The organism is Mycobacterium sp. 050134 (genome assembly GCF_036409085.1).
Lineage (GTDB): Bacteria > Actinomycetota > Actinomycetes > Mycobacteriales > Mycobacteriaceae > Mycobacterium.
Genome location: NZ_JAZGLV010000009.1, coordinates 56511 through 251030 on the forward strand (window position 1 = coordinate 56511; position 194520 = coordinate 251030).

Annotated in this window: 190 protein-coding genes, 6 pseudogenes and 2 riboswitches (1 of these 198 cut by a window edge); of the genes and pseudogenes, 97 read left to right on the top strand and 99 right to left on the bottom strand. The window is 69.6% G+C overall.

Annotated elements, in window-relative coordinates:
- A protein-coding gene (gene hrpA, locus SKC42_RS12460) for an ATP-dependent RNA helicase HrpA (RefSeq protein WP_330964789.1) crosses the window boundary here: on the bottom strand, positions 1 to 770 show its start. It extends 3154 nt beyond the left edge of the window; only the first 770 of its 3924 coding nucleotides appear in the window; its start codon is at positions 768 to 770; its stop codon lies off the left edge, out of view.
- A gap of 114 nt (positions 771 to 884) precedes the next feature.
- Between hrpA and SKC42_RS12465 the strand changes: the two genes are divergently transcribed.
- From SKC42_RS12465 to SKC42_RS12475, 3 genes are all read left to right on the top strand, one after another.
- Positions 885 to 1937: a diguanylate cyclase gene (locus SKC42_RS12465; RefSeq protein ID WP_442932111.1), complete on the top strand. Its 1053-nt coding sequence runs from the start codon at positions 885 to 887 to the stop codon at positions 1935 to 1937.
- Positions 1938 to 2084: 147 nt separating this feature from the next.
- Positions 2085 to 2264 (top strand): hypothetical protein, encoded by a 180-nt coding sequence (locus SKC42_RS12470; protein ID WP_330964610.1) that lies wholly within the window; start codon positions 2085 to 2087, stop codon positions 2262 to 2264.
- Between the two features lie 26 nt (positions 2265 to 2290).
- Positions 2291 to 3064: an enoyl-CoA hydratase/isomerase family protein gene (locus tag SKC42_RS12475; RefSeq protein ID WP_330964611.1), complete on the top strand. Its 774-nt coding sequence runs from the start codon at positions 2291 to 2293 to the stop codon at positions 3062 to 3064.
- Between the two features lie 102 nt (positions 3065 to 3166).
- On the opposite strand, the gene zwf is transcribed toward SKC42_RS12475, so the two are convergent.
- Together zwf and SKC42_RS12485 are read right to left on the bottom strand one after the other, a co-directional pair.
- Complete coding sequence (gene zwf / locus SKC42_RS12480; protein ID WP_330964612.1) at positions 3167 to 4666, bottom strand: glucose-6-phosphate dehydrogenase; 1500 nt, start codon at positions 4664 to 4666, stop codon at positions 3167 to 3169.
- A gap of 46 nt (positions 4667 to 4712) precedes the next feature.
- On the bottom strand, positions 4713 to 6050 hold the full coding sequence (locus tag SKC42_RS12485) for an MFS transporter (protein WP_330964613.1): 1338 nt from the start codon (positions 6048 to 6050) through the stop codon (positions 4713 to 4715).
- A gap of 116 nt (positions 6051 to 6166) precedes the next feature.
- Here SKC42_RS12485 and SKC42_RS12490 point away from each other — a divergent pair, with 116 nt between their 5' ends.
- Complete coding sequence (locus tag SKC42_RS12490; RefSeq protein WP_330964614.1) at positions 6167 to 6652, top strand: winged helix-turn-helix transcriptional regulator; 486 nt, start codon at positions 6167 to 6169, stop codon at positions 6650 to 6652.
- A 1-nt stretch (position 6653) separates the two neighbouring features.
- Here SKC42_RS12490 and SKC42_RS12495 read toward each other — a convergent pair whose 3' ends face one another.
- Positions 6654 to 7574, bottom strand: a complete 921-nt coding sequence (locus SKC42_RS12495; protein ID WP_330964615.1) for a DMT family transporter — start codon at positions 7572 to 7574, stop codon at positions 6654 to 6656.
- A 121-nt stretch (positions 7575 to 7695) separates the two neighbouring features.
- Positions 7696 to 9276 (bottom strand): PecA family PE domain-processing aspartic protease, encoded by a 1581-nt coding sequence (locus SKC42_RS12500; protein ID WP_330964616.1) that lies wholly within the window; start codon positions 9274 to 9276, stop codon positions 7696 to 7698.
- 328 nt (positions 9277 to 9604) lie between these two features.
- Here SKC42_RS12500 and SKC42_RS12505 point away from each other — a divergent pair, with 328 nt between their 5' ends.
- Positions 9605 to 10153: a thioredoxin family protein gene (locus tag SKC42_RS12505; protein ID WP_330964617.1), complete on the top strand. Its 549-nt coding sequence runs from the start codon at positions 9605 to 9607 to the stop codon at positions 10151 to 10153.
- 12 nt (positions 10154 to 10165) lie between these two features.
- Here the strand turns inward: SKC42_RS12505 and SKC42_RS12510 are convergent, their stop codons facing one another.
- The gene (locus SKC42_RS12510; RefSeq protein WP_330964618.1) at positions 10166 to 10987 is read right to left on the bottom strand and encodes an alpha/beta fold hydrolase; all 822 of its coding nucleotides are present in this window, start codon (positions 10985 to 10987) and stop codon (positions 10166 to 10168) included.
- A gap of 216 nt (positions 10988 to 11203) precedes the next feature.
- On the opposite strand from SKC42_RS12510, the gene SKC42_RS12515 reads away from it, so the two are divergent.
- Together SKC42_RS12515 and SKC42_RS12520 are read left to right on the top strand one after the other, a co-directional pair.
- Positions 11204 to 11863 carry a cutinase family protein gene (locus SKC42_RS12515; protein ID WP_330964619.1) on the top strand — a complete coding sequence of 220 codons (660 nt, stop codon included), beginning with the start codon at positions 11204 to 11206 and terminating at the stop codon, positions 11861 to 11863.
- A 54-nt stretch (positions 11864 to 11917) separates the two neighbouring features.
- The gene (locus tag SKC42_RS12520) at positions 11918 to 12568 is read left to right on the top strand and encodes a DUF1345 domain-containing protein (RefSeq protein ID WP_330964620.1); all 651 of its coding nucleotides are present in this window, start codon (positions 11918 to 11920) and stop codon (positions 12566 to 12568) included.
- Positions 12569 to 12682: 114 nt separating this feature from the next.
- Here SKC42_RS12520 and SKC42_RS12525 read toward each other — a convergent pair whose 3' ends face one another.
- Together SKC42_RS12525 and SKC42_RS12530 are read right to left on the bottom strand one after the other, a co-directional pair.
- The gene (locus SKC42_RS12525; RefSeq protein WP_330964621.1) at positions 12683 to 13342 is read right to left on the bottom strand and encodes an IF2 family translation initiation factor; all 660 of its coding nucleotides are present in this window, start codon (positions 13340 to 13342) and stop codon (positions 12683 to 12685) included.
- Between the two features lie 25 nt (positions 13343 to 13367).
- Complete coding sequence (locus SKC42_RS12530; RefSeq protein WP_330964622.1) at positions 13368 to 13925, bottom strand: CsbD family protein; 558 nt, start codon at positions 13923 to 13925, stop codon at positions 13368 to 13370.
- 160 nt (positions 13926 to 14085) lie between these two features.
- On the opposite strand from SKC42_RS12530, the gene SKC42_RS12535 reads away from it, so the two are divergent.
- From SKC42_RS12535 to SKC42_RS12580, 10 genes are all read left to right on the top strand, one after another.
- Positions 14086 to 14337 carry a hypothetical protein gene (locus tag SKC42_RS12535; protein ID WP_330964623.1) on the top strand — a complete coding sequence of 84 codons (252 nt, stop codon included), beginning with the start codon at positions 14086 to 14088 and terminating at the stop codon, positions 14335 to 14337.
- A gap of 255 nt (positions 14338 to 14592) precedes the next feature.
- Positions 14593 to 15555, top strand: coding sequence for a sensor domain-containing protein (locus SKC42_RS12540; protein WP_330964624.1), 963 nt, complete (start codon positions 14593 to 14595; stop codon positions 15553 to 15555).
- Positions 15556 to 15593: 38 nt separating this feature from the next.
- A complete protein-coding gene (locus SKC42_RS12545) occupies positions 15594 to 16589 on the top strand; it encodes a sensor domain-containing protein (RefSeq protein ID WP_330964625.1) in 996 nt (331 codons plus the stop codon).
- Between the two features lie 192 nt (positions 16590 to 16781).
- Entirely contained in the window at positions 16782 to 18026 is a 1245-nt protein-coding gene (locus tag SKC42_RS12550) for a DUF7373 family lipoprotein (RefSeq protein WP_330964626.1), read from the top strand.
- On the top strand, positions 18023 to 19249 hold the full coding sequence (locus tag SKC42_RS12555) for a DUF7373 family lipoprotein (protein WP_330964627.1): 1227 nt from the start codon (positions 18023 to 18025) through the stop codon (positions 19247 to 19249). The genes SKC42_RS12550 and SKC42_RS12555 overlap by 4 nt, the downstream gene beginning before the upstream one ends.
- 6 nt (positions 19250 to 19255) lie before the next feature.
- Positions 19256 to 21244, top strand: a complete 1989-nt coding sequence (locus tag SKC42_RS12560; protein ID WP_330964628.1) for a serine/threonine-protein kinase — start codon at positions 19256 to 19258, stop codon at positions 21242 to 21244.
- A gap of 312 nt (positions 21245 to 21556) precedes the next feature.
- Positions 21557 to 21802, top strand: coding sequence for a DUF6480 family protein (locus SKC42_RS12565; protein WP_330964629.1), 246 nt, complete (start codon positions 21557 to 21559; stop codon positions 21800 to 21802).
- 306 nt (positions 21803 to 22108) lie between these two features.
- Positions 22109 to 22324 carry a ferredoxin gene (locus SKC42_RS12570; RefSeq protein ID WP_330964630.1) on the top strand — a complete coding sequence of 72 codons (216 nt, stop codon included), beginning with the start codon at positions 22109 to 22111 and terminating at the stop codon, positions 22322 to 22324.
- Positions 22321 to 23724: an NAD(P)/FAD-dependent oxidoreductase gene (locus SKC42_RS12575; RefSeq protein WP_330964631.1), complete on the top strand. Its 1404-nt coding sequence runs from the start codon at positions 22321 to 22323 to the stop codon at positions 23722 to 23724. Before SKC42_RS12570 ends, SKC42_RS12575 begins: the two co-directional genes overlap by 4 nt.
- Before the next feature lie 14 nt (positions 23725 to 23738).
- Positions 23739 to 25007: a cytochrome P450 gene (locus tag SKC42_RS12580; RefSeq protein ID WP_330964632.1), complete on the top strand. Its 1269-nt coding sequence runs from the start codon at positions 23739 to 23741 to the stop codon at positions 25005 to 25007.
- A gap of 15 nt (positions 25008 to 25022) precedes the next feature.
- On the opposite strand, the gene SKC42_RS12585 is transcribed toward SKC42_RS12580, so the two are convergent.
- The 3 genes from SKC42_RS12585 to SKC42_RS12595 all read right to left on the bottom strand — a co-directional run bounded on the left by SKC42_RS12585 (position 25023) and on the right by SKC42_RS12595 (position 26855).
- Complete coding sequence (locus SKC42_RS12585; RefSeq protein WP_330964633.1) at positions 25023 to 25859, bottom strand: MOSC domain-containing protein; 837 nt, start codon at positions 25857 to 25859, stop codon at positions 25023 to 25025.
- Between the two features lie 136 nt (positions 25860 to 25995).
- Positions 25996 to 26319, bottom strand: coding sequence for a DUF732 domain-containing protein (locus SKC42_RS12590; protein WP_330964634.1), 324 nt, complete (start codon positions 26317 to 26319; stop codon positions 25996 to 25998).
- Positions 26320 to 26447: 128 nt separating this feature from the next.
- Positions 26448 to 26855, bottom strand: coding sequence for a PPOX class F420-dependent oxidoreductase (locus tag SKC42_RS12595; protein ID WP_330964635.1), 408 nt, complete (start codon positions 26853 to 26855; stop codon positions 26448 to 26450).
- A gap of 184 nt (positions 26856 to 27039) precedes the next feature.
- Here SKC42_RS12595 and SKC42_RS12600 point away from each other — a divergent pair, with 184 nt between their 5' ends.
- The 5 genes from SKC42_RS12600 to SKC42_RS12620 all read left to right on the top strand — a co-directional run bounded on the left by SKC42_RS12600 (position 27040) and on the right by SKC42_RS12620 (position 32196).
- Positions 27040 to 27222 carry a hypothetical protein gene (locus SKC42_RS12600; RefSeq protein ID WP_330964636.1) on the top strand — a complete coding sequence of 61 codons (183 nt, stop codon included), beginning with the start codon at positions 27040 to 27042 and terminating at the stop codon, positions 27220 to 27222.
- A 412-nt stretch (positions 27223 to 27634) separates the two neighbouring features.
- The gene (locus SKC42_RS12605) at positions 27635 to 29062 is read left to right on the top strand and encodes a PPE family protein, SVP subgroup (protein WP_330964637.1); all 1428 of its coding nucleotides are present in this window, start codon (positions 27635 to 27637) and stop codon (positions 29060 to 29062) included.
- A 45-nt stretch (positions 29063 to 29107) separates the two neighbouring features.
- On the top strand, positions 29108 to 30490 hold the full coding sequence (locus SKC42_RS12610) for a PPE domain-containing protein (RefSeq protein ID WP_330964638.1): 1383 nt from the start codon (positions 29108 to 29110) through the stop codon (positions 30488 to 30490).
- Between the two features lie 61 nt (positions 30491 to 30551).
- The gene (locus SKC42_RS12615) at positions 30552 to 31592 is read left to right on the top strand and encodes a class I SAM-dependent methyltransferase (RefSeq protein ID WP_330964639.1); all 1041 of its coding nucleotides are present in this window, start codon (positions 30552 to 30554) and stop codon (positions 31590 to 31592) included.
- A 49-nt stretch (positions 31593 to 31641) separates the two neighbouring features.
- Positions 31642 to 32196: a tat pathway signal sequence gene (locus tag SKC42_RS12620; protein ID WP_330964640.1), complete on the top strand. Its 555-nt coding sequence runs from the start codon at positions 31642 to 31644 to the stop codon at positions 32194 to 32196.
- A gap of 1 nt (position 32197) precedes the next feature.
- On the opposite strand, the gene SKC42_RS12625 is transcribed toward SKC42_RS12620, so the two are convergent.
- Positions 32198 to 33721 (bottom strand): FAD-dependent oxidoreductase, encoded by a 1524-nt coding sequence (locus SKC42_RS12625; protein WP_330964641.1) that lies wholly within the window; start codon positions 33719 to 33721, stop codon positions 32198 to 32200.
- A 45-nt stretch (positions 33722 to 33766) separates the two neighbouring features.
- Positions 33767 to 34504: a hypothetical protein gene (locus tag SKC42_RS12630; protein WP_442932112.1), complete on the bottom strand. Its 738-nt coding sequence runs from the start codon at positions 34502 to 34504 to the stop codon at positions 33767 to 33769.
- A gap of 169 nt (positions 34505 to 34673) precedes the next feature.
- On the opposite strand from SKC42_RS12630, the gene SKC42_RS12635 reads away from it, so the two are divergent.
- The 3 genes from SKC42_RS12635 (at position 34674) to katG (ending at position 38774) form a co-directional block, all read left to right on the top strand.
- Positions 34674 to 35960 carry a L,D-transpeptidase gene (locus tag SKC42_RS12635; RefSeq protein ID WP_330964642.1) on the top strand — a complete coding sequence of 429 codons (1287 nt, stop codon included), beginning with the start codon at positions 34674 to 34676 and terminating at the stop codon, positions 35958 to 35960.
- Positions 35961 to 36059: 99 nt separating this feature from the next.
- On the top strand, positions 36060 to 36500 hold the full coding sequence (locus SKC42_RS12640; protein WP_330964643.1) for a Fur family transcriptional regulator: 441 nt from the start codon (positions 36060 to 36062) through the stop codon (positions 36498 to 36500).
- Positions 36501 to 36533: 33 nt separating this feature from the next.
- Positions 36534 to 38774 (top strand): catalase/peroxidase HPI, encoded by a 2241-nt coding sequence (katG, locus tag SKC42_RS12645; RefSeq protein WP_330964644.1) that lies wholly within the window; start codon positions 36534 to 36536, stop codon positions 38772 to 38774.
- A gap of 201 nt (positions 38775 to 38975) precedes the next feature.
- Here katG and SKC42_RS12650 read toward each other — a convergent pair whose 3' ends face one another.
- Positions 38976 to 39767, bottom strand: a complete 792-nt coding sequence (locus SKC42_RS12650; RefSeq protein ID WP_442932113.1) for a DUF1906 domain-containing protein — start codon at positions 39765 to 39767, stop codon at positions 38976 to 38978.
- 398 nt (positions 39768 to 40165) lie between these two features.
- Between SKC42_RS12650 and SKC42_RS12655 the strand changes: the two genes are divergently transcribed.
- Genes SKC42_RS12655 through SKC42_RS12665 form a run of 3 tightly spaced genes read left to right on the top strand, consistent with a single transcriptional unit; the run spans position 40166 to position 43246 of the window.
- On the top strand, positions 40166 to 41422 hold the full coding sequence (locus SKC42_RS12655) for a glycosyltransferase family 4 protein (RefSeq protein ID WP_330964645.1): 1257 nt from the start codon (positions 40166 to 40168) through the stop codon (positions 41420 to 41422).
- Positions 41416 to 42183 (top strand): class I SAM-dependent methyltransferase, encoded by a 768-nt coding sequence (locus SKC42_RS12660; RefSeq protein WP_330964646.1) that lies wholly within the window; start codon positions 41416 to 41418, stop codon positions 42181 to 42183. The genes SKC42_RS12655 and SKC42_RS12660 overlap by 7 nt, the downstream gene beginning before the upstream one ends.
- Entirely contained in the window at positions 42170 to 43246 is a 1077-nt protein-coding gene (locus SKC42_RS12665; RefSeq protein ID WP_330964647.1) for a prenyltransferase, read from the top strand. The genes SKC42_RS12660 and SKC42_RS12665 overlap by 14 nt, the downstream gene beginning before the upstream one ends.
- On the opposite strand, the gene SKC42_RS12670 is transcribed toward SKC42_RS12665, so the two are convergent.
- Positions 43227 to 43904 carry a class I SAM-dependent methyltransferase gene (locus SKC42_RS12670; protein ID WP_330964648.1) on the bottom strand — a complete coding sequence of 226 codons (678 nt, stop codon included), beginning with the start codon at positions 43902 to 43904 and terminating at the stop codon, positions 43227 to 43229. The two genes, SKC42_RS12665 and SKC42_RS12670, sit on opposite strands and share 20 nt — an antisense overlap.
- 664 nt (positions 43905 to 44568) lie before the next feature.
- Between SKC42_RS12670 and SKC42_RS12675 the strand changes: the two genes are divergently transcribed.
- A complete protein-coding gene (locus SKC42_RS12675) occupies positions 44569 to 45390 on the top strand; it encodes a glycoside hydrolase family 16 protein (RefSeq protein ID WP_330964649.1) in 822 nt (273 codons plus the stop codon).
- Here the strand turns inward: SKC42_RS12675 and SKC42_RS12680 are convergent.
- From SKC42_RS12680 to SKC42_RS12690, 3 genes are all read right to left on the bottom strand, one after another.
- Positions 45348 to 46211: a TIGR03560 family F420-dependent LLM class oxidoreductase gene (locus tag SKC42_RS12680; protein ID WP_330964650.1), complete on the bottom strand. Its 864-nt coding sequence runs from the start codon at positions 46209 to 46211 to the stop codon at positions 45348 to 45350. The genes SKC42_RS12675 and SKC42_RS12680 overlap by 43 nt on opposite strands.
- A gap of 83 nt (positions 46212 to 46294) precedes the next feature.
- Positions 46295 to 47140: a class I SAM-dependent methyltransferase gene (locus SKC42_RS12685; protein ID WP_330964651.1), complete on the bottom strand. Its 846-nt coding sequence runs from the start codon at positions 47138 to 47140 to the stop codon at positions 46295 to 46297.
- A 23-nt stretch (positions 47141 to 47163) separates the two neighbouring features.
- Positions 47164 to 47829 carry a hypothetical protein gene (locus SKC42_RS12690; RefSeq protein WP_330964652.1) on the bottom strand — a complete coding sequence of 222 codons (666 nt, stop codon included), beginning with the start codon at positions 47827 to 47829 and terminating at the stop codon, positions 47164 to 47166.
- 102 nt (positions 47830 to 47931) lie between these two features.
- Here SKC42_RS12690 and SKC42_RS12695 point away from each other — a divergent pair, with 102 nt between their 5' ends.
- Entirely contained in the window at positions 47932 to 48942 is a 1011-nt protein-coding gene (locus SKC42_RS12695) for an NADP-dependent oxidoreductase (RefSeq protein ID WP_330964653.1), read from the top strand.
- A 2-nt stretch (positions 48943 to 48944) separates the two neighbouring features.
- Here the strand turns inward: SKC42_RS12695 and SKC42_RS12700 are convergent, their stop codons facing one another.
- The 3 genes from SKC42_RS12700 to SKC42_RS12710 are packed head-to-tail and all read right to left on the bottom strand — an operon-like array spanning position 48945 to position 50699.
- Complete coding sequence (locus tag SKC42_RS12700; protein ID WP_330964654.1) at positions 48945 to 49793, bottom strand: class I SAM-dependent methyltransferase; 849 nt, start codon at positions 49791 to 49793, stop codon at positions 48945 to 48947.
- A gap of 37 nt (positions 49794 to 49830) precedes the next feature.
- Complete coding sequence (locus SKC42_RS12705) at positions 49831 to 50055, bottom strand: DUF2905 domain-containing protein (RefSeq protein WP_330964655.1); 225 nt, start codon at positions 50053 to 50055, stop codon at positions 49831 to 49833.
- 2 nt (positions 50056 to 50057) lie between these two features.
- Positions 50058 to 50699, bottom strand: a complete 642-nt coding sequence (locus SKC42_RS12710) for an SOUL family heme-binding protein (RefSeq protein ID WP_442932114.1) — start codon at positions 50697 to 50699, stop codon at positions 50058 to 50060.
- A gap of 213 nt (positions 50700 to 50912) precedes the next feature.
- Between SKC42_RS12710 and SKC42_RS12715 the strand changes: the two genes are divergently transcribed.
- Positions 50913 to 51167 (top strand): hypothetical protein, encoded by a 255-nt coding sequence (locus SKC42_RS12715; protein WP_330964657.1) that lies wholly within the window; start codon positions 50913 to 50915, stop codon positions 51165 to 51167.
- A gap of 199 nt (positions 51168 to 51366) precedes the next feature.
- Here SKC42_RS12715 and SKC42_RS12720 read toward each other — a convergent pair whose 3' ends face one another.
- Both SKC42_RS12720 and SKC42_RS12725 read right to left on the bottom strand, forming a co-directional pair.
- Positions 51367 to 52221: a lysophospholipid acyltransferase family protein gene (locus SKC42_RS12720; protein ID WP_330964658.1), complete on the bottom strand. Its 855-nt coding sequence runs from the start codon at positions 52219 to 52221 to the stop codon at positions 51367 to 51369.
- Positions 52214 to 53026, bottom strand: a complete 813-nt coding sequence (locus SKC42_RS12725) for a class I SAM-dependent methyltransferase (RefSeq protein WP_330964659.1) — start codon at positions 53024 to 53026, stop codon at positions 52214 to 52216. The genes SKC42_RS12720 and SKC42_RS12725 overlap by 8 nt, the downstream gene beginning before the upstream one ends.
- An 82-nt stretch (positions 53027 to 53108) precedes the next feature.
- Between SKC42_RS12725 and SKC42_RS12730 the strand changes: the two genes are divergently transcribed.
- On the top strand, positions 53109 to 53687 hold the full coding sequence (locus SKC42_RS12730) for a TetR family transcriptional regulator (protein WP_330964660.1): 579 nt from the start codon (positions 53109 to 53111) through the stop codon (positions 53685 to 53687).
- Positions 53688 to 53730: 43 nt separating this feature from the next.
- Here the strand turns inward: SKC42_RS12730 and SKC42_RS12735 are convergent, their stop codons facing one another.
- Complete coding sequence (locus SKC42_RS12735; RefSeq protein WP_330964661.1) at positions 53731 to 54636, bottom strand: NAD-dependent epimerase/dehydratase family protein; 906 nt, start codon at positions 54634 to 54636, stop codon at positions 53731 to 53733.
- Positions 54637 to 54818: 182 nt separating this feature from the next.
- Between SKC42_RS12735 and SKC42_RS12740 the strand changes: the two genes are divergently transcribed.
- Both SKC42_RS12740 and SKC42_RS12745 read left to right on the top strand, forming a co-directional pair.
- Positions 54819 to 55139 carry a hypothetical protein gene (locus SKC42_RS12740; protein WP_330964662.1) on the top strand — a complete coding sequence of 107 codons (321 nt, stop codon included), beginning with the start codon at positions 54819 to 54821 and terminating at the stop codon, positions 55137 to 55139.
- 103 nt (positions 55140 to 55242) lie between these two features.
- Complete coding sequence (locus SKC42_RS12745; protein WP_330964663.1) at positions 55243 to 55890, top strand: PE domain-containing protein; 648 nt, start codon at positions 55243 to 55245, stop codon at positions 55888 to 55890.
- Here the strand turns inward: SKC42_RS12745 and SKC42_RS12750 are convergent.
- Entirely contained in the window at positions 55885 to 57069 is a 1185-nt protein-coding gene (locus SKC42_RS12750; RefSeq protein WP_330964664.1) for an acyl-CoA dehydrogenase family protein, read from the bottom strand. The two genes, SKC42_RS12745 and SKC42_RS12750, sit on opposite strands and share 6 nt — an antisense overlap.
- Before the next feature lie 151 nt (positions 57070 to 57220).
- Here SKC42_RS12750 and SKC42_RS12755 point away from each other — a divergent pair, with 151 nt between their 5' ends.
- Together SKC42_RS12755 and SKC42_RS12760 are read left to right on the top strand one after the other, a co-directional pair.
- Positions 57221 to 57616 carry an NYN domain-containing protein gene (locus tag SKC42_RS12755; protein ID WP_330964792.1) on the top strand — a complete coding sequence of 132 codons (396 nt, stop codon included), beginning with the start codon at positions 57221 to 57223 and terminating at the stop codon, positions 57614 to 57616.
- Positions 57613 to 57882: pseudogene (locus tag SKC42_RS12760) on the top strand (nitronate monooxygenase); the annotation flags it as partial. The gene SKC42_RS12755 and the pseudogene SKC42_RS12760, both read left to right, overlap by 4 nt.
- Positions 57883 to 57984: 102 nt before the next feature.
- Here the strand turns inward: SKC42_RS12760 and tpx are convergent.
- Positions 57985 to 58479 (bottom strand): thiol peroxidase, encoded by a 495-nt coding sequence (tpx, locus tag SKC42_RS12765; RefSeq protein ID WP_330964665.1) that lies wholly within the window; start codon positions 58477 to 58479, stop codon positions 57985 to 57987.
- Positions 58480 to 58588: 109 nt separating this feature from the next.
- Between tpx and SKC42_RS12770 the strand changes: the two genes are divergently transcribed.
- Complete coding sequence (locus tag SKC42_RS12770; RefSeq protein ID WP_330964666.1) at positions 58589 to 59539, top strand: GlxA family transcriptional regulator; 951 nt, start codon at positions 58589 to 58591, stop codon at positions 59537 to 59539.
- 15 nt (positions 59540 to 59554) lie between these two features.
- Complete coding sequence (locus tag SKC42_RS12775; RefSeq protein WP_330964667.1) at positions 59555 to 60298, top strand: DJ-1/PfpI family protein; 744 nt, start codon at positions 59555 to 59557, stop codon at positions 60296 to 60298.
- A gap of 3 nt (positions 60299 to 60301) precedes the next feature.
- Here the strand turns inward: SKC42_RS12775 and SKC42_RS12780 are convergent, their stop codons facing one another.
- On the bottom strand, positions 60302 to 60778 hold the full coding sequence (locus SKC42_RS12780; protein WP_330964668.1) for a nuclear transport factor 2 family protein: 477 nt from the start codon (positions 60776 to 60778) through the stop codon (positions 60302 to 60304).
- Positions 60779 to 60831: 53 nt separating this feature from the next.
- Between SKC42_RS12780 and SKC42_RS12785 the strand changes: the two genes are divergently transcribed.
- A complete protein-coding gene (locus tag SKC42_RS12785; RefSeq protein ID WP_330964669.1) occupies positions 60832 to 61602 on the top strand; it encodes an SDR family oxidoreductase in 771 nt (256 codons plus the stop codon).
- A 9-nt stretch (positions 61603 to 61611) separates the two neighbouring features.
- On the opposite strand, the gene SKC42_RS12790 is transcribed toward SKC42_RS12785, so the two are convergent.
- The 3 genes from SKC42_RS12790 to SKC42_RS12800 all read right to left on the bottom strand — a co-directional run bounded on the left by SKC42_RS12790 (position 61612) and on the right by SKC42_RS12800 (position 65172).
- On the bottom strand, positions 61612 to 62373 hold the full coding sequence (locus SKC42_RS12790; protein ID WP_330964670.1) for a YqjF family protein: 762 nt from the start codon (positions 62371 to 62373) through the stop codon (positions 61612 to 61614).
- 32 nt (positions 62374 to 62405) lie between these two features.
- The gene (locus tag SKC42_RS12795; RefSeq protein ID WP_330964671.1) at positions 62406 to 63071 is read right to left on the bottom strand and encodes a hypothetical protein; all 666 of its coding nucleotides are present in this window, start codon (positions 63069 to 63071) and stop codon (positions 62406 to 62408) included.
- A gap of 271 nt (positions 63072 to 63342) precedes the next feature.
- Positions 63343 to 65172 (bottom strand): fatty acyl-AMP ligase, encoded by a 1830-nt coding sequence (locus SKC42_RS12800; RefSeq protein ID WP_330964672.1) that lies wholly within the window; start codon positions 65170 to 65172, stop codon positions 63343 to 63345.
- Between the two features lie 239 nt (positions 65173 to 65411).
- On the opposite strand from SKC42_RS12800, the gene SKC42_RS12805 reads away from it, so the two are divergent.
- From SKC42_RS12805 to SKC42_RS12820, 4 genes and pseudogenes are all read left to right on the top strand, one after another.
- Positions 65412 to 66818: a TIGR00366 family protein gene (locus SKC42_RS12805; protein WP_330964673.1), complete on the top strand. Its 1407-nt coding sequence runs from the start codon at positions 65412 to 65414 to the stop codon at positions 66816 to 66818.
- Positions 66815 to 68347, top strand: a pseudogene (locus SKC42_RS12810) (allophanate hydrolase); the annotation flags it as partial. The gene SKC42_RS12805 and the pseudogene SKC42_RS12810, both read left to right, overlap by 4 nt.
- A gap of 113 nt (positions 68348 to 68460) precedes the next feature.
- Complete coding sequence (locus SKC42_RS12815; protein ID WP_330964793.1) at positions 68461 to 68919, top strand: SRPBCC family protein; 459 nt, start codon at positions 68461 to 68463, stop codon at positions 68917 to 68919.
- An 88-nt stretch (positions 68920 to 69007) separates the two neighbouring features.
- The gene (locus tag SKC42_RS12820) at positions 69008 to 70588 is read left to right on the top strand and encodes an FAD-dependent monooxygenase (protein WP_330964674.1); all 1581 of its coding nucleotides are present in this window, start codon (positions 69008 to 69010) and stop codon (positions 70586 to 70588) included.
- On the opposite strand, the gene SKC42_RS12825 is transcribed toward SKC42_RS12820, so the two are convergent.
- The 5 genes from SKC42_RS12825 to SKC42_RS12845 form a co-directional block, all read right to left on the bottom strand.
- Complete coding sequence (locus tag SKC42_RS12825) at positions 70575 to 71738, bottom strand: LLM class flavin-dependent oxidoreductase (protein ID WP_330964675.1); 1164 nt, start codon at positions 71736 to 71738, stop codon at positions 70575 to 70577. The genes SKC42_RS12820 and SKC42_RS12825 overlap by 14 nt on opposite strands.
- Before the next feature lie 188 nt (positions 71739 to 71926).
- Entirely contained in the window at positions 71927 to 72277 is a 351-nt protein-coding gene (locus SKC42_RS12830) for a hypothetical protein (RefSeq protein ID WP_330964676.1), read from the bottom strand.
- A gap of 173 nt (positions 72278 to 72450) precedes the next feature.
- Entirely contained in the window at positions 72451 to 72669 is a 219-nt protein-coding gene (locus tag SKC42_RS12835; protein WP_330964677.1) for a hypothetical protein, read from the bottom strand.
- 268 nt (positions 72670 to 72937) lie between these two features.
- A complete protein-coding gene (gene aceA / locus SKC42_RS12840; protein ID WP_330964678.1) occupies positions 72938 to 75226 on the bottom strand; it encodes an isocitrate lyase ICL2 in 2289 nt (762 codons plus the stop codon).
- A gap of 112 nt (positions 75227 to 75338) precedes the next feature.
- On the bottom strand, positions 75339 to 76076 hold the full coding sequence (locus tag SKC42_RS12845) for an MBL fold metallo-hydrolase (protein WP_330964679.1): 738 nt from the start codon (positions 76074 to 76076) through the stop codon (positions 75339 to 75341).
- 106 nt (positions 76077 to 76182) lie between these two features.
- On the opposite strand from SKC42_RS12845, the gene SKC42_RS12850 reads away from it, so the two are divergent.
- The 3 genes from SKC42_RS12850 to SKC42_RS12860 are packed head-to-tail and all read left to right on the top strand — an operon-like array spanning position 76183 to position 78327.
- The gene (locus tag SKC42_RS12850) at positions 76183 to 77196 is read left to right on the top strand and encodes a zinc-binding dehydrogenase (RefSeq protein WP_330964680.1); all 1014 of its coding nucleotides are present in this window, start codon (positions 76183 to 76185) and stop codon (positions 77194 to 77196) included.
- A 49-nt stretch (positions 77197 to 77245) separates the two neighbouring features.
- On the top strand, positions 77246 to 77689 hold the full coding sequence (locus SKC42_RS12855; protein WP_330964681.1) for an SRPBCC family protein: 444 nt from the start codon (positions 77246 to 77248) through the stop codon (positions 77687 to 77689).
- A gap of 50 nt (positions 77690 to 77739) precedes the next feature.
- Complete coding sequence (locus SKC42_RS12860) at positions 77740 to 78327, top strand: YbhB/YbcL family Raf kinase inhibitor-like protein (protein WP_330964682.1); 588 nt, start codon at positions 77740 to 77742, stop codon at positions 78325 to 78327.
- Between the two features lie 17 nt (positions 78328 to 78344).
- Here the strand turns inward: SKC42_RS12860 and SKC42_RS12865 are convergent, their stop codons facing one another.
- Entirely contained in the window at positions 78345 to 79226 is an 882-nt protein-coding gene (locus tag SKC42_RS12865) for a LysR family transcriptional regulator (protein WP_330964683.1), read from the bottom strand.
- 94 nt (positions 79227 to 79320) lie between these two features.
- Here SKC42_RS12865 and SKC42_RS12870 point away from each other — a divergent pair, with 94 nt between their 5' ends.
- The 4 genes and pseudogenes from SKC42_RS12870 to SKC42_RS12885 all read left to right on the top strand — a co-directional run.
- A complete protein-coding gene (locus SKC42_RS12870; protein ID WP_330964684.1) occupies positions 79321 to 79713 on the top strand; it encodes a tautomerase family protein in 393 nt (130 codons plus the stop codon).
- Complete coding sequence (locus SKC42_RS12875; protein ID WP_330964685.1) at positions 79710 to 80666, top strand: NAD(P)H-dependent flavin oxidoreductase; 957 nt, start codon at positions 79710 to 79712, stop codon at positions 80664 to 80666. The genes SKC42_RS12870 and SKC42_RS12875 overlap by 4 nt, the downstream gene beginning before the upstream one ends.
- Positions 80667 to 80801: 135 nt before the next feature.
- A pseudogene (locus SKC42_RS12880) lies at positions 80802 to 80963 on the top strand (SRPBCC family protein); the annotation flags it as partial.
- 293 nt (positions 80964 to 81256) lie between these two features.
- Positions 81257 to 81700, top strand: a pseudogene (locus SKC42_RS12885) (Fur family transcriptional regulator); the annotation flags it as partial.
- Positions 81701 to 82009: 309 nt separating this feature from the next.
- Here the strand turns inward: SKC42_RS12885 and SKC42_RS12890 are convergent.
- Positions 82010 to 82240, bottom strand: coding sequence for a hypothetical protein (locus SKC42_RS12890; protein WP_330964686.1), 231 nt, complete (start codon positions 82238 to 82240; stop codon positions 82010 to 82012).
- 117 nt (positions 82241 to 82357) lie between these two features.
- Here SKC42_RS12890 and SKC42_RS12895 point away from each other — a divergent pair, with 117 nt between their 5' ends.
- Positions 82358 to 82819 carry a hypothetical protein gene (locus SKC42_RS12895; protein WP_330964687.1) on the top strand — a complete coding sequence of 154 codons (462 nt, stop codon included), beginning with the start codon at positions 82358 to 82360 and terminating at the stop codon, positions 82817 to 82819.
- A 16-nt stretch (positions 82820 to 82835) separates the two neighbouring features.
- The gene (locus tag SKC42_RS12900) at positions 82836 to 83807 is read left to right on the top strand and encodes an FAD-dependent oxidoreductase (protein ID WP_330964688.1); all 972 of its coding nucleotides are present in this window, start codon (positions 82836 to 82838) and stop codon (positions 83805 to 83807) included.
- On the opposite strand, the gene SKC42_RS12905 is transcribed toward SKC42_RS12900, so the two are convergent.
- Together SKC42_RS12905 and SKC42_RS12910 are read right to left on the bottom strand one after the other, a co-directional pair.
- Entirely contained in the window at positions 83794 to 84186 is a 393-nt protein-coding gene (locus tag SKC42_RS12905; protein ID WP_330964689.1) for a phage holin family protein, read from the bottom strand. The genes SKC42_RS12900 and SKC42_RS12905 overlap by 14 nt on opposite strands.
- A gap of 46 nt (positions 84187 to 84232) precedes the next feature.
- Positions 84233 to 84391, bottom strand: a pseudogene (locus tag SKC42_RS12910) (amidohydrolase family protein); the annotation flags it as partial.
- A 311-nt stretch (positions 84392 to 84702) separates the two neighbouring features.
- On the opposite strand from SKC42_RS12910, the gene SKC42_RS12915 reads away from it, so the two are divergent.
- The gene (locus SKC42_RS12915; RefSeq protein WP_442932125.1) at positions 84703 to 85899 is read left to right on the top strand and encodes an MFS transporter; all 1197 of its coding nucleotides are present in this window, start codon (positions 84703 to 84705) and stop codon (positions 85897 to 85899) included.
- A gap of 2 nt (positions 85900 to 85901) precedes the next feature.
- On the opposite strand, the gene SKC42_RS12920 is transcribed toward SKC42_RS12915, so the two are convergent.
- Positions 85902 to 87188: a competence/damage-inducible protein A gene (locus SKC42_RS12920; RefSeq protein ID WP_442932117.1), complete on the bottom strand. Its 1287-nt coding sequence runs from the start codon at positions 87186 to 87188 to the stop codon at positions 85902 to 85904.
- Between the two features lie 10 nt (positions 87189 to 87198).
- A complete protein-coding gene (locus SKC42_RS12925) occupies positions 87199 to 87534 on the bottom strand; it encodes an MTH1187 family thiamine-binding protein (RefSeq protein ID WP_330964692.1) in 336 nt (111 codons plus the stop codon).
- Positions 87535 to 87574: 40 nt separating this feature from the next.
- Between SKC42_RS12925 and dtd the strand changes: the two genes are divergently transcribed.
- From dtd to SKC42_RS12940, 3 genes are read left to right on the top strand one after another with little or no spacing between them, the layout of a single operon-like run.
- On the top strand, positions 87575 to 88006 hold the full coding sequence (gene dtd, locus SKC42_RS12930; RefSeq protein ID WP_330964693.1) for a D-aminoacyl-tRNA deacylase: 432 nt from the start codon (positions 87575 to 87577) through the stop codon (positions 88004 to 88006).
- A gap of 55 nt (positions 88007 to 88061) precedes the next feature.
- The gene (locus SKC42_RS12935; RefSeq protein ID WP_330964694.1) at positions 88062 to 88973 is read left to right on the top strand and encodes a class I SAM-dependent methyltransferase; all 912 of its coding nucleotides are present in this window, start codon (positions 88062 to 88064) and stop codon (positions 88971 to 88973) included.
- Positions 88970 to 89758, top strand: coding sequence for an HAD-IB family hydrolase (locus SKC42_RS12940; RefSeq protein ID WP_330964695.1), 789 nt, complete (start codon positions 88970 to 88972; stop codon positions 89756 to 89758). The genes SKC42_RS12935 and SKC42_RS12940 overlap by 4 nt, the downstream gene beginning before the upstream one ends.
- Positions 89759 to 89764: 6 nt before the next feature.
- On the opposite strand, the gene SKC42_RS12945 is transcribed toward SKC42_RS12940, so the two are convergent.
- The 3 genes from SKC42_RS12945 to SKC42_RS12955 form a co-directional block, all read right to left on the bottom strand.
- The gene (locus tag SKC42_RS12945; RefSeq protein WP_330964696.1) at positions 89765 to 90790 is read right to left on the bottom strand and encodes a zinc-binding dehydrogenase; all 1026 of its coding nucleotides are present in this window, start codon (positions 90788 to 90790) and stop codon (positions 89765 to 89767) included.
- A gap of 10 nt (positions 90791 to 90800) precedes the next feature.
- Complete coding sequence (locus tag SKC42_RS12950; RefSeq protein ID WP_330964697.1) at positions 90801 to 92732, bottom strand: flavin-containing monooxygenase; 1932 nt, start codon at positions 92730 to 92732, stop codon at positions 90801 to 90803.
- Positions 92733 to 93144: 412 nt separating this feature from the next.
- Positions 93145 to 94803: a PE family protein gene (locus SKC42_RS12955; RefSeq protein ID WP_330964698.1), complete on the bottom strand. Its 1659-nt coding sequence runs from the start codon at positions 94801 to 94803 to the stop codon at positions 93145 to 93147.
- A gap of 286 nt (positions 94804 to 95089) precedes the next feature.
- Between SKC42_RS12955 and SKC42_RS12960 the strand changes: the two genes are divergently transcribed.
- Positions 95090 to 96223 (top strand): nitronate monooxygenase, encoded by a 1134-nt coding sequence (locus SKC42_RS12960; RefSeq protein WP_330964699.1) that lies wholly within the window; start codon positions 95090 to 95092, stop codon positions 96221 to 96223.
- A 34-nt stretch (positions 96224 to 96257) separates the two neighbouring features.
- Here the strand turns inward: SKC42_RS12960 and SKC42_RS12965 are convergent, their stop codons facing one another.
- From SKC42_RS12965 to SKC42_RS12980, 4 genes are all read right to left on the bottom strand, one after another.
- Positions 96258 to 96479, bottom strand: a complete 222-nt coding sequence (locus SKC42_RS12965) for an Rv1893 family protein (RefSeq protein WP_330964700.1) — start codon at positions 96477 to 96479, stop codon at positions 96258 to 96260.
- 59 nt (positions 96480 to 96538) lie between these two features.
- Positions 96539 to 96829 (bottom strand): hypothetical protein, encoded by a 291-nt coding sequence (locus SKC42_RS12970; RefSeq protein ID WP_330964701.1) that lies wholly within the window; start codon positions 96827 to 96829, stop codon positions 96539 to 96541.
- 11 nt (positions 96830 to 96840) lie between these two features.
- Entirely contained in the window at positions 96841 to 97245 is a 405-nt protein-coding gene (locus tag SKC42_RS12975) for a hypothetical protein (protein ID WP_330964702.1), read from the bottom strand.
- Between the two features lie 129 nt (positions 97246 to 97374).
- Positions 97375 to 97539: a hypothetical protein gene (locus SKC42_RS12980; protein ID WP_330964703.1), complete on the bottom strand. Its 165-nt coding sequence runs from the start codon at positions 97537 to 97539 to the stop codon at positions 97375 to 97377.
- A 148-nt stretch (positions 97540 to 97687) separates the two neighbouring features.
- Here SKC42_RS12980 and SKC42_RS12985 point away from each other — a divergent pair, with 148 nt between their 5' ends.
- The 4 genes from SKC42_RS12985 to SKC42_RS13005 all read left to right on the top strand — a co-directional run bounded on the left by SKC42_RS12985 (position 97688) and on the right by SKC42_RS13005 (position 101203).
- Positions 97688 to 98959 carry a cytochrome P450 gene (locus tag SKC42_RS12985; protein WP_330964704.1) on the top strand — a complete coding sequence of 424 codons (1272 nt, stop codon included), beginning with the start codon at positions 97688 to 97690 and terminating at the stop codon, positions 98957 to 98959.
- 9 nt (positions 98960 to 98968) lie between these two features.
- The gene (locus SKC42_RS12990) at positions 98969 to 99982 is read left to right on the top strand and encodes an alcohol dehydrogenase catalytic domain-containing protein (protein ID WP_330964705.1); all 1014 of its coding nucleotides are present in this window, start codon (positions 98969 to 98971) and stop codon (positions 99980 to 99982) included.
- Positions 99983 to 99995: 13 nt separating this feature from the next.
- The gene (locus SKC42_RS12995) at positions 99996 to 100544 is read left to right on the top strand and encodes a YceI family protein (protein WP_330964706.1); all 549 of its coding nucleotides are present in this window, start codon (positions 99996 to 99998) and stop codon (positions 100542 to 100544) included.
- A gap of 323 nt (positions 100545 to 100867) precedes the next feature.
- The gene (locus SKC42_RS13005; RefSeq protein WP_330964707.1) at positions 100868 to 101203 is read left to right on the top strand and encodes a hypothetical protein; all 336 of its coding nucleotides are present in this window, start codon (positions 100868 to 100870) and stop codon (positions 101201 to 101203) included.
- 13 nt (positions 101204 to 101216) lie between these two features.
- Here SKC42_RS13005 and SKC42_RS13010 read toward each other — a convergent pair whose 3' ends face one another.
- On the bottom strand, positions 101217 to 102338 hold the full coding sequence (locus tag SKC42_RS13010; RefSeq protein ID WP_330964708.1) for a DUF7159 family protein: 1122 nt from the start codon (positions 102336 to 102338) through the stop codon (positions 101217 to 101219).
- A 530-nt stretch (positions 102339 to 102868) separates the two neighbouring features.
- On the opposite strand from SKC42_RS13010, the gene ag85B reads away from it, so the two are divergent.
- Positions 102869 to 103861 carry a diacylglycerol acyltransferase/mycolyltransferase Ag85B gene (gene ag85B, locus SKC42_RS13015; protein WP_330964709.1) on the top strand — a complete coding sequence of 331 codons (993 nt, stop codon included), beginning with the start codon at positions 102869 to 102871 and terminating at the stop codon, positions 103859 to 103861.
- 67 nt (positions 103862 to 103928) lie between these two features.
- Here ag85B and SKC42_RS13020 read toward each other — a convergent pair whose 3' ends face one another.
- A complete protein-coding gene (locus tag SKC42_RS13020; RefSeq protein ID WP_330964710.1) occupies positions 103929 to 104198 on the bottom strand; it encodes a hypothetical protein in 270 nt (89 codons plus the stop codon).
- A gap of 75 nt (positions 104199 to 104273) precedes the next feature.
- Here SKC42_RS13020 and SKC42_RS13025 point away from each other — a divergent pair, with 75 nt between their 5' ends.
- The 7 genes from SKC42_RS13025 to SKC42_RS13055 all read left to right on the top strand — a co-directional run bounded on the left by SKC42_RS13025 (position 104274) and on the right by SKC42_RS13055 (position 109043).
- On the top strand, positions 104274 to 104855 hold the full coding sequence (locus SKC42_RS13025) for a chorismate mutase (protein ID WP_330964711.1): 582 nt from the start codon (positions 104274 to 104276) through the stop codon (positions 104853 to 104855).
- A 103-nt stretch (positions 104856 to 104958) separates the two neighbouring features.
- Positions 104959 to 105396 carry a resuscitation-promoting factor RpfC gene (rpfC, locus tag SKC42_RS13030; RefSeq protein WP_442932120.1) on the top strand — a complete coding sequence of 146 codons (438 nt, stop codon included), beginning with the start codon at positions 104959 to 104961 and terminating at the stop codon, positions 105394 to 105396.
- Positions 105397 to 105431: 35 nt separating this feature from the next.
- Positions 105432 to 105905 (top strand): SRPBCC family protein, encoded by a 474-nt coding sequence (locus tag SKC42_RS13035; protein ID WP_330964713.1) that lies wholly within the window; start codon positions 105432 to 105434, stop codon positions 105903 to 105905.
- Between the two features lie 6 nt (positions 105906 to 105911).
- Positions 105912 to 106745: an SDR family oxidoreductase gene (locus SKC42_RS13040; protein WP_330964714.1), complete on the top strand. Its 834-nt coding sequence runs from the start codon at positions 105912 to 105914 to the stop codon at positions 106743 to 106745.
- Between the two features lie 13 nt (positions 106746 to 106758).
- Entirely contained in the window at positions 106759 to 107181 is a 423-nt protein-coding gene (locus tag SKC42_RS13045) for a lipoprotein LpqH (protein ID WP_330964715.1), read from the top strand.
- 48 nt (positions 107182 to 107229) lie between these two features.
- Positions 107230 to 108552, top strand: a complete 1323-nt coding sequence (locus SKC42_RS13050) for a cytochrome P450 (RefSeq protein ID WP_330964716.1) — start codon at positions 107230 to 107232, stop codon at positions 108550 to 108552.
- Between the two features lie 32 nt (positions 108553 to 108584).
- A complete protein-coding gene (locus SKC42_RS13055) occupies positions 108585 to 109043 on the top strand; it encodes a nuclear transport factor 2 family protein (RefSeq protein WP_330964717.1) in 459 nt (152 codons plus the stop codon).
- A gap of 76 nt (positions 109044 to 109119) precedes the next feature.
- Here SKC42_RS13055 and SKC42_RS13060 read toward each other — a convergent pair whose 3' ends face one another.
- The 10 genes from SKC42_RS13060 to bfr form a co-directional block, all read right to left on the bottom strand.
- Entirely contained in the window at positions 109120 to 110418 is a 1299-nt protein-coding gene (locus SKC42_RS13060; RefSeq protein ID WP_330964718.1) for a glycosyltransferase, read from the bottom strand.
- Positions 110415 to 112655, bottom strand: a complete 2241-nt coding sequence (locus tag SKC42_RS13065; RefSeq protein WP_330964794.1) for a glycoside hydrolase domain-containing protein — start codon at positions 112653 to 112655, stop codon at positions 110415 to 110417. Before SKC42_RS13065 ends, SKC42_RS13060 begins: the two co-directional genes overlap by 4 nt.
- 199 nt (positions 112656 to 112854) lie before the next feature.
- Entirely contained in the window at positions 112855 to 114891 is a 2037-nt protein-coding gene (locus SKC42_RS13070) for a PE domain-containing protein (protein ID WP_330964719.1), read from the bottom strand.
- The gene (locus SKC42_RS13075) at positions 114891 to 115733 is read right to left on the bottom strand and encodes a lysophospholipid acyltransferase family protein (RefSeq protein WP_330964720.1); all 843 of its coding nucleotides are present in this window, start codon (positions 115731 to 115733) and stop codon (positions 114891 to 114893) included. The genes SKC42_RS13070 and SKC42_RS13075 overlap by 1 nt, the downstream gene beginning before the upstream one ends.
- A gap of 31 nt (positions 115734 to 115764) precedes the next feature.
- Positions 115765 to 116859 (bottom strand): amidohydrolase family protein, encoded by a 1095-nt coding sequence (locus SKC42_RS13080; RefSeq protein ID WP_330964721.1) that lies wholly within the window; start codon positions 116857 to 116859, stop codon positions 115765 to 115767.
- Between the two features lie 6 nt (positions 116860 to 116865).
- Positions 116866 to 118230, bottom strand: a complete 1365-nt coding sequence (locus SKC42_RS13085; protein ID WP_330964722.1) for a glutamine synthetase family protein — start codon at positions 118228 to 118230, stop codon at positions 116866 to 116868.
- Positions 118231 to 118272: 42 nt separating this feature from the next.
- Entirely contained in the window at positions 118273 to 119154 is an 882-nt protein-coding gene (locus SKC42_RS13090) for a TIGR03854 family LLM class F420-dependent oxidoreductase (RefSeq protein ID WP_330964723.1), read from the bottom strand.
- A gap of 96 nt (positions 119155 to 119250) precedes the next feature.
- Positions 119251 to 119745, bottom strand: coding sequence for a carboxymuconolactone decarboxylase family protein (locus SKC42_RS13095; protein WP_330964724.1), 495 nt, complete (start codon positions 119743 to 119745; stop codon positions 119251 to 119253).
- 42 nt (positions 119746 to 119787) lie between these two features.
- On the bottom strand, positions 119788 to 121872 hold the full coding sequence (locus SKC42_RS13100) for an MDR family MFS transporter (protein WP_330964725.1): 2085 nt from the start codon (positions 121870 to 121872) through the stop codon (positions 119788 to 119790).
- 34 nt (positions 121873 to 121906) lie between these two features.
- Positions 121907 to 122386, bottom strand: a complete 480-nt coding sequence (gene bfr, locus SKC42_RS13105) for a bacterioferritin (protein WP_085257375.1) — start codon at positions 122384 to 122386, stop codon at positions 121907 to 121909.
- Positions 122387 to 122714: 328 nt separating this feature from the next.
- Here bfr and SKC42_RS13110 point away from each other — a divergent pair, with 328 nt between their 5' ends.
- Positions 122715 to 122894: a (2Fe-2S)-binding protein gene (locus SKC42_RS13110; protein ID WP_330964726.1), complete on the top strand. Its 180-nt coding sequence runs from the start codon at positions 122715 to 122717 to the stop codon at positions 122892 to 122894.
- Between the two features lie 14 nt (positions 122895 to 122908).
- On the opposite strand, the gene SKC42_RS13115 is transcribed toward SKC42_RS13110, so the two are convergent.
- The 4 genes from SKC42_RS13115 to SKC42_RS13130 are packed head-to-tail and all read right to left on the bottom strand — an operon-like array spanning position 122909 to position 125829.
- Positions 122909 to 123661 carry an enoyl-CoA hydratase/isomerase family protein gene (locus tag SKC42_RS13115; RefSeq protein WP_330964727.1) on the bottom strand — a complete coding sequence of 251 codons (753 nt, stop codon included), beginning with the start codon at positions 123659 to 123661 and terminating at the stop codon, positions 122909 to 122911.
- A gap of 51 nt (positions 123662 to 123712) precedes the next feature.
- Entirely contained in the window at positions 123713 to 124156 is a 444-nt protein-coding gene (locus tag SKC42_RS13120; RefSeq protein ID WP_330964728.1) for a TIGR03618 family F420-dependent PPOX class oxidoreductase, read from the bottom strand.
- Positions 124157 to 124165: 9 nt separating this feature from the next.
- Entirely contained in the window at positions 124166 to 124867 is a 702-nt protein-coding gene (locus tag SKC42_RS13125) for a hypothetical protein (RefSeq protein ID WP_330964729.1), read from the bottom strand.
- 26 nt (positions 124868 to 124893) lie between these two features.
- Positions 124894 to 125829, bottom strand: coding sequence for a hydrogen peroxide-inducible genes activator (locus SKC42_RS13130; RefSeq protein ID WP_330964730.1), 936 nt, complete (start codon positions 125827 to 125829; stop codon positions 124894 to 124896).
- 104 nt (positions 125830 to 125933) lie between these two features.
- Between SKC42_RS13130 and SKC42_RS13135 the strand changes: the two genes are divergently transcribed.
- Genes SKC42_RS13135 through SKC42_RS13145 form a run of 3 tightly spaced genes read left to right on the top strand, consistent with a single transcriptional unit; the run spans position 125934 to position 128388 of the window.
- Positions 125934 to 126521, top strand: coding sequence for a peroxiredoxin (locus SKC42_RS13135; RefSeq protein WP_330964731.1), 588 nt, complete (start codon positions 125934 to 125936; stop codon positions 126519 to 126521).
- Between the two features lie 9 nt (positions 126522 to 126530).
- Positions 126531 to 127067: an alkyl hydroperoxide reductase gene (locus SKC42_RS13140; protein ID WP_330964732.1), complete on the top strand. Its 537-nt coding sequence runs from the start codon at positions 126531 to 126533 to the stop codon at positions 127065 to 127067.
- Positions 127068 to 127077: 10 nt separating this feature from the next.
- Positions 127078 to 128388, top strand: coding sequence for an alpha-amylase family protein (locus SKC42_RS13145; RefSeq protein ID WP_330964733.1), 1311 nt, complete (start codon positions 127078 to 127080; stop codon positions 128386 to 128388).
- On the opposite strand, the gene SKC42_RS13150 is transcribed toward SKC42_RS13145, so the two are convergent.
- On the bottom strand, positions 128385 to 128822 hold the full coding sequence (locus SKC42_RS13150; protein ID WP_330964734.1) for a DUF1810 domain-containing protein: 438 nt from the start codon (positions 128820 to 128822) through the stop codon (positions 128385 to 128387). The two genes, SKC42_RS13145 and SKC42_RS13150, sit on opposite strands and share 4 nt — an antisense overlap.
- A gap of 36 nt (positions 128823 to 128858) precedes the next feature.
- Between SKC42_RS13150 and SKC42_RS13155 the strand changes: the two genes are divergently transcribed.
- From SKC42_RS13155 to SKC42_RS13180, 6 genes and pseudogenes are all read left to right on the top strand, one after another.
- Positions 128859 to 130121: an alpha-hydroxy acid oxidase gene (locus SKC42_RS13155; protein WP_330964795.1), complete on the top strand. Its 1263-nt coding sequence runs from the start codon at positions 128859 to 128861 to the stop codon at positions 130119 to 130121.
- A gap of 168 nt (positions 130122 to 130289) precedes the next feature.
- On the top strand, positions 130290 to 132620 hold the full coding sequence (gene lon / locus SKC42_RS13160; protein ID WP_330964735.1) for an endopeptidase La: 2331 nt from the start codon (positions 130290 to 130292) through the stop codon (positions 132618 to 132620).
- 208 nt (positions 132621 to 132828) lie between these two features.
- A complete protein-coding gene (locus SKC42_RS13165) occupies positions 132829 to 133254 on the top strand; it encodes a hypothetical protein (protein ID WP_330964736.1) in 426 nt (141 codons plus the stop codon).
- A 158-nt stretch (positions 133255 to 133412) separates the two neighbouring features.
- On the top strand, positions 133413 to 133745 hold the full coding sequence (locus tag SKC42_RS13170; RefSeq protein ID WP_330964737.1) for a TfoX/Sxy family protein: 333 nt from the start codon (positions 133413 to 133415) through the stop codon (positions 133743 to 133745).
- Between the two features lie 159 nt (positions 133746 to 133904).
- A pseudogene (locus tag SKC42_RS13175) lies at positions 133905 to 134302 on the top strand (endonuclease); the annotation flags it as partial.
- The gene (locus SKC42_RS13180) at positions 134299 to 135024 is read left to right on the top strand and encodes a DUF72 domain-containing protein (protein WP_330964738.1); all 726 of its coding nucleotides are present in this window, start codon (positions 134299 to 134301) and stop codon (positions 135022 to 135024) included. The pseudogene SKC42_RS13175 and the gene SKC42_RS13180, both read left to right, overlap by 4 nt.
- Before the next feature lie 5 nt (positions 135025 to 135029).
- On the opposite strand, the gene SKC42_RS13185 is transcribed toward SKC42_RS13180, so the two are convergent.
- The 3 genes from SKC42_RS13185 to SKC42_RS13195 all read right to left on the bottom strand — a co-directional run bounded on the left by SKC42_RS13185 (position 135030) and on the right by SKC42_RS13195 (position 141178).
- Positions 135030 to 137111 carry an NAD(P)H-binding protein gene (locus SKC42_RS13185; protein WP_330964739.1) on the bottom strand — a complete coding sequence of 694 codons (2082 nt, stop codon included), beginning with the start codon at positions 137109 to 137111 and terminating at the stop codon, positions 135030 to 135032.
- Positions 137112 to 137239: 128 nt separating this feature from the next.
- Complete coding sequence (locus tag SKC42_RS13190) at positions 137240 to 138724, bottom strand: acetyl-CoA acetyltransferase (protein ID WP_330964740.1); 1485 nt, start codon at positions 138722 to 138724, stop codon at positions 137240 to 137242.
- Positions 138725 to 138742: 18 nt separating this feature from the next.
- Positions 138743 to 141178, bottom strand: coding sequence for a CoA transferase (locus SKC42_RS13195; RefSeq protein WP_330964741.1), 2436 nt, complete (start codon positions 141176 to 141178; stop codon positions 138743 to 138745).
- Positions 141179 to 141327: 149 nt separating this feature from the next.
- Between SKC42_RS13195 and SKC42_RS13200 the strand changes: the two genes are divergently transcribed.
- Complete coding sequence (locus SKC42_RS13200) at positions 141328 to 142254, top strand: undecaprenyl-diphosphate phosphatase (protein ID WP_330964742.1); 927 nt, start codon at positions 141328 to 141330, stop codon at positions 142252 to 142254.
- 77 nt (positions 142255 to 142331) lie between these two features.
- Positions 142332 to 142832 (top strand): DUF427 domain-containing protein, encoded by a 501-nt coding sequence (locus SKC42_RS13205; protein ID WP_330964796.1) that lies wholly within the window; start codon positions 142332 to 142334, stop codon positions 142830 to 142832.
- A 16-nt stretch (positions 142833 to 142848) separates the two neighbouring features.
- On the opposite strand, the gene SKC42_RS13210 is transcribed toward SKC42_RS13205, so the two are convergent.
- Positions 142849 to 143352, bottom strand: coding sequence for a GNAT family N-acetyltransferase (locus SKC42_RS13210; protein WP_330964743.1), 504 nt, complete (start codon positions 143350 to 143352; stop codon positions 142849 to 142851).
- 112 nt (positions 143353 to 143464) lie between these two features.
- Here SKC42_RS13210 and SKC42_RS13215 point away from each other — a divergent pair, with 112 nt between their 5' ends.
- The 3 genes from SKC42_RS13215 (at position 143465) to SKC42_RS13225 (ending at position 147721) form a co-directional block, all read left to right on the top strand.
- A complete protein-coding gene (locus SKC42_RS13215) occupies positions 143465 to 144313 on the top strand; it encodes an SDR family oxidoreductase (RefSeq protein ID WP_330964744.1) in 849 nt (282 codons plus the stop codon).
- 46 nt (positions 144314 to 144359) lie between these two features.
- Positions 144360 to 146762, top strand: coding sequence for a phosphoketolase family protein (locus SKC42_RS13220; protein ID WP_330964745.1), 2403 nt, complete (start codon positions 144360 to 144362; stop codon positions 146760 to 146762).
- A gap of 200 nt (positions 146763 to 146962) precedes the next feature.
- Positions 146963 to 147721, top strand: a complete 759-nt coding sequence (locus SKC42_RS13225) for a CPBP family intramembrane glutamic endopeptidase (protein ID WP_330964746.1) — start codon at positions 146963 to 146965, stop codon at positions 147719 to 147721.
- Positions 147722 to 147727: 6 nt separating this feature from the next.
- Here the strand turns inward: SKC42_RS13225 and SKC42_RS13230 are convergent, their stop codons facing one another.
- From SKC42_RS13230 to modA, 6 genes are all read right to left on the bottom strand, one after another.
- Positions 147728 to 148756: a zinc-binding alcohol dehydrogenase family protein gene (locus SKC42_RS13230; RefSeq protein ID WP_330964747.1), complete on the bottom strand. Its 1029-nt coding sequence runs from the start codon at positions 148754 to 148756 to the stop codon at positions 147728 to 147730.
- 49 nt (positions 148757 to 148805) lie between these two features.
- Entirely contained in the window at positions 148806 to 149105 is a 300-nt protein-coding gene (locus tag SKC42_RS13235) for a GlsB/YeaQ/YmgE family stress response membrane protein (RefSeq protein ID WP_330964748.1), read from the bottom strand.
- Between the two features lie 112 nt (positions 149106 to 149217).
- Entirely contained in the window at positions 149218 to 150234 is a 1017-nt protein-coding gene (locus SKC42_RS13240) for an alanine and proline-rich secreted protein Apa (RefSeq protein ID WP_330964749.1), read from the bottom strand.
- Positions 150235 to 150330: 96 nt separating this feature from the next.
- Positions 150331 to 151425 (bottom strand): sulfate/molybdate ABC transporter ATP-binding protein, encoded by a 1095-nt coding sequence (locus tag SKC42_RS13245; RefSeq protein ID WP_330964750.1) that lies wholly within the window; start codon positions 151423 to 151425, stop codon positions 150331 to 150333.
- Positions 151426 to 151431: 6 nt separating this feature from the next.
- Positions 151432 to 152226, bottom strand: coding sequence for an ABC transporter permease (locus SKC42_RS13250; protein WP_330964751.1), 795 nt, complete (start codon positions 152224 to 152226; stop codon positions 151432 to 151434).
- An 8-nt stretch (positions 152227 to 152234) separates the two neighbouring features.
- Positions 152235 to 152987: a molybdate ABC transporter substrate-binding protein gene (gene modA / locus SKC42_RS13255; protein ID WP_330964752.1), complete on the bottom strand. Its 753-nt coding sequence runs from the start codon at positions 152985 to 152987 to the stop codon at positions 152235 to 152237.
- Positions 152988 to 153206: 219 nt separating this feature from the next.
- Here modA and SKC42_RS13260 point away from each other — a divergent pair, with 219 nt between their 5' ends.
- The 3 genes from SKC42_RS13260 to SKC42_RS13270 all read left to right on the top strand — a co-directional run bounded on the left by SKC42_RS13260 (position 153207) and on the right by SKC42_RS13270 (position 156406).
- Positions 153207 to 153884: an SDR family oxidoreductase gene (locus SKC42_RS13260; RefSeq protein WP_330964753.1), complete on the top strand. Its 678-nt coding sequence runs from the start codon at positions 153207 to 153209 to the stop codon at positions 153882 to 153884.
- A gap of 42 nt (positions 153885 to 153926) precedes the next feature.
- The gene (locus SKC42_RS13265) at positions 153927 to 154844 is read left to right on the top strand and encodes an LLM class F420-dependent oxidoreductase (RefSeq protein WP_330964754.1); all 918 of its coding nucleotides are present in this window, start codon (positions 153927 to 153929) and stop codon (positions 154842 to 154844) included.
- A gap of 173 nt (positions 154845 to 155017) precedes the next feature.
- Positions 155018 to 156406 carry an NAD(P)/FAD-dependent oxidoreductase gene (locus SKC42_RS13270; protein ID WP_330964755.1) on the top strand — a complete coding sequence of 463 codons (1389 nt, stop codon included), beginning with the start codon at positions 155018 to 155020 and terminating at the stop codon, positions 156404 to 156406.
- On the opposite strand, the gene SKC42_RS13275 is transcribed toward SKC42_RS13270, so the two are convergent.
- The 7 genes from SKC42_RS13275 to SKC42_RS13305 all read right to left on the bottom strand — a co-directional run bounded on the left by SKC42_RS13275 (position 156403) and on the right by SKC42_RS13305 (position 161384).
- Positions 156403 to 157044: an urease accessory protein UreD gene (locus SKC42_RS13275; protein WP_330964756.1), complete on the bottom strand. Its 642-nt coding sequence runs from the start codon at positions 157042 to 157044 to the stop codon at positions 156403 to 156405. The two genes, SKC42_RS13270 and SKC42_RS13275, sit on opposite strands and share 4 nt — an antisense overlap.
- Positions 157034 to 157723, bottom strand: a complete 690-nt coding sequence (ureG, locus tag SKC42_RS13280) for an urease accessory protein UreG (protein ID WP_330964757.1) — start codon at positions 157721 to 157723, stop codon at positions 157034 to 157036. Before ureG ends, SKC42_RS13275 begins: the two co-directional genes overlap by 11 nt.
- Positions 157724 to 157733: 10 nt before the next feature.
- Complete coding sequence (locus tag SKC42_RS13285) at positions 157734 to 158375, bottom strand: urease accessory protein UreF (RefSeq protein ID WP_330964797.1); 642 nt, start codon at positions 158373 to 158375, stop codon at positions 157734 to 157736.
- 17 nt (positions 158376 to 158392) lie between these two features.
- The gene (locus SKC42_RS13290; protein ID WP_330964758.1) at positions 158393 to 160114 is read right to left on the bottom strand and encodes an urease subunit alpha; all 1722 of its coding nucleotides are present in this window, start codon (positions 160112 to 160114) and stop codon (positions 158393 to 158395) included.
- Positions 160114 to 160425 (bottom strand): urease subunit beta, encoded by a 312-nt coding sequence (locus SKC42_RS13295; protein WP_330964759.1) that lies wholly within the window; start codon positions 160423 to 160425, stop codon positions 160114 to 160116. Before SKC42_RS13295 ends, SKC42_RS13290 begins: the two co-directional genes overlap by 1 nt.
- Positions 160422 to 160724: an urease subunit gamma gene (locus SKC42_RS13300; RefSeq protein ID WP_330964760.1), complete on the bottom strand. Its 303-nt coding sequence runs from the start codon at positions 160722 to 160724 to the stop codon at positions 160422 to 160424. Before SKC42_RS13300 ends, SKC42_RS13295 begins: the two co-directional genes overlap by 4 nt.
- 243 nt (positions 160725 to 160967) lie before the next feature.
- Complete coding sequence (locus SKC42_RS13305; RefSeq protein WP_442932127.1) at positions 160968 to 161384, bottom strand: PaaI family thioesterase; 417 nt, start codon at positions 161382 to 161384, stop codon at positions 160968 to 160970.
- A 301-nt stretch (positions 161385 to 161685) separates the two neighbouring features.
- Between SKC42_RS13305 and SKC42_RS13310 the strand changes: the two genes are divergently transcribed.
- The 8 genes from SKC42_RS13310 to SKC42_RS13345 all read left to right on the top strand — a co-directional run bounded on the left by SKC42_RS13310 (position 161686) and on the right by SKC42_RS13345 (position 173405).
- Positions 161686 to 162105 carry a BlaI/MecI/CopY family transcriptional regulator gene (locus SKC42_RS13310; RefSeq protein WP_330964762.1) on the top strand — a complete coding sequence of 140 codons (420 nt, stop codon included), beginning with the start codon at positions 161686 to 161688 and terminating at the stop codon, positions 162103 to 162105.
- Between the two features lie 14 nt (positions 162106 to 162119).
- Positions 162120 to 163070 (top strand): M56 family metallopeptidase, encoded by a 951-nt coding sequence (locus SKC42_RS13315; protein WP_330964763.1) that lies wholly within the window; start codon positions 162120 to 162122, stop codon positions 163068 to 163070.
- 105 nt (positions 163071 to 163175) lie between these two features.
- Positions 163176 to 164633: an NADP-dependent phosphogluconate dehydrogenase gene (gene gndA, locus SKC42_RS13320; protein ID WP_330964764.1), complete on the top strand. Its 1458-nt coding sequence runs from the start codon at positions 163176 to 163178 to the stop codon at positions 164631 to 164633.
- A 31-nt stretch (positions 164634 to 164664) separates the two neighbouring features.
- Positions 164665 to 166101: a GuaB1 family IMP dehydrogenase-related protein gene (locus tag SKC42_RS13325; protein WP_330964765.1), complete on the top strand. Its 1437-nt coding sequence runs from the start codon at positions 164665 to 164667 to the stop codon at positions 166099 to 166101.
- 175 nt (positions 166102 to 166276) lie between these two features.
- Complete coding sequence (locus tag SKC42_RS13330) at positions 166277 to 167644, top strand: hemolysin family protein (protein WP_330964766.1); 1368 nt, start codon at positions 166277 to 166279, stop codon at positions 167642 to 167644.
- An 11-nt stretch (positions 167645 to 167655) separates the two neighbouring features.
- The gene (locus SKC42_RS13335) at positions 167656 to 168705 is read left to right on the top strand and encodes a hemolysin family protein (RefSeq protein ID WP_330964798.1); all 1050 of its coding nucleotides are present in this window, start codon (positions 167656 to 167658) and stop codon (positions 168703 to 168705) included.
- 291 nt (positions 168706 to 168996) lie between these two features.
- A complete protein-coding gene (locus tag SKC42_RS13340; protein ID WP_330964767.1) occupies positions 168997 to 171192 on the top strand; it encodes a malate synthase G in 2196 nt (731 codons plus the stop codon).
- Positions 171193 to 171326: 134 nt separating this feature from the next.
- Entirely contained in the window at positions 171327 to 173405 is a 2079-nt protein-coding gene (locus SKC42_RS13345) for a substrate-binding domain-containing protein (RefSeq protein WP_330964768.1), read from the top strand.
- A gap of 4 nt (positions 173406 to 173409) precedes the next feature.
- Here the strand turns inward: SKC42_RS13345 and gcvP are convergent, their stop codons facing one another.
- From gcvP to SKC42_RS13405, 12 genes are all read right to left on the bottom strand, one after another.
- The gene (gene gcvP, locus SKC42_RS13350; protein WP_330964769.1) at positions 173410 to 176247 is read right to left on the bottom strand and encodes an aminomethyl-transferring glycine dehydrogenase; all 2838 of its coding nucleotides are present in this window, start codon (positions 176245 to 176247) and stop codon (positions 173410 to 173412) included.
- Between the two features lie 44 nt (positions 176248 to 176291).
- Positions 176292 to 176405: riboswitch (glycine riboswitch) on the bottom strand.
- Positions 176406 to 176503, bottom strand: a riboswitch (glycine riboswitch). It lies immediately after the preceding riboswitch.
- Positions 176504 to 176610: 107 nt separating this feature from the next.
- Complete coding sequence (locus SKC42_RS13355) at positions 176611 to 177237, bottom strand: MerR family transcriptional regulator (protein ID WP_330964770.1); 627 nt, start codon at positions 177235 to 177237, stop codon at positions 176611 to 176613.
- 365 nt (positions 177238 to 177602) lie between these two features.
- Entirely contained in the window at positions 177603 to 178097 is a 495-nt protein-coding gene (locus SKC42_RS13360) for a bifunctional nuclease family protein (RefSeq protein ID WP_330964771.1), read from the bottom strand.
- Between the two features lie 116 nt (positions 178098 to 178213).
- A complete protein-coding gene (gene ftsR, locus SKC42_RS13365) occupies positions 178214 to 178963 on the bottom strand; it encodes a transcriptional regulator FtsR (RefSeq protein ID WP_330964772.1) in 750 nt (249 codons plus the stop codon).
- Positions 178963 to 179448 carry a glycogen accumulation regulator GarA gene (gene garA, locus SKC42_RS13370; RefSeq protein WP_085256691.1) on the bottom strand — a complete coding sequence of 162 codons (486 nt, stop codon included), beginning with the start codon at positions 179446 to 179448 and terminating at the stop codon, positions 178963 to 178965. Before garA ends, ftsR begins: the two co-directional genes overlap by 1 nt.
- Positions 179449 to 179783: 335 nt before the next feature.
- Positions 179784 to 180182: a glycine cleavage system protein GcvH gene (gcvH, locus tag SKC42_RS13375; RefSeq protein WP_330964773.1), complete on the bottom strand. Its 399-nt coding sequence runs from the start codon at positions 180180 to 180182 to the stop codon at positions 179784 to 179786.
- Positions 180183 to 180218: 36 nt separating this feature from the next.
- Positions 180219 to 180965 (bottom strand): DUF881 domain-containing protein, encoded by a 747-nt coding sequence (locus SKC42_RS13380; protein ID WP_330964799.1) that lies wholly within the window; start codon positions 180963 to 180965, stop codon positions 180219 to 180221.
- 114 nt (positions 180966 to 181079) lie between these two features.
- Entirely contained in the window at positions 181080 to 181412 is a 333-nt protein-coding gene (locus SKC42_RS13385; protein ID WP_085256694.1) for a small basic family protein, read from the bottom strand.
- Positions 181413 to 181443: 31 nt separating this feature from the next.
- Complete coding sequence (locus SKC42_RS13390) at positions 181444 to 182355, bottom strand: DUF881 domain-containing protein (protein WP_330964774.1); 912 nt, start codon at positions 182353 to 182355, stop codon at positions 181444 to 181446.
- Positions 182348 to 182974: a CDP-alcohol phosphatidyltransferase family protein gene (locus SKC42_RS13395; RefSeq protein WP_330964775.1), complete on the bottom strand. Its 627-nt coding sequence runs from the start codon at positions 182972 to 182974 to the stop codon at positions 182348 to 182350. The genes SKC42_RS13390 and SKC42_RS13395 overlap by 8 nt, the downstream gene beginning before the upstream one ends.
- Positions 182975 to 183047: 73 nt before the next feature.
- The gene (gene secA2 / locus SKC42_RS13400; RefSeq protein ID WP_330964776.1) at positions 183048 to 185396 is read right to left on the bottom strand and encodes an accessory Sec system translocase SecA2; all 2349 of its coding nucleotides are present in this window, start codon (positions 185394 to 185396) and stop codon (positions 183048 to 183050) included.
- A gap of 104 nt (positions 185397 to 185500) precedes the next feature.
- On the bottom strand, positions 185501 to 187144 hold the full coding sequence (locus SKC42_RS13405; RefSeq protein ID WP_330964777.1) for an acetolactate synthase: 1644 nt from the start codon (positions 187142 to 187144) through the stop codon (positions 185501 to 185503).
- A 105-nt stretch (positions 187145 to 187249) separates the two neighbouring features.
- Here SKC42_RS13405 and SKC42_RS13410 point away from each other — a divergent pair, with 105 nt between their 5' ends.
- Entirely contained in the window at positions 187250 to 189175 is a 1926-nt protein-coding gene (locus SKC42_RS13410) for an ABC transporter ATP-binding protein/permease (protein ID WP_330964800.1), read from the top strand.
- 135 nt (positions 189176 to 189310) lie between these two features.
- Here the strand turns inward: SKC42_RS13410 and SKC42_RS13415 are convergent, their stop codons facing one another.
- The 3 genes from SKC42_RS13415 to SKC42_RS13425 form a co-directional block, all read right to left on the bottom strand.
- The gene (locus tag SKC42_RS13415) at positions 189311 to 190780 is read right to left on the bottom strand and encodes an FAD-binding protein (RefSeq protein WP_330964778.1); all 1470 of its coding nucleotides are present in this window, start codon (positions 190778 to 190780) and stop codon (positions 189311 to 189313) included.
- A gap of 49 nt (positions 190781 to 190829) precedes the next feature.
- Positions 190830 to 191330 (bottom strand): VOC family protein, encoded by a 501-nt coding sequence (locus SKC42_RS13420; protein ID WP_330964779.1) that lies wholly within the window; start codon positions 191328 to 191330, stop codon positions 190830 to 190832.
- A 101-nt stretch (positions 191331 to 191431) separates the two neighbouring features.
- Entirely contained in the window at positions 191432 to 192130 is a 699-nt protein-coding gene (locus SKC42_RS13425) for a TetR/AcrR family transcriptional regulator (RefSeq protein WP_330964780.1), read from the bottom strand.
- 112 nt (positions 192131 to 192242) lie between these two features.
- Between SKC42_RS13425 and SKC42_RS13430 the strand changes: the two genes are divergently transcribed.
- Complete coding sequence (locus SKC42_RS13430) at positions 192243 to 192683, top strand: nitroreductase family deazaflavin-dependent oxidoreductase (RefSeq protein WP_330964781.1); 441 nt, start codon at positions 192243 to 192245, stop codon at positions 192681 to 192683.
- Here SKC42_RS13430 and SKC42_RS13435 read toward each other — a convergent pair.
- Both SKC42_RS13435 and SKC42_RS13440 read right to left on the bottom strand, forming a co-directional pair.
- Positions 192680 to 193351, bottom strand: coding sequence for an Rv1815 family serine proteinase (locus tag SKC42_RS13435; protein WP_330964782.1), 672 nt, complete (start codon positions 193349 to 193351; stop codon positions 192680 to 192682). The genes SKC42_RS13430 and SKC42_RS13435 overlap by 4 nt on opposite strands.
- A 97-nt stretch (positions 193352 to 193448) precedes the next feature.
- Positions 193449 to 194387 (bottom strand): sterol desaturase family protein, encoded by a 939-nt coding sequence (locus tag SKC42_RS13440; RefSeq protein WP_330964783.1) that lies wholly within the window; start codon positions 194385 to 194387, stop codon positions 193449 to 193451.
- Positions 194388 to 194520: the final 133 nt, after the last annotated feature.

Here is a 194520-nt window from a genome sequence, read left to right on the forward strand (position 1 = left end):
CGGATCTCAACGGGATACGTCCGCCCCGAGACCTCGACGATGGGTGCGCCGCCGAAGTGCGCCGCGAAGCGCTGCGGCTCGATGGTGGCGGACGTGACGATCAGCTTGAGGTCGGGGCGGCGCGGCAGCAGCTCGCGCAGGTAGCCCAGCAGGAAGTCGATGTTGAGGCTGCGCTCGTGAGCCTCGTCGAGGATGAGGGTGTCGTACCGTAACAGCCGGCGGTCACGCTGGATCTCGGCGAGCAGGATGCCGTCGGTCATGAGCTTGACCAGCGTGCGGTCGCTGACCTGGTCGGTGAATCGGACGCTGTAGCCGACGGCCTCGCCAAGCGGGCTGCCCAGTTCGTCGGCGATGCGTTGCGCGACCGTGCGGGCGGCGAGCCGCCGGGGCTGGGTGTGCCCGATGGTCCCGCGGATGCCGCGCCCGAGCTCGAGGCAGATCTTGGGCAGCTGGGTGGTCTTGCCCGACCCGGTCTCCCCCGCGACGACGATGACCTGGTTCTGCCGGAGGGCGTCGGCGATCTCGCCGCGCCGGTCGCTGACGGGCAGATCCGGGAACGCGATGGCCGGGACGGCGGCCAGGCGAGCGGCGACGAGGTCTTCGGCCTTGCTGATCTGTTCGGAGAGCTGATGCAGCTTCTCGGGCGGGGCGCCACGCAGGTTCTTCAGCCGCCGCCCGAGGCGCGCCGCGTCCCGGATGGAGAGGCCGTCCAGGCGTTTGCGCAAGTCCACTGCAGACGGTTCGGGAGACGGTTCGGCCACTCGGGCCAGGATAGGCCAGGACAGGCGGGGGTCCCGGCGCGTCAAGGCCACGATGCGCTCCCGGGCCGCTGATGCCAGAATGGCCGCACCCCGGATCAGAGTGCACAAACAGGAGTTGACGGGATGGGTCTCACCCACGCCGGCCCCCTCGGCGGCCGGGTCGCTCGCCGAAATCGCGTGCCGCTGCGCACCGATGCGGGCACCGTCTTCTACCGCAGGCAGCAGGTTCGGTTGCTCCGGATCTACTTCGCTGCCACCACGTTCCTCTACCTCTACGGTGTGATCTTCACCTTGTTCCCGGTCCGCAAGGGCTTGACGCTGTCGAATCCAGTCGGCGGCATCGTGGCAATCGGCCTCGGCGCCGCGGCGTTAGCCCTGCTGGCCGTCCGGCCCTCCGGACCTGGGCCGGCAACGGCCGCGGCGATCGTGGCCACACCCGTTGTGATGGCGTTCCACCGCGCGGCCGCCGCCGAATTCGTGTGCCTGATCGGCCCGATGTTCCTGGCCATGTATCTTCGTGCGTTCTATCCGCCGCGCCGCGGCGTGGCCCTGGTCGCCGTGCTCACCGGGGCCTGTGCGATCGCGCTTTGGATCGCCCCCGCCCCGAAACTGTCCATCGACTACGCCATATTTGTCATCGCTATCGTCGGAGCCGCCGAGTCGTTCGGGCTCCTGATGCGGGCGCTGGTCACGGCGGCGTGCACCGATCCGCTCACGAGCCTGCCCAACCGTGCCGGCTGGGAGATGGCCACGGCGGACCTGCTGACGCGATCACGTTCGGCTGCATGTCTTATCACCGTGCTGGCCCTCGACATCGACAACTTCAAACAGATCAACGACACCAAGGGGCATTTCGCCGGGGATCAGCATCTGATCGGCCGGGCGAACATCTGGCGAGAAGCATTGCCGCCCAGAGCGGTTTTGGCCAGACTCGGAGGCGACGAGTTCGCCGTATGCGTCGTCGAACGCTCCGATGCGGCGCCGGTGGCCACGGAGCGGTTTATCACCGCCGTCCGGACTCGCACACCCGGCACGAGCATCGGGCGCGCGTCGTGCGGCGGCGAGAGCGCCGACATCGCCACCCTGCACGCGGACGCCGACGTCGATCTCTACGCCACCAAGCGCAGGCGCTTACGCCAGACCCGCGGCCCAGACGACCCAGGGCGCCGCCCGTAGCACCCGGCGCAGCCTTCTGATGGCGCGCGGCCCGCCTTTCGGCCGTATGCTGTGCCGGATTAGCAAGAGCACGGCAGGGTATTGGATAGCCACCGCCTCGCGCCGACGGGAGGCGCTATCCGACGATTGGCATCAACGGAAAGCGATATGACGGAACCCGACAAAGAGCCCCTGAGCCGCACCGAGCAGCTGGAAAACATCGTCGACGAACTCGACGAGAAGGTCGCCAGCGAACGGGAAGCGGAGGGCGTTCCGGGCAAGCCCAGCGACCGCGAGCATACCGAACGCGTCGGTACGGAAGCCCTGGAGCGAGAGCCGCCCGACTGACGAGCCGGGCCAAATAGGGTGCAGGTATGAGCCTCGTCACCTATGAGCTGCAAGACCACGTCGCCACCATCACCCTCAACCGGCCCGAGGCCCGCAACGCCATCAACGGCGCACTGCGCCAAGACCTCAACGTGGCATGGGATCGGTTTCGCGACGACATGGACGCGTGGGTCGGGATCCTGACGGCCAACGGCAGGGTCTTCTGCGCCGGCGGTGACCTCAAAGACGGTGAGGGATCCGTCGGCACCTTCGGCGGCACCTTCTGGGAGAAGCCTACGATCAACTCCTTCGAGAGCGGGATGGAGTTGTTCAAGCCGACCATCGCGGCCGTGCACGGCCCGTGCGTCGGCTACGGGGTGACCGGGGTGCTGTTCTGCGACTTCGTGATCGCCAGCACCGAGGCCACATTCTGCTTCCCCGAGGTGGCGCTCGGGTTGCCGACCATCGTGGGGGCCATCCGGCTGCCCAAGCGGGTGGGCTGGGCCAACGCGATGGAGCTGCTGTTGACCGGCAAGCCGATGAGCGCCGCACGGGCCAAGGAAGTCGGGTTGGTGTGGAAGCTGGTCGAGCCCGACCAGCTGCAGGCCGAGGCCCGCGCGTGGGCCCGGAGCCTCACGGAGGCCGCTCCCCTGGCGCAGCGCGCGACCAAGGAGGTGGCGTGGCGATCCGCGGACATGGGCTGGATCGAGTCGGTGCGCTTCGGTGAGACGATGCGCAAGGTAGCCGCCGCGACCGAGGACGTGGCCGAGGGCCTCCGGGCGTGGCGCGAAAAGCGCAAGCCGCAGTGGCGGGGTCGGTAGCGACACCTCGATGCGGCAACGGTTTTCGGGGCCCCGGTCCGTTGAAGTCCCCATGTGGGGACGGTTCGCGATATCGCCGGTGATAGCGGGCCCCGGCAACGTCTACCCCCTGGACTCCCGCCACTCCCGCTCGAACGGCAGCCGCCACGCGTTGGGCGCGATCAGCTGGTGGATGGCGTTCGGACCCCAGGTGCCGGGCTGATACAACTTGGCCGGCGGCGGGTCGGCGAGCAGGTCCTCCGAACGCTCCCACAGCGATTCGATGCCCTCGGCGGTGGTGAACAGGGTGTGATCGCCGCGCATCGCGTCGAGGATGAGCCGCTCGTAGGCCTCCAGGACGTCGACGGAACTGTCGATCTCCTGCGATGAGAACTGCATGGACATCTTGTCCAGCTTCATGCCGGGACCGGGCCGCTTGCCGTAGAACGACAGCGAGACCTTGGAGTTGTCGGCGAGGTCGAAGGTCAGGTGGTCGGGCCCCTGGGTGCCGACACCCGATCCGGGCGGGAACATCGTGCGCGGGGCCTCCTTGAAGGCGATCGAGATGATGCGGATGCCCTCGGCCATCTTCTTGCCCGTCCGCAGGTAGATCGGCACGCCGGCCCAGCGCCAGTTGTCGATGCCGACCTTCAGCGCGATGAACGTCTCGGTGTCGGAATCCCTTGCCACGCCGGACTCTTCGCGATAACCGCCGTACTGGCCGCGCACCACGTTGGAGGGCAGGACCGGCAGCATCGACCGGAATACCTTGTTCTTCTCCTCGCTGATGGCGAACGGCTCGAGGGCGGTCGGCGGCTCCATGACCACGAAGGCCATCACCTGGAACAGGTGCGTCACCACCATGTCCTTGTAGGCGCCGGTCTCCTCGTAGAAGTTGGCCCGCTGATCCAGCCCGAGGGCCTCGGGAATGTCGATCTGGATGTGGTCGATGAAGTTGCGGTTCCAGATCGGTTCGAACAGCCCGTTGGCGAACCTGAACGCCAGGATGTTCTGGGCGGCCTCCTTACCCAAGAAGTGGTCGATGCGAAAGATCTGCGATTCCTCGAACGTCTGGTGCACAAAGTCGTTGAGCGCCACCGCGCTGTCGAAGTCGGTGCCGAACGGCTTCTCCATCACCACCCGCGACCGTTCGACCAGGTTCGCGTCGCGCAGCATGGTGATGACGTCGCGCGCCGCTTTCGGCGGAACCGACAGGTAGTGCAGCCGCCGGACGTTGGGCGCCAGGTTGTTCTCTGCGTCGGCGACCGCCTCGGCGAGCGCCTCGTGCCCGGCGCCCTGCGGGACGTAGGTGATGACCTTGGCGAAGTTGGCCCACTGTTCGGGGGTGAGCTTGTGGGCGCCGAACGCATCGATGGCGTTCTTGGCGAGTTCGCGGAATTCGTCGACGCTGAGGTCTTCCAGCGACGTCGCAACGATCTGGATGTCGGGCGCCAGCTCGGACTGGTCCAGGTAGGCCAGGCCGGGGATCAGCTTGCGCTTGGCCAGATCTCCCGTTGCGCCGAATAGGACGATGACGTGCGGGTCGAGCGCCTCGGTGTCGTGGCGGCGGGGTCGTTTGTCCGGTGCCGGGTACGAGATTGTTTGCGCGTTCTTGTTGGCCACCCCTGCGATACTTCCATCGCGGCGCGGTGTGTGCAGCTCTATGTCTTCAGGCCAATTCGGCGACCGGAACGGCCGCGGCGGCCGACACTTCGGAACGGACGTGCGGCAGCGTCAGGCTGATCACCGCAGTCGCGGCGATGAAGACCAGCGCCAGCCACCAGCCCAGGTCGAAGTCGCGGACGGAAGCGGCGGGCCCCAGCGCCGTCACCAACACCGCCACGCCCAGCGCGGAGGCGACCTGCCGGCCGGAGTTGACCAGCGCGGAGCCCGTCGCCGCACGGGCCGAGGGCAGCGCCGTCGCGCCGGCGGCCATGAGCGTGCTCAGCGTCAGCCCGACGCCGATGCCGCTGAGCAGCATGCTGGGCAGCAGATCGGTGAGGTAGTGCGGCGCGGCGTCGGCCAGCACGATCCGCCACAGCAGCGCGGCGCCGAACAGGATGCTGCCGATGGCGGCCACCGGGCCGGGGCCGATGCGGTGGACGAGCCGGTTAGACCCGAGGGTGACGAACGGGACGAGGGCCGGGCTCGGCGCCATGGCCAGGCCGGTGCGCAGCACGCTGTAGTGCCAAACGTTCTGGCACCACAGCGAATTGGACAAGAGCAGGATGGCGAAGGCGGCGCCGAAGCAGAAGAACGCGACGTTCGCGATCGCGAAGTGGCGGATCTTCAGCAACGGCAGTTCGAGCAGGGGCCGTGGCTGCCGGGCCGACCGCCACACGAACGCCGCCGCGCCGAGCGCAGTGAGCGCCGCCAGTGCGGCCGTGCCGGCCGAAACCCAGCCCCAGATGGGTGCCTGCACCAGCGCGCCGGTCAGGGCGGCCACGGCGACGATGAGCAGCGCGCTGCCGACGAGGTCGGGCAGCGGCTCGTCGCGGCGGGCTGGCTCGAGCGGCAGGATTCGCCGCCCGACGAGCCACGCGGCGAGCCCGACCGGCAGGTTCACCACGAACACCCAGCGCCAGTCGAAGGTGACCAGGAGGCCGCCGAGCACCGGGCCGCACACCGCCGCCAAAGAGCCGACGGCGGCCCAGCCGCGGGCCACATTGGTGCGGCGTTGCGGTTCCACCGAGGCCATCAACAGGGCGAGGGAGGAGGGCAGCTGCGCGGCGGCGCCGACGGCCTGCAGGACGCGCGCGGCCACCAGCACGGCGAGGTTGGGCGCGACGGCGCAACCCAGCGACGCGAGGGTGAACACCGCGATGCCGCCGAGGAACACCCGTCGCTGCCCGAGCCGGTCGCCGAGTCGGCCGGCCGGGACCAGCAGCGCCGCCAGCCCGATGGCGTACGCGTTGAGCACCCAGGAGACCGCGGACAGTGAGCCGCCGAACCGGCGTCCCATGTCGACCAGCGCGACGTTGACGATCCACAGGTCGAGGTTTGACATGAACACCGCGGCTACCACTACGGACGAGAGAACCCAGCGCGACCTTCGGTTTGATTTTCGAACCGTCACGCCGGATGACACTAGCGTCGGACGGTTTGATATGCAAACCTAGGGTCATGTCGGAACGGGTTGTGCACACGCCGGGGCCGCTGCGGACGCCGGTCGTTCGGGGCAACCCGTGCTCCGTCGCCGCCGCACTGGAGATCGTCGGGGACCGGTGGAGCCTGCTGATCGTGCGCGAGGTGAACCTCGGTCACCACCGATTCGGCGAGATCGTGCAGAACACCGCCGCCCCGCGCGACCGCCTGGCGGCCCGGCTCAAGCAACTCGTCGAGGCGGGCGTCCTCGAGCGACGGGCGTACCAGGAATCACCGTCGCGCTCGGCCTACTACCTGACGGAGGCCGGGCGTGAGCTGGTCCCCGTGCTCCAGGTGTTGCGCCAGTGGGGCGACCGGTGGGCCGTCGAGCGACCGCCCATCGCAATGCGGCACCACGACCACGAGCTATCGGTCGGCCACACGTGCGACGTCTGCGGTGAGCGGGTGGATCCCGCCGACGTGACGCGCGTGCGCCTCACCGAAAAGGGTTTGGGTCGTGGGTGATTCAGGCGTACCCGATCAGCGCGTCCGTGCTCGGCCGCTTTTGCGGCGACGAATCGTTGGTGGCGGACGCTTGGCTGCGGCCCAGGGCGAAGGTGGAGGCGACCATCGCCGCGCCCGCCAGCGCGAGCGCCACCGCGCCGGGACCGTGGACGTCGAGCTGCTCACCGAGCACGATCACGCCGAGCGCCACGGCGACGATCGGCTCCCCCACCAACATGATCGGCACCGAGGCCTGCAGGGCGCCGGCGTGAAAGGCCGCCTGCTGCAGCACCGTTAGCGTGACCGCCAGCGCGATCAGCAGGTACAGGGCGGGAACGGTCAGCAGGCCGTGCCATCCCCCGACGGCGAACCGGTGGGTGCAGATCTTGGTCAGCACGGCGATCATGCCCAGCTGGACCGCGACGGCGACCGCGAGCAGCATCGCCCGCGCGTGGCCGATGGCGCGGTTGGCGGCGGCGACGCAGACGACCATCAACGGCACCGTGATGACCAGGGCCAGCGTCCATGCCGGGATGGCCGAGCGGACATGGCTGTCGCGGGGCTGCCCGACGAGCACGAAGACCGTGAGGGCTGCCGTCAGCAGCGTCGCCCATCCCCACTCGGCCCAGGTGATGTGCTGCCCGCAGAGCCGGGCGCCGAGGGGCAGCGCGAACAGCAGCGACGAGACCAGCAGCGGCTGCACCAGCAGCAAGGAGCCGTTGGCCAGCGCCAGGGCCTGGAAGACGTATCCGGCGAGGGCCGCGATCATGCCCGCCCACCACAGCGGCTTGCGGACGACCGTCGTCGCCACCCCCGACGACATGGCCTTCTCCGCGGGGACGGCCTGGGCCACCCGTTGCCGGACGACGATGCCCACCGCGGCCCAGAACGCGGCCAGCAGTGCGGACAAGATCGCGACCGCGTGCCCGGTGACCCACCCCATGCCCCCATCAATACCCGATATCTCGGCGGGACAAAACGGGCCCGGCCGCGCCGAGGCCAGAGTTCACCCGTCCGATACCGGTTGCACGCAGGGCATTTGACCGGTCGGCGGCTTAGTCAAGTCAGCCGTAGAAGGCCAGCGTGTTGGCGGTGTTGTCGATGTAGGCCGGGTGCTCCAGGAAGGGCAGCGCGCCGGTGTTCATCAGGCCGCTCGAGATCGGTGTCGGGAAGTAGTCCCCGTTGTAGGTGTAGGAGTAGAGCACGGTGCCGCTGGTGGGATCGATCACCTGGATGACATCTCCGGGTGATGCGCCCAACCCCGTGGGGATGGTGCCGAACACGCCACCGTTGTCGACGATCGAGTGCACGCCGGTGAAGGCGGTCGTTGCGCCGTTGTGCGTGACCGACACGTTCAGGTTGGTGATCGGCGCCCCGCTCAGGGTGGCAATGGGGTTCCCCAGAGTCGTCGGCGGCGGACCGAACGTGAGCGACGGGTTGTTCCCCAGCTCGTTGATGAGCACGCCCTGGTTGAACGTCGGGTTCGCGAAGTGCTGGGTCGGGATGCTCGGGCCGGGGCCGGTCGCGTTCGGGCCGATGCCCAGCACGCCGCTGGCGCCGTCGTTGGCGAAGAACTGCTGGAACGTGAAGCCGTTAGTGAGGGCCGACTGGATCGACGTCGGCCAGGCGAAGAGTTCGACGTTGACCGGCGTCGACCCGGTTACCAGCCCACCGCCGAAGTTCACCGGCGCGTTGTACGTGAGGTAGGCGTAGTCCAGCCCGCCGCTGTACCCGCTGATGCCGAACCCGGTGGGCAGGCCCATCTGCAGCATCCCGAAGACGCCGCCGACCTTCTGGAACGGGATCACCAGACCCTGCGAGCCGGTGTCGACCAGCAGCGGCACCGGGGCGCCGGTGCCGACCGAGGCGTTCACCAGGGCCTCGGTGCCGCCGAACATCGTTAGCGGCACGCTGCCCGTCGTGCCGTTGCCGCCCAGCGCCACCGCCGGACTCGTCGGGATCAGCTGGGCGCCGAACAGGAACTCGGTGGGCGCGTTGATGACGCCGATGACGTCCTGCTGCACGGTGGTGATGAAGTCACCGATGGGGTTGCTGGTCGCCGCCGACGTCAGCGCCGCGCCCAGCGGGTTGCCGGACGCCACGGCGGAAAGCTCGGACGAGAGCCCCTGCACGGCCGTCGACCAGGACGGCAGGGCGGCGGCCGCCGCCGAAGCACCGCCGTGGTAGCCGAGCATCGCGGAGACGTCCCGGGCCCACATCTCCTCGTAGTCGGCCTCGGCGGCGGCGATCGCGGGAGCGTTCTGCCCGAACAGGTTGGAGACCACCAGCTGTACCAGCTCGTTGCGGTTCGCCGCGACGAAGAACGGGTGCACGGTGGCGGCCTGGGCCGATTCGAAGGCGCTGACCACGGCTTGGGCCTGGGCGGCGGCCGTCTGGGCCTGCGCCGTCGCCGCGTTGAGGAAGCCCGAGTAGCGCGTCGCCGTCTGCAGCATGGCCGCCGCGGCCGGACCCTGCCAGGCCTGCTCGGCCAGCCCCGAGGTCACCGAGGTGAACGATTGCGCCGCCGCGTTCAGTTCGGTGGCCAGGCCGTTCCACGACTCGGCCGCGGCGAGCATCGGGGCGGACCCGGCACCGGAAAACATCAGCGACGAATTGACCTCTGGCGGCCACACCAAAAAACTCATCCCCCGAGTTCCTTCCCCTAGCCACTAGCCAACACCGCACGATCAACCGGGAACGGACCCTAACCCCCACGCGGTCGGGCGCGTCACAGGGCCCCGGCAGCTTTTGACTCTAGGAAATCGGCGCCTGAAAATCTCGGCTTTAACCAAACGGACACTCGCCGAGCATGTGACGTTGTCAGAGCGGCGCGCCGCCGGCGTCACCTTCAGCCCCACCCGTACCGGCTTCCCCGGATGCCCGGCTCAAAGGCCAGGTGAAACCCCATTTCGACGCGGGCGCCCGGTCGGCGCCGCCGCGTGGATGCGGCGGGTACGGGGCTACTCTGGCGGCATGGCCACCGAGTCGACGATGCTTGCCCTGGGCACGCCCGCCCCCTCGTTCACGCTGCCCGAGCCCGCCACCGGCGAGACGGTCAGCCTCGATGACCTCTCGGGTCCCGCCCTCGTCGTCACCTTTATCTGCAACCACTGCCCCTACGTGCAGCACGTCGCCGCGGGTCTCGCCGCGCTCGGCCGCGACCTCGCCGAACAGGGCGTCCCGATGGTCGGCATCTCCAGCAACGACGTCGCCACCTACCCGCAGGACGGGCCGGACGAAATGGTCGCCGAGGCGGCCCGCCACGGCTGGACGTTTCCCTACCTCTACGACGAGAGCCAGGACGTCGCGCGCGCCTACTCCGCCGCGTGCACGCCGGACACCTTCGTCTTCGACGGCGAGCGCCTGCTCGTCTACCGGGGGCAGCTCGACGACTCGCGCCCGCGCAACGACCTGCCGGTCACGGGTGCTGACGTCCGCGCGGCGGTCGACGCCGTCCTCGCGGGGCGCCCGGTCGACCCGGATCAGCGACCGTCGATCGGCTGCGGCATCAAATGGCGGTGAGCGCTCAGCCGCTCAATCGGCTTGGCCGTCAAGAAAATCCGCGAGCAGCGCCGACACGGCGTCGGGCTGTTCCACGCTGCTGCTGTGCCCGCAATTCGGGATCTGCACCAGCCGCGCGCCCTCGATGAGCTCGACGATGCGGCGGCTCTTGGCGGGCGGGGTGGCGACGTCGTCGGCGCCGACGATGACCAGCGTGGGCGCGGTGATGCCCGGAATCTCGGTCTCGATGCCGTCCCGGTCGGCGACGGCCAGCACCGCTTTGCTGGTCGCCGAGCGGCGGCAGCGGCGCAGCCGCGCCGCCCACTCGTCGAGCACCGGCTTGCTGCGCGGATCGCCGAGGAACTCGGGGCCGAACATCAGGGGTTGCACGGCGCCGCGCAGCGGCGAGATACCCGTCAGCAGGTAGGCGCGCGCCATCAGCCGGTAGCGGCGCGCCTTGTCGGGATCCTCGGGGCCAGCGCTGGTGTCCAGGAGCGTCAGCGTGCGCACCAGGTCGCCGCGGCGCGCCGCCAGCCGCTGGCCGACAAAGCCACCCATGGAAAGGCCGACGAAGTGCACCGGCCCCACCCCGAGCGCTTCGATCAACGCGGTCGCGTCATCGGTCAGGGTGTCCATGTCGTGTCCGCCGGATGTGGGGGCGCTGTCGCCCTGGCCCCGCCAGTCGATCGCCACGCAGCGGTATCGGTTGCGAAGCGCCCCGACCTGGGCGCGAAACATCCAGCCGCCGAAAAGCAGGCCGTGGCCGAAGAAGACGGTCGCGGCGTGGGGATCGCCCGCCGGCGCCCCGGTGTCGGTGTAGTGGATGGCGGCCGGGCCGCGCTCAAAGGTGGGCACGGCGGCGCCCGTCGTCGAAGCCGCGCCCGGTCGGCGAAAATCGGTCGTCCACGGGAGGAGTCTAGGTCGCCTGCGGTGGGCCGAAGCAATGGGACGCCCGATGGCGTTCGGCGGCAACGGGATTCGCTGCCGAGAGGCCCGTTCGCGCCGGGGCTTTGCCGGCGCTTGCCGACGCCGCCCGCCGCGCAGTGACCGCCCGTATGACAGCATTCGGCAATGACTTCACGCATCTTCGCCCGGATCGCCGGCGCCTCGGCAGTCACGACGTGGGCGCTGCTGACCCCGGCGGTCGCCGTCCCCGCCGCATCCGCCGACGCCTGCTCCGATGTCGAGGTCGTCTTCGCCCGCGGCACCCACCAGGCCCCCGGCCTGGCCGACGTCGGACAGGCATTCGTCGACTCGCTGACATCCCAGGCCAACGGCCGTTCCGTCGCGGCCTACGCGGTCAACTATCCCGCCAACGACGACTACCACGGCAGCTCACAGGCCGGCGCGGACGACGCGAGCGCCCACATCCAGGACACCGTCGCCAGCTGCCCCAACACCAAGCTCGTCCTCGGCGGTTATTCGCAGGGTTCGACGGTGATCGACCTGGCCACCAACCAGATGCCCGCGCCGGTTGCCGACCATGTCGCGGCGGTCGCGCTGTTCGGCGAGCCGTCCAGCGGGTTCTCCAGCATGCTCTACGGCGGCCAGCCACTACCCACGATCAACCCGATCTACGCGTCCAAGACAATCAGCCTGTGCGCGCCCGACGACCCGATCTGCTCGGCGGGCGGCAACATCATGGCCCACGTGTCCTACATCCAGTCCGGGATGACCAACCAGGCCGCGACGTTCGCCGTCAACAAGCTCGGTCCGCCCTCCGCGCGCTAGTAGCGCGCGGCGCGTCACACCGGCCGCCGCCGGGGGCGGTGCTTAGCTCGGCGTGTGAAATCCCTCGTGACGTCGTCCCGCGACACCGTCGCGGTCCGGATATCGATTGCCGTAGTGCTGGGCGTGGCCGTCGCCGTGGCGGTGGGCGAGACGATCGGCTGGCGGTTCGCGCTGCTCGGCTGGGTCGTCACTGCCGGCGTGTATGTGGTGTGGACGCGGCTGCTGCTCGGTCGGATGGACGCCGAGGAGACCCGCCGCTACGTGACCCGGGAGGACCCCACCCGACTGACCGCCGACGTCGTCGTCCTGTCCGCGAGCGTGGCGAGCCTGGCGGGCGTCGGCTATGTGGTGGCCGCCGGGTCGCGCTCGGGGGCCGGACCCATCATCGCCGCCCTGGTCGGCATCCTGACCGTCGCCGCGTCGTGGTTCGCGGTGCACACGCTGTACACCGTGCACTACGCCCGGCTCTATTACTCCGACGATCCGGGCGGCATCAACTTCCACGATCCGGAGCCGCCCCGCTTCCGCGACTTCGCGTACGTGGCGTTCACCGTCGGCATGACCTATCAGGTCTCCGACACCGAGATCTGCCTGACGTCCATCAGGGCGGCCGTGCTCCGCCACGCGCTGCTGTCCTACCTGCTCGGTGCGGTGGTCCTGGCGGTCACCATCAATCTGATCGCGGGCCTAAGCAGCAAGCTGTGAGGCGGTAGTCGGGGTCCTGTCGCCGAAATTGCCCCGGCGGTCGTGATTTCGGGGCAACACACGACCCTCGCGGCAATCTCGGCTTGGGGCGGCCATAGTTGCGTGGCCGGCGCGCTACTCCTGCCGCTTCTCCTTCTCGGCGTCCGCGAGTTGCGCGACCCGGTCGGCCTCGGCGCGCTTGTCGGCGGCCTCGCCGAGCTGGGTTTCGGCATCGTCGAGCTTGGCCGCGGCGACCTTGGCGGCCGCCTTCTCGGCGGCCGCGGTCCTCTGCTCGGTCTGGCGCCTCGCCGACTCGACTGTTTCCTTTCGCTTGGCGGCGACCTCGTCGGCCTGTTGCTTCACCGCGGCGCCGCGCTCCTGGGCCGACCGGGTCGCGTCCCGCTTGCGCTCGTCGGCCGCCTGGCGCGCTTCCTTGATCTCCTGCTCGGTGGCCGCCCGCGCCTCCTGCTGGTCCTCGATCGCCTGGTCGCGCGCGTTCTTCAGCTTGGTGTCGGCCTGTTGCTTACGGGCCTGCGCCTGCGCGTCGAGGCTGGCGGCGCGGCCCAGGGCATCGCTGCGCTCGACCAGCGCGGTGCCGCGCTCGACGAGGTCGGCGTCGCCGAGGGCGTTGCCGACGGTGGCGTCAAGCATGCCCAGCGAGCGCTCGTAGATCAGCCGCGCGGGTGTTTCCGCGGGGATCCGCGTGATGAGCCGGTCCTCGATCATCTGCAGGGGAAACCGGGCCAGCTGGTAGTTGAAGCGCAGAATCGTGGTCGGGACGTCGGTGATTTTCATCGTCTGCTCCTGTATCGGGCCCAGTTCAGGGCAAGTCGGCGTCGTTGGTCACGTGCTCGGACTGGCGCCGAAGGCGGTCGGCCTCCGACTCCTCGCTCTTGGCGACCTGGACGTCGCTCTGATGCTCGGCAACGGCGTCGACGACGTCCTCCGTCGCGTCGCGAAGTTCTTGCCGCTCCTCGACTTTCGCCTGGGCCGCCTCGCGCTGCGCCTCGAGCTCGGCCTGGGCCCGCTGCGTCGCGGCTTGCCGCTGGGCGGCGACGTCGGCGGCCTGCTTCTGGGCGGCGGACTGCGCGTTGATCGAGTTCTCGGCCGCGACGGTCTGCGCGTTCGCGGCGAGCCGCTGTTGGGCGCCGTCGGCCTTGGCCTCGGCGACCGCTTCGCGGGCGTGCTTCGCCTTGGACTCGGCGACCGCCTCCGCCGCGTTGGCCTCCTTGCGTTCGTGGGCCTGGGTCTGGTCGAGCTGCCCCTCGGCCGTCAGCGAATCGTTGCCCGTGATCGCCCCGACAACCTCTTTGGCCTTGCCTTTCATCGAATCGATCAGGCCCCTGCGGGCCTCGCCTGCCTTGCCGTGCTCACTCATCGAAACTCCTTGAGGCTCTTACCAAGAGCCGCGCGTGATTTGCTGTGGATGCTGGAGGTGGTTCCACGGACGAGGGCACTCAAACCCCGGTGTGGCCTGCGTCACTCCGCGAGGCGGCGGGCTCACCGGCGGCGTGGGGTGATCGGCTACGGTCGTCGGTATGTCCAAAGCCTCCGGTACCGACCGAATCGACGACGTCAGCCCCGGCGACATCATCAGCGTCGACCGCGGATCCGGTGAGGAGTCCGGCAAGGTGGTGTTCGTCGACCCCACCGACGGCGTATACACGGTCACGCTCGAGGCTGATGGTGGCGAGACGTTCCAGCTCGACCTTCCCGCCGGTGCGACGGTGACGAGGTCGCTCGAGTCGAAGTGGGAATCGTCGCAGAGTCCCACCCCGCACGCCGACTGACACCGCCCCGGCGGGGGCGTCCATCCTCGGCCGTCTGTTGGCGCACCCGTAGGTCCCAAGAGCGCATAGCGCTACGTCTTCTATCACGCCCGGCCGGGCCGCGCCGTGCGTGCCTGACGCGCTTCTCCTGCACAGTCGCACGACAGAGGTGAGTCATCAGCTGCGAATGCTACGTCTTAGACGTTGCACTGCTGCTTGTTTATGTGGTTAGCTTCGTAGCATACTGCTCAGGTTCGCCCCGAAGGATGGTTCAGGATGTCCGTCAAATCCGCGCCGACAATGCCCGGTCACGTGTGGCGCGAGCGTTCCGCCCCGACACCGCCGCCGGGGTACACCGCCGGCCCGGCCCCGGCGTGGGCATCCGTCGGCGCCGTCCCGTGGCAGGCGGTGCCGGCCGGCTGGGCTCCCCCGCGGCCGGAGTTCGGCCACCCTGCCGGGCCTGGGTATCCGCAGGCCCGGCCGGGTGGCCCGTCCTCGCGGACGTGGGTGGTGCTGGGGGTCGCAGCGATCGTGGTGGTCCTGGTCGGGCTCGTCGGACTGATCGCCACCGCCGGCCATTCCGACCGTCCCGTCGCCGCGGGCGCCCACCGGCCGTCCGCCGCCGAACCGTCGGGTCCGTCGTCGTCGACGACCCCGGCGCCGGCGAGCCCCGTGGCGGCGGAAGACCTGCAGGGGCTACTGCTGGACGTGGGCGCGATCAACAAGATCATGGGCACCCACGACCTGCTGGTGAACCCCACCCTGACGACGACGCGGCTCTACATCGACACCACCGACAAGCCGGAATGCGGTGGGGTGTGGGCCAACGCCAACCGCGCCGTGTACGACGGCAGCGGGTGGACGTCGGTGCAGACGCAGTACCTTCGCGAACCGGCCGACGTCAGCCACGAGGTCTTCCAGTCGGTGATCAGCTTCCCCACCGCCGCCGGGGCCGCGGACTTCGTCGCCAAAGAGGCGAAGGCGTGGCCGCTGTGCAACGGCAGGTCGATCACCACCACGACCGCGAACCAGAAGCCCCAAACGTGGTGGGTCGCGACCGTCGGGCGTCAGGACGGCATGCTGACGGCCTTCACGACCCGAGAGGGTGCCCGGGGATGGGGCTGCCAGCACGCGCTCACCGCGCGCAACAACGTGGTGGTCGATGTGGAAGCGTGCGGCTTCACCGTCATGCAGCAGGGGTCGGCGATCGCCACCAAAGTCGCCGCGGGAATCCGCTAGGCCAAGCCGCAGCCACGAAAGTTAAGACAGGACAAGAGATGTGGAACCACCCGAACGCCCCGGCCATCGGCGGGCCCTGGAATCACATTGCGCCGCAGCCCTATCCGCATGGATCGCAAGTCGACCCCTGGGCGCAGACCTGGGTTCGGCCGATCGGTGGCCCGCCGGGCAGCCACCCGCCCGCGGTGATGCCGCCGCCGGGCATGCGCCTCCCGGCCCCCGGGTACCCGTCGATGGCGGCGCCGCGCGGCAACTCCCCGCGTAAGTGGGTGCTCGTGGGCGGCGCGGCGGCCGCGGCGGTGGCGCTCACGGTGGGCGCGGGCCTGCTGATCGCCGTCGCCGACAAGTCCAGCGCACCCGCCGGAACCACCACGGTCAGCGAATCGCCGACGCCCGCCCCGGCGGCGCCGACGATGCAGACCCCGACGGCGACCCAGGCCCCGGTCGTGCCGATCGACGCCCTGCCCGGGCTGCTGCTCGACCCCGCGGCCGTCAACGCGATCGAGGGCACCAGCGGGATGGAGATCCGTCCCGATCCCAATGCGGGCTCCGGTTCCGGCTTCTCGGACATCAAGACCGACCGCCCCGAATGCCAGGGCCTCCAACACCCCGCGATGGTCGCGGCGCTGCAGGGCAGCGGCTGGATCTCGGCGCAGACCCAGGTGTTGCGCGAACCCGCCGAGGACTGGAAGCACCTGGTCAGCAACGCCGTCGTCAACTTTCCCACCGCCCAACTGGCCGGCGACTATGCGACCGCCCAGGCCCAGGCCTGGGCGCGGTGCGCCGGAAAGTCTCTGACCAGCACCGCAGCCGGCGAACAGCCCGTCACCTGGACGGTCGGCTCCACCAGCAACCGCGACGGCACGGTGAGCGTCCTGCTGACGCAGGAGGGCGCCGCCGGCTGGGGGTGCCAGCGTGCCATGGCCGTGCGCGACAACATCGTCATCGACACCCGCAGCTGCGGCTTCAACCGCACCGACCAGGCCGTCGCGATCGCCACCAAGATCGCGGACCGGGTCCACGTCCCCAGCTAGGTGTACCGGCCCCGGCACTCTCGACGCCAGAGCGCCAAGCAAGCGACCCGAAATTGACCGGGCTCATTGTTAACATGAGCTACCGTTTTGCGTCGCGGTAAGCCGTCATCACACCGGGGGGCGCGCACGAAAGGGGCTGGGCGTGGCCGACATTGCGCTGCCGCGGTCTGACTGCCGGCCGGGGGCCCGCCGGTGAAGCGGAGCCGCGTCTGCGCGACCGCCCGAGTCCTGGCCGTCACGGGTGCCGTGATCGCGCTGGCCGGCGGTTGCAGCGCGGTGGTGGGCGGCAGCGCGGTCAAGGCCGGCGGGCCGGCGCCCGCCGCGGCCGACCCCGCGCTGCTGGATTCCGGCAACTATCCGCGCCGCCCGCGCCCGCCGCTGGGCACGGTGCCGAACGAGGACGCGGGCCGGGTGGTGGAAGCGCAGCGCATGGCCGACGCCGTCGTCGGCCCTTGGGAAGTGGACCGCATGCTGGTCACCGGCCAGGTCGAACACGCCTCCATCGGCGTTCTGCCGACCCTGGACTCGCTGGCCGACGACCTCGCCCCGGGCCTGATCGCCCAGGCGAAGGCGCGCCACTTCCTGCTCGGGTTCGTCAGCGGGCGGGCCACACCGCCCCCGCCGGCGGGACAGCCCGCGGGCGGCACAGCCAAGATTCTGGTCAACATGGTGCTGCGCTTCGCGACCCCCGAGGACGCCGCCGCGGCCGCCGGTGAGATGGCCGCCACCAACCGCGGCATCGCCCGCGACGGCGTGCCCGCGACCGAACTCAAGATCCCCCGCTACCCCGCCACGATCGCGAACATGGCCGCCGTCCACCAGGGTTTCGAGGCCGAATCGTTCACCGCGCACGGGCCGTACGTCTTCCACGAATACGCCGGCTCCAAGGAGAGCGCCGGCGTGGTCGCCGACCTGATCGCCAAGTTGCTGGACCTGCAGGGCCCGGCGATCGACCACTTCCAGGCCACCCCCGTGGATCAACTCGCCGCCCTGCCCGCCGACCCCACCGGATTGCTCGCACGCACCGTGCCCTCCACCAAGCCCGACGCCAATCACGCGGCGGTGTACCAGCCGCACGCCGCGCTGCACTTCAGTCCCGACCCGCCCGCGGCGCAGGGGATGTTCAACGACGCCGGCGTCCAGCGCGTGTCGGCCGACCTAACGTCGGTGTACGACGCCGTCGACGCGCCGGGCGCGCAGCGGGCCGCAGAAGGGGTGATCCGGATCTACGGCCCATGGGGCACGTATAAGCCGACCGCCGGCATCAGCGGCCTGCCGTCGGCGCGGTGCTTCGATCGGGGCCCCGCGGGTCAGGTCCTGCCACGGTTCATGTGCGTCGCCACGGTCGATCACTACGCGTTCAAGGCCACGGCCACCCAGGAACTGGACCTGCACCAGGTGATGGCCGCCCAATACCTGATGTTGACGGCGTCATGACCGGCAGGGGGTGGACGCGCGCCGCGGCCGTCGCGTTGGTCGCGCTGGCGGCCGGTTGCGGGTCGAAGGTGCCCGGCGTGGCCGTAAAGGCGCCCGACGACAGCGGCGGGGACGGCGTCGACGTCGCACAGCTGACCACCGGCAATTACCCGATCAAGCCCCGGCCGCCCCTCGGCGTCGCCGGGAACCCGAAGCAGGGCGGCCTGGCCGAGGGTCGCCGGATGGCCGGCTTCGTGATCGGTCCCTGGCAGACGGACCCCGTCCTGGTCAAGTACGAACAGTTCAACACTGGGGTGGTCAAGGGCGGGGAATCGATGGACGCGCTGCTCGGCGCGCCGATCGGCGACGGTCTCGCCCGCCACAACTTTGTCGCCGGGTTCTCCAGCGCCCGTCATACGACGGCCGGGTCTTACAAGGACCTAATCAACATCGTGTTGCGGCTGGCCACCCCGGCGGACGCGGCAGCCGCCGTCACGGACATGGCCGCCAAGAGCGGGTCGCTCAGCCTGCCATTCGCGGAAACGCCGACCCCCACCCGACCGATCTCGATCCCCCGCTACCCGGGCACCGTCGCGGTCGGCTACACGTGGACTCCGTCGGAAGGGAGCACCGAACCGGCACGATCGGCGGTGATCGCCCTGACCGCGCATGGCAGCTACGTCCTAGCGCAGGCGGCCGACTCCGCGGCCGGCCCCGATAACGCCGCCCAAATAGTCTCCACCACACTGGATTTGCAGCAGGAACTGATTGACAAATTCACCCCCACGCCGATCGACCAGCTATCCCAGTTGGCGCTCGATCCCACCGGGCTGCTGGCCCGCACCCTGCCGCCGAAGGCCGCCGATGAATCGACCGATGACGGCGTCTACGACCCACACGGGGACTTACACTTCCAAGATGATGCCGCCCACGAGGAAGCGCTGTTCAATTCCGTTGGCCTGCAGCAGGCTTCGTTCACGTTGACCAGTGCCGTCTACCAGACACCGGACGCAGGCTCGGCGGATCGCGTGGTCGCCGACTTCGCCACCGTGGCGACCGACTTCGACAAGCTACATCCGGCCGGCAGCGTCACCGGGATGCCGAATGCCAAATGCTTCTCCGCCTCCATAGGTTTCTACTGCGTGGCGCGCTTCGACCGGTACGCGTTCACCGCCCAAAACGAGCAGCTGGGCGGCGTTCACCAGATGATGGCCGCGCAATATCGCATTCTGAGCGGCAGGTAGGGCTTCGTGGCGTTGTCCATCGGGTCCGTGGTGGCCGGCTACCGGATCGAGGGGGTGCTGGGCGCCGGCGGGATGGGCACCGTCTACCTCGCCCGCCATCCGACCCTGCCACGCAGCGACGCGCTGAAAGTCCTGTCGGCCGAGCTCTCACACGACGATCAGTTCCGGCGGCGCTTCACTCGTGAGGCGGACCTGGCCGCTACCCTCAGTCACCCCAACATCGTCACGGTGTTCAACCGCGGTGAGACCGAGGACGGCCAGCTCTGGATCGCCATGCAGTACATCGAGGGCACGGCCGCCAACGACCTGGACGCGGCCAACCTCACCCCGGCGCGGGTCGTCCGCATCGTCACCGACGTGGGCAAGGCGCTCGACTACGCCCATTCCCGACGCGTGCTGCACCGCGATGTCAAACCCGGCAACTTTCTGGTGGCCCGGCCCGGGGCCGGTGAACAGGAGCGCGTGTTGCTGGCCGATTTCGGGATCGCTCGCGCCCTAGACGACGCCACCACCCTGACCGCAACGGGATCCCTGGTGTTTACCGCCGCGTATGCCTCGCCCGAGGCGGTCGAGGGCCAGGCTGTCGACCACCGCGCCGACATCTACTCGCTGGGTTGCTCGCTGTTCCGGCTGCTGACCGGCCGCACTCCGTACGAGGATTTCCACGGCTTGCCGGCCATGCTCATGGCCCACGTCATGAAGCCGGTCCCGCGGCCGAGCCAGTACGTAATCGGTCTGCCCCCGGCGGTCGACGATGTGGTCGCCCGCGCGATGGCCAAGAACCCCGCTGACCGGTTCTTCAGCGCCGGCGAGATGGCCGACGCGACGACCGCGGCGCTCACCGGTCTCCCGCCGGAACGGTTGCGCGCCCGCGCGTCCCAAACGGCGAACTGGACGAGTCCCCCGCTGTCGTATCCTCCCACACCGCCCTATCCGGGATACGGACCATACGTTGGCCCGCCCACGCCTGGACTGTCTGTGCCGCAACAGTTTCCGCGCGGGCCGCTCGCCGGCGCAGCGTCACCGCGGCGCCGGCGCCGCAAGCCGGCCCTGATCCTGGGCGCGCTTGGTACGGTCATCGCCGTCGCGGCGGCCGTGGGCGTATATCTCGCCGGCCGCCACCACACCGGCGAGTTGCCGCCGTATCAACCTCAAACGCTCAACGCCCAGTTCGGAAACGTGCAACTCCAGCACCGGCCGATGGCCGTCGCCGCGCTGGGGCCCGGCGATGCCGACGCGGTGCTGTCACTCGGCGTGCAGCCGGTGGCGATCAGCGGTATCCAGGGCGGAATGCCGAGCTGGCTGCAACCCCAGGTGCATTCGTCGACCCCGGTGCTCGGCCTCCCGGATCCGGGCGCCGTCGCCGCGGCCAAGCCCGACCTGATCGTCGACACTGGCGAGATCGACAAGCCCACGTACGACAAGTTGGCCGCCATCGCGCCCACCCTGACCCGCCCGGCCGACACCACCCAGAATTGGGTCTGGCAAACGCAACTGACGTGGATCGCCACGGCGCTGGGCCGGGCCAACGCGGCCAAGACGATGCTGGCCGACGCGGCGTCGCAACAGACGGCGCTCAGGTCGCAGCACCCGGCGTTCTCCGGCAAGTCAATTGCCGTCGTCGACATCTCCGACAGCGCTGTCACCGTGGCGCAGCGCGTGTCGCCGCCCACCAACTACGTCGAGGGCCTTGGCTTCACCTACAACCAGCACTACCGGCGCGCCGCCCCGGGCGACCCGCCCGCGGTTCCGCTCAACGTCGACACGTCCTTCTTCTGGGTGGAAAACACCGACGTGATGGTCCTGCTGCGCACTGACAGCGCCGCCGGCGGCGGCGGTTACGCCGGCCTGCCCGCCCCGTTCGTCGGCTACCACGGGATACTGGTCATCGTCGACGACCCGGCGAGCATTTCCGCGCTCAACACCGGCGGCCCCGCCGCCACGGCGTACCTCAACACCGCACTGGTCAACAAACTCGCCAACCAGATCCACTGAGCTGCCGCAAGGGCCGTTCGACTCCCGCCCGCGGTCCCTCCGGTGCCCGCGCGGCGAGCTGCAGTCGGCCGTCGACCTGGTAACGGCGCAGGTGCCCCGCGAGCCGGAAGTGCTGACCGTCAAGATCGGCTTGCCGCGGCGTTGCCGGCGTCCGGGAGAAGGTGTTTCGCGCTGGGCGTTTGGGTGCGGCGGGTACGGGTATGGACTCACAACGGAGGGCTTCGGCCTACGACCTGCCCGAGAACTGCATCCGCGTGGCGATGCCGGGCGTGCGGCCCGGGCACCCCGGCGGCCAAAGGACCAGTGACAGCCATGACATCGCAACCACCCAATCCTGACCCGGCAAACACCCCCGACCTCGAGGCGGGCGGCGGGGTCAGCCCAGGCGCCACCCCGCCCGCCGCCGGCCAGACACCCGGGGTGGCCAATCCCCATCCGCCTGGCAACGGCCGTTTCACGCCGACGGGGATCGTCTCGGTCATCGGCGTGTGCGTCCTCGTCGTCGTCTTCCTCGCGGTGGCGGTGCTCCTCGTGATGAAGATGCTCGGCGCCGGTTAGCGCGTCCAACGGATTACCTGCCGTGATCGGCGGGCGACAATGTCGGGCGGCTGCTCGCCGCCGCGGACAAGCGCCTGGCGGAGTTGCGTCGCCGCCGCGACGAGTTCGCGATCGAGGCGAGCACCGCCAAGCACGTGCGGCGCGCCGAACGACGCCTGCAGGAGGCCGAGCAGCGGGCCAACCTACCGCGAACTCGCCCGAACCTACCGCGAACAGGCGGGCTAAATCGCCAACCGGACACGACGCGCGCCCGACCGAAGTACTCTCGGCGCGCGGGGATCACGTCGCCGACGGAAAGGTCGGGCAATGCGGTTGGTGGTTGACCTCAACAAGTGCCAGGGCTACGCCCAATGCGTCCCGCTGGCGCCCGAGGTGCTGCGGCTCGTCGGGGAGGAAGCGCTCGCCTACGACCCAAACCCGGACGACTCCCAGCGGCAGCGGGTGTTGCGCGCTGCGGCGTCCTGCCCGGTGCAGGCGATCATCGTCGAGGTGGACCCGCCCGCCGACCGGGGGCCGAGGTGAGCACAGCCTCGCTGGTCGGCCAGCTCGTCGACAGCTTCAAGGCGGACGGCCGGATCGTCATCGTGGGCGCCTCACTGGCCGGCCTGCGCGCGGCGGAAGCGCTGCGGCAAAAGGGGTTTCGCGGATCGCTCACCATCATCGGCGACGAACCGTACGAACCCTACGACCGTCCTCCCCTGTCCAAGCAGGTGCTTAAAGGCTGGGTGCCGGCCGACCATACCAAACTGCCCCGGCTGCGCCCCGTCGACGCGGACTGGCGCCTGGGTGTGGCGGCGGTGGCACTGGACCGGTCCAACCGCCAGGTGCTGCTCGCCGACGGCGAGCGGGTCGACTACGACCGGCTGCTGATCGCCACCGGGACCCGCGCCCGCCCGTGGTTCAACCCGGAAGAAGCCGCCCTGGCCGGCCTGTTCACCGTGCGTACGTGCGACGACGCCGCGAAGCTCGCCGCGGCGTTTCGCGACCGGCCGCGCCGCGTGCTGGTCGTTGGCTCCGGTTTCGTCGGCTCCGAGATCGCCTCGGTGTGCCGCGAGTTAGGGCTCGCGGTGACGGTCGCCGAGCGAGGCAAGGCGCCGCTGGTGGGCGCGCTCGGGGGCGTCATCGGTGACATCGCGGCACAGATGCAGATCGATGCCGGGGTGGACCTGCGCACCGGCGTGGCGGTGCAGGGTCTGGACGGGGACGCCGCCGGCCACGTCCGCGCCGCGCACCTCTCGGACGGTACGACGCTCGACGTCGACGTGGTGGTGGCGTCGCTGGGGTCGATCCGCAACGTGGAGTGGCTCGAGGGCGCGCAGTTGGCCAGCGGCTTCTGGGGGGTGGCGTGCGACGCGGGCTGCCGGGCGTTCGACATCAACGGGGTGGTGACCGACAACATCTTCGTCGCCGGCGACGTCGCGCGCGCCCCGCACGTGCTCTACGAGTACCAGTTCATGTCCCAGGAGCATTGGGACAACGCGGTTTTCGGCGCCGAGGTGGCGGCCAACAACATGATCAGCCTGGAACTGGGGCGACGCCCGCATCTGCCGCTGCCATCCTTCTGGTCGGGGCAGTTCGGCGTCAACATCAAGAGCGTCGGGGTCTGTTCTTTCGGCGACGAGATCGTCTTCACCCAGGGCTCGCCCGAGCAGCGGCGCTTTGCCGCCGCCTACGGGTATCGCGGCCGAATCGTCGGGGCGGTGACGTTCAACCACGGCAAGTGGCTGCCGTACTACGCCTCGCTCATTGAGCGGTCGGCCGCTTTTCCGCCGCCCCCGCCGGGGTATGACCGCCCCGCGATCTTCGAGCCGATGCCGGCCCGCTTCCCCGACCCCCGCGAGCCGACCGCCATGCCCGACGTGGTGCTGACCGGACACGACCCGACGTCGCGCGGGGCCGAATTCCGCCCGCGCAGCCGCTGAACCTGGGAGACCCGATGGACGCCGCAACCGCCTGGGCCGAGGCGATGAAGTTCGAGAACCGGCCGAATCCTTACCCGTACTTCGAGCAACTCCGCAAGGCCCCGGTGGCCAAGGTCGGCGAGAAGACGTTCGTCGTCACCGGATACGACGAGCTGCTCGCCCTCGCGCATGACCCGCGCATCAGCTCGGACATCAGCAGAAGCCCGGCGGGTTTCGGCGGCGAGAAGCCCGCGCCCGAGCCAGGCGCCGCGCAGCTGCCTGCCTACGGGCGCGAGGCCAGCATCATCGTGTCCGACCCGCCGGATCACGACCGGGCGCGACGCCAGATGATGCGCCACTTCGGCCCGCCGCACTCCCCCGACCTGATCCCCGGCATGGAACCCTTGGTGGTGCGTCTGGCCGACGACCTGCTCGACACCGTCAAGGGCCGGAACTTCACGCGGCTGGACGTGGTCGAGGACTTCGCCTACCCGATCCCCGTCGCCGTCATCTGCAAGATCCTGGGCGTGCCCGTCGAGGACGAGCCGATGTTCCACTCGTGGATCTTCGACTTCATGATGGGCACCGACCTCGGCCCGGAGGGCGCCACCGAGGAAGGCCGCGACCTGGCCGAGAAGGGCCGCGCCAGCACCGCGGAGTTGCTGGACTACCTGGGACGCTTGGTCAAGGACTACGCGCGGACGCCCGGCGAGGGGCTGCTGTCCAGGCTGCTGCACGACGACGGGCCCGACGGCCCCATGTCGGTCAGGGAGACGACGTCCAACGCCATGCTGTTGCTGGTCGCGGGCCACGACTCCACCGTCAACACCATCACCAATTGCGTGCTCACGCTCCTGCGCAATCCCGGTGCCTGGGACCTGGTGCGCAGGAGCCCGGAGTTGATCCCCCGGACCATCGAGGAGGTCCAGCGGCTGCAGTCCGCGGTCCAGTTCTTCCCCAGCCGCAGCGCCACCGCCGACATCGAGATTGCCGGCACCCTGATCCCGGCGGGCTCGGCCGTGCACCTCGTCTACGCGGCGGCCAATAGGGATCCGCGCCGGTTCGACAACCCCGACCGCTTCGATCCGCTGCGTGCGGACAACGAGCACTTCGGTTGGGGCAGCGGCATACACGCGTGCATGGGCGGGCCGCTGGCGCGCCTGGAGGTCAACCTGGCGCTGGAGGCATTGCTGCGCCGCGTCGAATCGCCGAAGCTGGTGGTCGACCCGCCGCCCTACCGGCACAACCAGGTGTTCCGCGGTCCGCGGCACCTGTGGATTGACTTCGCCGCGGTCACCGGCTGAGCTGGCTCCGGCTCGCTACTCGACCGTGACGCGGTCGCCCACGCGGACAACGCCCGCCGTCAACACCTCGAGATACGCGCCCGCGCAGGGCTGGGCACCGTGACCGCCCGTGTCGATCCGGTTCTCGGCCGCCGGGGTGCGCAGCGCCTGGGGAGCCCGCGGCAACGGTCCGTGCTCCAGGGTGGGTACCACGCATCGCGACGTGGCCGTCAGCACCCGCAACCGCGCCTTGTCGATAACGAGTTCTTTTCCAGCCCAGTCGTTTTCGCCGTAGGGCGGGTAGCCGGGCGGGGTGGCGATCACCAGGTTCGGCCGGTACCGCAGCGCTTCGACCCCGATGTGGTCCAGGGTGGCCGTCGTGATGGCGTGCAGGGGCGCCTCGTCGGTGAACGAATCGCCCGGTGTCTTCTGCGCGATCTCGAGGAATCGGCCGCTCACCTCGGCGTCCAGCCCGAGGTCCAGGAGTTGCTCCGGGTCGGGTCGTTCCAGAGTCGCGCCGTCCGGCCGGTGGCGCACCAGGCGCACCGTGCGGCCCGTGAGGCGCGACAGCAGTTCGTCGACGGCGGGGTCGTCGGCCGCCACGTTGGTCCCGTCGGGTAACGCGATGCTTACCTGTCCCGCGTCACCGTTGGCGGTGCACTTGAGCAGCCCGCGCCACAGCCGGGCGTGCTTGGCGCTCGCGATGTGTCCGGTGACGGCGTCGACGAGCGCCAGCCGGCGGTCACCCGCCGCACCGTCCTCGTCCACCAGCAGGCTGCTCACGGTCTCCCCGAGCATCGACTTCACCGGGTATCGAAGCAGGCTTCCCACCCGCAGCTCGGCCGAGCTTTCCGCTGGCGTCGGCTCCCGCATCGCCCGTAACCCACCCCTGCTCCAAGACCGCCCGATTTGGCCTGTCTACGAACAATAGGACGGCCGGTCGGGCGATCTCGAGGAGGCCCGCGCGAACGCCGCCCCACCTACGGCGTCCGCGCGGACCGGCAGCCGATTAACCCGGGCAGTAGTTGGATTCGGCGGCACTCACCATCGAGGTGACGTCCGCGAACGTGATGCCCTTGGGGCCCAACGTGCTGTGGATGTCCGACGCGATCTGATCCGGCGTCTTGCCGCCATTGCGGTCGGCGCAGATCTGGTGGCCCACCGCGATCATGTCGGAGTCGTCGTTTGAGGGCCAGGTGAATCCGAGCTTATGCAATTGCGCGATGAACGCGTCGTCGGTGGCATCGGCGAGCGCAATCGCCGTGCTCGCCGACAAGGCGGCCCCGACCATCACGGGGACTGCGAGCTTGGCAAGCCAACGGGGTGGGAACATTTGGCGACCTTCTTTTCTTGTCGTGTTTCGCGGTGCGGTCAGTATATGAGCGCTTGATCGACCCAACTATTAAAAATAGGGAAATCCTGAATCGCTTGTAAAGGGCTGGGTATTGGGCGACGCCGGCCTTACGGAGTGGTTCCCGCCAACGCGACCCGTAGGGCCACCCGTGGTTTGCGGCCGCGAGCCGCAATCGTTTCGATGAGCGTGACGAGCCGGAATTCCAGCCCGTACTTGCGCTTGATGAGCGATTCGATGCGAGCGACTTCCCGGGGTGCGGTGACCACCTCGGCCGTGCCGTCGGCGACGGTCTGACCGTCGCGGACCTTGCCCGTCCGGCCGCACGGAGCCAGGGAGACGCGCGTGTCGCGGCGAATCCGCTTGACCTTCAACGCCTCGGCCGGTGTCCAGAACCAGAGCAGGTCACCGTCACGCACGACCCACATCGGCGAGGCGACGCCATTCCCGTCGCGCTTGAACGTCGTCAAGGACACGAACCGGGCGCCGCCGAGCCGCGCTATCTCGTTTTCGGTCATGCTCGTTCAGTACCCGATCCGCACGCGGTGCTCAACCGGAGCGCGGCGACTGCTCGCGTTGCAATTTGCTCGCGCGGTGCGTGGAAAATCGGCACCGTGATTACCCGCGGTCCAGACGGTGATATGACAACAATTGCCGACGGCACGAAATCGGATTTAATTCTGGCCACCGCAATGCGCGGCCGTGCGGCACGGGATCGAAAAATTCCGCAGATTCGCCGACTTCCGCTGCGAAAACGCGGGGGACGCGGAGGCGTGCGGTGCCGTCGTGCCGCTGACGTCGCGGCAACGGCGCGGTGAACGCGGGCGGCCGCCAACCGGCGGCGCGGCGGAAGCCAGCAACCGCGTCACATCGCACGAATTGTGAACGGAAGGCCGGTTGACCGGCGACTTCGCTTCGGGCAAGCCGCCGCGTCAACTAATATCGGCACCGTTGGGACGTCGATGTGAATCGCCGGGAGCTGCTCGAGAGTAAGTATCCAGGCTGAGTAGGGGGCAAGGATTTGCGCTGGTGGACGGCCTATTCCGGCACGCTGTCCGAAATCGGGCGGTCGCATCGAGACCACGGCAACGGATGCGCCGCAACGCTTTTGGTGGTCGGTCCGCGCCCCGTGGACGGGAGTGCAGGCAATGCGAACGGACTCGTCGCGCGGCGCTGCCAGCAAATCCATAAGCCGGGTGCTGTTGCTCACTGACACCGGACACCGGGACCGACCCTCCGCCGACCCCGTCGCAACCCCCGCGACGAGCCGCCGGATCGGCCGCAGTTAGGGGCCGGCATGGACTACTCGATCTTCCCGCCGGAGCTCAATTCCGGCCGAATGTACGTCGGTCCCGGCGCGGATTCGATGGCGGCCGCGGCCGAAGCCTGGGAGGGGTTGGGGGGCGAACTGCACATGACCGCCAATGCGTATCGGGCGGTTGTGTCCGGACTTGCCGCCGGTCCCTGGCAGGGTCCGTCGTCGGCGTCCATGGCGGCCGCGGCGGCGTCGTTCGTCAGCTGGCTCGGCGGCGTGGCGACGCAGGCCGAGGAGGCCGCCGCGCAGGCCAGGGCTGCCGTCGCGGCCTACGAAGAGGCGTTCGCATCGACGGTGCCGCCCCAACTGGTCGCCAGCAACCGCGCGGTGTTCGCGAGGCTGGTCGCAACCAACCTTTTCGGGCAGAACACCTCCGCGATCGCGAACATCGAGGCCCAGTACGTCGAGATGTGGGCCCAGGACGCCGCTGCGATGTACCGATACGCGGCCGCTTCGGCGTCCGCGACGACGCTGACACCCTTCACCGCCCCGCAACAGAACACGAACCCCAGCGGCGCGTCCACCCAGGCGGCGACCGCCGCCCAGGCCGCCGGCACCTCGGCCGGCCAGGCGCAAAGCGCTGTCTCGTCCGTTCAGCAAACGTTCAGTGCGGTACCCAGTGCGCTGCAGAGCCTCGCGACGGCGGCCCCCGTGTCCGCCGCGCCGGCCGATTCGCTGGCCACGCTATCCGACCTGATCACGGTCTTCGTGGACCTGCCGGCGGGCCTGGTGGGAATATTCGGCGACATCCCGCTGAGCACCGTGGGCGCCGTGGCGCTCCCGATCGACATCGTCAGCTACTACATCGGTGTGCACACCGACGACATCGTCAGTGGGTGGAACGGCGAACAGAGTTGGCCCGGCACGGGGCCCGCGCCCGTCCGGGACTTCCCGGCGACCCTGCTCAACCTCCCCCCGGGTACCGTGCCGCCCGCCCCGAGGGTCTCGGCCGCTCTGGGCGAGGCCCACACGGCGGGCAGCCTGTCGGTGCCCGCGACCTGGACAATCGCCACGCCCGCGGTGCGCCCCATCTCCTACGCCCTGCCGGCGCTGCCCGCCGCCACCGCCGCCACGGCCGGCGCGGTCGAGGGCGGGGCCGCAGCCGGGTCCGGCTTCTTCGGCCAGATGGCGCTGGCGGCCCTGGCCGGGCGGGCCATCGGCGGCAACCTGGGCGCCGGTGGCGATGGGGGCAAGGCGCCCGCGGTCGACCGCGGGCAGGCCGCCACCGGTGGGGCGGACACCGCCCCGGGACCGGCGACCGAGGGCGACGCCGGAGCGCCGGAGGCTCCGCCTCGCCCGGTGGTGACGGGAGTGGCGGCCGAGTTGCGCGAATTCGCCAAGCTACGCGACGAGGGAATCCTGACCGAGGACGAGTACACCGAGCAGAAGAACCGACTGCTCGGTCGGTGACCGCCCTCCGGGATACCGCGACTTTTCGAAAAGGACTGCGCTGCAATGGATTTTGGGATGCTTCCGCCGGAGATCAACTCCGGCCGGATGTATGCCGGACCCGGCTCGGCGTCATTGCTGAGCGCGGCGCAGGGCTGGGCGCAATTGGCCGACGAGCTGTATGCGGCGGCCGGCGCGTACCAATCGGTGTTGGTCGAGCTGACCACCGGACGGTGGGCGGGCCCCGCGTCGGCGTCGATGACGGCGGCGGCCGCCCCCTACGTGGATTGGTTGAGCGGCACCGCGTCGATCGCGGAGGAAGCGGCGGATCACGCGACCTCCGCGGCCGCCGCCTTCGAAACGGCGTTCGCCACCACGGTGCCACCACAGGTCGTCGCGGCCAACCGCAGCCTGCTTGCGGTGTTGGTGGCGACCAATTTCTTCGGACAGAACACGCCGGCGATCGCGGCCACCGAGGCCGACTACGCCGAGATGTGGGCGCAGGACGCCGCGGCGATGTACACCTACGCGGCCTCGTCGGCGACCTCGACGGTGCTGACGGCGCTGAGCTCGCCGCCGCAGAACACCACGCCGGGCGGCCCGGCCGGTCAGGCGGCCGCGGTGAGCCAAGCGGTCGGCGCATCCGCCGGCGATGCGCAGGGCGTGCTCTCCGGGGTCCCGCAGCTGCTGTCCTCGGTTCCCGACGCGCTTCAGGGCCTCGCGACCGCGGCACCGGCGGCCTCGTCCGACCCGCTGACCCCGTTGACCGACCTGATCACCATCTTCGTCAGCCTGCCGAGCGGCGCATCCACCATTGGTCTGCTCTTCCCCATCTCGATCCTCGACGGGGCGATCGACTTCCCCTACGCCGTCGCCAGCCTCCTGCTCGGCTATCACACCGACGCCATCGTCAGCGGCTGGGACGGGACCGAGGTATGGCCGGGGACCGCACGCGCCCCCGTCTTGGGGTTCCCGGCGAGCTTGTCGAACCTGAGCCCGGGCACGATGCCCGCGGTGTCGGCCGGGCTGGCCGAGGCCAAGGCGGTGGGGGCGTTGTCCGTGCCGCAGGGCTGGACCGTCGAGGCTACGGACGTGCACGCGCTGGCGCTGACATCACCGCTCGCCGGCGTGGACCCCGTCGCGGCCGCGCCGCTGGAGGCCGACTCGAGCGCGGCACTCAGCGACATGGGACTCGCGGGCATGACCGGGCGCGCCATGGCCGGCCCTCCACGCGGCGGCGCGGACGGCGTCCCGGTGACCGGCCAACGGGTCGTCGCCAGGTTCGGCGACCCGGCGCCCGCCGGCGCTGCCGAGGCGCCGCGCGCCGAGCCGCGGATCGTGGTCACCGGAGTAGCGGCCAGGATCCGCGAGATCACCAAGCTGCGCGACGGCGGGCAGCTGACCGACGACGAATACGACCGGCTGAAAAACCAACTGCTCGGGCGCTGAGCGTTCGAGCGTGCGCCCGCCGGCATTGGTGTCGGACCGGACGGTCCTGTAGAAGGGTCTGGTGGAAGACGGCCCACCCAGATCCTTCGACCCGGCGGCGCTGCGCGAGGCGATGATCCGGCGGTTGTATCGCCGCTCGACCGCCGAGGGCCAGATCACCGTTCCCGCCGTGCCGGGCCTGATCGACGAGTACGTGCAGCTGTGCGCGAACCTCTGCGCCAGCCTGGGCGTCGCCTATACCGCCGAACAATCCCTCCAGCTCAGGTCGGTGCTGGAGGCGGAGCTGGCCAAGGCGTTCAAGGCCTCCCCCCGCTCCGACATCGTCATCTCGTTCAGCCTCCCCTTCGGCACCGGGCTCAACTACCGCGTCAAGGCGCAATGGCGCAGCATCGAGGCTGACTACGAGCAATGGGTGGGCTTTCGCACGCCGCCGCTGTTCGGCACCGAACCCGACGCGCGGGTGATGGCGCTCGCCGCCGAGGCGCCCGACCCGGCGGCGTACCGGGTGCTGGACATCGGCGCGGGGACCGGGCGCAACGCCCTGGCCCTGGCCCGGCGCGGGCACCCGGTGGACGCGGTTGAGATGACGCCGAAGTTCGCCGAGGAAATCCGCTCGGCGGCCGAGGGAGAATCGCTCGGCGTGCGCGTCATCCAAAGCGACGTCTTCACGGCCCTGGAGGGCGTCCACGACCAATACCAGCTGATGTTGCTCTCCGAGGTGGTGTCGGACTTCCGCACGACACACGAGCTGAGGGGCGTGTTCGAACTCGCCGCGGACTGCCTGGCCGCGGCCGGGGTCCTGGTGTTCAACACCTTCCTGGCGCGTCCCGGCTACACCCCCGACGCCGCCGCCCGCGAGCTCGGCCAGCAGTGCAACACGATGCTGTTCACCCGCGACGAAGTGGCGAAATCCGCGGCCGGGCTGCCGCTCGAACTGGTCGGCGACGACTCGGCGTACGACTACGAGAAGGCGCACCTACCCGAGGGGGCGTGGCCGCCCACCGGATGGTTCGACGGGTGGGCCAGCGGCCTCGACGTGTTCGACGTCGAGCGGGAGCAGTCCCCGATTGAGCTGCGCTGGCTCGTCTACCGCAAGGGTTGAGGGCGGTCGAATCGTATTGTGGCAGAATATCATTGAAACCGGGGGAAGCATGGAACCGAATCGAAGGGCACTGCTCGTGGCGGCGCCGCTGATGCTCGCGGCGTTCGCCGCCACCGAGGCCGCCCTGGAACCCGAGCCCGCGGCGAAAGCCGATGTCGCATTGTCGCCGCCACCCGAAAACGGACCGGACCCCGCCGAGACATTCGTCCTGCCCTTCGACCGGATCGCCTTCGAGTCCTGGGGCAATCTGCCAGCGCACAGCGGCGAGATGGCGAAGCTGTACGGCGACTTCGACAAGCCCGGGCCGTACCTGGTGATGATGAGGTGGAATCCCGGCTGGTTCAGTGCGCCGCACACGTACGCGACCGACCGCATCCAGGTGGTGGTGTCGGGCACCTGGTTCGTCAACAGCGGCAACGACTTCCGGCCCCAAGACGCCGTCCCTGTCGGCGCCGGCGGTTACGTGAAGCGCGCCGCGCGAACCCCGCACTACGACGGGGTGCCGGCCAACCAGCCCGACCCCGCCGTCATCGCCGTGTTCGGATTCGGCCCGGTCGACATGCGCCTGGCCGATCCCGCGCAGCCGTCGTGGCGTCAGGTCTGACTCAGCCGGACTCGGTGCCCGACTCCGTCAGGTCGCGGGTGGCCGGCCCCTCCAGCAGCGTCCCGTCCGGTGCGAACCGCGACCCGTGCAACGGGCATTCCCACGCCTTGTCGGCATCGTTCCAGTTGACGATCCCGCCCAGGTGCGTGCAGACCGGCGAGACGCGGTGCTCCGTCCCGTCGACGCGGCAGCGGGCCTCCAGGTGCCACGGGGGTCCGCTCACCACGCCGCCCTCGTCCGGGGCGGGACCGCGCCGGCCGATGCGCGTCGCGGGGGTCACCCAGCCCTTGGCCAGGTCGAAGCCCACCTCCGCGTTGAACTGCAAGGCCGTGAACACACCGGACAGCTCGTGCGGGCTCCAGCTGGCGAACGCGCGCGACCAGTCCATCCGCCCGCCCAGGATGCGGCTCGACAGCGCCAGCGCCGCGGCGGCCCCGTTGGTCATCCCCCACTTGTTGAAACCCGTTGCGACGTAGATGCTCTCGCTGTTCGGCAGGATAGGGCCGACGTAGGGCAGGTCGTCGATGGGCGTGTAGTCCTGGGCCGACCAGAAGTGGGTCTGCTCGGCGCCGGGGTAGTGCTCCTCGGTCCAGGACGAGAGTTCTTCGAGGTCCTTGGAAGGGCTGCGCTTGCGGCCCACGGTGTGGCTGGCGCCGCCCACGATCAACCGTTCCCCGTCCGCGGCGGGCGCATACCGGACCGAACGCATTGGCGAGTCGGTCGAGATCATCATCGGCCGGGTGATCTCGCCCGGCACCCGGTAGGCCAGGCAGTACGAGCGGCTCGGCTTCACCCGGGCGAAGAACCCGCCGCGGTCGAGGATCGGGACGCCGGTCGCGAGTACCAACCTGCCGGTCTCGAGTTCCACGTCGCGCTGATCCGGGTCATTGACGTAGACGCGCAGCTTGTCGCCGCGCCATGACACCCGGCGGACCCGGGTGTGTTCGACGAGCCGTCCCCCGCGGTCGGTGAATTCCTCGGCGAGCGTGTCCAGGAACGGCATCGGATCGAATTGCGCCTGGTCCGGCAGCCGCACGCCGCCGTGGTAGGGGAAGGGCACGCCCGCGTCGTCGTCCCACTCGACCGGCAGGCCCACGGCCTGGCAGGCCTTCAGCTCGGCCTTGGCCGACAGGACGCCCCTCGCGGACTGGGCGTAGGTGTAGGCGTCCTCACGCTGGACCGCCACGCCGTGCGACTCGCAGTGGTGGATCACCCAGTCCTGGCCCTCGCGGTTGCCCTCGACGTAGGCGCGGGCCAGGTCCTTGCCGTGTTTGGCCAGGATCTTTGTCATGTGGGTGCCTTGCAACAGGCTGATCTTCGCGGTGGTGTTCCCGGTGGTGCCGGCGCCGACCGTGCGCGCCTCCAACACCAGCACCTCCTTGCCGGCGCGGGCCAGCAGCACCGCGGTCATCAGGCCGGTGATCCCGGCCCCGACGATGATGATGTCGGCGGAACGGGGCCCGTCCTCCAGCCGGCTTGCGGTCCAGGATGGTTCGGCGCGGTCGGACAGCCATAGCGAAGTCACGACAGCACTGATACCCCAGCAGCCCTCTGGGAAACGCCGCGCGGGTCATCCGCGGTCGAGCTGCGCCTTCGCCTCCTCGACGACCTGTGCGGCGGTGCGGCTGGCCCGCTTGGCCTCCTCGTATTCCTCGTCGGCGGCATCGAGTTCGCGCTCGGCGGCGCGCAGGCCCGCCAGCGCCCGGTCACGGCGCTGCTGAGCAGCGGCGCGGTCGGATTGCCGCGCGGACAACGCCTCATCCGCCGCCACCCGGTCGCGTTCGGCGGCCGCGACGACGGCGGCCAACTTCTCCCGCCGGCGCGCCGCCCCGTCGTCGGGCCGTTCCGCGGCCGGCCGCGAACGTGTCGCCTTCCGACCCGCCTTGGGCGCGGGTCCGGGCTCCGGGGCGGCGTCGGCGAACGCGCCGAACCCCGACCACCGCTCGGGACGCGTCAGGCGGCCGAGGCGAGCGCGCACCTCGGGATCGGCGATCGCGGCCTGTAGCGTGCTGGTCACGTCGTCGCGCGCCGACGGCGACGGCGTCCCAACCCCGGCCGTCTCGAACGCGGTGCGGGCGAGTCGGTCGATGAGCCTGTGCTGTTCGGCCGACAGGTCGCGGATCCGGCCGCCGTCCATGGTCGCGTGCGCGTCGCGGAGCCGGTCACCCAGATCGCCGAGCCGCTGGGCGGTGTCCCCGTGCTGGAGGGCCAGCCGATTCACGATCCAGGCGGACGTTGTGGGCTTGCGGCAAGCGGAGATTCGCCGCGCGGCGGCGGCGTCACCGCGCTTGCGTGCCGCGGCCGCCAATTTGGTGCGCTGCGCGGTGAACGCCTCGGGCCGCTCGCGGTAGAGCGGAGTTCGTCGTCGGCCATGTTGCCATGATCCTCCGTGACGCGCCCGCCGGTTTCGATTCGTCCGCGTTGGGCTATCTCATCTATAACTTCCAGCCCACATGAATCAAGGATCCGGCAACCCGATGGCGTCACAAAACAGCGATCAGCTCGTCCGGCAGATCCTTCATGTCAAGCGGCCCCGCCGGGTGTTGCTCGCGGTGCTGGTGGTCGTCGCCGTCGCCGGCGTGGTGTACGCCGTGCTGAGGCCGCAGTGCGCCAGCGGTGGCTGCGGGAACCGCGGCACCGCCTCGAAAACCACTGGCCCAGCAGAGATCTCGATCACTCCGGGCGCCAACGCGCGTGACGTCGACCCGCTCGCCCACGTCACCGTCAAAGCCAACGCCGGCACGCTGACCGACGTTCAGATGGTCAATGAAAGTGGCAAGTCGGTCCAGGGCGTGCTGACCCCGGACAACACCGTCTGGAAGCCTACGGTCCCGCTCGGTTACGGACGCACCTACACGCTGACCGTGTCCAGCCGCGGGTCGAACGGCGTTGGGGCGACCCAGGTGTCGACCTTCTCGACGTTGCGGCCCTCCAACCAGACCAAGGTCTCCTTCACCACGACGTCGGAGGCGGTGCTGAAGGACGGCGGAACGTACGGGGTTGGCACCGTGGTGGTCGCCCACTTCGACGAGCAGATCACCGACCGGGCGGCCGCCGAACGGCAGCTGAGCATTACCACCAGCCCCAAGGTCGACGGTTCGTGGTTCTGGGTCGACGGCCAGAACGCCCATTGGCGTCCGGAGCACTACTACGCACCCGGCACGACCGTCACGGCCGAAGCCAAGATCTACGGAATCGGCTTGGGCGGCGGCCTGTTCGGGCAGGACGACACCCGGGTTTCCTTCAAGATCGGGGACGCGCACGTCTCCATCGCCGACGATGCCACCCACCAGGTCAGCGTCTTCGACAACGGCGCCCTGGTCCGCACCATGCCCACCTCCATGGGAATGGGCGGCACGGAGAAGGTCGGCGAGCAGACCATCTCGTTGTGGACCCCGTCGGGCGTCTACACCGTCCTGGACAAGGGCAATCCGGTCATCATGGACTCCTCGACCTTCGGGCTGCCCAAGAACTCCCGGCTCGGGTATCGCGAGACCATCAACTACGCCACGAAGATCAGCACCGACGGCATCTACCTGCACCAGCTCGACGCCACGGTGTGGGCCCAGGGCCACCAGGACACCTCCCACGGATGCCTGAACCTCAACGCGGACAACGCGAAATGGTTCTACAACTTCTCGGTGGCGGGCGATGTGGTCGAGGTGCGCAATACCGGCGGCCCGCCGCTGAAGCTGGCGCAGAACGGGGATTGGACGCTCAGCTGGGACCAGTGGCGCCAGGGCAGCGCCTTGAAGCCGGCATAGGCCGCCCCCGGGGATGGCTTGGGTCATATCGGCTGTGAAATGTGCGCGGCTTCACAACAAAGTCTTGACTGGTTCCAGATAAGGCGTCATATTGATGCGGTGTCATCGACGGCCGATCACGCCGAGCTTTTGCGCATGGCCGATTTGCGGGTGACCCGCCCCCGGGTCGCCGTGCTGCAGGCGGTGGACGCCCATCCTCACGCCGATACCGAGACGATCTTCTCGGTGGTGCGTGGCGGTCTGCCCGAAGTGTCCCGACAGGCCGTGTACGACGTGCTCAACGCGCTGACCGCGGCGCGTTTGGTTCGGCGCATTCAACCGTCGGGGTCGGTCGCCCGCTACGAGTCGCGGGTCGGCGACAATCACCACCACGTCGTGTGCCGGTCCTGCGGCGTCATCACCGACATCGACTGCGCGGTCGGCGAGGCCCCCTGCCTGACGCCGGCCGATGTCGACAACGTGCTCGACGGCTTCGTCCTCCACGAGGCCGAAGTCATCTACTGGGGCCTATGCCCCGAATGTTCGACAGCTGGTTCCTAGATCGCAGCCCGATTGACCGAAGAAAGGAATGCTGTGTCCTCCGATATCTCCGAAAGCCGTCCGCCCCACGATAATTCCAAGACGTCCAGCAACAGCGAGAGCGAGAATCCGGCGATCTCCTCGCCCGAGCCGAAGGCGCGCGGACCCTTGACGAACCGGGACTGGTGGCCCGACCAGGTCGACCCGTCGACGCTGCAGCCGCACAACCCCAAGTCCAACCCGCTCGGTGACGACTTCGACTACGCCGCAGAGTTCGCCAAACTCGACGTCGACGCGCTCAAGGCCGACGTGATCTCGGTGATGACCACCTCCCAGGACTGGTGGCCCGCCGACTACGGCCACTACGGGGGCCTATTCATCCGGATGAGCTGGCACGCGGCGGGCACCTACCGCATCTTCGACGGCCGCGGCGGCGGCGGTCAGGGCATGCAGCGGTTCGCCCCGCTCAACAGCTGGCCGGACAACGTAAGCCTGGACAAGGCCCGCCGGCTGCTGTGGCCGGTCAAGAAGAAGTACGGCAACAAGATCTCCTGGGCCGACCTGATCATCTTCGCGGGTAACTGCGCGCTGGAGTCGATGGGCTTCAAGACCTTCGGGTTCGCGTTTGGCCGCGAGGACGTCTGGGAGCCGGAGGAGATCCTGTGGGGTGAGGAGGACACCTGGCTGGGGACCAACAAGCGCTACTCGGGCAAACGTGACCTCGCCCAGCCCTACGGGGCCACCACGATGGGCCTGATCTACGTCAATCCGGAAGGGCCCGAAGGCAAGCCGGATCCCATCGCCGCGGCCATCGACATTCGCGAGACGTTCGGCCGGATGGCGATGAACGACGAGGAGACCGCCGCCCTCATCGTCGGCGGCCACAGCTTCGGCAAGACCCACGGGGCCGGCAGCGGCGATCTGGTCGGGCCCGAGCCGGAGGCCGCCCCGATCGAACAGCAGGGCCTGGGCTGGAAGAGCTCGTACGGCACCGGCGTGGGCAAGGACGCCATCACCAGCGGCCTGGAGGTGGTCTGGACCGCGACCCCGACCAAGTGGGGCAATGGGTTTCTGCAGAACCTCTACGGCTACGAGTGGGAGCTGACCAAGAGCCCCGGCGACGCCTGGCAGTTTGTAGCCAAGGACGGCGCCGGTGCGGGCACCATCCCCGACCCCTTCGGTGGGCCTGGCCGCGCACCGACCATGCTGGTCACCGACGTGGCGCTGCGAGAGGACCCCACCTACCGGCGGATCACCCAGCGGTGGCTGGAGCACCCCGAGGAGCTGTCCGAGGCGTTCGCCAAGGCCTGGTACAAGCTGCTGCACCGCGACATGGGACCGATCAGCCGCTACCTCGGCCCGTGGATCCCCGAGCCGCAGCTGTGGCAGGACCCGGTCCCCGCGGTCGACCACGAGCTGGTCGACGAGCAGGACGTCGCATCGCTGAAGAGCAAGGTCCTCGAGTCCGGCCTGTCGGTTCCACAGCTGGTCAAGACGGCGTGGTCGGCGGCGGCCAGCTACCGCAACACGGACAAGCGCGGCGGCGCCAACGGTGCCCGGTTGCGCCTGGAGCCGCAGCGGAACTGGGAGTGCAACGAGCCCTCCGAGCTGGACAAGGTGCTGCCGGTCCTGGAGAAGATCCAGCAGGACTTCAACGGCTCGGCTTCTGGCGGCAAGAAGATCTCGTTGGCCGACCTGATCGTGCTGGCGGGATCGGCGGCGGTCGAGAAGGCGGCCAGGGACGCCGGCTACGAGATCAGCGTGCATTTCGTGCCTGGGCGTACCGATGCCTCTGCGGAGAACACCGACGTGGAGTCGTTCGCGGTGCTCGAGCCGCGGGCCGACGGGTTCCGCAACTACGTTCGTCCCGGCGAGAAGGCCCCGGTGGAGCACCTGCTGATGGAGCGGGCGTACCTGCTCGGGGTGACGGCACCGGAAATGACCGTGCTGATCGGCGGCCTGCGTGCCCTCGGCGCCAACCATGGCGGCGCCAAGCACGGCGTCTTGACCGACCGGCCGGGCGCGTTGACCAACGACTTCTTCGCCAACCTGCTCGACATGGGTACGGAGTGGAAGCCGTCGGGAACTGTCGAGAACGTCTACGAGGGCCACGACCGCGCGAGCGGCGAACTGAAGTGGACCGCCACCGCGAATGACCTTGTGTTCGGGTCGAATTCGGTGCTGCGCGGGCTGGCCGAGATCTACGCCCAGGACGACAGCCAGGGCAAGTTCGTCGAGGACTTCGTCGCGGCATGGGTCAAGGTCATGAACAGCGACCGGTTCGACCTCAAGTAGTCAGCTCGACCCTGCGACGCCCCGGGAGCCCACGCGCACCCGGGGCGTCGTCGCGTTGGTGGCGGGTGGCGGGGTGCGATGCCCGTCGCGCCCGCGGCTCGCTCGCGACACGGCTCGCTCGCGACACGTAAACCACGTACACGACACGCCGGGTGGGGTCGCGCTGGTTTACGTCTCGTGGACGCGGGCGCCGGACTCAGCTCAGCGGGCGAGGTCCCACTGGCCGAAGTCGGCGGCGAGGACGTCGTCGATGTCGACGTTGATCCCGCCGAGCAGTGGGCTGGGATTGGACGGGCTGTTGACCACCGCTTGGTAGAGCACCGCCGCGGGTTCACGCTCGCCGTGCGACCACGACTTGGTCTGCCAGGCCCACCGGTGTCCGGGCGTGCTCGATTGCCCGACGACGCCGTCCCTGATCGCCCACCCGCACGCTTTGGCGTGCCCGTAGATGCCGGTGCGGCCCACGCCCAGCGCGGAGTTGATCCCGCGGAACCAGTCGACGGCCTGACCGTTCCAAGTGTTCTCGTCGATGTCGTCGTCGACGCTGAAAAAGATTGGAGCAGAAGGAGGCCCACCAGCGGCGGCATGCAGGCCCATGGCGGTGCGAGCGTCCGCCACCCCGCCGTCGTGCCCGCGGGTGAAGTCCGACGGGTCGGGCCAGCCGGGCTTGCCGTACTGGAAGTTGCTGACGATCTGCAGGCCCGCCGCGCGCAATGAGTCCGCGTACTCGCGGGTGATGGGTTTGGCCTCGAAGTTCGCCCCCGGCCGCGACGCCGAGACGTAATTCACCACGCCGTCGTAGCCGGCCACTTTGATCTCGTCGGGCGAGATCCGCCGCTCGGCGAAATCGATCAGCCTGGTGGCGGCGGCGGATGCCGCCGGCGCTTCCAGGCCGGCGGCCGCGCCGAGCAGGACCGGCGTCAGGGCTGCGCACTTGAGGAGGCCGCGCCGGGTGACGGGGCGGGGTCCGGGTGATGCAGCCGAGTCAGGCACGGCGCGATGGTAACAACCCCGCACCCGGCTCAGAATCGATGCTCGGCCTTGATGAACTCGGCGGCGCGCCCACCGATGACCACGCACGGCGTCCGGGGCGGCTCCTCTCCACAGAACGGATCATCCGGTTAACGAGCGCGTTGCACGTCGGTTCGACGGTGTGGCCAAGCGGTCCGCACGTCGCGGTGAACGCCCAAGTGGCATGATCTTCGCGTGGGGGACATTTCCGGTACGGTCCGGGCGCGGCGCCGCGATGTCCGAGGTCGTTGCGCTCTCTTAGGCGAGCGAACTATAGTCTGGACACATGTCCAGTTTGCTGTCACGGAGTTCGGGAGTCCGTTGACGGCGTTGGATTCGGCGCCATTCCGCCACCGTTCACCAGCACAGAAGAGTTGAGTATGCGAATTGCCTTGCTGTCCTACCGTAGTAAGACCCATTGCGGCGGACAGGGCGTCTACGTGCGACATCTCAGCCACGGCCTGGTGGAACTCGGTCACGACGTCGAGGTGTTCTCCGGGCAGCCGTATCCCGACCTGCTGGACCCGCGGGTGTGCCTGACCAAAGTGCCCAGCCTGGACCTCTATCGGGAGCCCGACCCGTTCCGGGTGCCCCGGCCGAGCGAGATCCGCGACTCGATCGATCTGCTGGAACTGCTCACGGTGTGGACCGCGGGCTTCCCCGAGCCGCGGACGTTCACGCTGCGGGTCGCCCGATTGCTGGCCCAGCGCGCGGACGACTTCGACGTCGTCCACGACAACCAGAGCCTGGGGTCGGGGCTGCTGACCATCGCCGGGGCGGGGCTGCCTGTGGTGGCGACCGTGCACCACCCGATCACCCGCGACCGGGTGCTCGACGTGGCGGCCGCGCAATGGTGGCGAAAACCGTTGGTGCACAGGTGGTATGGCTTTTCCAAGATGCAGAAGCAGGTGGCGCGGCAGATCCCGGACCTGCTGACGGTGTCGTCGTCGTCGGCCGCGGACATCGTCACCGACTTCGGCGTCTCCCCCGCGCAGCTGCACACCGTGCCGCTGGGCGTGAACACCGAACTGTTCAAGCCCGGAACCAAGCCGCGGCGGCGCGGGCGGGTCATCGCGATCGCCAGCGCCGACACCCCGCTCAAGGGCGTCCGCACTCTGCTGCACGCGGTCGCCCGGTTGCGCACCAGCCGAGACCTTGAGTTGCGCCTGGTGGCAAAGGTGGAGCCCAACGGCCCCACCCACAAGCTGATCGCCGAGCTGGGAATCTCCGACATCGTCCACATCACCAGCGGGGTCTCCGACGCCGACCTGGCCGCGCTGTTCGCCTCGGCCGAGGTTGCCTGCATTCCTTCGCTCTACGAAGGCTTCTCGCTCCCGGCCGTGGAAGCCATGGCGAGCGGCACCCCGATCGTCGCGAGCCGGGTGGGTGCACTGCCGGAGGTGGTCGGATCCGACGGCGCATGCGCCGAGCTGGTGCCGCCCGCCGACGTCGACGCGCTCACGCATGCGCTCGGTGACCTGCTCGACTCGCCGGAGAAGCGCCGCAGCCTGGGCGCGGCGGGACGGCATCGCGCGGTCAACGTGTTCAGCTGGGAGGCCGTGGCGGCGCAGACCGTTCGGGTCTACGAGCGGGCCATCGCGCGCGGGGCCGTCGCCGAAGGCGAAAGCCTATGCTGACGGTCGATTTCGACCGGCTAGCCATCGGGCCGTCCGTCAAGGTCATCGACGTCGGCTGCGGGGCGGGCAGGCACGCCTTCGAGGCGTACCGTCGCGGCGCGGACGTCGTCGCCTTCGACCAGAACGCCTCCGAGCTGCGCTCGGTGGAGACCATGCTGCAGGCGATGGCCGAGGCCGGCGAGGCGCCACCGGAGGCGTCGGCGACCGCCGCGCTCGGCGACGCGCTGCACCTGCCCTACGCCGACGAGACGTTCGACTGCGCCATCGCGTCCGAGATCCTGGAGCACATCCCCCAGGACGACGCCGCCATCGCCGAACTGCTCAGGGTGCTCAAAGTTGGTGGGACATTGGTGGTCAGCGTGCCGCGATGGCTGCCCGAGCGGGTGTGCTGGCTGCTGTCCGACGAGTACCACGCCAACGAGGGCGGCCACGTGCGCATCTACCGCGCCAGCGAATTGCGGGACAAGATCCGCAGCGGCGGAATGGAGTTGACGCACGAGCACCACGCCCACGCCCTGCACGCGCCGTTCTGGTGGCTCAAATGCGCGGTGGGAGTGTCGAATCCGGACCATCCGGCGGTGGCCGCGTACCACAAGCTGCTGGTGTGGGACTTGATGCGGCGGCCCAAGGTGACCCAGCTGGCCGAGGCGCTGCTCAACCCGCTCATAGGCAAGAGCGTGGCAATGTACTTCACCAAGCGGCGCGCCGTTGAGGGCGGGGAAAACGCCGCGGGACCGGGGTATTCCGTTGCGTCGGTTTGATCCGCCGGGCGTTCCGGGCGTCGTCACCCCGGAGCAGTGCCGGCAGACGGCGCTCTCGATCGCCGCGGCGCAGGAATCCTCGGGGGCCATCCCCTGGTTCGAGGGCGGTCACACGGATCCGTGGGATCACGTGGAGTGCGCGATGGCGCTCACGACGGCGGGATTGCTGGAGCCGGCGCGGGCCGCCTACGAGTGGAGCCGCCGCACCCAGCGGGCCGACGGATCCTGGCCCATCCAGACGCGCGCCGGTACGGTCGAAGACGCCAACAGCGACAGCAATTTCTGCGCTTACATCGCCACGGGAGTGTGGCACCACGTGCTGATCACACGCGACAAGGCCTTCGCCGCGCGAATGTGGCCGGTCGTGCGTAAGTCGATCGACTTCGTCATCGACCTGCAGTTCGGCTACGGTGAGATCTCTTGGGCGCGAAGCGAAGCCGGGCCCATTCCGGAAGCGCTGCTGACGGGGTGCGCGAGCATGTTCCACAGCATCCGCTGCGCGTTGGCGCTCGCCGGCCTCATCGGCGAACCCCAGCCGGAGTGGGAGCTGGCCCTCGGGCGGCTCGGCCACGCGATCGCCGCGCATCCGGAGGCGTTCACCGAGAAGGAACGCTATTCGATGGATTGGTACTACCCCATCCTCTGCGGCGCGCTGCGCGGCACGGCGGCGGCCGCGCGGATCAGGCAGCGCTGGGACGATTTCGTGGTCGGCGGTTTGGGGATCCGCTGTGTGGACGACCGCCCCTGGGTGACCGGCGCGGAGACGTGCGAGCTGGTGATGGCCCTCGAGGCGCTCGGTCACCGGTCGACCGCGCACGAGCAGTTCGCCGCCATGCAGCACCTGCGCGAAGAGGACGGTTCCTATTGGACGGGCCTGGTCTTCGCGGACGGCAAACGCTGGCCCGAGGAGCGCACGACGTGGACCGGGGCGGCCATGATCCTGGCCGCCGACGCGCTGACGGACACCACCGCGGCGGCCGGCATCTTCCGCGGGGACGTGTTGCCGATGGGTCTGCAGACGGACTTCGATTGCGAGTGCGTCGTCAGCGGGCCGGGCCGCTGACCCGCTCCCCCGGCGTGCCGGCGACGCGTTCGAGCACCCGCAGCGAGCCGGTCGCCGACACCTCCCGGAACTGGCCGGAATCCACTGCGCGGCAGTAGATCAGATATGGTGGACGGCCGCCGTCGCGAGGGTCGGGGAAGACGTCGTGAATCATCAGTGCCCCGCCGACGGCCACCCACTTCGCCCAGCCGTCGAAATCCTGGTTGGCGGCGATTTCCGAGTGGCCCCCGTCGATGAACAAGAACTGCAGCGGCGTCCGCCACGCCTTGGCCACGACGGGCGACTTGCCCACCACGGCGACGACGTGATCGCCGAGGCCGGCGGCATCGAGGGTGCGGCGAAACGTCGGCAGCGTGTCGAACAATCCGGTGACCTCGTCGACCATCGACGCGTCGTGGTACTCCCAGCCGGCCTGGTGTTCCTCCGAGCCGTGATGGTGGTCCACGGTGTAGACCACTCCTCCGGACTGCCGTGCGGCCGCGCCCAGGAGCAGCGTGGATTTTCCGCAGTATGTCCCGATTTCGACGGCGACGCCGCCGTTGAGATAGCGCAGGGCGGCGTCGTAAAGGGCGCGACCCTCGTCGCCCGGCATGAAGCCCTGCGTCTGTTCGGCCAGCGCGAAGAGATGCTCGGTGGCGGTGACGTCGGTGCGATTCATCAGCCGAACCTATCGCGGGCTCGGGTATGTAGGTCGCCCGGTGTCAATAACAAACGGCGGCGTGACGCCGAAGTTCTACTACAAATCGTCGTAGATTTCGAGGCCGATATTCGCCGTGAAAAGCGGATCGAGGAAGTGAGAGTGGCGTTTCGTTATTGCGCAGGGAGGTGAGGATTCCACCGCTCGAATAGGCGCCGGCGCCCGCTCATGCGGGGGTGTCGCTGCTCGAGTACGACCCCATGACGCGCATTCCGGCGGCTACATCACGGCCCGCGGCGTGCGCCCGCTGACGCGCGACGACGGAGGGGTGCCGGCGAATGGCCTCGGTGCGTTCTCGCGTTCGGCGCTGGGCCGCGACCCAGCGCGGGTGGAATTCGAGGAAAATAACCGTCGCCCCGGATTCGTTCGCCACGATTTTCAACTCCCCTCAGAGCAACCTGCCAAAGCTACCGACGGTGGTTACCAGCCTGTGATCAAGAATGCCCTGGCCATCCTGAGACCAAACCATCTCTGAAGATGAGAATTAGCCATGAATTATTCCCGCAATGTCTCGGCGACCTCCGCGGCGCCGGCCCTTCCGATCGAGCCGCGGCGCCAACGACGACCACCGACGGAAATTGTGGGTTCGGCTGTGTTGGAAGGCGGCTGCTATCGTCCCTTGCTTATGCCGGAGATGGATCGTCGCCGCATGATCTTGACGACGGGGATAGGTGTGCTGGCGGCCGCGCTGCCCGTCGCAAAAGCCCAGGCCACGCCGGCGGGCCCGCCCGCCGCTCCCAGCGGCCAACCCGGGACCTACATCTTCCAGGACGAGTTCGACGGTCCCGCCGGCTCGGCCCCTGACGGGTCGAAGTGGGCGATCGCGCGGGCCCGCGAGCAAATCAAGGACCCTACCTACTGGGAGTTGCCCGAACACATCGGCCAATACCGGGACGACCGCCAGAACGTCTTCCTCGACGGCAAGTCCAACCTGGTCCTGCGCGCCGCCAAAGACGGGCCCACGTACTACAGCGGCAAGGTGCAAAGCCTGTGGCGCGGGGGCGTCGGGCACACCTGGGAGGCCCGGATCAAGCTGGACTGCCTGACCGCCGGCTGCTGGCCCGCTTTCTGGATGGGCAACGAGGGCGAGGGCGAGATCGACACGATGGAGTGGTACGGCAACGGCAACTGGCCGGCGGCGACCACGGTCCACGCCAAGGCAAATGGCGGTGAGTGGAAAACCCACAACATCGCGCTCGACAGCGCCTGGCACACCTGGCGATGCCAGTGGGACGAGGCCGGCATCCGGTTCTGGAAGGACTACGCCGACGGGGCGCAGCCCTATTTCGACGTCCCGGCCAGCTCGCTGCCGGACTGGCCGTTCAATGCGCCCGGGTACACCGTGTACCCCGTCTTCAACCTCGCCGTGGCGGGATCGGGTGGCGGCGACCCGACCTCGGGCAGTTACCCGGCGCAGATGCTCGTCGACTGGATACGGGTCTGGTAGGAGAGCGCCCGGCAGCGTTCGAGCAGCGCCATCGTCGGTGGTTCGCGAAACGCGAGCACCATCTGCTCGCAGCCGAGCTGCTCGAATTCCGGCAACAAGCCGAGTTCGTTGTCCACCTGGGCGGGTTCCGTCGGGTACAACGACAGCTGCGCGGAGCGCACAATCTCGGCCGGTCTGCGTCCCACCTCGGCACATGCTTCATCGAGCCGGGCATTCACGTCGCTCCATCGCTCCGGCCCCTCATGCGCGGGCATGTTCCACATATCGGCGTGGCGCGCGACGACCCTCAGCATCTTGGGCTCCGTGCCGCCGATCGCGATCGGCGGGTGGGGGCGCTGCAGGGGTTTTGGTGCGCAGAACGCGTCTTGGAGATTGAAGAACGTCCCCTTGAAAGTGACCGACTCTTCGGTCCAGAGCCTACGAATTACCGTCAGAGCCTCATCAACCATCGCGACGCGCGTGCCGGGGCTGGGGAACCGGATGCCATAGCCGCGATGCTCGGCCTCATGCCAACCGGCGCCGAGCCCGAAGACGAGACGCCCGCCGGAGATATGGTCAACGGTCGCCGCCATCTTGGCGAGGATCGCGGGATTTCGGTAGGTGACGCCCGAGACGAGGCAGCCGACGCGCGCTTGTTCAGTCACCGCCGCCATGGCGGCCAGGGCAGTCCACCCCTCGTAAGTCGGATCGGTGTGTTCGATTGGCCCGTAAAAATGGTCGTAATCCCATATGGCTTCGAAACCAAGGCGATCCGAGGTGCGCCACAACTGCTCAAGTTCCGCATATTTGAAGCTGAGATCGAACTTGACCGTGATTTGCATGTGGGGATATTACGGTCTGCGCCCGGCTTTCGTGCGAGTAGGGCGCAATTGGGCGGGTCACCGGCTGAACAACGGAAAGCGGCTCACCGAGTGAGCAGTGCCACCGCGCTCCATGGCGTGCCGCCGGGACGGCGCGGGTCCGGCTGCGGCAGCCAAGCCAGGGGGCGCATCGCCAGCGGCAGGCGATGAAACCGCCGGGCGGCCAGATATAGCGCCTCCACTTCGACCGTCCGCCAGCCGAGGCTTTCGAAGTAGGCGAGCCCGTTCTCGGGCGCGAACTTGAACGGCGCGTTCTGCAGCATGCCGGCCATTTTCTTGTTCATCATCTTCTTCAGGCCGGGGCCGGCGAAGTCGAGCATCCACCACGTGACTTCCGGCCTACGGATCGCGCCCGAGAGCGCGGCCACGTCGGCTTCTTCGAGGTACATCAGCAGGCCCTCGGTGAGCACCAGCGCTCTGGCCGCTCCGGCCAGCGCCTCGTCGAGGAAGGCATCGCGGGCCTGCGGATCGGCTAGGTCGACGGCCGCCTGGGTTAACCGGCAGCGCGGCACCTGGTCGGCGAGCAGCTGCGTCTTCTCGGCGAGCAGCTTGGGCAGATCCGCCTCCACCCAGGTTAAGTCCGGCGGCAGGTCTAGACGATAGGGACGGGTGTCCAGCCCGGCGGCCAGATTCAGCACCCTGTCGCAGCCGTCGGCGATCGCGGCGGCGATGGCGTCGTCGATGAGCTTCGTCCGGGCGACGAGCCACCAGCCGTTGCGGGTGCTGCGCGGGACCGCCGCGACGATCGCCCGGCCGTGTTCGCCGGCGAGGCGTTCGGCCAGCGGGTCGCGAAACAGGGCGTCCGGGCGGCCCGATTCGGTCGCTCGGTGCAGCGCCGTCCATCGCGCCGTGTCGGAAACGTGGGTGATGCTGTGCCCCGGGTCTGACATACGGTGCGTTATAGCACCGCCGTTCAGGTGCCGGCGAACCAGGCGGCGGTTATCGTCCGCGTCTGCGGCGGCGGAAAGCGGTCGTTACCGGGCGCGCCCAGTGGGCCGACCTTGACCGACCACACCGGACCCGACTTGTCGATGCAGGTGCCCGGGGGCTGGTCGGGTAGGCACAGGACCGCGACGCTGGTGACGTCGGCGCCGCACCCGTAGAAGCCGACGTATCCGTCGGTTCGCCCGCCCCAGGCGCCCCCGTTGCGCGCCAGACATTTCGTCCCGTCGTCGAGCGTCAGGGCGAACGGGGTCGGCTCGGCGGGGTGCTGCACGGGCGGCAGCGGCCCGGTGTAGTTCACCCGGTGGAGACGCTTGTCCCATGGGTTGTCGACGCAGAGCAGCGACCCGGGCGTCGAGGGCCAGCAGGTCGCAGCGTCCGCCGCGCTCGGGGAGCAGGAGTAGATGTTGTCGGCGACCGCCGACGGGGACGACGTGGTGCAATCGCTGACGGTGGCGACGTTGCCTTGCGGGGGCGCCTCCTGATAGCCGTTGACCGGCTGGCCGCCCGGCCCGACGGCCACCGCCGTGGTCACCTGGGTGGGCGGCGGGTCGGCGGCCGCCGTGCCGGCCATCACCGTTACCCCCAGCGCCGCGGCGACGATCCACACCAGGGCGACGCGTGACACCACATTCATGAACTGACCTCCCCGTCCAGAGAACCCTTGCGAGCCTTTGTGCAGACTAGAGCGCCAACGCCGCCGCGGTTGGCTTCTCGCGCCGATTGGTACGGTGCGGTCATGGCCGAACGCAATCGCCGCTACCTGCTCCGCGACCGACCCACCGGGCGGATCGGCCCGGAGACCTTCGAATTGAGCGAGGACAACGTCCCCGACCTCGGCGAGGGCGAGGCTCTGGTGCGGGTCGAATGGATATCCCTCGACCCGACGAACCGCATGTGGATCAACGACACCCCGACCTATCTGCCGCCGGTCGCCATCGGTGAGGTCATGCGCGCCGCCGGTCTCGGCGAGGTCGTCGCCTCGAAGAACCCCCGCTACGCCGTCGGGCAGAAGGTGCAAGGCCTGCTCGGCTGGCAGGACTACGCGGTCATCACCGACGCGTCGTTCCTGACATCGGTCGACGTCGCCGACGGCATCTCGCCGAGCACCTATCTCGGCGCGCTGGGATCCACCGGGCTCACCGCGTGGGTTGGCATCAACGACATCGGCAAGCCCCAGCCCGGGCAGACGGTCGTGGTCTCCGCCGCGGCCGGTGCGGTCGGATCGGTCGCCGGGCAGCTGGCCAAGGTCGCCGGCGCGCGGGTCGTCGGGATCGCTGGCGGCCCCGAGAAGTGTGCACTGCTGACCGACCGGCTGGGCTTCGACGCGGCGGTCGACTACCGAGCCGACGACTGGGCCGCCCAGCTCTCGGCGGCGACGCGCAATGGCGTCGACGTGGATTTCGAGAATGTCGGCGGCAACATCATGGACGCGGTCTTCGCACGGCTCAACATCGGTGCGCGCGTTGCCCTTTGCGGATTGATCTCCGGCTACAACGCGGCCGATCCCCCGCCGGGCCCGCGCGCGTTCGGCAACCTGCTGATTCAGCGCGCCACAGTGCAGGGCTTCATCGTTCTCGACCACCTGGGGCGGGCGGCGCAGGCGGCCACCGAGATCGGCGGGCTCATTGCCGCGGGCAAGCTCACCCCGCTGGAGACCGTCGTCGAGGGATTCGAGCAGCTGCCGACCGCGATCAACATGCTGTTCGACGGCAAGAATGTCGGCAAGCTCGTGGTCAAAACCGGCTGAACTCAGCCGAATTCGAGCACCGCGTAGACGCCACGGAACGGCTTCACCGGCCCGAACCGCCACAGCGCGGGGTAGACGCGGCCGAAGAACAGGCCCCGCCCCCTAGGCATTGGGACGTCGCGCACCGCGCGGACGCCGGGCATTGTTGCCGCGAGCTTTTCGAGTTGGCCCAGCGACAGGCTGAACGGCATCGGCGGCACCCGGTACCGCCTGGACGACCGCAGTCCCTTCCGGGCGACCCGCTTGACGATGGTCGGCGGGAGATCGAAGAACATCTGACCGCCGGGAAACCTCCTGGCGCACTCGGCGATCAGGCCGACCGCCTGGTCGGGCTGCAGGTACATCAGCAGGCCCTCGGCGGTGATGAACACGCCGTCGTCGCTGTCGACCGCGTCCATCCAGCTGTAGTCGAGGGCGGATTGCGCCAGCTCGGTGATTCGGCTGGAATGCGGCAGAAGGCGCTGACGAAGCTCGATGACCGGCGGAAGATCGACTGAGAGCCAACGGAAGTGGGCGTCGGGCAGGGCGTGGTCAAGGCGCCAGAAGGTGGTCTGGAAGCCCTCCGCGAGCGCGACGACCGTCGCCCTGGGGTGCGCGGTGAGGTAGCCGATCGCACACCGGTCGACGGCCAGTGAGCGCAGAGCCATCTCCGGGCCCTTGCGCCCGAATTTGTCGAAGTCGAACGCGATGGATTCGACAAGCCTCACCGCCATCGGGTCGTCGATGATCGGGTGCGGTTGGGCGGCCTGGTGGGCCCGTCCGCGCAGAGTCAGCAGCGCCGTTTCCGAGACGCCGGTCAGTTGGCCGGCGTCCACTTTCTGGTTGGCTTCCGTTTCGTGGTGGGCGTCCATCACGCCAAACCGTACCGGCCCGAGCGCACCGGCCGCGTCACCGCCGGAACAGATAGTGCACGACCGACCCCACCAGGGTCGCGGCCAGCGACACCAGGAGCATCGACACCACCGGAACATAGATGCGCACGTTGCCGCGCTCGAGCCGGATGTCGCCCGGCAGGCGGCCGAACCACGACAGCCCACCCGCCCACAGCAGCACACCGAACAGCACGGCAAGCATTCCCGCCGCTACGACGAGCGGCCCGCTGTTCCGGTCCACGGCTAGGCTGGCGCGGACGCCGGATCGACCGTGACCGCGATCTCGTTGCGGCGGCGCATCGGCAGCGTCCAGGGCGGGTCGTAGAACCAAGTTTCGGGCTCCCCGGTCGGCTCGATGCCCTTGTCCCGCAACGTTTTCAACAGCTCGTTGGTGCGGCGGGCCACGGCCTTCGGGCTCCAATCACCGCTGAACCGCAGGACTGCCACCGTTTCCGGCGGTACGGTGACCAGCCGGACCTGGTCGTCGTTGGGTGTCGGCAGGGTCTCCAACGTCCACTTCGCCGGCATGAAAAACCTGATGGCCCAGCCCTTGTCGGCGCGCGCGGACTGGACGACCGGTGCGGTCATCGCGATCGACTCACCCCGTCTGGGCCGCTGGGTGACGGGCGCAGTCATCGAGATTGTCCGGTCGCTGTGGTTGCCGCCGAAGATGTACCCCGCCAGCCGGCGAAACCCGACACTGCGCGCCCCGTTCTCGTCGTCGGCAACCGTCGTCTCGGCGGCGATGCGCGGACCGTACCAGCGGATCTCCATCGTGTCAGTGAGCGGGCGGCGGGTGAACTTCGGCTCCTCTAGGCCGACGCGGATGCCGCCCACCGCCAGCACGGACTCGACGACCTGCCCGGCGAGCTCGATCGGGTTCATCATCGGAATTGTTCCCTTCCTCGATCGCGGGGGCGTCCTGCCACCGGCTTCGCGGCATCCCTTGAATTGACCCACCTGCGTGCTGGTGCCGCAAGCGCCGCAGGTCGGGCGCCTCTGCGCCGTCAACGTTGGGATCGGTAGCCACCGGTGCGGTCTGTACTCATCGCAACGACGACGCCAACTCCGGCGGCGCCACACGAAAGGAAACCACACATGAAGATCGTGCCCACCGGCATCGAAGAGCAGATCAACCGCGTCGACCGGCAGCGCAGCCTGTACATCGGCATCAGCGCCGGCCTGGTCGCCCTGTGGAGCGTCTTCCGCCTGTTCTGGGTCCTCTACATCGGGATGACGTTCGGTTGGTTGATGGGGGCGATGGCCTTCCAGCTCGTGCTGTGGGGAGTCATCGGCGCCGCCGCGGGCGTCGCCGCCGTCGGATTCCTCACCCGCTACAGCAAGGGATCTTGAGCCCCGTCCGGCCCCGGAGAGTTCCGAACCTGCCTCAGGTTCGGAACTTTTCCGCGTCGAGAGCTCGCGCCGGTCGCCGGCCTCGCCTCCCCTCGTCCTGGCCCGCGAGACGTAAACCACTGCGAGCGGCGTCGGCGTGTCGTCGCAACCGGTTACGTGTCGTCGCGGGAGGGGGTAAGGCGAGGCGCGTGAGAGTCGCTCACGGGACCACGGCGCCGCTCCACGCCAGCGGGTTGAGTTCCCGAAACGGGTCGTCGGCACGCACTTGCCGCAGGTCGACCAGGATCTCCTCGAGCGCCCGCTGGGTGCGCGCCTTGACGATGTCCACCCACTGCTCCCCGGTCACGCCCAACGGCGTCGTCGTATCGATGGGCGTCCCGAAGCGCAAATACATGCGCTGTGGCCGCGGGATCCAGGTGGGGCCGATCCCCCGCAGCAGCGGCATGGCCATGTCGGGGCGGCCGTTCAGCCTGCGGCCCAATGCCTCGCTGAACCTGCCGTAGACGCTGTCGCGAGTGGTCAGGCTGCGGTAGACGTCGTCGCCGCCGACGAGGCCGGCCGGCACGATCGGGTAGCCGTTCTCCACCGAGATCCGGGCGAATCCTGCACGGCCCTGCCAGCGCAGGGTGTACTCCTCGCCCTTGAACTTGGGGATTTCCCGGCCGCCGCCGGGAAACACGAGGATGGTCTGGTCGTGGCGCATCAGTTCATGGGCCGTCTCCGGTGCGCCGACCACTCCGCCGAACGCCGCCAGTAAATCGGCGGGCAGCCCACGCATCCGGCCGAAGCCGCGGTCGGCCAGGGGGCGCACCCGGGTCCCGACCTCCCGACGCACCGCATCGGAGATCAGGAAGATCTCCGACCCGAACTGGGTGTGGTTGCCCACCAGCAGGAATCGGCCGTCACGGGGAAGATTTTCGGCGCCGGCGACGTAGGGCCGGGACAGATCGGAGACCGGCCGCAGCCACTCGGTCACCGAGTCGAGCGCCCGGCGCAGCGTCCGAACCCGCCCGTTCGGCCGCATGATGGCGGTCAGGTCGATGCCCTCAGCCACGGTCGTCCGCGTCCGGTCGGGAGAACACGACGGTGATCGACGGCGGGCCGAACCGCGCCTTCGAGGGCAGCACCTCGACCCGCATTGCCGGATCGACCGCGCACGCAAGGGTTTCCAGCGCGGACGGACTGTAGGCGCGCAACGCGCTGATGAACCCGTCATGCAGGCCGGGCCACACCCACGACCACGGCAGCATGATGAGATTCATGGGCAGCGCCAACACGGGAAACAACATGGTGGCGAGCGGGTTTCGCCGCTTGAGGTCGATGACCAGGAATCGCTTGCCCACCCGGGTCGCCTCGGCGATGGCGCGGCAGGCCACGGCCGGCGGCAGGTGGTGGAAGGCCAGCGCGAACACCACCAGGTCGTAGCTGTTGTCCGCTGCGTCGATCGCAGTGGCATCGATCACCTGCGCCCGGGCTCGCGGGTGGCTGCCGAGCGCCCCGCCGGCGATGTTGGCCACCGAGGTGGGGTCCACGTCGCTGACCGTGACGTTGGCCGTCGGATGCTGCTCGAGGATCTGCGCCGAGAGCTTGCCGTGGCCGGCGCCCAGTTCCAGGATCCGCGGGTTGGGGACGTCCGCGACCACCTCGAGCGCGGCGCGCGCGTGCTTTTCGTGCTGGTTGGTCAGTGCGCCCAGGCGGTCGAGCATGCCGATGACCCGTTGCTTCACTTCGTCCGGAACGTCGTCGCGGTCGAGGTACTCCAGCGTGTCGGTTTCGAATCGCCGATCGAGCCACGAGGCGTCGGGGCCGCCCCTCGGCATGTTCGCAATCGCCTGTTCCAGCGCTTCGTTGGCGGCCATCGGGGCGCCTTCCTTTCTCTCGAACTTCGTCGTCGCCACCACCATAACAGACGAACCAGTTCGTCTGACTATGATATTCCTCATGAGGACCCGAACTGAGCTGCGCGGCGAGATCCTGGCCGCCGCTCGCGCGGAGTTCGCGCAGTACGGCCTGGCCGGCGGGCGCATCGACCGCATCGCCCGGGCGGCAAACGCGAGCAAGGAACGCCTCTACGCGCACTTCGGCGACAAGGAGACGTTGTTCCGGGATGTGGTGAGCACCGACGGCGCCGAGTTCCTGAGCGCTGTCGAGCTACGCCCGGATGCCGTCCCCGAGTTCGTCGGCGGCGTCTTCGACCTGGCCCAGAGCCGGCCCGAGCATCTGCGAATGATCACCTGGGCGAAGCTGGAAGGGTTTCCGCTGGACAAGCCCGAGTTCGACGGCGAACACCCGCCCGAGCGGGCTGTCGCGGCCATCGAGCAGGCGCAGGCGGACGGCCACGTCGATCCCGAGTGGGAACCGCAGCAGCTGCTCGTCTTCCTGTTCGCCATCGGGTTGGCCTGGGCGCACTGGCCGGACCCCGCGGCCGCCACCACCGATCCAGACGTCATCGCCCGGCGCCGCGCCGCCGCCGTCGAGGCGGCGGCCCGCATCGTCGAACCCCGCCCGCGCTACGCGTAACCGGCGCCAGCGGGACGCCCGCCGCGTTATGACTCGCGGATCGTCATTCCGCGCTGACGAGCTCCGGATGGAACTTGGCCGCCATCCGCCGCAGCCCGTCGCGCCAGTCCACCGACGTCCCCCCGATCAGCTCGCGCATCCGGGTCGCGTCGGTCGGGTTGCCCCGCAGCGCCTGCGCGCTCTCCTCGAAGACCGGCTCCTTGCCGACGAGCGAGCCCAGGTACCCGCACCACTCCTGGATGCTGACGGTCTGCTCGCCGCACCAGTTGACGGTGGTCGCCGGTACCGATGCCGCGGCAAGCAGCTTCGGGATGGTCGCGATGATGTCGTCCTCGTGGATGGGGTTGTAGCGGGCGGGTCCACCGGTCGGGACCGGGATGGGGATGCCGGCCAGCATCATCTCCATGTGGTAGAACGGCCAGCCCCCGTTGTCGCCATACGGGACGTTGAGTCGGGCGATCGTGGTGGGAATGCCGAGGACTCGGGCCGTCGAGCGGGCGACGACCTCGCCGGCGATCTTCGAGATGGAATAGGTGGGGAACAGGGGCTTGTGGTTGTCGCCCAGGGCGGCGTCCTCGGCGCGGGGTTCGTCGCCCGGCGGGTCGTAGACCGCCGCCGACGAGCAGTGCAGGAATGCCTTGGCGCCGCGGCAGTGCGCCATCAGCGCGCCGACCGACTCCGCGTTGGCCGCGAGATCCTTGTCCCAGTGCCCGCTCTTGGCGACCGCCAGGTTCAGCACATAGTCGAAGTCCGTTGGCAAATCGCCGAATTCGCCGGCCGCCAGGTTGACGGCCTGGCACCGCACGCCGGCCTTCTCGAGCGCGTCCCGCGTGTCCGGGTGGGTGAAGCGCGCGATCCCCCACACCTCGTTGTTGCGCGCCAGGGAGGTTGCGATGGGGGTGGCGATCTGGCCGGTAGGGCCGGTGATGAGGACCTTGGATCCGCGCATGCGCTGATGGTAGGCCAGCGCCCGGCGGTTCGCCCGCGTGGTGCGGCAGCGTCGAATGCCGTTGCGGGGCCTCATCCTGCGTAGCCCCGCACCTGTTGGCCCGCAACGCCGTACCGCCGTTCCCGCCCATTAGGGCCAATGGTCCCTACTCTCGGTGACAAGGGTGCGACATCATTCGACACATGACGCATCCAGACGAACTCGCCGCCGACCCGGCGGTCGTGACGGAGCCGTCCGGCGACGACGAGCGGCCGGGCAGGCTGTTCGAGGTGGCCGCGGCCGTCGGCATCGTCGCGGGGATCGTGTTCGTCGTCGCGGTGGTCTTTTTCGCCGGCTTTTTCCTGGGCGGGTCGTCGGGCGGCTACGGCGATGGGCGCCCCGGCCCGATGGGTGCCGGCGGGCGGATGGGAACCTGTCCCATGATGGGCGGCGGAATGATGCACCCGATGATGCCCGGCGGCATAACCGCTCCCGCGCCGGCCCCCGGCCTCCCGCGTCCCTAGCCAAAAAGGTGCGCTGAGCCGGTCCGCCGGGCTTTAGAATCGTCCTAATGGCCAGCGCGGCCGGAACGGATAGGCGTTATAGGAGCGGTCTCACGTGGAACCGATGTCAATTGATTACGCAGCCGCCGCGATCGGAGCCGAGTTGGTCGAAATCGCCACCCGCGCATTGGGTTTCGGCGCCGCTGCACTGCCGTCGCTGACCGCCTTGGCGCCGGCCGGGGCCGAAGAGGTGTCGATGCAGGCGGCGGCGGCGTTCGCGGCGGAGGCCGAGGCGATGCTGGCACTCACCGCCGCCGCCCAGCAGGAACTCGCCCGCGCGGGTGCGGCTGTGACTGAGATCACGCAGATGTACACACAGGTCGACGGTGAGGCGGCGGGATTGCTGACGGTGAGCGGCGCCCGATTCGCAAGCCAGGCGTTTGGGGGCGGCGGAAACCTCGCCGCCGGGCCCATGTCCGCGGAAGCCCTCGCGGCGGCGGCACGCACGCCGCTGCTCGGGAACCTGGTCGAGGGCATCGCGGCGACCAATCCGGCGACGGCGGTGCCGGCGGCGGCCAACGTCGCATCCACCGTGCTGGGCGCCGGCGCCGCCCCGCTGAGCTCGATCGGCCAGGTCGCCTCGATGGGTGGCGCCGCCGCCGGGCCGGCGGCCTCGTCCACCGCGCCGACTCTCGCGTCGTCGGACGACCCAGACGACAAAGAAACCGCAGAAGACCGGGGCGCCGAGGATCCCCGCGGCGTGATGCTATAGCCCCGGTTGGTCCTCGATGATGCCGAGCCATATCTGCGCCGCGTCGATGGCCACCTTCTCGCTGATGAACGCATGCTGCGTCCCGGTGTAGATGTCCCGGAAAGCGCGTTCGAGGCGGGTGCCCTCGCGGATGGAGCTGGTGCCCGCGACCAGATGGGCCCACTCGGCGCAGGCCCGCGCCGTGTCGGTGGCGTAGACGGCGGCGACACGCATGTCCGCCCGCAGCACGGGGGTCAGGTCCTTGCCCCCGCTGACGGCGTCCTCCGCCGAGGTGAATGCGTCGAGCACCAGCAGGCGGGCCGCGCGCCACGCGGCCCGGTGATGGGCCAGCCCCTTCTGGAAAGTGGGCCGGCTGGCTAGCGATGCCATGTCGCTCATCCGGAACTTCGTCGCCGCCAATTCCTGGACATCGTCGAGCATGCTCTTGGCGACCCCCAACGCCCACGACGCGTGGCCGGCGGCCGTCACTGGCATCAGGCCCATGCGCCCCGCCGGTGAGGTGCCCCGGTGTGGCTGCCGGACGAATAGTTCGAACGTGCGGCACGACGGCACGAACACGTCCTGCGCGCTGTAGTCGTACGAACCGGTTCCCTTGAGGCCCTGCACATGCCAGCCGTCGTTGAAGCTGATCTGCTCGCGCGGGACCACGGCGACCCGCATTTCCGGGAGGCCCTCGCTGATCCAGCGCATCTCCCCCTCGTCCATCGGCACAAACCCGGCCGCGACGTATTGCGAGTGGCCGACGCCGGAGCCGAAGTTCCACGCCCCGTTGAGCAGGTAGCCACCCTCGACGGCGATGCCCTGCCCGTTGGGAAAGAACTGACCGCCCAGGGTGACGCGGTTGTCGTGTGCCGCGAACACCTCGGCGAAGCCGTCGTCGGGCAGGTAGGCCGCGGCCGCGAACGACGACGGCAGGTTGGCGATGCCGATCCAGCCGAAAGACCCATCCTGCCAAGCCATTTCGATCCAGGTCTCGATCATCTCGGAGAACGACGGTTCGACCCCGCCGGCCGGCACGGGGTTGAACGCGGACATCAGCCCGCAGGACCACATCTCGTCGACGATCCTCGCGGTGAGGGTGCGCTCCTGTTCGGAGGCGGCGGCCTCGGACCGCACGAGTTCGCGCATGCCGCGCGCCAGCGAGACAACCCGGTTGTCCGTGTCGACTGTCGACGTCATTGTCTTCTCCCCATCATCGGAGACGGTTGCGACGAGAAAACTGTAATCGGTGGCCGAGCGAACTATCCGCACGCGTTCGGGCCTCTTACGCTTGCGCTGGTATCCGACGGCAAAGGAGAAGCGGGTGACCGACCCCGGTACGGCGCAGGGCATGCCCGGGACGTTTCACCGCTGGATCGTCGACGCGATGAATGTCATCGGGAGCCGCCCCGACGGATGGTGGCGGGACCGCGGCGGCGCGGTCGTCGCGCTGGTCGAGAAGATCGACCGCTGGGCCGCGGCCGAGGCCGAGGCCGTCACCGTGGTGCTGGAGCGGCCGCCGCGGGCGCCGATCCCCGCCTCGGTCGTCGAGGTCGCGCACGCGCCGCGGGCAGCGCCGAACTCCGCCGACGACGAGATCGTCCGCCTGGTGCGCTCCGATGCCCGGCCGGCCGGGGTGCGGGTGGTGACGTCCGACCGCGCCCTGATCGAACGGGTCCGCTGCCTAGGTGCCGCCGTCTTTCCGGCCGAAGGCTTCCGCAACCTCGTCGACCCCCGCGACCGATGAGCGCGCTCGGATCCAACCGGGCCTGCGCCCTCGCGCGGATCGACGTCCCGATCATCCAGGCGCAGATGACCCACATCGCCGGTGCCCGGCTGGCGGGCGCCAACATCACGCTGCTGTTCAACCGGGATCACGTGGTGGGCAGCCTGGCCGCCGCCCGGACGGCGGTCGAGGGCAGAGTGGACGGGCTGGTGATCGGGGGCGTCGAGGGCGGCGGGTCCAAGAACCGATTCGGCGCCTCGACCATGGTGCTGCCGCCGCCCGCAGCCGACATCATCGGGACAACATGGGCGGGGTGCCGGGAGGCGCTGGCCGCCGCGGCGGATCGCCTCCCGCCGACCGCCGACCGCCGACCGCCGGCGCCTGAGCCGTCAGCCGACCGCGGCCAGCGCGGCGTCGTAGTCGGGCTCCTGGGCGATCTCGGGCACCAACTCCGTGTAGGTGACCTTGCCGTCGGCGCCGATCACCACGATGGCCCGGGCGAGCAAGCCCGCCATCGGGCCGTCGGTGATGGTGAGGCCGTAGTCCTCGCCGAAGCTGTCCCGGAATGCCGACGCCGTCTTCACGTTCTCGATGCCCTCAGCGCCGCAGAACCGGGAGAAGGCGAACGGCAGGTCCTTCGACACGCACACCACCGAGACGCCGCCGCCGGCGGCACGCTCGTTGAACTTGCGCACGCTCGCGGCGCACACCGGGGTGTCGACGGACGGAAAGATGTTCAGCACCACGGGCTTTCCGCTGAACTGGTCGCTGCTGACCGGGCCGAGGTCCCCGCCGGTCAGGTTGAAGGAGGGGGCAGTCGATCCGACGGACGGAAGCTCGCCGACGGTGTTGATCGGATTTCCACGCAAGGTTATCTGTGCCATGGGCACAGTCTGCCAAGGCCGATGCGAGGGCTTCGGGCCAGGTGTCTTGTCCTAAATCGTGGGCTAACCGGCGTAGACGACACGCACCCGGCCGGCCAACACTGAAGGCATGGTCCGAAACGTGGTCATCGCCGGATTTCCCGGCGTGCAGGCCCTCGACGTGGTGGGGCCGCACGAAGTGTTCTCCGGCGCCGCGCTGCTCACCGACGGCGGCTACCGCGTCGTGTTGGCCTCGGTCGACGGCCGGCCGGTGTCGACCGCGACCGGCCTGAGCTTCGTCGGTGAGCCGCTGCCGGACCCGCAGTGTCCGGTCGACACGATCGTGCTGCCCGGAGGTAGTGGCATCGATGCCGCGCGGTCCGACGCCGAGCTGCTGGCCTGGGTCAAGGCGGCCGCGAAAACCGCGCGCCGGGTCGTCACCGTCTGCACCGGGGCGTTCCTCGCCGCCGAGGCGGGGCTCTTGGACGGCTGCCGGGTGACCACGCACTGGGCCTTCGCCGGCCGGCTTGCCCGGGAGTTTCCGTGCGTGAACGTCGACCCCGATCCGATCTTCGTCCGCAGTTCGCAGACGGTCTGGACGGCCGCGGGCGTCACCGCGGGAATCGATCTCGCGCTGTCGCTGGTCGAGGACGACCACAGCACCGAAGTGGCGCAGACGGTCGCGCGCTGGCTGGTCCTGCACCTGCGCCGCCCGGGCGGGCAGACGCAGTTCGCGGCGCCCGTCTGGATGCCGCGCGCCAAGCGCACGCCCATCCGGGAGGTGCAGGAGGCCATCGAGGCGGAGCCGAGCGGACCGCACAGCATCGGCGAGCTGGCCCGCCGGGCGGCGATGAGCCCGCGCCACTTCACCCGGGTGTTCACCGACGAGGTCGGCGAGGCCCCCGGTCATTACGTCGAGCGGATTCGCACCGAGGCCGCACGCCGGCAATTGGAAGAGACCGACGACACCGTCGTCGCCATCGCCGCACGGTGCGGCTTCGGCACGGCGGAAACGATGCGGCGCAACTTCATTCGCCGGATCGGCGTCTCGCCTGACCAGTACCGCAAAGCCTTCGCCTAGACAGATGGGACGGCAATGACTCAGATCGCCTTCGTGACCTACCCGGGGCTCACCGCGCTGGACATGATCGGACCCTACGAGGTGCTGCGCAACCTACCCGGCACGGAGGTGCGGTTCGTCTGGCACGAGACGGGGCCGATCACGGCCGACTCCGGTGTCCTGGTCATCGGGGCCACCCACACGCTGGCCGAAACCCGAAGGCCGGACGTGATTCTCGTGCCCGGCGGCGCCTCGACCCCGGTGCACGCGCGCGACGAGGCGCTCCTGGACTGGCTGCGCGGGTCCAGCCGGGACGCCGCCTGGACGACGTCGGTGTGCTCGGGCTCGGTGATCCTGGCCGCCGCCGGCCTGCTGACCGACCGGCGCGCGACGTCGCACTGGCTGACCGTCCCCGCGCTCAAAGCGTTCGGCGCCGTCCCCGTCGGCGATGAGCGCGTCGTGCGCCAGGCCAACGTCGTGACCAGTGCCGGCGTATCGGCCGGCCTCGACCTCGCGCTGTGGCTGGCCGGGGAGATCGGCGGTGAGGCCCGCGCCAGGGCGATCCAGCTCGCACTCGAATACGACCCGCAACCGCCGTTCGACTCCGGCCACGTGTCGAAGGCGTCGGTGGCCACCAAAGCTGCCGCAACGGCGCTGCTTTCGCGCGACAGCGTCAACCCCGCCAACCTCAAGGCGGCCACGTTGCTCGCGTGGGAGCAGGCGCTGGGCGCGGCGCGCTCCCGGCGGCCGCGGCGGGGCAACCCCGTCGCCGCGGAGTAGCGGCTACGCGTTCGGCTGCAGAATCTCGGTCGACGCGAGCTGGCCGCCCGCCTGCAACCACGCGGTCACCACCCGGGGCGCGTCGCGGGCGGGGTTGTAGATGTCCTCCTCGCTGGAGAACAATCCGTCGCCGGCGTAGACCAGCCGGGTCCAGTTCGGGAACCAGAACGGCTCACCCTCCGGGTCGGACGGGTGATCGAGCAGGTTCTTGATCATGATGACGACGGCGTCGTTCTCGTCGTCGTAGGCGATCCACTCGGACGGAAATCGCATGTGCGGGAACGGCGCCATGACGGCGACGATCCAGTCGCGCACCGCCTCGCGCCCATGGAAGACGCCGTAGTGGTGCTCGGTGTAGACGACGTCCTCGGTGAAGAGGTCGGCGAAAGGTCGCCAGTCCCCCGACGCGCTGCATCCCTCGACGACGGTCGTGTAGTTCCGGACGGCTTGATCGATTTCGGCCCTGTTGAATTTGCCCATGGCGGACAGACTAGAACCAGGTGGTCAGCCCTACGCGTGGATGGGGATATCGGATGAATGTGCTCGAATTGTTCGACTTACGCGGCAAGACGGCCCTGGTGACGGGGGCGTCCAGCGGCATCGGCAAGCAGGTCGCGCGGGCCTATCTGGAAGCGGGAGCGCAAGTAGCCGTTGCGGCAAGGCATTTCGACGCGCTGGAGGGTGTCTCGCGCGAACTGGCGGACGCCGGAGCGGCCAGGGTGCTGCCCGTCCGTTGCGACGTCACGCGTCCGGACGAGGTCACCGGCATGGTGGACCGGGTGACCGCGGAGCTCGGTGGCGTCGATATCGCCGTCTGCAACGCCGGCATCATCGCGGCCGAGGGGATGCTGGACATCTCGCCGGAGGAGTTCCAGCGCATCCAGAGCACCAATGTCAACGGCGTGTTCCTCACCGCCCAGGCGGCGGCCAGGGCGATGGTCGGGCAGGGCCGGGGCGGGGTCATTATCAACACCGCCTCCATGTCCGGGCACATCATCAACGCCCCGCAGCGCGTCGGCCACTACTGCACCTCGAAGGCCGCGGTGATCCACCTGACCAAGGCGATGGCCGTCGAGCTCGCGCCGCACCGGATCCGCGTCAACAGCGTCAGCCCCGGCTACATCCGCACCGAGCTCGTCGAGCCGCTGGCCGAATTCCACGCCCAGTGGGAGCCGAAGATACCGATGGGCCGGCTGGGCCGGCCCGAGGAACTCGTCGGCCTGTACCTCTACCTGGCCAGCGACGCGTCCAGCTACATGACCGGATCCGACCTCGTCATCGACGGCGGTTACACCTGCGTCTGATCACGCCGATCAGCGAACGACGCGGGGCCGCCCGAAGCGGGTCCGCATCTCCGATGAGTGCAGCGCACGCAGCCGCTCGCCTGCTGGGTGCGCCCCCGCGGCGCCGACCAGCTCGTCGCTCAGCTCCACGATCTCCGCGGCGCGCAACGGCCACGGGTCGTGCTCGTTCGGCACCCACCAGGTGCGGCCGGCCTTGCGAGTGTGCGCACCCCATCGAGCGGTGAGCCACACCTCCAGCGGCGTGGGTGCGACCGGCTCGCCCACGGTGACCGTCAGGTGGCTGCGCAGGCCGCGGTGTGGCCAGCGGCGCACGCTGCGATACGTGAGGCGGTCGCCGTCTCGGGTCATCCGCATTTTGGCCCAGGTATAGGGGACGCCCAACGTCAGCCGGATGGCCGGCACGACGGCTAGGCGCGCCGTCTCCAGGGACCGGAACAGGACGCCGTGACGGCCGGCGCCGTCGATCGAGTACAGGCGGACGTTCGTCTCCAAGAAGCTACCGAAGTACGGAATATCAACGCCCGAGCCGACTTTGGTGCTCCTCATCGCGAACGGGACCAACCCGACATAGGTGGCGCCGGCGAAGACGTCGGGCCGGGTCCCCGGAGGGAACAGGCCCCCGACGCTCTCGGGTCGCACCGGCCAGTGTACGAACGTCACGTCACACCAGCGCTGGTCGAAGGTCACGGGACCGAGAAGGGGCGGGGCGGTGAGGGGGTATCCCCCGAGCGCGGATTCCCCGCCGGGGTCGATGGGCGCCGCGCCGGTCATCCGCTCATCGTGACACCGCATCCGGCGCCCGCCTAGCCCTCCAGTTCGCCCGAGATCCCCCGCTCGATGCCGGCCTGGGTGGTGGCCGGCAGAACGACCAGCCCCTCGAGTTCCTTGCGGGCCCGGTCGTACGCGCTCTGGCGTTCCTGGGGCGCCGCCGCGGAATCCGCCGCCACCCGCAGCAGGCTCTGGGCGCGTGCGATCCGCTGCTGATCCGCCCGGGAGAAATCGTTACGGCGCCGACGGATCGCCTCGGACTCGGCCACGTGGAACGCGGTCGCGTAGTCCTCGACGGCGATCCGATACTGCGCGGCGGACTCTGGGTCGTCGAGCAGGTCCTCGGCTTTGCCGGGGCGCAGGAAGTCCGCTCGCAGCTTGGCCTTGTGGAAGGCGATCGTGAGCGGGTCTCGCATGTCGGTCATCAGCGGAAAGTCGAGCAGCTTGGCGATGTCCAGCTCATAGTCCAGCCACCGCGCGTCGGTGCGGCTGTGCTCCTCGATGACCCGCCGCAGCGACCTCCACTGCGCCGCCGGGTTGTTGGCGGGGCGCGAGGCGTCGGTAGCCTGCGGGCGATCGAGCCGGCCCGGCTCGTCGGCGCGCCGCCGGTGAGTGGCGAACGCCTTCACCGCGGCCATGATCACACCGGCCAGCGGCAGGAGCACGATCAGCAGCTCCAGTAACCGGAACACCAGGCCCATACGGCCAGGATGCCATCCCCGAGGGGCGTTCGGTCGCACCGAGCGCGGGGGCCGCTGGGCGTGTGGCGGGCGAGCGTGCATCCGGGGCGTTGATTGTGAAGCGAGGGCGGGGTTTCTTGGGTTTTCCGCGCTCTGGATGCACACTCGTCGCTCTGAATGCACACTCGTCGCCCGGGATGCCGACTGCCCATTCAGCGGGCGGGGTGACCAGAAGATTGGGTTTCGGGGCGGTGCCGCGTACCCAGGGCCCACGCTCGGAGCCCCGCGGATCTCAGTGCACGCCCAGCTTGCCCGCGAGGTACTGCGCACGGCACGCCCGGCGGGCCAGCTTGCCGCTGGTGGTGCGAGGGATGGCGCCGGCCGGCAGGAAGAGGACGTCGCTCACCGGCACGCCGTGTTGCTGCCCCACCGCGGCCCGGATCGCCTCGATCGCCGGCGCCGGATCGTCGCGACTGGTGCCGGCCGCGCGCTCGGCGACGATAACCAGGCCGTCGCCGGCGGCGGCCGGCACGGAGAACGCCGTCACGTAGCCACGCCGGACCATCGGGGACGCCTGCGCCGCGGTCGCCTCGATGTCCTGCGGGTAGTGGTTGCGGCCGTCGATCGTCACCAGATCCGCAACGCGGCCCGCCACGTAGAGCTCACCGTCGAGGTAGAACCCCAGGTCCCCGGTCCGCAGCCAGGTCCGCGCGACGGACGACCCCTCCGCGTGGCTGCCCTGCTCGAGCCTCGCCTGCAGCTTCGCCCCGAACGCCAGTTGCGTCTCCTCCGGCAGACCCCAGTACCCCCGGCCGACGTTCTCGCCCTGCAACCAGATCTCGCCGACGTGGCCGTCGGGCAGTTCCGTCTCGGTCGCGGGGTCGACGATTACCGCCCAGAGGCTGCGCGCGACCCGACCGCACGACACCTGCGCCACCGCGTTGGGGGCGTCGGCCGCGACGCGCACCGCACGGCCGGCGCCGAGCTCCTCACGGTCGAGGTGGGCGACCGACGGCTCCGCGGCCGGGGCGATGGTCGCCACGAACAACGTCGCTTCCGCGATGCCGTAGGACGGCTTGAACGCCGTGTTCGGCAGCCCATGGCCGCCGAACGCCCGGGTGAACGTCTTGATCGCGTCGATGCTCACCGGCTCGGACCCGATGATCATCACCACGTTGCGCAGGTCGATGTCGTCCCCGGGCCCGGGCAGGCCACGCTGAGCGGCCCACTCGTACGCGAAGTTCGGGGCCGCGGTGACCACGCGGCCCTGGCGCGACCCGGCGGACAGCGCCTGGATCCACCGCAGCGGCCGGCGCACGAACGCAGTGGGCGCCATTAGCGTGGAATGCCCGCCGTACACCGCGGGGAAGCCAATCATCGACAGGCCCATGTCGTGGTACAGGGGCAACCAGCTGACGCCGTGGGTGTTGCGGTCCAGCAGGTCGATCGACAGGATCATCTGCACCAGGTTGGTGCCGACCGCCCGGTGCGTGATCTCCACGCCGACCGGCGGTCGCGTCGAGCCGGAGGTGTACTGCAGGTGGGACACGTCGTCCATCCCCAGCTCGGTCGCCGCGAAGTGCTCGCCCTCCGAATCGGGGATCTCGTCGATGACGACGACGTCCGGCCTCGCCCCGGTCGGCAGGGTTGCGAGGAATTTCTCCACCGCGTCGCGGGCCGCCGTCGTCGTGAGCACCGCCGTGGGCTCCGAATCTCGCAGCGCCGTGTCGAGGCGCTCGGCGTGTCCCGGCAACTCCGGGGCGAACAGCGGCACGGCGATCGCGCCGGCCTTGATCGCGGCGTAGAAGCCCGCGACGTAGTCGATGCCCTGGGGTGCGAGGACCGCGACCCGCTCCCCGCGGCCCGCCACCCGCTGCACCCGCGCGCCGATCGCCTCCAATCGGGCACCGAACTGGGTCCAGGTCACCTCGGCGACCTGCCCGTCGACCCCGCGGTTGTAGTCCAGGAAGCGATACGCCACGGCATCGCCCACGTTGGCGATGTTGCGGTCGATGAGCGATATCAGCGTGACGCCCGGCGGCAGCGTGACGCCACCGTTGGCGTCCAGACAGTCCTCGATCTGGAGCAGGCCGGGGACGGCCGTCGAATTCTGCCGATCCATAGAGCGCAGTCTAGGTGGCTGGCAGCGGCGAGCCGGGCTTCCTGGCGCCGTCGGCCCGGCGGGTCCGGTGCCGGTGTGGCGATCCTCACCCGCCGGTGTTACGCGACCGCGACAATCGTGATTGTCACCGGCCGCGGGCGCTCTCGAATTCACCTGTTGGCAACACGTTTGGAGTTGCCTGAGGCGGGACTTCGGCGGTCCGGCGGACCGCCATTCGAAGGACGAAACAAGGGAGACCGATGACGGCGACAGCGGAACGGCGGGTCGAACGTCGAGGCCCGGTTCAGGCTCTGACCTCCGTATGCGTCCGGTATGTCGAACGCTTCATGCCGGACCCGTACCTGTTCGCGGTCATCCTCACGGCGATCGTCGTCGCTCTCGTCGCGCTGCTCGTCCGCGGCGCGACGCCCGCCGGCGTGCTCAAGGCGTGGTACGGCGGGGTGTGGGGGCCGCAGAACATCTTCACCTTCGCGTTCCAGATGGTTCTCATCCTGGTGACGGGCTACACCCTCGCCGAGGCGCCCGTTGTGAAGAGGGGCATCGTCAATGTCGCCAGCAGGCCCAGCAACCAGGTGCGGGGTGCCCTGTTGTGCTTCGGCGTCAGCGCCGTGCTGTCGCTGCTGAATTGGGGGCTCGGCCTGGTGGCGGGCGCGCTGCTCGCCCGCCAGGTCGCCAAACGCTTTCCCGACTCGCACTTCGGTTACCTCACCGCGACCGGCTTCATGGGCTATATCGTCTGGACGCAGGGCCTATCGTCATCGATCGCGCTCGCCAACACCGACGGGACCAGCCCGATCAACGTGATCCACAAGATCACCGGCATGACGGTCCCGCTGAGCCTGACCGTCTTCCAGCCCTACAACTGGCTGGCCGTCATCGCCGTGATCATCCTGGTTGGCATCGCGATCTGGCGCATGGAACCCAAGGATGTGCTGCAGCCCGATCCGGCGGTCTTCGAGGAGGAACCCGAACCACCGGCGCCCGAAGGCAAGCGCACGTTCGCGGAATGGCTGGAGAACCTCTGGATCCTCAACGTGGTCGTGTTCGCCGCCGGCATCACCTACTTCGTGCTGAGCGGCTTTGCGCTGAACATCTCGTCGATGATCATGCTGTTCACGGTGACCAGCGCGTTGCTCCACCGCACGCCGATCCGTTTCATCCGCGCGTTCTCCGGCGCGGCGAAGGTGTCCGGGCCGCTGCTGCTGCAGTACCCGCTATACGGCGGCATCGTCGGCCTGCTGGGGTACCTGCCCGCCGGTTCGGGGAAGGCGCTGCAGGCGGTTCTCGCCGAGGCGCTCGTGCGCGGCGCCGACCAGTACACCCTCCCGTTCCTGACCTTCCTCGGCTCGGTGGTGATCTCCCTGTTCGTGCCGTCGGGCGGCGGGCACTGGGCGGTGCAGGGCCCCATCGCTGTCGACTCGGCGCTGGCGATCGGCCAGCACTCCCCCACCTACCTCGGGCTGATCTCGATGTCCGTCGGCGACGGCGAGGCGGTCGCGAACATGATCCAGCCTTTCTGGCTGCTGCCGGTGCTCGCGATCGCCAAGCTCAACGTTCGTCAGGTGATGGGATTCACCGTCATCGCCTTCCTCATCGGCTTCGCGGTGTCCAGCGCCGCCGTCCTGATCGCGCCGCATCTGCTGTGATTCCGGAACCATCCCCCACCGCCCGGGTGTTCGCGGCGTATCGCCGCATCGCCGAGGTCGACCGGCCCGAGGTCTGGATCACGCTGCGCCCGGAGGCCGACGCGCTCGCCGACGCCGACGCCGTAGAACGGCGCATCGCCGCGGGCGAACGCCTGCCCCTGGCGGGCCGGGTCGTCGCCGTCAAGGACAACATCGACGTCGTGGGCCTGCCCACTACCGCCGCGTGTCCCGCGTTCTCCTACGCGCCGCCGGCGACCGCCGTCGCCGTGGAACGACTCCGCGCCGCGGGGGCGGTCGTGCTGGGCAAGGCCAACCTCGACCAATTCGGCACCGGCCTGACCGGGACGCGGAGTCCCTATGGGGCCGTGCGCAATTCACGTCACCCCGAGCTGATCGCGGGCGGGTCCAGTTCCGGGCCCGCCGTCGCGGTCACGCTCGGCATCGCCGACATCGGTGTAGGCACCGACACCGCGGGATCGATCCGGGTTCCGGCCGCCTTCAACGGCATCGTCGGCGTCAAGCCCACGCTGGGGGTCGTCCCGACCCACGGGGTAGTACCGGCGTGCGCCAGCTTCGACGCCGTGTCGGTCCTCGCGGCCGACCTCACGACGGCAGCCGCGGCGACCGCCGTGATGGCGGGCCCCGACCCCCGCGATCCCCGGAGCCGCGCCTGGCCGGCCGATGTCCGCCTGGCTGCCCCGTGCGCGCCGCGGGTGGCGGTCCCGGACGACGCCAACCTGACCGCTCTGAGCGACGACTACCGGAACGCCTTCGCCGAGACGGCCGCGCGCGCCGCCGCCGCCGGACTCGATGTCGAAACGCTCGACGTCTCCGCCCTGCTGGATGCGGGGCGGCTGCTCTACGACGAGGCTTTCGTCGCCGAAAGGTACACCGCGGTCGGCGAATTCCTGGACCGCGCGCCGACGGGCGCCGATCCCGTGGTGGCCGACATCATCACCGCCGCGCGGGGGGTCACCGGCCCCGCGTTCGCCGCTGACCTGGACGCGCTCGCGTGTGCGCGGGCGAGCGCGGCGGCCCTCCTCGCCGGCGTCGACGCGGTGCTACTGCCCACCACCACCGAACACCCCACGCTTGCCGAGATACGGGCCGATCCCTACTCGATCAACCGCCGCCTGGGCACCTTCACCACGTTCGGCAACGTTCTCGACATGGCCGCGGTCGCGATTCCCGGGGTGCCGACGACCGCGGGTGCGCCGTTCGGCGTGACGGTCGTGGTGCCCGCGTTCGGTGACCAGGTCGCGGTCGACATCGCAGCCCGCCTGATTGGGACGGCGTCGGGGTTGGTCGTCGAAAGCGGTTGCCAGCTAGCGCTTCTCGATTCTCCCGCGCAATCGCTGCGGTCCCGTCTCGAGGAGCTGGGCGCCCGCTACACCGGTCGGTTCGACGGCTCCGGTGAACTCTTCCGGATCTCCGAATCCGGCCTAGGTCGCCTGCTGGCAGCGCCGCCGGCCCCGATGGTGCTCACCCGGGTCGACGTCGGGGGCGGCCGGACCGCCGTGGGCCTGACGGCCGGTGAGCGGGGTCGCCCGGACGAGCCCGACGATATGCGCGCGCCGACGGGAGGTAGGGTACGCGCCAGTTCCAGTCAGCGGCGGCGGGCCGTTATCACCGGGAGGCGGGCATGTCGGGCCGGAAATTCTCGTTCGAGATCAACCGCACCAGCACCGCGCCGGCGGCGACGCTGTTCCGGCTCGTGGCCGACGGGGCGAACTGGTCGAAGTGGGGCAAGCCCATCATCGTGCAATCGAGCTGGGCCCGCCAGGGCGATCCCCCGCCGGACGGGGTGGGCGCGGTCCGCAAGCTGGGGATGTGGCCCGTCCTCGTGCAGGAGGAGACCGTCGCCTACGAGCGGGATCGTCGGCACGCCTACAAGATGGTCGGCCGCAGCCCGGTCGACGACTATTTCGCCGAGGTGCTCTTCACCCCCAACCCGGCCGGCGGCACGGACATCCGCTGGATCGGCTCGTTCGTCGAGAAGGTTCCCGGGACCGGTCCGGCGTTCCAGGCCGCGCTGGGCGGCGCGGTGCGGTACTTCGCGGGCCGGCTGGTGAAGGCGGCCGAGCGCGAGTCCGGGCGATAGCGCAGAAGGCCTGTTCGCCAAGCCATTTCGCTGCCAGCTGGCTTAGTGTCGTTGGCGGGCCGTCCCGGAAATACCTAAGCTGGGCTAAGTGGTTGCCGTCGTAATCGCGGGCGCGGGCCCGAACGGGTTGATGCTCGCCGGCGAGCTGGGGTTGAACGGGATCAGGCCCGTGGTGCTCGATCCGATGCCCGGCCCGAATCCGGAACGCCGCGCCAACGGCGTTATCGGTCAAGGGGTTCGAATTCTGGACCACCGCGGGCTCTACGGCACGCTCGCCGAGACCACCGAGCCGCCCCGGCTCAACCCGCGGGCGATGTTCGCGGCGTTCCCCCTGGATCTCACGCTGGTGGCGGACCCGCAGGTGTTCCTCATGCCGGTGCAACAGCCCAGGCTGGTTCAGGTGCTCGCCGACCGGGCCGCGGGACACGGGGCGGACATCCGCTGGGGGCACGCGATGACCGGCTTCGACCAGCACGCCGACGGCATCACCGTGCACGTCGCGGGCCCGGACGGACCCTACGATCTGGACGCGCAGTATTTGGTCGGGGCCGATGGCGGGCGGAGCCCGACCCGGAAGTCGGCCGGCATCGAGTTTCCCGGCACGTCCTCGCATGACGTGGTCGCGCGGATGGGATTCGACGTGCTGCCGCCGCAGGACTGGGTTGACTCGGTGAGCGGCGTCCTGGAAATCCCAGGCTACGGCGGCATCCCGCCGCTGCAGTTTCACCGGGCCGACCATGGCGTCGTCGCCTATGGCGCCCTCGGTGGACGGCCGGCGATCATCGTCTTCGAATTGGACGACGCGCCGCGCCAGTACCCCCGCGACGATGACGACCACCTTGAGCCCATGAGCCTCGCCGAGTTGGAGGTCAGCGTCAAGCGGGTCCTGGGCGCCGACGTGCCGCTGCGACCGGCATACCCGGATAGGCCCCTGGACCTGCGCCGGTTCTCCGGGATCAACTCACGCATCGCGTCCCGCTACCGGCTGGGTCGAGTGATCCTGGCGGGCGATGCGGCCCACGTCCACTCGCCCATGGGCGGCCCGGGACTCAACCTGGGTTTGCAGGACGCGGTGAACCTCGGCTGGAAGCTGGCCGCCGTCCTCAACGGCCGCGTGCCGGCGACCCTGCTCGACAGCTACGAGGCGGAGCGCCGGCCGGCCGCGGAGCGGGTCATCATGCACAGCCGGGCGCAGCTCGCGCTCGTCCGGCCGGGGCCCGAGGTCACCGCCCTGCGTCAACTGTTCTCCGAGCTCATCACCGACCCGGACATCGTCCGCCGCCTCGGCGAACTCATCTCGGGGTCCGAAAACCGTTACGGTGCAGGACCGTTCGGACACCCGCTGGTCGGCTACTGGGTGCCCGACATCGCGGTCGGGACGGCCGGCGGTACGCGACGGATCGCCGAACTCGCACGCAGCGGGCGGCCTCTCCTCGCCGACCTCACCGCGGGCGCCACCGTGGCGGCCGCGGTCGCCGGCATCGACGACCAGTTGACGGTCGCCGTGGGCCGCGCCGTTGGGGAGATCGCGGCCACCGCGGTGCTGGTGCGCCCCGACGGTTACGTCGCGTGGGCGTCCTCGGCGGCCACACCCGGTGCGGACGAAATGCGGGAGCTGCGTGCCGTTCTCGCGCGGTTATTCGGCATCGGAACGGCTACGTCGAACTGACCTCGTCCGCGTACTTCTTGGTCATGTAAGCGACGGCGTCCAGCTGCGATTGCGCGAGGCTCTCGCGAGCCTGACCGGCGCGGGCGGCGGCGTCCAGGGTCGGCTGTGCCTGCCCCTGGAAGTGCGGCATCACCTCGGCGGCGAACAATTCCGCGGACCGCTTGGTGGCGGCCGGGTTCGCCCACTCGTGTCCCATCTGCAGCATGCAGCCGAACCCGCCGGACTGATCCCAGAGCCGCTGCACCTGGGCCCGCGCCCGTTCCGGCGTGCCGATCACGCCGGCCCCGTTCTCGTTGATGACGTCGATCATCTCGTCGAGCTGGTCACCCGGCATGGTCATCTGCGGGAACGCGGCCACCTTCTGGAAGTAACGGAACCACGGCTCGATGCCGAACTTGACCTCTTCGCGGGCCTGCTTCTCGGTCTCCGCCACGTGGAACAGCCCGACCAGGCTCCAATTCTTGCGATCCACCCGGCTGCCGAACGCCGCCGCGCGCTCCTCGACGATGCCCCAGTGATAGGACAGGGCGTTGAACCCCTCGATCGTCAGCGTCGCCCCGATCGACAGCAAGCCGATCCCGTGCTTGCCGGCAAGCCGCGCGCCGGTCGGCGAGGCGACGGCCGCGACCGCCAGCGGGATGCCGCCGTCGGAATACGGCGCCAGCTGCAGCTGAGCGTCGAACAATTGGTGGGTGGCGGTTTTCGCCGAGACGGTCTCCCCGGCGAGCAGGCGCACGACAATGTCGAGGTTCGTCTCGAGGAGTTCGCGGGTGTCGGTGGGCGTCAGCCCGATCATCGCGGAGTCGGTGGGTAGCGAGCCGGGACCCATCCCCCCGATCACCCGGCCGTGGGTGAGGTGGTCGAGCAGCATCAGCCGGTCGGCGACCCACAGGGGGTTGTGGTAGGCGAGCGAGATAACCCCGGTGCCAAACCGGATCCGCTTGGCGCGCTGCGCCGCGGCGGCGATGAACACCTCCGGCGAGCTGATGATCTCGCTGCCCGCGGAGTGGTGCTCGCCCAGCCACACTTCGTCGAAGCCGACGGCGTCCAGATGTTCGATGAATTCGAGGTCGCGCTGCAGGGCCAGCGTCGGGTTGGTGCCCGCCCGGTGGAACGGGGCGATGAAGTATCCGAACCTGAGCCTGGTCATGCGAGATCCCCTTGCGTCCGAGTTGCGGAGAACCATAACTCCGACAAGTCGGTCCGCCCTAGGCCGACGACTGGCAATGGCCGATGTCTGATCTTGCTCAGCCGATGGGGCCGGGATGTCCCGGCCCCACCGACTACGGGAGCAAGTCTTCGGGCTTGGAATCGCCCAGAAGTGCGAAGTTCAAAGGCTTAGAAACCGCCGCAGATGTTGCCGACGCAGCCGCCGCCACCGCCCGGCCCGCCGCCACCGCCGCCGACGCCGGGGATGCTGCCGCCGCCACCGCCGGGCCCGCCGCCGCCGGTCGGTCCGCCGGGAACGCTGCCGCCCCCGCCGCCGGGCCCGCCGCCGCCGGTCGGTCCGCCGGGAACGCTGCCGCCCCCGCCCGGCGTGGTCGACGGCGCCACGCTCGACGAGGGGGTGGTGGTCGGTGTGGTGCTGCTACTGGGGCCTTTGTTACCCCCGCCGCCACAGCCGACGGTCAGGACAAGCATGGCGGCGCCGCCGAAGACCGCGACCGCGTTGCGCACTCCGATTCTCATCCGAATCCCCACTCTCCGCTCGCGCCACATTGCGTCGGACCGTTGATACCCACCTCCGCCATGCCGCAAACGGCCGAAGGCGGCCGAAACGTAAAGATGCCGATGGCCCACCCCAGGGTGGTGGTGGGCCATCGGCGAGGGAGTTCGGCGCGCCAACGCACGCGCGCCTTCGGCTAGCAGTCGAGACCCGACACGCAGGCGGCCAGGGTGGCGTGGTGCACATCGGGAGCCGCTGCGACGGTCTTCACCGGTGCAGAGCCAGAGGTGCTGGGCGTGGTCGGCGCCGCCGAGGCGCCGTCCGGGCTAACAACCATTCCGCCGAATCCGACTGTCAGGGCGACCACAGCCGTCCCGGCGAGCAGGGTCCCCAGGGTCTTGATTCGTGTCATCATCAGCCGATCCTTTCTGGCACTGCGCGTCTGGATGAATCTGGCGCGCTCTCGATCTGAGACAACCATACACCACTGCAACTATCGCAATAGGTCACGATCGTGTATCACCCGACGACTGACCGCGCCTGGCTGGCGGGTGGGCGCGAATCGAAAGCCGAGCGGTGAGGCACGGGCAACCCCGCATGCCGCCGCATGCCGAGGAGGTGTAACGCGGTGAAGGCCACCCGGGGGCCAGCCAGCGATGAAGACGCGGCCGATATACCGCCGGCTAATCCTCTTTGGTGATCAGCTTCCGCAGCGCCACGCGGTCGGGCTTGAGCAACTCCTCGATGCGCGGCCGGTTGACCTCGGCGACGATGATCTCGCCCACCTCCTGGTTGACCTCGGTGAAGATGCCGTGCGACTTCATCTTCGAGGTCTGGTACAGGTTGTCCTCAGTGGGCGTGACGTAGTAAACCGCGTCGGCCTTGAACCGGTGCACCAGCCAGAGGTGGATGAGCGTCATCAGCCGCTTCTGGCGCAGCTTCTCCGCGAACGTGTTCTGGTCGCGCACCGTGAGGATGCTGCGGCCGTGCCGGTCCAGGATGGGGTCGAACACGACGTTGGCCAGCTGCTCGTCGCCCTTGCCGTAGATGCCGAGCACCAGCACGTCGGAGCCGGCCCGCCGCGGACGCAGTTGCACCCGCAGCTTCTCGCCGAGGTGGTAGTGCTCGCTCCACAGCGTCAGCCACTCCTCCAGCAGCTTCTTCGGCACCTCGGTCTGGACGAGGTGCTGATGCTGCGTCGAACCCTTGCCCATGGCCTTGGTGGTCGCCGTGCGCCCGGACGACGCCGCCAGGGCGGCGTCGCTGCGCGGGCCGCCCACCAGAGTCTGGGGTGTCCGGTACGGGGACTCGACGAGGCGCATCTTGCGCTGCAGGCGCGCCAACGCGAGCATGCCGTCCTGCCGCAGCGCGGTGGCGAACTCCTCGGCCGCGACACCGTCGATCTGGTGTCCGCCGTAGGTGATGAAGTTGAAGACGAAGCCCATCTTGCCGAGCTCCTCGGGGAAGCGCCGCATCTCCTCATCGGTCATGCCGGTGGTGTCCCAGTTGAACGACGGGGACAGGTTGTAGGCCAGCATCTGGTTGGGGAACTTCGCGTGGATCGCCTCGGCGAACTGCCGCGCGTCGGCCAGATCGGCGGTCTTGGTCTCCATCCAGAGAATGTCGGCGAACGGCGCCGCCGCCAGCGATTTGGCGATCGCGTAGGGAATGCCGCCGCGGATCTGGTAGTAGCCTTCGGGCGTCTTCGCCAGCTCGCAATCCCAGCCGGGGTTGACGCCAAGCTCCTTGGCCTTCTCCCGTGCGACGTAGAGCGACGCGGTGGCGGCGAAGTCGCGCCACTCCTCGGGACTCATGCCGGCCGGCTCGCCCTCCCGCTCGCCGAAGGCGAGCATCTCGGCGACGGCCTCGCCGTAGGTCATCAGCCCGGCGTCGTCCTCCCAGGCCGCCACGAACCGCGACTCGACCTGATCGAAGAGGTCGTCGATCGACGCCTGCCCGTTCTCCCGCCACGTGTTGACGGCGTCGGAGATCACGCCCTGAATTCCTTGGCGCTCAAGCCAAGCCATCGCGGCGGCGTACTCCGAGTCGGCCATGGCGTACAGCAGGTGGCCGTTGAGGTCCTTGACGCCTAACTCGTAGAACCGCCGAACCAGGGCGAGGAAACACGCCTTGTAGGACGGGATGTTCAGGTTGGTGGCGCCGAGGAGGAACGGTTGGTCGCGCTCGTCGCCGCGGCTGTCGATCAGGTTGGCCGCCTCCGCGTCGGTCCGCGCGACGATGATGCCGGGCACCCGCATGACATCGAGCTGGAACCGAGCGGCGTTGAGGCGCTTGATCTGTTCGTCGGACGGCACCAATACCTTGCCGCCCTGGTGGCCGCACTTCTTGGTGCCCGGGCGCTGGTCCTCGATGTGGTATCCCGGCACGCCCACCTCGACGAAGCGGCGAACGAGGTTCCGCACGTGCGGGTCGCCGCCGTGCCCGGTGTCGGCGTCGGCGATGATGAACGGCCGGTAGTCGTACGCCGGCGTCGTCTCTCGCTGCTGCTCACTCATGTGCAGCCGCTGGAAGTGTTGGTTGCGGTCGGCGGTGAGCAGGGCGCGCACCAGGACGGCGGCGTCGTCGGGCACCTGGCTCAGCGGGTAGCTGGCCAGGTCGGGGCCGGGGTCTTCGGTGGTGGAGCCCTTCGCCGAGGTCGCCCAGCCGCCGAGATAAATGGCTTCGATGCCCATCCGTTTCATGCTCACGGCCTGGCCGGGCGAGTACGGGCCGAAGGTCGTCACGCTCTTCTTCGCCGCAAATAGTTCGCGCAGCCGGTCGTAGAACGCGGCCGCCGCGTCGCGGGCGACGGTGTAGTCGGTGGGGATGGTGCCCCGTTGCTCGACCACCTGGCGGGCGGTGTACAGGCGGGTGATGTTGTCAAATCGCGGGCCGTCGAAGTACCGCTGGGTGGCGGCGACCTCGTCTTCGAACGATGTACGAACCTCGGTGTCCGTGTCGATGATGGCCATGGGGTTGGGCTCCTCTTTCCGCACGAATTCGCTGTGCGTGAGTGTATCCCCGGGGGCCCTGTCAAATCAGGGGTCAATAGTCACCGAGCCGTGAGCCGGGCCCGAACCGTCGTCAACCCCGCTGCGGCGCGTGGGACTGCCCGGGGTCCGCGGCGGCCCGCAACCAATCCCGCTGTCGGCGAACGTAATCCGCGTCAACCACCCGGCCGTGGCCCGGCACGTAGACGGCCTCGGGCCCGCCGAGTGCCAATACCCGGTCGAGCGTCGCCGGCCACGCGGGCACGTCGGAGTCCGCGTCGATGGCCGGATCGCCGGACTCCTCGACGAGATCACCGGTGAACACGACGGCCGGATCCGCGTCGTCGGCCGGGGGCACCACCACCACCAGATCCGACCCGGTGTGGCCTCGGCCCGGGTGGGCGATCGTGACGACGCGGTCGCCGAGGTCGACGACGGCGTCGCAAACGGCGTGCCGTGGGGTGCGGAGGGCCGCGATCGCGCGGTCGATCTCCGCGGCGTCGGCGCCGTGGCTCAGCGCGTCGGCGCGCAGCGAGTCGGTCGCCGAGGCCAGGTGGTCGACGACCTCGGGCGCGCAGTACACCTCGACCCCGGCGAACCCCGAGGATCCGAGCACGTGGTCGAAGTGCTTATGCGTTAGCACAATCCGTGTGACCGGGCCACCGGTGAGCCGCCGAGCGTCGGCGTCGATCGCTGCCGCCTCCTCGAGCGTGGTGCCGGTGTCGATGAGCAGGGCTCCCGTGCGCCCCCGCACCAGCCCCACCGTGACGTCGCAGAACGGCAACCGGCAGCGGTGTACGCCGCGGGCGAGCTCTTCCCAGGAGAACTGCACGAGAGGAACGTAACCGCACGGGGGCGTCGGGTCCTCCCCCGCCAGCGCGCGCCGCGACGTCTGAAACCATCGACGGATCATCACGGTCGCCGCGGAGGAGCGAACAGTGCGCGCAGTCGTCATCACCAAGCACGGCGACCCGTCGGTCCTGCAGGTGCAGGAGCGACCCGAGCCGCCGCCACCGGGCCCGGGCCAGCTGCGGGTCGCCGTCCGGGCCGCGGGCGTCAACTTCGCTGATCATCTGGCGCGCGTGGGCCTGTATCCGGACGCCCCGAAGCTTCCGGCGGTGGTCGGTTACGAGGTTGCCGGGACCGTGATGGCCGTCGGCGACGGCATCGACGCCGGCCGCGTCGGGGAGCGCGTGCTGGCGGGCACCCGGTTCGGCGGCTACGCCGAGACCGTCAACGTCGCGGCCGCCGACGCGGTGCCGCTTCCCGACGCGCTGAGCTTCGAGCAGGGCGCGGCCGTGCCGGTCAACTACGCCACCGCGTGGGCGGCGCTGCACGGCTACGGGTCGCTTCGGGCCGGCGAGCGGGTGCTGGTGCACGCCGCGGCCGGGGGTGTCGGCATCGCGGCCATCCAATTCGCCAAGGCCGCCGGGGCGGAGGTGCACGGCACCTCGTCGCCCGGCAAGCACCGGAAATTGGCCGAGTTGGGCGTCGACCGCGCGATCGACTACCGCCGCGACGGCTGGTGGAAGGGACTGAAGGAGTCAAGCCCGTATGACATCGTGCTCGACGCCCTCGGCGGGACGTCGCTGCGGCGCTCCTACGCCCTGTTGCGGCCCGGCGGAAGGCTTGTGGCGTACGGGGTTTCGAACTTGCAACAGGGTGAGAAGCGCTCGCTGCGCACGGCCGCCCCGCAGGCGCTGGCGATGTTGCGCGGCTTCAATCTGATGGACCAACTGTCGGATTCGAAGGCCGTGATCGGGCTCAACATGCTGCGGCTGTGGGACGATCGGGGCACGCTCGAGCCGTGGATCGCTCCGTTGACCGAGGCGCTGCGCGACGGCACGGCCTCGCCGATCGTGCACGCCGCGGTGCCGTTCGCCGAGGCGCCCGAGGCGCACCGCATCCTGGCCGCTCGGGAAAACGTCGGCAAGGTGGTGCTGGTGCCATAGCATCTCGAATCTCCGTTTCGCGCCGGGCCCCAGCGGTTATCTTCATCCCATGGCTGTCACCGAGTCCCGCGAGATCGACATCGAGGCGACGCCCGCCGAGGTGATGGACGTGCTGTTCGACCTCGAGTCGCTGCCGCAGTGGTCTTCGGTGCACCAGGAGGTCGAGATTCTCGAGCGCGATGACGAGGGCCACCCCAGCAAGTCCCGCCAGGTGGTCAAGCTCGTCGGGGTCAGCGAAGAACAGGTGCTCAACTACACGATTCACGACGACGGGGTGAGCTGGACGCTCGATCATGCCAAACAGCAACGCGCCCAAGAGGGCCGGTACACGTTGACCCCCGAGGGCGATGTCACCCGCGTCCGCTTCGAGCTCACCGTGGACCTGCTGATGCCGGTCCCGGGATTCCTGGTCAGGCGGGGCGCGAAGAGCCTAATGGACACGGCCACCAAGGGGTTGCGCAAGCGGGTGCTGGAGGTCAAGAAACGGGGCTAAGGCCCCGAGCCGGCCTTCCATCTTTCCTCGCGGTCGGCGAGACTTCTGGGATGGAATCCTCGATGGCCCGGGCATGCGCCGTCGGTGGGCTGGCGTTGGCGCTGGCCGGCTGCGGCGGTGGCGGTGGCGGCCACATGACGGCGCCGCTTACACCGAAGGTGACCACGCTCGGGCGGACCATCGCCCAGGCGCCCCCCGACGCGCCACTGACGATCAGCAGCCCCGCCTTCGCCGACGGAGCGCCGATCCCCGTGCAATACACGTGCAAGGGCGCCAACATATCTCCGCCGCTGACGTGGTCGGCACCGCTGGGCGCGGCACTGGTGGTCGACGACCCGGACGCCGTCCACGGCACCTTCGTCCACTGGATCGTGGTGGGCATCCCACCCGGACCGGGAAGCACCGCCGACGGCCAGACGCCGGCCGGCGCAACCAGCCTGCCCAACTCGGCCGGACGGCCCGGCTACAGCGGACCCTGCCCGCCAGCGGGCACCGGGGTGCACCGCTACCGGTTCACCCTTTACCAGCTGCCGGCCACATTCCAGCTCCCGCCGGGGCTCGGCGGGCCGCAGGCGATGCAGGCGATCACCCGCGCGACGGCCGCGCAGGCTCAATACACGGGCACCTTCGGAGAGTGACGCCGGCGGGCGCACGGTCACACGGAGCGGAGGTCCGCCGCGCTGGCGAGGGCCGCCTCGACGAAACGACGCAGCACCGCGTTGCGCGGGCGCCGCGGAACCGCCAGCGCGACCGGACTGTCGGGCGCGCCGCGTAACGCGATGAACCGTACGCCAGGATGAATGTTCCGGCGGACGGCGACGTCCGGAATGACGCCGATGCCGCGGTCCGTGGCCACGGATTCGATCCACTCGTCGAAATTCTCGGTGGCAATGATGGTTTCGGGGCCGGCTCCGGCGGGCCACGACCACGGCCCGGTGGTCCCGCTGGTGGTGTTGACGACGAGCGGCCACCGCGGGACGTCCGCCCAGTCCAGCTCGGTCCGCTGCGCCAGGGGCGAATGGACGGAGCAGACGGCCACCCGAGGCTCGTCGAAGAGGTGCACGACCCGCACCTCGGTCGATCGCACCCGCCCGCGCACCACGGCGACGTCGACCTTGCCCTGCTGCACGGCGGTCAGCGCGTCGTCGGTACGGACCAGGGTGACGGTGGTGCCGGTGGCGCGCTCGAAGCGGGCCACCGTGTCCTGTGCCCACGGGTCGGGCAGCAGCCAGCTGAACCCGAGCCGGACGCTCGATTGGCGCCGCACCGCGGCTATCCCCTGTTCGAGCTCGGCGAGGACCCGTTCGGTGTGATCGAGGAACGCCCGGCCGGCCGCCGTCGGCTCGACATGGCGAGAACTCCGGTCGAGCAAAGTCACGCCGAGCGCGTCTTCGAGCTGCCGGATGGTGCGACTCAGGGCGGGCTGGGTGATGCTGAGCTGGGCGGCGGCGTGCGTGAACGACGCCAGCCGCGCGACCGCCACGAAGGCCCGCAGGTGCCGCAACTCGACACCGCCACCGGTCGCCTGGACCCCCATGCCTGGGAAGCATAGATCCACCGAGGCAGGCATTTCACACCCGGTTTCCGTGGGCCTAGCGTTGGCATCGGGCACACAAACTCTCGGAGGAAAAATGCCGCTGTTATATGTCGACCTCATCGAGGGCCGAACACCGGCTGAGGTCCGGGCATTGCTGGATGCGATTCACGATGCCGTCGTCGACGCGTTCGGGGTTCCGCCTCGCGACCGCTACCAGGTGGTGCGGACCCATCCCGCGTACGAAGTCGTCGCGCTGGACACCGGTCTGGGGATCACCCGTTCACCGCAACTGGTGATCGTGCACGTCGTCAGCCGGCGCCGTACCAGCGCCATGAAGGAGCAGTTCTTCAAGCTGCTGGCGGCTAACCTCGCCGACCGCTGCGGCCTCGACTCGGCCGACCTGATCGTCTCGATCACCGAAAACGGCGATGACGACTGGTCATTCGGGCATGGCCGGGCGCAGTTTCGCACCGGGGAACTGCAGTGAGGACGCGCCTCACCGAATTTCTCGGGATCGAGCATCCCGTCGTGTCGGCGCCGATGGCCGGAGTATCCGGCGGCCTGCTCGCGGCGGCGGTGACATCGGCCGGTGGCCTGGGGCTGATCGGCGGCGGCTACGGCGACGCCGACTGGCTGCGACGCGAATTCGACCACGCGGCCGGCGCGCGGGTTGGCGTCGGGTTCATCACCTGGAGTCTTGCCCGGCAACCCGCTCTCCTCGATCAGGCGCTGGCGCGGCAGCCGGCGGCGGTGATGCTGTCGTTCGGGGACCTGCGTCCCTTCGCCGACCGCATCCGCGCGGCTGCCGTGCCGTTGATCGCCCAGGTGCAGACCCTGGACCACGCCCGCCGGGCCGTGGACGCCGGCGCGGACATCCTCGTCGCCCAAGGCGGCGAGGCGGGCGGGCACGGGATGAGCGTCCGGTCCACCTTCACGCTCGTTCCGGACGTCGTCGACCTCGTCGCCGAGCGCTCCCCCGATTCGTTGGTACTTGCCGCCGGGGGCGTCGCAGACGGCCGCGCGCTGGCCGCGGCGCTCGCGCTGGGGGCCGACGGCGCCCTCGTGGGCACCCGGTTCTGGGCGTCGCGGGAAGCGCTGGCCTCACCGCGGGCACAGCAACGGGCGATCCGTGCCACCGGCGATGACACTTTCCGCACCCGCGTCTATGACATTGTGCGGCAACAGGAGTGGCCCGCGGAGTATAACGAGCGGGCCGTCGCAAACGCCTTCCTGGACAGCTGGCACGGCAACGAAGACGGACTGCTTGCGGCACTGCCCTACGCCGTGGCCGCCTACCAGAAGGCCGTGCTCACAGAGGATTTCGACGCCGCCGCGATCCTGCTGGGTGAGGCGGTGGGCCGCATCCGCGATGTCCGTCCCGCCGCGGACATCCTCGTCGACATGGTCGGCCAGGCCGCCGCCATCCTCCCGCGCGGTTAGTACAGGGGTGACCACGCGGAGGTCCGCGGCAGCCGGCTGTTCCATTGGTCGCGCATGTCGAGCACGTCGTGCATCCAGGTACCGCGGGCCCGGTGTTTCGGAGGGATGTGGCTGCGGAGCAGCTCCAGCAGTTGCTCGGGAACGACCGTCCTGACGTTTCACGAGACCTACCACGCCTACAACCCGGTGCTGCGCTTCTTGTTTGAGCGCCCCGCCCACGCCAAGATTTCCCGCGACAACCTCAAGACGTACGAGCACGCGCTCAAATTCGCCGGCCGGATTCGACGGCTTGCCTGAACCCATTCATTAGCAATGTATTTCGCCCGGCGCCGAGCCCGTAGTTATGTAGACGATATAAGTGGTTGGCGCTCAATCAAAGTCGCATGACCGGCGGTCATAGTCCGATCGCGCGCGGCGCTAAATTATTTCGGTCAATTTGCGACGGCGAGAGTCTATTGGCCCTAGCCTTGGCTGCGCCATGACACTAGGTTCCATCCCATGAAGCTCCTGCCTGCGGCAGCGCCGGCGCCTTCCGCGGATCTAAGGAAAGGGGCGTAGGCTTGACTAGCTCCAGAAAAGATTGGGCTTTCGTGCAGGCGTCCTCGGTGGCGGATTTCTCGGCACGACTGCGCGGAGCCGACCTCCGCATCACCCGCCCGCGAATCGCGGTCCTGCACGCGGTGCACACGAATCCGCACTCCGACACCGACACCATCATCCGGTTGGTTCGCGGTGGCCTGCCGGACGTCTCCCGGCAGGCCGTGTACGACGTGCTGCACGCGTTGACCAATGTAGGTTTGCTGCGCCGGGTTCAGCCCCCGGGTTCCGCCTGGCGCTACGAGACTCGGGTGGGCGACAACCACCACCACGTTGTCTGCCGTACGTGTGGGGCGATTGCCGACGTCGATTGTGCGGCCAGGGAGGCGCCCTGCCTCGCCTCCGGCGCGGCGAACGGCTTCGAGGTGGACGAGGCCGAGGTCACCTTCTGGGGCCGATGTCCCGACTGTCTCGCGTCCGACGCGGCGCGAGCCAACGTTGCCCCCGAGGTCCTCTCACAACTTCCAGCCGACATGTCGTGCCCGAGCGGCACCCGCCCCGCACCGCACAGCAACGGCCATTCGCGCCCAGCGCCACCGGCGACGTCGGAGGGATGGCATTCCCCGCACCCACTCACCTCCATCACGGTTTTGAAGGCGTCGGGAATCGGGACCGGTGGGTTGGGCGCCAGCGCCGGGTGGGCCCGCTACGACGTCCCCGACCCCACCGTGGCCGGTAACGGACCCCACAGCGATCCCTCCACTCCGCGCTGGGGCGATGTCGACGTGAAATGAGTGCTGGCGGGCTCAGGCGACGGCGGCCAGCAAGGCGACCACGGCGCCGACGCCCGCCACCACCGCGGCCAGCACGCAGAGCGACCCGAGCGCGGTCAGCTGGTCGTCGCGGCCGGCTTCCTTGTCGAGCATGACGCCGGCGATGCGGGGTATGCCGGCGCCGTAGGCGTAGGTGTTGGCGACGAATCCGACGACGAACAACGCCGCGCCCTCGACGGCGAGCATCACGGCCAGCCACACCATTGCGCAGAAGTACCCGCCGGTGCGTGACGGGAAACGGCGCGCCGCGCCCGTGTGCCGTCGCCTCCGCCCCGAAGCGAGGATGCACCCACCCGCCCCACCCCGGTACGCTGATGTTTTATGTGGTCGAGGGCAGTGTTGGCGGCAAAGGTGACCGTCGCGGGGGCGATGGTGGCTGGCTGGGCGGGAGCGGCGGGCGTCGCCGGCGCGGACCCGGACCCCACCCCGGCGCCCGACGCCCCTAAGACGACCATCGACCATGACGGCACCTTCGCGGTCGGCACCGATATCGCGCCCGGCATCTACAGCACGGCGGGGCCGGCCGGCAGCGGCACCTGCTACTGGAAGCGACTCGGCAATCCCGACGGCAACCTGATCGACAACGCCATGACCAAGAAGTCGCAGGTGGTGCAGATCGAGGCGACCGACAAATCGTTCAAGACATCGGGCTGCCAGCCCTGGCAGCTGACGCCCGACGCCGTCCCCCCGCCCACCACACCGCCGCCTGGCGTGCAGGGCACGCTCGGCATCCTCAACGGGCTGCTCGGCGGCCAGAACGGCCAGCAACCGCCCCACTCCTGACGGGAGCTCCGCCGCCGTGCCCGATGCCCCGCAGATCGTCGTGATCGGCGCGGGCGTCAGCGGTCTGACGTCGGCGATCTGCCTCGCCGAGGCGGGCCGGCCGGTGCGGGTGTGGTCCGCCGCCGTCGGGCGGCAAACGACCTCGGCGGTGGCGGGCGCGGTGTGGGCACCGCCGCGTCCGGGCTGCGCGAAGACGCTGCGGTGGAGCGAGCACTCCCTGCGGGTGTTCCGCGAGCTGGCCGACGAGCCCGACACCGGCGTGCGGATGGCGCCGGCACTGATCGCCGGCGGGTTGACGGGCGACGAGGCGGAATGGTCCGGGATCGGCCTGATCCCCGAGCTGCGCGCGGCCGACCCGTCTGACGTTCCCGAGGGCTTCGCCGCCGCCCATCGCGCCACCCTGCCGATGATCGACATGCCGCAGTACCTCGGCTACCTCACGCGGCGGCTGGTCGCTGCGGGCTGCGAGGTCGAGGCGCACGAGGTGCGGTCGCTCGGCGAGGCGGCCGGCGTCGCGCCCGTCGTCGTCAACTGCGCGGGCCTCGGCGCCCGCGCGTTCACGGGTGATCAGACGCTGCGGCCGGTCTTCGGCCAACACGTCGTCCTGACCAATCCCGGCCTGCGGCAACTGTGCCTGGAGCTGCATCACGGTCCCGAGTGGGTCTGCTACTTCCCCCACCCGCGGCGCGTGGTGTGCGGCGGGATCGGCATCCCCGACCGTTGGGACACCACCCCGGACCCCGAGATCACCGAGCGGATCCTGCGGCGGTGCCGGCGGATCGAGCCCCGACTTGGCGACGCCGGCACCATCGAGACGATCACGGCCTTGCGCCCGGACCGCCCGTCGGTGCGAGTGGAGGCGGAGCCCCTCGGGCGGTCCCGGTGCGTGCACAACTACGGGCACGGCAGCAACGGCGTCACCCTGTCGTGGGGCTGCGCCCGCGAAGTGACGCGGCTCGTCGAAGCCGGGCTCGCTAGCGGCGGCTGACGTCGCGGACGATCAGCGACAGCACCCAGCTCACAATCGACAACACGATCGCGGCCCAGATCGCGGTCCACCAGAAGTGGTCGATCTGCAGCCCCCAGTGGGTGGTGTGGGTCGTGATCCGGGCGGTGATCCACAGCATCAACGCGTTGACGACGACATGGAACAGGCCCAGGGTCAGGATATACAGCGGGATTGACAAGAGCTGGACCACCGGCTTGATGAACGCGTTGACCAGGCCGAAGATCACCGCGACGACGAAGATGATGCCCGCTCTCTCGAGCTTCGTGTCGCCGCCTACGAAGCTCATGCCGTGCACGAAGAGGGTGACTAACCACAGCGCGAAGCCGGTCAATGCGGCGCGGATCAGAAAGGGGCCCATGTGGAAAGATCCTGCCACTCGGGTCGCGCCGACGTGAGCGTCGCGGTCAGTTCAGATTGTAGAAGCGCTGCGCGTTGCGCCCGCCGATCTTTTCGCTGGCGTCCTCGCTGATGTCGGTGCGCGTGCGCAGGTGCTTGGTGCTTTCCGGCCATTCGCCGTCCGAGTGGGGGTAATCGCTGGCGAACATGATGAAGTCGGCGCCCAGCTGCGGAGGGCAGCCCGCCCCCGGGCCGCGGTCCTCCGGGTAGTTGCGACCCCCGAACGTCAACCTGCTGCCGTCGGCGACCGGCCTGATGCGTTGCGGTCAGCGCTTGATCGCTTCGGTCGCGAGCGAGGCGTTCTCCGCGACGTGCCCGTCCGCGTCGATAATCCGCAGGTATCCGAAACTTACTCTCGCGCTATCACGCTCGGTACTGCAACGATGCTGACGTGACCCGTGCAAAGAAGCCAAGCCCCAGACAGAAGTTGAACGCCGATCAGCGGAACTCGTTCGTCGCCGCGTTATTGGGCTGGACGATGGATGCCTTCGATTACTTCATCGTGGTGCTCGTCTACGCCGACATCGCGAAGACGTTCCACCACAGCAAGGCCGAGGTCGCATTCGTCACGACGGCCACGCTGATCATGCGACCCGTGGGGGCGCTCCTGTTCGGGCTCTGGGCCGACCGCGTCGGCCGGCGCCTGCCGCTGATGGTCGACGTCATGTTCTATTCCGTCGTCGGGTTCCTCTGTGCGTTCGCACCCAACTTCACCGTGCTGGTGATCCTGCGGTTGCTGTATGGGATCGGCATGGGCGGCGAATGGGGGCTGGGCGCCGCGCTCGCCATGGAGAAGGTCCCCGTCGAGCGGCGCGGATTCTTCTCCGGGCTGCTGCAAGAGGGCTACGCCTTCGGCTACCTGTTGGCCAGCGTCGCGTCGCTGGTGGTGATGAACTGGCTCGGGCTCTCGTGGCGCTGGCTGTTCGCGCTCAGCATCATCCCCGCTCTGATCAGCCTGATCATCCGCTACCGGGTGGAGGAGTCCGAGGTGTGGGAGGCGGCCCAGGACCGGATGAAGCTCACCAGCACCAGGATCCGCGACGTGCTGCGCGACGCGAAGATCATCCGCCGGTTCGTCTACCTGGTGTTGCTGATGACGGCCTTCAACTGGATGAGCCACGGCACCCAGGACGTCTACCCGACCTTCCTGACGTCGACCGCGAACCACGGCGCCGGCCTGTCCAGCGCGACCGTGAAGTTGATCATCATCGTCTACAACCTCGGCGCGATCGCCGGCGGCCTGTTCTTCGGCACGCTGTCGCAACGCTTCAGCCGCCGCTACACGATCATCTTCTGCGCGTTGCTGGGCCTGCCGATTGTGCCGCTTTTCGCATACTCGCGCACCGCCGCGATGCTCTGTCTGGGCTCGTTCCTGATGCAGCTATGCGTGCAGGGCGCCTGGGGTGTGATCCCCGCGCACCTGACCGAGATGTCCCCGGACGCCATCCGCGGTCTCTACCCGGGCGTGACGTATCAATTGGGCAACCTCCTGGCGGCATTCAACCTGCCCATCCAGGAGCGCCTCGCCGAGTCGCACGGCTATCCCTTCGCGCTGGCGGCGACGATCGTGCCGGTGCTGATCGCGGTGGCGTGCCTGACGCTGATCGGCAAGGACGCCACCGGAATTCGTTTTGGGACCGGTGAAAGCGCTTTTCTGCCAGCCGCGGCCAAGTGAGGCTACTTGGCGCCGCTCAAGGTCCGCCGCAACAGGTGCATGGCGACCGTGGTCGAGCGCTCGCGGACGTCGGATCGGTTGCCGGGCAGGCGCAGCGTCCGCGTGTCGCCGCGGCCGTCGGCGAGCCGGACCGTGAAACACACGGTCCCCACCGGCTTTTCGGGTGTCCCACCGCCCGGGCCGGCGATGCCGGTGATCGCGACGGCGGTGTCTGCGCCGAAGCGCCGCAACGCCCCCGCGGCCATCGCCTCGGCGACCGGCTCGGAGACCGCGCCGTGCCGCTCGATCAGGTCTGGGTCCACCCCGAGCAGCTCGGTCTTGGCCTCGTTCGAATAGGCCACCACACCGCCCGCGACGTAGGCGGACGAACCGGCCCGGTCGGTCAGGCGCGCCGCCACCAGCCCCGCGGTGCAGGATTCCGCCGTCGCGATGCGCCGACCGTCCAGCAGCCGCGCGACCAGCTCGTCGATGCTGGAGCCATCCTCGGAGAAGATCTGATGGCCGTGCTGGTCGCGCAGGAGCTCCGTCAGCCGCGCATAGGCGTCGGCTGCTTCGGCAACAGCGGGCTCGTAGCGCGTCACGATCTCCACCTCGCCGCGCCGCAGGCAGGTGGTGATCTCGAGCCGCTCGAAGCCGGGGATGGCCCGCTCGGCGCCGCGTAGCGTCTCCGCCAGACCGGACTCGGGCAGACCGAACATGCGAATCATCTTCTGCTCGTACACGGTTCGGGCGGCGATCGCCCGCTGCGCGGCTTCCGTCTGGATCGCCGTGTGCCACATGGGCTGCAGCTCGCGCGGCGGCCCGGGAAGCACGATGACGGTCGGTTTGCCCGCAACGACGACACCCGGCGCGGTGCCGACCGGGTCGAGCACCTCGGCCCCCGCCGGGACCATTGCCTGCTTGCGGTTGGCGGCCCGGACGGCGTCGAAGTCGGCAGAGCTGAAAGCCGGGTTGCGCGCCATCATCTTCTTGAGGATCTCGGCGATCTTGCCCTCGGTTTCGGCGTCGAGGATGAGGTCGCGGCCGCAGAACCGGGCGACGACCTCGACGGTCATGTCGTCGGCGGTGGGGCCCAGGCCGCCGCTGGTGACGATCAGGTCCACGCCCTCGTCGGCCAGGAACCGCAGCTGCGCCTCGATGTCGGCGGGACGGTCGCCGCAGATGGTGATGTGCGCCAGCTCGACGCCCAGCTCCAGAAGGCGGTCGGCGATCCACGGGCCGTTGGCGTCTTGGACGCGTCCGGTGAGGACCTCGGTTCCGGTGACGACGATGCCTGCGCGTGCGCTCACCGGGACGAGCCTACTGGTCGGTTCCGGGCGCGGATGCGGCCTCACGCTCGGACAGGTAGCGCTCGACGGACGCCACCTTCCCCGTCATCGCGTCGTGGGTTCCGGCTCGCTGGTCCACCTTGATCACCGTGCTGACCCTGGGCGCGTGCGCCGCCACGGCCTCGACCGCGCGTTGCACGATGGCCATCACTTCTTCCCAGGTCTCGCCTTCGATCTCGGTGAACATCGAATCGGTCTTGTTGGGCAGGCCGGAAGCCCGAACCACCCGAACCGCTTCGGCAACGAGCTCGCCCACCCCCTCTCCCACGCCGAGCGGGGTGACGGAAAACGCGACGAGTACGGACACCTGACGAGCGTACCCAGCGGTCCTGGCAGCATCGAGGGCCATGCGGGTTCTGGTGCAGCGGGTGTCGTCGGCGGAGGTCAGTGTGGGAGGCCGGGTGGTGGGCGCGATCCGGCCGGAGCGGCAGGGTCTGCTCGCCTTCGTCGGGGTCACCCACAGCGACGACCCCGCTAAGGCTCGCCGGCTCGCCGAAAAGCTCTGGTATTTACGGATTCTCGCCGATGAGCGGTCCGCGGCCGACGTGGGCGCGCCGATCCTGGTGGTCAGCCAGTTCACGCTGTACGCCGACACCGCGAAGGGCCGCCGGCCGTCCTGGAATGCCGCGGCCCCTGGCGCGGTGGCCGAGCCGCTGGTCTCCGCGTTCGCGGATGCCTTGCGGGACCTCGGAGCCGACGTGGAGACGGGCGTGTTCGGGGCGAACATGCAGGTGGAGCTGGTCAACGACGGGCCGGTGACGGTGTTTCTCGAGGTGTGAGCGCGCCGCTGCAGGTACCTTGTTGCTACCAGTGACGGTAGTGAGAGGGGCCGATTTGAGCGCCACACCTGAATTCGGGACTCTGCGGTCCGACGACGACTCGTGGGACATCGTCAGCGGCGTCGGCTACACCGCCCTCCTCGTCGCGGGGTGGCGCGCGCTGCACGCCGCAAGCCCGCAGCCGCTCGTCCGTGACGATTACGCAAAGCTTTTCATCGCCGCATCACGGGATCCGTACCTGGAGGGCGTCCTCGCCAATCCGGGAACCTCCGAGGGGGAGACGGCGTTCCCACGCCTCTACGGCGCGCAGACCCGGTTCTTCGACGACTTCTTCATCGCCGCCGGTGACGCGGGCATCCGGCAGGCGGTGATCGTCGCGGCCGGCCTCGATTCCCGCGCCTACCGCCTTGATTGGCCTTCCGGCGCAACGGTTTTTGAACTCGACCTGCCCAAGGTCCTGGAGTTCAAGGCCCAGGTGCTGGGCGAGCGGGGCGCCGAGCCGAAGGCCCGCCGGGTCGGCGTCGGGGCGGACCTGCGCACCGACTGGTCGCGTGCGCTGGAGGCGGCCGGGTTCGACGTGGAGCGCCCCAGCGCCTGGTCGGTCGAGGGGGTGCTCCCCTACCTGACCGACGACGCCCAGAGCACACTCTTCGCCCGGATCAGCGGACTCAGCGCGCCCGGCAGCCGAATTGCGATCGGCGCGTTGGGTTCACGCCTGGACCACGACCGGCTCGCCGCTCTGGAAGCCGATCATCCCGGCGTGAATGTGTCGGGTGGCGTCGATTTCTCGGCGTTGACGTACGAGCCGGAGACCGAGCCCGCCGAGCGGCTCGCCACGCACGGCTGGACCGTCGAACCCGTCCGCAGCACACTGGATTTGCAGGCCGGCTACGGCCTGACCCCGCCGGAGGTTGACGTCAAGATCGACAGCTTCATGCATTCGCAGTACATCACGGCGACGCGATGATCACCAGGCTTTCCCCCGCCGATGCCCTGGCGGAGGTCGGGGCAAGCCCACCCAGGCCAGGGATCGGCGCATTCTTCGACCTCGATGGCACTTTGGTCGAGGGGTTCACCGCGGCCATCCATGTCGGCGATCGGATCAGGCGGCGCCAGGCCGGAATTGGGGAGTTGCTCGGCGTGCTCGACGCCGCGCTGCGGTACCGATTCGGCCGCCTCGAATTCGAGCGCCTCATCGTCCGCGCCGCCGGTTACCTGCGGGGCGAAAGCCTCGCCGATCTCGACGAGTTGGGTGAGCGGCTGTTCGTCGAGCGGGTGGCGTCGCGGCTGTACGCCCACATGCACGAAGTCGTCCAGGCCCATCAGCGGCGCGGCCACACCATCGTGCTGAGTTCGTCGGCGCTGTCCATCCAGGCGTTGCCGGTCGCCCGCTTCCTCGGGATCGCCAACGTGCAGTGCAATCATTTCGAGCTGGACGGGGACGGTCGCCTGACGGGCGGGGTGGTCCGGCCGATCGTGTGGGGTGTAACGAAGGCCGCCGCGGTGGGTCAGTTCTGCGCCGACAATCGCGTTGCCGTTCAGCAGAGTTATTTCTATGCCGACGGGGACGAGGACGCGGCGTCGATGTCGCTCGTCGGGTTTCCGCGACCGGTGAACCCGCGGGCCGGGCTGGCGGCGGCGGCCGCCGCGCACGGTTGGCCGGTGATGTGTCTGGCCTCCGGCCGGCGCGGTCCGGTCAGACGGGTGCGGTCGTTGGCCAGACACGTCCGCCGCGAAGAGCCGGGCGTCTAGGCGCGTCTAGGGCCTCAGCAGGACCTTCACGTCGTCGCCGGACCGCAAGGCCGCCGTCGCATAGCCCTTCGCCGCCTCCTCCAGGGGCAGTGTGGTGGTGAAGATTCCGTCGACGTCGAGCCGGCCCGACTGAAGCAGCGGAACCAGCTCCGGCCAAGTGCGTTGCACGGGCGCCGTGGTCATCCGCAGGGTGATGCTGCGGATCAGGCAACTCAGCGCGGGAAGAGGGAACGGCTGCAGGTCGTGCACGCCGACGACCGACACGGTCCCCCCTGCCCGCACCGCGCTGAGCGCGTCGGTCATGGACGCGTCGGTGGCGACGGCGTCGATCACGGCGTCGGCCCCGCGCCCGCCGGTGGCCGCCAGGATCGCCTCGACCGCGGGCGGGGTGACGGGGGTGGCTCCCCAGCGGGCGGCGCGGTCCAGCCGGCCGTCTACCCGATCGACGGCGAATACCTGTGCGGCCCCCTGGAAGAGCGCGCTGCGCACCGCACAGAGGCCGACCGCGCCCAGTCCGATCACCGCTACTGTGCCGCCGAGCGGGATGTCGGCGCGCCGGGCGCCCGCCCATCCGGTCGCGAGGTTGTCGGTGAGCAGCAGCGCCTGCTCCGTGCTGATGCCTTCCGGCGTTTTAAGCAGCTGGAAGTCCGCCGCCGGCACGGCGAGCAGGTCGGCCTGCGCGCCGTCCAGCACGCCGCCGCCGAAGATCTGGAAACCGCTGTGGCACGTCACCGGATCGCGTGTGGCGCAGCCGGGGCAGGCGCCGCACCCGGTGACGGACGACACCAGCACCTGATCGCCGACCGCGACCGTGCGCACGTCCGGGCCGACCTCGGCGACCGTGCCCACCGCCTCGTGGCCGAGCGGCATCGGCTCGCCGAGGGGAAAGTCGCCCTCGTAGAAATGCAGGTCCGACCCGCAGATGCCGGCAGCGGTGACCTCGACGATGGCCCCGCCGGGCCCTGGCAGCGCCGGGTCGGGGCGGGTGTCGACGCGGACGCTATGGGGGCCGTCGACGACTACGGTGCGCATGTCCGGCTCCTCACTTGGCTTGCCGGAGAACGAATTGGGACCAGTCGGGCTCGCGCACGTCGGCCCAGTACTCGGTGAGTCGCCACGGGCTGACCGTATGGATCTCACCGTCGGCGTTCTTGAAGTACGAATGCTTGACCGCCGGGTGCGACCACACCATCTTCTTGATCCGCGTCTGCATGCGCTCGTGCCAGTCGGCGGCGGCCTCGGGTTTCGGTTCCAGCGAGTGCACGTCGCGCTCGGCCAGCCGCGCCAGGCACTGGTCGATGTAGCGCATCTGCAGTTCGGACTGAAAGATCAAGCTGCCCCCGTGCGCCAGATGGGTCCCGGGCCCGTAGATGATGAACAGGTTGGGGAACTTCGGCACGGTGATCCCGAGGTAGGCGTAGGGCCGGCTCCCCCAGAGCTCGCGCAGGTCGACCCCGTCGCGGCCGGTGATCCTCAGCGGCCACAGAACGTCGGTGTGCCGAAAACCGGTGGCGTACACAATGACGTCGGCGTCATGCGTCACACCATCTTCGGTGATGATGCCGCGCGGGGTGATCTTTTCGATCGGGGTGCGAACCAGGTCGACGTTGTCGCGCTGCAGGGTTTGCAGCCAGCTGCCGTTGTCTTGCAGGGTGCGCTTGCCGCAGGCCGGATAGTCGGGCAGCACCTTGCCGAGCAGCTCGTCCCCTGCGCCGACCTGGCTGGTGATCCACTGGGAGAACATCATCTGGGCGGCGGCATTGATGTCGCTGACGGCGTGCTCCTGGTCGGCATAGTCGGGGTCGCTTTCCGCGGCGTCCAGACCCTTGTCGGAGCCCGGCCAGAGCACCAGGAAGCGATACCACCGTCCGTAGAACGGCAGGTGTCGCATCGCCCAGCGCATCCCTTCGCCAACCTCGTCGTGGTACATCGGGTTGGGGAACATCCACTGTGCGGTCCGCTGAAACACGGTGAGGTGCGCAACTTCCGGGGCGATGGCGGGGGCGATCTGGAATCCGCTGGCGCCGGCGCCGACGAGCGACACCCGCTTGCCGGTCAGATCGACGGAGTGGTCCCACGCGGCGGAGTGAAACGACGGTCCCTCGAAGGTGTCCGCGCCGTCGAATTCGGGAACGAAGGGCCGGTTCAGCTGACCGACCGCCGTGATCAGGGCCCGGGCTCGCACCGTGCTGGTCCGGCCCGCGGCGTCGCGCAGCCGGACGCTCCAGGTGGCGTCCTCGTCGACCCACTCCGCGGCCAGCACCTCCGTGTTCCACCGCACGTGTTCGGCCAGGTCGTGTTTGTCCATGACTCGGGTGAAGTAGTCCTGCAACTCGTGCTGCTCGGCGAAGAAATGAGTCCAGTCGTTGTTGGGTTCGAAGCTGTAGCAATAGAAGTGGTTCGCCACGTCGACGCGGGCACCGGGATAGCTATTCTCCCACCATGTTCCGCCCGGGCCGGCGTTCTTCTCCACGATGGTGAAGGGGATGTTGGCCTGCTTGAGTCGGATTCCGGCCAGAATGCCGGATTCGCCGCAGCCGACCACCAGGACCGGTGTGTCGGCCGCGCTGGCGGCCGGAAGGGCCGGCGGGCGGCGCGGGTCGACGCCGTCGAGGTCCATCTCCTCCAGGATGAGGGGCAGGTAATCGTCGCCGACGTGTTCGCAGGCCGCCCAGTCCATCATTTCGCGGATGAGGTCGAGGCTGAGTGGCTTGGGCTCGGGGCAACCGCGGTCCCGATAATTGGCGATGACGGGTAGGGCCGCGGCGCGGGCACGGGCCTTGTCCTCCTCGGACATGAATCCCTGGATCTCGTTGAGGAAGATGCCCATCTGCTTGAACTCGCGGATGAATCGCGGGTCGCCGGTGATGTGGACGAGCGAGAGCAGGAGCGTTGGGATGCTGACATCCGCGAGGGCGGCCTCGATTTCCGCCGTGGACGTGGTGAAGGGGACGCCGGCATAGGCGCTGCGCATCGAGTGAGTCCTCTCGGTGAACGGCGGCAATTACGCTACGTGCAGTTTCGTAATTGGCAACACAACCGTACCCGCTGGCGACGTCGTGGATCAATAGCCCGCCGCGGCACGGCATCGCCGTGTCGTCGGCGAATAACGTGCTGCCGCGCAAGGGGCCCGCGCGGCGCCTCAGGCTTCAGCGAAGCAGATGGCAGACCGACAAGCTTGCTTGCACGAGCTCACTTGCGACGGCCAACCGAGGCGAAGCGAAGGGGAAACACGAGACAACGGACTCCCCTCGCCGTATCGAACGCCTGACCAAAGTGGCAGGAGTTGTCCCGCTACGCGGATCCGGTCTGCGCCGAGACGTCCCGCGGTCACGCGACCGCGGCTGAGACCCGCTATCCCGGCGCGACTAGGACACGTTCCAGAACTACGATCCGGGCTTGCCCGGCGAGCCCGCCAGGCCACCGCCCAGGCCGCCGGTTCCGCCGGTTCCGCCGTTCACGCCGTTGCCGCCGTTGCCACCCTCCCCGACGATCGACGGGTTGTACTGGCCGTTGAAAATGAGCCCGGCGTTGCCGCCGTTGCCGCCATTGGCGGGTCCGACGCCCGTGCCGGCGTCGCCGCCGTTGCCGCCGCCGCCCAGGAATCCGAGGCCGCCGCCGCCGTCGCCGCCGTGGCCGCCTGTGCCCGTCGGAGCGTTGCCGCCGTGCCCGCCGGCGCCACCAATGCCGGCCTGGAACCCAACGCCGTCGCCGCCGGTTCCACCGGCGCCGCCGGCGCCCAGTGCGGACGCGCCGCCCGCCCCGCCCGCGCCACCGCCGCCGATGCCTACGAGGTCGGCACCGGTGCCTCCGTGGCCGCCAGCGCCCCCGATGCCGCCGGCCCCGCTGGCGGCCCCGCCCGTCCCGCCGGCCCCGCCGGAAGCGACGCCCCAGCCGATGAGATCGGCGCCTGCAGCGGTCCCGCCGGCCCCACCGATCCCGCCGGTCCCGGTGACGGTGGCGCCGCCGGCGCCGCCGGTGCCGGCGTGCGCGAAGTCGATCGCGGCAAGGCCGGGCGCTATCGCGTTACCCCCGGCGCCGCCGGCGCCCGCGACTCCAGAGGTCGTGTCGCCACCGATGCCCCCGTTCCCGCCGACGCCCAAGTCAATCCCGAAGGGGCTGCGGGCGACACCGTCGCCGCCGGCCCCACCGGCCCCGCCGGTTCCGAGCGTGGCGGCGCCACCGTGCCCGCCTTCCCCGCCGAAGCCGAAGAAGAGTCCCTGGCCGGTGCCGCCGGCGCCCCCGGCGCCGCCCGTCCCGGTCGTCGCGTCACCGCCGGCGCCACCCGCCCCGCCGACCGCGGAGAGGAAGCCGCCGGCGCCACCCGCCCCGCCTGTTCCGCCGTTGCCGGCGCCGACGGCGTCCGCCCCATGGCCGCCCGCGCCGCCGAACCCGAGCAGTACCGCGTTGCCGCCGGCACCGCCGGCCCCGCCGCCAGTGCCGCCCGCCCCGCCGGTACCGCCATTGCCCCACAGCCAGCCCCCGGTGCCGCCGCTGCCGCCCGCCGCGCCCGTTCCCCCCGCTCCACCGGTGCCGCCGAACCCGAACAATCCGGCGGCACCGCCCGCACCGCCCGCCTGCCCGGCGGCGCCCGAGCCGCCCGTGCCGCCGTTGCCGATCAACAGCCCGCCGGCCCCGCCGGCCTGTCCCGTTCCCGCGGCGCCATTGGTGCCGTTGCCGATCAGCGGACGCCCGAGAATCTGCTGCGTGGGCGCATTGATCGCACCCAGGATCGTTTGCTCGAAGGTCTGTAGGGGCGACGCATTGGCAGCCTCGGTGGCCGCGTATGCGCCGCCGACGCCGGAAAGGGCCTGGACGAATTGCGTGTGAAACGCTTCCGCCTGGGCACTAAGGGCCTGAAACTCCGCGCCATGGCCGGAGAACAGGGCCGCGATCGCCGTCGACACTTCGTCGTTCGCGGCCGCCAGCAATCCGGTGGTCGAGCCCGCGGCCGCCGCGTTGGCTGCACTCAGCGATGTGCCGATGCCGGCCACATTCTCGGCCGCCTGTGCTACCAGATCGGGTACCGCAACGACGAATGACATCCCAATACCTCCAATGTGTCCCGTGGGCGATCGGCGCGAAAAGCGATACGCGGATATTAGTCGGAGGCGCCGGATATTTGACACAAATACAACAAGTCTTGGCGCGTCGGGCGAAGCCGGCGCCTTGCGAAATGTCGCCGGACCAAATGTCGCCGGACCAAATGGCGTGAGTGCCGAATCGCGTTAGTGCCGAATCGCGGTGCCGGGCGGGCTGGCCACGTCAACCGGGCGCGTACTAAACTAGAACACGTTTCAATTCCCGTCCGCGACCGTCTCAGGAGTAGGCATGCACACCGCGATCTGCGATGAGCTTGGTATCGAGTTCCCCATCTTCGCGTTCACCCACTGCCGCGATGTCGTGGTGGCCGTCAGCAAGGCCGGCGGATTCGGCGTGCTCGGCGCGGTGGGCTTCACGCCCGAGCAACTGGAGATCGAGCTCAACTGGATCGACGAGAACATCGGCGACCACCCCTACGGGGTCGACATCGTCATCCCGAACAAGTACGAAGGCATGGACTCGCACCTGTCGGCCGAGGAGCTTGCCGACACGCTGCGCAAGATGGTGCCGCAGGAACACCTCGACTTCGGCAAGAAGATCCTCGCCGACCACGGCGTGCCCGTTGAGGACAGCGACGGCGACAGTCTGCAGTTGCTCGGCTGGACCGAGGCGACCGCCACCCCTCAGGTCGAGGTGGCGTTGAAGCATCCGAAGGTAAAGATGATCGCCAACGCGCTCGGGACTCCCCCGGCCGACATGATCAAGCACATCCACGACGCCGGACTCAAGGTGGCGGCGCTGTGCGGCTCGCCGTCGCAGGCCCGTAAGCACGCCGACGCCGGTGTGGACATCATCATCGCCCAGGGCGGCGAGGCGGGCGGTCACTGCGGCGAGGTGGGCTCGATCGTGTTGTGGCCGCAGGTGGTCAAGGAGGTCGCCCCGGTGCCGGTGTTGGCGGCCGGGGGCATCGGCAGCGGCCAGCAGATCGCGGCGGCGTTGGCGCTGGGCGCCCAGGGGGCGTGGACGGGCTCGCAGTGGCTGATGGTCGAGGAGTCGTCGAACACCCCGGTTCAGCAGCAGGCGTACGTTAAGGCGGGCAGCCGCGACACGGTCCGCAGCCGGTCGTTCACCGGGAAGCCGGCCCGCATGCTGCGTAACGACTGGACCGAGGCGTGGGAGCAGCCGGACAACCCGAAGCCGCTCGGAATGCCGTTGCAGTACATGGTTTCCGGGATGGCGGTGCGCGCCACCAACCGGTACCCCAACGAGTCCGTCGACGTCGCGTTCAACCCGGTCGGCCAAGTTGTCGGTCAGTTCACCAAGGTGGAGAAGACGGCGACCGTCATCGAGCGGTGGGTGCAGGAATACCTCGAGGCGACGAACAGGCTCGACGAGCTGAACGAGGCCGCCGCCTCCGTCTAGTCAAGGGCGAACTCGGCAAGGACGAGCTGGGTGATTACTCGTCGCCCAGCTCGTCCTTGCCCGTGAAGACCTCTTTTGCACGGTCCACCGCGTAGGTGCCGATGTCGATCGAGTTTTGGACGATGCCGCTGGCGCCGCCGGCGACGTCACCCCGGATGATGTCGCTGGCGTGTTCGACGATGTCCGAGGCCTTTTCGACCGCATTGGTTGCGATGTCTCGGGCGGCGTCGACTGCATCTTTCGGGTTGAAGCCCATCGCACTCTCCTTGCTGTTTGCACGGCCGTCGGTAACGACTCTAGACGCGACTGGGCACCTCAGTAATGCACCAGGGTGCGCCAGTAGTCTTCGGGGATTTCGGCGCCCGACCGCAGGATCCTTGCCAGCCCGACGGCCATCGCGATGCCGAGCAGGCCGAGCCAGAACGCGGCCAACCCGATGATGACCCAGAGCGCGGCGGTCACCCCGGGCCACGGCGACACCACGGCGAGCACCGGCGCGAAGAAGAACCCCAGCCCGACGTACCAGGCGGATCCGGCGCGGTCCGATGCGAGGACGAAATTCAGCCAGCGCGGAACCAGGGCCTGGGCGGGCTGACTGCCGGTCATGGCTCAGCCGGTCAGCCGGCCGGTGGGAAGAAGCCCGCGCCGGTGAACCAGCCCTCCTGCCAGCCCCGATCGCCCAGGCACAGCATCGGCAGCCCGGCATCCGATTGTGCCGCCGACTGCGGGCCCGGGCACTTGGCGCCGGCCTGCTGCACCCCGTACAGCGGGTAGGACATTACCCAGTAGCCGGTGGTGGCCGCGGGGAACTGGTTGGGGGGCGGGAAGTGGCAGGCTTCGGCCTGTCCGCTGGGGCCGCGGCCGAAGATGAAGTGCTCGTAGTTGTCGCACGGCGCCCCAAGCGACGCCTGGTAATTCATGCCGGGCACGTCGCCGTCGTAGTGCGGGTCGGCCGCCGCGCACGGCGCCAGGCCGATCGCGCCGCCGGCCACCGCCGCGGTGGCGAGAAGTTCGCGAATCATGGTCCACCCTTCGCCTCGATGTCACCCGGCCCCGAGTGTCGGCTGCGAACAGCCGCCTGTGACCTGCACCAAAGCATATCGAGTGGGCCGCGAGCCACAAGATCCCTTCGTATCGGCCCACGTGTCGGCCTACGCGCGCCGGTAGTTGCAGACGAGAACGCTCACGTGCGCGAACCCCCGCCCGGGATCCTCCCCTTGCGCGCCCGGGGCCTGTACCACCGTGTCGAGGCTCATGAAGTCGTTCAGAACGATGCGCATGACGCCATGCCTTCCGTCGGTGAGTGCGTTCGTCATGCAGACCCGGCGGGCGCCCGGAACTCACCGCAACTGAACACGTTGCAGTTTCAGCGCGGGGATCTGGCCCGGATGCTTCCCATCCGTGGTGTGGCAATGGTTTATTTGCACAAGAAGGACTAGACGACTTCGTTTCGAGGAGTGGGCCTTGTCAGAGCAGACCGCCACACCTGTCCCCAACCTGCCGACCGGGTTCGACTTCACCGATCCGGACATCTACGCGGAGCGGCTGCCGATCGAAGAACTCGCCGAGATGCGCAAGGTCGCCCCGATCTGGTGGAACGAACAGCCACTCGGCGCGGGAGGGTTCGACGACGGCGGCTTCTGGGTGGTGACCAAGCACAAGGACGTCAAGGAGATCTCCCTGCGCAGCGACGTCTTCTCCAGCTTGCAGAAGACCGCCCTGCCCCGGTACAAGGACGGCACGGTCGGCGAACAGGTGGAGCGGGGCAAGTTCGTCCTGCTAAACATGGACGCGCCGCAGCACACGCGGCTGCGCAAGATCATCTCGCGGGCCTTCACCCCCCGGTCCGTCGAGCGGCTGCGCGAGGATCTCCGCGAGCGCGCGCGCCGCATCGTCGAGACGGCCGCCGCCGAGGGGTCGGGCGACTTCGTCGAACAAGTGTCCTGCGAGCTGCCGCTGCAGGCCATCGCCGGGCTGATGGGCGTGCCGCAGGAAGACCGTAAGAAGCTGTTCCACTGGTCCAACGAAATGGTCGGCGACCAGGATCCCGAGTTCGCGAGCAACGACGCCATCACCGCGTCCGTCGAGCTGATCATGTATGGCATGCAGATGGCCGCGGACCGGGCCAAGAATCCCGGGGAGGACCTCGTCACCAAGCTGGTGGAGGCCGACATCGACGGCCACAAGCTCTCCGACGACGAGTTCGGCTTCTTCGTCATCCTGCTGGCGGTCGCCGGCAACGAGACCACCCGGAACTCCATCACGCAGGGCATGATGGCGTTCACCGACTTTCCGGAGCAGTGGGAGCTTTTCAAGCACGAGCGCCCGGTGACCGCGGCCGACGAGATCGTCCGTTGGGCCACCCCGGTCACGTCGTTCCAGCGAACGGCGCTGGAGGACCATCAGCTGTCCGGCGTGCAGATCAAGGAGGGTCAGCGGGTCGTAATGTTCTACCGGTCCGCCAATTTCGACGAGGACGTATTCGACGACCCCTACAAGTTCGACATCCTGCGTGACCCCAACCCCCATGTCGGGTTCGGCGGCACGGGAGCGCACTACTGCATCGGCGCCAACCTGGCCCGGATGACGATCGACCTCATGTTCAACGCGATCGCCGATGTCATGCCCGATTTGCGGTCGTTGGGCAGGCCGGAGCGCCTCCGCTCGGGCTGGCTGAACGGGATCAAGCACTGGCAGGTCGATTACGGGTCCGCGAAATGCCCTGTGGCGCATTAGGCTGAGCGGATGCCAAACCACCGAGCCGTCCAGGTCCAGGCCGTCGGCGGTCCTTTGGAGCTCGCCGACGTCGAAACACCGCCGCCAGGTAGCGGCGAGGTGCGGATCGCCGTCACCGCGTGCGGGATATGCGGTACGGATCGTGCTTTCGTCAACGGTGGCTTTCCGGGCATGTCCTGGCCGCTGACCCCGGGACACGAAATTGCCGGGCGGATAGCCGAACTCGGCGATGGCGTGGAAGATTTCACGATCGGCGACCGGGTCGCGGTCGGTTGGTTCGGCGGCTGCTGCTACCACTGCGACCCGTGTCGCAAAGGCATGTTCATCCATTGCGTAAACGGCAAGGTCCCCAGTTGGCAGTATCCGGGAGGCTACGCAGAATCGGTGACCGTCCCGGCCAGCGCCCTGGCCCGCATCCCGTCGGGGCTCACGGATGTGGAGGCCGCACCCATGGGCTGCGCCGGGGTCACGACTTACAACGCGCTACGCCACACCAACGCACAGCCCGGGGACCGGGTCGCGATCCTCGGCGTCGGCGGACTCGGCCACCTCGGCGTGCAGTTCGCTCGCGCCATGGGTTTCGAGACCATCGCGATCGCGCGCGGCTCCGGCAAGGCCGAAGACGCGAAGAAGCTGGGCGCGCATCACTACATCGACTCGACCAGCGGCGACGTCTCCCAGGCGCTGCGGGCGCTGGGCGGGGTCGTCGTCGTCCTCGGCACCGCCGGCAACTCCCAGGCCATGGCCGACACGGTCGGTGGTCTGCTGCCCCGAGGGGAGCTGATCACCATCGGAGTCACCCCGGAACCGCTGCCGATCAGCCCTCTCCAGCTGATCACCCCGGGGCTCAGTGTGGTTGGCCACCCGTCCGGCACCGCCAAAGAGGTCGAGGACACAATGCAATTCGCCGTCCTGTCCGGAGTGCGGGCGTGGATCGAGGAGCTGCCGCTCGCTCAGGCGGCCGAAGGCTACGCGGCGCTGGAGCAGGGCCGAGCGCACTACCGCACCGTCCTGACGATGTGACTACCATCGGCCTGTGACCGACGAGTGGGCGCTGGACGCATCCGACGGTGAGCTCTCGATCCGGACCGGTGTGGCCGGCAGGGCGGCCCGCATGGGTCACCGGCTCACCATTGCCGTGACGCGTTGGCGCGCGACGGTGCGCTGGGCCGGCGCCGAACCCGTCGGCGTGGAACTGGTTGCCGAGGTCGAGTCGTTCGAAGTGCTCCACGGCGAGGGGGGCGTCAAGGGGCTGTCCGGACCGGAGAAGGCCCTGGCGAAGTCGAACGCGATGAAGTCGCTGGACGCCGACCGCTACCCCGAGATTCGTTTCGCCACAACGGATATCACGAAGATAGACGGCGGCTACCGCCTGACCGGCGACCTGCGGATCCATGGGAAGTTGCGGACACACCTCGTCGAGGTACGCGTCGAGGACCTGGGCGATTCGTGGCGGATGGCGGCCGACTCCGCCGTCCGCCAATCCGACTTCGGCGTCAAACCGTATTCGCTACTGATGGGTTCGGTCCGGGTGGCCGACGAGGTGTCGGTCTCGTTCACCGCGGTTCACGCCAAGGACGATTGATCGCAGGCGGCCGTCAACGTCGGCGCGCATACTGGCGGCGAGCGTCGGGGCGACCGCCACAATGGTGGCCGCCGCATCGGAGAATGACTCCTCCCGCGCCACGACCCGTTCGCAGTGCCGCCGGTGCGAGCGGTGGGGATCAAATTCTTCGTCCGCTGCGTCAACGGAGACATCGCCGCCGCAGACGTCGACGGGCCCGACAAGTCTGGGGCCCGCAGCGGGTGGCGGACGTGGTGGGCGCCTTTGGCGTGCCGTGCAGCACCGGCCTCCGCGACGACACGTAACAGGTTGCGATGACACACCGGTGCCGGTCGCAGTGGTTTATGTCTCGCGAGGCAGAGCCCAGCGCCCCCGGCAGTCGGCTGGCTGCCGAGATCTTCGTCAGCCTGCCGGACGTAAACGGTGACCAGCCGCCTGATCTGCTGCAGACCGCCAGCGAGCGGTGGCGGTCGCGTGGCTTCGGCATAGAGGTCGCCGACCAGCGCTACGACGTCGAACGCAACGGCGTTGCCGCCTACCCGAACGGCCATGGCTGGCAAGCCGAACCGATCAAGCGGAACGCGCCGCCGGCGCAGCATGGACTGCAGGAGATTCCGGTCATGCCCGCTGGCGCGGCCTTCAGCGAGAGCTATTACCGCACCGCGATCCGCCGCGGCTAGGCACCGACGGACATCACGGCTGTGTCGGCGCCTGCGGCTCCGGGCCGGCGTCCGCGTCGCCGGCGTCGCCGGGGATGTGATCGAGCACCCGCGTCAGGTAAGGCTGCCGTCCGCTGGCGTCCGGCTGCTGCTCGGTGGGAGCGGCCTCCTGCTCCACCGGCTCCGTCGCCGGTTGCCCCTCGGGCGCCTGCGCGGCGGGCCGGGCGGGTTCGGGGGCGGGGGTGACCGCGGGAGCGACGGCGGCGGCCACCTGGGGCGCCGGCGAGTGCGCGGGGTGCTTGGGAGTAGCGGGCGCACTGGCGGGCGCCAGCTCGATGCCTACCGCCACCGACATCGAGGTGACGAACGTGATGGCGCCGGCGGCCAATGCGGTGACCGCCCCGGTGTACGACCACTGGCGGGCGCGCGTCGGTGTGGCGGCGGGTGCGCCGCCGTGGGTCACCAGTCGCTCGTCGGTGAACTCCGTGCTGCGCGCAGCGGCGAGCGCCGCGCCCCGGGCCACCGTGACCTGCGCCATCGTCTGCGCGAAAACCGGTACGGGCAAAGCCTTTTCGAGTTGCCATGATAAGCCGTTGATTTCGCTGTCCGCGCCGACGACTACCACGCCGCTCGGCCGCCAGCCGTCGCGGTCGAACATTCCGGTCAGCCAGGCGGTCAGCCCGTCGAAGCCGCCGGGCACCTGCTTCGTCGCCGTCTGCGTCTCGCCGTCCCGGGTGTCGACCATGACGACGGTCGACCACTCGTGTTCGAGGATGCAGACCGCGGTCTGTTCGTAGCCGATCACGGGCGCGATGGCACGCGCGAGGGTGTCCACCGCCTCGAGCAACCGGACGGGCACGACGTTGTCGAAACCGGCGTCCGTCAGGGCCTCCAGCACCAGTGCCGCCTGCGCGGTCGCGTCGTCGTTCCAGGTGACGCCGACGACACGGACGTGGTGATCGGTTTCGGCCGCTTGCGCGTCTACCCGCAGGACCTCGTCCGCCACCTGTTCCGCGGTGTTCACGGCCTGGACACCGCGCCCGGCGTGCAGCGGCATCTGCCGGTGGTCCAGGATCGTGCCGTCTGCGCCGTGCCCTTCCGCGAGGACCCAACCGACGGCGGTTGGCGTGACTGATAGCCCTAGTACCGTATCCAAATCCTGCACCTCAATCAGTCCCGGCCCGTCGGCTCTCAACGCAAGACTGCGCACCATGACGCCGCTGGTGCGGTGTTCGTGAGAGCCGGAACAGACCCGGGATCGCGTGGTCTCCATCGGCTTGCTCCGAGAGAGCCTACGCGTTCTACGCGAGTTCAGTAGCACCGGTATGAAATCGCCTGCGAACGCGCAGTGCGTGGCGCTGCGACGCGCCGAGCCGCCTCCGCCGGCCGGCGGAGGCGCGTGCCGGGCCGAGCGGCGCGGCCGCCGGGATGCCGCGGCGCGCGGGGCGGCCTCGGTCGCCCGGGCGGTCGATTGCCGGTTCTTGCCTGGGGCCAGGCGATGCCGCTGCCTGCCCCTTTTCATGTTTGCTGGGGGCGCCCGGGGGTCGGTTCCGCGTATCGGTGCTGCGAAATGGCCGAAGAAAAGCGATATGAAATCGATACAACACCGCGTCCAGATCGACATTCTGCCGATTCGCACGGTAAATTTCTGCTGAGAGCAGGATCACAAAGTGACAAGGGGCAGGTATGACAGATGTGAGCTCGAGAGTCCGGGCCTGGGGGCGCCGGCTTTTGGTCGGCGCGGCAGCGGCTGTCACCCTGCCTGGCCTGATCGGTCTTGCGGGCGGCGCGGCGACCGCGGGGGCTTTCTCCCGCCCCGGTCTGCCTGTCGAATACCTGCAGGTGCCGTCGGGTGCCATGGGGCGCAACATCAAGGTGCAATTCCAGAGCGGGGGCGACGGTTCGCCCGCCGTCTATCTGCTCGACGGGTTGCGGGCCCAGGACGACTACAACGGCTGGGACATCAACACCCCGGCGTTCGAGTGGTACTACAAGTCAGGCCTGTCGATCATCATGCCGGTTGGTGGGCAGTCCAGCTTCTACGCCGACTGGTACCAGCCCGCGTGCGGCAAGGCCGGCTGCTCGACATACAAGTGGGAGACCTTCCTGACCAGCGAGCTGCCGCAGTGGCTGAACGCGAACCGGAGCGTCAAGCCCACCGGCAGCGCCGCGATCGGCATCTCGATGTCCGGTTCCTCGGCGATGATCCTGTCCGTCTACCACCCGGGGCAGTTCATCTACGCGGGCTCGCTGTCCGCCCTGATGGACCCGTCGTCGGGCATGGGGCCGTCGCTGATCAACCTCGCCATGGGTGACGCCGGCGGCTACAAGGCCGACGCCATGTGGGGACCGTCCAGCGACCCGGCCTGGCAGCGCAACGACCCGACGATCCAGATCCCGCAGCTGGTCGCCCACAACACCCGGCTCTGGGTCTACTGCGGCAACGGCACGCCGTCCGAGCTGGGCGGGGCCAACATGCCGGCCGAGTTCCTGGAGAACTTCGTCCGCAGCAGCAACCTGAAATTCCAGGACGCGTACAACGCGGCGGGCGGCCACAACGCGGTGTTCAACTTCAACGCCAACGGAACGCACAGCTGGGAGTACTGGGGAGCGCAGCTCAACGCCATGAAGGCTGACCTGCAGGGCGCCCTGGGCGCCACCCCCGGGGGCGGCGGATAACCGGAGAACCTGCCCGACGTGCTGCTGCGCCTGACCTAGCAGGCGCAGCACTACGTCGAGGGGTTGGTCAGCGAGGTGCGGCGAGTTCGCTGGTGATGTCGGTCCACCCGGTCGCGTCGTGGCGGACCGGGCTGGTGGGGTGGTCGAGGACGTCGTCGGGCGTCGAATGGAGCCGGTCCACCCAGACCAGGGCACCGCCCAGCGCCAGCGATATCGCCAGCGAGGCTCCGATCAGTGCCCGAAATCCGTTGGAGCGCGGCGCTTTTGCGCGCGTTTGGCCATCATTTGCGGGAAGCGGGCCGGCGGGCGGGCGAGCTGCGGCGGGTGCGTCGGTCATCAGGACGCCAGGCTAACCCCGGGGCGGTGGGTGGCGGACGGTGATCGGCTCGGCGGGCCCGCCAGAATCGTCGCCATGAGCGCAGCCACCGGACGCCGGCCCGCGGGCCTCCCGTGGGCGGCCGCGCTCGCGGCGGCGACGCTCACCGCGCTCGCCCCGTCCGCGCGAACCGACACTAGCCCGCTGACCCCGCTGGTCGACGCCGCCGCGCAACGCCTGCTGACCGCCGACCCGGTGGCCGCCGTCAAGTGGCACACGCACGGCGCCATCGAAGACCCGGGCCGCGTCCGCGACGAGTTGGGCGAGCTGAGCGCAGCGGCCGTCGCGCGGCACCTCGACCCCGGCTATGTCACCCGGCTCTTCGGGGACCAGATCGACGCCACCGAAGCGATCGAATACGGCTTGTTCGCGGAGTGGAAGCTGAACCCCACCGGGGTGCCCGCCGCGCCGCCGGACCTGTCGGCGTCGAGGTCGGCGATCGACGGTCTCAACCGGACGATGCTCGAGCAGCTCGCGGCCAACCAGGACGCGTTGCACGCGCCAGGGTGCGCCGCGCAGCTCGACGCGGCCCGCGGCGAGGTCATCGCGGCCCGGCGGCTCGACGCGCTCCACGAGCGGGCGTTGCAGGCGGCGACGCGGTCGTATTGTGAGGGTTGATTTAACCATTTCTCATTAATCTCTAAATCGGCAATTCGGCCGCCGCCGAACCATTTCCGCCGATAGAGGGCCAATATCGCGCTATTTTCAAATCGGTAACGCTTTGAACACGGCCGCCGAAATCCTTGGCATGAGAAAACTCTGCAAGTCCTTCGTCAAGTCAGTGGTGATCGGCGGGTTCGTTGCAGCGTCGCTGACGTCATCCGCCATCGAGGCCACCGCCGCGCCGACCCCGAACTGGGATGCGATCGCCCAGTGCGAGTCAGGTGGCAACTGGCACGCGAACACCGGGAACGGCGAGTACGGCGGACTTCAGTTCAAGCCGGGCACCTGGTCGCAGTACGGCGGCGTCGGCAACCCGGCGGCCGCGTCGCGCGAGCAGCAAATCGCCGTCGCAAACCGGGTTTTCGCCGATCAGGGCGTCGAGGCATGGCCGAAGTGCGGCGCCAACTCGGGCCTGCCCATCGCCTGGTACTCCAAGCCCGCGCAGGGCATCAAGCAGATCATCAACGGCCTCATCCAGGCGGCGGTCCCCCACTGATCGGCCTGGTCCGTGGGCTATGACACGGTGCCACCATGTGCTTGGATCGGGCCATGGAAGGTTCGGCCACGGTGCACATGGCGGCGCCCGCGGACAAGGTCTGGAACCTGATTGCCGATGTCCGTAACACGGGGAAGTTTTCTCCCGAAGTATTTGAGGCGGAGTGGCTTGGTGACGCGACCGGGCCGGAGCTCGGCGCGAAGTTTCGTGGGCACGTTCGGCGTAACGAGCTCGGCCCGGTGTATTGGACGACCTGCCAGGTGACCGCTTGTGAGCCGGGCCGCGAGTTCGGATTTGCCGTGCTGGTCGGCGACCGGGTGGTGAACAACTGGCACTACCGGCTGGCGCCGATGGGCGGCGGCACGGACGTGACGGAGTCGTTCCGCCTCAACCCGTCGCCGTGGCTCGGGGTGTACTGGCTGTTCGGGGGCTTCCTGCGCAAGCGCCGCAACGTCCGGGACATGACCAAGACGCTCAACCGCATCAAAGATGTCGTCGAGTCGGGCTGACCGGACGTGAAGTCGGTCTTCATCACGGGCGCCGCCAGCGGCATGGGCCGCGAGGGGGCGAAGCTTTTTCATGCCAGGGGCTGGCGGGTCGGCGCGGTCGACCGCGGCGAGGACGGCCTGGCGGCGTTGCAGCGCGAGTTGGGCGACGATCGGCTGTGGACCCGCGCCGTGGACGTGACGGACAAGGCGGCCCTGGACGCGGCCCTGGCCGACTACTGCGCCGGCAACCCCGGCGGCGGGCTGGACATGATGTGGAACAACGCCGGCGTCGGCGAGTCCGGCTGGTTCGAGGACGTGCCCTACGACGCCGCGATGCGGCTGGTCGACGTGAACTACAAGGCCGTCCTGACCGGCGCTTACGGCGCACTCCCCTACCTCAGGAAGACGCCCGGGAGCCTGATGTTCTCGACGTCGTCGTCGTCCGGAACGTATGGGATGCCCCGTCTCGCGGTGTACTCGTCGACCAAGCACGCGGTCAAGGGGTTGACCGAGGCGCTGAGCGTGGAGTGGCAGCGGCACGGGGTGCGCGTCGCCGACGTGTTGCCCGGGCTGATCGACACCGCCATCCTGACCAGCACCACGAACCACTCCCGTGATGGGGCGGCCCCGGCGTCCGCCGAGGAACTGCGCGCCCGCGCCCCCCGCAGGGGCATGTTCCGGCTGATGCCCGCGACGGCCGTCGCGGAGGCGGCCTGGCAGGCCTACCACCACCCGACACGGCTGCATTGGTATGTGCCCAAGAGCATCCGCGTGATCGACTTACTCAAGGGTTTGAGTCCGGAATTCGTGCGGGGCCGCGTCGCCAAGACCCTGCCCGCCCTGATGCCGAAGCGGCAGTGAAGGAGGAGCGCTGGTGCAAAACCGTGTGCCCGCAATCGCTTTCGTCCTGATGGCCGGGGCCGCGTGCGTCGCGGCGTGCAGCCAGCCGGAGACCATGCCCCGCAAGGCCGCCCACCTCACCCTCGACGGCGCGACGCACACCACCCGTCCGCCCGCCTGTAGCCAGGACCAGTCGTACCGGACCATCGACCTGCGCGACCACGACGGGCAGGTGGAAGCGGTCGTGCTGCTGTCCGGCTACCGGGCCATCCCGCAATGGGTCAAGATCCGGAACATCGACGGGTTCACCGGGAGCTTCTGGGAGGGCGGCGTCGGCAGCGCCCGCGCGGACGTCGCCAACAGCGTGTACACGATCAGCGGCAGCGCCTCCGGGATCAACAGCAAAAACCCCGACAGGGTGGTGACGAGCGACTTCAAGCTCACCGCCGAGTGCTGATCTTCGCCTAACCTGGGGCAAAGGTCGGCCCGACCGAGGGAGGACAGCGTGAAGGAAAGACTGCACTGGCTGGCCATGCACGGGTTCGTGCGCGGCGTCGCCGCGATCGGGGTCCGGCGGGGCGATCCGCAGGCCCGGCTGATCGCCGATCCCACGGTGGCCGCCGACCCGGTGCCGTTCTACGAAGAACTGCGCGCACTTGGCCCCCTGGTGCGGGGCCGCATCAACTACCTGACCACCGACCACGCGCTCGCGCACGAGCTGTTGCGCTCGGACGACTTTCGCGTGGTGAACATGGGCTCCAACCTGCCGGCGCCGCTGCGCTGGCTGGAGGGGCGGACCCGCGCCGACCTCCTGCATCCGCTGCAGGCGCCGTCGCTGCTGGCCGTCGAGCCGCCCGACCACACCCGCTACCGCAAGACCGTCTCGGCGGTGTTCACCCCGAGGGCGGTCGCCGCTCTGCGAGACGGTGTCGAGCAGACCGCGGGCAAGCTCCTTGATCGGCTCACCGACCAGTCCGGTGTGGTCGACATCGTCGGCAGGTACTGCTCGCAGCTCCCGGTCGCGATCATCAGCGACATCCTCGGGGTGCCCGAGCAGGACCGGCGGCGCGTGCTCGAGTTCGGTGAGCTGGCCGCCCCGAGCCTGGACGTCGGACTGCCCTGGCGGCAATACCGAACCGTCCAGCGGGGCATCGCCGGCTTCAATTCCTGGCTGGCCGAGCATTTGGGACGGTTGCGGCGCAACCCCAGCGACAACCTGATGAGCCAGCTCATCCAGATGGCCGAAACCGGTTCGGCGGAAACACGACTGGACGAGGACGAACTGCAGGCGATCGCCGGGCTGGTCTTGGCGGCCGGGTTCGAGACCACGGTGAACCTGCTGGGCAACGGGATTCGCATGCTGCTGGACGCGCCGCAGCACCTCGACACGTTGGGCCGGCGTCCGGAGTTGTGGCCCAACGCCGTCGAGGAGATCCTGCGGCTGGACTCGCCGGTGCAGCTGACGGCGCGGCTGGCGCGGCGTGATGTCGAGCTGGCGGGCACGCGGATCGGGGCGGGCGACCTGGTGGTGATCTACCTGGCGGCCGCGAACCGGGACCCGTCCGTGTTCGACGACCCGCACCGCTTCGACATCGAAAGGCCCAACGCGGGAAGGCATCTCGCGTTCTCCGGAGGCCGGCACTTCTGCCTGGGCGCCGCGCTGGCGCGCGCCGAGGGGGAAGTCGGGCTGCGGGCGTTCTTCGACCGGTTCCCCGAGGTGCGGTCGGCCGGTAACGGCAGCAGGCGGGACACCCGGGTGCTGCGGGGCTGGTCGACGCTCCCGGTGACCCTGGGGCCGGCCCGTTCGTTGGCGTCCGTCGACGGTTGACACCCGTTCGGCGACCGGGTGTGATGACGGCTATGACGGAGGCTTCTACGATCGCGGTCGACGATGTGGTGCTCGGGCTGTGGCGGGCGCTTTCCCGCCGGGACTGGGACGCCGTCAAGACCTTCCTCTCCGACGATTGCCTTTACGCCGACATGCCCGTCCCCGCGCTCTCGGCGCGCGGACCCGAGAACATCGTCAAGCGGCTCAAGATGGGGCTGGAGTCGCTCGCCGGCTACGAGAACCACGACGGGCTGCTGGTGTCCAACGGCCCCGACGCGATCTACGAGCACTCGGAGACGTGGGCCTTCGCCAGCGGCGAGCGCGGTGTGCTGAGGTTCGTCACCGTGCACAAGGTCGTCGACGGGAAAGTTACGGTCTGGAAAGACTATTGGGACTTCAACAGCCTGGTGGCCTTCGCTCCGCCGAACCACTTCGAGAACCTGGCGAATAGTGACACTAGCTGGGTGTTCGACGCCACAGCGTTAGTCTGACACTACCCGCTTTAAGGGCCTGATCCTGGGGCACGCCGAGGCGGCCGTGGTACCGCTCGACGGCGGAGGGGCCCGTTCAGGTGCCGGTGGCCGCCAACTCGGGCGGCCCGATGTACCCCGGCGGCTCGCCCGTCCCGAACATGTCGTCGAAGACCCGGAACCGATCGAAGGTCAGAGCGTGCTGCCGCGCTCTCATCTCCATCGCGTGTCGCTCGGACTCCGGCAACGAGATCGCCCGGTCGATGGTTTCCGCGAGCGCCGCCCGGTCGCTGTGCGGCACGATGAACGCGGTGTCGCCCACCGCTTCCCCGGTCCCACCGGTCAGGCAGGTGATGACGGGGCCACCGCCCGCGAGCATCTTCTCCACCAGGGCGATCCCGAAGGTCTCGACGAACTCCGGTTCCGGCCGCGTCGGCAGGGCGTAGGCCGCGCAGCCGCGCATCAGCAGCGGCTTCTCGTCGTCGTCCACGTCACTCAGGAAGACGATGCGGTCGTCCCCCGCCGCCAGGTCCTTGTACTCCTGCAGTTGCGGTCCGGTGCCGGCAACGACGAGCTTGACCTTCTCCGCCGCAGCGGAATCGCGGTAGGCGTGGATCAGGTCGTCCACACCCTTGGCCCGGGCGACCCGGGACAGGAACAGGACGTAGCCGTTGCGTTCGAGCCCTCGACTGGCCAGGGCCGCCTCGACCGCGTCCTCGTCGGGGTCGAGGAACGCCCCGGTGTTGATCGCCGGGTAGCTGATCTCGATCCGATCGCGGCATTCCTGCGCGAACCGGGTCCCGGCGCGTTCGTCGAGTTCGGTTGCCGCGGCGACGATCTCGTCCTTCGTGTATTCCGACACGGCGACGACCCGGTCGCTGCCGAAGTAGCGGGCCATCAACGCGATCGCGGCACCGACCCTCCCGTCGAGCAGGCAGTTACGAATCACGTTCGTGACATCCGACCCGACCGCCTTCGCGATCGTGGTGACATCGGTGTCGAGACCTGCTGCGGCGGCGGCGGTCACCGCGTCCCCGACCACCACGGTGTGCGGCATCAGGTACATCGACAGGCAGGTCGTCGGAACACCGTCGGTGAGCAGTTCCACCAGGCGCCCGGTGAGGCCGGCCATGTAGCGACCGTCCGGGACGCGGTAGTCACCGACCGGTTCGGGCCGCTCGACGGTGATGCCGGGACTGTACTCCTGCAGGCGATCCAAGGGTTTCAGCGGGAGTCCCGCACCTTCCAATACGGGGATCGGCCACGTCAACAGTCGAACGTCGTCGAACCCGCGCTTCAGCGCGACCTCGGCGAGGTTACGGGCCTCGCCGCTGTGGCCGCAGATGACCGGGTCGGCTCGGACGATGATGACGAGACGACGAAGAGGACGGTTCATGGTGCACCCTGGGTCGTCGGGACAGGGCCTCGGGCCGACGGCGGTCTCTCCGACCGGCCCCACGAACTGGGTTCCGGACCCAGCTCGATGTGCAGCGTTCCCGCCGCGTGCAACTCCCGGGCAGAAATGTGGGTTCCCTGAAGCGGTGTGCCGTTGAACGTTGCGGCTTGCACGTACTGCACCGGCGGAGTCGAGTCGATGCCGTCGGACCCGATCGGCTGCTCGACGAATCCGCTGGTAGTGATGGTCAACTCTTTGCCCCGGATCAGTATGCGGGAACGCTCGAAAGCCGGAGTGTTCACCAGGAAGAGACCTTGGCCGGCCACCGGGAAGAGCCCCAGCGACGCCCACACGTACCAGGAGGACAGGCCGCCGCTGTCGTCGTTACCGGGCAGGCCACCGGGGCCAGTGCCGAACTGCCATGTCAGCGCCGCGTGCACCACCTCGGCCGTCCGGTCGGGTCGGCCGGCATAGTGGTAGGCCCACGGGGCCTCCATGTCCGGTTCGTTGTTCAATCCCTCGAACCGGTTGAGCGCGTAGCCGATCTCCATCTCGGCGGGCTTCGGTTCGATACCCGGCTGGGTCACCGGTTCGGCGCAGTAGCCGAAGAAGGCGTCGAGCATGCCGACGAAGGCCTCGTCCCCGCCGGCGAGAGCGATCCGGCCGGCCATGTCGTGCATCAACCGGAACGAGTAGTTCCACTTTCCGCCCTCGTAGAACTCCGAGTCCTTCAACAGGCCGTTCGAGGCGTCGAACGCGTTCACCCAACCCGCGCTGCGCTCCTCGGACTCCGCGGCGAGCCGGGTGTCCCCGACCGCGCGGGCGACCTTGGCGGTGCAGTAGTAGGCGTAGGCGAGGTCGAGGGTGTGGGTGATGGGGTGGACGATGCCCTTCTCGATGAAGTCCTCGCCGTACATCCGCCGCAGGTCGTCGACCATGTGGACCAGGGCCCAACTCCAGTCGATCTCCCGCAGGTTCAGTTCCTGCGCGTCGGCAAGGGCGGTGTGGGCCAACGCGCTCGCCTGCCGGAAGAACCGGTCCGCCCCGCGGGCCATCCGGTAGCCGACCGGGAAGTTGCCCTCTTCCTCGCAGACCCGGATCAACGACTCCAGGAGGTCCGCGGCCCGTTCCGGCACGATCGCCATGAGCAGTGGGATCTGGGTCTTGTAGATGTCCCACATGGTGCAGACGTCGAACGCGAACGGCCCGCTGTTGGGCCAGAACGGGGACTCGTCGTCACCGAAACAGGGCTTGATCAGGGAGTGGTAGAGCGCGGTCCCGAAGACCTGACGGCGCGCCTCGGAGCCACCTTCGACCTGGATCAGGTCGAGGTGTTCCTTCCACTTCTTCCGGGTCCGGGCGCGGACGACGTCAAAGGTGTGCTTGCCGCTATCGCACTCGGTGCGCAGGTTGTCGGTTGCTTGCTCGGTGCCGCGCAGGGAGAACCCGATCCGGACCTCGATCACGGTCCCCGCCTGGGCCGGCCCCATGAACAACAGCCCGAACGGCCGCAGGGTGGTCGGGCGGATGTAGTCGAAGTCGAGCCGGGTGCCCCCGTCGATCAGTCGCTTGTCGTGCCAGAGCATCTGGCGCCAACCGGGGGCCTCGACCTCGACGGCGACCGAGAGCGGCACCCCCTCCATGACCACGGTGCCCTGCGCCTTGCCGCGGCCGAGGTTCTCGACCTGCGCGCGCAGCGGCACCGTCCGACCGTGCTCGATCACCAGGCCGCCGCACGACAGGTCGAGCACGACGCGGGCGTTGCGGTGCTCGGGGAACGCGTAGCGGTGAACCGCCACCTTGTCCCCCACGGTGATCTCGCACCGGATGCCGTTGTCGAGGGTCGCCGCGTAGTACCCGGGCGACGATGTCTCGGCGTGGAGCGCCCACGCCGTCCCGAGGTTGTCCAGCGGGTCCAGCATCGGCGTCACGCGGGCGTAGTTGTAGTACTTGCGGATCGCCCCGGTGCCGGACTGCTGGAAGTGCGTGAACCCCGACGCCTGGGTCTCCGCGAAGATCTCCGGCGGCAGTCCCTCGGTGGTTTTGGGGTACCGGCCGTAACCGGTCGGGTAGGCACCGGAGTACGCGCAGGCGGACACCATGCCGAAGGGGGAGACCGCTCCGGGGTGGGTGTTGCCCACCTGCGGCTTCGGCCACCACCAGGTCGCAGCGAGGTCCCGCGGCGACGGTAGCTGCGTCGCGGCGGTGCCGATGAAGGGATCAATGTGTTCGAGGATGGAGGCAGGCTACGCAGTCACACGGCGATCACGGGTTTCCGCTGTGTGAACTCCGCGAGTCGGGCGGACGCCGGGAAACCTGAGCTGGCATCGCCCGCAGGTTGGGCGGCTACGGTCCGCTCGCTGGCCGGCACCTCTGAACCTGGCGAATGGCGGACACCAGCTGGGTGTTCGACGCGTCCGAGCTGGTCTGAGGGGGCTACTTGAACAGGTTGCTCAGCCCGAACAAGCCGGCTATCTGATTGCCGGTGTTCAACAGGCCGGAGATCTGACCGGATATGCCGGGATTCAGGGCGCTCGGGACGCCGGTGTTGAAGAAGCCCGAGATCAGCCCGTTGACGGTACTACCGGAGGCGCTGTTACCGAAGCCCGAAATGAGGCCGTCGGTCGGGGCACCCCCGCTGGCCGTGTTGAAGAAGCCGGAGACGTTCACGCCCGTGTTTCCGTAGCCCGACGTGGCGGCACCGGTATCGCCGGTCGCCCCGACGCCGGTGTTCACGTTCCCGGAGTTCCAGAAGCCCGTGTTCACGTTCCCGGAATTCGCCCAACCCGTGTTCGTGTTGCCGGAGTTCCAGAAGCCCGTGTTGCCGCCCGCAGTTGGGCTGCCACCCGCGTTGGAGAATCCGGTGTCCAACGCCCCCGAATTGAAGAAACCGGTGTCCAGCGCGCCCGAGTTGCCGAAGCCGAAGTTGGCCAAGCCCGAGTTGCCGAAGCCGAAGTTCCCCGCCCCGGAGTTGCCGATGCCGACATTGCCGTGAGCGTGCGGTGTTGTGATGGCTGCGTCGAAGATGCCGACGTTGCCGTTGCCGGAGTTGAAGAAACCGATGTTGCCGGTGCCCGAGTTCCCGATGCCGATGTTGCCGCTGCCGGAGTTCAGCCCGCCGAGGTTGAAGTGGCCGGTCGCGTAGTTGTAATAGGTGTTGCCGATGCCGATCTCGTTGTCGCCGGTGAGGCCCAAGCCGATGTTGGCGTTGCCCGTGTTCCCGGCGCCGGTGTTCCCGAAGCCGCTGTTGCCGGCGCCGATGTTCGAGTCGCCGACGTTGCCGATGCCCCAATTGGCGTTGCCCGTGTTGCCGAATCCGATGTTGCTCAGGGGGCTGCCGGGCGGGGTGCTGAAGTTCGCGTTGCTGTTCCCGAAGCCGACGTTGAGGTTGCCGGTGTTTCCGCTGCCGAAATTGAGGCTGCCCAAGTTCCCGCTGCCGACGTTCCCAGTGGCAGGGAAGGTAGCGCTGCCGTTGCCGTTGCCGATGTTGCGCTCACCGGTGTTGCCGCTGCCGAAGTTGGAGTTGCCGGTGTTTCCGTTGCCGATGTTGTTGGTGCCGTTGTTGCCCAGACCGAGGTCGAATGCGGGCGCCGCTGCCGTCAGCTGCTGCTGAAGAGCCTGCAACGGCGAGGCATTCGCCGCCTCGGCCACGGCATAGGCGAACCCCGCACCGTTCAGGGCCTGCTCGAATTGCGCTTGGAAGGCCGAAGCCTGGGCGCTCAGCGCCTGGAAGCCGGCGCCGTGGGAGGAGAACAGCGCAGCCACCGCCTGCGACACCTCGTCCCCGGCCGCGGCCAGCACGCCGGTAGTGGGGGCTGCCGCCACCGCGGTGGCCTCGGTCAGTGCTGAGCCGATGTTGGACAGATCCGTTGACGCCGCCGCCAGAAACTCCGGGGCGGCCACCAGGTACGACATAGAGGTGCTCCTACTCGATATCGGCACACCCCCGCGGACGCCGACTCTAACGCGATTCCACGCGAGAAATCGGGGATTCCGACAAACGTTCACCCCGTTTCCGGGCGTGATACCGGCTCGACCTACGACTCCGCGAGCTCCCTTGAGCCGCTTGAGGGTGGTGGACAGGGTCCGCCCTACCTGACGCACGGCGATGCGGTCGGCGACGTAGGCGATCAGCCCGCCCGGCGCCTGATACGAGAGTCGGAACACCACCTTCGTCCGCCCGTCGCCGCAGTCCCGCAGCCGGATCCGGCCGCGCACCGTGATGCCGGTGATGCCCACGAAGGCGAGGTCGCGGCCGTCGTCGTATTCGACCACCTCGATCAGGCCGCCCACCGGCACCGAACCGATCTTCCAGTGCACGGTGTAGCGGGCCCCGACGCCGGTGCGCTTGTCGTTCGCCGGCTCCCAGCGTTCGAGGCTCGACATGAAGGACGGGTAGCAGTCGGGCTCGCCGACGACCTTCCAGACCGTGTCGCGGTCGGCGTCGACGACGCACCGGCGTTCGACGCGCATCAGCCGATCACCGGGAATCGGCGTTCGGCGGCCAGGCGGTCGACGCCGCCCTGCAGGCTGGCCATCACCTTGTCGTGGACCGCCTGGTCCTCCAATTCCGAGCCGCCGACCTCGATCGGCTCCTGGACCTCGATGACGATCTTGGTCGGCAGCGGGATGTGCCCCGCCAGGTCGCTGATGTTCAGGCCCCACGGCAGCGCCAACGAGATCGGAATGCTCTTGAGCCGCAACAGTTTGTCGGCCATCAGCAGCTTGGCCAGCCACTGGCCGCGGTTGAGGAACAGCGCGCTCTCCTGCCCGCCGACGCTGGCGACGGGAACGATCGGCACGCCCGCCGCGCGGGCCAGCCGCACGTAGCCCATGCGTCCGCCGAAGTCCACCTTGTGCCGCTCCCACGACGGCCGGAAGACCTCGTAGTCCCCGCCCGGATAGACGAGCAACGCCGCGCCGGAGTCCAGGGCCAGGCGGGCGTTTTCGGGGTTGGCGGCGACGGTGCCGAACTTGCGCAGCCAGCCCAGCGGCGGCGCCGAGACGACGAGATTGTGGGCGAGCTGATAGAACGGCCGCTCGACGCCGAAGTACGAGCAGAACGCCAGCGTGAAGACGAAGGTGTCGGGTGGGACGTTGCCGCCGCTGTGATTGCCGACCAGCAACACCGGCCCCTCGGCGGGGATCCGGTCCAGGTGCCGCACGTCGGCGCGGAAGTAGAACGACGCCAGCAGCCACGTGCCGGGCAGCTGGTCGCGAATGTAGTCGGGATCGCGCTGGTCGAGGTCGGCCTTGGGGACCCGCGACACGACTTGCTTGCGAGCCCAGTCCAGGACGTCCCCCATGGTCGCCATAACGGCGGGTATACCCCCGCGTTACCGCGGGTCAAACTTGATAGAGCCGCGCGGCGTTGTCGCGGGCGATCAGATCGACCACCCGCGCGGCGTCGGCCTCGCTCCAGTCGCCGTCGTCGACGAACCCGTCGAGGACGTGGCGAATCCCCTTGCGCCACAGCGCCGCCCCGAGGAAGTGCAACTCGGGAGGGCCGAATCCGTCCGACGAGTACAGGACTTTGCGCAACGGCGCCATTTCCAGCAGGCGGGCGAGGAAGGCGGGCGCCCGGGCGCCGAGGTGGTTCACACTCAACCCGCCGTCGACGTAGACGTTGTTGAACGCCTGCGCCAGGTAGCCGGCCTCCCGTTCGTAGGGATAGCAGTGCAGCAGCACGATCGGGGTGCCGGCGGACTGGCGGAGGAAGTCGAGTAGCAGCAGCGGATTGGCCCGCAGCAGGTCGCAGTTTCGGTCGCCGAACCCGACGTGGAATTGCAGGGGCTTGCCCAGCCGCAGCGCCTGGTGCAGGCCGAAGCGCAGCAACACCCGATCCTCGAGGCGGACCCCGCCGCGGTCTCGCCACCGGCGGGCGGCCTCGGCGACCTGCTGCGGTGACGGCTCGCTCAGGTCACCCTCGAAACCGCCGCGGTAGGCCAGGATCGACTTGGTGCCGGCCGCGGCGGCCGCGCGCCGGTGCAGGATCTCCTCGAACGCCGCCGCGTAGTCGCCCGGCGCCCGCGCGGCCTCTTCGGCCACCTGTTCCAGGCGGACGATCTCGCGTGCGCGGCCGCCCGAGAGCGCCGCGATGTCGGACACGCCGGCGACGCCGGGGGTGCCGGTGTCCACCAGCCAGTCGCTCACTCCGGCGCCCGGCAGGAACAGGCGGGCCAGCGCCCGCTCGTCGAATTGGCTGCGGCGCTCCCAATACGCGTCGGGGTCAACGTGTTTCGGCAACCCGAGCACGGGGGCGCAGTGGGCGCGGACGGCGAACCCGAGCTGGGAGTCGAAACCCGAGTCCGTCAGCGGCTCGGTGTTCGCCTCGTTCAGCGCGTTCTCGAACCGCTGCCGGTCCCCCGTCTCCACCCAGCAGCCGTGGACGTGCTGGTCGATCAGAGCCACGCCGTCTATGTGCCGCGCCAGGTCGGTCACGGGCGCTCACACACTCCAAGCCATCCGGAATCTGTCCGCCAGTTGCTCGGGGTCGAGGCTGCCGTAGCGCTCCTGCTCGAGGCGCCGGACGGCAACCACGGTGTCGACCGCGGGGTCGCCGAGGATGCCGCGCAGTAACTCGGATCCGTCGAGCGCGGCGATGGCGTCGGCCTGGGCCGCCGGGAGGAGCACGATGCCGGCGCGGTCGCGCTCGGCGTCGGACAGCAGCGCCGGGTCGACGGTGGTTTCCGGCGGCAACGTCGCCTGGCGCGTGATCCCGTCGAGCGCAAGCCCGAGGATCGCCGCGGTCGCCAGGTAGGGGTTGGCGGACGGGTCGACGACCTTGACCTCGACGTTGCCGCCTCGCGGGTTGGCGGGGCCACCCCGGATGAAGCGGACGGCCGCCTCGCGGTTCTCGGTGCCCCAGCACGCGTAGGCCCCGGACCAGTTGCCCGGCCGCATCCGCAGACCGGACACGATCGACCCGCACAGGATGCCCTGCGCCTGCGGCAGGCCACGAAGGACGCCGGCGACCGCGCTCTCCCCCGCCGGGCTCATGCCGTCGGCGCCGGTGCCGTCGGTGAGCAGCGGACCCACCGGCTCGCCTTGCACCCTCGTCAGCGAAAAGTGTTGGTGAGCACCCGATCCCACGCCGCCGGCGAAGGGCGTCGGGGAAAGGCTGATGCGCAGCCCGTGACGGCGGGCGACCCGGCCGATGATGAGCCGCATCAGCACCAGCTGGTCGGCGGCGGCCTGCGGGGGTTGCGGCGCCAGGGACAGCTCGAACTGGTTGGCGCCGTACTCGGGGTGGAACTGCTCGATCGAGATGCCCGCCGTGGTCGCCGACCGGATGACGTCGCGGACCAACTCCTCGTGCTCGAGCACCCCGGCCAGGCCGTACTGCGCCCACAGGGTCGACGGCAACCGCCCCCCGTCGGGGGCCACCAGGAGGAACTCGATCTCGTGGCCGATCGCCGCCTCGACGCCGGCTTCGGCCAGCGCGTCCTGGATGCGGCCCAGGGTGCCCCGCGCGCAGGCCGGGACGGGGGTGCCGTCCTGCTCGAAGAACGCCGCGGGCGCCCACGCGAGCCCGTCGCCGACGATGCGCAGCGCGGACAGGTCGAGCCGTAGGCGCTGGTCGCCGACCACGCTGACGCCGTCGGCAAAGGCGATGCCGCTCTGGTCGATGGCGAAGCCATGCCAGGTCGGGCTGGCGCCGAGGCCGGGATCGGCGAACGCGTCAGCGCGCCGGATCGGCACCGTCTTGGCCAGGGTGAGCCCGGCGGGGTTGACGACGGTGCCGACGACCGTGTCGACCCCCTCGGCCTCCAGTTGGGCGATCGCCGCAGCGGCCAGCGGTGTGGTCGTCATGCCTGTCCTGCCATGGCAGTCATTGTGCAGCCCGGCGCCGGATCAGTTCTGGCGGCCGAGCAATTCGGTGGTAAACCTCTCGATGAAGTCGCCCACCGGTGCGCCTCCCGCGGGCCGGATGACGAACTTCGTCAGACCAGCGTCGATGTACGCGTCGAGTTGCCGGTGCAGCCGATCCCAATCGGCGGCGACCAGCTCGCCTGGATCGATGTGCGGGCGGCGCCGCCGGGCCACCGCGACCAATTCCGGGGACAGCTCACCGTCGGAGACGGCGAGCGAGATGCCGAAGTGGTCGGGCTCGATCTGCCGGCCGGCGTCGGCGGCGGCCCGTTCGATGGCCTCTCGCCCCGCCCGCGCCTCGGCCGGGGTGAGGAAGCTGCCCAGCCAGCCGTCGGCCAGTGCGCCGATGCGCCGAAACGCCGCGGGCGCGGAACCGCCCAGCCAGATATCCAGCGGCGGGTCCGGCCGCGGGGCGACCGCGGCCGCGGTCACCGTGAAATATTTTCCGGCATAGGACGCCGCCCCGTCGGTCAGCGCCGCGCGCAGCACCCGCAGCGACTCGTCGAACACCGCCGCCCGCTCACCCTCGGGAACCACGAATACCTCGCGCTCGGCGGGTATCGCCGAGTGCAGGCCGAACACCGGGAGGACGCGCTGGGGGGCGACGGCCGCCAGCGACGCCAGCTGCTTGGCGACCAGCACCGGGTGGCGCCCCGGCAGGATGGCCACCGAGGTGCCCGCCTTCAGCCGGGTGGTGCGGGCCAGCGTGTAGGCCATGCCCACCATCGGGTCCACGGCCGGGGAATACACCAGCTCGGAGAACCACAGCGAGTCCACCCCGCTGCTCTCCAGGTGGTCGACGACGCCGGCGAGCTCGTCGGGAGCGGTGTTGGCGCCGAGCCCGACGCCGAAGCGGATCTTCACGATGTCCTCCGTGACCGCGAGACACTAACCGCCGCGGGGTTTTCCGGCGTGCCGACGCGGACGTTGATGTGTCGCGGCGCGAGTGCGGGGTGGCGGTCAGGCGCGGCTGGGCAGCGTCAGCTTGCAGGCCTGACCGATGTCGAGTGTTCGCAACATCCGGCCCATCCCGACCCACAGCGCACAGGACATCGCGAGGTCGGCGAGCAGCTCTTCGGAGAAGTGTTCGCTGCACCGGCTCCAGAAGTCCTCGTCGTCGCGCAGCTTGGTGTGTTCGGTGCCGAAGCGGTGGGCGAACTCGGCGGCCAGGCGTTCCTGTTCGCTGTACCCCGGCCACGTGCGCCATTCCAGCGCGTGCTCGTAGAGCTCCTCGTCGACGCCCGCCGCGGGACCGTCGGCGTCGCGGGTGTTCATGCAGACGGTGCATTCGTTGTCGTGGGCGATCACCGCCCGGGCGAGCTCGCGGGTGCGCAGGGGTAGCCGGTTCTTGGTGTAGACGGCCTGGCTGAAGTTGGCGATCGCGCCGCCGAGGTCGGGCGACTTCGCGGCCCAGCTGTAGATGTCGTCGTCGGCAAAGGTCCCGATTCGGCTCATGGCGTGATGGTACGCCCGCGCCGCGCATTTGCGGAGACGGTGCTACCGGCCCGCGCCCGCGCTACCGGCCCCCACCGGAATTCTGGTGGTGGGCGGATCGTCATGCCAATCCTGTTGGGCCACAATGCGTCCCGCAACCCGGCCGAGTGCGTCCTGCACCGCGCGGCTGTCCGGTCGGCCCTCGAAGCCCGGCGACCGCGCCAGCTTGTCGACCAGCCACTCCACCAGAAGCGAGTGCACGTAGTCGACCTGCTGGTGCCCGGCGGGCGTTAGCCACATCTGGTCACCGTCGCCCTGCGAGTAGCCCGCGGTGATCAGGCGGTTGAAGACGGGCTCCAAGACCTCGAACGGGATTCGCAGATGGTCGGCGATGTCGGTGAGCCGGGCGGTGCCGTACAGCTGCGCGTACCGGTTGATGCGCAGCACCCCCCAGAGCCCGGCGACATCGAGCCGGCAGTCGGGCCGCATGGCGATGCTGCGAAGGCGCATGCCCGGGGCGCCGCGCAGCATCCGTTCGACCGCGCCCTCCAACATCTGGTCGGGCGTCTCGCTGGTCGGCATGCCAAAGGCGTCGCCGAGATCGACCGCGCTGTCGCGGATCTCCCGCAGCGGAACCTCGCGCAGGAACAAGGCCAGCACGAAGCCGACCAGAGCGACCGGCGCCGCCCACAGGAAGACCTCGGTGAGCGACTGGCTGTAGGCCGCCACGATGGGCGCCGCGACGTTGTGCGGCTGGCGGTGCAGGGCTCCCGGGGAACTCACCGCGCTCGGCGGTGCGCCGCTGACCGCGAGGGCGGGACCGATCCGACGGTCGAGGAAGTTCACGAACAGCGAGCCGAAGATGGCCGCGCCGAACGAGCTGCCGATCGTGCGGAAGAACGTCACGCCCGAGGTGGCGACGCCGAGGTCCTCGAAGTTGGAGGTGTTCTGCACGATGAGGACCAGCACCTGCATCGACAGCCCGATCCCGGCTCCCAGGACCAGTAGGTAGACCGACTGCAGCAGCGCCGAGGTGGACGGGTCCATCCGGGACATCAGGACGAAGGCGAGCGCCATCAGCGCGGTCCCGGCCACCGGAAAGATCTTGTAGCGGCCGGTGCGCCCCACGAGCGTGCCGCTGCCCGTCGAGGTGATCAGCATTCCGACCACCATGGGCAGCGTGCGCAGGCCCGACGTGGTGGCCGAGACGCCGTCCACGTACTGCATATAGGTGGGCAGGAACGTCATGGCGCCGAGCATCGCGAAGCCCACCACGAACGACAGCACGCAGCACACGGTGAACACCGGGCTGCTGAACAACCGGATCGGGAGGATGGGGGCGGCGGCCCGGCGCTCGACCACCACGAACGCGCCGAGTGCCACCGAGGCACCCACGAACAGCCCGACGATGGTGGGCGAGCCCCACGGGTACAGGGTGCCGCCCCAGCTGGTGGCGAGGGTCAGGCCCGCCGCGCCGAGGCCGATGAAGACGATGCCGGCGTAGTCGATGACCGGTTTGGTGGCCGCCGTGAGCGCCGGGATGGCCGCGGCCGCGACGAAAATCACGGCCACCGACACCGGCACGTTGATCCAGAACGCCCACCGCCAGGTCAGGTAGTCGGTGAAGTAGCCGCCCAGGAGCGGGCCGACGACGGTCGTGACGCCGAAGACGGCACCCAGGACGCCCTGGTAGCGGCCGCGTTGCCGCAGGGGCACCACCTCGCCGATGAGCGCGCTGGCGGTCACGGTGATCCCGCCGCCGCCGATCCCCTGCAGCGCCCGCGACCCCACCAGCATCGCCATCGACTGCGCGAGCCCGCACAGCACCGACCCGGCGACGAAGAAGAGCACGGCGCCCTGGAACACCCGTTTGCGGCCGAACAGGTCGCCGAGCTTGCCGACCAGTGCGGTGACGATCGTCGAAGCCAGCAAATAGCTTGTGACGACCCACGATTGGTGACCGGCGTCGCCGAGGTTGGCGACGATGGTCGGCAGCGCGGTGGCGACGATCGTCTGGTCCAGGGCCGCGAGCAGCATGCCCAGCGCGATCGCGACGAATATCAGGTTGCGCCGCTGGGGGCTGATGGGTGCGCTGCCGGGGACGGGCCCGGAAACGGCGGAAGCGGGGTTAGCGGGCGGGCTCGTCATGCTTCCTGTCGGGGCTGCGGGTCCCCGCGCCGGGTCAGCTCGGGGGCCGCGAGACGCACTGGGCGGAGTAGAGCTCCTCGCCCAGCTTGTCCATCAGCTCCAGCTGGGTCTGCAGGTAGTCGACGTGCAGTTCCTCGTCGGCCACGATCTTCTCGAGCAGGATGGCGCTGGTGGTGTCTTGCTTCTCCCGGCACATGATGATTCCCGGCTTGAGGCGGTTCAACACATCGAACTCGATCGCCAGGTCGGCCTCGAACTGCTCGCGCAGCGTCTGTCCGACCCGCAATGAGCCGATTCGCTGGTAGTTCGGCAGGCCGTCGAGCAGCAGGATGCGATCGGTGATCGCCTCGGCGTGCCGCATCTCGTCGAAGGATTCTTCGCGGGTGTGCTTCGCGAGCTCCGTGAACCCCCAGTTGTCCTGCATCTTGGAGTGCAGGAAGTACTGGTTGATGGCGGTGAGCTCGCTGGTCAGCTGCTCGTTGAGCAGGCGCAGAACGTCCGGGTCACCTTGCATCGTCACTCCTCGGGGGTCATTGGCTTGTCCGGCTGCGGACGGGAGGGCCGGGCTGATGCGCCCCGTCCGCGGCCCGTAGCAGCACTGTGCCATGCCGGCATGGAATCTTCCAGGAAGGTATGCCTCGGCTCAGTGCGCGCCGAGGGTCCGATCCGATGTGGTGGTTAGGTTAGACTCCACTAACCTCCTTAGGTTAGACTCCACTAACATGCGGCAAAGTGATTCGGCGCGTTCGACCGGGATTCCGGCGTCGTGCGTGCGCGAATTGCGGTCGCCGGGCCGGGCTCTCGTCATGGGTGATCGTGTCGGCGCGCGAGGGGTGTGCTGAATGTACGTGTGCCTGTGTGTCGGGGCTACGAATCAGACCGTGTCCGACGCCGTGGCGCAGGGTGCGTCCACCTCCAAGGAGATCGCCGCCGTCTGCGGGGCGGGCGCCGACTGCGGACGTTGTCGACGCACGTTGCGGGCGATCATCGCGGCCTCGTGCAAGCTCGAGCCCGCGTCGTAGACGCTCAGCGGCGGTCAGTCCCGGTTGTTGAAGTCCGCCAGGGCGGCGGCGTTGGCGTGCGCGCCCATCAGCTCGGCGAAGTGAGCGTTCTCGCGCGCGCTGGCCGCCGTGATCTCGGGCCGGACGGGTTCCATCATGGTGTGCTTGACGGCCATGAGGCTCGAAATCGGGCGTGCGGCAAGGATTTCGGCGTGCCGCCGAGCCTCGGGTAGCAATTCCTCGGGTTCGCAGACCCGCCACACGAGCCCCATCCGCAGGGCCTCCCGGGCGTCGACCCACTCCGACGACAACAACAGCCAGGCGGCGTTCTGTCGGCCGACCAACTGGGGCAACAGGTACGACGACGCCGCTTCGGGTGCGACGCCCAGGCTGGTGAACGGGCACTTCAGCCGCGCGGTCGACGACATGAATGCCAGATCGGCGTAACCCAGGATGGTGGCGCCGATGCCCACCCCGACGCCGTTGACGGCACAGATCAGCGGCTTGGGAAAGGCGCTGAGGGCGTCGATCAGCCCGGGGAAGCCGTGCTTGCCCGGGGTGAAGCCCGGATCGGTGATGCGGGCCTGCATCTCGGCGAGGTCGGTACCGGCCGAAAAACCGCGGCCCGTGCCGGTCAGCAAAACGACGGCGACCTGCGGGTCGTCGGCTGCGGCCATCAACGCCTCGGTGGTGGCGTCGTAGAGGGCCTCGTTGAACGCATTCAGCGCCTCGGGCCGGTTCAGCGTGAGCGTGCGCACCCGCTTGTCGTCGTCGATGTCCAATACCACGGCTGCAGCCTAGCTTTGCGGTGACGGCCGGCGAACGCCCGGCGAAAAGACTCAGCCGTTGCTGTAGACGCGGGTCGGCACAATCAGGACGACGGTGCGGCGCTCCCGGGCCATGACGCGGTTGTATTCGTCCCAATCGTCGTGGGTGCCGCCCGCGGCGGTGAAGACCTCGCGGAGCAGGAGGCGCAACTGGTCCTCGCCGGCGAGCCAGGGTTGCGCATCGTCGGGTCCGGCCAGCTCCGCGCGGCCCTCCACGGTCGCCCACCGCCACCCGTCGCGGAACGTGACGGCGAGCTGCGGGCGGGCCCGCAGGTTGGCCAGCTTCACCTTGCCGTAGGTGGTGAAGCCTAGCGCCGGCTCACCGGTCGCCGGGTGCGGCAGCAGCCCGACGTTGACCAACGAGGCCTGCACCGTGGCGTCGGCGCGGACGGTGGAGACCACTGCCAGGCCGTTCTCCCCCGCGGCCAGCGCCACGGCTTCGCTCACTGTCGTCATGCGCGTCCCTTACTGCTCGAACGGCGCCTTGAAGACGTAGCGACTGGTGGGCACCGTGTCGATGTTCTCGTTGGCACCGAATGCGGTTGTGCTGGCGACCATTCGGCCGAGGCGGTCCTGCAGGTCGTTGTCGTCGGCGGCCCCGAAGAACGCCTTGATGTCGGTGATCGCCTCGGTGGGGAACAACTCCTCGACGATGCCCGCGATTCCCGGGGCGTCCGGGGTGAGGGCGCGGACGACGCAGTTCTGCGTGTAGCCGAACGTCGACTGCGTATCGATGGCCACCGGGGTGTGGTCGCGCTGCCACCGGGTCAGCCACGTCGTCTGGTCCAGGGCGGCGGGGCGGCGCAGCAGCGCGATGTTGGCCAACCCCGGCGTCCGGTCGCCGCGCGGCACCGCCGGCGCGGCGAGTGGGACCGACTCGGTCACCAGATACGCGGCGAGCCGCTCGCACTCGCCACCGAGCAGCTCGAGCGCCGCCGTGATCTGGTCGCCGTAGCATTGCTGGGTCCACAGGCTCACCACCGCGCCCACCGGCGGGTCGAGCGTGGTGAGCGTCATCAGCGAATGGCGCACCGCATCGTCGCGGACGTTGACCGCGAGCCCGGGGACGCCCAGCTCCAGCAGCGCCTTGGCGACCGGCCCGCGCTGGCGGGCGCACCACCTCTCGTCGGAGTCGGGGCGCATCAGCGCCACGATGACCTTTTCCATGGGGTGAACCTACGTCGTCGCGGGCGCTACTTGACCAGCCGCACCTGGTGTTCGCTGCCGATCAACCTGCCGATCGTGTCGGCGAGCCGCCGGTAGGACTCGTCGCGGCCGCTGGACGCGCGAAATACCAGGCCGATCCGCCGGCCCGGGCGCGGCGCGGCGAACTGCGCGAGGTCTAGACGGCTCCGCCCGGCCTCCACCGGCACCGCGCTCTGTGGGATCAGCGTCACCCCCAGCCCACCGCTGACGCATTGCACGGCCGTCGCGAGCGACGCGGCGCGCGTGTTGGCCAGCTCGGCCCGCACACCGGCCTTCTGGCACACGTCGAGCGCCTGGTCGCGCAGGCAGTGGCCCTCGTCCAGGAGGAGCAGTGGCAGGTCAGCGAGCGCCGTCGCCGGCACTCGGCGCCTGCCCGACAGCGGGTGGCCGGGCGGGAGCGCCAGAATGAAGTCTTCGTCGTAGATCGGGATCGCGGTGACGCCCGCCGCCTCAGCGGGCAGCGCGATGAGGGCCGCGTCCAGCGATCCCTCGCGCAGGGCCGTCAGCAGCCGCTCGGTCTGATCCTCGATCACCCGCAGGTTTAGGTCCGGGAACTGTTCGGTGAGCCCGGCCAGCACCGTCGGGAGTACGTAGGGCGCGACCGTGGGGATGAGCCCCAGCCTGATGCCGGCGCGCAACGGGTCCGCCGACCCGGCGGCCGCCGCGGTGAACTCGTCGACCGCCTCGACGACGGCCTGGGCGCGCGGCAGCAACTCCGCGCCCGCGGTGGTCAGGAACATTCGCCGCGTGGATCGCTCGATCAGCGGCGTGCGCAGGCCCGCCTCCAGTGCCGCGAGCGCCTGGGAGAGGGTCGATTGACTCACGCCGAGTGACGTTGCGGCACTGCTGAAGTGACGTCTCTCAGCCACGGCCACGAACGCACGGAGACCGGCGATGGTGGGCTGATAGCTCTTATCGGTCATACTTATGAGTATAGTGGCAAATATCACCTTTACCTGACAATGAATGCCAGGCAGCATGATGGGGCACACAAACCGTTTGCGGACCTAGCACTTAAAGGAGAGACATGGCTTTGCTCACCATCGGTGACCAATTCCCCGCCTACAACCTGACCTCCCTGATCGCCGGGGACCTGTCGAAGGTCGACGCCCAGCAGCCCGGCGACTACTTCACCACCATCACCAGCGACGACCACCCCGGCAAGTGGCGCGTGATCTTCTTCTGGCCGAAGGACTTCACCTTTGTGTGCCCCACCGAGATCGCCGCGTTCGGCAAGCTCAACGACGAATTCGCCGACCGTGACGCGCAGGTCCTCGGGGTCTCCATCGACAGCGAGTTCGTGCACTTCCAGTGGCGCGCGCAGCACGAGGACCTCAAGAAGCTGCCGTTCCCGATGCTTTCGGACATCAAGCGCGAACTGTGCCTCGCCACCGGCGTGCTCAACGACGACGGCGTGGCCGACCGTGCCACCTTCCTGGTCGACCCCAACAACGAGATCCAGTTCGTCTCGGTGACCGCCGGCTCGGTGGGCCGCAACGTCGACGAGGTGCTGCGGGTGCTCGACGCGCTGCAGTCCGACGAGCTGTGCGCCTGCAACTGGCGCAAGGGTGACCCGACCATCGACGCCACCGAGCTGCTCAAGCAGTCGGCGTAGGGGGGCGGGATGAGCATCGAGAACCTCAAAGGCGCGCTACCGGAGTACGCCAAGGACCTCAAGCTCAACCTCGGCTCGATCGCCCGGAGCACCGAGCTGAACGAGGAGCAGCTCTGGGGCACCCTGCTGGCCAGCGCCGCAGCGACGCGAAACACCCAGGTGCTCGCGGAGATCGGGGCCGAGGCGGCCGACATCCTGTCCGCCGAGGCCTACAACGCCGCGCTGGGCGCCGCGTCGATCATGGCCATGAACAACGTGTTCTACCGTGGTCGCGGCTTCCTCGAGGGCAAGTACGACGACCTGCGAGCAGGGTTGCGGATGAACATCATCGCCAACCCCGGCGTCGAGAAGGCGAACTTCGAGCTGTGGTGTTTCGCCGTCTCTTCGGTCAACGGGTGCCCGGACTGCGTTGCCGCACATGAGCACACGCTGCGCGAGGCGGATGTGAGCCGCGAGGCGATCAACGAGGCGCTGAAGGCCGCGGCGATTGTGGCCGGAGTGGCGCAGGCGATCGTCACCTCGCAGACGCTCGCCGGCGTCGGCTGAACACGGCGCCGTGACGGACCGGGTGACGGGACCAGGCTGGATCGAACACGCGATCTGGTGGCAGGTCTATCCCCTCGGGTTCGTCGGCGCATACCCATCGGCGGAGCCGCCGCGGCCGGATGAACACCGGCTGCGGCGGCTCACCGACTGGTTTGATCACGCCATCGAGCTGGGCGCGTCGGGAATAGCGCTCGGCCCGCTATTCGCTTCGCGGACACACGGTTACGACACCACCGACCACTACCGCATCGACCCCCGCCTCGGGGACGGCGCCGACTTCGACCACCTCGTCGCCGAGGCGCGTCGCCGGGGCCTACGCATCCTGCTCGACGGGGTGTTCAACCATGTCGGCCCGGACTTCCCCCGGTACCGCGGCGCCGCGAACGACGAGGCCGCCGCCCGATGGTTTCGCGGACGCCCGGGCCGGTTTCACACGTTCGAGGGCCACGAGGGCCTGATCACCCTCAACCACGACAATCCCGACGTCGCCGACTACGTCGTCGACGTGATGGCGCACTGGCTGGGGCGCGGGGCGGACGGCTGGCGCCTGGACGCGGCTTATGCCGTGCCGCAGGCCTTCTGGGCGTCCACCCTGCCGCGGGTGCGCGAGCGGCACCCCGACGCCTGGTTCGTCGGCGAGCTGATCCACGGCGACTACGCCGCGGCGGTGCGGGCGGCCACGTTCGACTCGGCCACCCAGTACGAGCTGTGGAAGGCGATCTGGAGCAGCCTCAACGACGGCAACTTCTTCGAGCTCGACTGGGCGCTGCAGCGGCACAACGACTTCCTGGCCAGCTTCGCTCCCCTGACCTTCATCGGCAACCACGACGTGACCCGCATCGCCAGCCAGCTCACCCGCCGCGAACACGCCGCCCACGCGTTGGTGGTCCTGCTGACCGTCGGCGGGGTACCCAGCGTGTACGCCGGCGACGAGCTGGGATTCCGTGGGGTCAAGGAGGAGCGGTGCGGGGGCGACGACGCCGTGCGGCCCGAGTTCGGGTCGCCACCAATGGAATTGGACGCATTCGGCATCGAGATGTGGGAACTGTACCGCTATCTGATCGGGCTGCGCCGCCGTCACCCGTGGCTACACGGGGCGTCCACCGGCGCGGTGCGGCTGGAAAACCGCGGCTACCTCTACGAGACCCGTAGCGGCGAGAACGCCCTGCTGGTCGCACTCAACATCTCCGACGAGCCGCAGCGGTTCACGCTGGACTGGGGCCGCGCCGCGGTGATCGCCGGGTCGGCCGCCCCGCCGCCGCAGGTCGTCGACACGGTGAACGTCGAGCCGCACGGCTGGCGGATCCTGCGCCCGGTCTAGCGGTCGGCCAGGAGTTTGAGCGTCAGCGCATCCTGCCGGCCGTCGTAGTACTTGTGGAGCAGGGCGAGGAAATCGTCGTTGTCGGCGGTGGCCCGTGCGAACAACGTCATCGACGAGCACAGCTTGAGGTCGTCCGGCGAGCCGAAGATCTGACCGACCGATCGGCCCTGTACCTCGTTGACCAGGCCGACGCACTCGTGCAGACGCGACCCGAGGACGGGGTGCCGCAGGTAGGCGCCGGCCTCGTCCAACGAGGAGATGCCATAGCGCTCGGCCGTCGGGCTGCTGCCCAGTCCGCGCAGCTGCGGGAAGACGAACCACATCCAGTGACCGCGTTTGCGTCCGGCCCGCAACTCTTCGACGACGCGGTCGTAGACGGGGGCCTGCGCGTCTGCGAAGCGCCGCAAATCGAAGGGATCGTCCGCCATCTCCATGTGACTACGGTGGCACACATGACTTCTAAATCTCATATGGCTTTTACCCAACGAACGGCCGTTACCCGAAGAGTGCCCAAGGTGCGGGACTTCGCGCCGTTGATCCACTTCAAGCGACCGGAGTTCGACGCGACCAAGCGCCGCCTCGACGCCGCGTACACGATCGACGACCTGCGTCGCATCGCCAAGCGCCGCACCCCCAGGGCGGCCTTCGACTACACCGACGGTGCCGCCGAAGAGGAGCTGTCCATCGCGCGCGCTCGACAGGCGTTCCTGGACATCGAGTTTCACCCGACGATCCTGCGTGACGTCACCAACGTGACCGCCGGCCGCAACGTCCTGGGCCAACCGGTCGTCCTGCCGTTCGGCATCGCACCCACGGGATTCACCCGGCTGATGCAGACCGAGGGCGAGATCGCCGGCGCCGCCGCGGCGGCCCGGGCCGGGATCCCGTTCTCGCTGTCCACCCTCGGCACCACCGCGATCGAAGACCTGGTGAGCGCTGTACCGCAGGGCAGGAAGTGGTTCCAGATGTACATGTGGCGCGACCGCGACCGGTCGATCGCGCTCGTGCGGCGCGCGGCGGCCGCCGGCTTCGACACCCTGCTCGTCACGGTCGACGTCCCGTCCGGCGGCGCGCGGCTGCGCGACAACCGCAACGGCATGACGATCCCGCCCGCGCTGACGCTGCGCACCGTGCTCGACGCGGTGCCGCACCCCAAGTGGTGGTTCGATCTGCTGACCACCGAACCGCTGTCGTTCGCGTCGCTGGATCGCTGGCCGGGCACCGTCGCCGAATACCTGAGCACGATGTTCGACCCGAGCGTCACCTTCGACGACCTCGAGTGGATCAAGTCGCACTGGCCCGGCAAGCTTGTCGTCAAGGGAATTCAGACGCTCGAGGATGCCCGCGCCGTCGTCGAGCGCGGCGTCGACGGCATCGTGCTGTCGAACCACGGCGGTCGCCAGCTGGATCGGGCACCAGTGCCGTTCCACCTGTTGCCGGCGGTGGCTCGTGAACTCGGCAAGGACACCGAGATCCTGCTGGACACCGGCATCATGGCCGGCGCCGACATCGTGGCCGCGATCGCGCTGGGCGCGCGGTTCACGCTCGTCGGGCGGGCCTACCTCTACGGGTTGATGGCCGGCGGCGAAGCCGGGGTGACCCGCGCGATCCAGATCCTCGAGGAGGGTGTGATCCGGACCATGCGGCTGCTCGGGGTCACCTGCCTCGAGGAGCTCACGCCCAAGCACGTGACGCAGCTGCGGCGATGGGGGCCCATTTCGCCGGCGGGTTAACGGGCCGTCCTCGGCCCGGCGGCGCCGAGATTGCCGCCGGGGCTGCGGTGAGGGCCGCTCGCACGGCCATGGCGGCAATCTCGGCGAGCCGCGGTGACCGTCCTCGGGCCGGGAACAAACCGGCGCACCGAGGGGTTAAGCGCATCAGACTCAACTTTTGGAGGACTGATGGCTGAAGCCAAATCGGTGCCGGTGCTATTCGTGACCGACACCATCGTGCTGCCCGGGATGGTTGTGCCGATCGCGCTCGACTCGAGCTCTGAGGCCGCGCGGGCGGCGATCGACGCCGCGAAGGCCAGCGAATCGGGGCAGCTGCTGATCGCGCCCCGACTGGACGACCGCTACCCCACGCACGGCGTGATTGCCAAGATCTTGCAGGTCGGGCGCATCGCCGGCGGCGGGACCGCTGCCGTCGTGCGCGGCGAGCGGCGGGCGCAGATCGGTGCCGGGGCGTCCGGCCCCGGCGCGGCGCTGTGGGTCGAGGTGACCGAGGTCGCCGACTCCGTGCCGACCGACGAGGTGAAGGCCCTCGCGGCGGAGTACCGCAAGCTGCTGCTGGCCATGCTGCAGCGGCGCGAGGCGTGGGAGATCGTCGACTATGTCAACGGCCTGACCGACCCGTCGGCGCTGGCGGACACCTCCGGCTACGCGTCCTATCTGAGCAGCACGCAGAAGCGGCAGCTGCTGGAAACCACCGACGTCGCCGAGCGGCTGCGGGTGTTGATCGACTGGACCAGCTCGCACCTGGCCGAGGTCGAGGTCAACGACAAGATCGCCGAGGACGTCCGCGAGGGCATGGAGAAGACGCAGAAGGAGTTCCTGCTACGCCAGCAGCTGGCCGCGATCCGCAAGGAGCTCGGTGAGGGCGAACCGGACGGTTCCGAGGACTACCGGGCGCGCGTCGAGGCGGCCGACCTGCCCGAGAAGGTGCGCGAGGCCGCGCTGCGCGAGGTCGGGAAGTTGGAACGCTCCAGCGACCAGAGCCCCGAGAGCGGCTGGATCCGCACCTGGCTGGACACCGTGCTCGACCTGCCGTGGAACGTGCGGACCGAGGACTCGACCGACCTGAAGGCCGCGCGCGAGGTCCTGGACGCAGACCACCACGGGCTGGACGACGTCAAGGAGCGAATCGTCGAATACCTGGCCGTGCGCACCCGCCGCGCGCAGCGCGGGCTGCAGGTCGTGGGCGGCCGCGGCTCCGGCGCGGTGATGGTGCTGGCCGGTCCCCCCGGGGTCGGCAAAACGTCGCTGGGTGAGAGCGTGGCCCGGGCGTTGGGCCGCAAGTTCGTCCGCGTCGCCCTGGGCGGCGTGCGCGACGAGGCCGAGATCCGCGGCCACCGGCGCACCTATGTGGGGGCGCTGCCGGGCCGGATCGTGCGCGCGATCGGCGAGGCGGGGACGATGAACCCCGTCGTGCTGCTCGACGAGATCGACAAGGTCGGTTCGGACTACCGCGGCGACCCGTCGGCCGCCCTGCTCGAGGTCCTGGACCCGGCGCAGAACCACACGTTCCGCGACCACTACCTGGATCTGGACCTCGACCTATCCGACGTCGTGTTCCTGGCGACGGCGAACGTCATCGAGAACATCCCGTCGGCACTGCTGGACCGCATGGAGCTGGTGCAGATCGACGGCTACACCGAGGACGACAAGGTCGCCATCGCCCGTGACTACCTGCTGCCGCGGCAGCGGGAGCGGGCGGCGCTGACCGACAACGAGGTGGTCGTCACCGACGCCGCGTTGCGCAAGATCGCCGCCGACTACACCCGCGAGCCTGGGGTACGGCAGTTCGAGCGGCTGCTGGCCAAGGCGCTGCGCAAGGTGACGACCAAGCTGGCGGACGATGCCGGACCGATGACGGTCGACGAGCCCGACCTCGTCGAATACCTTGGTCGGCCGCGGTTCACTCCCGAATCGGCCGAACGCACGGCGGTGCCGGGCGTGGCCACCGGCCTGGCCGTGACCGGCCTGGGCGGCGACGTCCTCTACATCGAGGCCGGTGCGACGGACGGCGAGGCGGGCTTGCAGCTCACCGGTCAGCTGGGCGACGTCATGAAGGAGTCGGCGCAGATCGCGCTGTCGTACGTGCGCTCGCACGCCGCGGAGCTCGGTGTCGACCCGAAGGCGCTGGACCGGCGGATCCACGTGCACGTGCCGGCGGGCGCGGTGCCCAAGGACGGCCCGTCGGCCGGCGTCACGATGGTCACCGCGCTGGTGTCGATGGCCACCGGACGTCAGGTCCGCTCGGACGTCGGCATGACCGGCGAGGTCACGCTGAACGGCCGGGTGCTGCCGATCGGCGGCGTCAAGCAGAAGCTGCTGGCCGCCCAGCGTGCGGGATTGTCGACGGTGTTCATCCCGGCACGCAACGAGCCCGACCTCGACGACGTGCCCGCGGAGGTGCTCCAGGCGCTGGACGTGCGGCCGATGACCGACGTCGCCGAGATCGTCGCGCAGGCGCTGCAACCGGTGACCGAAGCTGCGTCGGTAGCCGCCTGACGCTCGCTGGCAATAGCTTGTCGAATGGCTGGGACGTCGCTGCCAATTGATCGGTGCGATCGCGTTTTCGGCTCTCGGTGCCGGGGTAGCCGAGGAGTCGGGGGCCGATCCCCTCAGCCCAACCAAGGTGCTGAGGACAACTGAACAACGACGTCAACGCTGTTGCGCTGCCTGCGTGGCAGTCAAAACCGCTCGACAAGGAGTTCGCATGAAGCTGAACAAGATGGCGGCAACCGCTGCGATGGCGGGTGCCCTCGGGTCCGCGGCACTCGGCATCGGTGCCGGTATCGCACAAGCCGACCCGAACGGCCCCGGCCCGGGTGGCCCTAACGTGCCGGGACCCAACGTGCCTGGACCGAATGGGCCGGGGCAGCAGCCGGGTCCGGGTTACGTTCCGATTTGTAACCCTGGCGCGCCGGGGGTCAACTGCACCCGACCGGGTACGCCCCTGCCGCCCGGACAGCACGGTACCCCGCCGCCGGGACAGTACAACGACCCGCAGGGTTACGGGTTGCCGGCGACCTGGGTCAATCCGCCGAACTACCCCGTCGGCGAATACCCGATCTTCTTTAACCCGGATGTGGGCCAGTGGGGCGCCACCATCAATGGTCAGTTCGTGGTGTACACCCCCTAACCAGGCACAACGAAGCAGCCGCCCTCAGAGGGCGGCTGTCTTCGTCTGTTGGGCCTGGCAGCCGGGTGTCCTGCGCTTCCGGCTTGGCGTTGAATGGGGCGGTGCATCCGATTCGCCCGATGGTGCCGGCCTGCCTGTCGCGGTCGAGCTGACTCGGCATGGCGTACGACGAAGACCTGGCCAACGGGATCCGCGAACTCCTCGGCGCCGAGCGCGGCGTCGAGGAGAAGCGCATGTTCGGCGGCTTGGCCTTCCTGATCGACGGCCACATGTCCGTCGCCGTGAGTGGTCAGGGCGGCCTGCTGGTGCGGGTGCCGCCCGAGGATACCGAGGCGCTGCTGCGGCGCGACCACGTCGCCCCCATGGTGATGGCCGGGCGGGAGACCCGCGGGTGGATACGCGTCTCGGTCGGCGGGCTGCGGACCCGGCGCCAGCTGCAGGGCTGGGTGACGCGCGGCGTGGGCTATGCGCGCAGCCTGCCGCCGAAATAAGCGATGCCCGTTGGCGCGAGCGTGCGGAGATGTACACGTTCGGCGGCGTGTCGCCGTGCAAACACGCACGCTCGCGGAGAGAGCTCGCGGAAAGAGGGTGGGGCGGGTTCACACGGGCTGAGCCCGGGTAAGCGGTGCGGTGTGGGCAAGCGCGACGAGACGGTGAAACGGCTGCTGGGCGCCGCCCGCCCGACCCTGATCGACGCGTTCGGGCGCGCCCACTACGTGCGCTACGACGAGAGCTCGGCCACCCGCCTCACCGACATGGTCACGCTGGTCCGCGACGACTACTCCGGCGACCTGCGCGGCCTCGCCGAGCGCAGCGGGCACGACGTCGCGGCGGCGAAACGCATGCTCAAGCAGTTCAAAGGCATCGGCGACACCGGCGCCGGCATCTTCCTGCGCGAGGTGCAGGACGTGTGGACCTGGGTGCGGCCCTACTTCGACGACCGCGCCACCGAGGCGGCGCGGCAGCTGGGCCTGCCCTTCGGGCCGGCGCAGTTGCGCTCGTGCGGGTGTCGCTGGACGACGAGCTGCGTCGGCGGGTGACCGGTTGACGGTGCGGATCGGCACGTCCGGGTGGTCCTACAACCACTGGGTCGACGTGCTCTACCCGAAGGGGCTGCCGTCCGCGCGGCGCCTGGCCCGCTACGTCGAAGTGTTCGACACCGTCGAGCTGAACGCCAGTTTCTATCGCTGGCCGAAGGATTCGACGTTCGCCGGGTGGCGCGATCAGCTGCCGGCCGGATTCACGATGTCGGTCAAGGCGCATCGCGGGCTCACCCACTATCGGCGCCTCGCCTCGCCGGAGCCGTGGATCGAGCGGTTCGAACGCTGCTGGCAGCTGCTGGGAGACCGGCACGGGATCCTGCTGGTGCAGCTGCATCCCGAGCAGCAGCGCGATGACGGCCGCCTGGACGCGTTCCTCCGCTCCATGCCCGCGTCCATCCGGGTCGCCATGGAACTGCGGCACCCGTCGTGGAACGTCCCCGAGGTGTACGAGCTGCTCGAGCGCCGGCGCGCAGCCTACGTCGTAATGAGCGGCGCGGGCCTGCCGTGCATCCCGCGGACCACCACCGACCTGGTGTACGTGCGGATGCACGGCCCCGACCCGAACGCGATGTACGAGGGTTCCTACCTGGACGAGGACCTGCGCCGGTGGGCCGGCCTGATCGCCGAGTGGGACGGCGACGGCCGGGACGTGTGGATGTACTTCAACAACGATCTCGGCGGCCACGCCGTGCGTAACGCGCTGCGGCTGCGGGAGCTGCTGGGCTGAACCCGTCAGTCGCCGGGGTCGGCGGGGGCCCAGGTTCCGTCGATCACCTCGGGTGGGCGCTGCGCCTGCAGCCGTTCCCGCTCGGTCCGCCGCCGCTTGATCCGCAGCCGGGCGTCGACGGGCATGGTCAGCAGTTCGTCGCAGGTCAGGTAGTACACGTCGTCGACGACGTCGAACACGTCCGTCGAGACGCGCCGAGAACCCAACTCGCGCAGGGTCATTCGCATCTCGTGGGTGAACCGGAGGGTGGTGTCGAGGGCCGGCTCCCGCACACCGCGGGGGCCGGCCGACAGCCGCCGGGGCCGGGGCGCCGGCGGCGCCTCGGTGGCGTCGGCCGGGGCCGCCGCGAAGTCCGCGGCGGCCGTCAGGAGCATGACCGGGTCGTCGGCGAACATGGTGCTGGCCAGCTCCGCCTCACCGGGCCCGCGGTGACCGACCCGCGCGATCGCGGCGTCGACGGCCGCGGCGGTCTTCGGGGACAACGCCCGGATGCTGGCCAGGTTCCCCTCGCGGGCCAGCGCGCACAGCGGCGGGTCGGCGCGCAGCACCCCGGCCAGCTCCGCGGTCTCCGCGGCGATCCGGTGAGTTTCCATGATCATGCTCAACCCGGACGTCACCCCGGCGTCGATCAGGCCCAGCGCGGTGAGGATCCAGCCCTGGTGCATGCGGTCCCGCAGCAGCCGCAGCCGCACCTCCAGCGCCGCGTCGGGCAGCGACGCGAGTTGGGTCGCGTCGAGGTGTTCGGCCTCGGCGGCGGCGCTGAACGCCTCGGTATCGGTCTTCAGATGGCGCAGCAGCGCCAGCGAACGCACCGCGACCACCGCCTTGGCGATCGATCCCAGCGCCCCGCCGGCCAGTTGCGGCTCGCCGAACGGGAGCGGGTCGCCGACGTGCGGCTGCCCCACGAGGGCGTCGCGGGCGATGGCGTCCGGGTCCCAGCCGGGCAGCTGGGCCGCGGCGACGATGCCGGCCGACACGCCCACGTAGGCGCGGTGACCGAACACCGCGACGGCCCGGCTCCCCCACTCGTCGTCCACCGCGCCGCCCAGGGCGAGCACGCGCCCCATCACTCGGCCGGCCGTGCGGAGCCCGCTCAGCTGCACGTCGAGCGTCAACGGTGTCAGCGGCCCCGGCAGGGACTCCGCGAGGCCGGCCGCGCTGAAGACGGGGAACCGCGGGTCGATCCGGTCGTCGAACTCGCCCTCGAGCCCCTCGGGGGCCGCGCTGCGCAGCCCCTCCGACGCACGGGGCCGGGGAAGCACCTCCACGGGCAGTGGCGCCTGGCCGCCGTGACCGGTCGCGCCCGCGGCGGCGATGCGGCGGCCGACGAGCCCGCGCGTGGTGTCGGCGACGGCCTCCGCGGCGTGCCAGCCGAACTCGAACGTCCAGTCCTCGTGCAGGGCGGTGAGGTCCATCTCCGGGGCCAGCTGCGGCCAGCTGAGCACCTGATGCGGCGCCCGGGACCGCGGGTCGACGGAACGCAGCAACCGCCAGGCCGTGATCACGTTCACGGTGTCCGGGGTGGCCAGGTCCACGACACCGGTGCTTTCCGTGGCCACCGCCGACACCAGGAAGCGGACCAGGTCGTCGAGGTGCAACACCCGCATCGGCTGCGCGGAGGCCTTCGACAGCTTCGCGCGCAGCAGGGTGGCCACCGTGCGGCACACCATCCAGTCGAGCTGGCGGCCCACGGGAGGCGCGATGCGGACGACCAGCGTGGGGCCCCAGCTGCCGGAGACCAGCGCCTCGGCGGGTTGATACAGGTCTTGTGGTCCCGCCGCATGGGAGAGGAACAACAACCGGGCTCCCGCGCGCGCGGCGGCGTCCGTCACGTGCGCGACACCGTCGAGGTCGGCGCTGCCCGGTGCGCTGCCGTCGACCGGTGCCAGGTGGATGACGGCGTCGGCCCCGTCTGTCAGAGCCTGCAGGACGGGGTCGCCCAGCGGCGCGCAGACGAGTTCGACGGACGGGTCAAGGCCGGGATGGGGCCGCCGCGCGATGCCGGTGACCGTGTGGCCGGCGGCGATCAGCTGCCGTGCGACCAGCCGCCCGGTCGCGCCGGTGGCGTCGGTAACCAGGATCCGCACCCGGTCTCACCTCCACTGACCTCCGCTCACTTGCTCAGCGTCCCCGTCGACAATAGGCAAGTTGGCATGGCCTTAGCGACCGCTGATCCGAAAAAGGCTCCTTGAGCTGGCGCAACGACGCCAAACCGTTACTGCAACGTGGCGCTGCCGTCAGCGGCGACGGCAACGCTGGCGCCACCGATATCTTCGCTCACCGTCGCGCGCGCCGCCCCCGGATCGGCGATCACGGCCAGGGCGCGGGCCCCGTCGGGAGTGCGGACCGCCAGGAAGGCCTTCTCCGGCTCGCCCGCGCGGTCGAACGGCGTCGTCCATGACTCGACCGTCCCGACTCCCGCCCACTCGACCACTGCCTTCCGCGTGGGCTCACGGTCCACCGCCGGCTGCATGTCCTCCCAGCGGAACTCGGCGGGCGGCTCGGTCGCGTACACACCGAAGCTGTGCTTGGTCAGGTAGCCCCCGTTGGCGGTGATCAACCCGCGCCGGCCGGGGTTGGCCGCCAGCAGCCCGGCCATGGTGGCGATGGAGTGCATGACGTAGTTGTTCCACGGCCCGCCGGCGAACGTGAGACCGCCGGTGACGGTCAGGGGGCGGGCGGGGTCGTCGGCGGACAGTCCCAGTTCGGCGGCCGCCACCTGCACCGCCGACGGGAAGCACGAGTACAGGTCGACGTAGTCGACGTCGTCGACCCCCACGCCGGCCAGCTCGAGCGCGCGGGCGCCCGCGATCCGGATGGCGGTCGACCGGTGCAGCTCGTCGCGCTCGGCGACCGACGGGGTGTCGTGGGCGTCGGTGCCGGCGTGCGGGAAGACCCAGCGCTCCGGCGGCACCCGTAACCGCGTGGCCTGTTCGACCGACGTCAGCACCAGCGCCGCGCCCTGGTCCACCATGTTGTTCGAGTTCATCAGCTTGGTGTATGGCCAGCTGATCATCCGGTTCCGCGAGCCGGGTTGCCGGATCTCGGCGGCCGTGACGGGCGTGCGGATCCAGGCGTGCGGGTTGTCGACGGCGACGGCGTTGAAGCGCGCCCACAGCGTGGCGATCCGGTCGAGGTGATCTGCGATCGACTCGCCGCGGGCAATGCGAAGCGCCTCTTCGAACAGCGGATACACGTAGGCCGGGCGGTCCAGCCCGATCCGGATCTCGGCGTCACCCGCCATCGGGACGTCATCGCCGCTGACCTGCGCCACCGGCACCGACTGGTCCTGGGCCGTCCACTCCAGCTTCGCGCCGTGCGCCCGCAGGCCCCGCCTCGTGCGCCACGTCTCGGCGCCGGCCAGCAGCACCACGCCCGCCCGTCCGCCCTGAATGTCGAGGCAGGCCTGGTTGACCAGGGACTGCGGGACGTTGCCGCCGACCGGGCTGTACAGCGTGCTGAAGCCGTCGGCGCCGAGGCGCTGGCCGAGCAGCAGCCCGGGGTCGCGGTACTGGGCGGACAGGATGTTGACGACGCGGATCGAATCCACGGCCTCGATGACCCGGGCGTCCGCGGCCTCCCGCGCCGCGGCGACCATCAGGTCGACCGGTTCCACCGACCGCACCGTCGGGTCGATCTCGTCGCGGTAGTTGACCTGGCCGCAGCCGATCAGCACCGGTGTCCTTGGGTCGACGGTCATGGGACGAATTTAGCGTGGCTATCGATCCGAACCGGCCCGCGGGGGACCGAACAGCACGCGTTCGGCGAGGAGCCGCTCGGTTTCCGCGGCGTTCATGCCCAGCACGTCCCGGCAGATCTCGCGGGTGTCCTGGCCCGGCAGCGGCGCCGGGCGATGCGGGGCCGGCGGGATGTGCCGGAAAGGCGCAGGGCCGGTCTCGGCGGGCAATGCGCGCGCGATCAACGGATGCGCCATGTCGCTGAACAGCTTTCGCGCCCGCAGCTGCGGGTCCTCGAGGATGTCCGGCGGCCGGTTCATCGGCCCGGCCGGGACGCCGACCGCCTGCAGCAGCTCGGCCACCCGCACCGGTGTGCGGGTGCGGGTCCATGCGGACACCACTTCGACCAGCTCGCGCCGGTGGGCCAGCCGGGCCTCCCCGGTGGCGAAGCGAGGGTCGTCGGCCCACTGCGGGTGATCGAGGAGCTCGGCGACGCGCTGCCAGTCGTCGTCGGACGGGATCGAGATGACGCACCACTCGTCGTCGCCGGCGCACGGGTAGACGGCGTGCAGGGTGGTGTTATCGCGGATTCGGCTCAGGCCGGCGGCCACCGCGGCCTGGGTGACGTACAGGGTGTCGAGCTGGTTCACCACGGCTTCGGCTTGGGAGACGTGGACGTGGGCTCCCCTGCCGGTGTGGTCGCGGTGAATCAGCGCGGCCAGCGCGGCGATCGCGGTGATCCGCCCCACCACGTGGTCGGGAAAGATCGTCGTCGCGTCGTAGTAGGCGTGCCGCCCATCGTCGGCCCGATCGCTCCCGTCGTCCGGGTCAACCGGCGTCCCTGCTGGCGTCCATAGCCGGGTGACGCCGGTGGCGGCGCGGACCAGCGGGCCATAACCCATCCGGGTGCTCCACGGCCCCCGGTCGCCGTAGGCGCTGCTCTCGGCCAGCACGATGCGTGGGTTCGCGGCCCGCAGGGCATCATAGGAAAACCCAAGCGAGGCAAGGGTTCCGGGCTTGAAGTTGGCGAATACGGCGTCGGCCTCGGCGGCCAGCCGGTTGAAGACCCGCTTGCCCTCGGCGCCGCGCAGGTCCAGCCCGAACCCGAGCTGGTTGCGGTGCGTCCACGCGAACGACTCGCTCATCGCGTCGCCGGCGCGGGCCTGCCTCAGGCCGTCCGGATAGTCCGGGCTCTCGACCTTGATGACCTCGGCGCCCAGATCGCCGAACAGCCGGCCGAGCTCGCCGCCGGCCACGATGATGCCCAGGTCGAGAATGCGCAGCCCGCGGAAGGGGTAGTCGCCGACCTTGCCCGGTGCGGCGGGCGCGACCGGGGGGCCGCCGAGCCAGTACGGCTGGTCGTCTCCGACAGCGGGTGCCGGGGTGCGAAAGCCCGAGCGTTGTCCGTTGACGACGAAATAGCCGGTGGGGACTCGCGTGCGCACGCCGGGGACCAGCTCGGCCTCGGTGATCGCGTCCACGGCCCGGAAGTGTTCGGAGTCCAGCACCCAGGACGGCGGGAGCACGGCGGCGATCGGCACCCCGTGCGCCTGGCCGGCGGTCACCAGGTCCCTCATGGTCTGGCCGGCGAACAGTTTCCGGACCAGCGCGCCGATTTCGGGCCACGCCGCCATGCGCGCGCCGATCACGTCGTACTTCGGATCCTGGAAATCCTCCGGCTCCCCCAGCCAGCGCCGCAGCCCGCGCCACTGCCGCGGCGCCATGACGCACAACCGGACGAAGCCATCCCGGCACGGCAGGATTGGGTAGGCGTCCTGGTTTCTGGGCCGCCCCCGCCAGTGCGCGGCGCTGCGGGCGCCGGCCGCGGCCTGCCCGTGCGACCCGAAGGCCGGGTCGAGCGCCATCACGACGGCGTCGTAACGCGAAAAATCGATGAAATCGCCTGCGCCGCAGCGCAGCCGGTTGTAGTAGGCGACCAGCGCGGCCCACGCCGCCTGCACCGCGGCGGTCGCCGACGCGATGCCGTCGGGCGGCAACACCGGCGTGCCCGTGGGCGGGCCCGACCGCGACAGGGCCCCGCACATCGCGTACAGCACGGGATCGGTGGCGCACCAGGCGGCCCGCGGGCCCGTCGCGCCGAAGTCGGTGGCCGACAACACCACCAGATGCGGGTAGCGGGCGGCCAACTCCTCGCCGGAGGTGCCGAAGGCGATGACGCCGTCGGCGCCGCTGTCGACCACGATGTCGGCCTCCGCGGCGAGGTCGAAGAAGCGGACGCAGTCGTCCTCGTCGAACGGGTCCAGCACCGTCGCGCGCTTGTTGGCGTTGTGGACGGCGAAGGGGAGGGACGCACCGGCCAGCGCGGGGAGCGCCTCCCGCGCCGGGCTGCCGCCCGGAAACTCGACCTTGAGCACGTCGGCGCCCAGGTCGGCGAACAGGCGGGTCACGGCATCGGCATCGCCCGTCGACAGGTCGAGGACGCGAACGGCGTCGAGCAACCGGTCGGGCATCTGCACACCGTACCCGGCGGGCCGGCGGCAAAGACGGTACGGCGAGCCACCGGCCAAATGCGCACGCCCGCAAGCCGGTTCGGGGCCGAATTGCGCCCCCGCTACGCTCGGTACTTCGTGTCGGTTTGTTGGCGATGGAGAGGAACTCAACACCCGTGAGCGCGCACTTGAGCTACGTGGAAGCCCTGGTCGTCGGCGCGTTCCAGGGCGTCACCGAGCTGTTCCCGGTATCCAGCCTGGGCCACTCGGTGCTCGTGCCCGCGCTGATCGGGGGGCAGTGGGCCCGAGACCTCGACGTGTCGGCGCCCAAGTCGCCCTACCTGGCGTTCATCGTCGGGCTGCACGTCGCCACCGCCGCCGCCCTGCTGCTGTTCTTCTGGCGCGACTGGCTGCGGGTCCTGGCCGGCTTCGCCTCGTCGGCCCGGTGCCGGCGCATCCAGACGCCGGACGAGCGGCTGGCGTGGCTGCTGGTGGCGGCCACCATCCCGGTCGGGCTTGCGGGGCTGGCGCTCGAACAGCTGTTCCGCACCACGCTCGGCAAGCCCGTGCCGGCCGCGGCCTTCCTGCTGCTCAACGGCGTCGTGCTCTACGCCGGGGAGGTGCTGCGCCGGCGCGTCGCCCCGGCGGACGCCGTCGTCGGCGCCACCGCCGACCCCGACGGGCACCTCGATCACTCGGACGAGGCCATCGACCACCGGCTCGCCCAGCTGCCCGTGGGCCGCGGGGTGCTGATCGGCGCCGCGCAGATCCTCGCCCTGCTCCCGGGCATCAGCCGCTCGGGCATCGCGATCGTCGCCGGCGTGTGGCGCGGCCTGTCCCACGAGGACGCCGCCCGCTTCTCCTTCCTGCTGGCGACGCCGATCATCCTGGCCGCCGGGCTCTACAAGATTCCGGAACTGTTCGGCCCCCTCGGCGCCGGGATCGGCGGCCAGGTGCTGGCCGGCAGCGTCGCCTCGTTCGTCAGCGCCTACCTCGCCGTCCGGTACCTCACCCGGTACTTCCAGACCCGCACGCTGACGCCGTTCGCCGCCTACTGCGCGCTGGTCGGCGCGGGCAGCCTGCTGTGGCTGACCCTGCGTTAGGGCTTGAGGCCGGCGCGCCTGAGGCGTCGGGACGCTACTATCGCCGAATGGCCGCGCAACGACCCCGGGACGCCGAAATGGCCGACGCGACAGGCGATTCGACGGCAGCGCACCGGCGCGAATCGGTGTGGGACTACCCGCGGCCCCCGCGGGTAGAGCCGTTCACGGGCCGCATCACCGTCGAATTGGGCGGCGAGGTCGTCGCATCGTCCCGGCGGGCATGGCGGGTGCTCGAGACCAGCCACCCGCCGACCTACTACCTTCCGTGCGACGCCTTCAAGGACGGGGCGTTGCGGAAGGCGGCCGGAAGTTCGTGGTGCGAGTGGAAGGGGCAGGCGGCCTATTACGACCTGCTTGGCGGCGGCGCCGTCGCGCCGAAGGCCGCGTGGAGTTACCCCCATCCGACGCCCGGGTTCGCCGCCATCGCCGGGGCGGTCGCCGTGATGGCCGCGAAGGCGGACCGCTGCACGGTCGACGGGGAGGTCGTCGAGCCGCAGCCCGGCGGTTTCTACGGCGGCTGGATCACCAGTTGGGTCACCGGCCCGTTCAAGGGCGTCCCGGGATCGGTCGGGTGGTGACCGACCGCCGCCCCGGTTAGATCGGCGCGCACCGGTAGCGCACCAGCGGCGCCCGGGTGTCGCCGTAGCTCTCGGTGCGGCGCGCCCCGTCGAACCGCCATCCGTCGCGCTCGTAGAACCGCCTCGCCCGGGCGTTGCCGGCGAGCACCCACAGCAGGGCCTCCGCCACGCCGAGGCCACGCAGTCGCTCCCGCGCCGCGGCCATCAGGAGCCGCCCGACGCCCGTCCCGATGCAGCCCGGGTCGACGTAGAGCGCCATGAGCTCCCCCGCGTTCGGCCGCTCGCGGCTCAACCCGGTCGTGGCCAGCCCGCGGATCACGGCGCCGTCAACCGCCACCAGCGTCGACGGCAGCCCCAGCCCCACCCGCCCGAAGGCGTACCGCGCCGTCCACGCTTCGGGCCTCAGGCCATCGAGGTAGTCCGGCGCGAGGAGCCCGCGGTAGGCCGATTGCCACGCCCGGACGTGGACCCGGGCCACGTCGGGGGCGTCGGCCGCGACGGCCGGCCGCACCTGTGTCATCGCTGCAGTATCGGCGGATTGGGCCCGCGCCGGCCACCCGGTTGTTGCGCTGCCCGGCCCGGAGTGCTGTGCTTACCGAGTTGACACCCGTCAAGAAAGCGGAAGGGCGGCCATGGCAGACACGGCATCGATCGGGCTGAAGGTCCGCGGCAAGGTCATCGTGATCACCGGCGGCGCGCGCGGAATCGGCCAGGCGACCGCGACCGCGCTGCACAACCTGGGCGCGAAGGTGGCGATCGGCGACATCGACGAGGTGAAGGTCAAGGAGTCGGGCGCCGCCCTGGGCCTGGACGTGTACGGCAAGCTCGACGTCACCGATCCGCACTCGTTCGCGGACTTCCTCGACGAGGTCGAACGCCAACTCGGCCCGGTCGACGTGCTCGTCAACAACGCCGGCATCATGCCGCTCGGGCGGGTCGTCGACGAACCCGACGCCGTCACCCGGCGCATCCTCGACATCAACGTCTACGGCGTCATCCTGGGCAGCAAGCTGGCGGCGCAGCGCATGGTGCCGCGCGGATCCGGGCACGTCATCAACATCGCCTCGCTCGCCGGGGAAACCTACATCGCCGGGGCGGCCACCTACTGCGCCAGCAAGCACGCGGTGATCGGCTTCACCGATGCCGCCAGGATCGAATACCGCACGAGCGGCGTGAAGTTCTCGGTCGTCATGCCGACGTTCGTGAACACCGAGCTGATCGCCGGCACCGCCGGGGTCAAGGGCGTCAAGAACGCCGAACCGACCGACATCGCCGACGCCATCGTGGGACTGGTGGCGCATCCGCGGCCGCGGGTCCGCGTGACGAAGACGGCCGGCGCCATCATCGCGTCACAGAAGTTCCTGCCGCGCGCCCTGTCCGAGGGGGTAAATCGCCTGCTCGGCGGCGAACACGTCTTCACCGACGATGTCGACCCCGCCCGACGCCGGGCCTACGAATCCCGCGCCCGCGGCGAAGAGTGACCTTCATTTCTGGCGACGTTCATCCGGGCACCGGAGAATCGGCGGGGTGACCGCAGAAACCGCAGCAAGCCCGACAACCGCGACCCTCCACGACGACGAACTCGACCTCATCAACGCCTACTGGCGCGCCGCCAACTACCTGTCCGTCGGCCAGATCTACCTGCTGGACAACCCGCTGCTGCGCCAACCGCTGTCCGCCGACCACGTCAAACCCCGGCTGTTGGGCCACTGGGGCACCACGCCCGCGCTCAACCTGATCTACGCGCACCTCAACCGGATCATCCGCCGCCGCGACGCCAACGTCATCTACGTCACCGGGCCCGGCCACGGCGGCCCCGCCCTGGTCGCCAACGCCTACCTCGAGGGCACCTACAGCGAGGTCTACACGGGCATCGAGGAGGACGCCGAGGGACTGCGAAAGCTGTTCCGGCAGTTCTCGTTTCCCGGCGGCATCCCCAGCCATGTCGCCGCCCAGACGCCCGGTTCGATCCATGAGGGCGGCGAGCTGGGCTACGCGCTGGTGCACGCCTACGGCGCGGCCTTCGACAACCCGGACCTGGTGGTGGCCTGCGCGGTCGGCGACGGCGAGGCCGAGACCGGCCCACTGGCGGCCAGCTGGCACTCCAACAAGTTCCTCAACCCCGTCACCGACGGCGCCGTGCTGCCGATCCTGCAGCTCAACGGCTACAAGATCGCCAATCCGACGGTGCTGGCCCGCATCCCCGACGCGGAGCTCGAGGCGCTGCTACGCGGCTACGGCTACCGGCCCATCACGGTCGCCGGGGACGACCCGGCCGACGTGCACCGGCAGCTCGCCGCGGCGCTCGACGACGCGTTCGACGACATCGCGGCCATCCAGGGTGACGCCCGCCGCGGCGAGGCGACGCAGCGGCCCGTCTGGCCGATGATCGTGCTGCGCACCCCCAAGGGCTGGACGGGCCCGAAGGTCGTCGACGGGAAGAAGGTGGAGGGCACCTGGCGGGCCCACCAGGTGCCGCTGGCCGAGACCCACGACAACCCCGAGCACCGCGCGCAGCTCGAGGAATGGCTGCGCAGCTACCGTCCCGCGGAGCTGTTCGACGACACCGGCGCGCTGCGGCCCGAGCTGCGGGCGCTGGCGCCCCGCGGCGAACGGCGGATGAGTGCCAACCCGCACGCCAACGGCGGGTTGCTGCTGCACGACCTGGAACTGCCGGACTTCCGCGACTACGCGGTGCCGGTGACGCGGCCGGCCGCCGAGACGCACGAGGCCACCCGGCTGCTGGGCACGTTCCTGCGTGACGTGATCGCCCGCAACGCCGACCGCTTCCGCCTCATGGGACCCGACGAGACCGCCTCCAACCGGCTCGACGCCGTGTATGGCGCGACCGACAAGGTGTGGCTGTCCGCGCTCGGTCCCGACGACGAGCACCTCGCCCCCGACGGTCGCGTGATGGAGGTGCTCTCCGAGCACCTGTGCCAGGGCTGGCTGGAGGGCTACCTGCTGACCGGGCGGCACGGCCTGTTCAACTGCTATGAGGCGTTCGTGCACATCGTCGACTCGATGCTCAACCAGCACGCGAAGTGGCTGGCCACCAGCCGGGAGCTGCCGTGGCGGCGGCCGATCGCGTCGCTGAACTACCTGCTGACCTCCCACGTCTGGCGCCAGGACCACAACGGCGCGTCGCACCAGGACCCGGGCTTCATCGACCTGGTCGCCAACAAGCGGGCCGAGGTCACCCGCGTGTACCTGCCGCCGGACGGCAACACCCTGCTGTCGGTGGCCGACCACTGCCTGCGCAGCCGCGACTACATCAACGTCATCGTCGCCGGCAAGCAGCCGGCGCTGGCCTACCTCGACAAGGACCAGGCCATCGCGCACTGCGCCCGCGGCGTCGGCGTCTGGCAGTGGGCGAGCACCGCCACCGCCGAACCGGACGTGGTGCTGGCCTGCGCCGGCGACATTCCGACGCTGGAAATCCTGGCCGCCGCGGACATCTTGCGCCGCGAACTGCCCGGCCTCGCCGTTCGGGTGGTCAACGTCGTCGACCTGATGCGCTTGCAGCCCGAATCGGAGCATCCGCACGGCCTGCCGGACCGCGAGTTCGACGCGCTGTTCACGCGCGACAAGCCGGTCATCTTTGCCTATCACGGCTACCCCTGGTTGATCCACCGGCTCACCTACCGCCGCACCAACCACGGGCACATCCATGTGCGCGGCTTCAAGGAGCGCGGCACCACGACCACGCCGTTCGACATGGTGATGCTGAACGACCTCGACCGGTTCCACCTCGTCATGGACGTGATCGACCGGGTCGAGGGGCTGGGCAGCCGCGCCGCCGTGCTCCGCCAGCGCATGGTCGACGCCCGGCTGGCCGCGCGCAGCTACACCCGCGAGCACGGCGAGGACGATCCGAAGATCGCCGGCTGGACCTGGGAGGTGAGGGAGCAGAACGAGCGTAGGGAGTGATGCGAGCGAGGCGACCCATTGGCCTGGGAGGTGAGGGAGCAGAACGAGCGTAGGGAGTGATGCGAGCGAGGCGACCCATTGGCCCGGGAGGTGACCTCGGCGCCGAGATCGCCCTGGCGGCTGTGGTTTGGGCGAGGATGCGACCGTGGCGGCTACTTCGGCGAACCGGCGGCGGCCCGGCCCAAGGGTAAACTGGTCGAATGCCCGACGCACCCGCTGCCGCTGATACCCACCCCGTGGTCGCGCAGCTCTCGGCGTTGCACCGGTTCCGGGTCCGTCTCGACATCGCCGTCGTCGTCGTCGTGCTCGTGCTCACCAACCTGGTCGCGCACTTCACTACCCCGTGGGCGAGCATCGCGATCGTTCCGGCCGCCGCCGTCGGGCTGGTGGTGCTGATGCGCGCCAACGGCCTGGACTGGGTCGACCTCGGCCTCGGGCGCGAACACTGGAAATCCGGCGCAGCCTACGCGGTGGCCGCCGTGGTGGTCGTCGCGTCGGTGATCGCGGTGGGCGTGTTGCTGCCGGTAACCCGCCCGATGTTCCTGAACCATCGGTATGCCACCGTGTCGGGCGCGCTGATCGCCTCGATGGTCGTCATCCCGCTGCAGACCGTCATCCCGGAGGAGCTGGCGTTCCGCGGCGTGCTGCACGGGGCGCTGCACCGGGCCTGGGGCTTTCGCGGGGTCGCGCTGGCCGGCTCGCTGTTGTTCGGGCTGTGGCACGTCGCCACCTCGCTCGGGCTGACCAGCAGCAACGTGGGCTTCACCCACATACTGGGCGGCGGGATCGCCGGGATGCTCGCCGGCGTGGTCGGCGCGGTGCTGGCCACCGGCGCGGCCGGATTCGTGTTCAGCTGGCTGCGCCGCCGCAGCGGCAGCCTGATCGCGCCGATCGCGCTGCACTGGTCCCTCAACGGGCTCGGCGCCCTGGCCGCCGCGCTGGTCTGGCACCTTTCGTAGGGCCGGCTACACCAGCAGCACGGCCGCCCCGGCGATCCGCCCGGCGCTCAGGTCGCCGAGGGCCTTGTCTGCCTGGTCGAGCGAGTATTCGGGCGTCGTCACCTCGATGTGGTGCTCCCCCGCGAAATCCAGGAACGCCCGCGCGTCGGCGCGCGTGTTCGAGGTGACCGAGCGCACCTGGCGTTCCTGGAAGAGGTGACGCTGGTAGTTCAGCGGCGGAATGTCGGAAAGGTGAATCCCCGCGATCGACAGGGTACCGCCGCGGTCGAGAGCCTCGAGCGCCGGCAGCACCAGTTCGCCGACCGGCGCGAAGAGGATTGCCGCGTCGAGCGGTACCGGCGGCGGGTCGGCGGCCCCCTGGGCCGACGCCGCCCCGAGCTCCATCGCCAGCTTGCGCGCGTCCTCACCGCGGGTCATCACGTGGATCTCGGCGCCCTGCGCTAGCGCGACCTGGGCGGTGATGTGGGCGCTGCCGCCGAAGCCGTACAGGCCCAGCCGCCCTCCGGGTGGCAGGTCGGCGCGCAGCAGGGAGCGGTAGCCGATGATGCCGGCGCACAGCAGCGGCGCCAGCTCGCTGTCGCTGTAGCCACTGGGCAGGTGGTGCGCGAAGGCCGCCGGGACCGTCGCGAACTCGGCGTACCCGCCGTCGGCGTCCCAGCCGGTGTAGCGGGACTTCGGGCACAGGTTCTCGTCGCCGCGTCGGCAGTACTTGCACACGCCGCAGGTGTGCCGCAGCCACGCGATGCCCACCCGGTCCCCGACCCGAAAGCCGTCCCCGGCTTCCGGCCCCACCTCGACGACCTCCCCGACCACCTCGTGGCCGGGCGTGACCCGGTCGCGGTGGACGGGAAGGTCGCCTTCGGTGACGTGTAGGTCGGTGCGGCACACGCCGCAGGCGCGCACGGCCACCAGCAGTTCCGACGGCGCTGGTCGCGGGACCTCGGCGGTGACGCGCTCGAGCGGGTCGGTGGCCATCGGGCCGGGTCGGCGCACGCGCCAGGCGCGCATCGTCGTGGTGGTAACCGGTGCGGCCATCACTACATCATGCCGCGGGCGGGACCGGGCCGCGACGGCTCGGGACGGCCTAGGTGCGCCGCACCATCCCGACGATCCAGAGCAGGAGCAGCGAGCCCAGCAGCGCCGTGAAGAACGTGAATATGTAACCGCCGCTCGAGGTCTTGAGGAAGAAGCTCAGGATGAAGCCGCCGATCAAGGCGCCGACAACGCCGATGACGATGTCCATGAGGATTCCGGCTCCGCTGCCGCTCATGATCTTGCTGGCGAGCGCACCCGCCAAACCGCCGATGATGATGTATCCGATCCAGCCGACACTGGTCAACGTAGATGAGCGGGCGAGGAATTCGGTCGCTGCCATGACGTCCATGCGGGTCTCCTTGCAATCGCTGGCAAAGCCCGGCGGGGCCGCCGGGCGTGAATTCCGTATACCCGCTTTAGCTAATTATTCGCGTGTCGAATTGGCGACGATTGCGCGACCGTTAGGCCGGCACGATCCGCTGCGGCGCCGGCGACGGCGTGGGCGTCACCTCACCGGCCGGCGCCTGGCCCGGTGCCGGAGCCGGAGCGCCGGGCGCGCCCGGCGCAGGCGGTACCGCGGGTGCCGGTTGTCCCGACCAGGGCTGGATCGACTCGGCCAGCGCCTTGGCGGCGACCTTGTCCACCGGGTCGTTTCCGGTACCCAGCCACACCACGAACCAGCGCTGCGGAGGAGTCCCGTTGGCCGCGTTCGCCGGGGTGCCGACGACGCCCGTCCAGATCTGGCCATTCGGCTTGCTCGCGTCGCTGAACTTCACCTCGTAGAACGACGCGCTGCCGGTGATCCCGTTGGCTCCGGTGAGCGGCGTGGCTTCCTGGTTGATCCGGGTCCCGGGATAGGGCATGAAAAACTCGCCCATGTCCGAACCCAGCCGTAGGGCGGCCTTTGCGTTGTCCGGTTCGGCGCTGGCGTAGAGCTTCTGGTCCAGCCGGCCCATCACGATCCGGGTGTCGTTGGCGACCGGCGGCGGCTGTCCCGGCATCGGCGGCTGTCCGGTGGTTTTGCTGAGCAACTCCGAGCCGTAATCGAGGTGCGACGCGTCCGACTGCACCCAGCCGGCGGGCAGGACATAGCTGAAGCCACCGACGGCGTTGCCGATCCGGCCGGCGTTCGGATCTGCCGCCGGCGGCGGCGGGGCGTTGGGGTCGACGGGAGGGGGCGGCGGCGCATTCGGATCGACCGGCGGGGGCGGGGCCGCGTTGGGATCACCCGGCTGCGGGCTAGGCGCGGCCGGCGGCGGGGCGGTGGTGGTTCCCGGCGCCGGGGGCGGCGCCGTCGTGGTGGCCGGCGCGGGCGGCGGCGCCGTCGTCGTCGCCGGGGCGGGGGGCGCGGGCTCGGGGTCGGCGTTCGAGGTCGCCGGCAGGGCGATGGTGGCGGCGATGGCGCCCGTCACCGCGGCGATGGCCAGCGTCGCCCACGGCCGTTTGCGACGTGTTGGGTTCGGGTCCAGCTGATCCATGGCGACGAACCTACCGCGTTAAAGCTGTGACGCAAGGGTGCCGTGCTGAGGGTGGGGCGGGGATTTTTCGATGTTGCCGATGTGTAACCCGGCTGCTCACGCCGGGGCCGGGTAGAGGTTGACCTCGTGGGCCTTGACGGTGAACCAGACCCGTTCGCCGGGGGTTATCCGCAGCTCCCGGGCGGCCTCCACCGTGATCTCCGCGGCCAGGCCCGGCGCGCCGTCGGGCTGCTCGTGCCCCCGCACCAGGACCGCCGACCCGCGGACGTCCAGCTCGGCGACGGTCACCTCGACGGTGTTGCGGGGGCTGCCGTGCGGCCGCTCGCGATACACCGCCACCGCCCCGGGCGAGAACACCGCGACCGCGCGCTGCCCGGCCGCCGGGTGCGCGCCCGGGGCGGCGTGCCAGCGGGCACCGGACCCCGTGCGCAGCGAACCGTCCGGACCGCTCCTCCCGGCGACGAGGTTGATGCCGGCGATGCGGGCGCCGAAGTGGCTGCGGGGCGCGGTGAGCACGTCGGGCACGGGTCCGATCTCGGCGACCCGCCCGGCCTCCACCACCAACACCCGGTCGGCGAGCGTGAAGACGTCGAGCAGGTCGTGGGTCACCATGACGACCGCGCACCCGGTGCGGGAGACCGTCGCGCGCAGCACGGTGCGGAGGGCCGCGGCCGCGGCGACGTCGAGTCCGGTGAGCGGCTCGTCTAGCAGCAACACCTCGGGTTCGGCCGCGAGCGCGCGGGCGATCGCGACCCGCTGGGCCTGGCCGCCGGACAGCTGCCTCGGTCTGCGGTCGGCGAGGCGCTCGGCGTCCACCTCGCGCAGCCACCGCAGCGCCGCCGCCCGCGCCGCGCCGCGCCGCGCGCCGAACCGGGTCGCACGGCTGTGGGGTCCGAACGCGACGTTGGCGGCGACGCTCAGGTGCGGGAACAGCAGCGGGTCCTGCAGCAGCAGACCCACCCGACGGCGATGTGTCGCCACGTTCACGCCCGCCGCGGTATCGGTCAGGATCCGGTCGCCCAGCCGCACCAGGCCCTCGTCGGGGCTGAGCAGCCCCGCGATGACGTGCAGGGCCGTCGACTTGCCGGCCCCGTTGGGGCCCAGCACCGCAAGGACCTCCCCCGCCGACACCGAGAACGCCACGTCCAGGCCCCGCTCGGCGATAACGGCACGAAGCTGCAACCGGCTCACGGCGGGCTACCTGAAATCGGGGCCGGCGAGCCGGCGCGCGCCCAGGCCGAGCACCACGAGCGCCGCCACGGCCACCAGCAGGAGTGACAACGCCACCGCGGCGTCCGGGTCGTCGACCCGCTGCAGGTAGATCTCCAGCGGCAGGGTCCGCGTGACGCCCTGCCGGGACCCCGCGAACGTCAGCGTCGCCCCGAATTCCCCCAGGGAGCGGGCGAATGCGAGCACCGCTCCCGACGCCATGCCCGGAAGCAGCAGCGGCAAGGTGACCCGCCACCACACCCGCCCGGGCCGCGCCCCCAGCGTCGCCGCGACGACCTCGAAGTCGGCTCCGGCTGTGCGGGCCGCGCCCTCGAGCGAGATGACCAGGAACGGCAGCGAGACGAAGGTCTGCGCCAGGACGACCGCGGTCGTGGTGAATGCGATGCTGACGCCGGCGGCGTCCAGGTAGCGCCCGATCAATCCCAGCCTGCCGAAGGCGTAGAGCAGCGCGATCCCGCCCACCACCGGCGGCAGGACCAGCGGCAGCAGGATGAGCGGGCGCAACAGGGGCAGCGGGCGGGCCCGGCCGCGCGCCAGCACCAGTGCCATCGGGACGCCGAGCAGCACGCAGAGGACGGTGCTGGCGGCGGCGGTCCGCAGGCTCAGCAGCAGCGCGATCCGCGCCGACGGGCTGCTGATCAGGGACCAGAAATCCGGCCAGTCGACCTTGACCGCCACCGCCAGCAGGGGCAGCGTCACGAAGGCCGCGCCCAGGGCGGCCGGGAGGTACACCCAGCGGGGCAGGTCCGTCGGCCGATACACGTCGCGGCTCAGGGTTTGGCGAAACCGGACTGGGCTAGGGTTTTCCGGCCGGCGTCCGACGTCACCAGGGTGACGAATTTCTGCGCCAGCTCGGGCCGCGGGGCCCGCTTCAGCACCGCGATGGGATAGACGTTTACCGCGCCGGCGGCCTCGGGGAAGTTCACTGTGGTCACCTTGCCGCCCGCACTGATCGCGTCGGTGACATAGACCAGGGCGGCGTCGGCCTGCCCGCTGGTCACCTTGTTCAGGACGTCGGTCACGCTGGGCTCCTCGCTGACCGGGCTGAGGCGCACTCCCGTGCTGTTCTCGACGCGCAGGGTCGTCGCCCCGCACGGCACCGGCTTCTGGCAGGTCACCACGCTGAGTCCGGGTCGGGCAAGGTCGCGGAAAGACGCGACGCCCTTCGGGTTGCCCGGGGCCGTCACGATCACCAGCGTGTTGGAGGCGAAGTTCGTCGGATCGCCGGCGAGCAGCCCGGCCTTGGCGACCGCGTCCATCCGCGCGGTGTCCGCCGACGCGAAGACGTCCGCCGTGGCGCCCTGCGTCAGTTGCGTTGCCAGCTCCGACGAGCCCGCGTACTCCACATCGACTCCGTTGCCGGGGTTTTCGGCCTTGAACTGCTGGCCGATCTGGGTGAAGGCGGCCTTGAGTGACGCGGCGGCGAACACGACGAGCGATCCGGAACCCGGCGCGGGCTTCGGGCCGCAGGCGGCCACGCACACCGCGGACAGCAGAGCGGCCAGGGCCCCGATCCGACGCATGGGTGAACCGTAGCGTGTGTCGCCCGCGCGCGCGGGCGGTCCTCGCCCTTCGAGCCGCAGACGCGAAAATGTCGGCCGAATAGTTACGCAAATCGTCCGCGCATCGGCGCGTTTTCAATTTCGCCGAATAGCTACTCTCCAGTAACATTGGTGGAGCTGCGGGCCTAGGCGCCGGTGAAGCGCCACGGCTCGGGTTCACTCGCCACACACGAGGAGGTCATGGCAGTGGAAGTGCTGGTCACCGGCGGAGACACGGAGTTGGGACGCACGGTGGCCGAGGGCTTCCGCGACGACGGTCACAAGGTGACCCTCGTCGGTGCGCGCCGCAGCGACGTGGAGATCGCAGCTAAGGAACTCGACGCGGACGCGATCGTCTGCGATACGACCGACCCGGCCAGTCTCGACGGGGCCCGCGGGCTGTTCCCCCATCACCTCGACACCATTGTCAACCTGCCCGCGCCGTCCTGGGATGCCGGCGACCCGCGCGCCTATTCGATGTCCGACACGGCCCAGGCGTGGCGCCATGCGCTGGATGCGACGCTATTGTCGGCGGTGCTGACGGTGCAGGCCGTCGGCGACCACCTCCGCTCGGGCGGGTCGGTCATCGGTGTGGTCACGGAGAACCCGCCGGCGGGCAGCGCCGACGCCGCCATCAAGGCGGCCCTGTCGAATTGGGTGGCCGGCCAGGCCGCCAACTTCGGCACCCGCGGGATCACGGTGAACGCTGTCGCGGCCGGGCGCAGCGTCCAGCCCGGCTACGAGGGCCTGTCGCGCACGCCGCCGACGCTGGCGGCCGAGGTCGCGCGCGTGGCGCTGTTCCTCACCACGCCCGCTGCTCGCCACATCACCGGCCAGACGCTGCACGTGAGTCACGGGGCCCTCGCGCACTTCGGTTGAGCGGCTGAGCGACTGCGCGGCGGCCGCACTACGGTGGATGGCGTGGCTATTCGACTCGGTTACCAGATTCCCAACTTCTCCTACGGCACCGGCGTGGAGCAGCTCTTCCCCACCGTCATCGCCCAGGCCCGCGAGGCCGAATCGGCAGGGTTCGATTCGGTTTTCCTGATGGACCACTTCTACCAACTGCCCATGCTCGGCTCGCCCGACCAGCCGATGCTGGAGGCCTACACCGCCTTGGGTGCGCTGGCGACCGCCACTGAGCGGGTGCAGCTCGGCACCTTGGTGACCGGTAACACCTACCGCAACCCCTCGCTGCTCGCCAAGGTCATCACCACGCTCGACGTGGTCAGCCAGGGCCGGGCGATCCTCGGCATCGGCGCGGGCTGGTTCGAGCTCGAACACGACCAGCTCGGCTTCGAGTTCGGAACCTTCACCGATCGGTTCAACCGGCTCGACGAGGCGCTGCAGATCATCCTGCCGATGATCAAGGGCGAGCGGGCGACTTTCTCGGGCAAGTGGTATCACACCGCCGACGCGATCGCGAATCCCCGTTTCCGCGAACACATTCCGCTCATGATCGGCGGCAGCGGCGAGAAGAAGACCATTCCGCTCGCCGCCAAGCACTTCGACCATCTCAACGTGATCGCCGGGTTCGACGAGGTGCCGCGCAAGCTGGGCGTGGTGTGCAAGCAGTGCGAGGAGATCGGCCGCGACCCGGCCACGCTGGAGACCAGCATGCTGATCACGGCGCTCATCGACGACAACGCCACGGCCGGTGCCGTCCCCCCCGAGCTGGCGCAGCGGATGGTGGTGGGCAGCGCCGACTCCGTCGCCGATCAGATCAAGACCAAGGTGCTCGACGCCGGCATCGACGGCGTGATCATCAACATGCCGTTCTACACGCCTGGGATCGTCGCTGCCGCAGGCGAAGCGCTGCGTCCGCTGATGGGCGTGTAGCCGCGCCCGTCTTCAACATGACGAGCGTCACGCCGGTCGACCAGGCGTGACGTAGCGGTGTGGTTGATTACACACGCTTAGTAATTAGGCGTCGGGGCACGTGCCTGAGTAGCGTTGTATGTGACGCTAACCGAAGTCGTGTGTCCAGGAGCCCCCGTCAGGAGCAGCCCAAAATGAGTCCCCAGCCCGAAGTGACAGCTGGACCGGAGCGCCGCCCCCAGGTCGTCATCATCGGTTCGGGATTCGGCGGGCTCAACGCGGCAAAGAAACTCAAGCACGCGAACGTCGACATCAAGCTGATCGCGCGGACCACCCACCACCTGTTCCAGCCGCTGCTGTACCAGGTGGCCACCGGCATCGTGTCCGAGGGCGACATCGCCCCGCCCACCCGGGTGGTCCTGCGGCGGCAGCGCAACGTGCAGGTGCTGCTCGGCGACGTCACGCACATCAACCTCGCCGGGCAATACGTCGTGTCCGAACTGCTCGGCCACACCTACGAAACCCCTTACGACACACTGATCATCGCCGCCGGGGCCGGCCAGTCCTACTTCGGCAACGACCACTTCGCCGAGTTCGCCCCCGGGATGAAGTCCATCGACGACGCGCTCGAGGTGCGGGGACGCATCCTCAGCGCGTTCGAACAGGCCGAACGGTCTCGGGATCCGGAGCGGCGCGCCAAGCTGCTGACCTTCACGGTCATCGGTGCCGGCCCCACCGGCGTCGAAATGGCGGGCCAGATCGCGGAATTGGCCGAGCACACCCTGAAGGGCGCCTTCCGGCACATCGACTCCGCCAAGGCCCGGGTGATCCTGCTCGACGCCGCCCCCGCCGTGCTCCCGCCGTTCGGCGAGAAACTGGGCCGACGGGCCGCCGAGCGGCTGCAGAAGATGGGTGTGGAGATTCAGCTCGGCGCAATGGTCACCGACGTCGACCGAAACGGCATCACCGTCAAGGATTCCGATGGCACCGTGCGGCGCATCGAATCGGCATGCAAGGTGTGGTCCGCGGGCGTGCAGGCGAGCGGGCTGGGCCGGGATCTGGCCGAGCAGTCGGCCGTCGAACTCGACCGCGCCGGCCGCGTCAAGGTGCTGCCCGACCTCTCGGTTCCCGGGCACCCGAACGTATTCGTGATCGGTGACATGGCCGCCGTCGAAGGCGTTCCCGGCGTCGCCCAGGGGGCCATCCAGGGCGCCAAGTACGTCGCCGGCACCGTCAAGGCTGAGCTCGGCGGCGCCGACCCGGCCGAACGGGAACCCTTCCAGTACTTCGACAAGGGTTCCATGGCGACGGTTTCGCGGTTCTCGGCGGTCGCAAAAGTCGGTCCGGTGGAATTCAGCGGCCTGTTCGCCTGGTTCGCGTGGCTGGTGCTGCACCTGCTCTACCTGGTCGGGTTCAAGACCAAGGTCAGCACTCTGCTGTCGTGGACGGTGACGTTCCTGAGCACCCACCGCGGCCAGCTCACCATCACCGAGCAGCAGGCGTACGCCCGCACCCGGCTCGAACAGCTGGCGGTGGCGGCGGCCGAGGCGAACGGCCCGGCTACGGCGCGGCGGGCGAGCTAACCGACCAGCCGGTCGGCCTGCCACGTCGTCAGCGTTCCCCCACCGGCCAGCGCCAGGACGGTTGTCTCGGGCGCCACAAGGCCGGAATCCACTGCCGGATAATGTAATTCGTTCATCATGGCGCGGGGCGCCGTGATGGCGTCGTCGGCCACCGACCCGGCACCCAGCTCGACCCGATGCCGCAGCAGCGGGCCGTCGTTGCGGTCGGCCCGTAGCGAACCCGACCAAAACCCTTCGCGCTCACCGCACCTGCCGATCTGCACCCGCTCGCGGAAGCGGACGGTGCCGGCCTCGCGCAGGGCCACGGCCACCGTCGACAGGTGCCGTGCGTCGGCCGCGACCACGGTCGGCTCGAGGTCGACATCCAGATCGCCGCACACCTCGATGTCCCACTCGGCGTAAGACGTCGGGCCGGCCGCGCCGGGCAGGGCCACGGTCGCCGCCGCGCTGCGCACCCGGAGCCGGGCGCCCGGCTCCACCACGACGCGGATCGCGATAGTGTCGCCGCCCAGCGGGGTGGCCGCGGCGGACACCAGGTGGACGGTGTCGGGGGCGGTGCACCGCGCCTGCAGGCCGCCCCCACATTCGATGCGCGGCAATCGACTGCTGCGCGCGACCAGCAGCAGGTCAGACCGCACCGGCGCCCTCGCGCGCGGCGACCAGGTGGGAGCGCACCCACGCCACCACCTCGCCCGCCGTCGGATCCGCGGTCAGCGACTGCAGCACCGTCGGACGGCCGTCGCGCACCGCGGCGGCGTCGCGGGCCATCACCTGAAGGTCGGCGCCCACCAGGGGCGCCAGGTCAATCTTGTTGACCACCAACAGGTCCGAGAATGCGACACCGGGCCCGCCCTTCCGCGGCACCTTGTCGCCGCCGGCCACGTCGATGACGAAGATCTGCACGTCCACCAGCCCCGAGGAGAAGGTCGCCGTCAGGTTGTCGCCGCCGGACTCGACGAGGATCAGGTCCAGCCCCGGGTTGGTGGCGATCAGGTCGTCGATCGCGTCGAGGTTCGCGGTGATGTCGTCGCGGATGGCGGTGTGCGGGCACCCGCCGGTCTGGACGGCCGCGATCCGTTCGTCGGGCAGCACCGCATGCCGGCGCAGGAAGTCGGCGTCCTCGGTGGTGTAGATGTCGTTGGTCAGCACCGCCAGCGACAGGTCGCCGCCCAGCTGGCGGCATAGCGCGGCGACGAGTGCCGTCTTGCCGGAACCGACCGGCCCGCCGACGCCGATGCGCAGCGGCTCCCCCGGCTCCCGCACCCGCCTGGGCCGGTCCTGGTGAGTGTGCGGGTGGGAGTGAACATGCGTTGTCATGGTTGGCCTTTCAGGATGCGAACAGGGGCCGCTCGCGCCGGGAGTGACGCTGTGCCAGCGTGTCGAGCAACGGGTCGGACAGGTCGGCCAGCCCCGCGGTCGCCTCGGTGGCGGTACGCTCGCACAAATCTGCCAGCGCGAAGGTGGTGGCGGCGACGGCGGCGGGGTCGAGGGCCAGTAGGCGCTGGGCGGCAGTCGCCGAGCCGGTCATGGTGGTGTAGACGACCTGCAGCGCGGTGTGCTCCGGGCGCAGGCCGCTGATGGCGCCGACCCGCCCGGCGACCACGCCGAGGTGCGGCCGGGGGCCCAGGGCGTCCCAGCCGGCGTCCGGCCACACCCGGCGGCCGAGCCGGGCCAGGCCCCGGCCCTGGCTGCGCGAGGCCTCCCGGGCGGCGGGGGCCGGGGTGCGCGCGTCCGTCTCGCGGTCGGCGGCGTCGGGGCCGATGTCGCCGCGGTGCACGGCGGCGGCCACCGAAGCCGTGACCAGACCGTGCGTGCGAATCCTGCGCGCCAGGAACGCTTTCAGCGTGTCCAGGTCGGCCACGAGGGCCGAGGCGATGGCTTCCTCGACCCCGCCGGAGTGCACGTGCGCGCCCGTGGGCAGCCGCGAGTCGGCCAGCGCGAGCAGGGTGGTTAGCGCCGGCTCGGACATCAGAACAGGCTCGGACATCAGAACAGGAAGTACCGCTGGGCCATGGGCAATTCCGTGGCCGGCTGCTCCTGCCAGACCTCGCCGTCGATGCGCACGGTGAACGTGTCCGGGTCGATCTCGATCGACGGCATCGCATCGTTGAGCGGCAGATCGGTTTTGGTGACCGAGCGGACGTCCCCGACCGGGACGAGCCGCCGGTTGACGGCGAGCCTCTCGCCCAGCCCGGCGTCGATGGACGCCGGGGCCACGAAGTGCACCGAGGTCGCGGCCGACGCCGCCGGGGCGGCGCCGAACATCGGGCGCGGGAGCACCGGCTGCGGGGTGGGGATCGAAGCGTTCGCGTCGCCCATCGCCGCCCACGCGATGACGCCGCCCTTCAGCACCACGTGCGGCCGCACCCCGAAGAAGGCGGGTTCCCACAGCACCAGGTCGGCGAGCTTGCCCACCTCCACCGAGCCGATCTCGTGGTCGAGGCCGTGCGTGATCGCCGGGCAGATGGTGTATTTCGCGACGTAGCGGCGCGCCCGGTGGTTGTCCGCGGGCCCATCCCCGGGCAACGCGCCGCGGCGACGTTTCATCACGTGCGCGGTCTGCCAGGTCCGGAGCACCACCTCGCCGATGCGGCCCATGGCCTGCGAGTCGCTGCCGATCATCGAGATCGCCCCCAGGTCGTGCAGCAGGTCCTCGGCCGCCATCGTCGACGGCCTGATCCGGCTCTCGGCAAACGCCAGATCCTCGGGCACCGCGGGGTTGAGGTGATGGCACACCATCAGCATGTCCAGATGCTCGTCCAGCGTGTTCACGGTGTGCGGCCGTGTCGGGTTGGTGGAGCTGGGCAGCACATTCCGTTCCGCGGCAACCCGCATGATGTCCGGAGCGTGCCCGCCGCCGGCGCCTTCGGTGTGATACGTGTGGATGCCACGCCCCGCGATCGCACCGAGGGTGTCTTCCACGAACCCCATCTCGTTGAGGGTGTCGGTGTGCAGCGCCACCTGCACGCCGGCGGCGTCGGCGACGGTCAGACAGGCGTCGATGGCCGCGGGGGTGGACCCCCAGTCTTCGTGCAGCTTGAAACCCGAAGCGCCGCCGCGCAATTGCTCCCACAGCCCCTCGGGGTTGACGGTGTTACCCTTGCCGAGCAGCGCGAAGTTGACCGGCCACGAGTCCAGCGACTCCAGCATGCGGGCCAGGTGCCATTCGCCGGGGGTGACGGTGGTGGCCTTGGTGCCCTCGGCGGGCCCGGTGCCGCCACCGATGATCGTGGTGACGCCGGACCCGAGCGCCTCGGGCATCAGCTGCGGGCAGATCAGGTGCACGTGGCAGTCGATGGCGCCGGCGGTGACGATCCGGCCGTTGCCGCCGATGATCTCGGTGGACGGGCCGATCACCAGGTCCGGATGCACGCCGGTCATGATGTCCGGATTGCCCGCCTTGCCGATCGCGACGATGCGCCCGTCCCGAATCCCGATGTCGGCCTTGATGATTCCCCAGTGGTCGATGACCACCACGCCGGTGATGACGGTGTCGGGCGCCCCGTCGGCCCGGCTCGCCCGCCCCTGCCCCATCGATTCCCGCAGCACTTTGCCGCCGCCGAACACCGCCTCGTCGCCGGCCGAACCCGGTCCGCCGCTTCGATCTTCGGTGATCTCGACCAGCAGGTCGGTGTCGGCCAGCCTGATCCGGTCCCCGGTGGTCGGGCCGAACAGGTCGGCGTAACGCTCCCGCGACAGCCGCGTCATCAGTCGTCCAGCCGTCCAGGTGGGTTGCGGCTCAGCCCGTGCACTTCCCGCCGTCCCCGCAACGGGACCAGGCGGACCGTCTGCGCAATGCCCGGCTCGAAGCGGACCGCCGTGGCCGCCGGGACGTCCAGCCGGTAACCGTGGGCGGCCTTGCGGTCGAACGACAGCGCGGCGTTGGCCTGCGGGAGATGGACGTGGCTGCCCACCTGCACGGGACGGTCGCCGGTGTTGAGCACCCGCATCTCGACCCGCTGCGCGCCGGCGTTGATCGCGATATCGCCGGCGCCATAGATGATTTCACCGGGGATCATGCGATCGGGTGATGCACGGTGACGAGCTTGGTGCCGTCGGGGAACGTCGCTTCGACCTGCACGTCGCTGATCATCTCCGGCACCCCCTCCATCACGTCCTCGCGTGACAGCACGTCGCAGCCGCTGGCCATCAGTTCGGCGACGCTGCGGCCATCGCGTGCGCCCTCGAGGATGTGATCGGTGATGAGGGCGACCGCCTCCGGGTAGTTCAGCAGCAACCCTCGCGCCCGGCGCCGACGGGCCAGCTCGGCGGCGTAGGACAACAGCAGTCGCTCTTGCTCGTGCGGCGTGAGAAGCATGTCCCTTCAGATCCTGCCATCCCCCGCGGAGGTCGACACCTCGAGTCAGCTTCGCGCCGGAATTGCGCCGGCGTACGGGCGTCGCTGTTGGCGTGCGCCGGCGCCGGCGGCACGGGTGAGGCCTCGGCGCACGCAAGGTCTCGGTTCGCGCGCGGCGCCTCTTTTCCGGCTCAGGACGCGCGGTTTTCGTGATCGCAACCTGGGCCCGCTGGGCGAGCGTTGGTTGCCCGCTCGGGCCCTGGGCTATGCCTCGAGGTTCTGCAGACGCACCTGACCGCGCGCCACCACGCGGTCCTTGTCGTCGGTGATGGTGACCAGCCACAGCTGCTGGCGCCGGCCGCGATGGATCGGTTCGGTCGTGCCGTACACCATTCCCGAGCCGATGGAACGCAGGAAGTCCGTGTTGTTGTTGACGCCGACGACGTTTCCGCCGCCGCCCTGGGCATTCAGCCACGCGTAGGCCGAGACGCTGGCCATGCTTTCGACGATCGAGCAGTAAACGCCGCCGTGCACCAGGCCCATCGGCTGCAGCAGTTTCGGCTGGACCTCCAGTTCGGCCCGGGCGCCGTCGGGTGTCACCTCGGTGAATCGCAGGCCGAGTTCGGTGTCGAACGGCGCGGTGAAATTCGGCGGCGGGACGGCGTCCGGTGGAGGTGGCACGCTCATGTGTTTACACGATCCGTCCGCCGCGAGCGTCGGGTGAACCCCCGCCCCTCCCAAAAGATGGGCGAGCCCCGTGCCGGGGCACGGGGCTCGCCGATCGAGTAGACCGGGGGTCGCTGCAGCCCTCAGGACTCTCCGCGGTCATTGTCGCTCGACCGCCTAGAGGATAGGCAAGGCTGCCCTAATTTCGCAAGGGTCTCCGTGGGAAACTCTGAACCGGCGGCGTTCGTTCTTCGTCGGTACGACCGTCGGTAGTAAGCCGGAGTACGCTGGTTTCGAGGCTCAGGAGATGGGGAACATGGCCAAGCTGACGCGACTGGGAGATCTGGAACGCGCGGTGATGGACCACTTGTGGTCCACGCCGGAACCTCAGACGGTCCGCCAGGTCCACGAAGCGTTGTCGGCGCGCCGCGACCTCGCCTACACCACGGTGATGACGGTCCTGCAGCGCCTGGCCAAGAAGAATCTCGTCTCGCAGATCCGCGACGACCGGGCGCATCGATACGCCCCGGTGCACGGACGCGACGAGTTGGTCGCCGGGCTCATGGTCGACGCGCTGTCCCAGGCCGAGGATTCGGGCAGCAGGCACGCCGCGCTGGTGCACTTCGTGGAGCGGGTGGGGGCCGACGAGGCAGAGGCGCTGCGGCGGGCGCTCGCCGAATTGGAAAACAATCAACGCAATAACACGCGGCCTGCTGGCGCGCACCCGGAGGACTGAGGGACACTGGCAGCGTGTCCGCGCTGGCCTTCACCATCCTCGCGGTGCTGTTGGCCGGCCCGGCGCCGGCCCTCCTGGCACGAGCGACGTGGCCCCTGCGCGCCCCGCGAGCGGCGATGGTGCTGTGGCAGGCGATCGCCGTGGCGGCCGTCCTCTCGGCGTTCAGCGCCGGCATCGCCATCGCCACCCGCCTGCTTATGCCAGGCCCCGACGGCCGGCCCACCGCGAGCATCCTCGGTGCGGCGGTACGGCTCGGCTGGCCGCTGTGGACCGCGTACGTCGCCGTCTTCGCGCTGACGGTGCTGATCGGCGCCCGGCTGATGGTCGCGGTGCTGCGCGTGGCGATCGCCAACCGCCGCCGCCGGGCGCACCACCGGATGGTCGTCGACCTGGTGGGGCTCGATCACGACGCGGCGCTCCCCCAGCCGTGCGCGCGGACCCGCGACCTGCGCGTCCTGGACGTTCCGCAACCGCTCGCCTACTGCCTCCCGGGGGTGCGCAGCCGCGTCGTCGTCAGTGAGGGCGCACTGGCCACGCTGACCGACGACGAGGTCTCGGCGATCCTTACCCACGAACGCGCCCACCTGCGCGCCCGCCACGACCTGGTCCTGGAGGCCTTCACCGCGGTGCACGCGGCCTTCCCGCGACTGGTCCGTAGCTCGCACGCCCTGCGCGCGGTGCAGCTGCTCGTCGAGCTGTTGGCCGATGACGCGGCGGTGCGCGCGGCGGGTCGCACGCCGCTGGCGCGCGCGCTGGTCGCGTGCGCGGCCGGTCGCGCGCCGTCGGGTGCGCTGGCCGTCGGCGGCACCAGCACGGTGCTGCGGGTGCGCCGTCTGGCGGGGAGCGGCAACAGCGCGATGCTGGCGACGGCCGCCTACCTAGCCGCGGCGGCGATCTTCATCATCCCGACCGTCGCGCTGGCCGTCCCGTGGCTGACCGAACTGCGGTGCCTGTTCAACCTGTGACGCGGCGAGTCCCGCCGGGGCCGACTGGTCGGTTGTTCCCCGGTGTGGTCGGATTTGTTGAGCAAGCTTTCCAGTGAACGTCCTGAAAACCTGAGAGGCGCAGACATGAGTTCCAGCACCGGCACCGCGCAGATCGGTGTCACCGGCCTGGCCGTGATGGGGTCGAACATCGCCCGCAACTTCGCGCACCACGGCTACACCGTGGCGCTGCATAACCGGTCGATCGCCAAGACCGACGCGCTGCTGAAGGAGCACGGCTCGGATCTTGGAGAGGGCAAGTTCGTGCGGACGGAGTCCATCGCCGAGTTCCTGGACGCGCTGGAGAAGCCCCGACGGGTGTTGATCATGGTCAAGGCCGGCGACCCCACCGACGCCGTCATCGACGAGCTCGCCGATGCGATGGAAGAAGGCGACATCATCATCGACGGTGGCAACGCCCTCTACACCGACACCATCCGCCGCGAGAAGGCGATGCGGGAGCGCGGCCTGCACTTTGTCGGCGCCGGCATCTCCGGAGGCGAGGAGGGGGCGCTGAACGGCCCGTCGATCATGCCCGGCGGACCGGCCGAGTCGTACAAGTCGCTGGGGCCCCTGCTCGAGGAGATCTCGGCGCACGTCGACGGTGTGCCTTGCTGCACCCACATCGGCCCCGACGGTGCCGGTCACTTCGTGAAGATGGTGCACAACGGCATCGAGTACTCCGACATGCAGCTGATCGGCGAGGCCTACCAGCTGCTGCGCGACGGACTCGGCAAGACCGCGGGCGAGATCGCCGACGTCTTCGACGAGTGGAACAAGGGCGACCTGGACAGCTTCCTCGTCGAGATCACCGCCAAGGTGCTGCGGCAGGCCGACGCCAAGACCGGTAAGCCGCTCGTCGACGTCATCCTGGACGAGGCCGAACAGAAGGGCACCGGCCGCTGGACGGTGAAATCGGCGCTGGACCTGGGCGTCCCGGTTACCGGCATCGCGGAGGCGGTGTTCGCCCGGGCGCTGTCGGGCTCGGTGCCCCAGCGCAAGGCGACCACCGGGCTGGCCTCGGGAGAGTTGGGTGAAAAGCCAACCGATACAGAGCAATTCGTCGAAGACGTCCGGCAGGCGCTATACGCGTCAAAGATCATCGCCTACGCGCAGGGGTTCAACCAGATTCAGGCGGGTAGCGCCGAGTACGACTGGGGCATTACCCCAGGAGACCTCGCGACCATCTGGCGCGGCGGCTGCATCATCCGGGCCAAGTTCCTCAACCGGATCAAGGAGGCGTTCGACGAGGACCCCGAGCTGCCGACGCTCATCGTCGCTTCCTACTTCCGCAGCGCCATCGAGGCGGCCATCGACAGCTGGCGCCGCGTGGTGGTCACCGCCACGCAGCTGGGCATCCCGATCCCGGGCTTCTCCTCGGCGCTGTCGTACTACGACGCCCTGCGCACCGAGCGGCTGCCCGCCGCCCTGACGCAGGGGCTGCGCGACTTCTTCGGCGCGCACACCTACGGTCGCATCGACGACGACCCGGAGAAGCGCTTCCACACCTTGTGGAGCGGGGACCGCAGCGAAGTGCCCGCGTAGGCGCACCGCATCGACGGGTACACCCAGACCGATGAGATTTCTCGAAGGACATCGCCCCGGGCACGACCTGACCTACAGCGACGTGTTCGTCATGCCGAACCGCTCGGAGGTGGCGTCGCGGTTCGACGTCGACCTGTCCACCACCGACGGGTCGGGCACCACCATTCCCGTCGTGGTCGCCAACATGACGGCGGTGGCCGGGCGGCGGATGGCCGAGACGGTGGCCCGGCGGGGCGGCATCGTGATCCTCCCGCAGGACCTGCCGATCACCGCGGTGCAGCAGACCGTGGAGTTCGTCAAGAGCCGGGACATGGTGCTCGACACCCCGGTGGTGCTGGCCCCCGACGACGCGGTCTCCGACGCGATCGCGCTGATCCACAAGCGGGCGCACGGGGTGGCCGTGGTGGCCTTCGAGGGCCGCCCCATCGGGCTGGTGAGCGAATCGTCGTGCCAGGGCGTGGACCGCTTCACCCGGGTGCGCGACGTCGCGGTGACCGACTTCGTGACCGCCCCGGCGGGCACCGAACCCCGCAAGATCTTCGACCTCCTCGAGCACGCCCCGATCGGTGTCGCGGTGGTGACCACCGCCGACGGCGCGCTGGCGGGCGTGCTGACCCGCACCGGGGCGATCCGCGCTGGCCTGTACACCCCGGCGACCGACGCGCACGGGCGGCTGCGCATCGGCGCCGCCGTCGGCATCAACGGCGACGTGGGCGGCAAGGCGCGGTCGCTTGTCGAGGCCGGCGTCGACATCCTGGTGATCGACACCGCCCACGGCCACCAGGTCAAGACGCTCGATGCGATCAGGACAGTCGCCTCGCTGAACCTGGGCGTGCCGCTCGCGGCCGGCAACGTGGTCTCTGCCGAGGGCACCCGGGACCTGCTGGATGCGGGCGCGAGCATCGTCAAGGTCGGGGTCGGCCCGGGCGCGATGTGCACCACTCGGATGATGACCGGCGTCGGCCGTCCGCAGTTCTCGGCGGTTCTCGAATGCGCCTCGGCGGCAAGAGAACTCGGTGGCCACGTGTGGGCCGACGGCGGCATCCGGCACCCGCGGGACGTTGCCCTGGCCCTGGCGGCCGGGGCGTCGAACGTCATGATCGGATCCTGGTTCGCCGGCACCTACGAGTCCCCCGGCGACCTGATGCGCGACCGCGACAACCGCCCGTACAAGGAGAGCTACGGCATGGCCTCGAAGCGGGCCGTCGTCGCCCGCACCGGCGGCGACACCGCGTTCGATCGCGCCCGCAAAGCGCTGTTCGAGGAGGGCATCTCGACGTCGCGGATGGACCTGGATCCCGACCGTGGCGGCGTCGAGGACCTGCTCGACCACATCACCTCGGGTGTGCGCAGCACCTGCACGTACGTGGGCGCCGCCACCCTCGCCGAATTGCACGAGCGGGCCGTCATCGGCGTGCAGTCCGGCGCGGGCTTCGCGGAGGGACATCCGCTGCCCTTGGGTTGGTGACCGTCCGGGTCGGCCCCGGCCGTGTTGGTTAGCATATGGATTCACGCGCGGCAAAGCGCCGCGTGGCACCGAGGGAAAGGGATGACGTGCCGCAGGCACGCGTCGGGGGCCGGAGGGCGATCCGGGCCTTTCGCAGCGGGCGGCGACCCGCGCGTCCCGCACCGGTTCCGCCGTCATGACCGTCTCCGTGACCCTGCTCAGCGTGCTCGCCATCGCGGTGCTGATCTTCGGCAACGCGGTCTTCGTCGCCGCGGAGTTCTCGCTGACCACGCTCGACCGCAGCGCGGTCGAGGCCAACGCACGTCACGGCGGGCGCCGGGATCGCTGGATCCTCAGCGCCCAGCGTCGGCTGTCGTTCCAGCTCTCGGGCGCCCAGCTCGGCATCTCCGCCACCACCCTGGCGGCCGGCTACCTGACCGACCCGATGGTGGCCGACCTGCCCCATCCGTGGTTCGACGCAATTGGGATCCCCGACCGGGTGGCCGGCGGGATCATGGCCTTCCTGGTGCTGGCCGTCGTCACGTCGGTGTCAATGGTGTTCGGCGAGCTGGTGCCCAAGTACCTCGCGGTCGCGCGGCCGATGTCGGCCGCCCGGGCAGTGGTCGGCGCCCAGCTGCTGTTTTCGCTGCTGCTCACCCCGGCCATCCGGCTGACCAACGGCGTGGCCAACTGGATCGTCCGCGAGCTCGGGATCGAGCCGGCCGAGGAGCTGCGGTCGGCGCGGTCGCCGCAGGAACTGCTGTCGCTGGTGCGGTCCTCGGCGCGCAGCGGCGCCCTGGACGCCGCCACGGCCGCGCTGGTGCGCCGGTCGCTGCAGTTCGGCACCCTCACGGCGGAGGAGTTGATGACGCCGCGGTCCAAGATCGTCGCGCTGCAGACCGACGACACGGTCGCCGACCTGATCGACGCGGCCGCCGAGTCCGGGTTCTCCCGGTTCCCCGTCGTCGACGGCGACCTCGACGAGACCCTCGGCATCGTGCACGTCAAGCAAGTGTTCGCCATTCCGCCGGCCGACCGCGCGCGCACGCTGCTGACCACGGTCGCCCAACCGGTTCCCGTCGTGCCGTCCACGCTGGACGGTGACGCTGTGATGGCCGAGATCCGGGCCAACAGCCTCCAGACGGCGATGGTGGTCGACGAATACGGCGGCACCGCCGGCATGGTGACCGTCGAGGACCTGATCGAGGAAATCGTCGGTGATGTGCGCGACGAGCACGACGATGCGACCCCCGACGTGGTGCCGGCCGGCGACGGCTGGCGGGTGTCCGGCCTCTTGCGCATCGACGAGGTGGCGACCGCCACCGGTTACCGGGCCCCCGAGGGGCCTTACGAGACGATCGGCGGCCTGGTCCTGCGCGAGATCGGAAACATCCCGACGGCCGGCGAGGTGGTCGAGGTGCCCGCCCTGAACCAGGACGGCCTGCCGGACCCCGCCCTGCACTGGCAGGCGCGCGTCGTGCGGATGGACGGGCGCCGGATCGACCTGCTCGAGCTCACCGAGCTGGACGGGAGCGGTCATCTGCCCGCGGGGCAGGAGCGCTGATGGGCCCGCTGATGGACGATGCGCTGGGAGTGCTGTTGGCACTCGCCTTGATCGGGGTCAACGCGTTCTTCGTCGGCGCGGAGTTCTCGCTGATCTCGGCGCGGCGTGACCGCCTCGAGGCGTTGGCCGAACAGGGCAAGGCGAGGGCCGTCACGGTGATCCGCGCCGGTGAGCAACTGCCCGCCATGCTGGCGGGCTCCCAGCTCGGTGTCACCGTCGCCTCGCTGTTGCTCGGGCGGATCGGCGAGGCCGCGGTCGCCGACGCGCTCCGCACCGGGCTCGGGCTGACCGGCATCAACGTCACCCTGCTGCACACGCTGTCGTTCGTGATCGCGCTGGGGATCGTGGTCACGCTGCATGTGCTGCTGGGTGAGATGGTGCCCAAGAACATCGCGCTGGCCGGGCCGGAGCGCACGGCAATGCTGCTGGTGCCGCCCTACCTGGTCTACGTGCGGGCCGCGCGGCCGTTCATTGTCTTCTACAACAAGTGCGCGAACCTGGTGCTCGGGGCGCTGAACGTGGAGCCGAAGGAGGAGCTCGACATCACCGTCTCCCCGGCGGAGCTGAGCCAGATGATCGCCGAGTCGACCTCCGAGGGGTTGCTGGACCCGGAGGAGCACAGCAGGCTCACCCGGGCGCTGCAGCTGCGCACCCGGACGGTCGGCGACGTGGCGGTGCCGCTGTCGGAGGTGCACGCGATCCCGGTGGCCGCGGCGGGCTCCGGTCCGCGGGTCAGCGCCGTCGAGCAGGCCCTGGCCCAGACCGGCTACTCGCGCTTCCCCGTCACCGACGTCGACGGGCGGTTCATCGGCTACCTGCACATCAAGGACGTGCTGACGCTCGTCGACGATCCCGAAACGGTGATCGACCTGGCGGTGGTGCGACCGCTGCCGCGCGTCCCACGCTCGCTGCCGCTGGCCGACGCCCTGTCGCGGATGCGCCGCAGCAAAAGCCACCTGGCCCTGGTCACCGCCGACGGCGGCGGGGGCGCCGTGGTGGCGATGGTGGCGATGGAAGACCTGGTGGAGGACCTCGTCGGGACCATCCGCGAGGCGTCCTGACGGTCGGCCGGTCGTGGGCTGCTCGTCCTGCGGGTCGGGCCTAGCCCGTATGATTCCAACGGCTACCAGTCGAGCAAGTGGCTGGCGAGCGGAATCCTGGGCGCGCGGAACATGCGATGCCAGGATGGCCCGCACTGCTTGCCGAATCGGCATCGCTTGCGTTGTAACGCGGTCTGACCTGCTGTTGCGGGTCGGCCGGATGACGCTCGCCCGATTGCCGGTCGGTAGGCTGGGAAGGATGTCCGTTAGGGGGCCTGCGACGTGTGGCGCGGCCCATTGTGGAGGAGAGAGATGACTGATCGCGTGTCGGTGGGGAACTTGCGGGTCGCCCGAGTGCTCTACGACTTCGTGAACAACGAGGCCCTGCCGGGCACCGATATCGACCCCGACACCTTCTGGGCGGGCGTCGACAAGGTCGTCGCCGACCTCACCCCGAAGAACCAGGACCTGCTGAACCGTCGCGACGAGCTGCAGGCCCAGATCGACAAGTGGCACCGCCAGCGGGTCATCGAGCCGTTCAACATCGATGCCTACCGCGAGTTCATCACCGAAATCGGTTATCTGCTGCCCGAGCCCGAGGACTTCACGATCACGACCTCCGGCGTCGACGACGAGATCACCACGACCGCCGGTCCGCAGCTGGTCGTGCCGGTGCTCAACGCCCGCTTCGCGCTCAACGCGGCGAACGCCCGCTGGGGCTCGCTGTACGACGCCCTGTACGGCACCGATGTCATTCCCGAAGGCGACGGTGCGGAAAAGGGCACCGGCTACAACAAGGTTCGCGGTGACAAGGTCATCGCATATGCGCGCAATTTCCTCGACCAGGCCGTGCCGCTGGAGTCGGGTTCCTGGGCCGACGCGACGGGACTGTCCGTCGAAGACGGCCAGCTGAAGATCGCGACCGGGGACGGATCCGTCGGCCTGGCGAACCCCGAGAAGTTCGCCGGCTACAACGGCGAGCTCGGCTCCCCCGACTGGTCGGTGCTCCTGGCAAACCACGGGCTGCACATCGAGATCCTGATCGACCCGCAGTCGCCGATCGGCAAGACCGACCGCGCCGGCATCAAGGACGTGGTCCTGGAATCGGCCGTCACCACGATCATGGACTTCGAGGACTCGGTGGCCGCCGTCGACGCCGACGACAAGGTGCTCGGCTACCGCAACTGGCTCGGCCTGAACAAGGGTGACCTGTCCGAGGCGGTCACCAAGGACGGCGAGACGTTCACCCGCGTGCTCAACCAGGACCGCACGTACACCACCCCCGACGGGGAAGGCCAGCTGACGCTGCCGGGCCGCAGCTTGCTGTTCGTCCGCAACGTGGGCCACCTGATGACCAACGACGCGATGGTGGACGCAGACGGTAAGGAGGTGTTCGAGGGCATCCAGGACGCGCTGTTCACCGGCCTGACCGCGATCCACGGCCTCAAGACCGGTGACGCCAACGGGCCCCTGACCAACAGCCGCACCGGGTCGATCTACATCGTCAAGCCCAAGATGCACGGCCCTGACGAGGTCGCGTACACCTGCGAGCTGTTCAGCCGGGTCGAGGACGTCCTGGGCCTGCCGCAGGGCACGCTGAAGGTCGGCATCATGGACGAGGAGCGGCGCACCACTGTCAACCTCAAGGCTTGCATCAAGGCCGCCGCCGACCGGGTGGTCTTCATCAACACCGGCTTCCTGGACCGCACCGGCGACGAGATCCACACCTCGATGGAAGCCGGCCCGATGATCCGCAAGGGCGCGATGAAGAGCACCACCTGGATCAAGGCCTACGAGGACGCCAACGTCGACATCGGGCTGGCCGCCGGCTTCAAAGGCAAGGCGCAGATCGGTAAGGGCATGTGGGCCATGACCGAGCTGATGGCCGACATGGTCGAGCAGAAGATCGCCCAGCCGAAGGCCGGCGCCACCACCGCGTGGGTGCCCTCGCCGACGGCGGCCACGCTGCACGCCATGCACTACCACTACGTCGACGTGGGCGCGGTGCAGGAGGAGCTGGCCGGCAAGAAGCGCACCACCATCGACGAACTGCTGACCATCCCGCTGGCGAAGGAGCTCGCCTGGGCCCCGGAGGAGATCCGCGAGGAGGTCGACAACAACTGCCAGTCGATCCTCGGCTACGTGGTGCGCTGGGTCGCCCAGGGGGTCGGCTGCTCGAAGGTGCCCGACATCCACGACGTTGCGCTCATGGAGGACCGTGCCACGCTGCGGATCTCGAGCCAGCTGCTGGCCAACTGGCTGCGCCACGGCGTGATCACCGAGGAGGATGTCCGCGCCAGCCTGGAGCGGATGGCGCCGCTGGTCGACGAACAGAACGCCAAGGACGCGGCGTATGCGCCGATGGCGCCGAACTTCGACGACAGCCTGGCGTTCCTGGCCGCCCAGGACCTGATTTTGACCGGGACGCAGCAGCCCAACGGCTACACCGAGCCGATCCTGCATCGCCGTCGCCGCGAAGTGAAGGCCCGCGCGGCGCAATCGAGTTGAGCTCGAGCCCGCGTCGTAATCGGGCTCGACCATGAGTTATCGCGGGCCGATGACTAAAATCGGCGCCGGATTGACAACGAACGCGCGTCATGGGCGGCGCGTGGCGACCAGACGGAGAGGCGGCGGGCACCACTATGGGTAGGCACAGTTTGCCCGACCCTGAGGACTCCGTCGACGAGCCCGCCGGCGCCGCCACCTTCGCCGACGAGCCGGAGGCGGGCACGCAGAGCCGTCAGCACTATTGGGACGACGACTCGGGCGCCGCGATCGACTCGACCGGCGAGTTCGGTCACCGCGTCACCGACGAGGACCTCGCGGGCGAGGACATCGAGGAGGACCGCTACCCCGCGGACGCCTTCGGGGGTGGGACGGCCGACGAGTACCCGGAGTTTTCCCCGCGGCAGGCGGCGCCGGCGACGGCGGAGCCAGCGGCCTCCCCGCCGTCCCTGTTCCGTCGCGCCGGGCACCGGGGCCTCGGGGACTGGCGGGGCGGTCATCGCAGCGAAGGGGGCCGCCGCGGGGTCAGCATCGGCGTGATCGTCGCGCTGGTCGCCGTGGTCGTGGTGGTGGCCAGCGTGATCCTGTGGAGCTTCTTCGGCGACGCGCTGTCGCACCGCTCCCACCAGGCCGCAGGCCGCTGCGTCGGAGGTCAAGAACCGGTCGCCGTCATCGCCGACCCGTCCATCGCGCAGCCCATTGCGCAACTGGCGGAGAACTTCAACTCGTCGGCGAGCCCGGTCCGAGACCATTGCATGGTGGTGGGCGTCAAGCCCGCGAACTCCGACGCGGTGCTCGGCGGTTTCATCGGCAAGTGGCCCGCGGAGCTGGGCGGCGAACCAGCGTTGTGGATCCCGGGCAGCTCGGTCTCCGCCGCGCGGCTGTCGGCGGCGACGGGTCAGAAGACCATCACCGACAACCACTCGCTCGTGACCTCCCCGGTCGTCCTCGCGGTGCGGCCCGAACTGCAGCAGGCGCTGGGCAACCAGAACTGGGCGGCGTTGCCGGGCCTGCAGACCAATCCGAACTCGTTGGGCCCGTTGAACTTACCGGCCTGGGGATCGCTGCGGCTGGCGCTGCCGACCGGCGGCAACGGCGACGCGTCGTTTCTGGCCGGCGAGGCGGTGGCGGCCGCCTCCGTCCCCGCGGGCGCCCCGGCGACCCAGGGCACCGGCGCCGTCCGCACCCTGCTCAGCGCGCAGCCGAAGCTGGCGGACAACTCGTTGACCGAGGCCATGAACGCGCTCGTCAAGCCCGGCGATGCGGCGACCGCACCGGTGCACGCGGTCATCACCACCGAGCAGCAGGTCTTCGAGCGCGGCCAGTCGCTGTCGGATGCGAAGGCCACGCTGGGCTCCTGGCTGCCGCCGGGTCCGGTGCCGGTCGCCGACTATCCGACCGTCCTGCTCAGCGGGAAGTGGCTCACCCAGGAACAGACGTCGGCGGCCAGCGAGTTCGCCCGCTTCATGCACAAGCCCGAGCAGCTGGCCAAGCTCGCCCAGGCGGGGTTCCGGGTGAACGGCGTCAAGCCGCCGAGCAGCCCGGTCACCAGTTTCCCGGCCCTGCCCGCCACCCTGTCGGTGGGTGACGACGCGACGCGCGCGACGCTCGCCGAGGCCATGGCCGCCCCGTCGAGCGGACTGGCCGCGACCATCATGCTGGACCAGTCGATGCCCGGTGACGAGGGCGGAAAGACCCGGTTGGCGAATGTGATCGCCGCGCTGCAGGACAGGATCAAGGTGCTGCCGCCGTCCGCGATCGTGGGGCTGTGGACCTTCGACGGCCACGAGGGCCGGTCGGAGGTGGCCAGCGGGCCGCTGTCGGATCCCGTGAATGGGCAGCCGCGGACGGCCGCGCTGACGGCGGCGCTGGACAAGCAGTACTCGTCGGCCGGCGGGGCGGTGTCCTTCACCACGCTGCGAATGATCTACCAGGGGATGCAAACAACTTACGTTGCTGGCCAGACTAATTCGATACTCGTGATCACGGCCGGGCCGCACACCGACCAATCGCTGGACGGGCCGGGCCTGCAGGACTTCATCCGCAAGAGCGCCGACCCGGCCAAGCCGATCGCCGTCAACGTCATCGATTTCGGCGCCGACCCGGACCGGGCGACCTGGGAGGCCGTCGCCCAGCTCAGCGGTGGCGGCTACCAGAATCTCCCCACGTCCGCGTCGCCCGCACTGGCCGCGGCGATCGGCAACTACCTGAGCTGACGCCCTAGGCAAACGCCTCCACCGGCGGGCACGAGCACACCAGGTGCCGGTCGCCGTAGGCGCCGTCGATGCGGCGCACCGGCGGCCACACCTTCGGCCGGAAGCCCTTGCCCAGCGGGTAGGCGGCCTCCTCGCGGGTGTACGGGTGGTCCCAGTCGGCGACCAGCAGGCAGTCGGCCGTGTGGGGCGCACCGCGCAGCGGGTTGTCATCAACGGGCCACTCCCCCGCGCCCACCCGGTCGATCTCGTGGCGGATCGCGATCATGGCCTCGCAGAACGCGTCGACCTCGGTCAGCGTCTCGCTCTCGGTCGGCTCCACCATTAGTGTGCCGGCCACCGGGAAGCTCATCGTCGGCGCGTGAAAACCGTAGTCGGCCAGCCGCTTTGCGACATCATCGACGGTCACGCCGGTCGACTTGGTGATGCCGCGCAGGTCGAGGATGCACTCGTGGGCCACCATGCCGTTCTCCCCGGTGTAGAGCACCGGGAAGTACTCGTCGAGGCGCCGCGCGATGTAGTTGGCGGAGGCGATCGCGGTGAGCGACGCCGCGCGCAGGCCGTCTGCACCCATCATCCGGATGTAGGCCCAGCTGATCGGCAGGATCGAGGCCGATCCATAGGGCGCCGACGACACCGGGTGGCCACCGGGCAATTCGGGACCATACGGGTGCCCGGGCAGGAACGGGGCCAGGTGCGAGCGCACGGCCACTGGCCCCACCCCGGGGCCCCCGCCCCCGTGCGGGATGCAGAACGTCTTGTGCAGGTTGAGGTGGCTGACGTCGCCGCCGAACCTGCCCGGGCGGGCCAGACCCACCAGCGCGTTGAGGTTGGCGCCGTCGACGTACACCTGGCCGCCGGCATCGTGCACCGCCGCGCAGATCTCGGCGATGTCGTGCTCATATACCCCATGGGTGGACGGGTAGGTGACCATCAGCGCCGACAGCCGGTCGCCATGCTCGGCGACCTTGGCGCGCAGGTCGTCGAGGTCGACGTCGCCGTTGTCGTGGCAGGCCACCACCACCACCCGCATGCCGGCCAGGGCGGCCGACGCCGCGTTGGTGCCGTGCGCGCTAGACGGGATCAGGCAGATGTCACGGTGCGGTTCGCCCCGGCTGGCGTGGTAGTCGTGGATCGCTAGCAGGCCGGCGTACTCGCCCTGCGAGCCGGCGTTGGGTTGCAGCGAGACGGCGTCGTACCCGGTGATGTGCACCAGCCACGTCTCAAGATCGCTGATGAGCCGGCGCAACCCCGGCGCGTCGGAGGCCGGGGCGAACGGGTGCTGGCGCGCGAATTCCGGCCAGGTGATCGGTTCCATCTCGGCGGCGGCGTTGAGCTTCATGGTGCACGATCCCAGCGGAATCATGCTGCGGTCCAGCGCGACGTCCTTGTCCGCCAGCGCGCGCAGGTAGCGCATCATGGCCGTCTCGGTGCGGTACTGGGTGAAGGCGGGATGGGTCAGGAACTCCGATGTGCGCGTCGCGATGTCGGCGCGGGCCGGCTCGGTGGCGGACGCACCGAAGGCCTGCAGGACGATCGCCACGTGCGCCTCGGTCGTTGCTTCGTCGCAGGCCACCGACACGTGGTCGTCGTCGACGCGCCACAGGTTGATGCCGTTGGCCTTCGCCGCGGCGATCACCTCGTCGGCGCGGCCGGGCACCCGGGCCAGCACCGTGTCGAAGTAGGAGTCGTGCACCAACGCTGTGTTGGCCGCCGCGCCCAACGCGCCCGCGATGGTCTCGGCATGCGCGTGCACGCGGCGCGCGATTGCGGCGAGCCCGCCGGCCCCGTGGTAACTGGCGTACATGGCCGCCATCACCGCCAGCAGCACCTGCGCCGTGCAGATGTTGCTGGTCGCCTTGTCCCGGCGGATGTGCTGCTCGCGGGTCTGCAACGCGAGCCGGTAGGCCGGTGACCCGTCGGCATCCAAAGACACCCCGACCAGCCGGCCGGGCAGCTGGCGGGCGTGCTTGGCGTGCACGGCGAGGTATCCCGCGTGCGGGCCGCCGAATCCCATTGGCACGCCGAACCTCTGCGTGCTGCCGAACGCCACGTCGGCGTCGATCTCGCCGGGCGGCGTGATCAGCGTGCACGCCAGCAGGTCCGCCCCGACGGCCACCAGCGCCCCGCGGTCGTGGGCCTGCGTCACCAGGGCCGACCAGTCGGTGATGCGGCCGCTGGCCCCGGGCAGCTGGGCGACGACCCCGAAGAACTCGCCCTCCGGAAGGCCCTCGCGCAGGTCGGCGCGGACGATCTCGATGCCCAGCGGCCGGGCCCGGGTGGCCAGCACCGCCGCGGTCTGGGCGAACACGTCGACGTCCACCGCGAGCCGGTTCGCGCTGCCCTTGGCCGCGCGGTGCATCAGCGTCATCGCCTCGGCGGCCGCGGTGCCCTCGTCGAGCATCGACGCGTTGGCGACCTCCAGCCCGGTGAGGTCGGACACCATCGTCTGGAAGTTCAGCAGCGCCTCGAGGCGGCCCTGGCTAATCTCCGGCTGGTACGGCGTGTAAGCGGTGTACCAGGCGGGGTTCTCCATGATGTTGCGCAGCAGCACCGGCGGGGTGAGCGTGTCGTAGTAGCCCTGCCCGATCATCGACACCGCGGCGGTGTTGGCGTCGGCCAGAGCGCGCAACTCGGCGAGCGCCTCGGCCTCGGTGGCGGCGGGCGGCAGCCGGTCGAGGCCCGGCGCGGCCCCGGTTCCGGTGGTCTTGTCGAGGATGCCGCTGGGGACGGCCTTGGCCGCGAGCTCGTCGAGCGAGTCGACTCCGATGACGGCGAGCATCGCCGCCACCGCCTGGCTGTCCGGGCCGATGTGGCGGGCGGCGAATGTGGATTGGTCGGACACGGCGATACTCCTGAGGTGAGCAAGCAAAGGCAGAGGACTGACGGCCCTCCCCCTCTGTCTTCACCCGTTCGCCGGGCGCCTGAGAGATTCGGTGCCGGCTGATGCCCGGCGCCTTTCCCCATCGGCGGGTGTGTCACCACCGCTTTCCAGAGGCATCGTTTACTCGCGCGGTCCGGGTGCCTGAGAGGTTGACGGAGAGGTGTTGCTCCTTCGGCGTTCGTGACTGGCAGCCACGAAACTCTCCCGCTCGAGTGCGACGCGTTGCCCAGTCTACTTGGTGACCGCGAGCGTGCGTGTTTGTCCGGCGACACGCCGCTACAGGCATGCATCTGCGCACGCTCGCGGGGGAAGAGTGGGGCGCTCTCAGCCGATCTTGCGGTCGCGGTGCTTACGCCGCGAGGCCAGCTCGTCCTCCGGCGCCGCGATGGACTCGCCGCCGTCGGCCCGCTCGCCCGGGAAGTCGGCGATCACGCCGGTCAGTTCCCGCATCGCGCCCGACACGGCGATGCCGAACACGCCCTGGCCGCCCTGCAGTAAGTCGACGACCTCTTCGGCCGACGTGCACTCGTAGACCGTGGTGCCGTCCGAGAACAACGTGATGTTGGCCAGATCCTGCACGCCGCGCTGGCGCAGGTGGTCGACCGCGACCCGGATGTTGTGCAGCGAGATGCCGGTGTCGAGGAGCCGCTTAACGATCTTGAGGACCAGGATGTCCTTGAACGAGTAGAGCCGCTGACTGCCGGAGCCGGCCGCGCTCCGGATCGACGGGACCACCAGGGACGTCCGGGCCCAGTAATCCAGCTGGCGGTACGTGATACCGGCGATCTGGCAGGCGCTGGGTCCGCGGTAACCGACAAGCTCGTCGGGGACGGAATCGTCGGGGAAGAGACCGGGCTGGACCGGGACACTCGCTGCTGTGACCGGGGAGTCACCCCTTGCGTGCGCCTGGCCGGCTAGGTCCAGCTGTTCCTGACGTGGCTGCTCGCTCACGGTGGGTTCCTCTCGCCGATCGCGCTCTCGTTACTGGCTGCATGTCTGGCTGCGACGCAGCCACGTTGCTCAGGCCCGAGTGCTAGAGAGCTTACGCTTTTCGATAGCCGCCGCGCCTTAAGTCGTCATCAAAGTATGGCCGTCGCCGGGCTGAGAGGGGGCGCTATCCGCCAGGCGTGTCGACATCCCGGCGCCAGATGAGACGGATCCGTGATATCGACGTCCAGCGTAGTGGCCGCGCGCACCCCGTCGCGACCACACCGCCTTCCTCCTCGCGCCGTTGGAACGGCGCGCATCGTCAGAACGTTCGGTGGGATGGCGCTCTTCCTCCTCGCGCCGTTGGAACGGCGCGCATCGTCAGAACGCTAGGTGGCTTTGAAGTCGTCCGGCGATACGCTGTCGAGAAATTCCTTGAACTTCTCCACCTCGTCCTCCCGCACCGCGGTGCCGCCCTCTTCGTCGCTCTCGTCCGGGATTAGCAGGCCGGCCTGGGCGAGGACGGCCTCCTCGACGTAGATCGGGACTCCCACCCGCAGCGCGATCGCCACGGAGTCCGACGGGCGCGCCGACACGGTGATGTTCCGGTCGAAGACGAGGTCCGCGTAGAAGGTGCCCTCTTGCAGGTCGACGATGCGCACTTCCTTCAGCGAATGCCCAAGCGCCGCAATGATGTCCCTGATCAAGTCGTGCGTCAGCGGGCGCGGCGGCTCGACGCCCTGCTGCTCGAGCGCGATGGCGGCAGCCTCGGACTGACCGATCCAGATCGGCAGGTAGCGGTCACCGTTGGCCTCGCGCAGCAACAGCACCGGCTGGTTCTGCGGCTGCTCGACGCGAATGCCGACAACACGAACTTCACCCATCTGTGTCTGCCCTCCGCACATGCTGCCGTGGCCACACGCTCGGTGCGGCGACACGGTCGAACACCATGACCTCTCCTTGTCGCCGAAACCAAGCCCGTCCGACCGAAGTCTAGTCCTCAGCGATGGAGAACGTCGCGAACGGCGGATTTGACCAGCGAGGTGTGCAGCGTGATCGCGAGCGCCGCCACCTCGCGGGCCAAGTCGTCGGCGCGGTCGCGGGCACCGGCCTTCCCGGCTTTGACTACCGGACCAGCGATTTGGGCGATCAGGTCGGACTGCCTGTCGGCGGCCGAACGGAAGGCGCGCAGGTGCCGGGGCTCCACGCCGTAGTCCGCCAGCGCCCGCGCACACTGCAGGATCACCACGGCGTGCTCATCGAAGAAGCCGCCGGGTCCGGTGGTGATCACCCCGGCCTTGAGGAGCGACGTCAGCAGTGCGTCGTCTACACCCGAGCGCTCGAGCAGGTCTTCGCGGCTCAGCCGGATGTGGGCGGGCGCCACCGCGGCCGCGTCGGATGCGGGTTCGGGCCCGGCCTCGCCGCTTCCCGCGACGGAAACCAATCGCGGTACGCCGTAAGGGGATCCGAACGGGGGGAGTTCGCCGTCGGGCTGGGCGTCCAGCTGTGCCCTGATCACCTTCAACGGCAGGTAGTGGTCGCGCTGCGCGGTGAGGATGAACCGCAGCCGCGCGCAGTCGTACGCGGTGAACCTGCGGTATCCCGAGGCAGCACGCTGAGGCGTCACCAGTCCCTCGGCCTCCAAGAATCGGATCTTGGAGATCGTGACATCGGGGAAATCCGGCCTCAACAGCTCGAGGACAGCCCCAATCGACATCCCGGCCAGCGCCGGGCTATCGGGTGCGCTCACTACCCTGAGGATCCTCCCTCGTCGTCGCCCTGCTTCGGCCCGGTCAGGAAGACCAGGCGGAACTTGCCGATCTGCACCTCGTCGCCGTTGGCCAGCACCGCCGAATCGACCGGCTCGCGGTTGACGTAGGTACCGTTGAGGCTACCGACGTCGACGACGTGGAATTCGTTGTTCTCCAACCTGAATTCGGCGTGACGGCGGCTGACCGTGACGTCGTCCAGGAAGATGTCGCTGTCGGGGTGCCGGCCGGCGGAGGTGACCGGCTGGTCGAGCAGGAAGCGCGATCCGGCGTTCGGCCCCCGTTTGACGACCAGCAACGCCGAGCCCGCCGGGAGCCCCTCGACCCCGGAAACAGCGCTCTCGGCCCCCGACTGTGCGGGGGCGTCCAGTTCGTTCAGGAAGTCGGCACGGAAGACGGAAGTCGTCTCCACGGTAACTTCGTCAGATGTCTGGTCTTTCCCAAAATCGGAGTCCATGTCCGTCACGCGCTGCTCCTCACTGGCCGCTGTGGCGTTGTCTGACCGGGCCGCTCGGCCGGCTGCTTCACTAGGTCCTCTTGGCGGTTCTTCTTCGCCCGGTATCGCCGATCCTCGCTCGTCCGCCCGCTCTCTAGTGTCGTTCTGTCGACCGTACCGCGCACCGGTCGGAATTATTCCACCCCGCGAGGAGAGAAAGCCCGATTGCCTGGCTTCCCCCACCCGCGGCCGGGAAACCTCCCTCTCGAGGTGAATTCCCGCCCCCCGCAACCGGGCGGCCCCCCCGCGGGCCGGCCGGACCGTTCATGTGGCCGTGCGGGGGCTGGCAGGGACATTAGCAATCGCTATTCGGTCAGTGTTCCGCGGTACGCCTCTGCGTCGAGCAGCCCCGAGATCGCCGACTCCAGGGCGGCGGGGTCCGAAACCCGGACGTCCAGGATCCAGCCGGCCTCGTACGGGTCCGAATTCACCAGCTGCGGACTGCCTTCCAGCTCGCCGTTGACCGCGGACACCGTGCCCGAGACCGGCGCGAAGAGGTCCGACACCGACTTCGTCGACTCGACCTCACCGAAGGACTCCCCCGCGGTCAATTCGGCGCCGACGTCCGGCAGCTGCACGTAGACGACGTCGCCCAGCGCCGACTGCGCGAAGTCGGTGATCCCTACCCGTACGGTGTCATCACCGCTTCGGCGCACCCACTCGTGTTCGGCGGTGTAGTACAGGTCGGCCGGGATATCGCTCACAAGTAGTCCTGTCTGCTCGCATCTGGTCGGGCTCGTTCACTTGACGGGCTGAGCGTATTGGTGCGGTTTTGGTTGCCGCAAGGTGGCCACGTCCACCCGGTCGGCCTGCTGCACCGACATTCGTGCCCCCACCCGCTTGATGCTGTCCTCTGCGCCGCCGGGGATGTTCATCGCCGCGGCCAGAGTGGGCGGATCGCCAATCGCCAGAACCGAATACGGCGGCGACAGAGTCATGGTGTCGACGGTCAGTGAGCCGGGGGTCCCCACCACCCAGGTGTCGACACCGACCCGCACCGACTGGTGCGCGTCGTTGACCTCGATCGCCTCGGCGCCGGCGGCGCGCAGCTCGTTGATCACGTCGAGCATCACATCCGGGGAAACCCCGGGCCCGGGGTCATCGATCGTGACGGTGACGCCGGGGCCGGTGGCGCCCACCGCGCCGACCAGGATGGACAGGGTGGTGAGCCGGGCCTGGGCCCGCTGGATGGCGGCCTGATCGGTGTTTCCCGACGCCTGCAGTGAGTTCAGCGTGTCCTGCAGTTCGCCCACTTCGGTGTTCAGCGTGGCCTCGCGCTGGCGCAGGGAATCCAGCAGCACCAACAGGTCCGCGGGCCGCGCCGTGTCCAGCGAGTCACCGGTCTTGGTCTGGCGCACCTGGGTGACGATGGCGACCCCCAGCAGGAGGCACAGCAGGGCCGCCAGCGCCCCGAACGCCATCCGGGAACGACCGCCGCGCGGCAGCGCGAACGAGCCCCTGAACGGACGCGGCCGCTTCCCCGGCAGCTCGTGGCGGCCATGCGGCGCGGCGTCGTGCCGGCTTGGCGCGTCACGGCTTTCGTCGTCCGCCGGCCCCTCCGGCTCCCCGCCTACTGAAGAACTCACCTCGACTCCACGGCCTCACGCCCCGAACAGCCGGCGCCGCAGGGCGGCGGCGTTGCCGAAGATGCGGATGCCCAGCACCACGATGATGGCCGTCGACAGCTGGGTGCCGACGCCCAGTTGATCGCCGACATAGACGATGAGGGCGGCGACGAAGACGTTGAACACGAACGACACCACGAAGACCTTGGGGTCGAAGATCTGTTCCAGGTACGCGCGCAGCCCGCCGAACACCGCGTCGAGCGCGGCGACCACCGCGATCGGCAGATAGGGCTGGATGACCTCGGGGACCGCGGGGTGGAAGATCAGGCCCAGCACGATGCCGATTGCCAGCGCGGCGATGCCGATCATGCGGGTTGTCCCGTTCGGGTAGCGACCGTTGTCACTGGGGCCCAATCTGTTTGGCGAACTTGACCTCGCGGACCGATCCGGCGGGCAGCGACAGGCCGTCGCCCACGTTGACCGTCACACCGACACCATAGGAGACCTCCAGCAGCCGCAGGCGCTGCAGTCCCGGGCTGCGGTCGAAAGTGTCCCGCATGGAGTGCGGCGGTCCGATCGCGAGGATCGCGTACGGGCTGGCGGTGGGGTTGTTGTCGACTAGGATCGAGCCGCCGGCCTGTCGGATGGTCACCCCGGGGCCAATCCGGACGCCCCCGACGGAGATGGCCTCGGCGCCGCTAACCCACAGCGCATTGACGACCAGCTGCAGGTCGCGGTCCAGGATGATCTGCCTGCTCCCGCTGACTCGCTGCTTGGAGACGTCGGAAAGGTTCGGGCCGGCACCGGGATCGGTGACCGTCACGGTCAGGCCCGGGCCGATGACGGGTGTGCTGGCCGCGGCGAGGCTGAGCGCGTCGAGACGGCTCAGCAGGCGCTGCCCCTCGGCGTCGTCGGCCAGGGCGAGGCGTTGGACGTCGTCGACGCGGGTCGACAGCTCGGCGCGCCGCTGGGACAGCTTGCCGGCCGTCGCCTCCGTCGACCGGACGCTGCGCACGAGCAGCTGCTGCGCATTGTGCACTCCGGGCGCCACCGAACGCGCCTGGGCCACCGCCGCGGCGAACACGGCGGCGATCAGCAGTGCCGCCACCGCCTGCCACATCCAGCCGGCGACCCGCCGCGCAGCGGTGCCCGGTTCGGCGCGCCGGGCGGCGGCGGCGTAGCCGGGATCGAGGTGTTCCGAGAGCAGTGCGCGCAGCAGCGACGGCACCGGGATGTGGTTCGGCCGCGCCACATGTGGCCGGTGGCCCGCGTTGGGGTCGTAGCCGCCGAGCAGGCGATCGGGCTCAGCCATGCTCACCCACCCCGCCGGTGACCGGTTGGGCACCGTGTCCGAGCTTGGGCAGCCGGCGCATCACCAGCGTCATCTGCACCCCGTAGAGCACGAACGCCCACAGGTACGCGTATATCCCCCAGCCCAGGAAGCCCCAGCCGCAGGCCCGTAGCACCCGGCTCCACACCGCGCCCCCCGTCCCGAGCAGGACCAGCGGAAAGCCGGACATGAGCGCGAAGGTCGCCGCCTTGCCGACATAGCTCACCGGCAGCGCCGACAGCCCGCGGCTGCGCAGCAGCGGCAGCGTCGCGGCCAGCAGGCCGTCGCGCGCCAGCAGCACGATGACGAACCACCACGGCACGATCCGGTCGAGCGCCAAGACGATGGGAACGGCGACCATGTAGAGACGGTCGACGGCCGGGTCGAGCAAGACGCCGAGCCGTGAGGACTGGTCGAGCAGCCGCGCGATCTTGCCGTCGGCCCAGTCCGAGGCGCCGCTGAACATCAGGATCGCGACTGCCCAGCCGTTGGCGTGGGCGAACAGCAGCGCGTAGGCGAACACCGGGATAAGTGCTAGGCGGATCACGCTCAGGGCGTTGGGCACCGTCAGCACCCGATCGGGCGGAAGCACCGGCTCCATGAGCCGTGACCTTAGTCGGGGCGAACGGCGAGCGCCCGGCTGGCCGCGCACTCGGCGGAAGGAGCCGAACCGGTTAGCGGAACACTCCGGGCAGGCTGAGCGTGGACAGCGTGTCGTCGGACAACGGGTTGTCGTTGACCATGTAGGTCCACGTCGACGTCGGGCGCGCCAACTTGGACAGGTCCAGACCCTGCTCCTCCTCGAGGACGTTCGCCGTCTCGAACGTCTGCTGAGCCGCCTCGACGGCGTCGGCGGCGAGCGACGCGAAGGCGTCGACAGCGAGCCGGTGGAACTCGTCGAGCGGGTTTTGTCGGCCCAGGGCGCGCAGGTGGATGCTCTCGCGGATGTCGGCCAGGTAGGCGAGGTGATCCGCCCAGCCGCGGTCAAGGTGGTACAGCATGATCTGCCGGCAGATCTTCTCCAGGCGCTCTCCCCCGCAAGCGGGAGATGCTCCCACGGAGAGGATCTCGGACAGCTCCTCGTACCGCTTCGGCGCCAACTCGGCGAGCTCCTCGCGCGCGGTCGGCGTGCGCAGCAAAGTGTCACGGCGGTCCACGATGATGGCCCGCTGCTGGGCGGTCAGCTGGTTGTACCGCCAGGTGTTGGCGTGCACGTCGAGCATCCGGCCCTCGGCGACCCGCTGAGCGTGGTCGAGTAGGCCGGCCGCCTTGGGGCTGACGATCCGCCCGTCCTCGTCGGTCTGCATCGGCAGCTTGTTGTGGTCGAGGTTCGCCGCGACGACGTCGTCCTCCCAGCTCGAGAAGAACACCGACGACCCCGGGTCGCCCTGGCGTCCGGCGCGGCCGCGCAGCTGGTTGTCCAGGCGCTCGGTGTGGTGCCGCCCGGTGCCGACGACGTGCAGCCCGCCGAGTTCGGCCACCCGGTCGTGGTCGGCCTCGTCGGGGCCGCCCAGCCGGATGTCGGTGCCGCGCCCGGCCATTTGGGTGGAGACCGTGACCCTGCCGAACTCGCCGGCCTCGGCGATCACCTTCGCCTCCTCGGCGTCGTTCTTGGCGTTCAGCACAACGGCGGGAACGCCGCGGCGCACCAGCCGCTCGTGCAACTCCTCAGACTCGGCCACGTCGCGGGTGCCGACCAGCACGGGCTGACCGGTCTCGTGCACCTCGGCGATGTGGGCGACGATCGCGTCGTTCTTGGCGGCCGCGGTGATGTAGACGCGGTCGGACTCGTCCTCGCGGATGTTGGGGGCGTTCGGCGGGATCGGGGACACGCCGAGCTTGTAGAACTGGCGCAGCTGCTCGCCCGCCGCCAGCGCGGTGCCGGTCATGCCGCACACGGTGGTGTAGCGGTTGATCAGCGCCTGCACGGTGATGGTGTCCAGCACCTCACCGGTCTCGGTGGTCTCGATGCCCTCCTTGGCCTCGACGGCGGCCTGCAGGCCGTCCGGCCAGCGCTGCAGCTGCGCGATCCGGCCGCGCGAGGCGTTGATGAGGTGCACCGCGTCGTCGCGAACGATGTAGTGCACGTCGCGCTGCAGCAGCACGTGCGCGTGCAGCGCGACGTTCACCTCGGTCAGCGTGGTGGCGACATGTTCCTCGGAGTACAGGTCGATCCCGCCCAGCGCCTTCTCGACCTTGCGCGCCCCGGCGTCGGTCAGGTGGACGTTGCGGCTGTCGGCGTCGGTGTCGTAGTCGACCTCGGGGGTCAGCTCCCCCACCAGCTTGATGATCTCCACCCGCGGCGTTTCCCGGTGGGTGGTCCCGGCCAGCACCAGCGGCACCAGCGCCTCGTCTACCAGGACGGAGTCGGCCTCGTCGATCAGGGCTACGTCGGGGTTGGGCGACACCAGGTCGTCGACGTCGGTCACCAGCTGGTCGCGCAGCACGTCGAAGCCGATCTCGTTGACCGAGGCATAGGCGACGTCGCAGCCGTACGCGGTCCGGCGCTCCTCGCTCGTCGACTCCGCGGTGATCCAGCCGACCGTCAGGCCCATGGCCTCGAGCAGCGGGCCCATCCACTCGGCGTCGCGGCGGGCGAGGTAGTCGTTGATCGTCACGATGTGGACGTGCCGCCCGGCCAGCGCGTATCCGGCCGCCGCGATAGCGCCGGAGAGGGTCTTACCCTCGCCGGTCGCCATCTCGATCACGTCGCCGGCGAGCATGCGCAGCGCCCCCAGCAGCTGCACGTCGAACGGGCGCAGGCCCGTCGACCGTTCCGCCGCCTCGCGGGCGATCGCCAGGAACTGCGGGATGTCGTCGGACTCCGCGAGATCGTCGAGCTTGAGCAGCCCGGTCGCCTTGACGAGCTTCTCGTCGGTGAGGTCGGCGGCCTCCTTCTCGTATTCCGACGAGGAGGTCACCTGCGAGAGCGAACGGTTGCGGTTCTTTTCGGTGCTGGCGCCCAGCAACCGCCAGAAGCGGCTGGTCAGGCGGCCGGATTGGGCGGAGCTGGTCTTCGGCACAGGTCAACGGTACGCGAGCCGCCTGCCTCGCCATCGCCCGCGAGCGTGCGTGTTTGCCCGCGACGCGCCGCGGTCGGCGGTACATCTGCGCACGCTCGCGTTCGTCAGGCGAGGTTCGAGCGGCGGGGGTAGGCGACGTTCGGGTCGGTGAGCACGTTGACCACGGCGGGCATGCCGCTGGCGAAGGCGCGTTCCAGCGCCGGCCGTAGCTCGGCCGGCGTGGACACCAGCTCGCCATGGCCGCCCAGGGCGCGCACCACCTCGTCGTAGCGCGTGCCCGGCCGCAGCTCCGCCACCACCGAGTAGCCGTACAGCGCCTCCATCGGGTGCTTTTCCAGGCCCCAGATCCCGTTGTTGCCGATGACCGACACGACCGGGACGTGGTGCCGGACCAGCGTGTCCCACTCCATGCCGCTGAAGCCGAAAGCGCCGTCCCCTTGCAGCAGCACCACCTGGCGATCCGGGTGGGCCAGCTTGGCGGCCAGCGCGTAGCCGGGGCCAGAACCCAGGCAGCCGAACGGCCCGCTGTCCAGCCAGCAGCCCGGCAGGTAGCTGTCGATCACCCGGCCGGCGTAGGAGCCGAAATCGCCGGCGTCGATGACGACGATCGCGTCGCGATCCAGCAGCGGCGCCAGCTCGGCGTAGACCCGCATCGGGTGCAGCGGGACGCGGTCGTCGGCGAGCTCGGCCCTCTCCTTGGCCCGCGCCGCGGTCTCGGCGGTGCGCAGTTCGTCGATCCAGTTCCGGTGGTCGATCTCCCCCGTCGCCGCCAGCCCCGCGAAGATCGTCAGCAAATCGCCGTAGAGTTCGGCGTCGACGGGGCGGGGGTGGTTACGTTCCGGCTTGACGCGATCGATCACGACGAGCTGCGTTTCCGGCCCGAAGACCCCGCCGAAGCCCAGCCGGAAGTCCATCGGCACCCCGACGATGAGCGCAACGTCGGCCTCTCCCAACGCCTTTCCGCGTACCCGCGAGAAGGCGAGCGGGTGGTCGGCGGGAACCGCGCCGCGGGCCATCCCGTTCATCAGCACGGGGATCTGCCGCTGCTCGGCGAGCCGCAGCAGCGCGGCCTCGCCGCGGCCCCACCACAGGTTGGTGCCGGCCATGATCACCGGCCGGCGCGCCTTGGCTAGCAGGGCGGCGGCCCGGTCCAGGGCAGCGCCGGCGGGACCCGGGCACGGCGGTACGTCGGCCAGCGCGCCGGGACGCCCGTCGTCGTCGGTCATCGAGAACGCGTAATCCATCGGGAAGTCGACGAAGGACACGCCCGAGGGTGCGGCGACGGCCGTGCGCAGCGCCTGGTCGACCAGCCTGCCGGCGTCGTCGGCCGACTGTGCGGTGGCGGCGAAGCGGGCCAGCGGCGCCACGAACGGGACGTGGTCGATCTCCTGTAGCGAACCCATGCCCCACCGGCCCGCTGGCGCCCGGCCGCCCAGCACCACCAGCGGCGACTGGTTTTGCTGCGCCGCCGCCATCGCGCTCATCCCGTTGGTGACGCCCGGCCCGGCGGTGAGCGCGGCGACGCCCGGCACCCGGGTGACCTTCGACCAGCCCTCGGCGGCGAAGGCCGCGGTCTGTTCGTGCCGGGTGTCGATCAGCCGGATACCCTCCTCACGGCAGCCGTCGTACAGGGAGAACAGGTGGCCGCCGGACAGCGTGAAGACGGTGTTGACGCCGCTGGCCTTGAGCCGCCGCGCGATCAGCCGGCCGGCGTGAAATGTTTGGGTGGGAACGGCGTCGGGTGTCATAACCGCAGCCTATCGACCGCCTTCGGGTACCTTCGCCGAAGGATTTCAAGTCGCAAAGCGCCGGACGACGTCGCCCTTCGGCCTCGACCAGAAGGAGAAATGACCTTGCGCCCGAAGTTGTTCAAGCCATCGATCGATTGGTCGGCGGCGCCCCTGGACTCATTGCGGTGGGTCGCCATCGCCTGGGCGATCAGCGCCGTCTGCTTGGCCGTGGTGCTCGTGGTGTTCAGGTTCTCGACGCCGTGGGGGCAGCAGTTCTGGCGGATCACCCGGGGATACTTCTCCGGCATCCGGAGCTTTCGTGTCTGGCTGATGCTTGGCGTGCTCTTGTTGTCGGTGCTCCTCGGCGTGCGCCTCATGGTGTTGTTCAGCTACCAGAGCAACGACATGTACACCGCGGTCCAAATGGCGGTTCAGGGCATCGCGACCGGCGATGACGAGGTCAAACAGTCGGGGATACACGGCTTTTGGGCGTCGATCGGCATCTTCGTCCTGCTGGCGACGCTGTACGTGTTCCGAATACTCACCGACCTATATCTGACCCAGCGATTTATTATCGCCTGGCGCATGTGGCTGACGGCCCACCTGACCGACGACTGGCTCGAGGGCAGGGCGTACTACCGGGACCTGTTCATCGACAACACCATTGACAACCCCGATCAGCGCATCCAGCAGGACATCGACATCTTCACCGCGAACGCGGGTGGTACGCCCAACTCGCCGGGGAACGGGACGGGCAGCACCCTGCTGTTCGGGGCCGTCAATGCCGTCGCGTCGGTAATTTCGTTCGCCGCGATCCTGTGGAACTTGTCCGGGAACCTGACAATCCTGGGCGTCGACCTGCCCCGCGCCATGTTCTGGACCGTGCTGGTGTACGTCTTTTTCGCCACTGTCGTCGCGATCTGGCTGGGTCATCCGCTGATCTGGCTGAGCTTCAACAACGAGAAACTCAACGCCGCGTTCCGGTACTCCCTCGTCCGCCTGCGGGACGCGGCCGAGGCGATCGGCTTCTACCGCGGCGAGCGGGTCGAGCGGGCGCAGCTGTGGCAGCGGTTCACGCCGATCATCGACAACTACCGGCGGTTCGTCCGGCGGACCATCATCTTCGGCGGGTGGAACTTCTCGATGTCGCAGGCCATCGTCCCGCTGCCCTGGGTGATCCAGGCGCCGCGGCTCTTCGCCGGAAGGATCGACTTCGGTGACGTGACCCAGAGCGCGCAGGCGTTCGGCAACATCCAGGAATCGCTGTCGTTCTTCCGCACCAACTACGACGCCTTCGCCGCCTTCCGCGCGGCGATCATCCGGTTGCACGGACTGGTCGACGCCAACGCCAAGGGCCGGGCGTTGCCGACCATGCTGGTCAAGCCGAGCGAGCAGGCGACCGTCGAACTGCGCGACGTCGAGGTGCGCACGCCCGGCGGCGACCGGTTGATCGACCCGCTGGACGTCTCGCTGGACGACGGCGACTCGCTGGTGATCACCGGCCGCTCGGGCGCGGGCAAGACGACGCTGCTGCGCAGCCTGGCCGAGTTGTGGCCCTACGCCTCGGGCACGCTGTGCCGCCCCGAGGGTGACCACGCGACGATGTTCCTCTCGCAGTTGCCGTATGTGCCGCTGGGCACGCTGCGGACTGTGGTGTGCTACCCGAATTCGCCGGACGCCTTTTCCGGCGACGAGCTGCGCGAGGTGTTGACCAAGGTTGCGCTGGCACCCCTGATTCCCCGGCTCGACGAAGAGCAGGACTGGGCCAAGGTGCTGTCGCCGGGCGAGCAGCAACGCGTCGCGTTTGCGCGCATCCTGCTGACCAGGCCCAAGGCCGTCTTCCTGGACGAGGCCACCTCGGCGCTCGACGTGGGGCTGGAATTCGCGCTCTACCAGCTGCTCCGCGCCGAGCTGCCGGACTGCGTGGTGGTCAGCGTGAGCCACCGACCCGCCGTCGAGCAGCATCACGCCCAGGAACTCCGGCTGCTCGGCGGGGGCGAATGGCGGCTGGGTCCGGTCGAGGAGAAAAAGGAGCCCGCGGGCGTCTAGCGCGCGAGCTTTGCGCCGAGGTCGCCCGGCTTAGTTGCGCCGAGATTGACGCGAGCGTGCGGTTCACTCGCACTTTTTCGCGTTAACGTCGATCTCGATCCGTGAAAACTGAGCGGCGTGCGCTCCGGCTGGGTGTTAGCGCGCCTGCGCGCCCGCCGCCCGCTGAGCGGCGTGCGCTCCGGCGCGGCGCCCAAAGAACGAGCCCTCCCCCAGCTGCGTCCCGCTGGCGTAACCCTTGCCGTCCTGGGCGATGTTGGACGCGCACGCCCCGGCCGCGTACAGCCCGGGCACGACGGTCCCGTCCTCGCGCAGCACCTCGCCGTCCACGGAGGTGGCCAGGCCGCCGATGGTGAAGCCGGCATACATCGCCTTGCCCAGCGACATATCGAACGCCCCCCACGGCCCTTTGTCTTGTGCCGCAAGGAATTCCGGCTGCTTGTGGAAGTCCGGGTCCTCCCCGCGCGCGGCGTGCGTGTTGTACCGGTCCAGCGTCGTGACGAGGTTCCCCTCGGGGACCCCGAGCGCGGACTCCATCTCGGCGACGGTTTCCCAGCCGTCGATCAGCGGAACCAGCGGCATCTTCGGGTGCTCCAGATGCGCCTCGTCGACGATCAGGTAGGCCGCACTGTCCGGCTGGTCCATGATGAAGCCGGCGGTCCGGGAGTGGTAGGAGTCCTCGGCGACGAACCGCTGCCCGAGCTTGTTGACGATGATGCCCGTCAGCAGGATCGACGGCGGGTACGGCGGCGCCGTGATGAAGATCTGGTCCATGTGCTGCGTGGCGCCGCCCGCGGACACGCCCATCCGGATCCCGAGGCCGTCGTCATAGGTGTTGCCGAGCACAAAAGGTTTCTCGGCGAGTTTCGGGGTGTGCTCGGCCACCATCTCCGGGTTCATCACGAATCCCCCGGCGGCGACGATGACCGACTTTGCCTTGATCGCACCGGTTTCGGAGAACTGTTTCCATATCACGCCGGTCACACCGGAGTCGTCGACGACGAGCTGGGTGGCGCCCGTTTCGTACCGGATCTGCACGCCCAGGCCGGCGGCGCGCTTCAGCAGCAGCTCGATGACCATGCTGGCGCCGCCGGTGTCGCCGGGTACCGGGACCTTGTGGCCGCGGGGCGCCGGCACCGCCTTCTCCAGGAACGGCCAGACCTTCTCGTTGCCGGTGAACATCAGCCCCTCGGTGTTGGGCTGAATCACGGCCTTCCCAGGAAAGTAGCTGCGCTCGAACTGGAATCCGAGCTCTTCCAGCCAGTCGAAATGCTCGACGCTGCCGTCGCAGTAGGCGCGAATCTTGGTGTGGTCGGGCTGCCGCGAGACGGCCACCAAGTACTTGTACATCTCGTCGGGCGAATCCGGATGGCCGGTCGCCCGCTGCACTGCGGTTCCGCCGCCGAGGTAAAAATGGCCTCCGGCAAGGGAAGTCGTGCCGCCCGCGGCGGCGGCGCGCTCCAGCACCAGCACCCGGGCGCCTGCCGCGGCGGCGCTGACGGCCGCGCAGCCTCCCGCGATGCCGAAGCCGATCACCACAACATCGAAGTCGTCCGACCACGACGGCACGTCGGCGGCGCGGACCGTGGCCGGTATCTCGGTGCTCATTGGCGCCACTCCTCTACATCGCTGAGTTCTGCATCGTTCCTGATGCGAGTCACCGCTGCTCCTGCTTGATGTAGTCGTAGAACGCCCGCATCTCGGGCGCGATGTAGGCGATCTCCAGGTAAGGCACCCCCGCATCCGGGGCGGACACGTACGCGAATTGAATGCCGCCGGGCATCACGCCCTGTTGCACCACCGCCGCGCCCCGCTCGGCGGCGTCGGCGAGGGCCGCATCGAACCCCTCCGGCGTCTGGGCCTCAGTGCAGATGTGATGCAGCCCCGGCCCTGATTCGCGCAGAAATTCACTATAGATGTTCTCGCCGCTGACCGGCGCGATGAGTTCCAGCTGCATGTCGCCGAGATAGCTCAGGGAGATGCTGGCAACGAAGTCGGCCGGTTTGCCGCGGTAGCTGCATGTCTCCGGAGCAAAGTGCACGTTGGGAATGCGCACCCACTTGCGAACCCCTAACAGGCCGGTGAGGGCGGTTTCGGTGGCGTCCAGATCCGGCGTGACCCACGCGATCTGTGTCGGCGATGGAACGGGGGCGGTCATCGTCTCGCAGGATAGCGGAGCGCGCCCGCCGCCAGAAGGGGTCCGGGGAGCCTTTGCCGAGGAGGGCCTTCGGCGCCCCGGCGAACCGGGGTGAACACGTTCTAGTTGGCGGCTGGCGGGTGCTGGCCCAACACGTCGATCAGCAACCCAAGCTGCGCCTCGAACACCGCCTCGGGGTCGGTCAGCGTGTCCGCGCCGTACTGGCCGAACACCTCCAGGCTGATCGCTCCCAGCACGCCGGCCCACAGCAGGAAGCACTTCGTGACCACCTGGTCGTCGCCGGGAAAGCCGAACTCCTGGCGAAGCCGTTCGAAATCAGAGGAAAGGGGTTGCGGCGCAACGTCGTTGGTCAACCGGATGTCGCCGGTGGTGATTCCGGCGGCGACGGCGTCGAAGAACGCCCCGACCACGCGGGTGCCGGGCTGCACCGTGCGATCGACCGGGGCGTGATAGCCCGGCACCGGCGTCCCGTACAGCAACGCCCAGCGGGCCGGGTGCTCGACGGCCCAGCACCGCGCCGCGCGCGCGATGGCCATCACGTCGTCGCTCCACACGTCGCCGACGGCCTCGCGCGCGCGGTCCACGGTGTCGGCGAGGTCGGAATAGGCGTCGACCAGCAGCAGGGTCAGGAGGTCGTCGCGGCTGGACACGTAGCGGTACACGGCCGAGGACACCATGCCGAGCTCGCGGGCGATCGCGCGCACCGACAACCCGGCCGCGCCGCGGTCCACCAGCTGCCGCCGCCCCAGCTCGATGATCTGGGTCTCGATCTGCTCGCGCGACTCCTGGCGTTTGCCCACGTCGTCAGTCTGACATGAGGGAGAACACCGCTCTTGCTTTTCGCCGGACGGTGTGGAACGTTGTGCCTAAAGAGAGCGGTGCTCTCTAATCGGACACGACGGAAGGGCGATCATGGCCACGCGCTACGAGGAACCGAACCGGCTCACCCGGGCCGCCAACGCGCCGATCCGCTGGCTCGCCGAGGCGGGGATCAGCATCGCAGGGACCCGCGCGCTGCGCGTTCGCGGCCGCAAGAGCGGAAAGTCGCGCAGCGTGGTGGTCAACATCCTGACGGTTGACGGCGTCGACTATCTCGTCTCTCCGCGCGGCAACACGCAGTGGGCGCGCAACGTCCGGGCCGCGGGTGCCGTGGAGGTGGGGCCGCGCTGGCGTCACCGACACGCCCTGGTGAGCGAGGTCGACGACGCCGCCAAACCCGAGTTGCTCAGGCGCTACCTGGAGCGGTGGTACTGGCAGGTCAAGGACGTCGTCGCCGGGCTGACGCCGGACAGCAGCGACGACGAGCTGCGGGCGGCCGCACCGACCATGCCGGTGTTCGCCCTCGTGCGCTAACGAGGGTTGTCGGTCACCCCGAGGTCCTGGCGGACCTGGTCGGAGGTGGCGCGCCACGATACCGCGGCCGGCAGGTCGCCCCAGACGCTGTTGAAGATGCCGACGATCTGGCCGGTGCCCCCGTTGGGCAGGTACACGGGACCGCCGGAGTCGCCTCGCTGGCTCTGCACGCCGTGCGACATGGTGAACCACCCGTTGTTGACGCTTTCCACCGTGCCGCAGGTCTCGCCGGTGATGATGCCGAAATGGCAGACCGGCTGCCCTGGCTGGAGCGCCGCGCCCGGGTTGTTCTCCAGCCGCCGCCCACCGGGCAGCACATTGCTCACCGAGACGCCGTCGTCGAGCACGATCGCCTCGTAGTCCGAGATGACCTGGTCGGTCGCCACCGTCGTGCCACTGGGCGTGTTGTCGCGGAACGTCGCCAGGCGGCCGATGACGTGGTTGTCCCGGTCGTAGACCACTCCCGCGCCGCGGCAATGCCCGGCGGTGAAGGCGACCCGCATCCCGGGGTCGACGTAGCCCAGCGTGCACAGCCGGGTGTCTTGATGGATCTCCATGCCCGGAAAGACCAGGGTGGGATCGGCGCGGGCGGGCGCGGGCGCCAGCCAGGCCAGAACTGCTACGGAGACCAACGCGGCGAACGCGTGGAATGCCAGGCGGCGCACCATGAACTCCGATCCGTCGTGGTGAGAAGTATCGACCGCAAGTCGAGGGTACGGCGGATGCGTCCCCTCTGTGACTGTTTCGTTATGCGGGGCGTGGACGTTACGGAGAGGTCACGACGGCGACCGGATCGGCGGCCCGGGCGGCCGCCCGCGGGGCCCATCCCGGCGGCCCAAAGACGTAGCCCAGCCGGTCCCGCAGGCGGTTCACCGAACGCCAGTCGCGGGCGATGGCGACGTACTCGCGCGTCTGGAGCTTCCAGATGTTGAAGGTGTCCACCGGCTTGGTGAGGCCGTAGTGCGGGCGGAAGACCTCGGGCTGGAACGTGCCGAAGAGCCGGTCCCACACGATGAGGATGCCGCCGTAGTTCTTGTCCAGGTACAGCTGGTCCATGCCGTGGTGCACGCGGTGGTGCGACGGCGTGTTGAAGACGAACTCGAACAGACGCGGCAGCTTGTCGATTCGCTCGGTGTGGATCCAGAACTGGTAGATCAGGCTCAGCGAGAACGAGAAGAACACCATCCAGGGCGGAACTCCCAACAGCGGCAACGGGACCCACATGAGGATCTCACCGCTGTTGTTCCACTTCTGGCGCAGGGCGGTGGCGAAGTTGTAGTACTCGCTGGAGTGGTGTGCCTGGTGGGTCGCCCAGATCAGCCGCACCCGGTGGGCGATCCGGTGGTAGGTGTAATACAGCAGGTCGACCCCGAGCAGTGCGATCACCCACGTGTACCACCGGGCGGCCGAGAGGTGCCACGGCGCCGAGTAGGCATAAAGGGCGGCGTAGCCGAACAAGGCCAGGGTCTTCCAGGCGGCCGTCGTGCCCACCGAAACCAAGCCCATCGAGATGCTCGTCAGCGAGTCGCGGGTGAAGTGCGCACCGGACGCCGGCCGGGCGGCGTCGCTCTCCACCAGGCGCTCCAGCTTGCGGGCCGCCGTCCATTCGAGGGTGAGCAGCAACAGGAAGAAGGGAATGGCAAACAGCACCGGGTCCCGCATCTGCGGGGGCAGTCCGGAGAGGAAACCGGTGACGGCATTCACACGAACAGGTTACGGCCCGGGCGCGGTGCGCGCCGGGACTAGGGCGTGTCTGACAATGGTTTCGGGTGTTGTGCGTGAGGCTTGGGGTATGTCGCGGTTTCAGTTGCTTACCGATGCCCAGTGGGCCTTGATC

Coding starts and splice junctions, on each gene's coding strand:
- SKC42_RS13190 (WP_330964740.1), bottom strand. CDS start 138,724: ATGACCGTCGACCCAAGGACACCGGTGCTGATCGGCTGCGGCCAGGTC.
- SKC42_RS12655 (WP_330964645.1), top strand. CDS start 40,166: ATGCGAATTGCCTTGCTGTCCTACCGTAGTAAGACCCATTGCGGCGGA.
- SKC42_RS13345 (WP_330964768.1), top strand. CDS start 171,327: ATGGGTAGGCACAGTTTGCCCGACCCTGAGGACTCCGTCGACGAGCCC.
- SKC42_RS13125 (WP_330964729.1), bottom strand. CDS start 124,867: ATGGAAAAGGTCATCGTGGCGCTGATGCGCCCCGACTCCGACGAGAGG.
- SKC42_RS13330 (WP_330964766.1), top strand. CDS start 166,277: ATGACCGTCTCCGTGACCCTGCTCAGCGTGCTCGCCATCGCGGTGCTG.
- SKC42_RS12815 (WP_330964793.1), top strand. CDS start 68,461: ATGTCGGGCCGGAAATTCTCGTTCGAGATCAACCGCACCAGCACCGCG.
- SKC42_RS12750 (WP_330964664.1), bottom strand. CDS start 57,069: ATGACGTCGACAGTCGACACGGACAACCGGGTTGTCTCGCTGGCGCGC.
- SKC42_RS12660 (WP_330964646.1), top strand. CDS start 41,416: ATGCTGACGGTCGATTTCGACCGGCTAGCCATCGGGCCGTCCGTCAAG.
- SKC42_RS12770 (WP_330964666.1), top strand. CDS start 58,589: ATGGTCCGAAACGTGGTCATCGCCGGATTTCCCGGCGTGCAGGCCCTC.
- SKC42_RS12610 (WP_330964638.1), top strand. CDS start 29,108: ATGGATTTTGGGATGCTTCCGCCGGAGATCAACTCCGGCCGGATGTAT.
- SKC42_RS13060 (WP_330964718.1), bottom strand. CDS start 110,418: ATGAACCGTCCTCTTCGTCGTCTCGTCATCATCGTCCGAGCCGACCCG.
- SKC42_RS13385 (WP_085256694.1), bottom strand. CDS start 181,412: ATGATCGGCATCGCCGCGCTGGCAATCGGCATCGTGCTGGGCCTGATC.
- SKC42_RS13285 (WP_330964797.1), bottom strand. CDS start 158,375: ATGTCCGAGCCGGCGCTAACCACCCTGCTCGCGCTGGCCGACTCGCGG.
- SKC42_RS13395 (WP_330964775.1), bottom strand. CDS start 182,974: ATGGAGCCGGTGCTTCCGCCCGATCGGGTGCTGACGGTGCCCAACGCC.
- SKC42_RS12465 (WP_442932111.1), top strand. CDS start 885: ATGGGTCTCACCCACGCCGGCCCCCTCGGCGGCCGGGTCGCTCGCCGA.
- SKC42_RS13155 (WP_330964795.1), top strand. CDS start 128,859: ATGGCTTTTACCCAACGAACGGCCGTTACCCGAAGAGTGCCCAAGGTG.
- SKC42_RS12715 (WP_330964657.1), top strand. CDS start 50,913: ATGAAGATCGTGCCCACCGGCATCGAAGAGCAGATCAACCGCGTCGAC.
- SKC42_RS12490 (WP_330964614.1), top strand. CDS start 6,167: ATGTCGGAACGGGTTGTGCACACGCCGGGGCCGCTGCGGACGCCGGTC.
- SKC42_RS12800 (WP_330964672.1), bottom strand. CDS start 65,172: ATGGATCGGCAGAATTCGACGGCCGTCCCCGGCCTGCTCCAGATCGAG.
- SKC42_RS13430 (WP_330964781.1), top strand. CDS start 192,243: ATGGCCACGCGCTACGAGGAACCGAACCGGCTCACCCGGGCCGCCAAC.
- SKC42_RS12725 (WP_330964659.1), bottom strand. CDS start 53,026: ATGGCCGCCAACGAAGCGCTGGAACAGGCGATTGCGAACATGCCGAGG.
- SKC42_RS13085 (WP_330964722.1), bottom strand. CDS start 118,230: ATGACGACCACACCGCTGGCCGCTGCGGCGATCGCCCAACTGGAGGCC.
- SKC42_RS12485 (WP_330964613.1), bottom strand. CDS start 6,050: ATGTCAAACCTCGACCTGTGGATCGTCAACGTCGCGCTGGTCGACATG.
- SKC42_RS12595 (WP_330964635.1), bottom strand. CDS start 26,855: ATGACCGAAAACGAGATAGCGCGGCTCGGCGGCGCCCGGTTCGTGTCC.
- SKC42_RS13055 (WP_330964717.1), top strand. CDS start 108,585: ATGACGGAGGCTTCTACGATCGCGGTCGACGATGTGGTGCTCGGGCTG.
- SKC42_RS12555 (WP_330964627.1), top strand. CDS start 18,023: ATGACCGGCAGGGGGTGGACGCGCGCCGCGGCCGTCGCGTTGGTCGCG.
- SKC42_RS12890 (WP_330964686.1), bottom strand. CDS start 82,240: ATGGTGTGGCTGGCCGTGATGCTCGCCGTCGAGGGCGCGGCGTTGTTC.
- SKC42_RS12685 (WP_330964651.1), bottom strand. CDS start 47,140: ATGTCAGACCCGGGGCACAGCATCACCCACGTTTCCGACACGGCGCGA.
- SKC42_RS13095 (WP_330964724.1), bottom strand. CDS start 119,745: ATGAGCCGAATCGGGACCTTTGCCGACGACGACATCTACAGCTGGGCC.
- SKC42_RS13335 (WP_330964798.1), top strand. CDS start 167,656: ATGGACGATGCGCTGGGAGTGCTGTTGGCACTCGCCTTGATCGGGGTC.
- SKC42_RS12755 (WP_330964792.1), top strand. CDS start 57,221: ATGCCCGGGACGTTTCACCGCTGGATCGTCGACGCGATGAATGTCATC.
- SKC42_RS13270 (WP_330964755.1), top strand. CDS start 155,018: ATGAGTCCCCAGCCCGAAGTGACAGCTGGACCGGAGCGCCGCCCCCAG.
- SKC42_RS12965 (WP_330964700.1), bottom strand. CDS start 96,479: ATGGGCTTCAACCCGAAAGATGCAGTCGACGCCGCCCGAGACATCGCA.
- SKC42_RS13165 (WP_330964736.1), top strand. CDS start 132,829: ATGAAGCTGAACAAGATGGCGGCAACCGCTGCGATGGCGGGTGCCCTC.
- SKC42_RS13340 (WP_330964767.1), top strand. CDS start 168,997: ATGACTGATCGCGTGTCGGTGGGGAACTTGCGGGTCGCCCGAGTGCTC.
- SKC42_RS12670 (WP_330964648.1), bottom strand. CDS start 43,904: ATGAATCGCACCGACGTCACCGCCACCGAGCATCTCTTCGCGCTGGCC.
- SKC42_RS13405 (WP_330964777.1), bottom strand. CDS start 187,144: ATGACACCCGACGCCGTTCCCACCCAAACATTTCACGCCGGCCGGCTG.
- SKC42_RS12730 (WP_330964660.1), top strand. CDS start 53,109: ATGAGGACCCGAACTGAGCTGCGCGGCGAGATCCTGGCCGCCGCTCGC.
- SKC42_RS13420 (WP_330964779.1), bottom strand. CDS start 191,330: ATGACCGCCCCCGTTCCATCGCCGACACAGATCGCGTGGGTCACGCCG.
- SKC42_RS12835 (WP_330964677.1), bottom strand. CDS start 72,669: ATGATGACACGAATCAAGACCCTGGGGACCCTGCTCGCCGGGACGGCT.
- SKC42_RS13005 (WP_330964707.1), top strand. CDS start 100,868: ATGTCTCGCGAGGCAGAGCCCAGCGCCCCCGGCAGTCGGCTGGCTGCC.
- dtd (WP_330964693.1), top strand. CDS start 87,575: ATGCGGGTTCTGGTGCAGCGGGTGTCGTCGGCGGAGGTCAGTGTGGGA.
- SKC42_RS13110 (WP_330964726.1), top strand. CDS start 122,715: ATGTACGTGTGCCTGTGTGTCGGGGCTACGAATCAGACCGTGTCCGAC.
- SKC42_RS12700 (WP_330964654.1), bottom strand. CDS start 49,793: ATGGACGCCCACCACGAAACGGAAGCCAACCAGAAAGTGGACGCCGGC.
- aceA (WP_330964678.1), bottom strand. CDS start 75,226: ATGGCCATCATCGACACGGACACCGAGGTTCGTACATCGTTCGAAGAC.
- SKC42_RS13020 (WP_330964710.1), bottom strand. CDS start 104,198: ATGACCGACGCACCCGCCGCAGCTCGCCCGCCCGCCGGCCCGCTTCCC.
- modA (WP_330964752.1), bottom strand. CDS start 152,987: ATGCGTCGGATCGGGGCCCTGGCCGCTCTGCTGTCCGCGGTGTGCGTG.
- SKC42_RS13360 (WP_330964771.1), bottom strand. CDS start 178,097: ATGGGTGAAGTTCGTGTTGTCGGCATTCGCGTCGAGCAGCCGCAGAAC.
- SKC42_RS12580 (WP_330964632.1), top strand. CDS start 23,739: ATGGACGCCGCAACCGCCTGGGCCGAGGCGATGAAGTTCGAGAACCGG.
- SKC42_RS13390 (WP_330964774.1), bottom strand. CDS start 182,355: ATGGCTGAGCCCGATCGCCTGCTCGGCGGCTACGACCCCAACGCGGGC.
- gndA (WP_330964764.1), top strand. CDS start 163,176: ATGAGTTCCAGCACCGGCACCGCGCAGATCGGTGTCACCGGCCTGGCC.
- SKC42_RS13170 (WP_330964737.1), top strand. CDS start 133,413: ATGGCGTACGACGAAGACCTGGCCAACGGGATCCGCGAACTCCTCGGC.
- SKC42_RS12775 (WP_330964667.1), top strand. CDS start 59,555: ATGACTCAGATCGCCTTCGTGACCTACCCGGGGCTCACCGCGCTGGAC.
- SKC42_RS13235 (WP_330964748.1), bottom strand. CDS start 149,105: ATGGACGTCATGGCAGCGACCGAATTCCTCGCCCGCTCATCTACGTTG.
- SKC42_RS12525 (WP_330964621.1), bottom strand. CDS start 13,342: ATGAAAATCACCGACGTCCCGACCACGATTCTGCGCTTCAACTACCAG.
- SKC42_RS13295 (WP_330964759.1), bottom strand. CDS start 160,425: ATGATCCCCGGTGAAATCATCTATGGCGCCGGCGATATCGCGATCAAC.
- SKC42_RS12860 (WP_330964682.1), top strand. CDS start 77,740: ATGGAATCCTCGATGGCCCGGGCATGCGCCGTCGGTGGGCTGGCGTTG.
- SKC42_RS12690 (WP_330964652.1), bottom strand. CDS start 47,829: ATGAATGTGGTGTCACGCGTCGCCCTGGTGTGGATCGTCGCCGCGGCG.
- SKC42_RS12865 (WP_330964683.1), bottom strand. CDS start 79,226: ATGGGGGTCCAGGCGACCGGTGGCGGTGTCGAGTTGCGGCACCTGCGG.
- SKC42_RS12530 (WP_330964622.1), bottom strand. CDS start 13,925: ATGAGTGAGCACGGCAAGGCAGGCGAGGCCCGCAGGGGCCTGATCGAT.
- SKC42_RS12495 (WP_330964615.1), bottom strand. CDS start 7,574: ATGGGGTGGGTCACCGGGCACGCGGTCGCGATCTTGTCCGCACTGCTG.
- SKC42_RS12635 (WP_330964642.1), top strand. CDS start 34,674: ATGGCGTCACAAAACAGCGATCAGCTCGTCCGGCAGATCCTTCATGTC.
- SKC42_RS12740 (WP_330964662.1), top strand. CDS start 54,819: ATGACGCATCCAGACGAACTCGCCGCCGACCCGGCGGTCGTGACGGAG.
- SKC42_RS13120 (WP_330964728.1), bottom strand. CDS start 124,156: ATGACGACAGTGAGCGAAGCCGTGGCGCTGGCCGCGGGGGAGAACGGC.
- SKC42_RS12980 (WP_330964703.1), bottom strand. CDS start 97,539: ATGACGAACGCACTCACCGACGGAAGGCATGGCGTCATGCGCATCGTT.
- SKC42_RS12695 (WP_330964653.1), top strand. CDS start 47,932: ATGGCCGAACGCAATCGCCGCTACCTGCTCCGCGACCGACCCACCGGG.
- SKC42_RS12990 (WP_330964705.1), top strand. CDS start 98,969: ATGCCAAACCACCGAGCCGTCCAGGTCCAGGCCGTCGGCGGTCCTTTG.
- SKC42_RS12570 (WP_330964630.1), top strand. CDS start 22,109: ATGCGGTTGGTGGTTGACCTCAACAAGTGCCAGGGCTACGCCCAATGC.
- ag85B (WP_330964709.1), top strand. CDS start 102,869: ATGACAGATGTGAGCTCGAGAGTCCGGGCCTGGGGGCGCCGGCTTTTG.
- SKC42_RS12790 (WP_330964670.1), bottom strand. CDS start 62,373: ATGACCGGCGCGGCGCCCATCGACCCCGGCGGGGAATCCGCGCTCGGG.
- SKC42_RS12905 (WP_330964689.1), bottom strand. CDS start 84,186: ATGGGCCCCTTTCTGATCCGCGCCGCATTGACCGGCTTCGCGCTGTGG.
- SKC42_RS13325 (WP_330964765.1), top strand. CDS start 164,665: ATGAGATTTCTCGAAGGACATCGCCCCGGGCACGACCTGACCTACAGC.
- bfr (WP_085257375.1), bottom strand. CDS start 122,386: ATGCAAGGTGACCCGGACGTTCTGCGCCTGCTCAACGAGCAGCTGACC.
- SKC42_RS13140 (WP_330964732.1), top strand. CDS start 126,531: ATGAGCATCGAGAACCTCAAAGGCGCGCTACCGGAGTACGCCAAGGAC.
- SKC42_RS12785 (WP_330964669.1), top strand. CDS start 60,832: ATGAATGTGCTCGAATTGTTCGACTTACGCGGCAAGACGGCCCTGGTG.
- SKC42_RS12590 (WP_330964634.1), bottom strand. CDS start 26,319: ATGTTCCCACCCCGTTGGCTTGCCAAGCTCGCAGTCCCCGTGATGGTC.
- SKC42_RS12915 (WP_442932125.1), top strand. CDS start 84,703: ATGGATGCCTTCGATTACTTCATCGTGGTGCTCGTCTACGCCGACATC.
- SKC42_RS12515 (WP_330964619.1), top strand. CDS start 11,204: ATGACTTCACGCATCTTCGCCCGGATCGCCGGCGCCTCGGCAGTCACG.
- SKC42_RS13205 (WP_330964796.1), top strand. CDS start 142,332: ATGGCCGACGCGACAGGCGATTCGACGGCAGCGCACCGGCGCGAATCG.
- SKC42_RS12950 (WP_330964697.1), bottom strand. CDS start 92,732: ATGCGCAGCGCCTATGCCGGCGTCCCCTTCACCACGTCCACGGCGGAA.
- SKC42_RS13100 (WP_330964725.1), bottom strand. CDS start 121,872: ATGACGAGCCCGCCCGCTAACCCCGCTTCCGCCGTTTCCGGGCCCGTC.
- SKC42_RS12870 (WP_330964684.1), top strand. CDS start 79,321: ATGCCGCTGTTATATGTCGACCTCATCGAGGGCCGAACACCGGCTGAG.
- SKC42_RS12970 (WP_330964701.1), bottom strand. CDS start 96,829: ATGACCGGCAGTCAGCCCGCCCAGGCCCTGGTTCCGCGCTGGCTGAAT.
- SKC42_RS12960 (WP_330964699.1), top strand. CDS start 95,090: ATGCACACCGCGATCTGCGATGAGCTTGGTATCGAGTTCCCCATCTTC.
- SKC42_RS13130 (WP_330964730.1), bottom strand. CDS start 125,829: ATGACCGATAAGAGCTATCAGCCCACCATCGCCGGTCTCCGTGCGTTC.
- SKC42_RS12585 (WP_330964633.1), bottom strand. CDS start 25,859: ATGCGGGAGCCGACGCCAGCGGAAAGCTCGGCCGAGCTGCGGGTGGGA.
- SKC42_RS12545 (WP_330964625.1), top strand. CDS start 15,594: ATGTGGAACCACCCGAACGCCCCGGCCATCGGCGGGCCCTGGAATCAC.
- SKC42_RS13225 (WP_330964746.1), top strand. CDS start 146,963: ATGCCCGACGCACCCGCTGCCGCTGATACCCACCCCGTGGTCGCGCAG.
- SKC42_RS12680 (WP_330964650.1), bottom strand. CDS start 46,211: ATGCAAATCACGGTCAAGTTCGATCTCAGCTTCAAATATGCGGAACTT.
- SKC42_RS13135 (WP_330964731.1), top strand. CDS start 125,934: ATGGCTTTGCTCACCATCGGTGACCAATTCCCCGCCTACAACCTGACC.
- SKC42_RS12830 (WP_330964676.1), bottom strand. CDS start 72,277: ATGAGAATCGGAGTGCGCAACGCGGTCGCGGTCTTCGGCGGCGCCGCC.
- SKC42_RS12780 (WP_330964668.1), bottom strand. CDS start 60,778: ATGGGCAAATTCAACAGGGCCGAAATCGATCAAGCCGTCCGGAACTAC.
- SKC42_RS12675 (WP_330964649.1), top strand. CDS start 44,569: ATGCCGGAGATGGATCGTCGCCGCATGATCTTGACGACGGGGATAGGT.
- SKC42_RS12895 (WP_330964687.1), top strand. CDS start 82,358: ATGTGGTCGAGGGCAGTGTTGGCGGCAAAGGTGACCGTCGCGGGGGCG.
- SKC42_RS13070 (WP_330964719.1), bottom strand. CDS start 114,891: ATGCGCGTCGAACGCCGGTGCGTCGTCGACGCCGACCGCGACACGGTC.
- SKC42_RS13230 (WP_330964747.1), bottom strand. CDS start 148,756: ATGGCCGCACCGGTTACCACCACGACGATGCGCGCCTGGCGCGTGCGC.
- SKC42_RS12745 (WP_330964663.1), top strand. CDS start 55,243: ATGTCAATTGATTACGCAGCCGCCGCGATCGGAGCCGAGTTGGTCGAA.
- SKC42_RS12955 (WP_330964698.1), bottom strand. CDS start 94,803: ATGTCATTCGTCGTTGCGGTACCCGATCTGGTAGCACAGGCGGCCGAG.
- SKC42_RS12710 (WP_442932114.1), bottom strand. CDS start 50,699: ATGAACCCGATCGAGCTCGCCGGGCAGGTCGTCGAGTCCGTGCTGGCG.
- SKC42_RS13435 (WP_330964782.1), bottom strand. CDS start 193,351: ATGGTGCGCCGCCTGGCATTCCACGCGTTCGCCGCGTTGGTCTCCGTA.
- lon (WP_330964735.1), top strand. CDS start 130,290: ATGGCTGAAGCCAAATCGGTGCCGGTGCTATTCGTGACCGACACCATC.
- SKC42_RS12535 (WP_330964623.1), top strand. CDS start 14,086: ATGTCCAAAGCCTCCGGTACCGACCGAATCGACGACGTCAGCCCCGGC.
- SKC42_RS12565 (WP_330964629.1), top strand. CDS start 21,557: ATGACATCGCAACCACCCAATCCTGACCCGGCAAACACCCCCGACCTC.
- SKC42_RS12470 (WP_330964610.1), top strand. CDS start 2,085: ATGACGGAACCCGACAAAGAGCCCCTGAGCCGCACCGAGCAGCTGGAA.
- SKC42_RS12500 (WP_330964616.1), bottom strand. CDS start 9,276: ATGAGTTTTTTGGTGTGGCCGCCAGAGGTCAATTCGTCGCTGATGTTT.
- SKC42_RS13075 (WP_330964720.1), bottom strand. CDS start 115,733: ATGGCGACCATGGGGGACGTCCTGGACTGGGCTCGCAAGCAAGTCGTG.
- SKC42_RS13290 (WP_330964758.1), bottom strand. CDS start 160,114: ATGACGCGGCTGTCGCGGGAGCGTTACGCCGACCTGTTCGGCCCGACC.
- SKC42_RS12855 (WP_330964681.1), top strand. CDS start 77,246: ATGGCTGTCACCGAGTCCCGCGAGATCGACATCGAGGCGACGCCCGCC.
- SKC42_RS12825 (WP_330964675.1), bottom strand. CDS start 71,738: ATGACCAGGCTCAGGTTCGGATACTTCATCGCCCCGTTCCACCGGGCG.
- SKC42_RS13415 (WP_330964778.1), bottom strand. CDS start 190,780: ATGAGCACCGAGATACCGGCCACGGTCCGCGCCGCCGACGTGCCGTCG.
- SKC42_RS13300 (WP_330964760.1), bottom strand. CDS start 160,724: ATGCTTCTCACGCCGCACGAGCAAGAGCGACTGCTGTTGTCCTACGCC.
- SKC42_RS13215 (WP_330964744.1), top strand. CDS start 143,465: ATGGCAGACACGGCATCGATCGGGCTGAAGGTCCGCGGCAAGGTCATC.
- SKC42_RS13025 (WP_330964711.1), top strand. CDS start 104,274: ATGAGCGCAGCCACCGGACGCCGGCCCGCGGGCCTCCCGTGGGCGGCC.
- SKC42_RS12505 (WP_330964617.1), top strand. CDS start 9,605: ATGGCCACCGAGTCGACGATGCTTGCCCTGGGCACGCCCGCCCCCTCG.
- SKC42_RS12945 (WP_330964696.1), bottom strand. CDS start 90,790: ATGCGCACCGTAGTCGTCGACGGCCCCCATAGCGTCCGCGTCGACACC.
- SKC42_RS12735 (WP_330964661.1), bottom strand. CDS start 54,636: ATGCGCGGATCCAAGGTCCTCATCACCGGCCCTACCGGCCAGATCGCC.
- SKC42_RS12540 (WP_330964624.1), top strand. CDS start 14,593: ATGTCCGTCAAATCCGCGCCGACAATGCCCGGTCACGTGTGGCGCGAG.
- SKC42_RS13210 (WP_330964743.1), bottom strand. CDS start 143,352: ATGACACAGGTGCGGCCGGCCGTCGCGGCCGACGCCCCCGACGTGGCC.
- ureG (WP_330964757.1), bottom strand. CDS start 157,723: ATGACAACGCATGTTCACTCCCACCCGCACACTCACCAGGACCGGCCC.
- SKC42_RS13150 (WP_330964734.1), bottom strand. CDS start 128,822: ATGGAGATGGCGGACGATCCCTTCGATTTGCGGCGCTTCGCAGACGCG.
- SKC42_RS12605 (WP_330964637.1), top strand. CDS start 27,635: ATGGACTACTCGATCTTCCCGCCGGAGCTCAATTCCGGCCGAATGTAC.
- SKC42_RS13035 (WP_330964713.1), top strand. CDS start 105,432: ATGTGCTTGGATCGGGCCATGGAAGGTTCGGCCACGGTGCACATGGCG.
- SKC42_RS12620 (WP_330964640.1), top strand. CDS start 31,642: ATGGAACCGAATCGAAGGGCACTGCTCGTGGCGGCGCCGCTGATGCTC.
- SKC42_RS12475 (WP_330964611.1), top strand. CDS start 2,291: ATGAGCCTCGTCACCTATGAGCTGCAAGACCACGTCGCCACCATCACC.
- tpx (WP_330964665.1), bottom strand. CDS start 58,479: ATGGCACAGATAACCTTGCGTGGAAATCCGATCAACACCGTCGGCGAG.
- SKC42_RS13240 (WP_330964749.1), bottom strand. CDS start 150,234: ATGGATCAGCTGGACCCGAACCCAACACGTCGCAAACGGCCGTGGGCG.
- SKC42_RS12805 (WP_330964673.1), top strand. CDS start 65,412: ATGACGGCGACAGCGGAACGGCGGGTCGAACGTCGAGGCCCGGTTCAG.
- SKC42_RS13310 (WP_330964762.1), top strand. CDS start 161,686: ATGGCCAAGCTGACGCGACTGGGAGATCTGGAACGCGCGGTGATGGAC.
- SKC42_RS12795 (WP_330964671.1), bottom strand. CDS start 63,071: ATGGGCCTGGTGTTCCGGTTACTGGAGCTGCTGATCGTGCTCCTGCCG.
- SKC42_RS12975 (WP_330964702.1), bottom strand. CDS start 97,245: ATGATTCGCGAACTTCTCGCCACCGCGGCGGTGGCCGGCGGCGCGATC.
- SKC42_RS13260 (WP_330964753.1), top strand. CDS start 153,207: ATGGCAGTGGAAGTGCTGGTCACCGGCGGAGACACGGAGTTGGGACGC.
- SKC42_RS12940 (WP_330964695.1), top strand. CDS start 88,970: ATGATCACCAGGCTTTCCCCCGCCGATGCCCTGGCGGAGGTCGGGGCA.